This is a genomic window from Antarctobacter heliothermus (assembly GCF_002237555.1).
Lineage (GTDB): Bacteria > Pseudomonadota > Alphaproteobacteria > Rhodobacterales > Rhodobacteraceae > Antarctobacter > Antarctobacter heliothermus_B.
Map to the genome: position 1 here is coordinate 2,710,826 of NZ_CP022540.1, position 220,221 is coordinate 2,931,046.

Here is a 220,221-nt window from a genome sequence, read left to right on the forward strand (position 1 = left end):
GGTGCCTCTGTCACGCCGCCCAACCCCTTGGCCCCGCTCGCCAGCCAGACCGCGAGGGTCGAGGACAGCGCCACACAAAACAGCACCACCGCCGCCGAGACGGGCGACCCCAACCGCATCCCAAGCGCAGCATTCAACGCCGCCAGCGTCGGAATGCCGATCCCGGCCAGCAGCATCACAAGGGCATATTGGCTCATGTCCGGTCTTTCATTTATTCAGCAAGATAAAACGTCGCGCTGGCCGCCGCCACCGGGACCGCATCAGGCAGGCGGATCAGCGTCGCCTCGGCAAAGAGCAGTGCCCGCCCGGCCTTGATCACCCGCGCGGTACAGCGCACCCTATCGCCCCGCGCGGCGCTAAGAAAACGCGTCTCGAGGTTGGTGGTGGCCACAGGTTTGAACGCGCCCAACCGCCCGGCGCAGGCAAACACCATCGATGTATCGGCCAGCGTCGCCAGCGCCTGCCCGCAAACAATCCCGCCCACACGGGCGATCTCGGACGTGACAGGGATCTCCAGCACGGCCTCGTCTGGCCCGATTGCGGTGATGGTTGGCTGCAACGCTTGCACCCAAGGTGCGAAATTCTCTTCCAACAGGCGCTGCGCGGTGGCAGGATCAAGCATGAGGACCTCCCCTCTGTCCGGCGGCGACTATGACCGGACCTGAGGCGGCTGTCACCACCTGTTGGGCGGTGACTGGTTTCCTCGGGGCGACAGGCCGTCCCTGAGCGACAAGAACAAGAACGGAGCGGGACATGTATATCAAGGCACTGGCCGTAGCGGCGCTGATGACAACAACCGCCTGCGCGCCATTCTGGGGCAACAAGGATGGCACAAGCCGGGCGTGGTTTGCACCGTCGCGGTCGGATCTGGATCAAGTGGACGTTCACCCCGGGGCAGAGGCCTATGCCGCCAATTGCGCCTATTGCCATGGCGATACCGGGCAGGGCGACGGCCCACTGGGAGCGGACCTGCCGGTTGTGCCGCCAGACCTGACCGATCTTGCACTGGCCAATGGCGGGGTCTTTCCGGCGGAAAGGGTGTTGGAGACGATCCATGGCTATCCCGGTAAGTTCCATCGCGGCTCGATGCCGGAGTTTGGGCAGGAGCTGAAAGGCCCAGTAGTGGAATGGCGCGCGCCTTCGGGCGAGATCATCATGACGCCCGAGGGGTTGATGGATGTGGTTGCCTATGTGGACAGCCTTCAGGCAGATGAAGGCAGCTGACAGGGCTTGTTCCCGACGCCACGCTTTGGCACGAGGCGGGAAGAGACACGGAAATTTGGGGGCAGAAATGCACAGGGTGATCATCGGGCTGGCGGCGGCATTGGGGCTGGCCGGTTGTATGGAAGACGGAGCGATGCCCGAGGCGCAGGATGGGCGCGCGCTGTTCATGACGAATTGCGCGGTCTGTCACGGGGCGGACGGCAAGGGCGACGGGGTTATGGCGCGGGCGATGAAGACGCCACCCAAGAACCTGACGCTGATCCAACTGCGAAATGGGGATGTTTTCCCGCGCGCCAAGATCATGTCGACCATCGACGGCTATGCGCGATCTGATCTGGCCGGACCGGGGATGCCAGAGTTCGGCGCGTTGCTGGACGGCGATCTGGTGCCCTACGACAGTGGTGATGGCAAGCCGACGCCGACGCCGCGCAAGCTGGTGGCGCTGGCAGAGTATCTCGAATCGATACAGGCGCGTCGGACGCCCTGACGTTGTTACAGTGCGTGCGGGTGTTTGTCGGGCGTCGTGCGGGGCTCGTCCCGACCCTGCGGGCCGCAACATCGCCCGCCCGCCAACCCCGCCGGGGCGCGCCTGACGGCGCGCTTTTCGCTTCGCGATTCACCCGTGAACAGGCTGGCGGTGCGGCGCAGGCCTATGCGGCGACTGCCTTGCGCACCATGTCACAGTAGAGATCCTGCACTTGGGAGACGCCGAGGCGACCGCCGGGACGATACCAGGTGGTGATTCCGGTCAGCATCGCGATCACCGCAAGTGTCGTTAGCTTGGTGTCTGCGACGTCGAACAAGCCCGTGTCGCGGCCTTGACGCAGGATGTCCTCGAGCGCGTTTTCGTAGTCGCGCCGCAGTCTTTCGATCACGGCGAAATGGTCTGGCGTCAGGTTGCGCAATTCCATGTAGGCGATGAATACCAGCTCTGGCCGTTCGAGGTGAAAGCCGATGTGAAAGCGTACGAAATCCTCTAGCCGGTTTTGCGCGGTGCCAGCTGCGGGTCGTGCGCGCCATTCGGTTAGCAGGTCGTCCATGTGGTCACGCATCAGCGAGAACAGAAGGGCCTGCTTGTCGGGGGTGTAATTGTACAGCGCGCCCGCCTGCAGACCGACCTCTGCCGCGATCTGGCGCATAGAGACGGCGGCATAGCCGCGCTCGGCGAACAGCCGAAGTGCGGCCTCGCGGATGCGCGGGCCGGTGATCTCGGAGTGGCTTCCCTGGGTGCGTGCCATGGCGGACATGGTTATCTGAACATACGTTCAGATCAAGCGGGATACTTGCCAGTTTGCGCAGGCTGGGGCATGACAGTCACATGCGCAAAACGTCGTGTCATTTGCTGATTTGGCTGGCCGCTTCGGGCGGCCTCGTCGGTTGCACCCAGTTTCCTGAACTGGATGCGGTGGCGACGCCCGGTGTCGCCACCGCAGCCTATCCGGATTTCCTGCCGCTGGGAGATTTGCTGAACGGCGCGGTGCCGCGGGCCTCGGCGGCAGAGATTGCCGCGGTCGAGGGGCGTGTCGGCGCATTGCGCGCGCGGGCAGATCGCTTGCAGCGCGTGTCGATTGCGCCGCGCGGCGTTGACGGGCGTGTGGCGCGGTTGCGGCGCAAAGCTGCGGATTTGCGGGCGCAATAGTCTGGGCATTTGCCTTTTCAAAGGGCGGGAGGCGGTCCAACGGCTGACCGTGCGTTGCATGCTCTTGTCCCTGCGGCTGCTTGGCGATAACCGGGGCTGTGTTTGATCCAGGCAAAACAGGAGCCCGTCCCATGTCCCAGCCACTTCGTCTTGGTATTGCCGGTCTGGGGACCGTGGGCACCGGGGTCGTCAAGATCCTGCGCCAGAAATCGGTCCTTTTGGCAGAGCGCGCCGGGCGCGCCATCGAGATCAGCGCCGTGTCCGCCCGGACGAGGGACAAGGATCGCGGCGTGTCGCTGGCGTCTTACGCATGGGAAGACGATCCAGTTGCACTGGCGACACGCGATGACGTGGATGTCTTTGTCGAACTTATGGGCGGTAGCGATGGACCGGCCAAGGCCGCTGTCGAGGCGGCGCTGAAGGCGGGCAAGGATGTGGTCACCGCCAACAAGGCGATGTTGGCCCATCACGGCCAGGCCTTGGCAGAGCTGGCGGAATCCACCGGCGCAGTACTGCGGTTCGAGGCGGCTGTGGCCGGGGGTATCCCGGTCATCAAGGCGCTGACCGAAGGACTGGCCGGCAATGAGATCGAGCGCGTCATGGGCGTGATGAACGGCACCTGCAACTACATCCTGACGCGGATGGAGGATGGCGGTCTCAGCTACGATGAGGCATTTGCCGAGGCGGATGGGCTGGGCTTTCTGGAGGCGGATCCGCAGCTGGATGTGGGCGGGATTGACGCGGGGCATAAGCTGTCATTGCTGTCGTCGATTGCCTTTGGCACCCAGGTGGCGTTCAGCGCCGTGGAGCTCGAAGGGATCGGCAGCGTTACCATCGAGGACATCCGCCAGGCAGCGGACATGGGATTCCGGATCAAACTGCTGGGTGTGGCGCGGATGACGGGTCGTGGGCTGGAGCAGAGCATGGCACCTTGTCTTGTACCTGCCAATTCGCCGCTGGGTCAGTTGCAGGGTGGCACAAACATGGTGGTGATCGAGGGCGATCAGGTTGGTCAGATCGTGATGCGTGGTGCGGGGGCGGGCGAGGGCCCGACCGCCAGCGCCGTCATGGGCGATGTCATGGACATTGCGCGTGGATTGCGGGTGTCGACCTTTGGCAGGCCTGCAGGGGCGCTGAAGCCGGCTGTGCCTGCCATGGTCTCGACCCCGGCGCCCTACTACCTGCGCACCGCGCTGGCGGACAAGCCGGGCGCGCTTGCCAAGGTGGCCACAGCATTGGGTGAGGCGGGCGTGTCGATCAACCGGATGCGGCAATACGATCACACAAACGACAGCGCCCCGGTTCTGATCGTGACCCATCGCACCACGCGCGCCGCACTGGATCAGGCGCTGGCCGGTATGGAGGCTACCGGTGTGATGATGTCATCGCCGGTCGCGTTGCGGATCGAAGAGGTCTGATCCGCACCGGCGCGGGGTGCGTCAGGCGAGGTTCAATTATTGCGTCGGGGCGTCTGGCCTTTCTGGGCATGTTTGGTCATGGACCGGGCAAAAGTGTCTGTCGACCTTCCTTTGCCAAAGGGGCGGTTCACTGGGCAGGGGCCGTGCATCCACCACAGCTGTACGGTCGCGACCCCGCTATCCCCTTGCGGCTTTGTCCCGGCACGGGGTACTCAACAGGAGACGCGGCTCTCACGAAGGATTTACGGCGATGTCCACCCCAATTGATTTCAATGACCGAATGCTTTCCCTGGGCCTTGCCCGCGTGGCCGAACAGGCCGCCATTGCCAGCGCTGACTGGATCGGGCGCGGGGATGAGAAAGCCGCAGATCAGGCCGCTGTCAACGCCATGCGCGAGCAGCTCAACAAACTGGATATCAAAGGCGTCGTGGTGATCGGCGAGGGGGAGCGCGACGAAGCCCCCATGCTGTATATCGGCGAAGAAGTGGGCAACGGCAACGGCCCCGGCGTGGACATTGCGCTGGACCCGCTGGAAGGCACAACACTGACCGCCAAGGACATGCCCAACGCGCTGACCGTGATTGCCATGGGACCGCGCGGGTCGATGTTGCACGCGCCGGATGTCTATATGGATAAGCTGGCCGTCGGACCGGGTTATCCCGAAGGCGTCGTGACGCTGGACATGTCGCCCGCAGAACGGGTCGCGGCGCTGGCGGCGGCCAAGGGCTGTTTGCCGTCCGACATCACCGTCTGCATTCTGGAGCGTCCCCGGCATGAAGAGATGATCGTCGAGGTCCGCGCCACTGGCGCGTCGATCCGTCTGATCACCGACGGCGATGTGGCCGGCGTGATGCATTGCGCCGAGCCGCATCTGACCGGCATCGACATGTACATGGGATCCGGCGGGGCACCCGAAGGCGTGCTGGCGGCTGCGGCACTTAAGTGCATGGGCGGTCAGATCTACGGACGTCTATTGTTCCGCAACGACGATGAACGCGGACGCGCAGCCAAGGCCGGAATCACCAATCTGGACAAGGTTTATACGCGCGACGAGATGGTGACGGCGGATGTGATCTTTGCCGCGACCGGGGTTACGGGCGGAACATTGTTGCCCGGCATCAAGCGCGAAGTCGGCTGGATCACCACCGAGACTTTGCTGATGCGGTCCAAGACCGGATCGGTGCGGCGTATGAACTATCGTAACCCGTTCAACCCGCAGGGTTGATCGACACGAGCGGAGGCGGTTTGTCGTCGTAAAATCGCGTTTTTTTGGGGGGCGCCGCCTCTGCGGGCGGTCCCCCGTGGGAATTTGAACAGAAAAGAAACCGGGAGAAGCCTTGTCCTATCTGGGGGTGGAGAGCAGTCTGACCGGGCGGCGCTGGGTGGGTCCAGGCCCGGAAGAGACGCGGCAGGCCGAGAGTTTGGTACAGCGGACAGGGCGTGCCCACGCTCTTTGCGCCGTGCTGGCGCGTTTGGGTGTGACGGCAGAGGACGTTGACGACTATCTGGCGCCGACATTGCGGGCGCTCTTGCCTGATCCGCGTTCCCTTAAGGACATGGAAACTGCGGCGGCGCGGTTCTTGCAGGCCGTGTCCCGGCGCGAGCGGATTGCCATCTTTGCCGACTATGACGTGGATGGGGGCACCTCGGCGGCGCTGCTGATCGACTGGCTGCGGCAAATGGGACAGCGGGCGACCTTGTATGTGCCCGATCGGATCGACGAAGGCTATGGGCCAAACGTCCCCGCAATGCGGAAACTGGCCGAGGCGCATGACCTGATCATTTGCGTGGATTGCGGAACACTGTCGCATGACCCGATTGCCGCGGCCAAGGGGGTGGCAGAAGTGATCGTGCTGGACCACCACCTTGGGGGGGAGACTCTGCCAGATGCGCTGGCGGTCGTGAATCCCAACCGTCAGGACGAAGATGGGGCGCTGGCGCATCTGTGCGCCGCTGCGGTGGTGTTCTTGATGCTGGTCGAGTCTGGTCGGCAATTGCGCGACGCGGGAACAAAGGGCCCAGACCTGATGGCCGCGCTGGATCTTGTGGCGCTGGCCACAGTGGCAGATGTGGCACCGCTCAAAGGTGTGAACCGCGCTTTTGTGCATCAGGGGTTGCGGAGTATGGCGCGCCGGGCGCGGCCCGGACTGGTGGCACTGTCAGATGTGGCCCGGCTGGAACGCGCGCCTGCGGCGTATCATTTGGGCTATGTTCTGGGGCCGCGTGTCAATGCGGGTGGCCGGATCGGGAAGGCGGATCTAGGTGCTCGGTTGCTGGCCTGTGACAACCCGGTCGAGGCACAGGCCATGGCCGAACAGCTGGATTTGCTCAACACCGAACGGCGCGAGATCGAGGGGGCCGTTCGCGAGGCTGCATTGGCGCAGGCGGAGGCGCGCGGGTTGGACATGCCATTGGTCTGGGCGGCAAAGGAAGGCTGGCACCCCGGTGTCGTGGGTATTGTCGCCTCGCGTCTGAAAGAGCAGACAGGGCGTCCCTCAATTGTGATCGGATTTGACGGCGACGAGGGCAAAGGCTCGGGGCGTTCGGTGCCGGGCGTTGACCTTGGCGCCGCGATCCAGCGGCTGGCGGCCGAAGGGTTGCTGGTCAAGGGGGGCGGGCACAAGATGGCCGCCGGGCTGACCGTGATGCGCGATCAGCTGGAACCCGCGATGGCGCGCCTGTCCGAACTGCTGGAGCGGCAGGGCGCAGGGCAGGGCGGTGCTGCGGATTTGCGGGTTGATGGCCTGTTGATGCCCGGCGCGGCCAGCGTTGAACTGGTCGAACTGTTGGAAAGCGCCGGACCGTTCGGGGCGGCGGTGCCGGGGCCGCGTTTTGTGCTGCCGGACATGCAGATCCGCTATGTCAAGAGGGTGGGCAGCGCGCATCTCAAGCTGACAGTTTCAGACGGAATTGGGGCCTCGCTGGATGCAATTCTGTTTTCCGCGTTTGACGGCCCGTTGGGACCGGCTTTGGAGTCCCATCGCGGCGCGCGCTTTCACCTTGCCGGCAAGCTGGACATCAATTTCTGGCAGGGTCGATCTACGGTGCAATTGCGCCTTGACGATGCTGCTCCGGCGGCGCGGACCGCGTGAGGGAACCTCTTTTGCGGGGGGTGGAAAACGGTCGGAGAAATCTGCATTTTCCGCTTGCAAGCATCGCGCGCATTTCATAGAACCCGCCTCACGCCGCAGGGCTGGCACACAAGCCGATACTGCTGCGTATCAGAGTGGCCCGTTCGTCTATCGGTTAGGACGCCAGGTTTTCAACCTGGAAAGAGGGGTTCGATTCCCCTACGGGCTGCCACTTTCCATTTTTCGACACGCTTTCGTGCTCTGCTATCCCAGATGTTCACGTTCATTGTGCGTGACAGACTACGGCGATATGTGAAGGTCTTCGGGCGGGGAACCAATTGACCGTGGCAATGGTTTTGTTTCCGACATGTCCGTTGTATGTCAATCGGACGCGACGGTATGGAGAACAGGGCGATTTTTCCGATTTCTCGCTCTGGCCAACGAAACGGCAGACGAGCTTCTGTCCCGTCTGCAACGGACATGTTGCCAGCCCGCAGATTTCATTCGAAGGGCGGCACGGACGTAGAATGATCAACTAATAAGATCTGGTCGCGTGGCGATTTCTTAGCATGCCTTCCAACGAACAGGCAGTTACCGGACTGGACGTGTAAGTGGCTGGAAACGCTCACGTTTCGTCATTTACCGAAACGAGCAGGCTGATGATCACCTGCCGATCTTTTGCATGCTCCATCCCACCGAGAAGCCGTGCAGGATGGTCGATAGAAAGATCGTCAGCGCCGTTATGATCCAAAGATCGGACAGGCTATCGTGGTTGGTGTGGCTCGTGGCAAAAGCCAGATAGTAAATTGATCCGATCCCACGCACGCCGAAGATTGCGACGATCGCACGTTCCTGTCGGGCGAGTTTGCATCCTGTCAACGATACCCAACCAGCCAACGGCCGAACGACCAGAATAAGCAGGAGCGCAATGGCGACATGGCTCCAGTCCAGATCGGCCGACAGGGCAGGCAGTACGGCGCCAAGCGCGATCAACAACAGAGCGGTCAGGGCGTGTTCGATGGATTCCGAGAAATCGTGCAGATGCCGATGGTATTCATGCTCGCTTTCGACACGTCTGAGCGACAGGCCCATCGTGGCCACAGCGATGAACCCGTAGCCTTCCGCCAATTCGGTTGAGCCGTAGCATAGAAACACCCCTGCCATCGCAATTACCCCAGATCCGGTGTCGGCCAGGCGGGTGCGTTTGGGCAGATTGAACAGGATCTGCCCCAACAGCCATCCCCCGGCGCAGCCCATCACGGTTCCGACAGTGATCCGATAAATCACGTCTTCCATCACCCAATGCGGGCCCCACGAATCCGGGTTTAACCCCTGTGCCATGACGATCAGGCCAAGATAGACAAAAGGAAACGCCAACCCGTCGTTTAAGGCGGCCTCTGTGGTCAGGGAAAAGCGCACCGGGTGCTCGTTTCCCTCATGAGGTGGTGCGATCTGGACGTCGGCAGCAAGAACCGGGTCCGTGGGGGCCAGTACGGCAGCGAGCAGAACGGCACCGCCTGCTGTCAATCCACCCAGGAACACGCCCAGACAGGCAACCGCCGCGATCGTCAACGGCATTGCAACGAGAAGCAGCCGCATGGTCGGAAGCCATTTTCCCCACGGTCGAAGCCTGTCCACCCGTAAGCCCGCCGCAAACAGCGCCACGATGACGGTGATCTCGGCAATGACCTCCCACGGCAGCGGGCTACTGCGCGGATCAGGCGGTGTGGGCAATCCGGGTATTGTCAGGGCAGCCACAGCACCAAACAGGATCAGCATAGGGGCGTAGGCCGGTTCACGAGAAGATACGAGCCTTGGAACCCAAAGGGCAAGGATGACGAGAAATCCGACGACCGTCAGTGTCAGATGATATGTTTCGAAGCCGAAGAACGGGTCAACGTCCATGTTTCACCGGGGCAACACCTTTCAACAGCGCCTCGTCCATCCGTTCACCGTAGAGCACCGAGATATTGCCAGTCGTTTCCAGCACCGCGGCACGAACAGAGGACAAATGAAGCGCGTTCGCTTCGCGCAGTTTTGCCATCAGATCCTCCTCGGCCACGCGGGTTGCCCGCAAGGTATCGTGCTGTACAGCACCATCTTTCACGAGCAGGACCGGCGTATTCTCAACCTGCGAGTCTAGACGCGGTGACCATCTTCGAAGCCGGGAGACCGAATATTGAACGGCGAACAGGCAGGCCATCGCCGTCACTGTCTGCAAAAAGCCGATCCATTCTTGTGATTGCGATGATCCCGCAAGGAGCGACCCCATGGCGATTGTCATGACAAAATCAAAATTGGTCAATTTGGAGAACGACCGCAGCCCGACGATGCGAACCAGCACTATGATCCAGGCAAGCCCGATCCCGCTCAGCAATGCACCTTTGGCAATAGCGTCGACGACGGGTGCTTCAAAAAACATTCCATTCTCCTTCTGTTCGGTCGTTTCGGCGTTGTCACCGGGGGCTGGGCATGGGTCTGCTTTCTGTCAGTGGTGCTCTTGAAAAACGTCCTGTTGGCACTTGCCGGTGCCAATGGGAGGCGCATTATTTTTGGCATCAAAGCCGTTTTTTCCAGTCGCTTTGCCGCCGAGATGTGTCCCGACAGCTGGTGAGGTCGGACAAATAGCGGGAAAGGGCATCGTCCCAGCCTCCTAGCTTTGTCCGCTAATTCGCAATGCGCCTCGCAAGGCGCGCGCTTGCAGCGGTTCTGTCAAAGTTGGCTCTGCTCGAAATCCCATGCGTTGCATGGCGTCGCTTTCGCGCGGATGTGGCGCGCTCATAACCGAATGCCACATCAGGGCGGCAAGGCTGCGGGAATTGCCCGCCGCATTGCCCAATCTGCCAAGGGCGGGCAGCAGCTCTCGTTCGATGTCGTCAAAATCGGTTCCCAGTGGAAAATCCGGAAGCAGATGTTTCCGGTGCGGGGTCAACCAATCCCTTAGTTTCTCAGGCGTGTTGGTCCGATGGGCGGCCGGCACTGAGGCGTCGGCGGCAATTTTGCCCGCGGCTTTTGCCTTTTGCAGCAAGTCGTCCTGAAAACGGCTGTCGGCGATGGCGATCAGGCGCAGGATTACTTGCTCATCAGTCTGGCCGCGCAGATCTGCCGAACCATATTCCGTGACCACGATATCGCGCATGTGACGCGGCACCGTGGTCAACGGCAACTGCCAGACGATGTTGGACGTCACTTTGCCACCGCTGGTGCGCGTCGCGGGCAGGGTCAACACTGCCCGACCGTCGTCCAGCGCAAAAGCTTGTTCGAAAAAATTGAACTGTCCGCCGACGCCGCTGACCACTTGACCGGGCTTTGCGGAATCCGACATTGCATCGCCCAATAGACTGACCTGCATTGCGCCGTTGACAAAGCGGGCGTGGACACGGGCGGCACGTTTGGCATCTTCATCGCCGTATAGCGCATTGGTAAAGCTGACGGGCATCATTTGGATTTTTGTGCGGCGTTCCGGGTCCATCATGCGCAATTGCTCATACATGTCCCGCGCTTCGACGAAAAAGCCTGCGTGGATTGACGCGCCATCGACCTCGCGGCGGATGATGCCAGCCTGAAACAGTGCCAATAAACCGCCAACCAGCATTTCGGTCACCGCATACAGACCTTTGTCGAAAGGCGCGGTGCCGTCGCCAGACAGAGGAAAAGGTGCAACGGACCAGATGTCCTCCAGTGCGGCCTGATCACGCAACATCAACACATGGGCCACTGCGTCGCCGATCGCGCCTATGCCGATCTGGATCGTGCCGCCGTCAACGATGTGCCGCGAGACATGCAAGCCGATGCCGTATTGCGCGTCAGAGACTGGTCGGCGCACCGCCGAGAAAAGCTCGAATGGGTCGCTTTCCAGAACCATGTCGATCTCGTCGCCGTCAATTTCCGCCGGGCCAGCCATGAAAGGCAGAGCGTTGTTGACCTCTGCCACGGCAAGGAAATCCATTGCGCCTGCGCGCCGCCGTGCGAACAGATCGGCGGAAATGTCCGCGTTGCACGACAGACTGAACCGCCCCTCCTGTCGCGGCATCGCTTGGGTCAGCACGTTGGGTTTTTGCGCGATCAGGACGTGCAGGGCATGGGTGTAATTTGCGGCGATGTATTGGCGTTGCGCATAAGCTGTGCCAAGCCATATCCCGGCTTGAAAGAAGAATTCCGACACTGAGATATTGTCCGGCAGGGTGCCGTCGCGGATCATCTCTGCATAGAGCAACGGGGGGTAGGCCCCGAACAGCCGGTCCATCGCTGGTTCCAGAAATCGTTTTTCGATGTCCGTCGCGGGGACCGGGCGTTGCAACGTCAGCGCGGTGAAGATCGACAGTTTGCGCTTTGGATCGGCAATGGCGGCACGGGTCAGCGCATTGACCAAGGGAACGGGCTTGCCCAGCCCAAGCGGCAAAGCAAGCCGAACTTCTCCGCCGACAGCGTCGAATATCGCGCCCGCCGCAATATCTGGATCGCTGAAAAGGCGCGGACGGTCAGACAAGGTCCAGCCACCCTTTATCGGGGGTAAACCGGGGGCCATGGGTGGCTTCCAGTTCTTTCAGTCGGGCCACGATATTTTCTGTGCCGCGGAGACGTGCATAGTGCATCGGCCCGCCTCGAAACGGTGCCCAGCCAGTGGCGAGGATCATGGCAGCATCGACGTCATCCTCGGTTTGCGCGACACCGCACCGAAGCACTTCGACCAGGGCATCCAGCATTGGCAGGATCAATCTGTCGGTCAGGTCGTCCGGGGCATTCTCCAAATCCTCGTCCGGATTCGGCGGGCCGTTGGACCAATCATAAAATCCCTTGCCTGATTTCTTTCCCAAATCTCCGGCGGCGACCTTTTTTCGCAATGTTTCAAAGATCGGGGCCATCGGTTTGTCGATGTTTTCCCGCAGCGATTCCGCCACATGTAGCCCGATGTCCAGGCCCACTTGATCGGCCAGCGTGACAGGCCCCATCGGCATCCCGAACCGAAGGGCGGCGGTGTCGATGACTTCCTTTGATACGCCCTCTTCCATCAGGGCCATGGCTTCCATCAGGTAGGGGGTCAGCGCGCGGTTGACGACAAAGCCCGGATAGTCGGTTATTTTCGCGGGCAATTTTCCGATAGCGCCGCAGAAGGCCGCCAATCTGTCCAGTGTTGCGCCAGAGGTTTCGGCGCCTTTCACCACCTCCACCAGGTCGATTTTCGACACCGGGTTGAAGAAATGCAAACCGGCGAAATCTGCCGCATTTGGTGCTTTTGTCGCCAGCTCATCCACCGACAAGCTGGATGTGTTGGAAGCGAGGATTGCGCCGTCCTTCATCCGGCCGCGCAAACTTTCGTAGATCGCTTCCTTGATCGCCATTTCTTCGGGCGCGGCCTCGATAATCAGATCTGCGCGAGCGACGCCATAGCCGTTGGGATCGGGCATCAACCGATCCAGCGCATCACGGCTTTCGATGTCGTCCAAATGGTTGTCCCGGCAGATGCCTGCTGCGTGTTTTATGGCCTGTCCCAGCGCCTTAGGATCCAAATCCGCCAGCGAGACGGTCTTGCCCTTGATAGCAGCCATAGCCGCGATTTCGGCACCCATCGCCCCGGCACCAATCACATGAACATGGGCGATGCCATCGGTGCCTCGCCCCGCGTCCTTCAACCCCTGACGGAGAAAAAACACCCGGCGCAAGTTTCGCGAGGTCTCGGTTTTCAGCAAGGCCGCAAAGCTGATGATCTCGTTGCGCTGCATGGCGGAGCGGTCACCGCCGTGTTCCTCCCAAAGATCAATCAGCGCATGGGGGGCAGGATAGTGATGCTCCGGCGCTTTCTTTTCGATCTGGCGGCGCATCTGGCGTGCTGCGAAGCCGCGTGTCTGATCGAATCCTAGCGCGCGCGCTTTCAGACCCTGCTCATGCTTTTCGATCGTACCATCGGCGGCGGCAGCCACAGCGGCGGCCACATGCCGTTCTTGCGTCACGACATCGACAATACCCAGAGACCTTGCGCGTTCTGTATGTGCGGTCTTGCCGGTCAGCATCATTGTCATTGCCTCGGTCGGGTCGATCGTCGCGGGCAGGCGAAACGTGCCGCCAAGGCCGGGATGCAGGCCCAGCAAAACCTCGGGAAAGCCGAACGATGCGCCATCCACCGCAATGCGGTAGTCACAGGCCAGCGCGATTTCAAAACCCGCCCCCAGCGCGGCACCATGCACCACGCATATCGTCGGGCAAGTAAGCGCCTCTATCCGATCCAAGACATCATGACCCTGCTTCAACAAGCCGGATGCGCCCGTGTCGGACAAACTGTCAAAGCCGGTTATGTCCGCCCCGGCGGCAAACCCGGACGGTTTGGCCGACCGGATCACCAGCGCGGTTGGCAGATCAGTCTCAGCAGCGGCGATGTGGGCGTCCAATTCGCGGATCACGTCCTCGGACACGGTGTTGGTTCCGGTGCCGGCCCTGTCCAGCGCCAGCCAGAGGATGCCGTTTGCATCGCGGCCTGTCCGCCAGTTGCCGTCAGGAATTCCGGCAGCCCCCAATTCCAGCTTGGTTTCGCCCAGAAATGTCAGAACTTCGGCCTTCATTGCACAGCCTCCAACAACATCGCACCGCCAAGACCGCCGCCGATGCATTCCGTGGCAATGCCGCGTTTGGCACCGCGTTTTTTCATGGCATTTGCCAGATGCAGGACGATCCGATTGCCGCTGGTACCGACCGGGTGGCCCAGCGAAATCGCACCACCATCGATATTCAACCGGTCGCGATCAATCTGGCCGAACGCCCTGTCCAGACCCAACACGTCTTGGCAGAACGCGTCGTCGTTCCACGCCGCAAGACAGGATAGCACCTGCGCGGCAAAGGCTTCGTTCAATTCCCACAGGTCGACGTCATCTACGCCCAACTCATTGCGCTGAGCCATAGGCGTGGCAGCCAGCACAGGACCCAGACCCATGATCGACGGGTCAAGACCGGCCCATTCGCTGTCGACGATCTGAGCCAACGGAGTAAGGCCGTGATCTGCCACCGCCCGTTCCGAGGCCAGGATGCACCAACTTGCGCCATCGGTGATCTGGCTGGAGTTCCCGGCAGTGACTTGGCCAAACGGTTCTTCGAAAACTGGTTTCGGTTTCGCTAGCCCGTCCAAATCGCTGTCGGGCCGCACGCCGTCGTCCTGAGAGTACACCGTGCCGTCGCGGTCAAAGGCGGGCATGACTTCGTCGTCCAGCGAGCCATCGGCCTGGGCCGCGGCAAGGCGGTGGTGGCTTTGCATGGCGTAGGTATCAGCGCTTCTGCGGTCGATGCCGAACCGATGCGCCAACACCTCGGCGGTCTGGCCCATGTTCAGACGGGTGATTGGATCCGTCAGACCGCGTTCCAGACCGATCACCGGCTTCAGGAACTCTGGTCGCAGCCCGGCCAATGCCTTGGCCTGTTCCAGCGGCCCCTTGGCGGCGTTCATTTGCCCGAACCATTCGACCGCCGACTGGCGCAGGGTCAGCGGTGCGTGGCTCAGCGCCTCTGTTCCACCTGCAAGGATCATCTGGTGGTCGCCGGAGCGGATATATCGGTAAGCGGTGTCGATGCTTTGCATGCCTGACCCGCAATTGATCTGCACCGTAAAGGCGACAGTTTTCTCTGGCAGGCCCAGACGCAGCGCCGCCACGCGGGCCGGGTTCATTTCGTCAGCGATGACATTGACGCAACCAAGGATCACCAGATCGAACAGGTCGCGATCATAGGGTTGCCGCGCCAATAACGGCCGACCGCATTGCACCGCCAGATCGACGGGGGTGAAGGGGCCGGGGCGTCCGCGCGCCTTGAGAAACGGGGTGCGTGCACCGTCAATCAGATAAACGCGCTGTTGGCTATTGTCGGTCATTCCGCGGCCTCCTGCGTTGAGGGATCGTTTCCGTCGTCTGTTGTTGGTGAGGCGTCGGGAAACAGTCGTGCCAGCTCCTCGGCCGAGTATTCGTCCACGGCGATCACTTCGGCGACCAGCGTGGTCATCCTGTCAATATCTGCTTTCTCGCTTTCGCCGATCAGCCCCTCTGCCAGAGCCTCTGGCGGGGTTTTGCCTGCCTCGCGTAGTCGTTTCATCACCGGAGCCATCTGGACCACCATGGCATAGCATGTGTTGAGCGTGCCGACGCCGTCGCGGTTGCAGCCCTCGAACACAGCGCCGACAATCCGGTCTCGCGTGGCGGAGGGTTGGTAAATCAACTCACTGCAGGCAACCGTCAAACGATCATCCGGACCCTGCCGTCGCTGGCGGGACCATGTCAGAAACCGCAAGACCCAGGCGGCCCAGCGGGCGGGGAGGTTGGTGATCACGTCGTCAAGCGCGGACTGGATGCGTTGAAACGCGGTCGCGGCTGCGTAATTCAGCAAGGGCAGATCAGCCTCTTGGCGACCTTCATCCTGCCAGCGTTTCAGGGCCGCTGACAGGATATACATTTCAGACAGGATATCGCCCATACGGCCGCTGATCATTTCCTTGCGTTTTAGGGCACCGCCCAAGGTCAGGAACAAGAAATCCGCCGTCAATGCATAGGCCGCAGACCATCGCGACAGTTCACGATAGATGGGGGTTGCCGCACCAGCATCCGGGGCAGGGGCGAACCGTCCGCCCGTCAGCGCCCGACCCCAAGCGCGGAAAATCGTCCTTGTGGTGTGGCCGACATGCGCCCACAGCGATGTGTCAAACATCTCCAACGACATTTGCGGATCATCCTCTTGCAGGGCCAACATATTATCCAGCATATGCGGGTGGGCCCGGATCGACCCCTGGCCGAAGATGATCAGACTGCGGGTTACGATATTCGCGCCCTCGACGGTAATTCCGATGGGCACCGCGCGGTACAGCGGCAGCAAGTAGTTCGACGGACCGTCGATAACGGCCTTGCCGGAATGCACATCCATCGCGTCATTGACCGCCTCGCGCATACGAAAGGTCGCGTGGGCCTTCATGATCGCGGAAATCACTGAGAGCGCGCGGCCCTCGTCCAGACCGGCGCAGGTCAGATGACGTGCGGCATCCATCGCATAGGCGTCCGCCGCCAACCGCCCCAAACGGGCCTGAATACCGCCGAACTTTCCGATCGGCAGATTGAACTGCTGGCGGATACGGGCATAGGCCCCCGTGGTGTGGGCGCTGAACGCAATCGCCGCACAGCCCATCGACGGGAGTGAGATCCCACGTCCGGCGGCCAGCGCCGACATCAACATCATCCAGCCCTTACCGGCGTAATCCTGCCCGCCGATGATGTGATCGATGGGGATGAATACGTCGGTGCCGGTGGTCGGACCGTTCATGAACATTGTCGATGAGGGGATATGGCGCCGGCCGGTTTCGACACCGTCAAGGTGCGTCGGGACCAGCGCACAGGTAATGCCTATATCCTTGGTGTCCCCCAGCAAACCATCCGGATCGCGCAACTTGAACGCCAATCCCAGCACCGTGCAGACGGGCGACAGCGTGATATAGCGTTTGGCCCAATTCAGCCGTATCCCCAGCACCTCCTGTCCTTGCCATTGTCCGTGACAGACCACGCCTTCGTCGGTCATTGCTGACGCGTCCGACCCTGCCTCGGCGCTCGTCAACCCAAAGGCGGGCAACTCTGTGCCATCAGCAAGGCGCGGCAGCCATTGGTCTTTTTGCGCATCTGTGCCGAACATATGCAGCAATTCGCCCGGCCCCAAAGAGTTGGGAACCATGACCGTCACTGCGGCAGCGACAGACCGTGTCGATATGAAACGTACGATTTCCGAATGGGCAAAGGCGGAAAAGCCCAGCCCGCCATAGGATTTCGGGATGATCATGCCGAAGAACCTGTTGTCGCGCAGGAATTCCCAGACCTCGGGTGGCAAATCGCCGTCATGCTGGTTGATTTGCCAGTCATCAATCATCTCGCACAAGGTGCGACAGGGACCGTCGAAAAACGCCTGTTCCTCGTGATCCAACTTCGGCGCCTTGACCGCATGCAATTTCGACCAGTCGGGGTTGCCGGAGAAAAGCTCAGCTTCCCACCAGACCTCTCCTGCGGTCAGCGCCTCGCTTTCGGTTTGGGACAGGGCGGGTAATACGGCCTTGGCCCATTTGTAAATCGGTTTGGTCAGATATTTTGAGCGTGTACTGAGCATGGGTGCCTCCAAACGTGCAACGCACAGCCGGCGGCACCAGTTCCGCAACAGGGTCGGACACATGCCAGTTCTCGGTACAGTTCTGGGTGCAAATGTGGCGCCCGATTGTCCTGCCAATTCACAGACAGCGAACGGCGTTGCCGTTTTTTTCGGACGACTATTCGGTATCGGTCCGCGTTAGTGGGCGCGATCACATAATCAGAGCCCCGGTCACGACAGGGGCGTCCGTTTCGATACAGGCCTGCCGGAGAGGGAGACATGGATCGAATTGCCAAGGAACCAATTTCAGTTTTTCGTGTTCACAACAAGAAACGGTTTTCGCTGGTAAACAACACAGCAATCGGATGGGCCACATGACATGGCAGATGAAACTTCAAGCGCTGAAGCGGGAGGAAAGACCAAACTCAAGCGAGTCATGGGGCCGGGTCTGTTGCTCTTATTCATCGTCGGTGATGTCCTTGGCACTGGTATCTATGCCCTGACAGGAAAGGTCGCAGACGAAGTCGGTGGAATCGTCTGGTTGCCGTTCCTCGTGGCCTTTGTGCTGGCTGCGGTGACGGCGTGCAGTTATCTGGAACTTGTGACCAAATACCCACGCGCGGCGGGTGCAGCCCTATACACCCACAAGGCGTTTGGCATCCATTTCGTCACGTTTCTCGTTGCGTTTGCAGTCATGTCCTCGGGGATCACGTCAGCCGCTACCGCGTCGCGCGCGTTTGCCGAGAATTTCGGCGAAAGCACTGGCATGGGAACCGGGGCATTCGGCGTAACGGCGGTCAGTCTGACCTTCATCGCACTCATTGCCGCAGTCAACGTGCGCGGCGTCGGTGAAAGCGTCAAGATGAACGTCGCCTTCACCTGCGTTGAATTGACCGGCCTCGTCATCATCATCCTCATTGGCGCTTGGGCATTGGCGGGTGGACAAGGCGATTTCGGCCGCGCTTTCGATTTCAGCCAGGCGGGTGACAAAGGACTGTTCTGGCCGGTCATTGCCGCGACGACGCTGGCATTTTTCGCAATGGTGGGTTTTGAGGATTCGGTGAACATGGCCGAGGAATCAAAGAATCCGTCGCGGATCTTTCCCAAGGTCTTGCTGGGTGGGTTGCTGATCACCGGTGTCATCTATCTGCTAGTGTCGATTACTGCGATCGCATTGGTTGATGCGGAAAAACTGAGCGAAGGCGCCACTCCGCTGCTCAAGGTTGTCGAGGCTGGAGCGCCATGGTTTCCGATCAGCGTGTTTGGTGTGATCACTATGTGTGCTGTTGCCAACTCGGCGTTGATCAACATGCTCATGGCGTCGCGGCTGCTGTATGGCATGGCCGAGGAAAGAGTGCTGCCAAAGGCGTTTGGCGTGGTGCTGTCCGGACGCCAGACGCCCTGGATTGCCATCCTGTTCACCACCGCGCTGGCCGCTGGGCTGGTCACCTTTGTCGGCGCGGTGCCGGCGTTGGGCGGCACGACGGCGTTGTTGTTGCTTGCGGTGTTTGCTGTGGTCAACGTCGCGGTGCTTGTATTGCGCAAAGACAGCGTGGACCACGACCATTTCACCGCCCCCGCGGGGCTGCCCTATGCGGGAGCGGCCAGTTGCGCGTTTTTTGTTGGTCCATGGACGGGTCGCGACCCGGTGCAATATCTGATCGCAGGGATCCTGATCGCCATTGGAATGGTACTGTGGACGGGGACCGTGTTCTACATGAAATCAAATAAGACAGCCCCACCGGGCGGCGACGGCATGAGCGATTTGGTGCAATGATGTCCTGATGGGTGTGGCATACAGAAATCCGTTGAACCGGGCCTTGGCCATTCTGGCAGGCGTATTGCTGTTGTCGTCCTGCGCGGGGCGACAATCCGTTCTTGACCCCGCAGGCATCGATGCGTTGTCGGTTTATGACTTGGCGCGTGTCATGTTCATTGGCGCAATTGTTCTGTGGCTGATGGTCGGCGCGCTGTTCATCTATGCCACCCGTATCCGCCCGCAGGAAATGCCACGCCGCACCGCCGAGATGGTGATTATCGGCGGCGGCCTCGTGTTTCCGGTGCTTTTGCTAAGCGGACTGCTGGTCTACAGCTTGCCGATGATGGGGGCGCAGCGCGTCGCCGATGACGGGATGCGCGTACATGTCACCGCCGAGCAGTGGTGGTGGCGGGTCGAGTATGAATTGCCGGGCGATGAACGGATTGTATCGGCCAACGAATTGCGGCTGCCGGTCGGCGCGCGCACCGGGCTGGTCCTTAACGCAAAGAAAGTGATCCATTCCTTCTGGGTGCCTGCTCTGGGGGGCAAGACCGACATGATCCCCGGGCGCGAGACCTTCATGTCTTTGGCACCAGAAAGGCCAGGAGTGTACCGCGGCCAATGCGCCGAATTCTGCGGAGCGTCCCATGCGTTGATGGCGTTTGAAACCGTGGTGATGGCACCGCAGGATTTTGCCGTTTGGCTGGCGGCAGAGGCGGGCGACGCTGTGCCGCCCGCGACGCCGCAGGCAATCCGGGGGGCGCGGGTCTTTGCCCGAGAGGGGTGTGGTGCCTGCCATGCGATACGCGGCACCGCCGCCATCGGGCAGGTGGGGCCGGATTTGACCCACATCGGCACCCGCGCATCGCTGGCCGCAGGAACACTGGGCACCACGCCAGAAGATTTCGCCCGGTGGCTGGGTCATGCCGAAGACATCAAACCCGAGGTGGCCATGCCGACTTATGATTACCTCTCTCCCGCCGACCTAGCCGCGCTCGTGGCCTATCTGAAGGGGCTGACATGAACGAACGTGAACACTTGCCCGTCGCCACAGGCCCCTATCCTCCGACCGAGGAGATGCTGGCAGTACCCGTCAGCAAAGAAGAACAAGAACGTGGCAAAGCCGAATTGCGGGCGGCATGGAAGACGCCTGAAGGCTGGCGCTACTTTTCGGCGGTGAACAACACCGAGGTCGGCGTCTGGTATTGCTTGACCGCCTTTGCCTTCATGTTGATCGCCGGGTTGCTGGCGCTGGCAATACGTGTGCAACTGGCGTTTCCGGACAACACGTTCCTTGATGCCGACCGGTTCAACCAGTTCTTTACCATGCATGGCTCGGCGATGATGTTCCTGTTCGCCGTCCCGATGTTCGAGGCCATTTCGATCCTACTGCTGCCGGCCTTTTGCGGCGCGCGGGATATGCCGTTTCCGCGCCTCTCGGCCTTTGGCTACTGGTGTTTTCTGATCGGAGGGTGCTTTGTTCTAGGCTCGCTGATCTTTGACGCCGGGCCAAAGGCGGGTTGGTTCATGTATCCGCCCCTAGCTACAAAGGAAGAGGGCATTGGGCCGGATGTATGGTTGCTGGGCCTGTCCTTCATCGAGGTCGCCAGCATTGCCGCGGCGGTCGAACTGATCGTCGGCTCGCTCAAATGTCGTCCGCCGGGAATGCGTGTCAACATCATGCCGCTGTATGCGTGGTATGTGATGGTGGTTGGCGGGATGATCCTGTTCGCCTTTCCGCCCCTGATCGCAGGTGATTTCCTGTTCGAGCTTGAGCGCAGCTTTGACTGGCCATTCTTTGATCCGACTCGTGGCGGCGACCCGGTGCTGTGGCAGCACCTGTTCTGGATCTTTGGCCATCCAGAGGTCTACATCGTCTTCCTGCCTTCGATCGCTATTGCCGCGATGATCGTGCCCACCGTCGCGCAGCGGCCGATTGTGGGGTATTCTTGGATCGTGCTCAGCGCGGTCGGCACCGGCTTCTTGTCGTTTGGGCTGTGGGTACACCACATGTTCACCACCGGCTTGCCGCAGTTGTCATTGGGGTTCTTTTCCGCTGCCAGCGAGGCGGTGGTCATTCCTACGGGCATTCAGTTGTTCGCCTTTGTGGCGACACTGATGGTCGGGCGGGTAAAGATGTCGCTTCCGATGCTGTGGATTGCGGGCGCGCTGGCGATCTTTGTGGCGGGCGGATTGACCGGGGTCATGCTGGCCATCGTGCCGTTCAACTGGCAAGTACACGACACCTATTTCATTGTCGCTCATCTGCATTACACCCTGTTTGGCGGCATGGTGTTTCCGGTGATCGCGGGCGTCTATTATTTCTACCCGTTCTTCCGCAAGAAACTGCTGTCCGAAACGCTGGGTCGTTGGGCATTTTGGCTGATCTTTACCGGGTTCAATGTCACCTTCTTGCCGATGCACCTGACCGGGTTGCGGGGGATGCCACGCCGCATCTTTACCTATCCCGAAAGCGCGGGCTGGGGCACGTTGAACATGATCTCTACCGTTGGGGCCTTTGTCATCGCTGCGGGGTTTGCGGTGTTCGTCTATGACCTGCTGCGATCAAAGAAAAACCAGCCACAAATTCCGCGCAACCCGTGGGGGGCGGGTACACTGGAGTTCAGCCATGACGTCCCCGACGAGGCCTGGGGTGTGCGGTCGATCCCGCATGTCACCTCGCGTTATCCGTTGTGGGAGCAGGACAAGATCGTCGAGCGTATGGATGCGGGCCGCTACTACCTGCCGGATGCGCCGGATCATCAGCGCGAAACCATCGTGACCTCGGTTATCGACGCAAAACCGGTGTATGTGCAGCGCGTCACCGGACCGGCCTGGATCACGCTCTGGGCGGCGGGGTTCACCGGCGGCGCCTTTATCTTTCCGACATTCCACATGTATGCGCCAGCTATCGTTTGCGGTGCCTTTGCCATTGTCTGTGTGCTCTATTGGTTGTGGACGGCGACCGCCCGCCCGCCAAAGGACCAGATGCGCGACGTCGGGTTGGGCCTACGTCTGCCGACCTATGCCTCTGGTCCGGATTCGGTCGGCTGGTGGGCGGTGTGGATTACCATGTTGGGGGACGCCACGGCCTACGCCAGCCTCGTGTTCGGGTTCTTCTTTTATTGGACGGCCCGACCCGATTTCCCCCCCGAAGGCGCGGCCCATCCGACAGGGCTGTGGGTGGCTTGCGCCGCTGCGGCGCTGTTCCTGACCTGGGCACTTACTGTCACCGCGCGCGAGGTGAACCGCCGAGGAGGCGTGGCACTGGCGCGTGGCGCGCTGTTAGTGGCCATGGCGGCGGCGGCGGGTGGGGCCGCGTCACTGGCGGCATCCGTGACCGCTTTGGACCCGACCACGCATGTCTATCCGGCAATCATGTGGGCGCTGATGGTCTGGGTCGTGGTGCATGTGGGGGCGGGCGTGATCATGCTGGGGTATTGTCTGGCAGGCAGCCTCTTTGGCAAGCTCACATCGCTGTACGACGCCGATCTGCAAAACGTGACGTTGTTTTGGCATTTCCTCGTGCTTGAGGCGCTGGTGACAGCCACCGTGCTTGGGTTGGTGCCGGGATGGCTGGCATGACAAATCGACAACAGGAAGTGCGTGAATTCCGCGACGAGGCGCTGAGCCTGTGGCGCATCACCTTTGGTCCGGTGATCTGGGCGACGCATTTCGTGGCATGTTACGGCCTGACTTCGCTGATCTGCGCCACGGACGGGCAGGTCGATGAGCTGCGGCTGGGAATTGGGATTGGCACTCTGGTGGCCCTTGTGGGCATTGCCTGGTTGGGTTGGCAGGCTTGGCGGCAGTGGGATGTCCTGCACAACCGCGATTGGGAAAACGACTCCGGCACCAGCCAAGATCGGCACCAGTTTCTGGGACACGCGGCTTTCCTGCTGGCAATTATCTCCTTTATCGGGGTCACTTATGTCTCGCTGCCCGCGTTGCTGATTGGGACCTGCCAATGACTGCTGCGGGACAAATTGGGGCAGGATTCATCGGGCTTGGCCTGTTGGCCGTGCTCTGGCTGCTGCCGCTAGGCGGCTGGCTGGGGTCCGATTTTCCCCACCACATGCTGCGGCACATGGGTCTGGTGGCGGTGGTTGCGCCGCTGTTGGTGCTTGGTTTCCCACGCGCCACGTCGTTTTTCGCCTTTTCGCCGCTGCTGGGGGCGGTGGTCGAATTTGTCGTTGTCTGGGGTTGGCATCTACCGGGACTGCACGCGCTGGCGGATGGTCACACGGTCTGGCTGATTGTGGAGCAGGGCAGCTTTTTTCTGGCGGGGCTGCTGGTGTGGGCCGGGGCGCTGCGCGCTGCGGAACCGTTGGCGGGCGCGGGCGGGCTGTTGCTGACATCAATGCACATGACGTTGTTGGGGGCACTGATCATCTTGGCGCCACGCGATCTGTACGCGGAAATCTGCGGCCGCGCGCCCGATCTTGATGCGCAGCAGATTGGTGGGTTCATCATGCTTGGGATCGGCACCCCGGTTTACCTGATCTCTGGGCTGCTGCTGACCGGGAAGGCGTTGAAGCACCAAGAGGTCGGGCTATGAGACAGGTTTTACAGACCCTTGCCGCACTGGCAGCGTTCGGGGCGGTGGGGGCGGTTGGCGTTGTCGGTTTCGGGCTGTACAACGTGTCCGCGCGCCAGGGCCATCTGCCCGGCGTCGGCATCGTGCTGCATACCACGTTCAAGCAGTCAGTCCGCCTGCGGGCTCCGGGTCCCGAGGCGGTTCCCGATACCATTGACCACCCTGACCGCATTGCGCTGGGCGCCATGCACTTTCAGACCGCCTGCGCCTTTTGCCATTCGGCGCCGGGTCGTGAGCGCAGCGCCACGTCGCGCGCAATGAACCCGCCACCACCGCATATTGCCGAGATCGCGGCCGCCTGGCAGCCACGCCATTTGTTCTGGATCATCCGCGAAGGCATCAAAATGAGTGGCATGCCGGCTTGGCCCGTGCCGGGCCACGAGGACGAAATCTGGTCGGTTGTGGCCTACCTCAACGCGGTTCCCGACATGGCCGTTGATCAGAAATCGGCGTTGCCCGGGGCGGACATGGCGCGTAGCACCTGTTCCGACTGCCACGGTCAGGACGGGCGCAGTACCAATGCCTTTGTGCCCCGATTGGATATCCTGACCCGTGAACAGATTGCCGACGCCCTTTTTCAATACCGCAGCGGCGCGCGCAGCAGCGGTATAATGGCTGAGGTCGCGGTTGTACTGGACGATGACGCCATCACGGCGCTTGCAACCCGGTTCGGCAGGCCGGACGGTCCCGACTCCGGAGGTGATCTGTCGCTTGGACCCGCCAATGAGGGCAGGGCGCTGGCCACCCGAGGCACCGACGACGTGCCTGCCTGCATCGCTTGCCATGGGCCGGGGCGGCGGGCCGACGCCCCTGTGGCACCTGCCTTGTCCGGACAGGCACAACAGTATCTGGCAACACAGTTGCGACTATGGCGCGCGGGGGAACGGGGAGGCGGGAAACGCGCCGAGACGATGCGAAAAGCAGCGCAAGATCTAAGCGATGCAAACATCGAAATGCTGGCTGACTGGTTTGCGGGGCTGGATCCTGCTCGCTGATCGGTGGCCAAGCACACCAGCATCGGCAGGCGATAGGCCAGAGTGTATGAATTCGCATCGTCGATGTCCCGGCCTTTCGTATTCCAATACTCGCAGAGGCTTGCCCGGCGGAGCGCGCCTTCATTTCATCTGATCTAAAGTGCGGCCGGCCGGTACACGGCAATCCCGGCAGCCTTGGATTGTCGACGTCTTTCGATGGGGGCGGAAGATTTCGCAGTGAGATGTTCCGTTTAAGGCATTGATATAATGTTATTTGTCATGGGGTTCCCTCTTTTCTTCCGTAAAAATGATTGGCGTATGTCAAAAAATGATTGACGTCTTGCACTTTTATCCACTAGCCTTGGAGGCAAGCGGTAAAAAAGGGAGTGCCGCTGCTGGGGGGAGACATGGCAGGTCCGACATTGAGCGATGTCGCGGATGCGGCGGGCGTCAGCTATGCTACGGCCGATCGAGTCATTAACAAACGCGGGAACGTCGCGCAGAAGTCTATCGACAAGGTGCATGAGGCGGTCGCTAAGTTGGGTTACGTCCGCAATGTTGCAGCCGCCAATTTGTCCCGCAGACGAGTCTACCGTTTGGCGTTCCTGATCCCAACCGGGTCGAATGCGTTCTTCAGCCGCGTCCGCGGCCACATCCTGCAATCGGCCAGCCATCTCAGCGCGGATGGGATCAGCGTCGAGATCGTTGATGTGTCCGCTTTTTCGGTCGATGCCCTGCAGGACAGTATTGGTGAGCTAACCGGGTGTGATTTTGATGGCGTCGCCATTGTTGGATTGCAAAATCGTCTGCTTGAGGAGCCATTGGCTGAGTTGCGCGCGCGCGGTGTTGTGATCATCGGTCTGATATCGGATCTGCCTCGAGAATGTCGGTCAGCCTACATCGGGATTGATAATATGGTGGCGGGGCGCACGGCTGCCCGTGTCACGGGGATGGCATGTGCCGCCCGTCCGGGGGCGATCCAGACATTTGTCGGATCTATGGAGGCGCGGGACCATGCCGAGCGTTTGCAAGGGTTCAGCGACGTGATTGCGGCCGACTTTCCACATCTGACTGTGTTGGACCCGATCCTGACAAAAGACGATCCTACTGTTCTCAACGCCGCAGCTACTGCCACACTGGCTGGAGGAGACGGCGTGACCGCGTTTTACAATGTCGGGGCCGGGAACAGCGGGTTGATCGACGCGATCGCTAACGCCTCGGTTGCGCGGCCATTTTGCGTTGTCCATGAATTGGTAACGCATTCAAAGCAGGCCTTGATCGACAATCACATTGATTTGGTCATCGACCAGCGCCCCGACGTCGAAGTGAACCGAGCCTTTGCCATCTTGCGGTCGCTTGTCGACGACAGAGAACCGCCGCCCATGCCTGACCTCATGCCAACGATCTATGTGCGGGACAATTTGCCCGCTGACTCATTTAACGATGTGATGGAAGCCCAGAATACATGACCGATTTCTTCAAAGATATGAGCCGCCTGTCATTTGATCCCGACAGCACCGGGCTGGCCTTTCGTCACTATAACCCTGATGAGGTCGTGGCGGGTAAGCGCATGGAAGACCATCTGCGCTTTGCGGTCGCGTATTGGCATTCGTTTGCCTGGCCGGGGGGCGATCCGTTTGGTGGGCAAACCTTTGATCGCCCTTGGTTTGGCGACACTATGGATGCGGCCCGTCTGAAAGCCGACGTGGCGTTTGAGATGTTCGATTTGCTGAACGTGCCGTTCTTTTGCTGGCATGACGCGGACATTCGCCCAGAAGGTGATACCTTCGCGGAAAGTTTGCGTAACTTCGAAGAGATGATCGATTATCTTGGCACGAAAATGGAGGCCTCGAACACCAAACTGCTTTGGGGAACGGCAAATCTGTTCAGTCACCGGAGGTTCATGTCCGGCGCGGCGACCAACCCTGACCCCGAGATTTTTGCCTGGTCTGCGGCCACTGTCAAAAATTGCATGGATGCGACCCATAAACTGGGCGGCGAAAACTATGTGCTTTGGGGCGGGCGGGAAGGCTATGAAACCCTGCTGAACACGGACTTGCGCCGGGAACGCCAACAAGCCGGGCGGTTCCTGCAAATGGTGGTCGAATACAAGCACAAGATCGGGTTCAAAGGCGCGATCCTGGTAGAGCCAAAGCCGCAGGAGCCCAGTAAGCATCAGTATGACTATGACGTGGCCACGGTCTACGGGTTCCTGAAAGAGTTCGGTCTAGAGGACGAGGTTCAGATGAACATCGAGCAGGGACACGCGATCCTTGCGGGCCATTCGTTCGAACATGAACTGGCGCTTGCGGCATCGCTGGGCATCTTCGGCTCTATCGACATGAACCGCAACGATTACCAATCAGGTTGGGACACGGACCAGTTTCCCAATAACGTACCGGAGGTCGCATTGGCCTATTACGAAGTCCTGAAGGCTGGCGGGTTCACCACCGGTGGTACGAATTTCGATGCCAAACTGCGCCGCCAATCGCTTGATCCCGTGGATCTGATCGCAGGTCATGCGGGCGCGATGGATGTCTGCGCTCGTGGGTTCAAGGCGGCCGTCGCGATGCTGGAAGACGGCACGTTGGAGGCAATGCGGGCGGAACGCTACGCAGGCTGGGACAGTGCAGGCGGCAAAGCCCTGTTGGACAGTGATTTCGCCGCGATTGCGGCCAAGGTTGTGGACGACGGCATCAACCCTCAGCCGCGCTCGGGCCGACAAGAGATTCTGGAAAACATCGTGAACCGTTTCGTCTAAGCGGACAGGGAGAACCATCATGAAGACCATTCAGGGACCGGCATTGTTCCTGGCGCAGTTCGCCAGCAACGAAGCACCATTCAACTCATGGGACAGTATCACCAAATGGGCCGCAGATTGCGGCTACAAGGGGGTTCAGGTGCCCAGCTGGGATGGCCGTTTGATTGACTTGGCCAAGGCCGCGAACAGCAAAGACTACTGCGATGAATTCAAGGGCAAGGCTGCCGAAAACGGCGTTGAGGTGACCGAGCTCTCGACCCACTTGCAAGGCCAGCTTGTAGCGGTGCATCCCGCCTATGACGCCGCCTTTGACGGCTTTGCCGACCCCTCCGTACACGGCAACCCCAAGGCGCGGCAGGAATGGGCGGTCGACCAGGTGAAGAAGGCGATCTCTGCCTCGGCCAACATGGGGATCAAGAACCTCGCGTCGTTTTCGGGCGCGCTGGCATGGCCCTATATCTATCCGTGGCCGCAGCGCCCCGCTGGTCTGATCGAAACCGCCTTTGACGAGTTGGCGCGGCGCTGGCGGCCCATTCTGGATCATGCCGAAGACAACGACGTCAACGTCTGCTACGAAATCCACCCGGGAGAAGACCTGCACGACGGTGTCACCTTTGAGATGTTTCTGGAGCGTGTCGACAACCATGCGCGCTGCAACATGCTGTATGATCCCAGCCACTATGTTCTTCAATGCCTTGATTACATTGATAATATAGACATCTACAAGGACCGGATCAAGATGTTCCACGTCAAGGACGCAGAGTTCAATCCGACGGGACGACAGGGGGTTTACTCGGGCTATCAGCCCTGGGTCGATCGCGCGGGCCGGTTCCGGTCGCTGGGCGACGGGCAGGTCGATTTCGGGGCAGTCTTCTCGAAAATGGCGGCCAATGACTTTGACGGTTGGGCCGTGGTCGAATGGGAATGCTGCCTGAAGCATCCAGAAGACGGTGCACGCGAGGGTGCGCAATTCGTCAAGGACCACATCATCCGCGTGACAGAACGTGCCTTTGACGATTTCGCTGATGGCGGAACCGATGAGGCCGCCAACCGAAAAATGTTGGGGATCGACTGATGGCCCGTATTCGTCTTGGCATGGTGGGCGGCGGCAATGACGCCTTTATTGGCGGGGTCCACCGCATCGCATCGCGGATTGATGATCGGTTCGAACTGGTCGCGGGCGCACTGTCTTCCACGCCTGAGAAATCGGCGGCGAGCGCTGAGGCGCTTGGAATTCCGCGGTCCTATGGCAGCTTTGAAGATATGGCCAAGGCAGAGGCCGCACGAGAGGACGGGATTGAAGCGGTGTCTATCGTGACACCCAACCATGTGCATGCGGCTGCGGCCAAAGCCTTTCTGGCGCGGGGCATACATGTAATCTGTGACAAGCCACTGACGTCCACAATGGAAGATGCCACAGCCCTCGAAGACGCAGTGGCCCAATCCAAGGCCCTATTCATCCTGACCCACAACTATACCGGCTATCCAATGATCCGGCAGGCCCGCGATATGGTGGCCTCTGGCGACTTGGGCCCAATCCGCATCGTACAGGTAGAATACCCGCAAGATTGGCTGACTTCATCCTTGGAAAACGAAGGGCTGAAACAAGCCGAATGGCGCACCGACCCGACCCGGTCGGGTGTGGGTGGGTCGATTGGCGATATTGGCACTCACGCCCACAACCTTGCGTGTTTTGTCACGGGGCTGGAGGTCGAAAGCCTTGCCGCTGATTTGCAGGCGTTTGGCGTGGGTAGGACGTTGGATGACAACGCCCATATGATGTTGCGGTTCACCGGTGGCGCGCGCGGCATGCTTTGGTCAAGCCAAGTGGCACCCGGCAATGAAAACGCGCTAAAATTGCGCGTTTATGGGGAAAAGGGCGGGCTGGAATGGTCGCAGGAAGACCCCAACTACCTGTGGTTCACGCCCCATGGTGAACCCAAGCGTCTGTTGACCCGTAACGGTGCCGGTGCAACTGGGCCGTCCCAAGCGGTCAGCCGCATTCCGGGCGGACACCCGGAAGGCTATCTGGAGGGTTTTGCCACAATCTACAACGAAGCCGCGGACGCGATCCGATCTGTTCAGGGCGGTGCCGTCCGTGCAGCCGCCATGGGGGTATTGCCTGGGATCAAGGCCGGGATGGACGGCATGCGTTTTATCGGCGCCTGTGTCGCGTCCTCTAAAAACGATGCGGCGTGGACAAAACTATGACCACGCGCCCCGTTCTGGCTTTGGATAGCGTCAGAAAAAGTTTCGGCCCGGTCGAAGTTTTGCACGACGTGAACCTTGTTTTGCACGCAGGCAGCGTGCACGCATTGATCGGCGAAAACGGGGCTGGCAAGTCGACCGCGATGAAGATTTTGGCAGGCTATCAACCGCCTACATCGGGAAATGTTCAGCTTGATGGTCAGCCGGTGACCTTTGGTAGCCTACGGGACGGCGAAGCCGCCGGCATCGTGATGATCCATCAGGAATTCAATCTGGCCGAACAGCTGACAGTCGAACAGAACATCTTTCTTGGGCGTGAGCTAAAAAGAGGTTTGTTGCTGAACAAGGCTGCAATGCGCCGCCTGACGCGGGAATACCTTTCGCGTGTCGCCTGTGATGTGTCGCCGGATGCGCTGGTCTCGGGCTTGTCCAACTCCGAAAAACAGATGGTTGAGATCGCAAAGGCCCTGTCGCGTGATGCGCGGGTATTGATCATGGATGAACCGACGGCCGTGCTGACCAACCGCGAGACCGATGTGCTGTTCAAACAGGTCACGGCGCTTCGCGATGCGGGGACGGCCATTCTGTTCACGTCGCACAAACTGGATGAGGTTGCGGCTCTTTCGGATCACATCACCATCATGCGGGATGGCGAAGTGGTGCATGCGGGCCCGACCGCTGAAATGACCGAGGACGCGATGGCCACCGCAATGGTAGGCCGCGATGTGTCCGACCTTTACCCAGCCAAACCGGGCGTGGCTGCCGAGGCGCCAGTGGTGTTGACTGTCGAAAACCTGAGCGTGCCCGGTTTTGCACAGGACGTGTCGTTCAACCTGCGGCAGGGCGAGATTCTCGGGATCGGCGGATTGATCGGATCTGGACGGACCGAGCTGATGGAGGGCCTTGCAGGCCTTCGCCTTGCCTCAGCAACGAAGGTCACCCTGTTTGACCGCCCCGTCCATTTCAAACGCCCCGGCGATGCGCAGCGGGCGGGACTGTGCTACCTGACCGAGGACCGTAAGTTGCGCGGCCTCCTTTTGGAACGTGGGATGCGGGAAAACCTGACGCTCGCCAATCTGCACAAGTTCGGCCGCATTCTGATCAACCGCGCCGCCGAGGAAGAAGCGCTGACGGATGCGATTGCCGAGTTCGACATTCGCGCCGGTACCCGTGACGTGCAGGTGGGCAACATGTCCGGCGGAAATCAGCAAAAGTTGCTATTGGCCAAGGTCATGCTGTCTGAACCCCGCGTGCTGATCGTCGATGAACCCACTCGCGGCATCGACATCGGAACCAAGCAACAAATCTACGCCTTCCTGCGCCGTCTGGCTGATGCGGGGCACGCCATCATCGTGATTACGTCTGAAATGCCTGAATTGATCGGATTGGCGGACCGCGTGCTGGTGATGCGCCTTGGCCAGATCAGCGGCGCGCTGGCAGGCAAAGACATCACCGAAGACGCAATTGTACGCCTGTCCATGGGATTGCGCGCCGAACAAACGCCAGAAATGGCCTGAGGAAAGAGCAGATGACCGTCACAACTACACCTCAAACGGCTTGGCTGCGCATCCCTTCGATGTCCGTGCTTGGCCCGATCATTGCACTATTGGTCCTGCTGGGCATCGGCGCGATGTTGAACTCCAACTTTTTGAGCGCGGCCAACATCACCAATGTTTTGGCGCGGTCTGCGTTTATCGGAATTATCGCGGTGGGCATGACCTTTGTTATCACCGCAGGTGGCTTGGATTTGTCGGTGGGGTCGATGGCGGCCTTCATTGCCGGACTGATGATCCTTGTGATGAATGCGGCGCTGCCCAGTATGGGAATCGGCATTCCGATCATCTTGCTTGGCATGTTGACGGCCATTGTCGCGGGCCTCTTGGCGGGGTTGCTGAATGGGTTCCTGATCACCACGCTGGGAATCGAAGCGTTCATCGTTACGCTTGGATCGATGGGCATCTATCGGTCGCTGGTCACATGGTTGGCCGATGGGGGTACACTGTCGTTGGATTTCGGGCTGCGAACCTTTTACCGACCGGTCTATTTCGACGGCATATTGGGCATCAGCTGGCCGATCATCGTCTTCGCCCTGGTCGTGATCGTGGGTGAGATCATCATGTCCCGCAGCGTCTATGGTCGCCATTGTGCCGCGACCGGTTCGAACGAACATGTGGCCCATTATTCCAACGTGAACGTCAAACGCACGCGCCTGATTTCCTATGCGGCCTTGGGAATTCTGGTGGGGATTGCGACAATCATGTATGTGCCGCGCCTTGGGTCGGCCTCTGCGTCCACTGGTGTCCTTTGGGAATTGGAGGCCATTGCAGCGGTGATCATCGGCGGCACCGTTTTGAAAGGCGGGTTTGGCCGGGTCTGGGGCACTGTCATCGGTGTCCTGATCTTGAGCTTGATCGGCAACATCCTCAATCTGACCGACTTCGTTTCACCCTATCTGAACGGCGCGATCCAAGGGGTCATCATCATTCTCGCTGTGATCCTGCAGCGCGAACGTAAGGCTGTAAGTTAAGCCAACTGCCAACGCTTCACGGGAGGAGCAATCAATGAAATACACACAGACACTTATCGCCGCTGCACTGGCGACCGCTGTCAGCGGTGCTGCATTCGCACAGGACGACGTCAAAGTTATTGGCGTGTCCATTCCGGCCGCCACACACGGCTGGGCCGGCGGTATGAACTTCCACGCCAAGGAAACCGTCGAGCGCCTGGAGGAAGTGTATCCCGGTCTGGATTTCGTCCTTGCTACGGCGTCCGACCCCGGCAAGCAGGTCAATGACATCGAAGACATGGTCGCCACGCGCAACATCGCCGCGCTGGTGGTGCTGCCGTTTGAGTCTGATCCCCTGACGCCCCCTGTGCAGGCTGTTGCCGAAAGCGGCGCATGGGTCACAGTTGTTGACCGTGGTCTGTCCGTCGAAGGCATCGAGGACCTCTATGTCGCCGGCGACAACAGCGGCTTTGGCAAGGTGTCCGGTGAATACATGGTTTCCGCGATGCCCGATGGGGGTGACATCGTCGTCTTCCGCGGCATCCCGACGACCATCGACAACGAACGTGTGGATGCATTCACCGCGGCTATCGAAGGGTCCGGCATCAACGTACTGGACATGGAGCACGGCAATTGGAACCGTGACGACAGCTTTACCGTGATGCAGGATTTCCTGTCGAAGTATCCCAACATCGATGCTGTATGGGCCTCTGATGACGACATGGCGATCGGCGTTCTGGCGGCGATTGAGGCCGCTGGCCGTGACGATGTTCAGTTCGTTCTGGGCGGTGCCGGCATGAAGGAAATGATCAAGCGGACCGCCGACGGTGATACGATGATCCCGGCCAACGTGACTTATCCGCCGTCCATGATCGCAACCGCAATTGAACTGACGGCTGTGGGCCTGACCTCCAACGCTCCGGTTTCTGGTACTTTTGTGATCGGTTCTGTGCTGGTCACGCAAGAGAACGCGATGGATTTCTACTATCCTGACAGCCCGTTCTAAGACCCCCAAGGCCATCGGCGTTCCACGCCGGTGGCCATCTTCTTTTCTGGGCGAGGGCCGTTTGACATATATTGGTTTGGATTGTGGAAGCTTTAGCCCCTGAGGTTTCCTCGAGAAATTCGAGCGGCCCATCGGCGCGTCGATACGGGATCAGAAGGGCACGATGCTCAAACCGGCTGATGGCCAAGCTACCTCCCTCCCCGGAGGGCACTGTGACAGTTTTTCTGAGCGCAGTGTAGCCGTTCATGACTGCGACGCGAACCTTGACCTCGGCAACTTGCCGGTCGAAGTCTCGCGCCATGAGGCGCAGCCCAAGCTGTCTAATACAGTACGTCCACTGCCCCTCGTAGGTCCGCAGCAGTGTCTGGGAACTAGGGGCTACGCGCTGATGATTAACTCTTATCCTTACGCCGCCACCTTTCATGATCCGCCAAGGTACTCGCGCGCAGCCGTTGCGGCGATGTCGGCGAAGGAAGAAAGGGTCGGCAGGGTATTGTCCTTGCGCCACGCCAAACACACGTCGACACCGGCAGGATTGTCTTCGATCTGAGCGAAAGAGACGGTCGGAAGCTGCAGGTTTTTCGCGACCTCGGGCACGATCGACACGCCCATTCCTGCGCCAACAAGACCAACAACGGTATGGATCTGCGTTGCCTGCTGGCTGACCTTTGGCACGAAACCAGCCGCTTCGCACATCGCAATAATCCGCGAGTAGAACAGCGAGCTTTGTTGCCGCTCGAATAGCACAAACGGATCGTCCTTCAGTGCGCAAAGCGAAATGCGCCCGGCCTGGGCATGTGGGTGCGAACTTGGCAACGCGACCATGAATTTCTGCGTGCCAACCGGACGCGAATCGAGTGTGTCATCCGAGATTGGCGGGCGCAGCAATCCAATATCCACCTTTCCTGCGCGCAATGCTTGGATCTGTTCGGCAATCGTCATCTCGAAAAGTTTAAGTTCAACGCGGGGAAATCGGGTCCGAAAGTTGTTTAGGATCGGCGGCAGCATTCCGTAGGTCGAGGAGTGGATAAAGCTGATAGCCAGTGCGCCTTCTTGGCCCGCAGCGACACGCCGCACCTCATACTCGGCCTCTGTTACGTCCGAAAGCAGCCGGTAACAGCGATTGCGAAAGGTCGCCCCGGCAGTGGTCAATTCCACCTTTCGTTTGGTGCGGTGAAGCAGCTGAACGCCCAATGTCGCCTCTAGTGCCATGATCTGCCGGCTCAGCGCGGGCTGCGCGATGTGCAGTCGCTCTGCCGCTCGTGAGAAATTCAACTCTTCTGACAGGCAGACAAAGCTTCGGATTAGGCGCAGTTCGAGGGTCATGTGTTATGTCCGTTCGGCATTATTCGTTGTCTGAATCAGCATTGGACAGCATATGAACTTCTTGCAACATATATCTCACTCAGCAGTTGAGGGAGGAGCGACGTAGTGAATGGATTTCGTGTAGCCCACGGGCACGAACGGGCCGAAGCCTCGATGGTCGAGGCATTTTCGAAAATTCCAACGGCAATCATCAGCGACAATCTAAGCCGCTTGGTTGCCGCAGGGCCTACCGTCCGTCCGATGCATCGCGAGGGATCGCTGGCCGGAACGGCAGTGACAGTGAAGACCCGCCCGGGCGACAATCTTTTGATTCACAAGGCAGCGGATATGGTCCAGCCCGGCGATGTGATCGTCGTGGATGCCGGTGGCGATCTCACCAACGCCCTGATCGGAGAACTCATCATTTCCCATGCCCGGACGCGGGGCTGCGTTGGTTTCGTGGTCAATGGCGCGGTTCGGGACATGGATGTCATCAGCGCGGACACGTTCCCGGTCTACGGCGCGGGTGTTAACCATCGTGGCCCCTACAAGGACGGCCCCGGAGAGGTGAATGTTCCGATATCGCTCGACGGCATGATTATCGAGCCCGGCGATATCATAATTGGCGACATGGATGGCGTTCTTTGCGTCCCCAAAGCCGATGCAGCACGCGTTCTTAAACTCGCCCGTGCGCAAGAGGAAAAGGAACGCAGCATTCAAAAGGCAATCCAGCTATCCGCTTGGGATCGCACTTGGGTCGACGAAACGCTCAAGGCGAAGGGGTGTGCAGGAGTCTGAACTCTATCACCAGCCTTGCACAACAAAGACGGCGGTCGACGTTCTGAACCGTCGCATATCGAAAATTCAAGGGAGGAAACCATGAATATCTTCAAAGGACTTATCATTGCCGTTGGTCTGGCAGCCGCTGCGCCAGTCGCCGCACAGGAATGGACACCGGAAAAGCCGATCCGGATCGTTGTCGGCTTTGCGCCCGGTGGTGGAACGGACCAGACCGCGCGTCTGATCGCATCAGCTGCACAAGAACTGTTCCCCGTTCCGCTGGTGGTTGAAAACCGCCCCGGAGCCTCGGGCACTCTCGCAGCCGAAATGGTCGCCAAGGCTGCGCCCGACGGCTATACGTTGTTGGTTGCCGGCGGCAGCGAAAGCACCTCGGTCCCCCATCACCGCAAAACTCAGTACAGCCTCGATGATTTCCGTGGCGTTGTCCGTGTCAACCGCGAGCACATGGTTATCGTGAGCAAGGCAGGCAGTGGTCTGGACAGCATCGACGCGGTTGTAGAACGCGCCAAACAAGAGCCCGGCGCCCTGGCCTATGGGTCGTCTGGTCCTGCGGGCATTCTGCACTCTGCATTCCTTGTGTTTGGCAAAGAGGCGGGGATCGACATGGTTCACGTTCCCTACCAGGGCGGATCGCCGGCGCTTGCTGCCCTGTTGGGTGGGCATGTGGATCTGACGATCATCACGCCCGGCGATGCACGCGCCCAACAGGAGGCCGGCACGATCCACGTGCTTGCCACGACATCTGATCGCGCAGACCAGATTCCCGACGTGTCCTCGTTGAGCGAGCTTGGCTACGACGTCAATCTGGAGAACATGAAGGGTCTCGTCGCGCCCGCCGGTACCCCGGACGAGGCGGTTGCCTATCTGCAAGAACGGTTCGCCGAGGCGATGAAATCGGATGCCTTTACGACGGTGGCTGCGCGCAGCAACATCACGCCTAGCTTCCTGACCGGCGCAGATTTTGAACAGGCGATGCGGTCCATGTCAGACGCGGTGGCCGATGCTCTGGACTCCAACGCTCCTGCGACCGAGTAAGCGCATGACCGCGAACCGAATGCTCGCACTGGTCTTTGTGGCTGCGTCCATCGTCTTTCTTACCGTGATGGTGCCGGACCTTAACCAGCAGCAGGCCAGTATGGGTGGCGGTTTTTATTCGGTAGGGCCATCGGCCCTACCGACCTTCGCCGGGGCCATGGTGCTGTTGTTCGGGGTGGTGATGCTGTTCACTGATCGCCCCGTACCGGAAGAGGCTGGCACGTTCAGCGCCGGGATTGGTCTGGGGCTCCTTCAGATCGGCCTGTTCGGCGCCTACGCTCTCGGCCTGTCACTGATCGGGTTCCTGCCGGCCTCCATCTTGTTTCTGGCCGCTGTTTTCCTGATGTATCGCGCCGAAAACTGGATCTTGGCAATCACCCTGACGCTCGGCATTCCAATCCTCGTCGATGCCCTGCTGCGCAAGGTTTTTCTGGTTCCGCTCCCTGGCGCCTCATTCTTCTGACTCTTCCGGAGGCTGGACATGGATCCGCTTTTCCAAGCTCTCTATGGGCTCGCTGAGCCAGTGACCTTTCTGACTCTGCTGCTGTCAGTGGTTATCGGACTAATTATCGGGGCAATCCCGGGTCTGTCGGTCAATATCGCGGTCGCCCTGGCGGTGCCCCTGACCATCTTCATGCCAACCGATCAGGCGATGGTGATGCTGATCGGCCTGTATGGCGCCGGTATCTTCGGAGGATCGGTGTCTGCGATCCTCTTGAACGCCCCCGGCACACCGGCCTCTGCCGCCACAATATTTGACGGCTTCCCGATGGCACAGCAGGGGCTGGCGACCAAGGCTCTGCGCCTGTCGCTGATCAGTTCGGTTTTCGGGGCTGTGTTCTCGATCGGCCTTTTGATCCTGCTTGCGCCGCAACTGGCCAGTTTTGCGCTCGGGTTCGGCCCGGTCGAGATCGCCTCTTTGCTGTTCTTCACCTTTCTCGTGATCGGAATTTTGTCGGGAAATTCGTTGGTCAAAGGATTGTTCTCGGCGGCGTTGGGGATGGTGCTGGCAACAGTCGGCAGCGATCCTATGCTGGGCATTCCCCGCTTTACCTTCGGCTCGACCGCGCTGATGGACGGACTGACCTATGTGCCACTTCTTGTTGGGCTTTTCGCCGTCGCCGAAATCATTGAAGAGGCCACCCGGCGCTTCTCTCAATCCGTACGCAAGGTGGATTTGTCCGGCGAAGATCGCGCCGCCAACCGGATCTCGTTCGGTGAGGTTTTCCGTAATATCCTGCCAATGACACGGGCATCTGCCATCGGATCGGCGATCGGCATCCTGCCCGGTATTGGCGCCACCATCGCCTCGTTTCTGGCCTATGCCGACGCCAAGCGGGCCGCAGGCAGCAAAGGCAACTTTGGCAAGGGTGATCCACGGGGGGTCGTTGCATCCGAAAGCGCTAACAACGCAGTCGTCGGAGCGACATTTATCCCGACCTTGGCGCTTGGCATTCCGGGTGACGCCGTCACAGCCATCCTGTTGGGTGCGCTTGTCCTGCAAGGGGTCAGCCCCGGACCATTGATCTTCGTCAACTCGCCTGAGATCGTCTACACGATCTACTTTGCCCTGCTTGGATCGACGCTGTTGATGGGTTTGATTGGCTACCCGGCCATGCGTATGCTGTCCCTGACCCTGCGGATCCCCAAAATCTACCTTATGCCCTGTGTGGCGTTGGTTTGCGTGGCGGGCAGCTATGTGGCCCGGAACAATATCCTGGACGTCTACGTCATGCTGGGCGCGGGCATCTTGGGGTTCATCTTCAACCGCACGAAAGTACCTGTCGCACCTTTGCTGATTTCCTTCATCATTACGCCTTCTTTCGAAGAGGCGTTGCGACAGGCGCTGACGCGCAGCCGCGGCTCGTTCGAACCGTTCATGACCAATCCGGTCACACTTACCTTGGTGGCGATCGTCATCGGACTCGTCGGTTTGACGTTATGGCGGCAGAAAAAGCTGCGGTCGAAAAAAGCACAAATGGAAAGAATGGGGGTTTGAGTGACATGATAGGATTTATTGGTCTGGGCGTGATGGGGGCCGGAATGGCGCGCAACATCGCCGCATCCGGTCTGAAACTGGCGGTCACCACGTCGTCGCCCGAGAAGGCAGAAACATTCCGGGCTTTGGGCGCAGAGATCTGTTCGAGTCCCGCAGACCTGGCCGCGCGGTGCCGCGTTATCGTCACATGCGTGCCCGACGCCAATGCGCTTGGCAATGTGATCGAGGGAGAGACCGGTTTGGCAGCGCAGTCGTGGGAAGGCGGGCTGCTGATCGATTGTTCGACGATTGCCCCCTTTGAAGCGCAGGACATGGCCCAAAGGCTGGCCACCGTCGGCGGACGATTTGTCGATGCGCCGGTCAGCGGTGGCGCGAAAGGCGCGGACAGCGGCACCCTGACCATCATGTGCGGGGGATCAGAGGACGACGTGGCCGACGCCGACCCAGTGTTGCAGGCCATGGGCAAGAACATCCACCATGTCGGGCCGCTTGGGGCAGGGCAGGCGCTAAAGGCCTGCAACCAACTGATGGTCGCGGTGAACATGATGGGGGCCTTTGAGGCCGTGGCCCTGGCCCGCGCCGCCGGAGTCGACCCCAAAGTGATGCGCGAAGTCCTGTCCACGGGCGCGGCCCGCAGCGGAGTTCTGGAGGCGCACGCACTGCGCTATATCGAAGGCCAGCTTGACGGCGGTTTTCGTTCCGAACTCATGCGCAAAGATCTTGGTATCGCCAATGCCGTGGGCGCCCATTTCAATATCAGCCAACCCGCCACGGATCTCGCACATCAACTGATGATCGCGACCTGTAACTCCGGGTTTGCAAAACGCGACAGTGCCGCACTTGGCCTGCTTTATGACCGCCTGAACGGCCGCAACGAGGACACCAGCCAATGACGGAAACGCTCGATCTGGAAACGATCCGGGAATTCTCCAACGCCGTTTTCCAAGCCGCAGGGCTGACCGTACAGGATGCGGAGACCGTGACGGATGTCCTAATCCATGCGGACTTGCGCGGACACGGCTCTCATGGCCTGACACGCATCCCGATCTACGCCGAACGGATCAAGGCCGGTGTCGTCAAAGCGCGCCCCGACATCAAGTTCGACCGGCCATCGCCCGGCGTTCTGGTCGTTGATGGCGACAACGGGCCGGGGCCTGTGGTCAGCCTCCGTGCTCTGGAGGCCGCGCTGGATGTTGCGCGGGAAAACGGGGTTTGCGTTGCGACCGTCGGCCATTCGAACCATAACGGTGCGGGGTCGTTTTACGTTGAAAAGGCCGTTGCGGCGGGCTGTATCGCCATCGCGATGACCAATGCGCCGCCTTCGATGACGGTGTTCGGCGGTCGGCAAGCGGTGCTTGGCACAAACCCGATCACCTTTGGCACGCCAATCACCGGGGATACCCCGGTCCTTTTGGACATGGCGACCTCGGTCGTCGCGCGCGGCAAGATCGTCGAAGCGGCCAAACGCGGAGAGGCGATCCCCGAAGGATGGGCGTTGGACGCTGACGGCAAACCCACCACGAGCGGCGTAGCAGCAGAACAAGGCGTCGTGCTGCCGCTGTCCGGCCCAAAGGGGTCGGCGCTGGCTATCATGGTAGAGGTGCTGTGCGGGGTTCTGTCTGGCGGACGGTTTGCAGGCTCGCTGGGCAATCTATATAGCGACTTCGTAACGCCGCAGGACGTTGGACATTTCATGTTGCTCATCGATGTGTCGCGGACCCATGTGTCAGATACACATGGCGACAGGGTGCGTGAACTGGTGACGGCCCTTAAGGACTGCGCCCTCGCAGATGGTTTCGACGCCATCCTCATGCCGGGTGAGTTGGAAAAAGGTCGCGAAGACCGAACACGTCAGGCAGGTATTGCGCTGCCCAGCAACGTGATCGCCGATCTAGACGCTATTGCCACCGGGCTCGGCTGCGCGCCGCTCTCCGGTCTGATCAAAGAGGTTGTTCAATGACGCAAGCACCTGTCCGCATCGTATTCCTAGATCGGGCGACCCTGTCGCCCGAGACAAAGTTGAGACAGCCAGCCTTTGCCGCACAGATCGTAGAGCATCAGCAAACGGATCCCGATCAGGTCGCCGCACGGATCGCTGACGCAGATGTGGTGATTACCAACAAGGTGCCAATCAACGCCGAGGCGCTGGCCGCCGCGCCAAAGCTAAAGCTGATTGCCGTCGCCGCCACCGGCTACGATCGCATCGATCTGGCAGCCTGCCGGGAGCAGGGTGTCACCGTCAGCAACATCCAAGGATATGCCGGGAACACCGTGCCCGAACATACCTTTGCACTGCTTCTGGCCCTGCAACGCAGTATCGTGCCCTATCGCCAGTCGGTTATCGACGGACGCTGGGCAGAGGCGAACCAGTTCTGCTACTTCGATTATCCAATTGCTGATTTGTCTGGAAAGGTTTTGGGCATCGTCGGGGACGGCGCCTTGGGCAAGGCAGTTGGTAAAATCGCCGAAGCCTTTGGTATGCGGGTCCTGTTTTCCGGCTACAAAGGCGTAGAGGGGATGGGCCCCCTTTACACGCCCTTCGAGGAAGTCATGCGGTGCAGTGACATCATCACCTTGCATTGCCCACTGATGCCGTCGACGCGCAACCTGATCTCCGACACCGAATTCGATATGATGGAGCGTCGCCCCTTGCTGTTGAATACTGCGCGGGGCGGTCTTGTGGATGAGGAGGCACTGGAGCGCGCGCTTGAAGGCGGGCGGATCTCTGGGGCCGGGTTCGACGTGGTCACAACAGAGCCGCCGGGCGCAGACCATGTCATGCGGCGCATCGCTAAACGCAGCAACGTGATCCTAACGCCACATGTCGCGTGGGCCAGCCAAGAGGCTATCCAGACTCTTGCAGATCAGCTTATCGATAATATCGAGGCCTTTTTGAACGATGCGCCGCAGAATGTTGTTTCGTAGAACATAATCCATCCTGCAGCAGTGCCAGGTCGGCCGCTGAGCCGCTTCTTTGAAACGGCGGAAACTGCCGCCGACCGTCACTGCCAAGGGGATTCACCCGTCGCGATTGATCTCGTTCTGACAGAGGCGCTGTTGCGCAGCCGGCGACACCAAAGCTATCCCCGCGACAGCGCCTCACCGATCGTGGGGCAGAGCCGCGCCGAGGATTGGGCTATACGCCAGACGTCAACGCCCGTGCGAGCAACTTGCTGATCATGAACAACAAAATGATGAGGGTCAGCGCTAACTACTGCAGAACGGCGCACGCAATACAGGTGGTTTACAAGAATTCGTGCATCCGCCAATCCCGGATCGGTCCGAGAATACACGAGCCTGACATTACTTCGGAACCTTCTTGAAGCGTTCCATCGCTGCGTCCAAATGGCACCGAAGTCCGGCACGCGCCCATCCTGCGTTGCTAGCCTCTATTCCCTTGATGATCTCGCGGTGCCCTTGGATACTGTGAAGAATGTCTTTGTCTTCATAGATGTAGAACCCTGTGACCATCGGAAAATCCAATAAGTTTCGACCACTCTTTCTCAAGTAGCCGCTGCCCGATGCTTCGTAGAGCATGTCGTGGAAAACTCGGTTGGCCGTGTCGAGTTCAGCAAGAAAATCCCCTCGGCGCCGGATGAACGCCTCTTCCATGTCATCTGTGCTGCGCTTGAGCACATCGAGTTGCTCTTGGGACCGGTTTTTTGCCGCCAGTGCCGCACCGTGTCCCTCTAATAGAATTCGGATTTCGAATATGTCGAGCGCGTCCTCGGGGCGCCATTCCGTGACTATGGCGCCCCGAGTGGGGGAGGGAGTGAGCAGTCCTTCAGAGATGAGCTTGCTGAAGGCCGCCCTGACCGGGGTCCGGCTGACCCCGAGCTCTTCGGATACGACTACCTCTTTTAGTTGCTCCCCGGAGTCATAATGTCCGGACGTCAGGCGGCTGCGAAGAGTAGTGTAGACACGCTCTCCAACGGTCATGTGACTAGCCATTCAGTTCACCTCCTACGCAGATTACACACAAACGAGGCTTACTTTTCTACTGTTTGTGCAAGATCTGAGCTGTCCTTCGATTTGCGGTTCAGGAACTTGCGGAAGAGAGGCACGCCAACCGAAAGCAGAATTGCGCAAATCAGCAGCCAAGAGATTACTCCGCTGAAGAGATACCCAACGTCGTTTCCGGAGATCAGAAGCGAACGGCGTAGCGCGCTTTCGGCCATCGGCCCGAGAATGACCGCGAGCACAGCGGGCGGTGTAGGGATGTTCAGCCGCTCCATTGCGTAGCCCAGCATCCCGAAGCCGAGCATCAGCCAGACCTCGTAGAAGCTGTTGTGGATGGAATAGACACCGATGACGGTCATGCAAATGATCATGGGTGCCAGCAGGCGCGGTGGTAGCCGCAGGACGTTTACGAAAACCATCGCACCATATCGACCAAGCACCCAAACCAAGCCTGCCGTGATGAGCAAGGTCAACATGAAGCCGTAGGTGATCGGGGCGTCCTGTTGGAAGAGTTGCGGGCCGGGGCGCAGGCCATGCACGAGGAGCGCGCCGAGGATGACCGCAGCAACACCGCTGCCTGGAATGCCGAGCGTCAGGGCAGGGATCAGGCTTGCAGCAGTGTCCGCGTTGTTGGCGCACTCTGCCGCGGCCACCCCCTCGGGGGCACCTTTGCCATATTTCTCCTTGTCCGGATCGCCTCGACGCTGCTCATTCCAGGCGAAGATCGCAGCAATGTTTCCTCCCAGCGCCGGGATCACCCCTGTCACCACGCCGATGCCAGAGGCTTTGACCCAGACCGGTATCAACGATCGCCACGCAAAGGGCTCCTTCTTGTCAGAGATCTCCAGCTCGCTGTCTGAGGCGGGCTTGGACGAAAGAGCAAGTTCGATTGCAGGCGGGATTGCATAGAGGCCGGTGAGCAGGACAATGATGTCGATCCCGCTCAACAGGTGCATGTCGTTGAAGGCAAATCGCTCGTTGCCCATGATCGGGTCAATGCCGACCATGCCGAGCACGAGCCCCAAGCAGACTGACAGGAGGCCTTTGTAGGCGCTGTCAGAAAGAAGTACCGCGATTGTCATAAGGCCAAAGGTCGCCAGCCAAAAGTAGTTGGCCGGGCTGAATTTAAGCGCCAGAGCGGCGAGGGGCGGCGCGAGCACCAGCAGGGCGATCGCACTGGCCGCGCTGCCGATGGCGGAGGAGGCCACTGCGATGTTCAACGCCAGTTTGGCTTGCCCTTTCTGGGCCATGGGGTAGCCATCGAATACCGTTGCAATGCCCGCCGGAGTACCCGGGATACGTAACAGGATGGCCGGGATCGCCCCGCCATACATGGCGCCGTTATAGATACCGGCGATCATCCCGAGAGCCACAAGTGGCTCCATCGAGAAGGTCAGCGGGATGAGCACGGCGATGCCCATAGTGGCGGACAGTCCCGGCAGCGCCCCAACGGCGATGCCGACGGCTGTGCCGAAGACCATGGCGGCAATCACACCCATCGAGAGAACGAGAGGAATGGCCTCGAGAATGTAGTTGATGATATCCATTATTTTGTGGCCCGGGTAATGACGTCGACAATTGCTTCATCTGGCAGAGGGACATTCAGAAGCATTGAGAAGACGGCGTAGAGAATGAGAACGAAGCCAACGGCGGTGGCGAAGCTGACCTTTAGGTTCCGGTAGCCGATCAGGTAGGCGAAGGCCGGAACCGCCACGATGGTGGCAGTGAAAAAACCGACATAGCGCACCGACAGCACATAGATGAGAATTCCGCCAATGATCTTTGCCAATCCGGCAAGGCGCAACTCGGCGAACTCGAATTCGCTCTGCCCGGAGAAGTGAAACTTTGCAGCGTTCACAAACCAGATTAGGGACAGAAAAATTGCAAATGCCGTAACCGCTTGTGGCATCATCCCGGATTGCCCGCTGTAGTTCAGAGCCTCCAAAAGGCCAAAAACGCTGATGCCAGCTGAGATTAAGGCGCCGAGCATCTCGGCCACGCTGTTTTTCATGGGGGTCTCCGCTCACGAGGCATGTCGGACATGGGGTGACCATGTCCGACTGAGTGATTTAATTGCGCCGTCAGATCACTTGATCCAAGGCTCTTCGTTCCAGATCTGACGAAGATCGCTGTCTTGACGCTTCATCCCTTCGATGAAGGAGGCGCTGTCGATGAACTGAAGAGGCAGGCGTTGCTTTTCAGCTGCCGCCCGGAATTCGGGGTCGGCGATGGCCTTTTCAATGGCTTCTTCGAGCTTTGCAAGCACATCTGCGGGGATGCCGGCGGGGGCGGCCACGCCACGTTGCGAGCCCATGGTGAGGTCGTAGCCCTGCCCGACGAATGTCGGCACGTCGGTGGCAAGCTCCCACGGTTGGTCCGTCATTTGGCCAAGCGCGATGAGCGAGCCTTCATCCACGTCGTCGATCACTTCGCTGATGTTCAGGCCGGCAAGCTGGACGTGCCCGCCTAGAATTGCCGTGCGCAGCGACGGAGTGTCCTGAAATGGGACGTGGACGAGTTCGATGCCGGCCAGGCGCGCGAAGTTCGCCATGGCGAGGTGGTCATCGCCACCAATCCCGGTGGTGCCAAAGGTCACCTTGCGAGGGTTTTCCTTGGCGAAAGCGACGACGGCTGCCAGATCAGAAAACTCGCCGTCAGCGCGGGAGACAAAGGCATTGGCGTCATAGACGACATTGCCGATGGGTTGGATATCATCCAACGAATATCGTGCTTTACGCTGAATCGGGATGGTGATCAGGTTCGGGTTGTTGATGAAACCGATGGTGTAACCGTCGGGCTCTGACTGGGCCAGCTTGGTGAAGCCGATCTCACCGGCAGCGCCGGGCGTGTTGATCACCGCGATCGAGGCATCGTTGCCGAGATGCTTTTCAACGAAAGGCACCAGTGTGCGCGCCGCAATGTCAGTGCCCCCTCCAGCGCCGTAGGCGACGATCATTTCGATGGTTCGCTCGGGATACTCAGCCAGAGCGGCGCCTGTCCCAAGTGCTAGCATGAGTGTCGCAGCGGCAGTGGCCTTCAAAGATCCAAGCATGTGTTCTCCTCCTCGAATCGCAGTTTTGGATACAGAAAATCAGTAATGCATAGCTGCCATGCAATCAAAACAAAACGAAGGCCATTGCGCGAAAATATAATTAATGCATATATAACAATTGCTTAAGATTAAAAGATCAAGGATATGCTTCCGGGTGGGTATCGATGGCGCTTGCAAGATTTCTCTTTTTTGTTTTTTTACTGTTCACAATCGTGGCGCAACCTTGCGGGCGGATTCGGTACTGTAGAGAGGTTCGCCCTTAAGCAGATCACCAGATCGCCCCCAAGGATGGAGCGCCTTTCAGGGAGGAGGATTTGAGGTGGTAGACCGCCCGACCATCTGTGTGACAGAGCACATTCACCCAGACGCCATGGCGCGTTTGGCAGAAATCGGCAATGTCATTGGGCCCGGACCAGAAGCGGATGATTGGCCCGCCAGAGCCGAGGCCGTCATCGTCCGCAGTGCGCCCGTTTCGCAGGAGCAACTTCAGCGCGCAGTGCGGCTTCGCGTGATCGGCAAGCATGGCGCTGGCACCGACACGATTGACGTACAGGCGGCAAACGCCGCTGGCATCCCTGTACTGACAGCCGCGGGGACAAACGCAGAGTCCGTTGCCGACTTGGCCATTTGCCTTGCGCTCAACCTGCTCCGTGCCCCGGATCTGCATGATGCGGCCCTGCGAGGCGGACGGATGCTCGCGCCGCGCCAGAGGATCGGCTTTGAACTTTCGGAGCTTCAGGCCGGCATCTTGGGGATGGGTGCCATTGGCCGCGCGGTGGCCCAGCGGCTGGTGCATGGCTTTGGGGCCCAGGTTCTGGCCTATGATCCGATGCTGCCTGCGAGTGACTGGCCAGAGCGGGTGGAGCGCGCCGAAACGGTGGATGATGTGCTGTCGCGCAGCGGAATCCTGTTCCTTCACCTGCCGCTTTTGCCTGAAACGACCCATGTGTTGAACGAGCGCGCCTTTGCGCTGATGCCGCGTGGCTCTTTTGTCGTCAATTGCGCGCGCGGCGGGATCGTGGATGAGGTCGCGCTGGCCGAGGCAATTGCAGACGGTCATATCGCGGGTGCTGCCAGCGATGTCTTTGAGGCAGAGCCTCCCGATCCGCAGCACGCGTTGTTCAGCGCCGGACGGTTTATTGGAACACCGCACATTGGTGGCTCCACAGAAGCAGGGCTCAAGCGCACGGGGATGCTTATCGCCGAGCGAGTCATCTCAGAACTCAAGAAACCAAGAGAAATAGAGGATTAATCCATGAGTATCGGTTTTCAAGTCCGGTCGCGTCAGCGTTGCGTCTCTGACGAGAACGCACAGCGGGCAAAGAACTTCCCCGTGGCGAACATCAGCGATTGCATGAGCCGTATGTTTGCAGGTGGGCCGCAGCTCCGCCCGATCCATGAAGGTGGCAAGGTTCTGGCTGGCCCGGCCCTGACGGTGCGGTGCCGCCCCGGCGACAACCTGATGGTTCACCACGCACTTGATATCGCCAAGCCCGGCGATGTGATCGTGGTGGATGCCGCCGGCGATCTGACATCGGCGATCATGGGAGAGATCATGGCCGCCGTTGCCCTTAAGAATGGCGTTGCCGGCATGGTCATCAATGGCGCAATCCGAGATGCCTCCGAGATCCGCCGCATGGGTCTGATCCTCTATGCTGCCGGCATCACCCATCGTGGCCCCTATAAGGATGGTCCCGGAGAGATCAACACGCCCATCGCCTTTGACGGCATGGTGGTAGAGCCCGGCGACCTTGTGCTCGGCGATGATGATGGCGTGCTTTCAATTCCTTACGACGACATTGATGACGTTCTCGCAGCCGCAGCACGGAAGAAAGTGGCGGAGGAGGAAGAATTGGAGGCAATTGCCAACGGAACGGTGGACCGCTCTTGGGTAGCAAAGGCACTGAAGGAGAAGGGTTGCCTGCAGGTTGGGTGACCAACTGTAGGGCTCCCGCCCGCCAAAGGTAGTCAAAGCACTGATAGAGACCAGAAGGGACAGAAAATGGATGACGGTCCGAACAAAGCAACGGGGATATCCCGTGGCCTGACCAACTACGGGGACGCGGATTTCTCGCGCTACCTGCGCGTAGCCAATGCCAAGTCGATGGGCTTCTCCGACGAGATGCTGAGCAAGCCGATTGTCGGCATCACGTCGACCTTTAACGAGTTCAATAACTGCCACCGCAGTGTGCCAGAACTCGTAGCGGCGGTGAAGCGTGGGGTGATTGCGGCAGGGGGGTTGCCGCTGGAGTTTCCGACGATCTCGCTCGGTGAGCCCTATCTCAACCCCACCGCTCTGTTCTTCCGCAACCTCATGGCCATGGACACCGAGGAGATGATCCGCGGACAGCCGATGGATGCAGTGGTATTGATCGGTGGTTGCGACAAGACGGTGCCTGCGCAACTCATGGGGGCCGTTTCGGCGGGCCTGCCCGCAGTGCAACTGGTGACCGGTCCCCAACTGACCAACCGTTGGCGCAACGAGCGGCTGGGCGCTTGCACGGATTGCCGTCGGTTCTGGGGTAAGTTCCGCTCCGGCGAGATCGACGAACCCACGATCAACGAGATTGAAGGTAACCTGATTGCCACAGCAGGCACATGCGCTGTCATGGGCACGGCGTCTACCATGGCCGCCCTCGCCGAAGGGCTTGGCATGATGTTGCCTGGCACCGCTGCAATCCCCGCCGTCCACGCGGACAGGCTGCGGGCAGCTGAGGCCTCGGGCCGGGCGGCGATCAAGCTGATCCAATCCGGAATTGGGGTCGGGGATATCATCACCAAGGGTGCGATCAAGAATGCGCTCCGCGTACTGCTTGCCATTGGTGGCTCGACAAACGCGATCATCCATTTGACGGCAATTGCTGGGCGCGCGGGAATTAAGGTATCGCTCGACGAGCTTAACGAGCTGTCGGATACGACCCCTGTGCTGGTCAACCTCAAGCCAACCGGCCCCTACTACATGGAAGACCTGCACGCCGCCGGTGGCATTGGCGCTGTTCTGCGCGAGCTGCGCCCGCTGCTTGATCTCGACTGCATGACCGTTACCGGCGAAACCCTGCGCGAGCGTCTCGACGGTGATCCGGGCTGGGTAAATAGGGAAGTCGTGCGCTCGCTCGAAGAGCCTCTTCAGCCAATGGGGGGCCTGGTAGCCCTGTTCGGTTCGCTTGCGCCTCGTGGGGCGATCATGAAGCGGGCCGCAGCTGATCCCGAGCTTTTCGAGAAAGAGGCACGCGCTGTCGTCTTCACTTCACTAGAGGATTTGGCCGCCCGGATTGACGACCCGGATCTCGACGTGACCGAAGACGATTGCCTCGTTCTGCAAAATGCCGGACCGATGTCGGAAACGCGTATGCCTGAGGCGGGATACCTTCCGATTCCCAAGAAGCTGGCGCAGAAGGGCGTGAAGGACATGCTCCGGATTTCCGATGCTCGGATGTCGGGCACGGCCTATGGTACGATCGTTCTGCACATTACGCCTGACTCGGCGTCCGGCGGTCCGCTGGCGTATGTGCTCAATGGCGACCGGATTCGCGTTTCGGTAAAGGAGCGGCGCATTGATTTGCTGGTCGATGAGCAAGAGCTCGAACGACGCCGCAAGGAAATGGTTCTGCAGCCCGCAACAGCCAAGCGCGGTTACGCAAGGATGTTCGGAAATGAGATCCTCCTTGCCGATCAGGGCTGCGACTTCGCTAGCCTTGTGGCGGATCCGGACTCTCTGGGGGAATAGGCCCGGAGCCTTCGTTTCTGGCGGCTCGGGATGGTGCATGGTTCGTTGAGCTACTGAACCGTCCCGGGTGGCCCGAGGCTTGTTGTCAATAATTTCGTGGCCTTGGTTTCAGTTACCTGACCTTCGTCTTCAAGGCCGTGCTGCACGATGCAGTGGATGACCGGTTCGGGGAAACTGCATCGCAGCGATAGCCGAGCCGGCGAAAGTCCGGATTGGGCCGGAAGCAACGTCTTTCTCAAGAGATCACGCGCAGAACCTACTGGAAGGTAACAAGGATGCTCATAGTTGCTTCCTCGTAATTACCTGCGTCATAAGGTTTTATCAGATCGTGGCGCGGAGATAGGCGATGGACGGTAGCGTTGAATGGACAGAGATGGGTGTTGCGTCAGGCCTCAATCACCTGGCGATGCTTTCACCTATTGAAAACTTTTATCAGGGGCTCCTTCCGGGCTTTAGCTCGATCACTACCGTCTGCGGCATTATTCGTTCCACGCTTGGTGGGTCACGCATAACCTGAGGCACACGCGGATCACATCTACCGATGAGTTCGATGCACATGTTCGCCGGATCGAAGCTCTTTATGCGCTCGCTTGTGCGCAACACCCCTACGAGAGCGGCATCGCTGGCTCGAGATTTGCCAATTGGAAGTTAAAAACGGGGGGAGCGGCAAGATAGACTTCAGTGCTGAGACCGACCTCAGTACGCCCCGGGAAAAAAGATACATAAGCCCGAAGCGCGGCGATTTCCTTGGCACTTATTTTGGCCAAATGCGCGAGTGCGGTTTGCTGACTCGTGCCAGAGAACACAAAATTCCAATCCCGACTGAGATCGGCAAGTTGCTGGCAGAAGCTTACGAGGAATCCTTCCCCATTCCTATTGATCGATTCTTCGAGATCGCGCGTGCGGGCGTTGTGGACCGAGGCGAGCTCGCAGAGATGTTGCCGTTAGCCCCGTCAAAACTGGATCATGATAGCCAGGAGGCTGAGCTTCTTCGTGAGATCCTGATTGGTGGCGACGAAAACATGGATCCCGGGCAGAAGCGGCGGAACACTCTTTTGGCTATTCTGAACGTCTCACGAAAAACAGCCAGAGGAGCGGTGGGCCAGGATGCCTTGCGTTGGTACTGGGCGGAGACCGAGCCAGATGGTGATTTCGCTGAAGTCCATACCGCGTGGCAGCACTACCAGGCGGCAGACATGCTGCGTGTCGCTTATGAGGCTTTGATGAACCATGCGATCTTCGGGATCGAGGAGTCAGCCGATGGAGTAGCTATGCCGGTATTGGCAAGCCGTCTGGTGGAAGACGTGCCGGACGTCCCGTTTGATGGCTGGCTGACAACACTATCGGCGTCGGACAAAAGCCTCAAGGAGATGCAGGAAGAGGCCCGCGGTGAAGAGCCATCTCTTGAGGTGATCATGACCGTATTTGCAAGCCTGTGGCGCAAATGGGGGGGAGGGCGTCCGAGCTTGCTGAGAGCCTGAATGCCAAGCCAGTCTTCCAGACATGTGCGACGGAACTGTCATGGATCGAAGCACACAGGACTATGAGTGCTCGTGAGGCTATGGGGCTCCTCATAAATGATCGGATCATCCGTCGCCATCTCGAGGTAGCGGCAAGGAAACTCTGGCTTCAGGGTGGCTATACATATCTAATTGAGCTGGAGGATGCCCGCCTGCGCGCTCGTTCCAGGATAAAGGTCGAGCCCAGTGGTCCTCGCCTGCACACCGCAAGGATCTTCCTTGAGGATGTCGGCCTTCTCGAAGATGGCTGCATCACCGATAGGGGACTGAAGTATCTCGAGACCCAGTGAGAGACGGCGGGATGCAGATTGGCGCTCCGATGAAGATGCATTCAAGGAACTGACATTTGCGCTACGACGAGACATTTAATCAGGATGGATTTCACTCGGCCCTCCTGACCAGCTACAGCTTTGATCCAATAGTCTTCAGGAAAGTGATCCTTACAAGGATGAGGAGCAATGGCTGCCGTAACATCGCCGCCCTCGTCGATCAGTATATGCTGAACGTTTTACGCTCGATGTCTCGGTAAATGCTCGCCTTCGAGCGCGACAAGATTTCGCAAACCCGTCCGATCGGTAGCAGAACGTCGTGTGCAGTTGCTGACCTGTCCATCTGTTATTTCCATGTGATTGACTGAAGATGAAATGATGTCGACCTGGTTTCGCCGGAAGTGCAAATGTGCGAGAATGTCGACTTCATGCAACGAATGAAGGAGAGAAGTCTGTCGTCCCGCTGTCGTCCCGACGCTATGGAAATCAGCAATGAGTGAGAATAGACAGCAGAAATTTTCATATATTTCAGCTGTTTATAATGGTGCCCGGGGGCGGAATCGAACCACCGACACGAGGATTTTCAATCCACTGCTCTACCCCTGAGCTACCCGGGCACGGGAGAAGGAAAACCTTCGGGTGGAGGCGGTTTAGCCGAGGTCTGACCCGGTGTCCAGCGGGTATTGCAACTGTTTTTTCATCCGGAAGAACCACCTCTTTCAATGGCTGACAGGGCAGGCTACATCCTTTGGATGACTCTCATTGCGGACAGCCTCAACACCTTTTTTACGCATGACTACGACTGCGTCATCGACGTGCGCAGCCCGGCAGAATTTGCAGAAGATCGCGTACCAGGGGCTATCAATCTTCCCGTTCTCGACAACGAAGAACGGGCGCAGGTCGGAACGATCTACAAACAGGAAAGCCCGTTCAAAGCCCGCAAGATCGGCGCCGCTTTGGTGTTTCGAAATGCCGCCGCACATATCTCAGGGCCGTTGGCACATCATCATGGCGGTTGGCGTCCGCTGGTCTACTGTTGGCGGGGCGGGCAACGGTCTGGTGCTTTCACTTGGATGCTGCGGGAAATTGGATGGCGTGCAGAGGTGGTTCAGGGCGGATACAAGACCTATCGCCGCCTCGTGACGCGAGCGCTTTACGACAATGCGTTGCCGCATCGCCTTATTCAACTTGGGGGTTACACCGGGACGGCCAAAACGGCACTTCTGCCGCGATTGGCAGAGCGGGGTATACAGGCGCTGGATCTGGAAGGTCTGGCGCGACATCGCGGCTCGCTGCTGGGGGAAATGCCCGGAGGGCAGCCCGCACAGAAGGGTTTCGAATCCGATCTGATTCGGGCTTTGAATGCGCTCGACCCGGCGTCACCGGTGGTGGTCGAGGCGGAAAGCAGCAAGATCGGTCAGATCAACCTGCCGCCCGCTCTTTGGGACGCGATGAAGATTGCTCCGTGGATTGAGATCACCGCCCCGGTCGAGGCCCGCGCACGATATCTGGCCGAGGCCTACGTCGATATTCTTGCTGACGGGCCGCGCTTGTCCGAAATGCTTGCACCGTTGCGGTTCTACAGGGGGCATGAACTGGTCGATCGCTGGGACACTATGATAGCAGCGGGGGAGCGGCTGGCGCTTTGCCGGTCCCTGGCAGAGGACCACTATGATCCTGCTTATCGGACATCGATGCGCGCGCAGGCGACGCGTTTCATTCACCGCGAAGAGACAACCGCGCTGACGCCTCGGGCGTTGGATGCTCTGGCCGATCGGTTGGCCGTACATCTTCAGACGATCCGGATCTGACCTGTCTTGTCCGTGATGCGGCCAATGATGCACGCCTGATACCCCGCAGCGCGCAGGGCGGTCAGGTGCGTGTCCACATCCCCCGCCACCGCTGCCAACAAACCGCCAGCCGTCTGAGGGTCGATCAGCAGATCGTGTTGCGGCGTGTGGTCAAGATCGGGGACGGGGGCGCGGTTGTCGGGATACAGGCTTGAGCGGATGCCGCTGGCAGACAGGTCAAGCGCGCCCGCCATCAGAGGCACATGATTTACGGCGACTTCTGCGCCCACGGCTGAATTCAGGCAGATGTTGCGCAAATGGCCCAGCAAGCCAAAGCCGGTGACATCTGTCATGGCGTGGGAATCCGACAGGATCGCCGATGCCTGTGCCTGCGACTGCATCATCAGATTCAGTGCCGCGCGCACATCCGCGCCACGCGCGCGACCGGCCATTTCGGCCGCCATCACGACGCCCGAGCCCAGCGGTTTGGTCAGGATCAACGCATCGCCCGGGCGCGCACCCGTCAGACCTATGGGCGTGTGATCACATCTCCCAATGACGGTAAATCCGATTGTCAGCTCCGACCCTTGGGAACTGTGCCCGCCGACAATTTCCGCGCCAGCCTCTGCCATCACTTCGCGGGCGGCAGTCATGATTTCGCGCAATGTGCGCGTGGCCAGAGCAGGGGCCATGCGAGGAAGAATGAGATTGGTCAGAACCGCGTTGGGTTGCGCGCCCATGGCCCAGATGTCGCCCAAGGCATGCTGCGCGGCGATCCGTGTCATAGTCACGGGGTCGCGGACAAACTCACGCAGATGGTCGGTGCTGATCACAGTCCGTGCTCCGCCCATGGTGATGATCGCCGCGTCATCCCCGGGCAGCCCACCCGCTCCCAACGCTTGTAGCAAGGCATCTTGACCCAACTTGGCGCCGCAGCCGCCACACAGCACCTTGTCGCCAAGCGCCTCTGCCCCTGCGGCCCGAACGGCAGGCAGAGATTGTGTCGGCATTTGTGGCAGGTCTCTGAATTTCGACATGAATTTCTGGTCGATCCGATCCTTCCATCGCCAGACCCACGGGCCTGAGAAGGTCACTCCAAACCGGTTGCCCAGAGCCGATTTATCCCCCAACGAGAGAAGCTTCAGATAGTCGGCTTGTGGATGATATCTTTTCGTTTGACCGGTTTCCTGCAATGCGGCGCGCAGGTTGTGGGCCAGAACCGGAGCCTGCCGCACCGCATAGACGCCCGCCTTTGGGCGCGGGGCAAAGGCCATGTCTGCGCAATCGCCAACGGCAAAGACATGCTTGCCCGAGCTTTGCAACATTGGGTCCACAGTGACGAATCCGTCGCGATGAGACAGGCCGGTCTGAGATAGCCATGGGTGCGGGCGTGCACCGGCGGCACCACAGATGAACCCGGCCTCGATTGTCCGGTCGGCCAGCCTGACAACTTCGGCGGTGACCGCGATGACCTCTGCGGATTCGTGTATTTCAATGCCTGCCTCGATCAAGGCGCGTCGCATCCTCCGGGACGCGCGTGCAGGCAGGGCATCTAGTAAAGTGTCCCGTTCGATCAAATGCAACCGGGCAGGGCGGGCGGCCAGGGTCAAGGCATGGCTCATCGCTAAAATCAGTTCTGCCCCCGCAACGCCGCCCCCGATGACGGCGACAGAGGCCGGGCCAGTGGTGGACAGAAAGATCTGCCAAGCGTCGGCGAAAGCCTCCAGCGGTTTGGCAGGAACCGCATGTTCGGCAAATCCGGGCAGCTCAGTCATGGTGGTTGTTATGCCGATGTCGATGCTGGCGACATCGTATTCAATGGGCGGACGGTCAGGAACTCTGATTTCCCTGCGGTGCAGATCGATGCCGGTTGCGGCGCCGAGCACAAACCGGGCATTGGCGAAACGCGCCAACTGTACAAGATCGATTTCCAGAGCCTCACGCGTATAGTGCCCGGCAATATGGCCGGGCAGCATTCCAGAATAGGCGGCCGTCGGATTGGGGCTGATCAACGTCAGTCGCGCTCCGGGCAGAGGTTTCATGCCCCAGGATCGGAGTAGCAGCGCATGTGTATGACCTCCGCCGACCAGCACCAGATCGCGGGTCGCGGGATGGGGCGTTGACTGCATCTCGGCCTCCTTCGCTATGCCGTGCCGCATTCTGCGACAGCCCCCCGCATAACGCCGATGTCCCTTTCAGAAAAGTGTGATCTCTTGCATGACGGGCCTTGGGATCAGGGCCGGTTTTTCCGGTGGCAAAGAGATTGCCTCAGCCGAAACCAACAACTGGCGCACCCTCCCGTCTGTCGGCCAAAAGCGGATGCGTCGCGCGGCCGTGCCAGACACGCATTCTGCGACGCAGGGAATCCCCTCATCAGACAGGAACTGCCTGGCGAATGCGGCGTTTGACGCACCGATGTCGCGCAGGTTGCCTATCATGCTGGCTCCGCCAAAGACTTTTGCCCGCAGTCGGCCACGTTCGGCCCCTTTGCGCAGCAGCCCGTTGATCAGCAGCTCCATTGCATAGGCACCATATCGGACACTCGCCCCGCCGCCGCCCTCGCGGTTGGGCAAGAGAAAGTGGTTCAGGCCGCCAATCCGGCGCGTGGTATCAAACATGCAGACCGCAATGCATGACCCCAGAACGGTGGTCATCACCACCGTCGGATCCTCGGATATCTCGTATTCGCCCTGGATGACGTTGACGACTGTCTCAGTGGTTCTTGTCATCACTGCAACTCCCTCGCTGTGCGTGGGGCCTCGTCCTTGCCGGCAAGCAGCGCTTCCGCGATCCGGTCAAGCGGCAGGATCTTGTGAACAGAACCATTCTGGACGGCGGCGCGCGGCATTCCGTAAACAACGCAGCTTGCCTCGTTCTGGGCGATTGTGAAGGCCCCGCTATCATACAGGGCCTTCATTCCGTTGGCACCATCACGGCCCATTCCGGTCAAGAGCGCCGCAGATATTCGGGATGCAAAAGGAACCGCAGATGCAAAGAGCATGTCGACCGAAGGGATATGTCCAGAAACAGGCATATCCGCCAGACAGGCCGCGCGTGTTCCGGCGCGGCCATCGATGACCAGATGGGTCCGTGTGCCTGCGCCTATCAGAATCTGGCCCCGGCGGATCGGCACTGGTTCCGTTGCAAGGCGCACTTTGGGCAGGCACTGCCGGTTCAAAAGCCCAGCAAGGCTTTCGCCGAACCCGGTCCCGGTATGCTGCACGACCAGAGTGGGTGGGCAGTTTTCTGGAAATCGCGACAACACGGCAAGCAGGGCATCCACACCCCCAGTACTCGCGCCAATCAGGATCACACGATCGGCGGTTTTGTCTGGACTGCCGACTTGGTGCGCCCTGGCCGGAACGCTTGGTTCGGCAACTTGCCCACCTGTGGCCCCCCGTGTTGCAGGACCTGACGCAGATTTGACGTCGTTCCGAGGGTGGTCGGATGGGCGACGTTCGTGTGGCCGAATTGTCGGCCTGGCTTTTGGTCGATCGACGGTTGACTCAATTGCGGTCGTTTTCGGAGAGCGCGCGCGCATCAGGGGTGGGGCGCCTGGCGTTCGAAGGTGCTGGGCTGGAGAGACGTTTCGTGCGGTACGGGTCAGCGCGCAGAGTTGTCGAATATAGATCTCTTCTGGCGCATTGGCCGGGATCGAGAACAGGTCCGAATTTGGTTCATCATGCCCTACCGAGGCTTGAGACAACTGCGCTGCGTTGGGCATCGTCACGACCAGCCAGCGAATATCAAGCGTCGAAAACAGGGCACGCATGACTTCGAACTCGGGCAGATTGGCCAGGACGTCCGCAATCAAAATCGCCTTTGGCAAACGCTCCTCAACGACGTTGTAGGTGTTCATCAAGTCACCAGTTTGCGCGATCACCTCGAACTCAGGCAATTGATCGACCATTCGCGCGAGCTTGGCACGCAGCGCGGCATCTGGTGTAGCGACGACAACGGTCTTCCTGAGCATGACAAATCTCCTGCAGGGGCACGCTCAAACCCGGACCGGGGCAAACAAGCGGCACATCAGAACAACTCCGCATGGCCGACACTGACCGCGGAGTTGACGGTCCCGCTCAGCCTGGTTGCCATGTCGCGAAGAGGCACGTCAGACAAGGCCTGCACGACATCTACCATGCCCGCGTCGTCGGTCCCGATCGAGATCTGTTCAAGGTAATCTGCCAGTGCACCAATCGATTGCCGCAGCATGTCCAGTTCCTGCAACATTCCGATCGATTTGGTGTCAAACGCATGCGTTGCATGAACAATGACAGTATCGAGCCCGTGCTCCAATCGTTCCAGCCGGACGTAGAGCCCCTCAAGTTCGGCCGAAGCGCGCCGGGTCGCGACCTTCAGCGGCAGCGTGGTCTCAGACTGTGCTGTCATAGACGACCGACCACGCTTTCAATGCATTGTTTCATCGCCGCAGCGGTGAACGGTTTCTTGATCATATTGTTGAGACCCAACTGTTTAGCTTCGGCCACGATCTCTGGCGTTGGCCTGCCGGTGACCAGGATAAAGCCCATTTTCCTGAGCGCCTGATTGCCTCGGACTGCTTTCAACAATCCCAGGCCGTCCAGCCCGGGCATGTTGTAGTCGGACAGAATGAGATGCACCGGACTTGCCGATAGTCTGCCCAGTGCCGAACGCCCATCGTTTTCGGTGACGTAGTTCTTGATCCCGATATCGTCGAGCGCCTGAGTGATCAGGCCGCGGCTTGTTGCCATGTCATCGACGACCATGATCCTCAGAGAGTCCTTCAATCCCATTATGCTCTCCTATTGCAGCGTGGGCTGCGCGTTGGTGCGCGACTTGCAGTAACTGGTGATGCCGACGCCTGTGAGGTCTTCCAGTGCAGGGCCCGTGACGCGTTCGGAATGCCCGATGAACAGCAGACCGCCCGGCGACAGCTTGGCGCTCAAGCGTTGCCAAAGGCGACGTTGCGTGTCGGGCGCGAAATAAATTGCGACGTTCCGGCAAAAGATGGCGTCGAACGGCCCTGCGAAGGGCCAATCATTCATCAGGTTCAGTTCGTTGAAGGTGACCAGAGATTTCAAGCCGTCCGCCACGGCGTAGGTTTTTCCAGCCGCGTCATCGGCCGTCATCCATTTCTTTCGCAACGGGGCAGGGATACCGGAGACGTCTTCGGCAGAGTATATGCCGGCCCGGGCCTTTGCCACGATCTTGGGGTCTATATCCGTTGCAAGAATGCGCACATTTTTTGAGGGCGCATCCGGGATCGCCTCCAGTAGAGTCATTGCTATGGAAAAGGGTTCCTGGCCCGACGAACATCCGGCTGACCAGATGCGTAAGCGTCCGCCCGCACGGGCCTTTTCGGCAAGACCTTGCGACAAAACCGTTTGCACCATCTCAAAATGGTGATTTTCCCGAAAAAAGCTGGTGACATTTGTGGTCAAGGCCGAGATCAGTTCCAGCCTTTCCTCTTCTTCTTCAGTACGGTTGAGCAACGCGAGATAGTCGGAAAAACTACTGACCTGTCGTGACTTGAGGCGTCGGGCCAACCGCGAGTAGACCAGCGGCTTCTTGCTTTCCGCAAGGCTGAGGCCGAAACGGTCCCGCGCGAGATCGGCGATCGAACGAAAGTCGTTGTCGCTGAACGGAATGTCGCGCGTAAAGGTATTGGACGCCGAGGAGTTCATTCAGACAGCCCCTTTCCGCTGTCGACAACAGCGCCAAGGTTGACGACCCGAACCATGGAGTCGTCGACCGAGATCATCCCGAGAATACTATTTCGGGTTGCTTCGGACTTGATGTCTGGTGTTTCTTGGATGGCGCTCTTGTCAACGGAGAGGATCTCGGACACCGTCTCCACCAGCAGGCCGATAGTTGCGCCATCGACAGCCGCCACGATCACCACGTTGCGTTCATTCGCAGGTGTCGCCCCCAGACCAAACCGGGCAGAAAGGTCGAAAATCGGGATCACTGCGCCGCGCAAGTTCATCACGCCCAGCACATCCTGAGGTGTGTGGGGCAGGGCGGTTACCGGGGTCCATCGTCTGATTTCGCGGATTTGCGTAATCTCGAGGCAATAACTCTGGCCGCCCGCCGAGAAGGTGATGAATTCGAATTGCGTGTCCGCAAGTGCCTCGGCGGTTTCAGCCATGACGAAGCTCCATTCTGCTGTGCAGTGCAAAGGGATCGTGACCCGAGGCTTGGGCCAGTTTGATCAGTTCTTCGGGGTCCAGGATCAGGGCAATCTTGCCGTCGCCAAGGATGGTCGCTGCCGAGACACCGGGTATAGCGGCGTAGTTGCTTTCCAGGCTTTTGATCACAACTTGTCGCTGGTCGTGGATTGCGGTGACGCGAAGTGCGGTCAATCCTTGCATCTCTGTGCTGATCAGCAGCAGGATGCCGTTGCTGTTTTTGTCGTCGCGCCGTTCGAGGCCAAGACTGTCGGCCACATCGACAATCGGAACATAAGATCCGCGGACGCTGACGACTTCGCTGTCCGTGCCGACCAAGTGAATGTCGCGTGGGTTTGGTCGAATGGTCTCTAGAATGGAGGAAATCGGGATAACCATGGTCTGGTCAGCCACGGAGATCACGAACCCGTCCATAACCGCCAAGGTCAGTGGCAAGACGATTGCAAAGGTCGTGCCTTTGCCGGGAGTCGAAGTGATCGATACCCGCCCGCCCAAGGCATGTACCGCGTTTTTGACCACATCCATGCCAACGCCACGACCCGACAAGGCCGAGACTTGGCCTGCGGTGGAAAAACCGGGCAGAAACAGAAGGTTGTCGATTTCCGGATCAGAGAGATCCACGTCCGGAGGCACCAGCCCTTTTTCCATGGCTTTGGCGAGAATACGTTCGCGGTTCAACCCCGCGCCATCGTCCGATATCTCGATGAAGACGCTGCCGGACCGGTGTGCAGCGGACAGCCGGATTGTCCCAGTTTGATCCTTGCCTGCCTCGTTCCGTTCGGTTGGCAATTCCAGACCGTGGTCGACCGCATTGCGCACCATATGGGTCAACGGATCGGCCAGCCGCTCAATCACCGTCTTGTCCACTTCGGTGGAGTCACCGACGGTGACCATCTTGGCCTTCTTGCCGGTTGCGTCCGATGCCTCGCGCACGATCCGCGACATACGTTGGAAGAGCGGCTTGACTGGTTGCGCTCGGATCGCCATGACGCCTTCTTGGATGTCGCGCGCAAGCAACTTGTAGGCTTCCAGTTCATTTGTCAGATGGGCGACTGTGGGCAGGTCCAGTTCCTCGATCCGCTGCGAGATCATTGCCTGGTTAATGATCAATTCCCCAACCGTGTTGATCAGCCGGTCAACACGGTCCAGATCGACCCTCAGGGTGGGTTTTGGTCCGCGCGACTCCTTGGATGCAGGTGCAAGTGAGGGCATTCCCGTGCTGGCGTCCGGCCTGTTTCCGGTTTGCGTCTCTGACGGAGTCGCACTGACGGGAAAGTCAGTCGGGATCTGCGACAGTGCCGTCTCGTCCGGTTCGGCCAAAGTTGCCTCGTCCGGAGACGCAGTTGGTTCGGGCAGCTCGACCGCCTGCAGAGCCGCCGACTGCTCGATCGTGATCTCCAGAGTGCAAAGCCCCTCTACAAATTCGAAAACCTCATGCAGCGTTGTTTCCGGTTCGCTGGTTGTCAGCGTCAACTGCCAGGACAAAATCGCATCTGCCGGATCGAAAGCGTCGAATTCCGGCAGCCGGCTGAGATCCGCCTCAACCGATAGGCTGCCCAATTCGGCCAGTGCGTCGAAGATCAGCAACGGTTCATGCCCGTTTTCATACAGCGCGCGCGTCGGGGCAAAGCGAATGTGGAAAACGCGCGTGCTGGCCACGGGATCTTCGACACCCAGATCAATCTGCGGACCGCCAAAATCCAACGTGACCGCGTCAAAGCAGAAATCCTCTACAGCGGTATCGCCGTCCAGATAGCTTTCCAACTCGGTTATAAGCCCGAACTCGGTCTCGTCATCCAGATTTGTTTCATCGCGTGCCGAGGCGACCAGATCTGCCAAGTGGTCCCCGGCGCGATGGAACACGCCCATCAGTTTTTCGTCGACGGCCAGCGCGCGGTCCCGCACCTTGTCCATGACAGTTTCAAAGCTGTGCGCAAATGCCACCAGCCGGTCGAGGGCGAAGGCCCCTGCGCCGCCCTTGATCGAATGCACGGACCGGAAGACCGCATTCACGACCTCCATATCGTCGGAGGCGTTCTCCATCTGGGCCAGCCCTTCGACCAGCGCTTCTAGCAATTCTTCGCATTCTTCGAAGAAGGTATCTCTGATCGAATTTACCGACATCTCAGCTCACATGCCCCGTCAGGCGGCGCAGGACCGACACCAAAGAACCGTCGTCGAAGGGCTTTACAATCCACCCAGTTGCACCGGCCGTGCGCGCCCGCGTTTTAAGGTCATCCGAGCTTTCCGTGGTCAGAACGAGGATTGGCACATTGGTGCGGTTGGGACCGCTGCGCAGCGTGTCGATTACCCCGAAGCCGTCCAGCTTGGGCATGTTGATGTCGGTAATGACCACGTCCGGGTCGACGTCAGGGAAAATGTCCACGCCTTCTTGACCGTCGCAGGCGGAATGAAATTCGAACCCGGCACCTTCAAGGGAGACACGCAACAGATTACGGATCGTGCGCGAATCGTCGATTGCCAGAACTTTTGTCGTCATTGCAGCGGTTCCTTGTCGAAATGTTCAGAAGAGAGACCCAGCCTTTCAAGTCCCTCACGAAATCCTGGCGCCATGTCGGTAACATCGAAATCGATGCCGTCTTCGGTCCATTGCCTTTGCGCCACGAGCAATAATTGCAGCCTGTGGGAATCCAGCCGTGCCACATCGCGTGCCGAGACGGTGACCGGCATGCGCCGGGCGTTCAAAAGGAAGGCAACCAGCGGATCTTCACCCGAGCGGGCCCGTGCGGGACCCAGAGCGTGGAAACTGATGTCTGACATCGCGGTACTGCATCCTCCGTGGCATTGAGCGCGTCTTGGCTTGACACATCTGATGAACCGAAGAGATAGGGATGCGATCTTAACAAAGGGTTCCGACGGACACGTCCGTCGGGCATCAGTCCGCCGGATCGGGGCGTTTCTGGCGAGTATTTTTGGGGTCGTTGTCAAAAGTGGTTGAAACAACAAGAGAAAAAGTGCCGCGATAACCGGGCGACACTGCTGTTTAACTCACTCTTGCTGAACGTCGAAAATTCGAAACATCGGTGGTTCGGGTGACGCTCTGCTCTGGAGCAGATGCGACGAGGCTGAGGGACCCAATGCCATAGCGGGTGGGGGTGGAGTGGCACAGTTTCGGATGCAATCACATGGCGACACCCGTCGGGCCCCAAACGCATGGCGGGGCCGGTCCATCAGGACCAGCCCCGCCATCAGGCGACGCGTAAGACGCGGCGCAACGTCAAATACAGCCTGTTTCAGGCCGCCTCTGCACTTTCCGGGCCAAACCGGCCGTAAAAGCTTTGCGATTTGTCGGCCATTTCTCGCATCAGCGGCGGGCAAGTAAACCGTGCGCCATAGGCTTCGGTTAGTTGGTCGCAGCGCTCCGCCGCATACGGCGCGCCAATCATGTCCAGCCACGACAGCGGTCCACCGGACCACGGCGCAAAGCCCCAGCCGAGGATCGCGCCGACATCGCCTTCGCGGATGTCCATCAGAACGCCCTCTTCCAATGCCCGAACTGCCTCCAGAGACTGCACGAACAACAGCCGATGCTGCACCTCGGTCACTGTGGGTTGGTCTTCAGCCTGCGGGTACTTGTCCTGCACCAGCTGGCTCAGGCCCTGACGCTTGCCCTTTTCGTCGTAGTCGTAGAAACCAGCCTTGGTCTTGCGGCCCAACCGGCCTTCACCTTCCATCCAGAAGATGACCTCATCAACCTCACCATCGGGGTAGGTGTCGCCCATCGCGGCCTTCGTCGCGCGGGCGATCTTGGCCCCCAGATCGATCGAGGTTTCATCGACCAGTTGCAGCGGTCCCAGCGGCATGCCGATCATCTTGGCGGCATTCTCAATCAGGGCGGGAGAGACACCCTCCTTCACCATGCGAATGCCTTCGTTGATGTAGGGAATGATGCAACGGTTGGCGTAGAAGAACCGGGCGTCGTTGACCACGATGGGCGTCTTGCGGATCTGGCGCACGAAATCCAGCGCCTTGGCCACTGCGCGGTCCCCGGTTTCCTTACCCTTGATGATCTCGACCAGCATCATCTTCTCGACCGGCGAGAAGAAGTGGATGCCGATATACTGCTCGGCGTTCTTGGACGCCTTCGCCAGTTCCGAAATCGGCAAGGTCGACGTGTTGGTGGCAAAGATGCAGTCGTCGCCTGTTACCGCGTCGACGGCCTTGGTCACCTCAGCCTTGATCTTTGGGTCCTCAAACACTGCCTCGACGATCAGGTCACAGCCCTTGAGGTCGTCGTAAGATGTGGTCGCGGTGATCCGCGCCAGCATCGCGTCGGCCTTGTCCTGCGTGATCTTTTTACGGCTCACGCCTTTGGCGGCGTAATCGGCGCTATAGGCCTTTCCTTTGTCGGCGGCGGCCTGATCGCGGTCCAGCAATACTACCTCGATGCCCGCCTGAGCCGACACCAGCGCGATGCCTGCGCCCATCATGCCTGCGCCCAGAACGCCAACTTTAGTGACTTTCTGATCGGCCACGTCGGCGGGACGCACGGCACCTTTGTCCAACGCTTCCTTGTTGATGAACAGCGACCGGATCATGTTTGCCGAAGAGGGGTTCATCAACACGTTGGTGAACCAGCGCGCCTCGATTTTCAACGCGGTGTCAAAGGGCACCATCGCGCCTTCATAGACCGCTGACAGCAGCGCCTTGGCCGCCGGATAGACGCCCTTGGTCTTGCCGTTGACCATGGCGCTTGCACCGACAAAAGTCATGAAACCGGCAGGATGATAGGGCGCGCCGCCGGGCATCTTATAGCCCTTGGCGTCCCAAGGTTTGAGGATGTCTGCGTCCTTGGCATTCAGCACCCATTCCTTGGCAGCGGCCAGCGGATCTTCGACAACCTCGTCGATCACTCCGGCGGCCTTGGCCTTTTTCGGGTCGTTCAGCTTGCCCTCCAGCAGCAGCGGAGAGGCTGCCATGGCGCCCATCTTGCGCACAAGGCGCGTGGTGCCACCTGCACCCGGAAAGATGCCGACCATGATTTCGGGCAGGCCGATCTTGGCCTTGGGGTTGTCGGCGGCAAAGATGCGGTGCGTTGACAGTGGAATTTCCAGACCGATGCCAAGCGCTGTGCCAGGCAGGGCGGTAGCAATCGGCTTGCCGCCTTTATTGGTCTTGGGATCCATGCCTGCACGCTCGATCTTGCGCATGATGCGGTGGGCGTTCATGATCCCGTCAAAGAGGCCCTTGGCCGGGTCGTCGCCTGCCATTTCCTTCATCTTTGCGATGACCTTCAGGTCCATGCCCCCCGCAAAGCTGTCCTTGCCAGAGGTGATAACGATCCCCTTGATCGCATCGTCGGCCAGTGCCTGATCGATCAACCCGTCAAGGACATCCCAGGCCTCCAGCGTCATCACATTCATCGACTTGCCGGGCACGTCCCATGTGATCACCGCGACGCCATCTGCGTCCGTTTCCATCGTGAAATCAGTCATTCTCACTCTCCAGTATTTTTCGGGTGGCGCCCGGTCCACGCGTGGCGGTCTCGGACGTTGAGGTTTGCCGACATCTGTCATCCCTCTCCAGTGGGATGCAGAAATGCGGTCGATGTAAAAGGATCGGTGATCCGCTGGCCTTTGCGCATCAGGTTCATGCGGTATGAGGTCAGTCCTGTCCCGTCTGCGCAGTTTTCGAAACGCAGCGGTTCACGGGCGACACGAACAAGCGCCATTGCCTCGTATGTCCCTAGGTAGGGATCAAAGCTCTGTGGGGCGTCGGGGACGATGGCCAAGGTGGCGGTATCGCATCCGGTCACCTTACTGAACGGCGGCATTGATCGGGCGCGCCGTTTTTCGATGTCGCCGGTGACGAACTGTTCGGGTAAGCCGTCTTGGCACCGTTCGAATTCGGTAGCGGTACAGGTCTGGCTCACGGTTCAGTCACCTCCGCGCCATTCCGGCGCAAAAAGCGCATCTTGCCATCCTCGATCTCGACCCGCAGGTCGACATCCGAATACCAACCCGTCTCGCGGTCGGTGCGCGCGCCCACGACCACAAAAGCACCCTCGGCCATGGACCGATTGACGATATGGTGCCCGTTCTGGTCGCCGGCGGGAAAACCGCAGCAGTCGCCGGGCGTTAGCAATGTCTCTCCGGTATCGTCGACCAGTGTAAGAACACCCTCAGTCACGACTAGAAACTCATCCTGACGTTCGTGCCAGTGGCGCAGCGAAGACATTGCGCCGGGCGCAAGCCGGACCAGGTTTGCGCCGAACTGGGTCAGCCCGGCGGCATCGCCCAACCGTTGCTGACTACGTCCTTTCATGGCCATATCGTGCGGGGCAGGGTAGCTGGATCCCGTGCGGACAGGCACCGTGTTCAAATCGATCTTTGGCATCAGATCCTCCGTCCAGACCGCAAGCGTTCAAGGGTTCTCGTCCCGATCACTGTGTAGTCACTGTTGTTCATGTTGCAGCGCAGGAGGCTGACCCGCCATAAGGCCGCATCCTTGGTCAGATCCATTTCACAGATGAATGGTTCCAGCAGATAGGTCGCGCCCCGCATCACATAGGTCTTGTGGCGTCCGCTGATCTGCGTTGCAGCAGGATCCAGATACCGCGCATCGACGCAGATGCGGTGGTATTCAGTTGTGCCAAGGTTCAACAGGTTGTCCCGCTGTTCCGACAACATGAAAACCACATCCTCCAATCGCTCGATCTGCAAAGATCCGTCCGCCATATGGATCGTCAGCGGGACAGAGATCAAATCCTGAAGCCGGGACATGTCGCCGGAAAAAAACATGCTGGCCATCGCGTCGAGGCTGGCCTGATAAATGTCTGTCGGGCTGGTTGCAGTCATTCGATGCCTCGCGATTCCTCGACGGGCAGCGCCGATACCCTGAAATGAGTGGAAACAGCGAACTGTCCAACTCGGGTATTGAGAATGCCGGCTGCGCCGGACAATCGCGCGCGTCCAGTGACGCCCAGCAGGCTGGACGCCACAGTTCGCGCGATATCTGGCGGCATCGTCATCGGCTTACACGCGCTCGATGATGGTCGCGGCACCCATGCCGGACGCAATACACAGCGTGGCAAGCCCGGTGCCTTTGCCGGACCGCTCCAATTCGTCCAGCATGGTGCCGAGGATGATCGCCCCGGTCGCGCCCAGCGGGTGACCCATGGCGATGGAACCGCCGTTCACATTTACCTTGCTGTCATCCACGTCAAAGGCTTGCATGAAGCGTAACACAACCGAGGCAAAAGCCTCATTGACCTCGAACAGGTCGATGTCGCTGATCGACATGCCGCTGTCCTTGAGGATCTTCTGTGTCGCGGGGACCGGACCAGTCAGCATGATGGTCGGATCGGTGCCGATTTTGCAGGTCGCCCGGATGCGCGCACGCGGCTTCAGCCCGTATTTCTCACCGAACTCCTTGTTGCCGATCAACATAGCCGCAGAGCCATCGACGATGCCGGAGCTGTTGCCTGCATGGTGAATGTGGTTGATCCGCTCAAGATGCGGGTACTTCATCAGCGCGATGGCATCGAACCCCGGCATGACCTCACCCATGTCCTTGAACGACGGCTTGAGCGCGCCCAGCGTCTGCATGTCGGTGCCGGGACGCATGTACTCATCGTGATCAAGGATGGGCAAGCCGTTCACATCGCGTACTGTGACGATGGATTTTTCGAAACGCTTGTCCGCCCAGGCGGCGGCGGCCCGCTTCTGGCTCTCAACCGCCAGTCCGTCCGCGTCATCGCGGGAAAACCCGTATTCGGTGGCGATGATATCGGCCGAGATGCCCTGCGGGACAAAATAGCTGTCCATTGCGATCGACGGATCTACGGCAATGGCAGCGCCATCGCTGCCCATGGCCACGCGGCCCATCATCTCGACCCCGCCAGCGATATAGGCCTGACCCGCACCGCCCTTGACCTGGTTGGCGGCAAGGTTCACCGCCTCCAGACCCGAGGCGCAGAAGCGGTTGATGGCAAGGCCGGGAATGCTCTCGTCAAGATCAGAGGCCAGCACGGCGGAGCGCGCAAGACAGCCGCCCTGTTCGCCCACTTGGGTGACATTGCCCCAGATCACATCCTCGACCGCGTGGCCGTCAAGGCCATTGCGCTCTTTCACGGCATTCAGAACCTGCGCCGACAGACGCAACGAGGTGACTTCGTGCAGCGCGCCCTCCTTGCGGCCCTTGCCGCGCGGCGTGCGAACGGCGTCATAGATATATGCTTCGGTCATGTGAGATCCTTTTTCTTCAAGTCCGGTCCGCTGGGGAGCCGGGCATCAGGTCATAGGGGCTTTTCCATCGGGGCAGTGCCTCGAGGTTCGCCAGCCAACGGTCGATCGCAGGCCAATCGCTGCGCGCAAAACCGAAAGGTTCGGGATAAAAGAGATAGCCGCAACAGGTCAGATCGGCGTTTGTGGGCGCGTCCCCCACGATCCAGTCACGGTTTGCCAAATGCGCGTCGAGAATGCCGTAGGCGCTCTTGAGCCGGCCCTGCAGGAAGCCGATCACCTCAGCGGGTTGTTTCTCCCTGGGCAGGAAGTTCATCAGGAACCGGGTCATGCCGGCCACCGAGGAAAGTTTGTGATTGTCCCAGAGTATCCAGCGCAGCACGTCGCGCTCTTCCTCTTTGGACCGGCCACCGTAATGGCCGTAGGTCTCTGACAGATACTGCTGAATGACGCCGGACTGGCTGAGCCGGATGTCACCATCTTCGAGGACCGGGCATTCGCCCATCTCGTTGACGTCTTGGCGGTAGGGGTCGGAACGGGTCTCTCCGTTGAAGAAATCAACCTTGACTGGCTGCCAGTCGTGGCCTGCCAATTCCAGCGCCAATGCCGCCTTGTAAGAATGTCCTGACTCACCGAAGCAGTAGAGTTTCATTGTCATCGCGCAGCGCCTCCCGTCGCGCTTGTTGTTCCCGACAGAGCGGGGGTTTCACACCCCCGCACCCCCGTGGGCGTATTTGTCCAGAGAAGAAATAGCTGGCGCCTTCCCTGATAACGGCGCGTTAAGGTTAACGCGCCATGGTTGTTCTTGCGGTACAGGCTGGGGAGCCGATGACCGCCAGAGGAGAAGCCCCGTGCCTAGCCAAAGGCGCGGGCAAGGCGGGAAGGTTGACTGCAGCCCTGTGTATTGGGCCCGATACGCGACCTTCCTGTTTCTTCTCTGTGGCAAATACCCCAATCCCCCTCACCTCGCGGCACCGTACTAGAGGGCCCGCGCAATCAGCTCCTTCATAATCTCGTTTGTTCCGCCATAGATGCGTTGAACCCGGGCATCCGTCCACATCTCGGCCACCGCGTATTCCTGCATAAAGCCATAGCCGCCATGCAGTTGCACGCACTCGTCCAGAACTTCTCCCTGCGTGTCTGTCAGCCAGTATTTTGCCATGGCGGCCTTTTCGACGCTCAATTTGCCCTCCAGATGTTCGGCCATGCAGGCATCAAGGAAGGCACGGGCGACGGTCGTCTTGGTCTGGCATTCGGCCAGCTTGAAACGTGTGTTCTGGAACTGGGTCAGCGGGCCGCCAAAGGCCTCGCGTTCCTTGCAGTATTGAACTGTGCGTTCGACCGCGCCTTCCATCGCCCCAACGGCGCCACAGGCAATGATCAGCCGTTCCTGCGGGAGTTGCTGCATCATTTGGTAGAACCCCTGACCTTCGGCCCCGCCCAGCAAATTTTCCGGCGGGATCTCGACATTGTCGAAAAACAGCTCGGACGTATCGGCGGCGTGGCATCCGATCTTGTCGAGGTTGCGACCACGACTGAACCCTATGGCGCTATCGGTTTCGACCACCATCAGGGACATGCCTTTGGAACCTTCCTTGGGGTCGGTCTTGGCGGCCACGACAATCAGGTTTGCGTGTTGGCCATTGGTGATAAAGGTCTTTTGCCCACTCAGGCGGTAGGCGTTGCCCTCTTTTACGGCCTTGGTTTTCAGCCGCTGAACGTCCGATCCACCGGACGGTTCGGTCATTGCCAGCGCGCCGATCAGTTCACCGGTCACCATCTTGGGCAACCAGCGCGCCTTTTGCTCTTCGGTACCGTAGGACAGGATGTAATGCGCAACGATACCGGAATGGATGCCGTGGCCCCAGCTGGCGAGGTTCGCGCGCGAGGCTTCGATCAGGATCACGGCCTCGTGGCCGAAGTCGCCCCCGACGCCGCCGTATTCCTCGGGGATCGACGGGCACAGCAGGCCCAGTTCGCCCGCCTGCGCCCAGGTTTCGCGATCCATCTGGCCCTGCTTGCGCCATTTGTCATAGAGCGGCTGCCATTCGGTTTCGATGAACTTTGCCGTCATCTCGGCCAGCATGGCATGCTCGTCGGTCATCCAGTTCTGCGGCATCGGTCCTCCGTTATCTTTTGCGCTCGTCCAGTTCGGCGTTGAACAGCCGTAGACGGTGGGCCAGCGCGTCGGTGTCTGTCACGCTGTCGAAATGCTCGAACAGGAAAGACAGCGCCTCTCCTTCGTCGAGGCCTGCCTCATGGGAAAATTTTCGCAACTTGCGATAGCCGTCCTCGGTCATGGCGACCGGGAACCGGCGGGTCAGGCGGAATCGTTTCGGCATGGCATCCTCCGGGGCTGTGCGCGCGGCGGGGTGTCCCGCCGCGTCCACCTTTGCCTCAGAACGCGTCAGCCTCAAGCGCCATGACCGTATCGGCGCCGCTCTCGATCCGTTTGAGGTGTGTCGCGGTCATCGGCAGCTGTCGGACCATGTAATAGCGCCCAGTGGCGATCTTGGTTGCGTAAAAGTCGGAATTCCCTTCGCCGGAGGCCAGCTTGGCTTTGGCAGTCCAGGCCATTTTCGACCACATCAACCCAAGGCAGACATGCCCAAAGAGGTGCATGAAGTCATACGAGCCGGACAGCGCGTTGTTCGGGTTCTTCATGCCGTTTTGCATGAAATACATGCCCGCCGCCTGCAGATCCTTGGATGCCGCCTTGAGCGGTTCAAGGAATTGCGCGTCAAACTCTTCGTCCTGGCCTTTGTGCTCATTGGCAAAGCTCTTGACCATGTCGAAGAAGGCCATGACGTGTTTGCCACCGTCCAGCGCCAGCTTGCGGCCCACCAGGTCCAGCGCCTGAACGCCATTGGCGCCTTCGTAGATCATGGCGATGCGGGCGTCGCGGGCGAATTGCGACATGCCCCATTCCTCGATATAGCCGTGGCCGCCGTAGACCTGCTGCGCGGCGGTGGCCATCTCGAACCCCTTGTCGGTCAGGAAGCCCTTGACCACTGGGGTCAGCAGCGAAATCAACCCGTCGGCGGCGGCGTCGTCCGTCTTGTGCGCGCGGTCGATCATCGACGCGCCCCAAAAGACAAAAGCCCGCGCCGCTTCGACAAAGCTTTTCTGGTCCATCAGATTGCGGCGGATGTCGGGGTGCACGATCAGCGGGTCGGCGGGACCGTCAGGGTTTTTCGCTCCGGTGACGTCGCGGCCCTGAAGGCGGTCCTTCGCGTATTCCACGGCGTTCTGATAGGCGACTTCGGCTTGGGCGTAGCCTTGCAGGCCAACACCCACCCGCGCCTCGTTCATCATGGTGAACATGGCGCGCATGCCTTTGTGTTCGTCGCCTAGCAGATAGCCGGTGGCCTCGTCGTAATCCATGACACAGGTCGAGTTGCCGTGGATGCCCATCTTTTCCTCGATCTTGCCGACCGAGACGCCATTGCGCGCGCCGGGGTTACCCTCGGCGTCCACGATGAACTTGGGCACGATGAACAGCGATACACCCTTGATGCCCTCGGGGCCACCGGGGATCTTGGCCAGAACCAGATGGATCACGTTCTGGCTCATGTCGTGGTCACCGGCAGAGATAAAGATCTTCTGTCCGGTAACTTTGTAGCTGCCATCGTCCTGCGGAACGGCCTTGGTGCGCATCAGGCCCAGATCCGTGCCGCAATGCGGTTCGGTCAGGTTCATGGTGCCGGTCCATTCGCAGGTCACCATCTTGGGCAGATACATTGCCTTCTGCTCATTGGACCCATGCGCGTGGATCGCCGAGTAGGCACCGTGGGTCAGGCCCGGATACATGTTAAAGGCCATGTTCGCGGCAGAGAACTGTTCGCCTACAGCGGTGGCCAAGACGTAGGGAAGGCCCTGGCCGCCATATTCCGGATCACAGTCCAGCGCCGTCCAGCCGCCTTCACGCATCTGGTCAAAGGCTTCAAGAAACCCAGTTGGTGTGCGAACCACACCGTTTTCCAGCACACAGCCCTCTGTGTCGCCCACCTGGTTCAGCGGCGCCAGCACGTTTTCGGCCATCTTGGCGGCTTCGCCAAGGATCGCCTCCAGAGTGTCGCGGTCCAGATCCTCATATCCTGGGATCTCTTGCGTGCCGATCTTCAACACGTCGTCGAGTATGAAAACCTGATCCTCGGTTGGCGCTGTGTAGCTGGGCATGTCTCTCTCCCTAAAGTCCTGCCCGCGACCCGATCTATTGGGCCGCGCGCTTTTGCTCCATAGAGGCCAGCATCCGCTCGCCCCATTTCATCTGGTCCTGCAACTCTTCGATCGCGGTGTTCAGTTCATCTCGCTGCCGGATCAGATCCGCCAGCCGGCCCTTGGCCACCCCATAGGCTGCTTCCAGCTGCGTCTGCTGCTGGTCACCCACATGGTACAGGTCCAGCAGCTGCCGGATCTCCTCCAGGCTGAACCCAAACCGCTTACCGCGCAGGATCAGTTTCAGCCGGGCCCGGTCACGCCGGGTAAACAGCCTTTTCTGGCCTTCGCGGATCGGGAAGAGCAGCTCCTTCTGCTCATAAAAGCGCAGGGTCCGAGGGGTTACCTCAAACGCTGTGCACATTTCCCGGATCGTCATCAGTTGCTCGTCTGTCATGTCTCGCATCCCCGGATCTCCATTTTCGTCACATTGGCGTCACGTTGAGGAGGTGCAGGTTGTGCCGCTTTCATACAATGGGAATTCTCGTTGACGTAACTCATACGCTGCGTCACTTTCTTCTTGACGTAAGATAAGGCAAGGTCAAGCCGTCCGGTGCGCAACAATTTTACCAAAGGGTAAAATTTCTGTCTGTGGAATGGCTGTGATTGTTGTGATGACGACAGAGCAGGCGGCAGCGCCCGCCGATCAACCGGCGCTGTTCAGGGTCTCTGCAGTCTCATCACGCAGCGATTTCAGTTCACCCATCGCCTCGTCCAGCTGTCTGCGCTCATCTTCAAGTTGCGCTAATTGCCGGTCCGCCATGGCTACCCAGGCGCGCATCTGCGCCTCTGTGCCCTCATGTTCGTAGATCAACAGCCATTGGCGGATGTCTTCAAGCTGAAACCCGAATTTGCGACCGCGCAGAATCAGCGTCATCCGCGCAATCTCACGCGGGCCGTAGTGGCGCGCGCGGCCATCGCGGTCCGGTGTCAGAAGCTCGATATATTCATAGTAACGCAGGGTTCGCGGTGTGACGTCGAACTTTGCGCACATCTCCTTGAACGTCAGTCGCGTGTCGCCCATGTCCTGTCTCCCCTCGTCCAGACGGAATTTAGGGCCCCGCCGACCCCGAGACAACCCGCTGTCACGGCTGTACCCGTTTCGGGCCGCTTGCAGCGCTCGGCCCGCGCGCCCATAAAGACCGCCAAGGAGACCCTCCATGAGTGCAGACAAAGCCCGGATTGCCCGCCAGTTCATTGATTCCATACCGCATTGCCGTGCGCTGGGGATGGAAATCACCGAAATCGGCGATGGTTTGGCCGAGATCCAATTGCCATATGACGCACGCTTTATCGGTGATCCCGAAACCGGGGTGATCCATGGCGGGGCGGTCTCTGCGCTGATGGACACCTGCAGCGGCGCGGCCGTCATGAGCCATCCGCGATCCCCGGCAGGCACCGCCACCATCGACCTGCGCATCGACTACATGCGCCCAGCCACGCCGGGCCAGACCATCACCGCGCGGGCCGAATGCTATCATATCACCCGGTCAGTTGCCTTTGTCCGGGCCACTGCGACGGACGATGACCCGGACAGGCCGGTGGCCACGGCGGCAGGCACCTTTACAGTCGAGGGCAAATGATGGCGCGCACACCTCCTGAACCCGTTCAGATCATCAAGCAGCGCCGGGATGCGGCCCTGTCGGCGCTGGTATCGGGCGTGCCTTACATGCAGTATCTCGGGGTGAAATTTGACCGTCGCGGCGATGAACTCACCGCAATTCTGTCCTATGATGAAAAGCTGATCGGCAACCCGTTCCTGCCCGCGATCCACGGCGGTGTAACGGCCGCCTTTCTCGAGATGACGGCCATGGTCACGCTAAGCTGGACCTATCTCTGGCAGGACATTGAATCCGGCGCACTTGATCCCGACGACATGGCGCGTGGTGCGCTGCCACGCCTGCCAAAGACCATCGACTTTACCGTCGACTACCTGCGCACCGGCCTGCCGCGCGATGCCTACGCCCGCGCCCGCGTGACCCGTTCAGGCCGACGCTATGCCAGCGTTCAGGCCGAGGCGTGGCAGGACAATCGCGACCGCCCCATCGCCGAGGCAACGGCGCATTTCCTGATGCCGCGTCGGGAAGAGTGATCCGCCCGTGATGCCGTCCTTGTCGCCCCGCCGCACCTTTCACATGCCAAGGATCTGATCCAGTGGCGGAGGCTTGATTCCGCCACGATGTCCGACAGTCAAAGTGCCATGACCACACCAGAGCCCATCACCCACGCCCGTGTCCTGCGGATCGCCGTTCCCATCGTGCTGGCGAACATGACAGTGCCGCTGCAAGGCGTGGCCGACACCGCCGTGATCGGCCAGATCCCCGATGCCACACCGCTTGCCGCCGTGGCCGTCGGCGCGGCTTTGTTGTCGACCCTGCTGTGGGTCTTTGGGTTCCTGCGGATGGGGACGGCGGGCATGACCGCGCAGGCGCATGGGGCCGGAAACCGGGCCGAGGTCGCAGCGCTGCTGACACGCGCGTTGATGATCGGCGGGGCAGGGGGGCTGTTACTGATCCCCCTCATGGGACCGATTGCCGATTTGGGTTTTGCCTATTCACCCGCCACCGACGACGTGAAGTCCTTGGCCCGCGACTACATGGACATCCGCATCCTGTCAGCGCCGGCTGCGGTGGCGATCTTCGGGATCAACGGCTGGCTGGGCGCACAGGAACGCACCCGCGCGATGCTGGTCCTGCAAATCTGGATCGTCAGCCTGAATGTCGCCTTGAACCTGCTGTTTGTCGTGGGCTGGGATCTTGGGGTTCCGGGGCTGGCATGGGCCACGGTCTGCGCCGACTGGACCGGCTTTGCCCTTGGGCTGTGGCTGTGCAGAGGGGCATTTGCCAACCCGGCATGGCGCGACTGGCCCCGCGTCTTTGACCGCGCCCGACTGCGGGTTATGGCGATGGTCAACAGCGACATCCTGCTGCGCTCACTGATGCTGGAGGCGGTGCTGCTGTCTTTCATCTTCTACTATAGCGCGGGGTTTGGTGTCGCGGTGCTGGCGGCCAGCCATGTGCTGCTGCATTTTATCCAGATCATGGCCTACGCGCTGGACGGGTTCGCCTTTGCCGCCGAGGCGATGGTGGGGCAGGCTTTTGGCGCGCGCGCACTGGATCGGCTCAGACGCGCGGTCTGGCTGACCAGCCTCTGGGGGTTCCTGTCGAACTTTGCATTTGCCTTGGCCTTTGCCTTGTTGGGCGGGCTGATCATCGACGGGATGACCAAAGATCCGGAAGTGCAGCAGGCGGCCCGCCGGTTTCTGCCATGGATCGTGCTGGCACCGGTGCTTGGGCTGCCGGCCTGGATGCTGGACGGCATATTTATCGGCGCGACCCGGACCCGCGACATGCGCAACATGATGGCTATTTCTGTCGGGATTTATTTTGTCGCCGCCACGTTGCTGATCCCGCTTTGGGGACCGCACGGCATGTGGGCGGCGCTGATGATCGCCTTTATCGCGCGCGGTGTCACCTTGGGTCTGCGTTATCCGTCACTGGAACGGGCAATGCAGTAACAAAGACGCGAGGCGTGGCGTAAACCTATGGCAAAGAACTAGACGACCGGTCTAATCGTTCCTATTTGCCCCTCATGACAGAGACGCCAAATACCCGCCAGACAATCCTTGACGCCGGTCAAGCCCTGATGCTGACGTCCGGCTTTGCAGGATTGGGCCTCTCAACCCTGCTCAAGGCGGCGGGGGTGCCAAAGGGGTCGTTCTATCATTGGTTCGAGTCCAAGGAAGATTTCGGCCGTGCCGCGATTGAGGTCTATTCCGAAAGCTACATCACCCGGCTTGACGCACTGCTTGAGGGGCCGGGAACGGCGGCGGACAAACTTGACCGGTTCTTTGGCGCTTGGATGTCTGACGCCGCGAGCGCGGGACTGGCGGAACGCTGCCTTGTGGTCAAATTGGGGGCTGAGGTGTCCGACCTGTCCGAAGCAATGCGCGCGGCGATGGACCGGGGCGTGCAGCAGTTCATTGGCCGTCTTGCCGTTCTCTTGGGGCAGGGGGCCGAAGATGGCAGTCTGCGCACCCTTGCCGATCCGCAATCCGAGGCCCGCCGCATCTACGCGTCCCTACTGGGCGCGGCAATTTTGACCCGTATTTCGCGAGATGATGTCGCGCTGCGCGATGCAACGAACGACGCCCGATCGCGTTTGAAACCCTGAAAATCCCAAACACTCCAGACAAGGAATACCACGATGAAAGCCGTGATCCACGAGACATTCGGCGACCCCGCCGAAGTTCTGAAAACCGCCATGATCGACACGCCCAAACCCGGCAAGGGACAGGTGCTGATCCGCACCATCCTGTCGACCATCCACAACCATGACCTCTGGACGGTGCATGGCAGTTACGGCGTGAAACCCGATCTGCCTGCCACCGGCGGAACTGAGGCTGTCGGGGTGATTGAGGCGCTGGGCGATGGCGTGCCCGAAGACCTGAAGGGCAAGCGCGTCACTTCTGCCGGGGCGATGGGCACTTGGGCCGAATATTTCACCGCTCCCGCTACGGGCATCATTCCATTGCCTGACGCGATTTCCGATGAGGCGGGCGCGCAATTGGTCGCCATGCCCTTTTCGGCTATCGCCTTGCTGGAATTCCTGCATGTCAAAACGGGCGACTGGATCGTACAGACCGCCGCAAATGGTGCCGTGGGCAAAATCCTTGCCAAGCTGGCTGAGGCGCGTGGCGTCAAGGTTCTTAGCCTCGTCCGTCGCGCAGCGGCCAAGGCCGAGCTGACAGACCTAGGCATCGACAATGTTCTGTCGACCGAAGACGACGGTTGGATTGAGGCGGCAAAGGCGATCCTTGGCCCGGACGGCGCACGCGCCGCCGTGGATTCTGTCGGGGGTAAGATGGGCGCCGATCTGGTTGAATTGCTGGGACAAGAGGGCTTGTTGGTCACCTTCGGCACCGCCACGGGTGCGCCTTTGGAACTTGATACGGGGCCAATCATCTTCAAACACATCACGCTCAAGGGGTTCTGGGGCAAGAAGGTCATCGAAGAGATGCCCGCCGACGACCGCACCCGCCTGATGACGGAACTGGTGACACTCGCCGCCCAAGGCAAACTGCCTTTGACCGTGGATCAGACCTTTACCCTTGATCAGGGGCAAGAGGCTGCCGCCGCCGCGCGCACTCCGGGCCGCAAGGGCAAGGTCATGTTCCGGACCTGACCTCACCTGCCTAATTCCACACCTTGCGCCCCCAGAGCCAATCTGGGGGCGCTTTTCGTTGGGTTTGCCTCTGGTCACCACTGCCCCAAATGCCCTATTCAGACGTCCAGACAGAGGAGTGGCGCAATGGACGATCTCATAAACAGCTTCATGACCGGCCCGGATGAGAAGGGCCGCTTTGGCATCTTCGGGGGCCGCTTTGTCTCCGAGACACTGATGCCGTTGATCCTCTCTCTGGAAGAGGAATACGAAAAGGCTAAGACGGACGACAGTTTTTGGGCGGAAATGGATTTCCTCTGGAAGCACTATGTCGGTCGCCCCAGCCCGCTGTATTTCGCCGAACGCCTGACCGAACGCCTCGGTGGTGCCAAGGTCTACATGAAGCGGGACGAGCTGAACCACACCGGCGCACACAAGATCAACAACGTGCTGGGCCAGATCATCCTTGCCCGCCGCATGGGCAAGACGCGGATCATCGCCGAAACCGGTGCGGGTCAGCACGGTGTGGCCACCGCAACCGTCTGCGCCAAGTTCGGTCTGAAATGCGTGGTCTACATGGGCGCGCATGACGTGGAACGGCAGGCGCCGAATGTCTTCCGGATGAAGCTGTTGGGCGCAGAGGTTGTCCCGGTGACCTCTGGCCGTGGCACGCTCAAGGACGCGATGAACGACGCGCTGCGCGACTGGGTGACCAACGTACGCGACACGTTCTACTGCATCGGCACCGTCGCAGGACCCCATCCCTATCCGGCCATGGTCCGCGATTTCCAGTCGATCATCGGCAAGGAAACCCGTGAGCAGATGCAAGAGGCCGAAGGCCGCTTGCCCGACACTCTGGTTGCCGCCATCGGCGGTGGTTCCAACGCCATGGGCCTGTTCTTTCCCTTCCTTGATGACAAGGACGTTGCCATCATCGGGGTCGAGGCGGGCGGCAAAGGCGTCAACGCCAAGATGGAACATTGCGCCTCACTGACCGGCGGCCGCCCCGGCGTCCTGCACGGCAACCGCACCTATCTGTTGCAAGACGACGACGGTCAGATCCTCGAAGGATTTTCGATCTCCGCGGGCCTCGACTACCCCGGTATCGGGCCAGAGCACAGCTGGCTGCATGATGTCGGTCGCGCGCAATACGTCTCGATCACCGACAAGGAGGCGCTGGCCGCCTTCCAGCTGTGCTGCGAGACTGAGGGCATCATTCCCGCGCTAGAACCCAGCCACGCGCTGGCCCATGTGGCCAAGATTGCGCCGGATCTGCCCAAGGACCACATCATCTGCATGAACATGTGTGGCCGGGGCGACAAGGACATCTTTACCGTGGCCAAACACCTTGGCGTTGACATGTCCGCCACCGAAGGGCGCAACGCGGGCTGACGCTGCCTTGGTACCCAAATCGACGGAAGCGGCTTGCTCATCCGATGATGTGTGGGGCGATTCTGTCGGTGCGGCGTGTCTGCGCCGACCTGCAGTTGATCGCCCTGCAGGACGTGATCCAGCGGCGTGAGGAAACGATCGCGATGCGGTCGCTTCTGAACACTGACAAGGTCACGGAGGACAACCCCATGATGCTACGGCTGAAAGAGCTTAAGGCACTGGAGGCGATCTCTGGCGAGGTCGATCATCTCACCGTCCACGACGGGACTCAGGGCCGTTTGCGTAAGGTGATCCGACGCATGTGGGCTGCATTCATGGTGTGGAAACGAAATTCAGTCCGAAAATACCCTGCTTGACGGTAATTTTCCGCATTTGGCCAATTTGGATTGATCGTCAGGTCTTCGCGTCAAAGGCATTCTGTTCGAGAATAGGCAGACGCACGATGTCCAGAGCAGAACGATGCGTCGCCGCCAGATTGACCTTGGGCGCGCAGCCTTCGTCATGTGCCTGCAAAAAGCGCGCCGCGCACAGGCACCATTGGTCGCCCGGTTTCAACCCGGCAAAACCGTATTCTGGCCGCGGCGTCGACAGGTCGTTGCCGACGTATTTGGAATAGGCGAGAAACTCGGCCGTCATGACCGCACAGACCGTATGGCTGCCCTGATCTTCGGCGCAGGTGTTGCAGTGACCGTCCCGAAAGAACCCGGTCACCGGGTCGTGTGAGCATGCCTCAAGCGCACTGCCCAATACGTTGAAGGAGGGTTCTTTTTTCAACATGTTTGACTGTCCTTCATTGGCCCGCAAGTCGGCGCAGCATCTGAAGCGCGTCGTCAAAGGCTCCGGCCTCGCGAAAGCTGCGGTCCGCTGACGTGACCGCGACCACCGTAGCGCTCTGGCGATCAATATAGACGTATTGGCCATAAATACCACGCGCCATGAACTCACCATCGCGCGCATCCGCAGGCATCCACCATTGGTAGCCATATTTCAACGCGCCCGGAGCGGTCTTGGCCGACGGAGTGGTGCTCACTGTCACCCAAGCCTCGGGCACGATCTGTTTGCCGTTCAAGCGTCCGCCATCGCGAAACATCTCACCCAGTCGCGCGTAATCGCGAAGCGTCAAGTTGAGACCGCCAAGCGCAAAAGCCACGCCGTAACCGTCTGACAAGTAATAGGGTTCCCTAACAATGCCCATCGGCTCCAGCACGTTTTCGGCCAACAGGTCGGGCAGACTGCGCCCGGTCGCGCCCCGCGCCACCATCGACAGGACATGCGTGTCGATGGACACATAGCGCCAGACCTCTCCCGCCTGCTGGTCCCGCACATCTAGTCCCGCAGCAAAGCCGTCCATCGACCCGCCAAGCGCCAGAACGCGTGCCATCTTGTTGATGTCACTCCAGAAGTCCAGATAGTCCTCATCAAAAACGACGCCGGTGGACATCTGCAGGACGTTGCGGATTGTCGCGCCCTCATAGGCGCTGCCTGCCAGATCGGGGACGTATTTTGTCACCGGATCGTCCAAGGATTCCACATGACCTTGTTCCAGCAAAATACCGAAAAGAGAGGATAAGTATGACTTTGCAATCGACCAGGAGATGCGCAGATCGTCCGGGCCGGTCCCCAGATGATAGCTCTCATGCGCCAAAAGGCCGTTTTTGAGGACAATTACGCCGGTGACAGAGCGACGTGTCAGCCAATCCTGCCATCCGGCGGGCATGTCTGTCCGGGGGCCATCCACCAAGGGCGCAGCGCGGGTTTGGACAGTGATCGGAATCGTCTTGAACAGACGATCCATATGGCTGAAGTTCTCCACGATTTTGCCCTCGTCAAAGAGCGTCATGGTTCCACGAAGGCGCTGTATGTCTTCACGATAGCTATAGCCTAGGGCGGCCACCCCGATCATCAGGATCAGCCCAAGACGGGCCGCGCGACGTCCGATCATCGGAACTTGTCCGCCAGCCGTTGCAGTGGATTGCGGGTATCATCCCCGCTCGCACTGTCATCGGGTGCCGCCTTTGGGGCCGCATCGGGTTTGGGTTTCGAGGGTGTCTTTGAAGGTCGGGGCGGCGACATGCGCAGCCCGACCGCGTTCATGAACTTGCCCGGATCACCCTCTGCGAGATGTGGGGCACCGTCGGACATGCCTCGCATCAAGTCATCCAGCCAGTCCTGATCGGCCTTGTGAAAGTCATGCAGCACATAGGCCGCGACCAGCTCCTTGCGCCCGGGATGGCCGATCCCGAGCCGCACCCGCCGGTACGCCTCTCCGATATGGGCGTGGATCGAACGCAACCCGTTGTGGCCCGCATGTCCGCCGCCAGACTTGACCTTGCATTTGCCCGGCGCCAGATCCAGTTCGTCGTGAAACACGGTGACATCTGCCGGGTCCAACTTGTAGAAACGCATGGCGTCTCCGACCGATTGCCCCGACAGGTTCATGAAGGTTTCCGGTTTCAGCAGCAGCACTTTTTCGCGGCCCAGCAGACCCTCTGCCAGTTGCCCCTGAAACTTTGCTTTCCACGGGCCAAAGCCGTGATCCCCGGCAATCCGGTCCAGCGCCATAAAGCCGATGTTGTGTCGGTTGCCGGCGTATTTTGCGCCGGGATTGCCGAGACCCACGAATATCTGCACTCTGCCCTCCAAGACCGTCTGTGTGCCCTATGTAGGCCAGAGAGACCAAGGATCACAACGGGAGAGCAGGATGTACCTGGCCGTCAAACGCTTCATGTGCGCCACGTTAGATGCGCGCTCGTTGGAGGACCTCTGAACCCGCAGCGACATCCTTGTCAAACTAGACCCCAGTTGTGTCAGCTGTGCCCTGCTGTATGGTCAGGATCGGGCGGACCATGTGTTGTTTGCTCGGCATACTATCTGGCAAGACGAACATATTTATGCTGGCAGTTTTGTTCAGAGGCAATTCGCGCCGCGCATGACGGGGAATGAAGGTCGGTGCACTCGTTTCTCGGACTGCCGGGACTCAAGTTCTTCGAGGAGGCCCAGGGTCTGGAGAAACTAAATTTTCCGCAGAGCGTTAAGGCACCGTTTGGAAGTGCCTATACTCATTGGAGGTCCTTTAAGGCAGTTTCATTCCTTTAGGTACTTTCTTACAACGAAACCAGTCAGCGCTTTCACTGACACGCGACACCATTCGCGGCTGCCATCAATGATGCCGCAAGCGGCTACGGACACCCGCATGCCATTCGGCAAAGCGGTTTGTATCAAAGAGTTGCCAAGGTTTGGCTTTGTGCGAAGGTTCAAAGACCCATCGGGAGATTGAACAACCATCCATCTTTGTTTTGGTCGGCTTGGCTCCGGGATCTTGTTCAAAGAAGATTTTTCAACTCTACGCGTATCGGTTGTTCCATCGGAACAGTAGGTTGCTCGGTGCATGCAGGTGCTGCCGTTTGCGTTGGTACAAACCGACAAGGCTTTTTCTATGGCAGCCTTCACGGTTGGTGCCCAAGTCGCACTTTGGCGCGATGTGGATTTCCATTTGACCGGCTCGGCGACTGACACGCAGGCATTCATTGCCCAAAGCGAGTATTTGCATCCTACGTCCTTACCATAATTTTTTTGGCAAAAATAAATCGAGTCCTTAATTGCTCCTGCTTCACTTTTATACTTACCGAAAGAGGATGCGATTTTGGCCCCGTCTGCTGAGGTTGCTACAGCCACATAGCTTTGGAGTGCATTTGGGGCAGGTGGCGTTTTGTAGACCGGTTTTCTTTTTTCCTCGACACCACAAACCCCTGGGGCCACCCACAGAATGCACCCCGCCGCATAAAGATTGGATCCAACGCCGCCAACAAGGACCAAGCCAAAGACAAATAAAGTTTTCCTGTAGAAACGCATTCGGCTGGTCCCCTCAATGTACACAATCTCTATCTGCGTCGATTGAACCAATGGGTATCGAACGATGGCACGGCGGGCAGGTCCGGAAAACCTTGCTTGGGCGCAAAAAAACCCCCGCACATTGGCGGGGGCTTTCCGTACTCACACTGAGAAGGGGCTCAGGCTTCGGCTGCCTCGGTCTCACCTTCGTCGGCGTCCGCGTCATCACCATCTTCGGCCGCTGTCAGACCCGACGGAGCAGAGATGTTGCAGATTACGAAATCGCGGTCGATCGTCGGCTTCGCACCCTCGGGCAAAGTCACGTCCGAGATGTGGACGATGTCGCCGATTTCCATGCCGGTCAGGTCAATGGTGACCTTCTCGGGGATGTCGCCCGCCGTGACGATCAGTTCGATCTCAGGGCGCACAACAGTCAACATGCCGCCGCGCTTGAGGCCGGGGGTCTCTTCTTCGCCGATGAACTCGACCGGGATGAAGAGGTTGATCTTCGAGGTGCGGCGCAGGCGCATGAAATCGACGTGCGTCGGCAGGTCCTTGACCACGTCGCGCTGAACGTCGCGGCAGATGACGCGTACGTCCTCATGGCCATCAACCTTCAGGTTGAATAGGGTCGACTTGAACCGCCCGGCTTTAAGCCGCTGCAACAGTTTGTTGAACGGAAGGTTGATCGGTAGCGGGTCTTTCTCGCCACCAAAAACAATCCCCGGAACCATGCCGTCGCGACGTGCCTGACGAGCGGCGCCCTTGCCTGTCCCCGTCCGTTCCAGAGCTTCGAGATCAGGAATCTCACCAGCCATATTAATTCTCCATCTATAAGTGCAGAGTGCCTCCAAGGCTGTCACCCCGCGTGAAGCCGTGCCGGTAAACCGGATCGCCCCGCAAGGCAAGCGGTTTCATACCGTGCGGGGCTGGTTTCGCGCTGGACGGGGCGCGCGGGGCATGGCACCCGCAAGACATGTTGAGAGACTTGTACATCAGCCGTGGCCCGGCGGCAGCCTTTGTTGCCGTGGGTCTCTATTGGGGCGCATTCGCAGCCCTGGTGCCGGATCTGAAGCCGCAGGTCGGTCTGTCGGACGGTGGGTTCGGGCTGGCTATGCTGGTGTCGGCAACCGGCGCAGTCATGGCGATGTGGCTGGCACCTTGGGTGCAACGACGGTTAGGAGCGGTGGACCTGCCGGTATTAGGTGTCGTCATGGCGGCGGCTTTTCTATTGCCAGGCCTGTCGGGGACGGGCACGGGGTTCGCGCTGGCGATGATGGCGGGGGCGATGGCCTCTGGCACGCTGGACGTATCGATGAATGCACGGCTGTCCCTGCTTGAAGGACAGTCTCGGCGGCCACTGATGAACCTGAATCACGGGCTCTTCTCGCTGTCGTATGCGGTGGCGGCGCTGTCGACGGGCCTCGCACGAGAGGCGGGTTGGTCCCCCTTGGCAGTGTTTTCGGCGTTGGCGCTGCCGGTTTTGGCGCTCTGCGTCCAGATGGCCCGCGCCCCGGTGCGCGAAACGCCGCGCGCCGAGGACACGCCCGAGTCGGCGCCGTTGTCCTGGGTTTTGCTGGGGCCGCTGGGGCTGATCGTGTTGCTGGCCTTTATGGCCGAGCAGGGGACAGAGGGATGGTCGGCGTTGCATCTGGAGCGCGGATTGGGCGCTGGGGCGGCCATGGGTGCGCTGGGGCCTGCGATCTTGGGTCTGACCATGGCGGTCGGGCGATTTGGCGGGCAGGTGGTGGCGCAGCGGGTGTCAGAGGCGGCAGTGATCCGTCTGGCGGCCGTGTTGACGGCGGTGGGGGCGGTCTGCGCGGCCTGGGCGCCGGTTCTGTCGGTGGCCTATCTGGGCTTTGCGATTCTGGGGTTTGGTGTGTCCGTGGTCGCTCCGATGGCCTTTTCCTGGTGCGGACGGTTGGTCGCGCCAGAATACAAGGCGCTTGCCATCAGTCGGGTGGCCGTTCTGGGCTATGCAGGGTTTTTTGTCGGCCCGCCGCTGATGGGCGGCCTGTCCGAGGCCTTTGGCTTGGCTGCCTCGTTTAGCATGGTGGGCGGTCTGATGTTGGTGATCCCGTTGGTTCTGGTGCCGCTGGCGATGCGGTTTGAGGGGCGCGCGGTGCGCCCTGCAGAGTGACGCACCCTCGGCGTCGATGTTTCGCGCGCGAAACATTCCTTTGTTAACATGGTGTTAACGTGTTTCAGGCCCGGCGTGGGGCCGGGCCTGACCTGCCTTAGCTCCAGTCGCCGGAAAAGCCTTTGGGCACCATCAGAATGTCGCGGTCCACGGTGTTGATATCCGTATGCCCGCACAGCGCCATGGAGTGGTCCAGTTCCTTGTGGATCACCTGCAACGCCTCTGTGACGCCCTGTTCGCCGCGCGCGCCCAATCCGTAGACAAACGCGCGACCAATCCAGGCCGTCTTGGCCCCCAGCGCCCGCGCCTTGAGCACGTCCTGCCCGGACCGCACACCGCTGTCCATGTGGACCTCGATCTTGTCACCGACCGCGTCCACAATCGGTTCAAGCGCACGGATTGAGGACAGCGCCCCGTCCAACTGTCGACCGCCGTGGTTGGACACGACGATAGCATCCGCACCGACATTGCAGGCCTCCAGCGCATCGCGCGGGTCCATGATCCCCTTGATGATCAGCGGCCCGTCCCACATCTTGCGGAAATGGCGGATGCGGTCCCAGTTCAGCGACTGGTCAAAGCTCTCTGCCGTCCATGACGTCAACGAAGAGGGGTCTGTCACACCTTTGGCGTGGCCAACGATATTGCCGAAAAAGCGACGTTTCGTCTGGAGCATGTTCAGGCCCCAGGTCACCTTGGTCATCATGTTGGCGATGGATTTCGGCGTCAGTTTGGGTGGGGCGGACAGGCCGTTCTTGAGGTCCTTGTGACGCTGGCCCTGCAATTGCAGATCCACGGTAATTACCGCCGCCGAACAGTTTGCCGCCTTGGCCCGGTCAAACAGGTTCTGCATGAAGGCGTCGTCCTTCAGCGTGTAGACCTGCATCCAGAAAGGTTTGGTGGTGTTCTCGGCCACGTCTTCGATCGAGCAGATCGACATGGTCGACAGGCAGAAGGGCACGCCAAATTTCTCGGCGGCCCGGGCGGCTAGGATTTCACCGTCGGCGTGCTGCATCCCGGTCAAACCCACTGGTGCAAGTGCGACGGGCATCGCTGCGTCCTGTCCGATCATTTGCGTTTTCGTCGATCGGCCCGCCATGTCGATGGCCACCCGTTGCCGGAGGTAGATGTCGTCGAAATCCGAAGAGTTTTCGCGGAAGGTCTGTTCTGTCCAGCTGCCGGATTCGCAGTAGTCGTAAAACATCTTGGGGACGCGGCGGCGGTAGAGGCGCTTGAGGTCCTCGATTTCGGTAATCACGGGCATGACACGGCGCTTTCTTTGGAATTGGTAAGGTCCGATTACCAATGTAGAGGATTTCTGGCAATGCGACTCTTGGGACAGGTTGCGCCAATGCGCTACTGCAACGCCGCCAAGGTCAAGACGCGGAGGCAGTGAACATCCCTGTTCTGGAGAAATCAGCCAAAGTCGTCGGGGTAAACCGCCGCTGCCACTCGGCGCTTTGCGGCGGCCCCGCAGACCTGCTTTCTACAGATAGGATCAACGCGAACCCGCGCCGACCTCAGTGAGCTCAGGCGGAATGCGCGCCCGCCGCCAGTGAGGCGACAAACGACAGGATGTCCTCGACCGGTTTGCCCGCCGCGATCTCGGACACGATGGCCGATCCGACGACACACCCGTCAGCGACAGAGGCAATGGAGCGGCTGGTCTCGGGCGTGCGGATGCCAAAGCCCACGATTACCGGCAAATCGGTCTTGGCCTTTATCCGCGCCACTTCGGGGGCAACATCGGCGGCCTGTGCGGCCGCAGCACCCGTGATCCCGGTGATCGAGACGTAGTAGACAAACCCGGATGTGTTTTGCAGCACCTTGGGCAGGCGCTTGTCATCGGTGGTCGGGGTGGCGAGGCGGATAAAGTTCAGCCCGGCGGCCTGCGCGGGAATGCACAGTTCCTCATCCTCTTCGGGCGGCAGATCGACAATGATTAGCCCGTCGATTCCGGCCTCATTCGCTTGTGCCAGAAAAGTGTCGACGCCACGCGCATAGATCGGGTTGTAGTAGCCCATCATCACGATCGGCGTTTCGTTGTCGACCTTGCGGAAATCGCGGACCATTTGCAGGGTGCGGTCCAGCGTCATGCCCCCCTCAAGGGCCCGTTGTCCGGCCAATTGGATTGTCTCGCCGTCGGCCATCGGATCGGTAAAGGGCAGGCCCAGTTCGATCACGTCCACGCCAGCGCCGGGAAGACCTTTCATCACCGCCAGTGAGGTGTCCACATCGGGGTCCCCGGCCATGATGTAGGAGACAAAAGCTTTCCGTCCCTCGGCTTGCAACCGGGCGAAGGTGGATTCGATGCGTGTCATGGTTCACTCCCTGCAAGGCTTTCGCGTCTTGCCGGATGCGCGCGGGAAAAGCAATGCCGGGCGCGATCCGCGCAAAAGATGTAGGGTTTGTGACGGTTTCTTGACGTACCGCAAGGCGGGGGTGGTCCGGATCTGCGAAAATGAGCGGGAGAGACAAAAGGAGACCCCATGCCGTCTGAAAGTTCCGCCCCCGTCGCCCTTGATCCCACCAATGCGGCCGATCCGGTCGTCCCGGCCACAGTGGCGCCTGTTCCCGGCAGCTCCACCACCAATCCGCCAGCGCCCCCCCGTGTCCCGGTTGACCGGCGCCACCCGTCGCCGGATGAGATCCGACGCGCGTTTGAAACCGGCGAATACCCCTATGACACCAAGGTGTCACGCCGGGCGTATGAACGTGAAAAGGCGCGGCTGCAGGCTGAGTTGCTGAAGGTTCAGCATTGGGCGCAGGAAACCGGACAGAAATTCGTGCTGTTGTTCGAGGGCCGGGATGCCGCCGGAAAGGGCGGCACGATCAAACGTTTTACTGAACACCTCAACCCCCGGACTGCCCGCGTGGTGGCGCTGAACAAGCCCACCGACGAAGAGCGCGGCCAATGGTATTTCCAGCGCTACATTCAGCATTTGCCAACCAGCGGTGAAATCGTGCTGTATGACCGGTCGTGGTACAACCGGGCCGGGGTCGAACGGGTGATGGGGTTCTGTGAGCCCACCGATTATCTTGAGTTCATGCGTCAGACACCCGATTTCGAACGGATGCTCACGCGGTCCGGCATCCATATGTACAAATACTGGTTCTCGGTCACTCAAGACGAGCAGCGCGCGCGCTTTGCCAGTCGCGAAACAGATCCACTAAAGCAGTGGAAGCTGTCGCCGATTGATCTGGCCAGCCTTCACAAGTGGGATGACTATACCGAGGCCAAGGAGGCGATGTTCTTTTACACCGATACCGCCGATGCGCCTTGGACGGTGATCAAATCCGACGACAAGAAACGCGCCCGCCTGAACTGTATGCGTCACTTTCTGTCAACGCTGGACTATCCGGACAAGGATCGCAGGATTGTCCGCGCGCCGGACCCGCTGATTGTAGGCGGTGCGGGGCATGTGATCCATCGATCGGATCACATCTTGGGCAAGGCGCTGCATCCCGACACGCGGCGGGTCTGAGGGTCAGACGACCTCGTCGCCTAACCAGTCGGTAAGCGGCGCAAAATCGGTGATAGCCTGCCGGAGGGTGTCTTCGGGGTTTTCGGTCAGGCCATCGTCCAGACCGTCGCGCCATGCGACAAACCCCTTGTAGCGCAAAAGAGCCTCACGCGGGTGGTCGGCGGGGTACGGCGGTGGCACCCGTTGCAGGGTGGGCGGGTCCACCCGCCAACCTGCGGCGTCGATCATATCCCCAAGCGCCGCCCCTTGGTCCGCAGCAACAGCCGCGCGCCAGCGGTCCAGTTGCGCGGGCTCGAACCCCATGACGCCTGCGCCCAAGGTGGCATAGTCAGGAGACAGTCCCAGCATCCACGCCCGCCCGTCGGGCAGCGACCACATCATGTGCAGATGGATGTGGTAGGGGGTCTTGTCCTCGGCAAAGCGCACATCGCGGTGCGGGCGGAACAGTTTGGTGCGCGGGGTCATGCCCTGCGTTTCATGCATCCAGTTGGCGATTTGCGCCAACAGCTTTTCCGATGGTCGTTTCAGATTGCTGTCATAGCGCGACTTGTTGGCCTTGAACCAGTCACGCTCATTGTTTTCGGCCAGTTCGGTCAGGAATACGCGAGCGTCCGGCAGGAGCCGGTTGAGATCGACAGGTTCGGCCATGAAACGGCTCCATCGGGGAGGTTGCAGACAGCCTAGCACAGGTTCGCTTGCGGCGCACCAGTGCCCTTGTCATGGGCATATCCGATGCGTAATGGCAGGCCATGATCCGCCCAGACAACCATTCAACGCATATGCGGTCCATTCTGCGCTTGGGCCTGCCTTTGATTGGCGGGCATCTGGCGCAATTTGCCATCGGTCTGACCGACACGATCATGATGGGGTGGTACGGCGTACCGGAACTGGCTGCGCTTACGCTTGCCGGGTCGTTCTTTTTCACCTTGTTCCTGTTCGGATCGGGGTTTGCATGGGCGATTATGCCCATGGTTGCGCGCTATGCTGCGCTGAACGATGAGGTGCAGGTGCGCCGGGCCACGCGCATGGCGCTTTGGCTGTCGATCATTTACGCCCTGTTGGTCCTGCCGCTGATGTGGTTCTCAGGGGCGATCCTGACCGCCATTGGCCAGACAGAGCAGATTGCACAGATGGCGCAGGTTTATTTGCGCACGCTGGCCTTCGGCATGTTGCCCGCGCTGGGCGTGATGGTGATGAAAAGCTATCTTGCGGGGCTGGAACATACCCGCGTCGTGTTGTGGATCACCATTGTTGCCGCAGGGGCCAACGCGCTTGTCAACTACATGCTGATCTTTGGCAACTGGGGCGCCCCCGAGATGGGGATTGCAGGGGCGGCGCTGGCCTCGGTCACGGTACAACTGGTCTCTATGGGACTGATTGTTGTCTATGCTGTGCGTATCCTGCCGGAACATCAACTGTTCATCCGGTTCTGGAAACCGGACTGGGACATGTTCGGGCGGGTGTTCCAACTGGGCTGGCCCATCGGCTTGACCACCTTGGCCGAAGTGGGTCTGTTCGCCGCTTCGGCTGTTCTGATGGGGTGGCTGGGCACGATTCCGTTGGCCGCGCACGGCGTTGCGCTCCAAATCGCGACGGGAGCCTTTATGATCCAGATCGGCCTGTCCAATGCGGCCACGGTACGGGCCGGGGCGGCGCTGGGCCGGGGCGATACCCCGAACCTGCTGCGCGGGGCAGAGGTGGTCATTTTGCTGGGTGCCATTGCCGTTATCGTGACGGTTGCGATCTTCCTGATCTTTCCCGTGACGTTGATGGGATTCTTCATCGACCCGGCTGACCCGGACCGAGACGCGATCATTGCAACAGGGCGTGGCCTGCTGGCCATGGCGGCGCTGTTTCAGGTCGTCGATGCCGCGCAGGTCATCCACCTTGGCCTGCTGCGTGGGTTGCAGGACACCCGCGTGCCGATGATCGTGGCTGGCGTTGCCTATTGGGGAGTCGGAATGCCCTGCGCTTGGCTGTTCGGCATCCATCTTGGCTGGGGTGGTGAGGGGATCTGGCTGGGCCTTGTGCTGGGGCTTGCCGTGGCGGCGGTTCTGCTGATGCTGCGGTTCTGGCAACGCAGCGCGACCATCGTGTCACGTCACATGACGCTTGGGTAACCCTTTCGCCTATTGCGCGGCGTCTGGAGGTATTCCGCCATTGATGTGGACGCAGGGCTGGTGATTAAGTGTGTCCATCGGGCTGGGAACGCGGCCTGACCACGCATGGACCACAGGACAGTTTTCAGGAGACATCATAATGGCACACACCACGGACGCGGGCGGATACACACGCCAAGTCGGCATGGTCGAGGCTTTCAAACTTTTCTTCGCGAACTACATCAATTTCGAGGGCCGTTCGAACCGCGGTGAGTACTGGTGGGCCTTTCTTGCCATCATCCTCATTTCAATTGTTTTGTCGGTGGTCGACGGCATGATCGGCATGCCGCTGTTTGGTAGCATTTTTTCACTTGCCACGCTTGTGCCGGGCATCGCCATCGGCATCCGCCGCCTGCATGACATCGACAAGTCCGGCTGGTTCCTGCTGATTGGTCTGATTCCGCTCATCGGCGCGCTGGTGCTGATCTACTTCTTTGTCCAAAAGCCGACACCGGGTCCGAACCGCTTCGGCTAATCCGAATGTCTGACGTGACAGAAACAACCCCTCTTCCATCTGGAAGAGGGGTTTTGCATTTGGCGGGTCGCGTCTCGCCTTGCGCCGCTGCCAGCAGGCGACTAGAAGCGGCGCGTCACGCAATATGGAGGGTGTCGCATGGGCTTTCGGATGGGAATCGTGGGGCTGCCCAACGTGGGCAAGTCGACTCTGTTCAACGCGCTGACCAGAACCGCTGCTGCGCAGGCGGCAAACTTTCCGTTCTGCACGATCGAACCGAACGTCGGGGACGTGGCTGTCCCTGATCCTCGGCTGGATCAACTGGCGGGCATCGCGCAATCCAAACAGACCATCCCGACTCGGATCACCTTTGTCGACATCGCCGGTCTGGTTAAAGGCGCATCCAAGGGCGAGGGTCTCGGCAACCAGTTTCTGGCCAACATCCGTGAGGTGGATGCCATCGCCCATGTGGTGCGCTGCTTTGAGGATGACGACGTGACCCATGTCGATGGTCGGGTCGATCCAGTCTCTGATGCGGATACGATCGAGACGGAACTGATCATCGCCGACATGGAATCGCTGGAAAAGCGGTTGCAGAACATTGTCCGCAAGGTGCGCGGCGGCGACAAGGAGGCAGTCCAGCAAGAACGCCTGATGAAGCTGGCCCTTGCCGCGTTGGAAGAAGGCAAGCCTGCGCGCGTTGTCGAGGTGGATGAGGACGACCTCAAGGCGTGGCGGATGCTGCAACTGCTGACCTCCAAGCCGGTGCTTTATGTCTGCAACGTTGATGAGGGCGATGCGGCCGAGGGCAACGACCTGTCGCGCAAGGTGGGCGAGATGGCCGCCGCGCAGGGCAATTCTCATGTCGTGATCAGCGCCAAGATCGAAGAAGAGATCAGCCAGCTGGACGCCGATGAGGCGACTGAGTTCTTGGCGGAACTGGGACTTCAGGAAGCCGGGCTGGATCGTCTGATCAAGGCGGGCTACGAGCTGTTGGGCCTACAAACCTATTTCACCGTCGGACCCAAAGAGGCCCGCGCCTGGACGATCCGCGAAGGCACGTTGGCGCCGCAGGCGGCGGGGGTAATCCACGGCGATTTCGAACGCGGCTTTATCCGGGCCGAAACCATCGCATTTGACGATTACGTCACTTGCAACGGTGAGACAGGCGCCAAGGATGCGGGCAAAATGCGCGCCGAGGGCAAGAGTTATGAGGTCAAGGACGGCGACGTCCTGCACTTCCTCTTCAACACCTGAATTCGGTTGTCCGGCTATGGCCGGACAAGGCATCGTGCTGTTCGGCCTGCCTGCCTGAACTGGCGAAAAAAACCGAAGTCCTCGGTTCAAAAAGCTGCGCACAATCGGTGTCCTCAAGCGGTTCATCGGATTGGGCGCGGTGAACCAGGCCGTAGAATGCCGATCGACAAAATGCCGGGACTGAACAGCCTTCATCCCGCGGTCGGGGAAGAGGGGCATGGAAAGCTGATCGGCCGCACGGACGGTGCCATGAACCCGAAATGGCATGCCGTCACCGACGACCTAGGGCCGCCGATCCGGTACGTCGTCACCGCGGGACATGTCAGCGACGACGCCGACGCCAGTGAGCAGCCTGCCACCGACTGTAAGATCGAGGGTATGATGCGGACTGATTCCGTGAGACCTTGATCGACAGAAAGAATTGCACCCCGCATCCGGCACGATGAACAGCGCCACGGGTGCGTGCGGGCGGTCGATGCTGGCGGCAGATGTGACTTTGACAAAGACCTCCAGCCCGGGGCGGATCGGTCAATCTTGCGGAATACCGGCCCGAGCCGCGACACGCGCCGCGTGGTTTTCTGTCCCGGCATCGTGACGGGCCCCCGATCACCGAAAAGGACAATTCAGATTGCTCTTGGGCGGGGCCTCTGCAAACCTGCGAGTGTGTGTGTCCACGCTTTGACGCCCCGTGCGGCGATTAGCGTGCAGGTATCTGGTGCTTTCTGGGTTGGCTCTTACCGACCCGCCTGATCACAAGGAGACGACATGGGCCTGAACCGACGCCCTGACGCGGACCGACTGCCGGTCAGCCAACGCATCGACCAACGGATGCCAAACCCAAAACGTCGACAGATGCGACCAACCGACTGGGCAATCCGGGGTGAGTTGTTCCTGAATTGCTCCTGTACCGTGTTCTGTCCCTGCGTCGTCAGCCTGGGTCAGCACGATCCGACCGAAGGCGACTGCAAGGCCTGGATGGCGATCGCCATCGATGATGGGCATTTCGAGGGTGAAGACCTGACTGGCGTCAATGTGGGCTTGATGGTCGAGATCCCCGGCAAAATGGCGGAGGGCGACTGGAAGGTGGCCGTCTACATCGATGAGCGCGCCACGCCCGCTGCCTACAACGGTCTGCTCAAGATCCTGTCAGGTGAGGCGGGCGGCACCACCGGGCTGTTCACCTTGCTGGTGTCACAGATCATCGGGCACGAGCGCGAAAAGGTCGAGATTGTCCGCGAGGGCACCAAGCGCGGGCTGTACATCGGGCGCAAGATACAGGGCGAGATCGAGATGGTGCAGGGGGCCTCACCCGCAGAGCCTATCGTGATCAAAAACACCAAATACTGGATGGGGCCGGACGTGATCGTGGCCAAGGGGTTGAAAAGCAAGGTGCGCGACTATGGCCGGGTCTGGGATTTTTCCGGCAAATCAGGTGAGATTTGTGCGATCGACTGGAAAGGACCGGGGAAATGATGATCACGCCGGAGTATTGCCTGACGATGGCGCGCTACAACGCCTGGCAGAACCGGCAGGTGAAGGCGTTTTTTGCAAACCTGGATCCCGTGGCATTGAAACAGGACCGCAAGGCGTTTTTTGGATCGCTTTTGGGCACGGCCAACCACCTGCTTTGGGGGGACTTGATGTGGATGTCGCGGTTCACGGGGGCACCACCACCTGCGGGCGGGATCAAGGATACTCCGACGTTGACCGCAACGCGTGAGGAATGGGAGATCGCACGGTTCCGTGCGGATGCGGATATCCTGATCTGGTCCGAACGGCTCCGGGCGGTCGATCTGACCGGGGACCTGACCTGGTATTCGGGGGCGGTCGGACGCGAGGTGTCGAAACCCAAGGCGCTGTGTGTGGCACATATGTTCAACCACCAGACCCATCATCGCGGACAGATCCACGCCATGCTGACGGCCGCCGGGGTCGAGGCCCCAGTTAGCGATCTGGCATTCATGTCGGCAGAGGGGCCATGGCTGTAAGATAGCGAGACACGAGACGTGCGTTGTTTCGCCTTGCAGTGAAAGGTGCCCCGCCCGCCGACCCGTCGAGGCCCGCACGATACGCTGTATCGGATCAAAGGAGAGGTCGATGTTCAAGGTTTTGACTGGCAAAAGGCACGAGGAGAGCGCCAAGTCCTCTGCCAGCGAGCAGCTATTCCCCGGATGTTTTCCTTGAACATAGTATCCGGGGCAGAGGGGACTTTGGCGGTCCAATTTACCACCTTGAACGACGTGGATGGGCGGAGGATTGGGCCGGTTGGCGGGCTGGTCCGTACCTGTCCACTTATGCCGAGTATGGATTTCGCGGGCACGGTCGAGGCATTCTCGAACGACGGCTATGCTCCCGACGACAAGTTGGAGTGGGAGATTTCGACCGCCGCCCTGACGGATGTGGCGCAACAGCGCGGCGAAATCCTCAAGGGTCAGATCACGAGCCGCATTGTTAAGGAGATACATGCATGAGCTATGACGACCAAAACATCTTCGCCAAGATCCTGCGCGCCGAGATCCCTGCAACGCGCGTTTTTGAGGACGACGATACGCTGTGTTTCATGGACATCTTTCCGCGCGCGGACGGGCACTGTCTGGTGATCCCCAAGACGCCTTGCCGCAATTTGCTCGATGCCTCACCCGCGCAACTGGCTGCCGTCATGGCGACCACGCAAAAGGTCGCCAAAGCCGCGATGGCAGCGTTGCAGGCAGACGGCATATCGGTCCAGCAATTCAACGAGGGACCGGGCGGGCAGGAGGTCTTTCACCTGCATTTCCACATACTGCCTCGATGGTCCGGCGTGTCCCTGCGCCCACCGGGCCAACCGGGTAATATGACGCGGATCGCTGAATTCGCGGGGAAGCTGCGCACCGCTTTAGGTTAAACGCACCCTTCGATGCAGCGATCCCAACATCCAGAAATCCCGGTTTTCGATTGAACAAATTCGATTTGCGGCGTAAATGGTCGCTTTCGTACCATAAAGGGACCATTCGGTCCGCGTCTTTCCGCGCAGCGTCCATAATCTTGACGATGGTGGGGAACAAAAACGCTCCGGTTCGATGTTACACGGGACCGAAGTGCATTCGGCGCGCTGGCCCCTAAAAAAACAAGAAAGGAGAGGGACGTGTTCAAACGGATCATGGTGCCGGTCGATCTTGCACATGCCGAACGCTTGGAAAAGGCGTTGGGCGTGGCAGAGGATCTGGCACAACACTACGGAGCTTCGGTCGTGTATGTTGGTGTCGCGGCGGCAACGCCGAGTTCTGTGGCCCATTCGCCTGAGGAATTCGCAGCCAAGCTGACAACCTTTGCCGAGGCAAGGGCCGCGCAAACCGGCGTAACCGCCGAGGCACACGCCATGACAAGCCATGACCCATCGACCGATCTGGACCCGACGCTTCTGAAGGCGGTCGGGGAAACCGGGGCGGATCTGGTGGTTATGGCCAGTCACATCCCGAACATCACCGACTATGTCTGGCCCTCCAATGGCGGCACGATTGCGGGCCATGCCAAGGTCTCGGTCATGGTGGTGCGCGCGTGATCGCGTGGGGCCGGAACACCGGCATAAAAACAAAAGAACAGGGGGGTCAGGCATGACCGATGATACGAACAACCAAGGCATCCCCGAACCGGAGGGGGCTTCTGACATCATCAAGACCGACTACGACATCGGTCAGGACAATATCGAAACCCGGGTCGGGCCGTTTCCGGTCGATATCCACAATCCGGTTTTTGCAATCTCGGCGCTGAGCGTCATTCTCTTTGTGATTTACGCATTGGTCGCGCCGACCCATGCCGGAAACTTCTTTTCCGGCGTGGATGCCAGCGCCGTAGAAGGATGTGAGCCGGGGGCGTTTTGTGACATCGGTCTCAGGGCCTTTCTGACGTCGACCTTCGACTGGTTCTTTCTGATGGCGGCGAACGTATTCGTGCTGTTCTGCTTGCTGCTGGTCGTGACGCCGATGGGCTCTGTTCGGTTAGGTGGCGCGGATGCCAAGCCGGATTACGGGTATCTCGGGTGGTTTGCGATGCTGTTCGCCGCTGGCATGGGCATCGGCCTGATGTTCTTTGGCGTGCTGGAACCGGCCTATTACTTTGGCACCCCGTGGGGGGATGAGCCATTGGGCGTCGTCCGGCCCTTTGCCGAAGACGGAACGCTGATCGAGGCAAACGTGCAAGAGGCACGACGGATGGCGCTGGCCGCCACCTCCTATCACTGGGCGTTGCACCCTTGGGCGATCTACGCGGTTGTGGCGCTGTCGCTGGCGCTGTTTTCCTACAACAAGGGTCTGCCGCTTTCGATCCGCTCTGCCTTTTACCCGATCTTGGGCGACCGAGTCTGGGGCTGGTGGGGTCATGCGATCGACACGCTGGCGGTCTTTGCCACGTTGTTCGGTCTGGCAACTTCGCTGGGCCTTGGCGCGCAACAGGCCAATGCCGGTCTGGAGTTTGTCTATGGCATTCCGAACAACATCACGGTTCAGGTCATCCTGATCATCGGGATCACGGCGATTGCACTTGTGTCGGTGCTGCGTGGGCTGGACGGCGGTGTGAAAGTGCTGTCGGAAATCAACATGGTGATCGCCATTGTCCTGCTGCTCTTTGTGCTGTTCGCCGCTGGTGCAACCGCCATTCTGGGAGAGTTCGTTTCGGGGATCGGGGCCTATTTCCAAGAGGTCATTCCGCTGTCGAACCCGTTTGGACGTGAGGATGACGGCTATCGTGAAGGGTGGACCGCCTTTTACTGGGCCTGGTGGATCAGCTGGTCGCCCTTTGTCGGCATGTTCATCGCCCGCGTTAGCCGGGGCCGGACGGTGCGTGAGTTCATCATCTGCGTGCTGATCATCCCCAGCCTTGTCTGCGTATTCTGGATGGCCGTGTTCGGCGGTGCCGCGATCAACGACATGATCGCCAATGGAGCGGATTCGGCTGTGAAGGCGAACGTGATCGACAGCTATGTGCCCGAACTCTCGTTGTTCGCGATGCTGGACAGCTTGCCGTTCACCGCAATCACTTCGACCATCGGCATTGTGCTGGTCATCGTGTTCTTTGTGACCTCATCTGACTCGGGGTCGCTGGTGATCGACACGATCACGGCGGGCGGCAAGGTCGACGCGCCGGTTCCGCAGCGGGTTTTCTGGTGTACCTTTGAGGGGCTTGTGGCCATCGCGCTGCTGATTGGCGGCGGATTGACCTCGCTGCAGGCCATGGTGATCTCGACGGGTTTGCCGTTCACACTGGTGCTGCTGTTGATGTGCTATGCCATCTGGAAGGGCCTAATGGCCGAGCGCCGGTCTCACTGAGGACCGCACAGGTTCACACACGCGAAACAAGGCCCCGGCGGAAACGTCGGGGCCTTTGCCTTTGCCGGGTTCTGGTGGGTTGACGCCGCTCGATCGTCGGGCTTTGTCTCAGGCTCCGGGACATGAAGGAGGGTATCATGCTGGATGTCGATTTTGTGCGGGCGCAGTTTCCGGCCTTTGCTGAACCATCCTTGCAGGGGCAGGCGTTTTTCGAGAATGCTGGCGGGTCGTATACCTGCGCGCCGGTGATCGACCGGCTGACCCGGTTCTACCGCGAACGCAAAGTCCAACCCTACGGTCCCTTTGCGGCCAGTGAGGCCGCCGGGGCCGAAATGGATGAGGCCCGCCGCCGCCTTTCGGCGCTGCTGGGCGTGGACACCGATGAGCTCAGCTTTGGCCCTTCGACCACGCAGAACACCTATGTGCTGGCCCGCGCCTTTCGGCAATTCATGCAGCCGGGTGAGGCGATTGTTGTCACCAATCAGGACCATGAGGCAAATTCTGGCCCGTGGCGGCGGCTGGAGGCCGAAGGGATCGAGATCCGCGAGTGGAAGATCGACCCCGGCACCGGCACGCTGAACCCTGAGGATCTGGAAGACCTGCTGGACGAAAAGGTGCGGCTGGTCTGCTTTCCGCATTGCTCCAACGTCGTCGGAGAGATCAACCCTGTGGTCGAGATCACGGCGCTGGCCCATGCGGCGGGGGCCTTTGTCTGTGTAGACGGGGTCAGCTATGCACCGCACGGCTTTCCCGATGTTGGCGGGATGGGGCCGGACATCTACCTGTTTTCCAGTTACAAGACCTATGGCCCACATCAGGGGATCATGGTGGTGCGACGCACCTTGGCCGAGGTACTGCCAAATCAGGGGCATGTCTTCAACGGGGCGACCCTGACCAAGAAGTTCACGCCTGCCGGTCCGGACCACGCTCAGATTGCGGCCTGCGCGGGCATGGTGGACTACATCGACGCGCTGGCGGCGCACCACGGCTGTGCGGCGGGCGAGGTGCATGATCTGATGCGCGGGCATGAGGTCCGCCTGTTGCAGCCGCTTTTGGACGCGGTGGCGGGGCGCAACGGCGTACGCTTGCTGGGACCGAAGTTGGCAGAAGGCCGTGCGCCAACCGTGGCGCTGTCCCTGCCGCGCTCTGCAGCAGATGCTGCGGCGGATCTGGTGCCCCACGGGATCATGGCGGGGGGCGGCGATTTCTATGCGCAGCGTCCCTTGCAGGCTATGGGCATCGATCCGCAGCGCTGCGTACTGCGGCTGTCCTTTGTCCACTACACCAGTGAGGATGAAATCACGCAACTGATCGAGGCGCTCGACCGGGTGCTCTGATCCGGGCCTTGCCCTTTGCCAGCACGCGCTATCTGACTGACGGGCAAAACAATGAAGGAGCCCGCTGTGTCCGACCGATCCCCAATCCTTGTCTGGGTTCGCCGCGACTTGCGGCTGACCGATCATCCCGCGTTGAGTGCGGCCTGCCAGACCGGACGCCCGGTGATCCCGGTGGTGATCCGCGACCAAGGCGTCGATGATCTGGGGGCCGCACCAAAGTGGCGGCTGGGGCTGGGGATCGGCCATCTGGCAGACCGCTATGCCAAGGCGGGATCGCGTCTGGTCCTGCGGTCCGGCGATGCGGTTGAAGTGTTGAATGCGCTGGTCAAGGAAACCGGGGCAGGGGCCGTCTACTGGATGCGGGCCTATGACCCGGCCAGCGTCGCCCGCGACACGGCGGTCAAATCTGCGTTGAAAGAGGGAGGGATAGAAGCAGAAAGCTTTGCCGGGCATCTGATGTTCGAGCCATGGACGGTCGAGACCAAGCAGGGGGCGTTTTACAAGGTCTATACGCCGTTCTGGAAAGCGGTCCGCGACCGGGGCGTCACAGAGCCGGTGTCCGCGCCCGGGCGCATCCCTGCGCCGGACAGTTGGCCGGGTAGTGAAACCCTTGAAGATTGGAACCTGGGGGCCGCGATGCGCCGGGGGGCGGATGTGGTGCGCCCCTGGGTCCAGCTGGGTGAACAGGCCGCGCAGGGGCGTTTGGGGGCCTTTATTGCGCACAAGGTGTCGGACTATGACCAAACCCGCAACTTGCCATGGACCGATGGCACCTCTTGCCTGAGCGAAAACCTCAGTCTGGGAGAAATTTCACCCGCGCAATGCTGGCACGCTGGACGCAGGGCGATGGAAGAGGGCAGCAAGGGCGCCGAGACCTTCCTCAAGGAGCTGGTCTGGCGTGAGTTTGCCTACCACCTGATGTGGCACACGCCCCGCCTGCTGGACAGTAACTGGCGCGAGGAATGGGAGGCGTTCCCTTGGAATACGGATGCCAACGCTCCTGACGTTATCGCCTGGACACAGGGGCGCACGGGCATCCCCTTTGTCGATGCGGGCCTGCGTGAGATGTATGTGACGGGTCGGATGCACAATCGGGCGCGGATGATCGTGGCCTCCTATCTGACAAAACACTTGATGACCCACTGGAAGATCGGGATGCGCTGGTTCGAGGATTGTCTGATCGACTGGGATCCGGCGGCCAATGCGATGGGCTGGCAGTGGTCGGCGGGGTCGGGGCCGGATGCGACACCCTATTTCCGGGTCTTCAACCCGATCACGCAACGCGAAAAGTTCGACACCAACCGGGAATATGTAGATCGCTGGATCGCTGAAGGCCGCAAAACACCAACTGAAACGGCTCAAAGCTACTTCGACGCCATCCCGCGCAGTTGGGGCCTGTCGGCCACAGACCCCTATCCCACGCCGACCGTGACCGTGGACGAAGGCCGCAAACGGGCGTTGTCAGCCTATCAGAACCGCGATTTCTGAACCGGCATTCAGTTGCTGACGCCGCCCATGCGATCCATCTTGACCCAGCCGGTCGTGTTGCCCGCCGAGGCGATCTTGCACACCGGCTTGGCATCCGAACAGGTCTCGATATAGCCGCCTTCGCCGGGGGCGAGGGTGCCGGTCTTTTGCGTGAACTCCACATCGCTGTAGACCGCGACGGGCAGGGCCGACATGTTGAAGTAGGGAATGTCGCGCGCCACATTGCGCTCCCACGACCCGCCAGCCACAGTCTTGGGCTGCGCAACACGAACGGGTTCGGAAAGGGTCAAGGCGGGACGGGCCGCAGGCGCGGTTTTCTCAGCCTTTTCCACACCGACGAAACTCATCACCTTGCCGCAGCCAGAGGTTGCAAGGGCACAAATTAAAACGGCCACCAATTGCTTTTTCATCTGTCGTCTCCCGCATGAGGGAACATTTCGCTCCGGAATGACTCCAGAAAACACCAAGTTTGCCAAAATCCAAAGCACAAATGCTTGTCTCGCAGGTGTTGGGACATAAACTTCGTGAAACAACAGGCTTTTGAAAGCACCATATGTACCTGACAGACACTCATGGCCAAGCGGATCTGCCCCGCTATTTCGCGCGGGTATTTGACCTTGCCCGCAGCATGCAACGCGGGCGGCTGGATTTTGTTTTGCAGGATGGGCGCATGTTTCGCGCCGAGGGCCGTGAGGCCGGGCCGGTTGCCGAATTGCACTTGCTGAACAATGATGTATTCGCTCGGCTCATCCGCGAAGGCGATCTGGCCTTTTGCGAGGCGTATCTGGATAAGTGGTGGTCCACACCCGATCTGATGGGCTTTCTTGACCTTGTTCACGCCAATGAAGAGATGTTCGACGCATATCCCGGAGGCGGCGTCGTGCGCGCGTGGGAGCGGGTGCGGTTCTGGTTGCAATCCAACAGCAAGCGGCAGGCAAAAAAGAACATCGCGCATCATTACGATCTGGGCAATGCGTTCTACGGGCTCTGGCTGGATGAGACGATGACCTATTCTTCGGCATTGTTTGAGACCGGACAAGAGGGGCTGGAACGGGCGCAAGAGCTGAAATACGCCTCGATGATTGACCAGATGGGCGCGCAACCCGGCGATCATGTGCTTGAGATCGGTTGTGGCTGGGGCGGGTTCGCCGAATATGCGGCCAAGGAACGCGGGCTGCGTGTCACCGGACTGACCATCAGCCGCGAACAGTTTGACTATGCGCAGGACCGGATCGCGCGGGCCGGGCTGTCGGACCGTGTGGACCTGAAATTGCAGGACTACCGCGATGAGCGCGGCAGTTATGACGGAATCGCCTCTATCGAGATGTTCGAGGCGGTGGGCGAAAAATATTGGCCGATCTATTTCGACACGGTCCGCGACAGGCTCAAACCCGGAAAATCCGCGACGTTGCAGATCATCACGGTGCAGCACAAGCGGTGGGAGGTGTATCGCCGCGGGGTGGATTTCATTCAGAAATACATCTTTCCCGGCGGGATGCTGCCCTCTCCGGTGGTGTTGCGGCAGGAAATCGAACGGGCGGGCCTGCAGGTGGTGCACAGTCTGGAATTCGGCGAGAGCTATTCGCAGACGCTGCGCCGCTGGCATGAGACCTTTGAGGCCCGGTGGGACGAGATTTCCGCGCTTGGGTTCGATGACCGGTTCCGGCGGATGTGGAATTTCTACCTCGCCTCTTGCGCCGCGACCTTTCACAACGGTAACTGTGACGTGACCCAGATCACGATTGCAAAGCCCGCCTGACACATGCCCAACGCTGCGAAACTTCTTGCTGCCCTCGGCCTTGCGGCGCTGGGCTGGATTATATCGGATATGATCCGTCCGCTTGTGCCGTTCAGCGTTGACTTTGGCTATTTCAACTACGTCAACGCCGGTCTTGGCGCTCTGGTGGGGTGGTTGTTTCTGGGGCGGCGAGCCGGCGACGGGCTGACATCGGCGATCAACAACGGGATCACCAGCGCGGTCGCCATGGTTGTATTGGGGGTTCTGGTACAGGGCACGAACGAGATGGTGCGCCTGTCCTTTGCGCGCCGCTATGATACTCCTCTCGAAGCTATTGCAGCTATCTTCGAAAAAAGCATCGACTACGCGATGATCCTTGGGGATGTGCAGTTGATCCTGACCCTGCTGGGTGGGGCCATCGCGGTTGCGCTGGTGGTCGAGATGGCGGGCAAACGCTGGAGGTAACCCTGTCAAATCTGTTTTTCTACGGCACGCTGCGGCATCTGCCGCTGCTTGAGCTTGTGTTGGGCCGGGTGCCTGACATAGTGCCTGCCCGCTTGCCGGGGCACGCGGTGGTCTGGGCCGAGGGGCAGGCCTTTCCGCTGGTGATCGAACGCGACGGCGGCATGGCAGAGGGCGTTTTGGTGCGCGGCCTCAGCGATGAGGACCGCGCCGCGTTGGATTTCTATGAGGGTGGCTTTGTCTATGCATTGCACCCAGTGAATGTCGACACCGCCGAGGGGCCGCATGCGGCGGAGGTGTATTTCCCCCAGACGGACCGATGGCGTCCGGGGGCAGATTGGTCTCTGGACGATTGGGCCGCGCGTTGGGGCGCGGTGACCATGGGGGCCGCGCGTGAGGTGATGGACCGGCGTGGATCGTATGATGCGCGTGAGGTGGCGGGGATGCTGCCGTTTTTCCGCGCCCGTGCCTGGGCAGAGCAGATCGCCGCCAAAGGCGCGCCGCAGACGGTGCGTCGGGCCAGTGGCATGGAAGATGTGGATTATCAGGGGGTGCGCGGCACGCCGTACAAGGGCTTCTTTCGGATCGATCCCTTTCGGCTGCGCTATCGCCGCTTTGATGGCGAATGGAGCGCGCCGCTAGAGCGGGAGTGTTTCATTGCCTTCGACGTGGCGCTGGTGCTGCCGTATGATCCGGTTCTGGACAAGGTGCTGCTGATCGAGCAGATGCGCTTTGGACCGATCCATCGCGGCGATCCGGCCCCTTGGATATTGGAGGCGGTGGCGGGCGTGGTCGATGCGGGGGAGGCCCCCGAAGAGGCGGCGCGGCGTGAGGCTGTGGAAGAGGCCCATGTGGACGTGAAAGAGTTGCGTCTGGCCTGCCGGGGCTATGCCTCGCCCGGGTATACCACCGAGTTTTATCATTCCTATGTGGGTCTGTGTGACCTGTCCGGGCGGGACAAGGGGCTGGCCGGACTGGATGAGGAAAATGAGGATATCCGCAGCCATGTGATCCCCTTCGATCAGGCGATGGAGCTGGTGGAGACGGGGGAAATCAACGCCCTGCCACTGGTCATGCTGATCAATTGGGTGGCAGCGCGGCGGGATCAGTTGCGCGCGGGCTGAATATGGGTGTCCACGCGTGGACAGCGGTTCGGTCACGAAAAATCAAGGGCTTACAGAGACGGTTTTACCTTTCGGTAACTTTTGAGCGGGCCGACGAACGGCGCTAGTCCCGGTCTGAACGACCGAAACATCGCCCCGCCCGCCGTCCCCGGCCACTGACCTGCGATAGGTCACTTGCGCTTGTTTCAAGCAGCGAGATCCGCTTGGCAGGCGGCTAGAACACCCGCGTAGACCGTGGCAAGGCGTGCCGTTTGCACCCGGACGTGTGAGATCCTTTGCGACGGCGCAGGATCGGGCGGGGTGTGGTGATCCAGAAACGCTTTGCGACCGGGTTTCGGTTCACTTCGGGCTGCACAGGGTCCGCTGCGAATGGGCATAAAGCCAATCCAGATGTAGGGCGTTTATTTGGTATTTGAAATGCGCAATAAGATGTGCTAGAGAATGCGCATCCAAAATGCCTGTTTCTGGAGAAACTCATGACCCTTTCCGAAGTCTTCCTGTGGCCGGGCACCAAGGCCTGCGAAAAAATGGGCGTCGATCCGGAAGGGGAGGCAGGATTGCTGCGCTGGATGGTCAACACGCTTGTTTATCTGGTGCTGTGCCTGATCGTTGTCTGGGTGCTGGTTGTTTGAGTATGCCGCCGCGCATTCCCGTGACCGTGGCGCAAATTGAAACGGTCGTGGCACAGTTCTACGCCCGCGTGCGCGCCCACCCGGTTCTGGGGCCGGTGTTTGCCGCCCATGTGACAGACTGGCCGCTGCATGAGGCCAAGATCGTGCGGTTCTGGCGCAACGCCCTGTTGCTGGAGCGGTGTTACAACGGCAATCCGATGCAGGTGCATGCCGCTGCGGGCAACGTCAAAAGCGCGCATTTCACGGTCTGGCTGTCGCTGTTCGATGCTGTGCTGGAACAGGAACTGCCGCCGATGCTGGCCGCATCATGGTCGGCGCTGGCCCACAGAATCGGTCGCGGGCTCAGCTATGGTTTGCCAGAAAACGCGCTGGGCTGTCCGATCTAGTCGAAAACCAGTTCAGGAACACCAAAATATCCGGCCCAGTCGTTTGGGTCGGTATAGGCTGAGGTTCCTTTGGGGACATAGTGCAGGAACACAAGGTTGCAAAAGGCGTCCTTGTTCGGTGCGGTGCCTGCGATCCGGTCCCGGTAATGATACTGGGAGCTGCCCGAAAAGATGATCGCCTTGCCCGGTGTCAATTCATAGGGCCGAAAGCCGAGGTCCGGATCGTTTTTCAGATCTTCCTGCCAGTTTTCGGAAAACCCTGTTTCCGGCTCGGGCCAGGGGACGACGCGGCTGAAATGAATCGGCCAGATGTCGGATTGATCGATACACAGATCGACCGTCCATTTGGCCTGTGGGGCGTCCATGTGAATGGGGCAGACCCCCATGGCCCAATACATCGACAGAAAGTTGTAGCACGGTTCAACCTCTTAGCCGACCAACGCGCCGACCCGTTCAGCCATGCGCGCCTGCAAGTCATTGAAAAGCGTATGGTTATGGATGACCAAACGGCCAAAGGTCTTTAGCTCATGCATTTCGAATTGCGACTTGCCGGTGTCACGAATGACATCTCTGGCGGCGGCATGATCGGTGGCGTCGATGAAGTCCTCAATCTCGATCACTTTGAAATCGGGCCGTGTCCGCAGTTTGTCCATGGCCGTATCGAAGGTCTGGAGCGTGTCGGGGGTATTCTGTGCCAGATACTCTCTGGCGGCGGCATGTCGGTTCATCCAAGGGCTGTCATACCAAGGGAATCGGGGTGTAACCTTCAACGTTGTCTCCTGAATGCGGTGTCAAAAATAATTGTCCCGACGGTTCGGGAATGTGCAGCTATTCAAGCATTTAGCGATGGTTTTGTACTGCGTTCAAGGGGGGGGTGATGCGGAGTTCCGCAGTTGGCCCTGAGTGTCCTGACCTAGAGCGATCCGCGGGCAGGGCGGCGGGCTAGTGCGAGAAAAACATGCGGAAATCTTGCCGTGACCCGCGCGTGTCAGCAGTGGGTGTGCACGGGGTCGGGGCGAATGGACCATTAATTTTTAGGCCATGCGGTTGAAATCATATGAAACGACAACAGGTGACACGATCTGAAACGCCAAGCCGCTGTGGGGGCATGGACCGCGCCGGGCCACAGCTTCGGCGGCTTGAGTTCCCCCCACACGGGCCCTAAACCAAGGGCAACCGGGATCGAAAGGACATGTCATGCGCAATTCGCAGGACCTCGCACAGGCCGTCGGGCATACGCCGCTGATCAAGCTTCGCAAGGCGTCGGAACTGACCGGCTGTGAGATCTGGGGCAAGGCAGAGTTCATGAACCCCGGCCAGTCGGTCAAGGATCGTGCGGCGCTGTACATCATCAAAGACGCTATCGCCAAAGGCCAGCTGGAGCCGGGCGGTACGATTGTCGAAGGCACCGCAGGCAACACCGGCATTGGCCTTGCGCTGGTCGGCGCCTCGATGGGCTTCAAGACGGTGATCGTCATGCCCGAGACGCAGAGTCAGGAAAAGAAGGACATGCTGCGGCTGGCCGGTGCCGAATTGGTGCTGGTGCCGGCGGCACCTTACAAGAATCCGAACAACTATGTGCGCTATTCGGGCCGTCTGGCCGCAGAACTGGCCAAGACGGAGCCGCATGGTGCGATCTGGGCGAACCAGTTCGACAATGTGGCCAACCGTCAGGCGCATATCGAAACCACCGGCCCCGAGATCTGGGAGCAGACCGGCGGCAAGGTGGATGGGTTCCTCTGTGCGGTCGGTTCCGGCGGCACGGCGGCGGGCGTTGGCATGGCGTTGCAGCCCAAGGGTGTGAAATGCGGCATCGTCGATCCGATGGGGTCGGGGATCTACACGCTGTACACCGAAGGTGAGGCCAAACCCGAGGGCAGTTCGATCTCTGAGGGGATCGGGCAGGGGCGGATCACCGCCAACCTGGAGGGCTTCAAACCCGATTTCCTGACGCAGGTCAGCGACGAAGAGGCGCTGCCGATCGTGTTTGACCTGCTGTCCGAAGAGGGGCTGTGCATGGGCGGATCGACCGGCATCAACGTCGCGGGGGCCATCCACATGGCGCGCGAGATGGGGCCGGGGCACACCATCGTCACGGTGCTGTGCGATTACGGCACGCGGTATCAGTCCAAGCTGTTCAACCCGGATTTCCTGCGTGACAAGGGGCTGCCGACGCCGCCCTGGATGACGCGCGGGCCGTCCAGCATTCCCGGCGTATTCGAGGACGCATGACCCTGTTTTTCCGTACCGCTCTGCGTCCCGTCGCCGCCCTTCTGATTGTCCTGTTTCTCTGGGCCTCGACGGTTTGGGCGCAACAATCGACTTTGCCGGACTATACGTCGTGGGAAACCATCGCGACGCGCGCCGAATCCATGGTCGATGCCGAACGTGCCTCGGACGAGCGGCTGGAAACGCTGCGCGCCCAGGTCGCCACGTGGCGTGAGCAGTTTCAGGCCGCGCAGAACGTCAATGCCTCGCGTATCCAGACGCTTGAGGCGCAGATCAAGGCCTTGGGCCCGGAACCGGAAGACGGCACAGAATCCGCTGAAATCAAGGAACAGCGCTCGTTGCTGAGCACGCAGTTGGCGGATCAGCGTGCGCCGGTGTTGCGGGCCGAGGCGGCCTATTCGCGCGCAAATGCCATCGTCGGCGAGATTGACCGGATCATCCGGGAACGTCAGGCCGACGCGCTGCTGGAGTTCGGGCCATCGCCCCTGAACCCGATCCACTGGCCCGGTGCGGTACAGAACCTGCAAACCACGTTTGTGTCGCTCTGGCGGGAAATCACCGCAAACGTCGGATCGTCGTCGGCCCGGAAGGCGGCGCTGCAAAATGCGCCCACGGTCCTGTTGTATCTGATCGTCGGCATCATGTTGATTGCGCGTGGATCGATCTGGGCCCGTACCGCCGTCGACAAGTTGCGCAGCGGCACGCGCCGAGGGACCGGAGTGTTTCGCTTTCTGGTGTCGCTGGGGCAGATCCTGTTGCCTTATCTGGGCATTGTCGCGCTGCTGCAGGCGTTGAACGCGACCGGTTTTGCCGTCGACGAATGGAACGTGCTGCTGGGCAAGCTGCCGTTCTGGGCGGCGCTGATGTTCGGCATTCGCTGGCTGGCGGATCAGGCGTTCAACAACGACGACGACGTGGCGGCCCTGCCGCTGCACGCCGACGAGCGGCCCAAGGCGCGTCGACTGGCGAACGCCTTGTCGTTTTTGTATGTGCTGGAAGATTTCATAGCCACGCTGATCGCATTTGACGGCTATCCGGCCGCAACTGCCGCTGTGGTGCAATTCCCGGTGCTGCTGTTGTCGGGCCTGCTGCTGGTGCGGCTGGGCCGGTTGCGCAATGACGCGCCGATTGTGGGCTCTGCCGCCGCGCTGGAAGAAGCGTCCGGAGATTTCCGACTGCGCTTTGCCAAACTGTTGGGTCGGATCATTCAGGTTGTGGGCGTTATCGGGCCGATCATGGCCGCGATTGGCTATTTCAGGGTCGGCGAGGCGCTGGTCTATCCCGCCGTTGCGACGCTGGCGCTGGTCGGCCTTGTCATGGTGCTGCAACGCTTCATCAACAACCTCTACGAGTTGGCGACCGGGCGGCATCCCGATAGTACCAACAGCCTGTTGCCGGTTCTGGCAGGGTTCATCCTGTCGTTGGTTGCGCTGCCGATGCTGGCGCTGATCTGGGGCGCGCGGGAAGCCGATCTGACAGAGATCTGGGACCGGGCGCAGGAAGGTATCTCGCTGGGGGATACGCGGATCTCGCCGACGTCGATCATTGTGGTGATCGCTGTATTCGCGGCAGGCTACATGCTGACGCGTTTGATGCAGGGGGCGCTGCGCACCTCTGTGCTGCCCAAGACCAAGATGGATCAAGGCGCGCAGAACGCCATTGTGTCCGGTATCGGGTATGTCGGGGTGTTTCTGGCGGTGATCATCGCCGTCACCGCTGGCGGGCTGGATCTGTCGTCGCTGGCCATCGTCGCCGGTGCGCTGTCTGTCGGTATCGGTTTCGGCCTGCAAAACATCGTGTCCAACTTTGTCTCTGGCATCATCCTGCTGATTGAGCGCCCCATCGGTGAGGGCGACTGGATCGAGGTGGGCGGCACCCACGGCATCGTCAAGGACATCTCTGTCCGCTCGACCCGGATTGAGACGTTCGACCGGTTCGATGTGATCATTCCCAACGCCGATCTGGTGTCGGGCACCGTGTCCAACTACACGCGCGGCAATTCGCTGGGCCGGATCATCATCGAGGTGGGGGTGGCCTATGGCTCTGACACCCGCAAGGTGGAACGCATCCTGCTGAACATCGCGCGCGAGCATGACATGGTGTTGATGAACCCCGCCCCGGCGGTGGATTTCATGAACTTCGGCGCGGATTCACTGGATTTCCGCGTCCGCGCGGTGCTGCGCGATATCGGGCAGGGCATGGCGGTGAAAACCGAAATGCGTCACCAGATTGTCGAGCGCTTTACCGAAGAAGGCATCGAGATCCCGTTTGCGCAACGCGATCTCTGGCTGCGCAATCCCGATGTGTTGGCCGAAGCGGTGGAAAGCAAATGGACCGCCGCCGCGTCCGACCGTGAAAAATCGCAAAGCAGCACCACGCCGCGCAAGTCCACTGCCACGATGGGCGATGAACGGGTCGGCGATGAGGATGAGGGCTGACGATGGATCTGTACCGTGAGGATGCCTATCTGCGGGACGCCCCCGCAGAGGTGGTGGCGCTGACCGATGAGGGCGGGATTGTCCTGTCGCGATCTGTCTTTTACCCCACGGGCGGCGGGCAGCCCGGCGATAGCGGTTGGCTGGAATGGGGCGGGCAGCGTCTGCCCATCGCCACCACGTTAAAGGGTGAAGCGGGCGCATCGGTTCTGGTGCCGTCGGAACCCGCGTCGCTGCCGCCGGTTGGCACGCAGGTGATGCAGGAACTGGATTGGGAACGCCGTCACAAGCTTATGCGGATGCACACCGCGCTGCATCTGTTGAGCGTGGTGGTGCCGCTGCCGGTGACGGGTGGGCAGGTTGGCGCGGGCACCGGGCGGCTGGATTTCCTGATGCCCGAACCGCCGCAGGACCGCGAGGCAATCGAACAGGCGCTGAACCGGCTGGTGGACCGCGATCTGGAGGTCAGCGACGGCTGGATCTCCGAGGCCGAACTGGATGCGCGGCCCGATCTGGTCAAGACCATGTCGGTGCAGCCGCCGCGCGGTGCCGGCGAGATCCGTTTGGTCCGGATCGGCACCGGGTCTGAGCAGGTGGATCTGCAACCCTGCGGAGGCACCCATGTGGCGCGCACCGGAGAGATCGGCGCGCTGAAGCTGGGCAAGATCGAAAACAAGGGCAAGCAGAACCGCCGGGTGAACATCGCGTTGGTTTGAGTCGGCGCAGCCGCAGGCTGGGCAGAACAGGTGCGGCGCGGTATTCTGCCGGGATTGAATGATTTCAAACCGGAGGATTTCGACATGCGCCTGGTCTTGGTATTTTGCGGCCTTGCGGCGGTCGCGCCCGTTTCCGCCGAGGTCGACACCCCTGCCTTTCTCCAAAGTTGCCGCGACCTGCATCAAGGCCGCGCGGGCGGCGCGACATGCGAGGCCATGTTGGAAGGCGCGCTGGGAGCCTTTAGCCTGCTTGGCGCGGATTACATGCCGCTGTCAGCGGAAATGGGCTATTGCCTGATGCCCGACATGACCGCCACCGAGGCCGCCACAGCCATTGTGCGTTATGCTGATCGCGACCCGGAGTGCGCCCAGCTGGCGCATTTTTCCATGTGCATGAACCTTGCGTTTCAACAGACCTATGGCGGGTCTTGTTGATCAGGGTGCGGGCGTGATCCAAAGGCGCGCTTGCGCGCACAGGTTCAGCGCCTGCGGCGCGGGTCTGGGGGCGGGGAGACGTGTCTTGAAGATCATGTGCGGGTGAGAGCGGGCACAGCTTCTGGATTCACCTGAACGAAGATCGGGTGTGGGTGTGGTTGCGGGTTAGCGTTTCTTGAGCGGGACGCCGTAGAGTTCCATGCGGTGGCCCTTGAGCCGGTAGCCGAGTTTTGCGGCGATCTTTTCTTGGAGTGCTTCGATGTCGGGGTCGACGAATTCGATCACTTCGCCGCTGTTGAGGTCGATCAGGTGGTCGTGGTGTTCGCGTTCCGCGTCCTCGTACCGGGCGCGGCCATCGCCGAAATCAACGCGTTCAAGGATGCCCGCCTCTTCGAACAGTTTGACGGTGCGGTAGACCGTGGCGATCGAGATGTTGGGGTCACGCGCCGAGGCGCGGGCGTAGAGATCCTCTACGTCCGGGTGATCGGTGGCGCTGTCCAGCACATCGGCGATGGTGCGGCGCTGTTCTGTCATGCGCAGGCCTTTGGCGGCGCAACGGTCGGCGATGGTGTCTGTCATGAGTCCGGCGTGGTTTGTCTGGGGGCCGTATTAGGCAAAGGTGCGCGTGAGGCCAAGCCTCGAACGCGTCGGGCGCGCAGGACATAGACCGCAAGGGTAAGTACGACAATCGTGCCGCCGATGACCATGCGGCGGGAAGGGGCCTCTCCGGTGCCGAGCCAGACCCAGATCGGGGCGAGGACGGTTTCCAGCAACAGCAGCAGGCTGACATTGGCGGCGGCGGTGTAGCGTGAGGCCTGACTGAGGGCGAAGAAGGACAGAGGCAGGATCACGATGCTGGCGGTGAGGATGGCCCAGAGGTGGCCTTGGGCCATCTGCGCCGGGCCGGTGAGGGTCCAGCCCGCCGCGCCCGCAATCAGGGCACCGATGCCGATCACCGGCAGCAGGGGCAGATCGGGGTGGTGGCGCAGGGTGACAAAGTTCAGCGCGAGCGCGAGGGCGACACCCAGCCCGCAGGCGGCCCCGATGAGGGAGGCGGGATCAAGCGCTGCGTCGCCGGTGTCGGTGACAGCATAGGCCAGTCCCGCCATGACCAGCGTGATGGCCACCCATGTGGCGGTTGAGGTTGCTTCGCCGTGCAGCAGGCGGGCCAGCAGCGCCGACCAGACCGGCACCGTCGCCACCCCCAGCAACACCGGGGCCACGGGCGAGATTGCGATGCCCAGCGGAAACAGCGAGGCGTTGAGCGCGTGGCACAGGATCACCAGTGCGGCGGTCGGGCCGACAAGGCGCGCAAGATCCGCGCGGTGGTTGCTGGCGGTCAGGGCCCATGCGGCCATGAAGATCACGCCCATGCACATCCCGCGCCAGCCGAGCATCTGAAAGCCGTCCATGCCGGAGACGCGCATCAACAGAGCATCCGGTGTCAGGATGAGCGCCCCGGCCAAGGCAAGGCCGAGGCCGAAAGCAGACGTGCGGGCCAAGGCGCGATCCTCAGGCGTAGAGTGGCTGCATGCCCATCTGCATGTGCAGCATGTTCACCACCGCCTCATCCAATTGCAGCGCGCGGGCGAGCCGGTCGAGGTACTGCGCCTCGGCCTGCATGTCGACACGGATGGTCATGAGGGAGGCGGAATAGACCTGCATGCGCTGCGGCTCTGGCGTGTCGGCGGCCAGCGCGTCGGGATCAACCGGGGCCTTGAGCTGGGCCTGAATGAAGGCGCGGTCCGACGGGTCGGCATCGTCGCCGAGGGTTTCGAGGATCTTGGCCTGTTCGGCACGGTCGATGTCGCCGTCGCTTTTCGCGGCCTGAATCATCGCGCGCAGCATGAGGCCAGCGGCCTCTTCCGCCTCTGGCGGGGCATTTTGTGACGACATGGCGTTCAGCACACCCGAGGCGCCCTGACCCTGCGCGTCGGCGGTGGTGCCGGCCAGGGCCGCGAACATGCCCGCAAGGCCGGTGCCGCCCGCACCAAGTTGCGACAGCAGGCCCTCACCCTTGCCGCTGCCCGCGCGGCCCATGATTGCCGACAGGTCCATGCCGCCGGACTGAAGCGATTTCATCATGTCGGCCATCGGATTGTCCGCGCCCGCCGCCGCGCCGGGCATAGCCCCCATGCCGCCCTTTTGCATCGCTTCCATCATCTCTTGCATGCCGCCGCACTGAGGCATCTGTCCGCCCATCAGCTTGCCCATCTGGCCCTGAAGCGAGGCGGCCTGTGTCTTGGCCGGAACCTGCGCGCCACCGCCCAGCAGGGATCCGATCCCCTGTCCGCCGGACATCCTGTCGACGCCGCGTGCGGCGGCATAGCCGATGGCCACTTTGGCCAGTGTTCCCATGAGACCCATTAGATAGCTCCTCCTTGCCGGTGATGCGTCGGGATCGACTGTGGCAGAAGAACGGCGTTTCGCACAGAGGAAGTCTGTGCTGAAATTATCAGCAGATCCGGGTGTGGGCGGATTGACCTTGTCGCTGCGCGGGTGTCCAAGGGGCCATGGAACGCAAGCAACAAATGGATCTGGCCGGGGCCCTCGGCATGGTGGGCTTTGCCACGACGCTGGCCTTCAATCAGGTGGCGATCAAGTTTATCAACGACGGCTTTGGCCCGATTTTTGCGGCCGGGCTGCGGTCTGTTCTGGCGCTGGCCTGTCTGGGTCTGTGGATCCGGTTCAGCGGACGGAGCGCCGGCGATCTGCGGCGGACGTTGCGAGCTGGGCTGATTTTGGGTCTGCTGTTCAGCTTGGAGTTCATTTTCCTGTTTCTGGCGCTTGACCTGACCAGCGTCTCTCGTGCCTCTATCACCTTTTACGCGATGCCGGTCTGGTTGGCGTTGGTGGCGCATTTCACCCTGCCGGGCGAGGCGCTGTCGGCGCGGTGCGCGCTGGGTCTGCTGTTGGCGATGATCGGCGTTGCTTGGGCCTTGGCCAATCCCGAAAGCCGGGGAGCCGGGGATTTTCGGGGAGATGTTCTGGCGTTGCTGGCCTCGTGGTCTTGGGCGGGGATCGCGCTGACCGTGCGGTTGACGCGCGCGTCAGAGTTGCCCGCCGAGGGGCAATTGTTCTGGCAACTGGCGGTGTCTGCCGTGGTGCTGTGTGCGGTGGCGCCGTTGTTCGGGCCATTGGTGCGGGAGCCGGATGCGCTCAGCCTGTTCGGGCTGGTGTTTGGCATGCTGGTGGCGTCATTCGGGTTTCTGTTCTGGTTGCGGCTGATGGGGATCTACCCGGCCTCTGACATTGCCTCGTTCAGCTTTTTGTCGCCGGTGATGGCGGTGATATTTGGCTGGATGATCTTTGACGAGCCTGTGGGGCTGGGCTTTGTCGGGGCGCTGGTGTTGGTCGGGCTGGGGATCGTTTTGATCAACCGGCGGCGCAAGAGCCGCAAAGATCCGGTGATTCCGGCCCCCTGACACGGCGCCCCTGACGTCTGCGGCCCTGTCAGGTGCCGCAGAAGGTGGCCCGGACACGTTCGTCCTGTGCCGGGGGGCGGCGCAGATCGGCAAAAGCCTCATCTACTGTGAAAGGGGCCGCAAGCGCCGCGTTCAGACGGTGAAACGGCGCGTCATCGCCAGCAACTGCCGCCTCGATCATCTGTTCGATGCGGTGGTTGCGCGGGATCAGCACCGGGTTGACGCTTTGCATGAGGGTTTGCGGGTCGGTCTCTTGGTCCAACCGGGTTTTCCAGCGCGTCTGCCATGCGTCAAACCCTGCGCGGTCGGTGAACTGGTCGCGTGCGTCCCCTTCGGCCAGCGCGCGGAAGGTGTTGGTGAAATCGGCGCTGTTCTCATGCATCAACACCAGCAAGTCGCCGATCAGGGTCAGATCGTCCTGTGTCGCCTCGGCCAGTCCGATCTTTTGCCCAAAACGCTGACGCCAGTGTTGTTGCAGCATGTCGGGCATGGTGTGGATGGCTTTGGTGAAATCCTCGACCGCCTTGTCAGTGTCGGGCATCAGAGGCACCAGCGCCGTGGCCAGTTGCGCCATGTTCCAAACGATGATGTCGGCCTGCGCGGCATATCCGTAGCGGCCAAAGCGGTCGATGGAACTGAACACCGTGTCGGGGTCATAGTTATCCATAAAAGCGCAGGGACCGTAGTCGATGGTTTCACCGGACAGGGCGCAGTTGTCGGTGTTCATGACCCCGTGGATAAAGCCCACGGCCATCCAGCGGGTGATCAGATCGGCCTGCCGTTCCATGACGGCGGTCAACAGGTCCAGCGGGTCTTTGGCGTGCGGATAGTGGCGGTCGACCGTGTAGTCGAACAGCGTTTGCAGGCGGTCTGTGTCGCGCTGCGCGGCAAAGACCTGAAAGGTGCCGACGCGGATATGGCTTTGCGCCACGCGGGTCAGAACGGCGCCGGGCAGGGGGCGTTCGCGGATGACGTCCTGTCCGGTGCGGATCGCGGCCAATGCGCGGGTGGTGGGGATGCCAAGGGCGTGCATCGCCTCTGACACCACATATTCGCGCAACACCGGGCCCAGCCATGCGCGGCCATCGCCCCGGCGGGAAAACGGGGTGGGGCCAGAGCCTTTGAGCTGGATGTCGCGGCGGAGGCCGTCGGTGCCAATGACCTCACCCAGCAGCAGGGCGCGGCCATCGCCGAGTTGCGGGTTGAACTGGCCGAACTGGTGGCCTGCGTAGAGTTGGGCCAGAGGCTCTGCCCCCTCGGGGATCGCGTTGCCGCCTAGAATCGCCGCCAGCGCCGGGTCGTCCGCGCCGGTGATGCCCAGCAGGGCGGCCAGATCGCTGTTGAAGGCAACGGTGCTGGGGGCCTTGACCGGTGTCGGCCCCTGACGGGCAAAGAAACCGTCGGGCAGGCGGGCATAGGAGTTGTCAAAGGGGATGTGCAGGGTCATGGGCTGGATATAGGCGGGCCAGCTGTGTCGCGCCAGCGCAATGGCGCAAAAAGACCCCTAGAGCACGCGGGACATAAACAGATACTTGTCCCGAGGGGCAAACCGGGCGCGGCCGTAAAAGCGCTGGGCGCGCTCGTCCTCGCGGTTGGCCTCAAGGTGGAGCGCGCGTACGCCCGCCGGTTTCATCGCCTTGGCGATGCCGTCCAATGCCTCTAGCCCCATGCCGCGCCCGCGCACGGCGGGGCGGATGTAAAGCTCATCCACGATGGCATCCAGACCGCCGAATTCCACCGACCAGCCAAAGGTCAGCACGATATAGCCCACCGGCGCGCGGCGCGGCCCGATCAGCCAGACCGCCCCATGCGGGGAGCCTGACAGCAGCGGGGAGATGGCCGCTGTGCGGTGCTCGTCGCTGGTGTCAAAGCCCATTTCGGTGTGAAAGGCGGCAACGAGGGCCAGCAGTTTGGCGGCGTCGTCCTCGCCCGCCAGATGAAGCGATTTCATAGCCGCGCCAGTCTTTCCGTCAGCAGGGTGAAAAAGCCGTCCGCGTCGATGTCGCCCATGAAGGTGGCGTTGCGGGGGCGGTCGGTGACGTGCCACCAGTCGGCGACGGTCATGCCGCGTGTCAGGTCTGACTGGGTCTCGATCTCGACGTTGACAAAGCGTCCGGTGAACAGGTCGGGCTGGATCAGGTAGGCGGTCACACAGGGGTCATGAAGCGGCGCGCCGTCAGAGCCATATTTCTCTTTGTCGAAGCGTTCGAAGAAATCGGTCATCTGGGCGACGGCATAGCCGACATCGGTGCCAAGCGCGCGGAACGCTTCATTGCGGGCGGTTGTGACCAGCGCCTTATGCGTGACGTCCAGCGGCATGACGACGATCGGCGCGCCACATTTGAAAACGATGTCCGCGGCTTCGGGGTCGACGTAGATGTTGAATTCGGCCGCGGGGGTGATGTTGCCGACCTCGAAATAGGCACCGCCCATCAGCACGATCTCACGGATGCGGGCGGCGATGTCGGGGGCTTTTTGCAGCGCGGTGGCGATATTGGTCAGCGGCCCCAGCGGGCAGAGCGTCACGGTGCCCGGCGGCTGCGCGCGCAGGGTGTCGATGATGAAATCGACGGCGTGCTGGTCCTGCACCGGCATGGTGGGGTCCGGCAGGTCGGGGCCATCAAGGCCGGTTTTGCCGTGGACATGTTCGGCGGTGACCAGCGTATGCGCCAGCGGACGGTCGCAACCGGCGTAGATCGGCGTGTCGGGCTTGCCCGCCAATTCGCAGACCTTGCGGGCGTTGAGAGTGGTCAGGGCCAGCGGCACGTTGCCCGCGACGGAGGTGATGCCCAGAACCTCGATCTCTTCGGGAGAGGCGAGGGCCAACAGGATGGCGACGGCGTCGTCCTGACCGGGATCGGTGTCGATGATGATCTTTTTCGGGGCCATCCGGGGTCTCCTGCGTGATGCCGGAGCAGTCGCACGCGAACCACGGCTGTGCAAGATGGATCGCTGCGTCGGCAAGGGTTCGCCGGGGGGATCGTTCGCGGGTCTCAGCCCTCTGATGTCTCTGCGGTCAGGCTGCACATGTGGATCAGCCAGCCGCTATCCGGCTGACGCCGGAACACGCACAGGGTTGTGGCGGTGCCTGTTGCCGCGCCCTCGGAAAATTCCGCAAGACCCCAGCCCAGATCACCATCGTGGCCGCCGTCCGTCAAGCTCAGCGCCTTGCCGTGGCCGTCTGTCACCCAGTCGGCGTGCAGCACGGCAATGGCGGTGCGTCCCCGCGTGGGCGGCGCGTAGGGGGACAGCATCTGCGCGTCAGCGGTAAAGCAGGCGGCGCAGCCGTCAGCATCGCCGGATCGGTAGGCTGCGACATAGGCATCCAGCAGCGGCTGAAAGATGTCGCGCGCCGTTATGCAGAGCAGCTTGCCCCGCCCAACACGCAGAACTTGGCGCAATGGGGGTGGTTGAGCGGAACGGGGGCCTCTGCCTGTTCCAGCGTCTCGCCCATGTCGAACTGCGGATCGTAGGGCAGCAGGGTGCAGGCCACGACCGACGGGGTGGCCGCGCCCTTGCGTTTGACCACCATGCGCGAGGAGGAGCACATCACGTCGCGGGGCGATTTGTTCAGGATGCCCCAGCAGGCGGTGGTAATTTCCGGCACCTCAACGGTCATGTCCATTTCCGGAAACAGCACGCATTGAGCGGGGTCGGCAGCGTCGATGGCAAAGCCTTCGGTCTCGAACACCTGTGCAAAGCCGGCGCGGGCGTCTGTCTCTGCCTCACCCCACATGCTGCGGCCCGCAACGGTCATGCGCAGCCCTGCGTCCCGCAGCCAGCGCATGCCTTCGAGGGTCTTGTCAAAGGTGCCGATGCCGCGTTCGGCGTCGTGGTTGGTGCGCGACCAATGGTCCAGCGAAATTCGCATGGTCAGGTGATCAGGATATTCGGCGTGCAGTGCTTCGAGGCCGGCGCGCGTGGCCGGGCGCATCATCGGGCGCATGGCATTGGTCAGAATCAGCACCTGATAGCCGCGCTCCAGACAGCGGCGCGTCATGTCGATCATCTGCGGATTCATGAACGGCTCACCGCCGGTAAAGCCGATTTCCGAAACGCCCCAATTTCGCGCCTCTAGCTGGTCAAGGTAGTTGGTGACCTCATCCGCGGTAATATAGACAAGGCTGTCGTTCTCGGGCGAGCTTTCGATGTAGCAATTCAGACAGGCGATGTTGCACAGCGTTCCGGTGTTGAACCACAGCGTTTGCGGGTCGCTGAGGGCAACCTTGGCGCGCGGCTTGCCCGTCGCGGTGCGATCGGGATCATTGAATTTACCTACGTTTGCGGCAACCGTGTCTTTCATGGAGCATCCTTCGCGTCTTCCGCCATGAGTTAGATCGTCGGGGGTGGCGGGGCCAGTCCGAAGATTTTGGCTGACGCCATTGTGAAGCTACACATGGGTGTTAGACTTTCATCTAGACATGGGGTATGCGGTGCGTGACATGGGTCGTTAGCGCTAACGGCTAGTGCCAATACGGCACAGGCGACCGAACAGGAAAGGCACGGGACTTATGGTTTCACGCGTTATTCCGGTCGAGCCTTTCGACCTGGTTATCTTTGGGGCGACGGGCGATCTGGCCCGGCGCAAGATTCTGCCGGGGTTGTTCCGGCGTTATTGCAGCGGGCAAATGCCCGAGGATGCCCGCATTCTGGGGGCTGCCCGCAGCGAGATGGACACTGCGGGCTTTCGCCAGATGGTGGCCGAGGCGGTGGCCGAATTTGGCGGTGGGCGCCATTGCGAGGATGGCACACTGGAGCAGTTTCTCGAGATCGTCGACTATGAGGCGGTGGACGCCATGGGCGACGGCGGCTGGGAGGCGCTGAAGGGGCATCTGCGCGGCGGGTTTGTGCGCGCCTTCTATTTCTCTGTTGCGCCGTCGCTGTTCGGGGCGCTGGCGGAACGGCTGCGCTCTTTCGGGTTGGCCGATGATGACAGTCGCGTGGTGGTGGAAAAGCCTTTTGGTCACGATCTGGAAAGCGCCAAGGCGCTGAACGCTACGCTGCGTCAGCATTTTGCCGAGGATCAGATTTACCGGATCGACCATTATCTGGGCAAGGAAACCGTCCAGAACCTGATGGCGGTGCGGTTTGGCAACATGCTGTTTGAACCGCTGTGGAACGCGCAATACGTCGATCACATCCAGATCACAGTGGCCGAGACCGTCGATGTCGGTGGGCGCGGCGGCTATTACGACAAGTCCGGCGCGATGCGGGACATGGTGCAGAACCACTTGATGCAGCTTTTGTGCCTGATCGCGATGGAACCGCCCGCGCGGTTTGAGCCCGATTCCGTGCGCGACGAAAAGCTGAAGGTGATCCGCGCGCTGGACCCGGTGGATTACCATCACATCGTGCGCGGTCAGTATGCCGCCGACGACCATCAGCCCGGATATCGGGTGCATGTGGAAAACCCGCGCTCGACCACCGAGAGCTTTGTGGCGATGAAATGCCATATTTCGAACTGGCGCTGGGCGGGCACCCCGTTCTACCTGCGCACTGGCAAAAAGCTGCGCGGGCGCACAAGCGAGATCGCGGTGGTGTTCAAGGATGCGCCGCATTCGATCTTTGATTCCGAATCCGGGCGGCATCGCAATGTGCTGTCGATCCGGTTGCAGCCGAACGAGGGCATGACGCTGGATGTGACCATCAAGGAACCGGGGCCGGGCGGTATGCGTCTGGTGGATGTGCCACTGGACATGTCCTTTGCAGAGGCGCTGGGACCAGAGGTCGAAGAGGTGCCCGACGCCTATGAACGGTTGATCATGGACGTGATCCGGGGCAATCAGACCTTGTTCATGCGCGGCGACGAGGTCGAGGCCGCCTGGGCCTGGACCGATCCGATCATCGCCGGCTGGCAAAGCCGGGGAGAGGTGCCCAAACCCTATGACGCGGGCACGGCGGGGCCGGAAGACGCGCTGATGCTGATGCACCGGGACGGACGCCGGTGGCGGGAGATCCGGGTCTAGGAGATCCGGGAAAAACGGGAAAGGTCCAGCCATGAACTATGAATTCATCGAATATCAGGATCGTGAGATGCTGGTCATCGATCTGGCCAACCAGATGGCGGGCGACCTGCGCGCCGCGCTGGGCCATGAGGACCGCGTGGCGCTGGCGGTGCCGGGCGGAACCTCTCCCGGGCCGGTTTTTGACCATCTCTGCGCGGTCGATCTGGACTGGTCGCGGGTGGACGTTTTGCTGACGGACGAACGCTGGGTGCCAGAGGATCATCCCCGGTCGAACACTGCGCTGTTGCGCGAACGGCTGTTGGTCGATCGTGCCGCCAAGGCGCGGTATCTGCCGCTGTATGCCGATGCGCCGGAACCCGAGGGCGCACTGGACGCGCTGGCGGCGCCCATTGCGGCGGAACTGCCGCTTGCGGTGGTCCTGCTGGGGATGGGGGCGGATCTGCACACGGCCTCGATTTTCCCCGGGGCGGACCTGCTGGAAGAGGCGCTGTCCCCCAAGGCCCCGATTCTGTTGCCGATGCGCGCGCCCGGCGCGCCGGAGCCGCGTATCACGCTGACCGCGCCGGTGCTGAACGGCGCTCTGCGCAAACACGTCCTGATCTACGGCGACGAAAAACGCGCGGTGCTGGAAGGTGCGCGCGGCAAGCCGCCCGCCGAGGCACCGATCAACGCGGTTCTGTCCGATGCCGTTGTGCATTGGGCCGCTTGACGGCGGAGATCTGTCTTCAGGTTGTGACATGCTGCCCGCATACGGGCGGCCAGACGAAACGAAATGCGCCGCCAACAGGGCGGGCAAGGGGGCACCATGTTCGAAGAACTCAAGGGTTTGGCTGCGGCACAAGGCGATCGCCGGATCGAGGCGCTGTTTGGTGACACGGCGCGGGCGGCAGAGTTCAGCCTGACAGCCGAGGGAGTGCTGTTCGACTATTCCAAAACGCAGATCGACGCAGAGGCGCGCGCAGCCCTGCTGGCGCTGGCCGAGACACGCGGCGTGGCGGCGCGGCGCGACGCAATGTTCGGCGGCGAAAAGATCAACGAGACTGAGGGGCGGGCGGTGCTGCACACCGCGTTGCGCAACCTTGATGGCGCGACGGTCAAGGTGGACGGCGAGGATGTCATGCCGCCGGTGCTGGATACGCTGAGCCGGATGGAGGCGCTGGCGAAAGAGATCCGCGCGTCGGACATCACCGACGTTGTGAATATCGGTATCGGCGGGTCCGACCTTGGCCCGGTCATGGCGGTACTGGCGCTGGCCCCCTATCACGACGGGCCGCGCACCCATTTTGTGTCCAACGTGGATGGCGCGGATATCACCGACACGCTGAAGCGGTGCAACCCGGAGACCACGTTGTTCATCGTCGCCTCCAAGACGTTCACCACCATCGAGACGCTGACAAACGCGCGCAGCGCCAAGGCGTGGCTGGCGGAGCATGGCGTATCGGACGCGGGCAAGTTTGTTGCGCTGTCTTCGAACCTTGAAAAAGCGGGTGAGTTCGGCATTCCGGCAGAACGTGTCTTTGGCTTTGAGGATTGGGTTGGCGGGCGCTATTCTGTCTGGGGGCCGATTGGCCTGTCGCTGATGCTGGCTGTGGGGCCGGACAACTTTCGCGCCTTTCTGACCGGCGGCATGAAGATGGACCGGCATTTTCAGTCCGCTCCGCTGACTGAAAACCTGCCGGTGCTGCTGGCGCTGGTGGGGATCTGGCACAATCAGGTTTTGGGTCATGCGTCGCGCGTGGTGCTGCCCTATGACAACCGTCTGATGCGGTTGCCCGCCTATCTGCAACAGCTAGAGATGGAATCGAATGGCAAGGGCGTCAGCATGGATGGTGCCGATCTGCCCTATAACTCTGGGCCCGTGGTCTGGGGAGAGCCGGGCACCAACGGTCAACATGCCTTTTACCAGTTGATCCATCAGGGCACGCGGGTGATCCCGGCAGAGTTTCTGGTGGCGGCCAAAGGCCATGAGCCGGACCTGAAGCATCATCACGACCTGCTGGTCGCCAACTGCCTTGCGCAGTCAGAGGCGCTGATGCGGGGGCGGTCGCTGGACGAGGCACGCGGCAAGGTCGCGGACAAGTTCGAGGGCGATGAGTTGGAACGGCAGGCGCGGCACCGGGTGTTCCCTGGCAACCGCCCGTCTACCACGCTGATCTATCCGCTGCTGGACCCCGAGACGCTGGGCAAGATCGTGGCGCTGTATGAACACCGGGTGTTTGTCGAGGGCGTGGTCCTTGGCATCAACTCTTTTGACCAGTGGGGAGTAGAGTTGGGCAAAGAGCTGGCGACGGCGCTGGGACCGATGGTGACAGGGGAACAGAAGGTCGATGGCAAGGACGGCTCAACCGCGCAATTGCTGAAGTTTGTGCATACGCATGGGCGCGGCTGAAGTTCCATCAAAAAGGAAAAACATTTCCGGGAACGAAGGTGAAAAAAGGCGCGTTATCAAGGCAGATCGAACGAAACAAAGGAGATTGCCATGAAACGCTTCATGCTTACTGTCGCAACAACCGCCCTCGTTCCCGCCCTTGCGCTGGCCGAAAGCCACGCTGCAAGTGACACCATGGACCCGGCCGCTGATCCGGTGCCGATGGAACAGACTGACGCCCCCGAGGTGACCGAAACAGTCGACCCGGCAGCCGATCCGATGGCAACGGACGTCGATCCCGAGCCGACCGACATGGCCGAAGACGCCGATCCGGTTGCCCCCACGATGGACACCGACAAGATGGCTGACACCGATCATGCCGTCGGCCATTCCATCGGCCTGATGGCGGCCACCAAAGCCTCTGTCATCATTGGCGCGCCGATCTACACGCTGGCCGCCGAAGACCAGATCGATTGGGATCCGACGGTCGACTATGACACCGTTGCCGACGAATGGACCCGGATTGGGTCGGTCAACGACTTCGTCTTGGGCGAAGATGGCAAGATCACCGGGCTGGTGGCCGAAGTGGGCGGCTTCCTCGGTATGGGTGACACGCTTGTGTTGCTTCCGCTGGACCAGACCCGCATGGTGTCTGTTGATGAAAACAGCTACTCGGTCGTGACGCCGTACACCAGCGAGCAACTGACTGAAATGGAAAAAGTCGAGTGATTTGTTTGACTTGACCTATGACGCCCGGGGCATGTCCCCGGGCGTTTTTCGTTTGGGGTCAGGATTTGGCGCGGTCTGGTATATCGAAACCGGGGGCGGCCAGTTCAAACCCCTCAAACTGGAAGCCGGGGGAGACGGTGCAGCCAACCAGCGTCCAGTCGCCAAGCGTTTCCGCCGCCTGCCAATGACCCGGCTCCACAATTCCCTGCGGACGCTGCCCGGCGGCCAGATCGGGGCCAAGGATCATGTCCTGACGCGGACCGCTGTCCGTTGGCGCGCGCATCAGGCGCAGCGGTGCGCCAGAATAGAAGTGCCAGATTTCGCCCGCATCGACGCGGTGCCAATGGCTGCGCTCTCCGGCTTTTAACACGAAATAGATGCAGGTGCCGGGTGGCCGGCCGTCGCCTTCGGCCTGCCACGTCTGCCGATAGTGCCCGCCCTCGGGGTGAGGTGACAGGTCCAGCAGGGCAATGATCTCATCAGCTGTCATGCAACGTACGGTCCTCTGAGGTTTGGTTAACGCCCTACGCGCACCTTTGGGTCATCAAGACTGAACCGAGCAGGAGAGACAAGATGTCGACTGTGACGACCGACGTGCGCCAGATGGCTGAAGAAATCGTTGCCCGCGAGGGGGGCTATGTCAACGACCCGGACGATCCCGGCGGGGCGACAAAATACGGTGTGACGATCCACACCATGCGCCGGCTGGGGCTGGATCTGACCGGCGACGGGCGGGTGGATGCCGAAGACGTGCGCCAGATTTCCCGCGAACAGGCGGTCACGATCTTTCTGACGCATTACTTTATCAAGCCGCGTATCGCAGAGTTGCCGGAGCCGCTGCATGAGACGGTGTTCGACATGTATGTGAACGCCGGCGGCAACGCGGTGAAAATCCTGCAACGTCTGCTGAACCAGATGGGTGAAGAGGTCAGCGTCGATGGCGCGATTGGCCCGCAAACCGTCGCCGCGACCGCGCGCGCCTTTGGCAAGGCGCCGGGCCATATGGTCGATGCCTACGGGATTGCGCGGCGCAACTACTATTTCCGCATCGCCGATAATCGACCCGCCTCGCGCAAATACGCGCGGACGCGGTCGGGGGGCAAAGGCGGTTGGATCAAACGGGCCGAACAGTTCATTTCTGCCCGCTACCACATGACGGATGCCGAGTTTCAGGCACGGGTGGCAGCATGGGGCTGATGGGGCAACTATTGGGAGCGTTGTTCGGGTCCGGCCGCAACGTGGTGGCTGAGACGGCAGAGGTGTTCCGCATCAACGCCGAGGCGCAGGCGCAGCGCGGCCATGATGCGCAAGGAGCGGCGCTGGCGCAGATGGCCGGAGAGTTCCGGGTGGTGCGCCGGAGTTGGTTTGATCGCTTCATGGATGCGCTGAACCGTGTGCCGCGCCCGGCGATGGCACTGGGAACGCTGGGTCTATTTGTAACCGCGATGGTGGATCCGGTTTGGTTCGCCGCGCGCATGGCAGGAATTGCACTGGTGCCGGAACCGCTGTGGTGGTTGCTGGGGGCGATTGTCAGTTTCTATTTTGGCGCCCGTCACCTTTCCAAGGGGCAGGATTTTCAGCGTGATCTGGCGGCCACGATGGCGGCGGTTCCGCAGGTCGTTCAAACGGTACGCAATGTCGAGGCATTGCGCGACGTGACCCCCGGAGACGGCCCGGTGGAGCCTGCCGGATTCGAGACGCCGCTGAACAACCCGGCGCTGGCAGACTGGCGGTCCGGGCGCGGCTGACGCGCGCCATACATTGCGACATTGTGATCTGATCTGCGGGCCGATTTCGATTGGCCCGCAATTTTGCGGGCCCTATAGTCCGGCTCATGATTACAGAGCTCGGACATTTCGCCCTCATCCTGGCCTTTTTGGTCTCGATTGTTCAAATGGTCATGCCAATGGTGGGCGCGCACAAGCGATGGCCCGGCTGGATGGCTGTGGGCGAACCGGCAGCAACGCTGCAATTCCTGCTGGTCGCCGTCAGTTTCGCGGCGCTCACCTATTCGTTTGTCGTCTCCGATTTTTCATTGCGGATCGTCTACGAGAACAGCCATTCCGACAAACCAATGCTCTACAAAATCTCTGGCGTGTGGGGGAATCACGAAGGGTCCATGCTGCTCTGGGTGCTGATTCTGGCGCTGTTCGGGGCCTGTGCCGCGTGGTTCGGGGCCAATGTGCCGCCGACGCTGCGGGCGCGGGTTTTGGCGGTGCAATCGTCGATCTCGGCGGCGTTCTATACCTTTATCCTGTTCACCTCGAACCCGTTTCAGCGGCTGTCCGTCGCGCCGATCAACGGCACCGACCTCAACCCACTGTTGCAAGACCCCGGTTTGGCCTTTCATCCGCCGTTTCTGTATCTTGGCTACGTCGGTCTATCTATCTGCTTCAGCTTTGCCGTTGCCGCCCTGATCGAGGGGCGCGTCGATGCGGCTTGGGGCCGTTGGGTGCGACCCTGGACGCTGGCGGCGTGGATCTTTCTGACCATCGGCATCGCGCTGGGATCTTGGTGGGCCTACTATGAACTGGGCTGGGGTGGCTTCTGGTTCTGGGACCCGGTGGAAAACGCGTCGTTCATGCCTTGGCTCTTTGCCGGTGCGCTGCTGCATTCCGCCATCGTGGTAGAAAAACGCGAGTCGCTGAAAAGCTGGACCATCCTGCTGGCGATTCTTGCCTTTGGCTTTTCTCTGATCGGCACGTTCATTGTGCGCTCTGGATTGCTGACATCGGTCCATGCCTTTGCGAATGATCCCGTGCGGGGCAAGTACATCCTGTTTATCCTGCTGTTCTTCACCGGCGGCGCGCTGACGCTGTTTGCGGCACGGGCCAAGGTGATGGAGGCCAAGGGCGTCTTTGGCGTTGTCAGCCGTGAAAGCGCGCTGGTGGCGAACAATGTGCTGCTAGCGGTGTCCAGTTTTGTCGTCTTTGTCGGCACCATGTGGCCCTTTGTGGCCGAGATGCTGTTTGACCGGAAACTGTCGGTTGGCCCGCCGTTCTTTAATATGGCCTTTACGCCGTTCATGGTGGTGCTGGGGCTGATCCTGCCTATCGGCGCGATGATCAGCTGGAAACGGGGCAAGTTGGACCGGGTGATGCGGTCGTTGATGCCGGCCTTCGGGCTGGCGGTGGCGCTGATGGGGCTGGTCTGGGCGATGCAGACCGGGCGCAGCCTGATGGGGCCGATTGGCGTCTTTCTGGGCACATGGCTGGTGGCTGGTGCGGCGACGGACCTGATCAGCCGAACGGGCCAGAATCGCGATCTGTCGCGGCTGTTCCGCCTGCCGCGCTCTGAATGGGGCAAGGCGGTGGCGCATTCGGGTCTGGGGATCACGATGCTGGGCGTTGCGGCCATGCTGGCCTGGCAGCAAGAGGATATTCGGGTTGCGGACTTGAACACTCCTTATTCGGTGGGGGCCTATGAGTTCACGTTGCTGGACGTGCAGCGCGTGCAGGGGCCGAACTATATCTCGACCATGGGAGAGGTGCGGGTGACCAAGGCGGGCCGTGACGTGGCGGTGCTGAAACCGGAGAAACGCATCTATCCGGTGGCGCGGATGCCGACGACCGAGGCAGCGATCGATTACCGTTTCATGCGCGATGTCTACGTTGTGATCGGTGATGCGCAGGACGGCGGCGGTTGGGTCATGCGGATCTATATCAAGCCGCTGGCGAACTGGATCTGGGGTGGATCGCTGTTGATGGCGCTTGGCGGCTGTCTGAGCCTCAGCGACCGCCGTTACCGGATCGCGGCAGGCGCGCGCAAGGCGGCGCCGGTGCAAGGGGTGCCTGCGGAATGATGGATTTCGTGATGCGGTGCCGGCCCTATGTCCTTGGCGGTGTTCTTGCCGTTGTGGCGTCTGTGGCACTGGCGGTGCAGCCCGACGAGGTGTTGGACGATCCGGCGCTGGAGGCGCGGGCGCGGGACATCTCGGCAGGGTTGCGCTGTCTGGTCTGTCAGAACGAGAGCATTGACGAAAGCAACGCCTCACTGGCCAAGGATCTGCGGCTGCTGGTGCGGGAACGCCTGGTGGCCGGGGATACGGACGCCGAAGTGGTGGCCTTTATCGTCGACCGCTATGGCGAGTTTGTTCTGCTGAAACCGACAACCGGCGGCTGGAACTGGCTGCTCTGGGCCTCTGGTCCGGGGTTGTTTGTGATCGCGCTGGGGATGGGCGTTGTTTACATCCGCCGCCGCGGGCAGGTGCCTGCGGGCGGTGAGGCCGGGCTGAGCGAAGAAGAACAAAAGCGGCTGGATGAACTGCTGAAGGACTAGTTCACGGTCGGTTCAGGCGGGTGCGCCCATTTGTTTGGCCACAAACCACTGCGTCCCGCAGGCAGAGCGAAAGCCGCCGCGCCGGTCGCCATCGCCTTTTTCCATCATCGGCTGAATCTCTGTCGCGCCGTGGTCCAGTGCGTGAGCAAAGGCGGCGTCGGGATCTGGCAGGTACAGATGGACCATCGCATCTGCACCGCCGTCTGCCCCACCCATCATCAGGACGGAATCGCCGATGCGGCATTCCGCGTGCATGATACGGTCGCCGTCGTGAAAAACACGCAGGCGGGTGGCGTCAAACACGGCTTCGCAGAATTTCAGTGTCGCCTCCGGATCTGACAGGATCAGGTAGGGGGACAGATCGGTATAGCCATCGGGTTTGTAGGTCATGGCGGCATGATTGCAGGGCGGCGGCTATGCCGTCAACGCCAGTGGCGCGGTCGCTGATTTCCCGCATGAGGCACTTGTGACGCCGCGTTTGGCTTTGCCTTTCCGGGGGCGCCGATGTTTCATGCGCGGCAAGGAAATGGGAGCACGCCAATGCACTACGACATGATCACCTACGCGGTGTCCGAGAACATCGCAACAGTGACGCTGAACCGGCCCGACGTGATGAACGCCCTCAACACCCAGATGCGGGCCGAGATCACCGACGCGGTGGCGCGCGGCGGACGTGAGGCGCGGGTGGTGGTGCTGACCGGGGCGGGCAAATCCTTTTGCTCAGGACAGGATCTGGGCGACCGGGCCAATGTCGCGAACCTTGATCTGGAACGTACACTGCGCGACGAATATGTGCCGATGCTGCGCGCGATCTATGACTGCCCGGTGCCAACCGTCAGCGCGGTCAACGGTGCCGCCGCCGGGGCAGGGGCCAATCTGGCGCTGTCGGCGGATGTGGTCATCGCCACGGAATCGGCGTTTTTCCTGCAGGCCTTTACCCGCATCGGGCTGATCCCGGACGCGGGCGGCACATGGCTGTTGCCGCGTCAGATGGGGCTGGCCAAGGCGATGGGGGCGGCGCTGTTTGCGGAAAAGATCTCGGCCAAGCAGGCGGATGACTGGGGCATGATCTGGGAAGCGGTCGCAGATGATGGCTTTGTCGCACATGTGGCGGGACGGGCCGCGCATCTGGCCAAGGGGCCGACGGCGGCCTATCTGCGCGTGAAACAGGCGCTACGCGCCAGCCATGACAACGATCTGGACACGCAACTGGGCGTCGAATCGAAATTGCAGGGCGAATGCGGCAAGACCCGCGATTTCAAGGAGGGCGTTGTGGCCTTCATGGAAAAGCGCCCGGCGGTCTACGAAGGGCGCTGAGCGGGGCGATCCCGTCTGGTGATACGAAAAAGGCCCGGCGCAATGCCGGGCCTTTTGGTTTGGTATCGTCCTCATCGCGTTTAGCGGTTTTCGATGTCCACATAGTCGCGCTCTGTCTCACCCAGATACAACTGGCGCGGGCGGCCAATCTTGTTCTGCGGGTCGTTGAGCATCTCTTTCCACTGGCTGACCCAGCCAACGGTGCGCGACAGCGCAAAGATCGGCGTGAACATCGAGGTCGGAAAGCCCATCGCCTCAAGGATGATGCCCGAATAGAAATCGACGTTCGGGAACAGCTTTTTCTCGGCGAAATAGGGATCGGCCAGCGCCTGCTTTTCCAGCTCTTTCGCGGTGGCAAGAACCGGGTTGTTCTCAACGCCCAAGAGGTCCAGCACCTCATCGGCGGACTGCTTCATCACTTTGGCGCGCGGGTCAAAGTTCTTGTAGACGCGGTGGCCAAAGCCCATCAGGCGGAACGAGTCGTCCTTGTCCTTGGCGCGGGCGAGATACTCGGGGATATTCTCGGGCGAGCCAATTTCCTTGAGCATTTCAAGGCAGGCTTGGTTGGCACCACCGTGGGCCGGCCCCCAGAGGCAGGCAACACCAGCGGCGATACAGGCAAACGGGTTCGCGCCCGAAGACGAGGCCAGACGCACGGTCGAGGTCGAAGCGTTCTGTTCGTGATCGGCGTGCAGGGTAAAGATCCGGTCCATCGCGCGGGCAAGGATCGGGTCGACGACATATTCCTCAGCCGGAACGCTGAAGCACATGTGCAAAAAGTTGGCCGCGTAGTCCAGATCGTTGCGCGGGTACACGAAGGGCTGGCCGATCGAGTATTTGTAAGCCATCGCGGCGATGGTCGGCATTTTGGCGATCAGGCGGTGGCTGGCGATTTCGCGCTGGCGCGGGTCGGCGATGTCGGTGCTGTCGTGGTAGAAGGCCGCCATTGCGCCAACGACACCCACCATAACTGCCATCGGATGCGCGTCCCGGCGGAAGCCACGGAAGAAGTTGTACATCTGTTCGTGGATCATCGTGTGGCGGGTGATCGTGTTCTCGAACTCTTCCAGTTCACCTGCCTTGGGCAGGTAGCCGTAGAGCAGCAGATAGCAGACCTCGAGATAGTGCGATTTTTCGGCCAGCTGGTCGATCGGATAACCCCGGTGCAGCAGCTCACCCTTGTCGCCGTCGATAAAGGTTATGGTCGAATCGCAGGACGCGGTCGAGGTAAAGCCGGGATCGTAGGTGAAGACGCCCGCCTGTCCGTACAGCTTGCGAATGTCGATCACGTCCGGTCCGGCTGTGGGCGCGTGAATAGGCAGCTCAAAGCTGTTCCCGTCGATCGTCAGTGTCGCGGTCTTGTTGGTCTCAGCCATGCTTTTTATCCCTCTGATATCGTGAGGCGGGGCCGGTTTGCGGCCCTGCCGGTTGAAGTCACATGGCCGTCCACGGGGCCTCAGCCCTCTTTTTCGACCGCCGCCCGATCCAGCCGCGCGAGGCTTTCGTCGCGGCCGAGGACGAGCATCATGTCAAAGACCGATGGGGTCACCGCGCGTCCGGCAAGCGCAGCCCGAAGCGGGCCGGCCAACTTGCCGAATTTGGTTCCCTGATCTTCGGCGAAACGGTTCAGCACCGCCTCCAATTCATCCTTGGTCCAGCTAGCATCTTGCAACTGCGGCGTCAACGCAGCCAGTATACCACGGGATACCGGGTCAAGGTTTTTCGCGGCCTTCTCGTTCGGGACGATTGGCGTTTCCGTTAGAATAAAGTGCGCTTTATCAATCAGTTCCGGGAAGGTTTTTGCCCGTTCCTTGAGGCAATACATCGCACGTTCCAGCCCATCGTGTTTTTCAATTGGCAGTTTATCCGCACCAGTTGCCTCAAGGTAAGCCTCGATTTCATGCAGCAGTGCAGCATCGTCCGCCACGGCGATATGCTGACCACACAGATTTTCCAGCTTCTTCAGATCGAAACGTGCCGGAGCCTTGCCGATTCCGTCCAGATTGAACCAGTCTTTTGCCTGTGCATCGGTAAAGAATTCGTCATCGCCGTGCGACCATCCCAGCCGGGCCAGGTAGTTGCGCATGCCTGCCGCCGGGTAGCCCATCTTTTGATACTCGTCGGCCCCCAGCGCGCCGTGGCGTTTGGACAGCTTTTTGCCGTCGGGGCCGTGAATCAGCGGGATATGGGCGTAGACCGGCAGCGGCCAACCCATCGCCTGATAGATCCCCATCTGGCGCGCGGCGTTGTTCAGGTGGTCATCGCCCCGGATCACATGGGTCACGCCCATATCGTGATCGTCCACAACCACCGCCAGCATATAGACCGGCGTCCCGTCAGAGCGTAGCAGCACCATATCGTCCAGCTGGTCATTGCGGATGGTGACGGTGCCTTGGACTTCGTCCTCGATCACCGTTTGGCCCTCGGTCGGGGTCTTCAGCCGCACGACATAGGGCGCGTCCGGATGTGTCGCCGCGTCGGCGTCACGCCAAGGGCTGACGAACAGGGTCGAGCGACCTTCGGCACGGGCGCCTTCACGGAAGGATTCGATCTCTTCCTGAGTCGAGAAACATTTATAAGCCGCGCCCTTGGCGAGCAGCTCGTGCGCCACTTCGGCGTGGCGGTCGGCGCGTTCGAACTGGCTGATCACCTCGCCGTCGTGATCCAGGCCCAGCCAGTCCAGCCCGCGCAGGATCGCCTCTGTTGCCTCGGGGGTAGAACGGGCGCGGTCGGTGTCTTCGATCCGCAGCAGGAACTTGCCGCCCCGGCCACGGGCATACAGCCAGTTGAACAGTGCGGTGCGCGCCCCGCCGATGTGCAGGAAACCGGTGGGGGATGGAGCAAAGCGGGTGACGACCTGAGCGTCGGACATCGTGGTTAACCTTTTCCTAACGGCGGGGAGGGTAAGTTAGGGCGTTCCTTAACGAGCCACCCAACGGGGGGCAAGCATGGCTCACCCCCTCTCTTGGCTGGCAACGGTCCTTCTGGGCCAACGCGGCCATCTGTTTCCCTGGGCGCCGGTCTGCCTTGCAACCGGTATCGGGATCTTTTTCGCCCTGAAGGTTGAGCCGCCGGAGCCGTTGTTGTGGGCGTGCGGGTCGCTTGGACTGTTGGCGGTGCTGCAACACCGCGCCGGGCCGGTCTGGGGGCCGCTGCTGGCGGCTATTGCGCTGGCATCGCTGGGATTCGCGTTGGCGGGCGCGCGGGCGCATCAGGTGGCCGGTCCGGTGCTGGATTTTCGCTACTACGGCGCGGTTGAGGGGCGCGTGATTCAAATCGACCGCTCTGCCTCGGACGCGGTGCGCCTGACGCTGGATCGCGTGGTGCTGGAGCGGATGGATCCTGATGACGTGCCGACCCGGGTCCGCGTTTCTCTGCATGGCACCCAGGGCTATCTTGATCCGAAACCCGGTCAGGTGGTGATCCTCACGGGGCATCTGTCGCCGCCCGGAGGCGCGGTAGAACCCGGCGGTTTTGATTTTCGCCGACACGCATGGTTTTTGCGGCTGGGCGCGGTGGGGTATACGCGCAAACCCGTCCTGTTGCTGGAACCGGCTGGGGAGGGGCTGCGTGTGGCGCGACTGCGCCTGTGGTTGTCGGCGCGGGTGCAGGCAGCCCTGCCGGGAGAGCGGGGCGCTTTTGCCGCCGCAATCATGACCGGGGACCGCTCTGGCATGGGGCAGGACACCTTGCAGGTGCTGCGCGACAGCAATCTGGCGCATATTCTGGCCATCTCCGGGCTGCACATGGGACTATTGGCGGGCTTTGTCTTTGCCGCGCTGCGGGTGGCGCTGTTGCTGCACCCTCATGTCCGCCACCATTGGCCGGTCAAGAAACTGGCGGCCGGCGGTGCCCTGCTGGCGGCGTCGGGATATCTCGCGCTGTCGGGGGGCAACGTGGCGACAGAGCGTGCCTTTATGATGGTGGCCGCCGCGCTGTGCGCGATGATGCTGGATCGTCGCGCGTTGAGCCTGCGCAGCGTGGCGATCGCGGCGCTGGTGGTGCTGGTGATGCGGCCCGAGGCGCTGATGGGCCCCGGTTTCCAGATGTCCTTTGCGGCGACAACGGCGCTGGTGGCGGTGTTTGAACGATTGACCATCTGGCAACGGGATCACGAGCTGCCACGCTGGATTGCACCGGTGCTGTCGGTGGTGGTGTCCTCGGCAGTGGCGGGGGCGGCAACCGCGCCGGTGGGCATGGCGCACTTCAACCAGATCGCCCAGTACGGCCTCTTGGCCAATCTGGCCGCCGTGCCGGTCATGGGGATCTGGGTGGTGCCGCTGGCGGTGCTGGCGGCATTGCTGATGCCCTTCGGACTGGACTGGATCGCGCTAGAGATCATGGCGTTGGGGCTGGGCTGGATATTGGGTGTGGCGCATACGGTGGCGGGCTGGGAAGGATCGGTAGGGCACATCGTGGCCCCAGCGCCGGTTGTACTTCCGCTTATTGCGGTGGGCGGTTTGATCCTGTGCCTTTGGCGCGGACGGGGACGATTGGCGGGGCTTGCGCCGCTGGGTTTGGCGGCAGTGCTGTGGGCGGGGACCGAGCGGCCCCCGGTGCTGATCGCAGATAGCGGCACTCTGGTTGGTCTGATGACTCCACAGGGCCGGGCGCTGTCCCTTGATCGCGGGTCGGCGTTTGTGGCCGGTGTCTGGCTGGAGAATGACGGGCAGGGCTATGACCAGCCACAGGCGGCTGCGTTGTGGCCAGAGCCCGTTGCGGACCGAATGGCGCTGGCGGAACTGGACGGGTTGCACCTGATGCATCTGCAAGGCAAACGCGCCGCTGCCCGCGTCGAGACATGCCAACCGGGGCAGATTATTGTCTCCAGCGTCGACATCGATCTGCCCGGCGGCTGTGAGGTGTTTGATCCGGCACGACTGCGCCACAGCGGCTCAGTGGCCGTCTGGATGGAACAGGGCACCCCGCGCATCGTAACAGACCGCGATGCATCGGGAACTCGGCTTTGGCACGGGGTCACGCCCAAGCCGTTTCGGCTGGCGTGGCGGACACAGTAGGGTGACGGTGCCTCAGTAGGTGCGGATCAACCCCACAAGACGCCCTTGAACGGTGACGGACCCCTGCGGCAGAACGCGCGGTTCATAGGCTGGGTTTGCGGCCTCAAGGATGATCATGTCACCCTTGCGGCGGAACCGCTTCAGCGTGGCCTCATAGCCCTCAATCTGGGCGACGACGATATCGCCGTCGGTTGCGTCGGGGGATTCGCGGATCACCACCACGTCGCCGTCGTTGATGCCCGCGTCGATCATCGAGTCGCCCTTGACCTCCAGCGCGTAGTGCCGTCCCTGACCGCGCAACATCTGCCCCGGCACGGACACGCCGGGGGCGGGATCATTGATCGCCTCGATCGGGCGACCGGCGGCGATGCTGCCGACCAGCGGCAATTCCGTCAGGTTTGCCGCGCCAAGGTTGAATGCACCCGAGGGGCGGGAGTCTGCCCGATCCCCTTCGATCACTGTGGGTGTAAACCCGACCGGATGACCCCCCAGGCTTTCAGGCAGCTTTACGATTTCGATGGCGCGCGCCCGGTGGGCCAGACGGCGGATAAAGCCGCGTTCTTCAAGCGCCGTGATCAGCCGGTGAATGCCGGACTTGGACCGCAGATCAAGCGCGTCCTTCATTTCATCGAAACTAGGAGGCACCCCGTCACGGGTCATCCGCTTGTTGATAAAGTCCAGAAGATCGAGTTGTTTCTTCGTCAGCATGGCGCAACCCCGTGTTTGTTACCTTTTGTTCTACGGGTGTTCTTGTTTTGTGTCAACAATTGGGTGAAAAACGCCGCTATTTTGTAGCGCCTTGGCGTCAAATCGCTGTTTGCAATGCTGGCGCTGCGCACGTTCGCGGTGCTTCAAACGCTGGCATTGCCCGCGGCGGTCACAGCGGCAGATATGAGACGATCTCTCCGACTGCACGCGCGCCGTCGCCCATAGGGCGGATCAGCAGCGCATTCGCACGGCCCAGCACGCTCAACAGGCTGGAGTCCTGACGGTCGAGGGCGGCGATGCCCGCCTCTGAAACAATCGCACGCATGTAGTGTTCGCGTGGTCCGTTCGGCGTCAGCGGCGCGGCCAGTTCAGCGCGGTGGTGCGGAGCAGGTGTCGCACCAAGGCCCAACATGGCGCGGATCACCGGGGCCACAAAGACATGGCCACAGACCATCGCGGACACCGGATTGCCGGGCAGGCCGATCATCATGGCATCGTTCAGACGCCCCGACATCAGCGGTTTGCCCGGACGCATGGCGACCTTGTGAAAGGCGCGTTCCATGCCCAGTTCGGCTGCCACCTGCGCCACAAGATCATGATCGCCGACGGAGGCGCCGCCGATGGTGATCACAAGATCCGCATCTTCGACCAGCGAAAAACCGTGGATGAGAGAGGCATTCGTATCGCGCGCAATCGGCAGGATGCGCGCCTCTGCCCCAAGGTCGCGCAACAGCGCGTGTAGCCCAAAGGTATTTGAGGCAATGATCTGATCGGGGCCGGGCGTGTCGCCGGGCATGACCAGTTCATTGCCGGTGGAAATCAACGCTACCCTCGGTTTGCGGGCGACGGGCACCTCGGCAATGTTCATCGCCGCCAACAGCGCCACGTCCTGCGGGGAGAGGCGTTTGGGGGCATCGACCGTCTGGCCGATGCGGAAATCGGTGCCGGCGGGGCGGATGTAGGGGTTTTTGTCCAGATCGGTGTTCAGGGTGATGGTGTCGCCGTCGCGGGTGACATCTTCCTGAATGATGATGCGGGCCGCGCCCTGCGGCACCGGCGCGCCGGTAAAAATGCGCACTGCCTGACCCGTGCCAACGGAGCCGTCAAAACGCTTGCCCGCCGCACTTTCCCCAATCACGGTGAACCGTTGCCCCGGCGCGGCCTCAGTCACGGCGTAGCCATCCATCGCAGAGGCGGCAAAGGGAGGCTGATCTCGCCGCGCGGTGACGGGACGCGCCAACACGCGGCCCGCAGCCTGAACCAGCGGTACGGTTTCCACAGGCAGCGGTGTGGCAAGGGCAAAGAGGTGGTCTAGGGCCTGGGTGACGGTGATCATGTCGCCTCAAAACGTCCGGATTTGCCGCCGTCTTTCAGTAGCACGCGGATGCCGCCAATCTCCATCGCCTTGTCCACGGCCTTGACCATGTCATAGACGGTCAGCGCGGCGGTCGAGACGGCGGTCAGTGCTTCCATCTCGACCCCGGTTTGGCCGGAAGTCTTGACCGTTGCAGTGATGCGCAGGCCGGGCAGGTCGGGATCTGGCGTCAGGTCTACGGTGACTTTTGTGATGGGCAGCGGGTGGCAGAGCGGGATCAGCTCGGGCGTCTTTTTCGCACCCATAATCCCGGCAAGGCGTGCCACGCCGATCACGTCACCCTTTTTGGCGCGGCCCTCGGTGATCAGGGCAAAGGTCTCAGGCGCCATTTTCACTTGACCCTCGGCGGTGGCGATGCGGTCGGTCACCGGCTTGTCTGAGACATCGACCATATGCGCGTTGCCCTGCGCATCGAAATGGGTCAGCCCGCTCATGCTGGCACCGGGTTGGCCAGCAGGGTACGGGTTGCCTCGGCCACATCGGTCTGTCGCATCAGGCTTTCACCAATCAAAAAGGCGCGGGCGCCGTGGGCGGCCATGTCAGCCAGATCGGCGGGTGTGTTCAGACCGGACTCGGAGATCAGATAGCGATCTTCGGGGATGCGTTTCGACAGATCGCGCGTGGTGTCCAGCGTGGTCTCAAAGGTCTTGAGGTTGCGGTTGTTCACGCCGATCAGAGGGCTGTTCAGCGTCAGCGCGCGATCCAGTTCGGCCCCGTCATGCACCTCTATCAGCGCATCCATACCCCAGCTTTGCGCGGCGGCCTCCAGTTCTGCGGCCTGCGCATCCGACACTGAGGCCATGATGATCAGGATGCAGTCCGCGCCAAGGGCGCGCGCCTCGGCCACCTGATAGGTGTCGTACATGAAATCCTTGCGCAGGGCGGGCAGGGCACAGGCCGCGCGGGCGGCGGTCAGGAACGGTTTCGCGCCCTGAAAAGACGGCGTATCGGTCAGCACTGACAGGCAGGTGGCCCCACCGGCCTCATAAGCGCGGGCCAGTGTCGCGGGATCGAAATCGGCGCGGATCAGCCCCTTGGACGGAGAGGCCTTCTTGATCTCGGCGATCAGGCCATAGCCCTTTTCCGATGCCGCCATCAGCGCCCCGGCAAAGGGTCGTACGGGCGGCGCGGCGCGGGCTGCGTCCTCAACCTCTGACAGGGGTTTGGCGGCTTTGTCGGCGGCCACTTCGTCCAGCTTGTAGGCTTTGATTTTGTCGAGGATGGTTGTGGTCATGGGGCAGGTCTTTCTGGCGTCGTCCAGTTGATCGGCGTCTGGCCACCGTCTTTAAGCCAGTCGTTGATGCGCGAAAAGGGCCGCGAGCCGAAAAAGCCGCGCCGGGCTGACAGCGGCGACGGATGCGGACTGGTCAGGATCAGGTGGTCCGGTCCCGCGATGTGTTTGGCAAAGCCCTGCGCATGCGCCCCCCAAAGCAGGAAGGCGCGCGGTTGGTTCGACAGCGCGGCCAGCACCTGTTCGGTCAGACTGGACCAGCCGAGTTTGGCGTGCGCCCCCGCCTTGCCCGCCTCCACCGTCAGCGCGGTGTTGAGCAGCAGCACGCCCTGTTCGGCCCAGAACCGAAGGTCGCCGTTGGGCGGTATGGCCCCCAGATCCTCCTGCATTTCCTTGTAGATATTGGTCAGGGAGCGGGGCAGGGGACGCACGTCTGGTTCTACCGAAAAGGCCAGTCCATGCGCATGGCCCGGCGTCGGATAAGGATCCTGTCCAAGGATCACCACGCGGGTGGCCTGCGGTGGACAGGCCTCCAGCGCGGCAAAGATCTGCGGGGCAGGCGGCAGCACCGGCGCGTCGCTTTGGGCAAGATGCGCCGCGATGCGGGGCAGCTCCTGCGCGAAGAACAGCAGGTGCTGCCAGTTTTTGGGCGGTGTCGGGGGCGTGACGCTCACGCCGCCTGTGTCGCCTTGGCCAGCGCCTGCACCTTGGCCAGCGCCGCGCCGCTGTCGATGCTTTCAACCGCCCGTTCCACACCGTCGCGCAAGTCTGTGGCCTGACCTGCGATCACCAGCGCTGCGGCCGCATTCAACAGTACCGCATCGCGATAGGCCGAATGCGCCCCGTCCAGCAGCGCGCGCATGGCCTTGGCGTTCTCCTCGGGTGAGCCACCGATGATGTCCTCAAACGGATGCACGGGCAGACCTGCGTCCTCGGGGTGCAGTTCCGCCTCGTGGATGCTGCCATCCTCTTCCAGCGCGGCGATCCAGCTAACGCCGGTGATGGTCAACTCATCGGTGCCGTCAGAGCCGTGGACCAGCCATGCCCGTTCCGACCCCAGCTTGCCCAGAATCTCTGCCATCGGGCGGATGAGTTCGCGGGTAAACGCGCCGGTCAACTGGCGTTTGACGCCCGCCGGGTTGGTGAGCGGCCCGAGGATGTTAAAGATCGTGCGGGTGCCCAATTCGGCCCGGACCGGACCGACATGGGCCATGGCGGGGTGGTGCATGGGGGCCATCATGAAACAGATGCCGACCTCGGCCAGCGCCTTTTCCACCTTGTCGGCAGAAAGCATGACCTCAATCCCCATCTGACCCAGCGCATCCGCAGCACCGGATTTCGACGACAGGTTGCGGTTGCCATGCTTGGCCACGGTCACGCCCGCACCGGCCACCACAAAGGCCGTGGCGGTCGAGATGTTCAGCGTGCCCTTGCCGTCGCCGCCGGTGCCGACGATGTCCATCGCGCCGGCAGGGGCCGCGACCTTGTTGCATTTGGCGCGCATGACGGCAGCGGCGGCGGCGTATTCATCCACCGTCTCGCCGCGCGTGCGCAGGGCCATCAGCAGACCGCCGATCTGGGCCGGGGTGGCCTGACCAGCAAACAGGATGCCAAAGGCTTTTTCCGCCTCGGCGCGGGTCAGTGGGCGGTCGGCGCTGGTGCCGATCAGGGGGCGCAGGTCATCGCTCATGCCGGCACCTTCAGGACGTCGAGAAAGTTCTGCAACATGGCATGCCCATGTTCGGAGGCGATGGATTCCGGATGGAATTGCACGCCGTGGATCGGCAGGTCGCGGTGCATCAGGCCCATGATGGTGCCGTCCTCCAGCTCTGCCGTGACTTTTAATGTCTCGGGCAGGTCTGAACGGCGCACCACGAGGCTGTGATAGCGGGTTGCCTTGATCGGTGAGGGCAAGCCTTTGAACACGCTTTCCCCGTGGTGGTGCATTGAGCCCATCTTGCCGTGCACGATCTCATCATGGCGCACAACAGTCCCGCCAAAGGTTTGACCGATGGTCTGATGGCCAAGGCACACGCCCAACAGCGGCGTGCCCGTCTCTGCGGCGGCCTCTGTCAGCGCAAGGCAGATGCCCGACTGGTCCGGCGTGCCGGGGCCGGGGGACAGGACGATACCCGCCGGGTTCAGCGCCATTGCCTCTTGCACATTTAACGCGTCGTTGCGCCAGACCTGTACATCAGCCCCCTGTTCGCCCAGATAATGGACGAGATTATAGGTGAAACTGTCGTAGTTATCGATCAGGAGCAGCATGGCCGGGCCTTCGTCAGCTGGGTCTGGTTTCAGGGGTATTGCGCGGGGACGCGAACGGGGGCTAGCGGCCCATGGCCACGTCGCGGTATACATGCACAGGCCGTAATGGTGGCGTCAAGCCCGGCAAGGGTGCAAGACTACAGGACAAAGGCACCGGAACAGGTGCTTGAGAAGTCGGAGAGAGCAGCATGGCACGCGGAATTCTGTCTGGGGCAATTTGGGGTGTGGTGTTCTCTGGGGCGGGTCTGGCGGCGATTTCGCTGAACACGCCACTGCCAGAGCAGGGCGCACTGGTGCCGCCGCCTGTGAGCAATGTGGACAGCAGCCTTTTGGCGGATGGACCAGATCCGCAGCCTGAAATTGCCGCGCCGGAACCTGTGACGCCAGAACCCGAAGTACCAGAGCCAGAACCAGAACCAGAGCCAGAGCCAGAGACTCCCGACCCGTCAAAGCCGCGCGTGGTGGAAACGCCCGAGAGTGATCCGGCGGCCAAGCCCGACCTGTCCAAACCCGGTGTTCGGCCGCAACCGGAAACCGGGGTGGACCGTCCGCTGGTGCCCGCAGGCACGGCGCCCGCGCCTGCCGACCCGGTGATTGCCGGGGCCGATACCGCGCCGCCGGTGCCGCCGCAGGTGGGCCTTGCGCCCGACGCGCCCGAAAGTGCCGCACCCGATGTGTCGGATGCGCCGCGGCTGGCAGGACAGGACAGGCCGGTTCTGCCCCCCGTGCAGGGAGCAGCCCCCGGCGCGCCGCGTCCCGAGGCGCAGCCGGTCATCGTCACCGGCCCGGCACAGCCCCCAGCCCCGGTGGTGCCGGATGTTGATCGTGCTCTGATCCCCGAAAGTGTTGATCCTGCCCCCATGCCGGACTCGCCCGATATCCCCTTTGCTCGCGAACCTGACCCGGTCGCGCCCACGCCTGAACCGGCCCCTGAACCGGTCGCCCCCGCGCCAGAGCCAGAGGTTGCAACCCCGGCGCCAGCACCGGCTCCCGGCGGCCCGGTCATCGGCAAACCCGCAACGTCCCTGTTTGATCGCACGCCGGATGTCGCTCCCGTCGTCGACCCGGAAGCCGATCCGGATCAGGCGCTGACAGCCCCCTCTGGTGCGCTGGCGGTTCTGTCCGAAGACAGCCCCTTGGTACGGTTCTCGGCCGCGGTGACCGTGCCCGACGGCGTGCCGCGCATGGCGGTGGTGCTGGTGGATGACGGCAGCGGGCCGTTGGGGCCGTCGGGTCTTAAGGCGTTCCCCTTTCCCGTCAGCTTTGCCATCTCGCCCGGCCATCCCGATGCGGTGGCAGCGGCACAAGGGTATCGCGATCTTGGGTTCGAGGTGCTGGTGCTGGGCGACATGCCCGAAGGGGCACAGGCCGCCGACGTCGAGGTGACGATGGAGGGGCTGATCCGCGCCATCCCCGAAGCGGTTGCCGTCCTGGAAGATCCTGACGGCAGCCTTCAGGACAGCCGCGAAGTGTCGTCGCAGGTGGCGGCCTTTCTAAGGGACAGCGGTCACGGTCTGATCGCGCAACCCAAGGGGTTGAACACGGCGCAGAAACTGGCGCTCAAGGACGGTGTGCCCTCTGTCACCCTGTTCCGGGACTTTGACGGTGAAGGGCAGGATACCACTATGATCCGCCGCACACTGGATCAGGCCGCGTTTCGGGCGCGGCAAGAGGACGGTGTGGTGATGATGGGGCGTCTGCGCGCTGATACGATCTCGGCGCTTGTGCTTTGGGGATTGCAGGACCGCAGCGACACGATTGCGTTAGTGCCGGTGTCCGTAGTGTTGGCCGAAACGCTCATCGACTAGCGTCAACGCGGTTGCAAACCCTTTAGAGGCTTTGCAGAGCCCCTGTTCCCGGTGCGCCCTGATGCGCCCAGCCTTCCAGCACGCGCGCCAGATCGCCATAGCCGGTAAACCGCCGTTCAAACGCCAGTCCCAGTCGCGCGGCCTGTGCTTCGGCCCGTGCTGTCAGATCCGGGTCATCGGTTTGCGCCAGATAGACCAGCTTTTCATAGTTGCCGAAATACATTTCAAGCAGTTGCGGATGGCGGTCGAGGCCAAGGGGCCGCCACACAAACGCGTCAAACTGACGGCTGAGAAAGTCGGTCAGATAGAATGACGTGACCTCACCGCGCGATTCGAACTCGGCCAGCCCGTCGAAGAACGCGTAGCAATGCGGCCCCGGCACCATCTCAATGCCCATTTCGTCACAGGCGGCCTGCAACAGCCCGCCGGTGCCGCAGTCGGCATAGACGACGCAGATCCGCGCGTAGTCGGCACGATGCGTATCGACCGCCGCGCGCACGGCATCGGTAATCTTTTCCGGGTGATTGTGCAGGATCGCGGGCAGACAGGCGAGATCCATGTGATCCCAACCGTTTAGGCGCACAAGGGCCAGAATCTCACGCGCCAGGGCACCGCAGGCCAGCAACAGCACGCGTCCCTGACCGGCAGGGCGCAGGCCCTGTGCGGTCAAATCGGCACCGGAGAGGTGTTCAGGTTCGGGTATCGTCATGCGGCACATGTGCCATCGCCCAACGGGCCAAGAGGGCGACCGCGAGCAGTACGGGAATGACTGTCAGAACCCCGAAGAAAGACATGGCCCAGACCGTTACAGCCGCCGCTAGAAAAACGGCACACACGAGCAGGGCAAAGGACGTCACGGGCATCGGGGTCTCCTTCCGTACCTTTTAATATGGGCCAAAGGTGGAAAAAGAAAAAGCCCTTTTGCATCATCGTGATCGAGCGCTTATCTCGTTCTGACGCAAGGTCAGGCGGAATTCCGCGCCTGTTCCGGGGCCAGCCGCACAGCGGTGCCATAGGCGACTATCTCTGACGCGCCTCTGGCAATCGTCGAGGTTTGGACCCGCATACAGACAATTGCATCGGCCCCAAGGGCCTGCGCCTCTGCCATCATCCGGTCCAGCGCCTGTTCACGCGCCCCCGCCATCAGCGAGGAATAGCCCGACAACTCGCCGCCAACGAGGGATTTCAGCGCCGCGACAATATCGGTGCCAACATGTTTGGCGCGCACAGTCGCGCCGCGCACAAGACCAAGGGATTCGGTCACGGGTCGGCCAGCAACGGTTTCGGTGGTCACGATCAGCATCAGTGGTTCATCCCGTCATAATGGTCTTCTTCGGCATTGCCGACGCGTTCGGCGATGACACGGTACAGGATATACCCCACCAGTGCGGCGGGCAGTAGGGCAAGCGCGGCAAATGGCACCTGAAACGCCGCCAGCAGCATCGCGGTCAGCCAAAAGGTCGCAACCATGCCCGCAATCACGCAGACCAAAATCAGCACAAGAGTTTCGAGTTTCATGGGATTGTCCCCCCGGTGACCAGATTAGCCCCGGGGAATGCCAAAGGAAAGCGGCGGAGGGGCAGGGGGCTTTAGCCCGCCGCCATCTGGTTGTGCTTGCGCGCGATGAACTTCTTGGCTGTTTCCACGGCAACGGCCGCGTCGCGGCAATAGGCGTCCGCACCGATGGCCTTGCCGAATTCCTCATTCAGCGGCGCGCCACCCACCAGCACGATGTAATCGTCGCGGATGCCCTGTTCCTTCATCGTGTCGATGACGACCTTCATGTAAGGCATGGTGGTGGTCAGCAGTGCCGACATGCCAAGGATGTCCGGCTTATGCTCTGCCATCGCGCCAAGATAGGCGTCGACAGCGTTGTTGATGCCGAGATCGACAACCTCAAAACCCGCGCCCTCCATCATCATGGCCACAAGGTTCTTGCCAATATCGTGGATGTCGCCCTTTACGGTGCCGATCACCATTGACCCCATGCGCGGCGCGCCGGTTTCGGCCAGCAGCGGCTTGAGGATGGACATGCCGCCCTTCATCGCGTTGGCGGCCAGCAGCACCTCGGGGACAAAGAGAATACCGTCGCGGAAATCATTGCCGACGATGGTCATGCCCCCGACAAGCGCCTCTGTCAGGACGCGGTAGGGTGCCCAGCCGCGCTCCAGCAGGATGTTGACCGCTTCCATGATCTCTTCTCTGAGACCATCGTAGAGGTCGTCGAACATCTGTTGGACCAGTTCCTCATCGTCCAGTTCAGAAAGGATGATGTCGTCTTCTTCGTCGGACATGACGTGATTCCCTTGCTTTGACATGTCGGAACATGCCGTCGTTTCAACGACTATTCGTCGTTTTTGTTGAGATTCAATTGGTGGATTGCGACATTGAACGCAGCAGGACCGACCTTGCGTGCCCGACGGCGACTTAACTTGCGGATGTTCTTGGTACGTTCTATGTTTCGGGCATGTCCTTGCCCAACCGCCCTGTCGACCCCGCCTTGGCCCGTGGCCGGGCCGCACTCAGCCGTGAGTGTGGCCGCTATGAACGCTTGCGGCGGGAGGATGTTCACGACGGGTGGGACATGCCTGAAGAAGGCACAGTGTTCCGCACCGAGGTCAGCGATGAGGTGCCGCGCTCTGTCATCAGCTACGTCCGCTCGCCGGATCTGCCCTTTGACCGATCGCTCAATCCGTATCGCGGGTGTGAGCACGGGTGCATCTATTGTTTCGCCCGCCCGACACATGCCTGGCTGGGCCTGTCGCCGGGTCTGGATTTTGAGACACGGCTGGTGGCACGGCCCACAGCGCCGCAGGTCTTGGCGCGGGAACTGCGGGCGAGGAAATACAGCGTCGCGCCGCTGGCCATCGGCACCAACACCGATCCCTACCAGCCGATCGAACGGGATCGTGGCATCATGCGCGCCTGTCTGGAGGTGCTGCGCGATTTCCGCCACCCGGTTGCCATCGTGACCAAGGGCGCGCTGATCGAACGCGATATTGATATTCTGTCCGATATGGCGGCTCAGGGCCTTGCGCGCGTCGGGATTTCCGTCACCACGTTGGATGAGGCTCTGTCGCGCCGCATGGAACCGCGCGCGCCGGGGCCAAAGCGCCGTTTGCAGGTGATCCGCAGGCTGGTTGATGCCGGGGTGCCGGTGCGCATCATGGCCTCGCCCATGGTGCCGGCACTGACCGACCCGGAACTGGAGACGATCCTGACAGCGGGCGCCGAGGCCGGGGCGACCTCTGCCAGCTGGATCATGCTGCGCCTTCCGCTGGAGGTGGCGGAGCTGTGGCAGAACTGGCTGGAGACGCATTACCCGGACCGCGCGGCACGCATCATGAACCACCTGCGCGACATGCACGGCGGAGAGGTCTATTCCTCCAAGTGGTTCGCGCGGATGCGCGGCGAGGGGCCGTATGCCGATCTGCTGGCGGCCCGGTTCAAACGTGCCGCGCGGCGTCTGGGGCTGGACCGCGATCAGCCGCCCCTGCGCCGTGACCTGTTCTGCCCGCCGCCGCAAAAAGGCGACCAGCTCGACCTGTTCTAGGCCGGGATCTGGGTGGTGCCATTCGATTTGCGAGGTCAGGGTCATATGGGGCCGTTTTGTGGGTTCCAAAGTCAGCGTGTCAGGTCCGGCGCGATCACCGCGCCGGTTCTTTCAGGAAATTGGCGTGCGCTTGTCCCCCCGCATCTCACGCGGGGAGGCGCGTCACGAGGTCCGCCGACGCTTGTTCTTGCGCTCGCGGGTGGGGCCTTCGCCGTCGGTGCCGTCGCTCTCGGAGGAAAACCCGCCAAGCGTTTCGGTGATCTGTTCCAGCGTCGGGCGCGGTCCCGGCTCATGGGTTTCCAGAGCCGCGCGCATCGCGCTGAGGTGATTGGGCATGGTGCCACAGCAGCCGCCGATGATCCGCGCGCCAGAGTTGCGCGCCATCAGCGCGTATTCAGCCATCAGTGCGGGCGTGCCGTCATAGTGGATGTGCCCCTCGTGGTATTTCGGGATGCCGGCGTTGCCCTTGGCGATGATCGGCCGTTCAGTGCCTTGCGCGACAAAACCCAAGACCGTCCGCAACAGGTCTGATGCGCCGACGCCGCAGTTCGCGCCAAACCCGATTGGTGGGTTTGGCAACTCCTCGACCATCTTGACCATTCCGGCCGACGTCATGCCCATCATGGTGCGCCCGGCGGTGTCGAAACTCATGGTGCCGCACCACGGCATTCCGGCGTTGGCAAAGGCTTCGGCGGCGGCCATGTATTCTTCGGGGGCTGAAATCGTTTCGACCCAAAGGACATCCGCGCCACCGTCTTTCAGGCCGTTGGCGGTTTCTTCGAACATTTCGACCGCGCGTTCATGGCTAAGCGATCCTGCCGCGCCCATGATTTCACCCGTGGGACCGACAGACCCGGCCACGATCACCTCACGCCCCGAGGCGTCGGCAATTTCACGGCCCAGTTCGGCGGCCAGCTTGGACAGCTCATAGGCGCGGTGCCCGGCGTCGTGCAATTTCAGGCGTGAGGCATTGGCCCCAAAGGAGTTGGTCAGGAACAGGTCCGACCCCGCGTCGACCGCGCCGCGATACAGCGCGCGGATCTTGTCCGGTTCGTCTTCGTTCCAGAATTCCGGTGCATCCCCGGATTGCAGGCCCATGTTGAACAGATTGGTGCCTGTGGCCCCGTCCGCCAACAGCCAGTCGCGCTGGGATAGGGCTCGGGTGAGTGCGTCGGTCATGTCTGTGGCCTTTCCGGAGGTCGTTGCCCGCGTGTTTCACAAGCGGAAGAAGAGAGCAAATTCATAATGATCATGATTGTCATGAGGGGAGTCGCAAGTGCATTCCTGTGGCGCGCGCATTGGGTCAAGTCAAAAACGCCGTCGGCAGCCTGTCATTTAAGCCAAACACAGTCGCCAAAGACCAGATCGCGGCACGCGGAATATTGACGGCCCATGACGCGGTTTCGCGCAAGATGACACCGGCCTTCGATCCGGGGTCGCGGCCCGGTCTCTGGCTAGCGCAGACATCACCGGGCCGCCCGCCCCAGACAAACGACGCCGAAGCGCGCCATGCGTGATAGGGTTCAGTGACCAGCAACAGGCGTGCGTCCTGTGGCAGGTCAGGCCGGGAGAACAGCACGTTCTGCAAGGTCGACAAAGAGCGCGTCTCTAACGTCATCGCAGTGTCCGGGATGCCCTTGGCGCGGGCAATCTCAGCCATGCCAATTGCGCTGCTCTTGTGGGTGCGCGGATCACCACCGCCGGTAAGGTGCAGTTGTGGGACGATACCTTGGGTGTAGAGGAACACGCCGGTATGTATCCGACCTGTCTCATGTTCCAGAACATGGGCTTCGCCCTCTCTGCCGCCGCCCAGAATGACGCCAATGTCATAGGTTTGAGCGACGACCCAACAGTCCCGCGTCAGCAGACTGGACCCAATCACCAAGGCCAGACAAAACGCCGTGTAATAGCCAAGTGCCCGAAGACCCCAGAACAGGCCGCGCCTTATTCCCATTCAATCGTGCCGGGGGGTTTGGAGGTCACGTCATAGGTGACGCGGTTGATGCCCTTGACCTCGTTGATGATGCGGGTCGCAGTTTCACCGAGGAATTCATGGCTGAACGGGTAGTAGTCCGCTGTCATGCCGTCGACCGATGTCACCGCGCGCAGGGCGCAGGCAAAGTCATAGGTGCGACCGTCGCCCATCACACCCACGGTGCGCACCGGCAGGATGGCCACAAAGGCCTGCCAAATGTCGTCATACAGCCCGTGTTTGCGGATCTGGTCGATATAGACCGCATCTGCCTTGCGCAGGATCTCCAGCTTTTCGCGGGTGATCTCTCCGGGGCAGCGGATCGCAAGACCCGGTCCGGGGAAGGGGTGACGGCCGATGAAACTGGCAGGCAAGCCCAACTCATGCCCCAGCGCGCGCACCTCATCCTTGAACAACTCGCGCAGCGGTTCGACCAGTGTCAGCCCCATCTTTTCCGGCAAGCCGCCGACGTTGTGGTGCGATTTGATCGTCACCGAAGGCCCACCGCTAAACGACACCGACTCGATCACATCCGGGTACAATGTCCCTTGAGCAAGGAAACGCGCGCCCTCAATCCCGTCGGCGTATTTCTGGAACACGTCAATAAACAGCTTGCCGATGATCTTGCGCTTGGTCTCGGGGTCGGACACGCCATCCAATTCGCCGAGGAACAGTTCCTGTTCCTCGGCGTGGATAACATGCAGGTTCATGTGGTCGCGGAACATACCCACGACTTCTTCTGCCTCGTTCAGGCGCAGCAACCCGTGATCGACAAAGACGCAGGTCAGTTGATCGCCAACGGCCTCATGAATCAGTGCGGCGGCGACCGAGGAATCGACCCCGCCGGAGAGTGCGCAGATGACTTTCGCATCGCCCACCTGTTCGCGGATCTTTTGCACCGCTTCTTCGCGGTAGGCGTTCATGGTCCAGTCGCCCTTGAAGCCTGCGGCACGCACAAAGTTCTCATATAGCGTGGCACCGTTGGGGGTGTGATGCACCTCCGGGTGGAACTGTACTGCGTAGAACTGACGCGCGGGATCGCCCGTGATGGCAAAGGGCGCACCCGGCGAGGTGCCGAACACCTCAAACCCCGGTGCGATTTCCGAGACGTGGTCGCCGTGGCTCATCCAGACCTGCTCGCGCCCGGTGCCGTCCATGAACCAGCCGGTCAGCATGTCCAGACGTTGATCGGCGGGCTGCACATAGGCGCGTCCAAACTCGGACGTGCCCTCACCGGCGACAACCTTGCCGCCCAAATCCTGCATCATGACCTGCTGGCCATAGCAGATGCCCAGAATCGGTACGCCCAGATCATAGACGGTGCGCGGCGGGCGCGGACTGCCCTCTCGCGTTACCGAATCGGGCCCGCCCGAGAAGATCACCGCCTTCGGAGCGAAATCGCTCAGAAAATCGTCGGTGACGTTCTGGTAAGGGTGGATTTCACAATAGACATTCAGCTCACGCAGGCGGCGCGCAATCAGCTGCGTTACCTGGCTGCCAAAGTCGATGATAAGGAGGCGGTCATGCTGGATCTCGGTCATGCCTTCCATTAGGCAGGACAGCCGCAAAGTTCAATGTGGCCCGTGCTCACGCGGACAGAAAGGCGTCCGTGCGGTCCATCGTGGCAGCCCATGCCGGTTCCTGCGGCAGTAACATGTGGCTGCGGCTGTCCAGACGGACAAATTGCGCCCCCGGCAAATGCGCCGCCAGTTTTTGCCCTTGGCTCAACGGATGGATGGCGTCGCCTGTCGCGTGAAAAATCAGTGCAGGGATTCGGACCTCTGCCAGATCGTGACGGACGTCAAAGCGGTCAATCACTTTGCGCAGGGCGACGGCGCAGTCCGGGCTGGCGGTTGATAGCTGCATTTCCACCAGTTCGGCGCGCTGTTCCGGGGTCGCGTCGGGGGCAAACAGCGTGGCGAATGCCTGCATAAAAGGACTTTCCGCCTTTCCCCAACCGGCGCGGATCATCGCCAGCATGGTTTCCTCATCCAGATCCTCTGCGTTGGCCGCCCGGTGGACCCGGCCCTCGACATATCCCCCAACAACCACCAGCCGCCGCACACGGTCCGGCCAGCGGGCGGCAAAGCGGATGGCGACCGGGGCGGCCTGCGAGGCGGCAAACAGATCGAACTGGTCCAGCCCGGCGGCATTGGCGACGGCGGCCAGATCCTCTGCAAAGACGTCGATCCCGGTCAGGGCTGCGTCGCGTTCCGACAGGCCGGTGCCGCGCAGATCGTAGCGGATCAACCGCCGGCCCAGACCAAGACGCGCAATCAGCGGGCCCCAGATTGCGCTGTGAGAATCCATCTCCAGATGGGACAGCCAATGGCCGATCCGCACCAAGGGCGGGCCGGTGCCTTGGGCTGTCCATGCAATCGCCGTGCCGTCCAACGACAGCGCATAGGACACCTCAGCAGGCGGCAGTAGCGGGGCAGGGGGCGTGTCTCCTTTCAGTTGTGCAACAAAGGCAAAGCCGCGCCGGGGGATCGTGCGTAATACGGACTGTTCCTTACCAGTATCGCCCAAAGCGGCGCGTGCGGCGCTGATCCGCGCACTGATTGTCGCGTCCGAGACGGCGAGACCCTTCCACACCACCTCGACCAGCTTGTCCTTGGACACGACCGTGCCACCGGATTGCGCCATGAAGGCGATCAGGTCAAAGACCTGCGGTTCCACATGCACCTCATTGCCACGGCGCACCAACGTCCGCCGGTCAAGGTCAACAGAGCATGAGGCAAATCGCAGGATCATGGTCTCAGTGTCGCGTGCGCGTGCCGTTTCGCAAAGCGGTTTCGCGATGAAACCCGCAAAGACAAGGGTTTCGCAAGACAATGACAAGACCGTCTTCAAGCGAGGCAAACACCAAGGTGGCATGGTGATCCCATCGAAACCCCAACCGGAGTGACCGACATGACCCGCGACACCCAGACCCTGCGCACCCGCCCAGATGGTTCTATCGATACCGCCTATTACATGGCGCGTGGCCGCCGGATGCGGTCCGAGGCGGCGCATGCGATGTTCCGGCCCGAACGGGAAACCCCGCGTCCGCGCCGTGGCCTTGCCCGGCTGTTCGGCGCGGTCCCTGTCTGACGGGGCATCCCCCTGTCAGATTCCCCCGCGTGCCGAAAAAGGCGCCTTTCTGCGGCGCGTGGGGGGCCTAGCCCATGGAATAGGATTTGACGCTGCCACGCTGGCGTCCCCGTTGCACATCTGCCCGCCACGACCAAAGCGCCATACTGGCGGCCGCACCGACATACAGCACACCGGCGACAACCAGCACCTCACCCGGCACCGGGCCGACATCGGCGCGTGACATGGCATCGTCCCAACTGACAACGGCCGTTGGATGCACCGCCAATTTGCCCGCAAAGGCCATCGACTGGATCAGCAGAATCCAAAGATAGTTCGACCGCAGTCGTCGCCCGACAGAGGTCATCATGCTGACGTGATAGGTGGGGGCAAGATAGTCCTGCGCCAATGTCTTTTGCCAGTTGTCCTCCAGATGCAGGTCGCCGTCGTCCAGCATCGGGGCGTAAAAGTGTTTCTCCATCCAGCGGCAGCGCGCTCGCCAGACGTTGAAGTAGCGATAGCGCCGCGCCTCCAGCATCAGGAACAGCAGAATCAGCACCCCCACCAGCACCAGCGGCAAAGGTGATGAATCCGGCGAGGCAAAGCTGATCGACAACGCCACGCCCAGCGTCACGACTGCCCAGTTTGTCGTGGTGTCCAGCCGGGTGCGCCAGATTGTGCTGCGGTACACCTCGCCCCGGTACAGATGCGCCACGGCGGTTATCTCGGACGAGCTGAGCGTCTTGCGCTCTGGCTCAAGCACAGGTTCGGGCGATGGTGTGGCGGGTGCGGCCTCTCCTCCCATGGGTCTGGCCTCCTTTCTTTTTTCCCACTCTGGCGCGAAGCGGCGCTCAGGTCAAAGACGGGGTGAAACCGGCTTGTCTTTCCGGGTGGCACGGGGTCCGATGCGCGCGACGGAACGGAAGGGATACATGTGATGCAGGTACTGACGGAATTCGGGCTGGGCACCTCGTTGCGCCGCGGCGATTACACAGAGGCAGCGGCGCGGGCGTTGCGCGATGCGTTGTGGAAATCCTCGATCAATGCGGCCGAATGGCTGGGCCGGGACAAGGCGGACATGCGGTTGAAGGTGCAGATTGGCGTGCAACAGCCCGACGCTGTGGATGCGGCGGAACTGTCCGGGGTGTTTCCCTATGGCGCAGCCGACATTGCCGTCGGCTTTGGCGGATTGGACGTCCCGCGCCCCGAAGGCAAAGGCCATCCGACGATCATGGCCCATGCGGCAATCACCGTCACCTTTCAGGAGGGCGCGGCATGACCCAACGAATGATTGTCCAGATGGGAATGGGGATCGGTGGCACGGTGGCGCTGGCCGCTGAACGCGCCGTGGCGGATGCGTTGGCGCGTGCGCAGATCCATGTGGATGTGCCATTTACCGTGCGCTTGACGCTGGGCGTACCCGAGGCCGCACAGATGGACCCCAGCGATCTGGCCCGTGCGTTTTCCACGCCGGATCTGGAGGTGCATGTGGTCGCGGGCGGAATGCAGGTGCCGCAGCCAGCGGGGGATGCGTTGATCGTGGTAGGCGCCGCGATAGAACGGTTTCCGTTGACCGAGCCTGTCACAGACTGACCGGCGGAGGGCGAATCCACGCGCGTTAGGCGTTGCCCAATGCGCAGATGGTGTCGTGCGACAGGAATATGTCGCTTTTCCCCGCCAAGCGCCGCAATCGCGCGAAAGCGGTTCGGGCGAAGCGAGTAGACACAGGCCATACCTAATCCGGGCGCTGTGCGCGCCCCTTCCGGTCGAGGACGACAGATGGCAGACGTGGCAGCGCGCAAACGGACCCGGGGCGGCGGCGGGGCCGCCCGCCGGGCAGAGCGTACTTCGGTTCAGGTGGAAACGGCGAAGTACATCGAACGCCGAATCCCGAACTTTGAGATTCTTGACGATGCCGCGCTTGCGATGATCGAGGATCACGCCGAGCAGGTGCTGGAGGAAATCGGCGTCAGCTTTGTCAACAACCCCGCTGCGTTGGACCGCTGGCGTGCCGCTGGCGCAAGTGTCGATGGCGACCGGGTGCGCCTGCCGCGCGGGCTTGCCCGCGAGTTAATCAAGACCGCACCGGCGCAGTTCACCCAGCACGCCCGCAATCCCGAACGCTCGGTCGAGATTGGTGGCAAGAATCTGGTGCTGGCACCAGTTTACGGCCCGCCCTTCGTACGTGATCTGGACGGCGGACGACGCTATGCCACGATCGAGGATTTCCGCAAGTTCGTGAAGCTTGGGCAGATGTCCAAATGGCTGCACCACTCGGGCGGCACGGTATGCGAGCCGACCGACGTGCCGGTGAACAAGCGTCATCTTGATATGCTGCTGGCGCATATGACCCTGTCGGACAAACCCTTTATGGGATCGGTGACAGAACCCAGCCGCGCGCAGGACAGCGTGGACATGTGCAAGATCCTGTTCGGCGAGGAGTTCGCGACCAACAACACGGTCATGACGTCCCTCATCAACATCAACTCACCGCTGACCTTTGATGACGTGATGATGGGCGCGCTGGAGGTGTATTCCGCCAATATGCAGGCCTGCATCGTCTCGCCGTTCATCGTGGGTGGCGCGATGGCGCCTGTCTCTGTCGCGGGGACATTGGTGCAGGTGCTGGCAGAGGTTCTGGCCGGTGTCGCCTATACGCAATTGGTGCGTCCCGGCGCGCCGGTGATCATGGGGGCCTTTGTGACCTCGATCGACATGAACTCTGGCGCGCCGACCTTTGGCACCCCCGAGGCATCGCAGATCACCTATGGCGCGGGACAACTGGCGCGACGCCTGAACCTGCCGTTCCGGTCGGCGGGCTCGTTCTGCGGGTCAAAGCTGCCCGACGCTCAGGCGGCTTATGAGACAGCCAATTCTCTGAACATGGGGCTGTTGTCTGGCGTGAACTTCATGCTGCACGCCTGTGGCTGGCTCGAAGGTGGGCTGGTGTCCTCGTTCGAGAAATTTGTAATGGATGCCGATCAACTGGGCACGCTGCACAAGATGGCCGAGGGCGTCACCGTCGATGAGGACACTTTGGCCATGGACGCCATCCGCGAGGTGGGGCCGGGTGGTCACTACCTTGGATGCGCCCATACGCAAGCCAACTTCAAGACAGCCTTCTGGCGTTCTGACCTGTTGGACTACAAACCCTATGAGACGTGGTCAGAAGAAGGCGCGCGCGACACCGTCGCGCTGGCCAGCGCCAGAGTGCAGAAACTCATCGACACCTATCAGCAACCGCCGCTTGATCCCGCGATTCACGCGGCGCTGAATGCCTATGTGGCCGAAAAGAAGGCCTCGATGCCCGACGCCTTTGCCTGAGACGTCGTGTGAGTCCGCGGGCAGGGGCGGCCTTAGTAGGCCGCCTCGCGCAGGATACGGGCCTCACCCATCATCGCGGTCAGCACCTCGACATGGCGGCTGACCGAATAGGCGGCGTCGTCCTTGTGGCGCTTTTCGTCCAGATCTGCCTCCATCTCCATCAGGCGCATCAGGGCGGCGCCGGGGCGGGGCAGGGTGCCGTAGCCGATCAGGCGATGCAGATGCGGGTTGCGCCGATACTCTTGTGCACCGATCCGGGCGGCACGGATCAGGATACGCGGGCGGCGTAAGTCGTTCAGCAAACCAAGAATATCTTTCATCTCATCGCTCCTCGCTTGTTGCAGCTATAGGGCGACTATGCACAGCTTCGGCGGGTGTTGCGCATGGGGCGGTCGCGGCGAACGCCCGCTTCAGATCTGCTTTAACATTCTCATAAATAGTCAATTTTGCGGTGTTTGTTAACTCAACGGTAACAAGCACACGCCTAGGTTGCGACTATAGCCATTGGGGACAAGTCTGTGGAAAACACCTTTGTAGCGGTCTGCTGCCATGCATGACGTTCGCTCTCTGACCCCGGCAGAAACTCTGCCGAACTGGGTGCCAGAGGCGGCGCGCGTCTATCTAGCGCATACTGAACAGGGGTGCTCGATCAGGGAACTCGCGCGGCAAGCTGGGTGCCACGCGTCGACCGTCCTGCGTCAAGTGCGCAGAATCGAGACCCGCAGGGATGATCCCCTCATAGATGCGGCTTTGTGCAACCTGGGGGCTGCCGGACCTGAATGTCCGGAGCAAAACACCAGAAAGGACACGGATCCGATGAACGCTGCCACCACCCCTATGCCGCCGGATGAGTCGACACTCGCCCGCGAGGCGAGGCGCGTGTTGCGCCGAATGTGCGAAAGCGGCGCGGTTTTGGCCGTGGCGGCCGAAATGGACAAGGCCGTCGTGGTGCGCGACACCGGCGATGGCGGCAACACCCGCACCGCCGTGATTGACGTCGCTGTCGCGCAGGCGATGGCGTTGAAGGACTGGATTGCCTGCGAGGCGCCCGGCCGGATCTCGCGCTATCGCATCACCTCGGCAGGGCGGGCCGCACTCAATCGTCTGGTGGCCGAACAGGAAAACAAGGTGCGCGGCTTTGCCGAGGCGCAGGCGGGATTTGACACCGGTCGCGCCGCTGAGGCCGCTCTGGATGAGGTCGAACGCGACCCGCGGGCTCGCAAGGGCCGCTACATGCTGGCCGAAAGCCCGCTGACCGCCCTTGGGCGGCGGCGGAGCAAGGATGGCGAGCCTTTCCTGTCGGATGTGCTGATCGCCGCAGGTGAACGGCTGCGCGAAGACTTCGAACTGGCGCAGATCGGGCCACGCACGACGCAAAACTGGGATCAGTTCCTGACGGCCGGTGTCTCGACCGCGTTGGCAGCGGCTGGCGACAGTGGGGCTGCGGCGGCGCAGGACCGGCTTCAGTCCGCCTTGCGCGATCTTGGCCCCGGTCTGGGCGATGTGGCGCTGCACTGCTGCTGCTACCTTGAGGGGTTGGAGACCACCGAACAGCGGCTGGGCTGGTCGGCGCGCTCTGGCAAAATCGTGCTGCGCATCGCGTTGCAACGCCTGCGTCGCCACTATGAGGAATGCGCCAAGGGCGGCGGTGACCTCATCCGCTGAGCGCGACGCTCTGCATTCACGACAAATCGATGCGGCATGCAGTGCATGGCCCCGGAGCGGCAACAGGCCACTCCGGGGCCAAAGTCTTTGAAACACCTAGGGTTGGTGCAGGGGGTCCACTCGTTACAATTGGGGATAGGCCGCAGATCCTGCGACCGGGTACACTGGAAAGACCCCCTGCATTCCGGTAATAAAGAATAAGCCGTCTGCACATGAGGGGAAAAATCCGTGCGCGATCTCAAAATGCCCGCCGAGCGTCACCCGGAAAAGGCGCATCGCCCCGACAATGCCCAGCCAAAGAAACCGGACTGGATCAGGGTCAAGGCCCCCGGTGGCGAAGGGTACGCCGCCACCAAACGCATCATGACCGAACACAACCTAGTGACCGTCTGCCAAGAAGCGGGCTGTCCCAACGTCGGCGAATGCTGGAGCCAGGGCCACGCCACCATGATGATCATGGGCGAGATCTGTACCCGCGGCTGTACCTTCTGCAACGTCGCCACCGGCCGTCCCGACACGCTGGACGTTTTTGAACCGGGGCGCGTCGCCGATGCAGTTCAGAAGCTGGGGCTGAACCACGTTGTGATCACCTCGGTCGACCGCGATGATCTGGACGACGGCGGGGCCGAGCATTTTGCCCAGACCATCCGCGCCGTGCGCCACCGCGCGCCCGGCACTACAATCGAAATCCTGACGCCTGATTTCCTGAAATGCGGCCCCGAGGCCCTGGAAATTGTGGTCGCCGCCAAGCCGGATGTCTTCAACCACAATCTAGAAACTGTGCCCGGCCTCTACCCAGAGGTGCGCCCCGGCGCGCGTTATTTCCATTCGCTGCGGCTGTTGCAACGGGTCAAAGAGATCGACCCCTCGATCTTTACCAAGTCGGGAATCATGGTGGGCCTTGGCGAGGATCGCCAGTCGGTGACGCAGGTCATGGATGACATGCGCGCGGCGGACATCGATTTCCTGACCATCGGCCAGTATCTGCAACCAACGTCGAAACACCACCGGGTTGACCGTTTTGTCACCCCCGAAGAATTTGCCGCCTATGAAAAATCGGCGTTCGGCAAGGGGTTCCTTATGGTCTCGGCCACGCCGTTGACCCGCTCGTCCTACCACGCAGGGGATGATTTTGCCCGCCTGCGGGATGCGCGTCAGGCCAAACTCGCGCGCAACTGATACCGCCGACGCGATCCACCATCGAAAAAAACGCCCGGACAGTGTCCGGGCGTTTTTTTGTATTCATTTGTATTCAAGAGACTCAAACAGGATAGGGAGCTTTGGGCCGTCACCGGCCCAAAGCGTGGGAGTCAGTCCCCAAGCGGCGGTAGTGCCTTGATGTAGGCCGCAACCGCATTGCGGTCCTCGGCGGACAAATGGGCAAAATTCTCTACCACCTCGGCCATATGGCCACCCACCGCGTCAAACGTGGGGGTAAAGCCGGACTCGAGATAATAGGCCACATCCTCTGCTGACCAGTCCAGTTTGTCCGGGGTCAATGGCGGAATGGTGCCACTGCCGGATGGGTTGGGCGCGCCGCCCATCCACCGGCTCTTGTCCAGCGCGCCGACCGGGTTGCGCGGCGTATGGCATTCCGCGCAATGGGCCAGTGATTCGACCAGATAACGGCCGCGTTCGTTGCCGTCCGCCTCCATCACATAGTCGTCGGACATGAACAGGAACTTCCAACCGCCAACCGACCGGCGGATATTGAACGGAAAGCCCACGTCATGCGGTTTGCTGGCAACATCGCTGGCGGGCAGCGTCTGCACATAGGACCACAGGTCGACCAGATCCTGATCCGCCATCTTGGTATAGGCGGTGTAAGGGAAGGCCGGGTAATAGTGCTGTCCCTTGGGGTTCACACCCCGCGTCACCGCATTGGCAAACTCTTCGAGCGTCCAATCGCCGATTCCCTCTTGGGGGTGGGGCGAGATGTTGGGCGCATAAAAGGTGCCAAAGTCCGATACAAACTCCATCCCGCCGGTCAGGACCAGTTTGTCCTCGGCCCCCTTGGTGTGGTGACACGACGCACAACCAGCGGCGGTGAACACCGTCTCGCCACGCGCGGCATCGCCGGTCAAACCGTCGAATTTCGCCGCATCGACGCGGTTGGGGGCTGTGACCCACAGGCCAATCCCGGCGCCGACAATCGCCGCCAGGATCACAAGTTTCAGGAATGTGCGCACCGGGGCTTACTCAGGCGCGCGGTAGGTGTCGTGGCACGCTTTGCAGGCTGCGCCAAGCGCACCCATGTTCGGGCCAATCGCGTCCTTGCCGGTGCCGGCAACAGCGGCCATGGCGGTTGCCGCCTCGCCGAACCCGGACCATTTGGCCATCACGTCGTCGATGTTCTCCCAGACGGCGGGCATGGCGCGGGTGCCGTCGATCGACATTGAATCGGTGCCTTCGGGCCACAGGGCGGGTTGCGCGATCATGGACACGGCCACCAGAGAATCGGCAGCAGCCTGCGCCGCTTCGGCGTCATATTCTACGGATCCGCGGGCCATGCCGCCGAGGATGCCAAGGTTCAGCGCCATAATATTGAATTGACCCTGACGCGCCTTGACGGCCTGCGGCACATCCTGGGCGAAGGTGGGGGTGGCAAAAACGGCCAGTGCGGCCAATGCGACAAACGAGGATTTCATGGGTATCTCCCTGAGTTGAATACCTGCAGCATAATATCGCAGGCGATTGTGACAATCACATTCTTGTTTCGACGATCTTTCAGCGTCTTCGCAAGCGTTTACTGTTTTCCATGCCGCAGTTTCGTGCCGTTTGACCGGAACCCGGCGGCGCGGCTATCCTTTGCGCACTGACATTTTTTCATGAGGCCTTTGATGTACCGTTCTCTTGTCGCGCTTATTGCGCTCTGGCCGCTGGCTGCCCCGGCCCAAGGTGCGTTGGACGCACCGGTTTCCCCCGCCTTGGCAGAGGCCCGCGATCACTGGCTGAACGGGCGCTATGACGGCATCTGGGACACCGTCCGGCAAGAGGCCGAAGACGGCCATCCGGTGGCGCAAAACATGCTGGGCGCCGGTCTGTCAGAAAAGGACAGCGGACAGGGGCTCCCCTATGATCCGGCGGCCGCGCTGGACTGGTACGGGCGCGCCGCTGCACAGGGCTTTGCCCGCGCGCATTTCAACATGGCGCTGTTCTGGCAAGAGGATCACGCAGGTTTTGGCATCGACTATGCCAAGGCCCGCGCAGAGGCCGAAACCGCCGTCGCGCTGGACTATCCGCAGGCCTACAACATCCTTGGCGACATGGCGCACCACGGGCGCGGCACCCCGGCGGACATGGTGCAGGCGCTGGAGTGGTATCGCAAGGGGGCCGATGCGGGCACCTTCAACGGGCTGCGTGAGGTCGGCTATGCCTACTATCACGGCAATGGCGTCGCCGAGGACGTCGACCTGTCGCGCCTCTATCTGGAACGCGCGGTCGCCGCCGGCGACAAGAAAGCCATCCCCGATCTGGCTTGGCTCTATGAAGGCAACGACGGCATCGCACAGGATCTGGTGAAGTCATGGCTGCTCTACCGGCTGGGCGTCGAACGCGGCGTGCCCAAGGCAGCCTATGAACTCGGCCTGTTTGTCGCCTGGGCCGACTACAAAGGCCACTGGCACAACCCGGTTCAGGGCTACGGGTATTGCCTTGTGGCTATCGACTGGGGCCATACCCTCAACGACGCTGACATCGCTGAGGAATGCGAACTTCTGGCCGAGGGGTTCGACGACGACCAGCGCGCCGCCGCCCGAGCCTTTGCCGAGGACATCAAGACCCGCTAAGCCATCAGTCGGTGAACCGCACCTTGCCGATATAGGGCAGGTTGCGGTTCCGTTGGGCAAAGTCGATGCCGTAGCCGACCACAAACTCATCGGGGATCTCGAACCCGATCCAGTCGGCCCGCACCTCCACCTCGCGCCGCGTCGGCTTGTCCAGCAGGGCGATCACCTTCAACTTGCGCGGCCCGCGCGCATTCAGCAGGTGGATCACATGGTGCATGGTGAACCCTGTGTCGATGATATCCTCGACCACCAGCACATCGCGCCCCTCGATCCCGCCGCGCAAGTCCTTGAGAATGCGCACCTCTCGGCTGCTTTCCATCGCGCTCCCGTATGAGGACGCCTCCAGGAAATCGACCTCCACCGGCAGGTCCAGCTCGCGCACCAGATCGGCGATGAACACGAAACTGCCGCGCAGCAATCCCACCACCACCAGCTTGTCAGTGTCCGCAAACTCACGGTCGATCTCGCGCGCCAGCGCCTCGATCCGGGCGGCGATGGATTTGGCAGAGATCATCTTGTCTACGACATATGGACGCTGTGTCATGGCTTTCCCTTGAAACTTCGCCGTGACAATACGAAATCCACCGCCATTGTCAGTCCCGAAAAGAGCGACATGCCGACCCACTCAGAGACCCGAAAACTGCCCTATTCCGCCCAACAGATGTACGATCTGGTGGCCGATGTGGGATCGTACCACGAATTCCTGCCGTGGACGGCGGCGGCGCGCATCCGGTCGCGCCAGCAAGTGGATGACCATGAGGTGATGCTTGCGGACCTCGTGATCTCGTTCAAAGTCTTCCGTGAGAAATTCGGCAGCCGCGTCACCCTGTGGCCGGACGAAAAACGGATCGACACGGAATACCTTGATGGCCCGTTCAAGCATATGATTTCAAAATGGAAATTCCGAGATGTGGACGGCGGGGTAGAGGTCGATTTCTTTGTCGATTTCGAATTCCGCAATCGCATCCTGCAGGGCGCGGCGGGGATGTTTTTCTACGACGCCATGCAGCGCGTCGTCCGTGCGTTTGAACGCCGCGCGGCAGAGCTTTACGGCTAAGCGCGCCATCCGCCGTCCTTGGCGCACCTCGTCCCGGACGTGATCCGGGATCTCGCCCGCCGTCCCCAAAGCGACCGTTAACCATCTGTTTGGAAATGGGACCGGGGCTGGGCGCTTTGCCCAGAAATTGCCCGATTTCCGGCCCATGTCTTACGCTTCTGTTACCAACCGAACCCAAAGCCATGCCCGCCGTCTTTAACATTGCCGCGCTGTTTCTGCCCCAGACGCAGACCCTCGGGATGCCGCAGGCCGCGAAATCCGCCGCCCGTCTGGTGCCGCCCGGACAGGCGTATACAGCAGCACAGGCCGCGCCGAGCCCCACCGCCCCGTTTGGCGCGGGGGCGCCGATGGCCACCGGGGCCGTCCTGCCGCCTTCGGCGCAACTGCCCGTGCCTGCGCCGCCGCCTGTTGTCTCGACCAATCAGACCGGTTTGATCGCCGCCGCCGCCATCAACGGGCTGGACCGCGCACCCGAGGACAGGCCGCGCGACCCGCATCAGAACCGCCGCGAACCCGCGACCGTTTCGCCGGACCAACGCGCGGAACAGCGCCCCACATCCGCCGCGCAAGACGTGGTGCCAAGGGGACTGCCCGGCGGTCCCGCGCCCTCGGCCGCTGGCGGCACCGTCCATCAGGCCGCGCCCGGTTACGGCGCGGCGCGCATGGCCCTTCACGGCTGACTTTACCTCGCCGCACATCCCGTTAGTGTCGCGCCGGACCACAACCCGGAGCGCGCAATGACATCCCCCTTTACCCCGATCATCGACGCCGCCCGCGCCGCCGACACCGATACCGCCCGCGCCATCATGGCGCTCTCGGCGCTCGACTGGGCGGCCTGCGGAATCGCCGGACAGGCCGAGCCGGTCAGCGTCAAGACCCGCGCCCTGATCGGGGATGAGGGCGGCGCCCCACAGGCCACGCTTTTTGGCGGGGGCAGGGCACCGATGCGCGGCGCGGCGCTGGTCAATGGCGCGACCTCACATGCGCTGGACTATGACGATACCCATTTCGCCCATATCGGCCACCCTTCTGTGGCCGTCCTGCCCGCCGCGCTGGCAGTCGGAGAGCGTTACGGCAAGACCCTGCCGCAGATCCTCGACGCCGCCCGCCTCGGGGCAGAGGCCTCGATCCGCTTTGGCCTGCGCTTTGGCCGCGCGCATTATCAGGCGGGCTATCACCAGACCGCCACCGCCGGGGCCTTTGGCGCATGCCTCGCCGCTGCGGAACTGATGGACCTGACCGAAGACCAGACCCTGCACGCCCTCGGCCTTGTCTCGACTCGCGCCTCCGGCCTGAAATCGCAGTTCGGCACCATGGGCAAACCCTTCAACGCCGGAATCGCCGCGTCCAACGGGGTCGAATCCGCGTGGCTCGCCGCGCAGGGGTTCATCTCGAACCCCGACGCGCTCGATACCACCAACGGCTTTGTTCAGACCCACATCTGCGACGGAGACACAACGCAGCCGCCCGGCGCTCTGCTGGAAACCCTCAGCCACAAATACCACGCCTGTTGCCACGGGTTGCACGCCACGCTAGAGGCGCTGGCCCTGCTGCCGCGCCCCGACGCAACACAGGTCAAAGCCGTCACAATCACCACTCATCCGCGCTGGCTGACCGTCTGCAACATCGCCGCGCCGCGCACCGGGCTAGAGGCGAAATTCTCCTACCGCCTTGTGGCGGCGTTGTCCCTGCTGGGCCATGACACGGCGGCGCTCGACACCTTTTCCGACGCGCTGTGTACCGATCCGCAGATCATCGCCCTGCGTGACCGCGTCACGGTACAAACCGACGACACCCTGAAGGAAACAGAGGCACTGCTAACGCTCGACACCGACGGCAGTTATGAGGCGCATTTTGATCTGGAGGCGCCGATGCCGCTGGACACCCGCGCCAATCGCCTGCGCGCCAAGGCGGCGGCCTTGGTGGGCCCCGACCGCGCCGCCGCCCTCTGGCAAGCCATCGAGTCCGGGGATCGCGCGGCATTCAGCGCCGAAATCGCCGGGTGAAATGTCAGCGCCCTTGAGGGCGAGGTGTTAACGATCCGTAAAAACGCCTCTGTAACCCATTGATTTTACAGGGCCGGGTTTCTGTGCACGCGTGGACAGAAAAAGCGGACCCCGCAGGGCCCGCTTTCAAATCGCTCCCGTCAGGGATCAACTCGCATGATCATAGGCCCGTTCGCCATGCACGGTGATGTCCAGCCCATTCACCTCGGTCTCATCATCGACCCGTAGGGGCGTGATCGCCTTGACCACAAAGATCAGGACCGCGGTCACCACAACGGTAAAGACCCCGACCACCGCCAGAGACCCCAACTGTGCCGCCCATGATCCAAGGCCAAAGACCGCGATCATGATCGTCCCAAAGATCCCGCCGACGCCATGCACCGCAAAAACATCCAGCGTGTCGTCGATCTTCATCTTGTTGCGGATCAGGTTGACCGCCTCTTGGCAGAGAATGCCCGCCACAGCCCCGATGATCAGCGCCTGCACCGGCCCGACAAAGCCTGACGCCGGGGTGATCGAGGCAAGCCCCGCAATTGTCCCCGTCACCATGCCCACCATGGACGACTTGCCGAATTTGATCCGCTCCCACAGCGCCCATGTCAGTGAGGCCGCCGCCGCCGACAGATGCGTGACAGTCAGCGCCATCGCAGCCCCTCCGTCCGCCGCCAGCTGCGAGCCCCCGTTAAAGCCGAACCATCCGACCCACAGCATCGCCGCCCCGATCATCACATAGCCCGGGTTGTGCGGCGGCGTGGTGTGGTTCTTGCGCGGCCCAAGGAAGAACGCGATCAGCAGCGCCGCAAGCCCTGCCGTTTCATGCACCACGATACCGCCCGCGAAATCCTTGACGCCGGTCTCCCCAAAGATCCCGCCATCGGCCAGCATCCCGCCGCCCCAGACCCAATGGACCACCGGCGCATAACACAGCAGCATCCACAGGCCCGAGAACAGCAGCACAAAGCCAAAGCCGACCCGCTCTACATAGGCCCCCACAATCAGCGCCGGTGTGATGATCGCAAAGGTCATCTGAAAGGCAAAGAACAGCACCTCGGGCAGAGTGCCCGCCAGCGTGTCTGCGGTGATGCCGTTCAGAAATGCCTTGTCCAGCCCGCCCCAGATCGCGTTCCCCTCGCCGAAAGCGATGGAATAACCCACGACAAACCACAGAACGCTCATCAGACAGGCGATGGCGTAGCACTGCATAAAGACGCTCAACACGTTCCGTGACCGCACAAGCCCGCCGTAAAACAGCGCCAGCCCCGGCAATGTCATAAACAGCACCAGCGCCGTCGCCACGATGATCCAGGCGGTATCCGCTCCGTTCATATCCCTCATCCCTCCGTTAGGTTGGCAGGCAGGAAGCGGATTTTGATTGCGGAAAAAAGCAGCAAGGCGTCGAGGGGTGGCGTAAAATGCCAGCATTTCGCAAAGAGCAACGGATTTGTGCGGAAAAAATCGCGAATGCGGATAAATTAAGCGTGGTTGAGTCGCTTGCGCTGCTGGTAGGTGCGCGCTCTGACCGGTGCCCCGACCGTCCAGAGCCGTCTGGCTCAGCCAAGCCCCGACATCAACAGGCGCAACGCGTGGTCCCGTGCCGCCGCGCGCACCTCTGCGCGACCCAGGGCGCCATGATCGATGGTCTGGGTCGTGACGCCATTGGCCGTCGCCAGCCCGTAGCAAACCCGCCCCTCGGGTTTGAACTCGGACCCGCCGGGACCGGCAATCCCGCTGATCGCCACCGCCACGTTCGCCCGCGCCGCCCCCCGCGCGCCCATGGCCATTTCGCGCGCGACCTCTTCCGACACCGCGCCATGCGCTTCCAGCGTGGCGGGCGACACGCCCAGCATTTCGGTCTTTGCCAGATTGGAGTAGGTGACAAAGCCGCGTTCAAACGCAGCGGAAGATCCGGCAATATCAGTGATCGCGGCGGCGACCATGCCGCCGGTACAGCTTTCGGCGGTGGTGACGGTCTGGCCGGTTTGTGTCGCCTTCTCGACGATGTGCTGCGCGATCGTCACATCAGCATCCCATGTGAGATCCCGGCCAGCACAACGGTGATCATCGCGGCGAGGATCCCCGCCAGCACGTCGTCTAGCATAACGCCCAAAGGGGAGCCCATACGATCAACAGCTCCAATGATCCACGGTTTCCAGATGTCGAACAGCCGAAACAGGACAAAGCCCGCGATCCAGCCGGGCCATAGCTGCCACAGATCAACCGACATCAGAATCGCTCCATAACTGATTGGAAACAAGGCGATCCACTGGCCGACCAGTTCATCGACAACCACCCATGACGGATCTTCGCCGTGACCGTCGGCTGTCAGTTTGATCACCGCAAGCCACCCCAACCCGAAGGCGGCGATGGTCAACACCAGCAACAGCCAAAAGCCGCCAATCATGTGCACGCCGTAGGCCAGCGGCAGCGCTGCCAGTGAGCCCCATGTGCCCGGCGCGGGGCGCAGATATCCAACACCGCCGACAGAGGCCAGCCACCTCATGAGGACACCAGTGTTGCAGTGGCCAGCGCGGCGATGCCTTCTTCGCGTCCGGTAAAGCCCAACCGCTCTGACGTGGTGGCCTTGATCGATATGCGGCTGCTGTCCAAATCCATGACATCTGCCATTTTCGAAGTCATTTCTGCGGCATGTGGGCCGATCTTTGGTCGCTCACAGATCAGCGTCAGGTCGATGTTGCCGATTGCATAGCCTCGCGTGCGGGCCAGATTGACCGCATGACGCAGGAAAATCGCACTCTCGGCGCCCTTCCACTTCGGATCGGAGGGAGGAAAGTGCCGTCCGATGTCGCCCTCGGCCAGCGCACCGTAAAGGGCGTCCGTAACCGCGTGCATGCCCACATCGGCATCAGAATGCCCTTTGAGCTTGTGCGTGTGCGGGACGGCGACGCCGCAGAGCATGACATGGTCACCGTCCTCAAACGCGTGCACGTCGAACCCATTGCCAAGCCTTACATCCATATTCCCTCGTAACTGTTTGGCAGCACGGGAAAAATCCCCCGCTTCGGTGATTTTCAGGTTGGCCTCGTCGCCGGGTACGATGGCCACTGTCATGCCCGCCGCACGGGCCACGGCCACATCATCTGCCGCACCACCAGTATGGGCGCGATGAGCGGACAGAATTTGCGCGAAATCAAACCCTTGCGGGGTCTGCGCGCGGTATAGCCCGGTGCGGTCTTGTGTTCCCGATACCAGCCCTGCATCGCCGGTCCACAGCGCATCCGTAACGGCCAGCGCCGGGGCCGCGCCCGCATGGGTGTCCAGCGCCGCCAGAACCGCCTCTATGACGGTGGCAGTCACGCAAGGGCGCGCCACGTCATGGATCAGCACCTTGTCTGGCGCGAATTCCGCCAATGCCTCCAGCCCCGCCAGCACAGATGCGGCCCGCTCTGCGCCACCCGAAATGAGCCGCACATCCAGTCCCTGCGCCGCTGCCTCGGCCTCGGCTCTGTCGTCGGGGTGGATCACCATGACGATCGGCCCGCGCCCGGTAAAGGCCGCAAGCGTCCAGCGCGCCACGGGTTGGCCGCCAACGCATTGCCATTGTTTCGGAAGTTCCCCGCCAGCCCGCGTGCCACGGCCTGCGGCGACGATGATGATCCCAGTGTTCATGGCCTGCCCGTCGTTTTCGCTCTTTGTCATAGGCCCTGACGGGCCATGGCGCAATCAGTCGGAGTGTGTGCCTGTTTTTTGTGCGCATAGCCGGGATGCGCCCGGAAAAAGGGCCTGACCGATTGTGGAAAACGCTGTTTTCCCATAAATCTGACGACCAGAGGGCACACGCTCGCCATTGCACAAGGACTGGGCATTTGGGCTTTGATCTTGGAGATCGGCAGATCACCGTTCCTGTTTTGCTGGCACCGCTGGCGGGAATCACCGATCTGCCGTTTCGCACACTTGTTTCGCGCTTTGGCGCTGGTCTTGTTGTGTCCGAGATGATCGCCAGCGGCGAATTTCTGACCGCGCGCCCCGGCACGCGGGAAAAGGCCGAACTGGGCGCGCAGATAGAGAATACGTCGGTTCAGATCGCCGGTCGAGAGGCGGGACCGATGGCAGAGGCGGCGCGCCGGGTGGCCGATATGGGCGCGCGGGTGATCGACATCAACATGGGGTGCCCTGCGAAGAAGGTGACAGGCGGATGGTCCGGGTCGGCGCTGATGCGGGCGCCGGATCACGCGCTGCGCCTGATAGAGGCGGTTGTTGAGGCGGTGGATTTACCAGTGACGTTAAAGACGCGGCTTGGCTGGGATGTGGACTGTTTGAACGCGCCGGATCTGGCGCGCAGGGCCGAAGGTGCAGGCGTCAGGATGATCGTCATTCATGGCCGCACGCGCTGTCAGTTTTACAAGGGTGCGGCCAACTGGGCCGCAATAAATGAGGTGAAGAGCGCTGTGCAAGTGCCTGTAATTGCGAACGGAGATGTCGTTGACGCCTCCGCTGCCAAAGACGCGCTGCGCCTGTCCGGGGCGGATGGCGTCATGATCGGACGCGGGGCGCAAGGGGCCCCTTGGCGGTTGGCGCAGGTTGCCCATGCCCTGTACGGCGCACCAAAACCGGACGTGCCCCGGGGCCGTGCGTTGATCGATATGGTCTGCGGACACTATGAGGCCATGCTGGACTTCTACGGGGCCACTCTGGGCAACCGTGTCGCGCGCAAACATCTGGGATGGTACATGGATGCCGCCAACACGCCGCCAACGTTGCGCAAACGCCTGCTGACTGAACGGGACACGCGTGCCGTCCTGAGCCTGCTGCCAGAGGCGCTGAGCGCCGAGGCGGAGGTCGCGTGATGGGCGAACTGGACACGAATATCTGGTCGTCACTGCCAGTTCCGGCAATCCTGATCGACGAGAATGACCAGATCGGCGATCTGAACCCGGCCGCCGAAGGGTTCATGAATAACTCGGCCAAGTGGTTGACCGGGCAGCCAATCTGGGACCGGCTGGCGGTTGACGCACCGCTGGAGGAAAGTTTCGCGCGTGCCCGCGAACAGGGCACGCCGCTATTTGTGAATGACGTCGACGTCGGCACCGGCAACCGCCCACCATTGGTCTGTAATCTGCAAATCGCACCGCTGACGGACAAGCCGGGCTGGATGATCATGCTGATCAGTCCGCGTGAACTGGCCGGGCGCATGACGCAAAGCCATTCGGTCAAATCGGCGGCAAAATCGGCCATCGGCATGGCGGAAATGCTGGCGCATGAGATCAAGAACCCGCTGGCGGGCATCGCCGGGGCCGCACAGCTTCTCAGTATGAGCTTGTCTCCGGAAGACCTTGAATTAACGGATCTTATCGTGGTCGAGACTCGGCGCATCGTCAAGTTGCTGGAACAGGTTGAACAGTTCGGCAACCTGTCGGCCCCTGAACGGCGCGAGGTCAACATTCACGATGTTCTGGACCGCGCCCGCCGCTCCTCATTGCTGGGATTCGGCGCGCACATGAAGATCATCGAGGACTATGATCCCTCGTTACCCATGGCGCTGGGAGATCCTGACCAGCTTTTGCAGGTGATCCTGAACCTGATCAAGAACGCATCGGAGGCGGCAGACCCACGGGAGGGGGGCACGATCCGCCTGCATACCTTCTATGAGCACAGCTTTCGCCTGCGCCGGGCTGACGGATCGGGTCAGACCCTGCCGCTGCAGGTCGAGATTATCGACGACGGACCCGGCCTGCCGCCGGACATCAAGGGCGACATCTTTGATCCCTTTGTGTCGGGCAAGGAAAACGGCACCGGCCTTGGTCTTGCCCTCGTGAGCAAGATCATTTCCGACCACGACGGGTGGATTTCGGTCGACAGCGTCCCGGGGCGGACGGTGTTTCGCATATCGCTGCCGCGCGCACCTGCGGCACCAAAGGAGAGCACATAAATGGATGGTACAGTTCTGGTTGCGGATGATGACCGCACGATCCGCACGGTTCTGACGCAGGCCCTGACCCGCGCCGGATGCAAGGTGCACGCCACCTCCAGCCTGACGACGCTGATGCGATGGGTGGCCGAGGGCAAGGGCGACGTCGTGATTTCCGATGTTGTCATGCCCGATGGCAATGGGTTGGAAATGCTGCCCAAAATCGCCGAGGACCGCCCCGGTCTGCCGGTGATCGTGATTTCGGCGCAAAACACCATCATGACGGCGATTCAGGCGGCAGAGGCCGAAGCCTATGACTACCTGCCCAAGCCTTTTGACCTGCCCGATCTGATGAAGCGGACCGCGCGGGCGCTGGAAAACCGCAATCGTGCCCCCCGGCGGGAAGAGCCGGTGGTGGGCGCCGATGAACCCGATGAACTGCCGCTGGTGGGCAAGACGCCCGCCATGCAAGGGCTGTACCGGCTTGTCGCGCGGGTGATGAACACCGATCTGCCAGTGCTGATCACCGGCGAAAGCGGCACCGGAAAATCGCTGATTGCCCGCGCATTGCATGATTTCAGCGACCGGCGGACGCTGCCTTTTGTGACTGTCAACAGTTCTGATCTGGCCGATCTGGATGGTCCGGCGCGGGTCTTGGCGCGGGTTCGGGGCGGCACGTTGTTGATTGATGAGATTGCCGACATCTCCGATGAGATTCAGGCCCGTATCGTGCGCATGATGGATGTGCCGGGCGATCATGTGCCACGGTTTCTGGCCTCGTCGCAGCATGATCCGCAATCGCTGATCGAAGATGGCAAGGTGCGGCAGGATCTGTTCTACCGGCTGGACGGAGCGGCGATTGCCGTGCCCAGCCTGCGGGAACGGGTTGAGGATATTCCGTTGCTGGCCGAACATTTCCTGAACCGTGCCGAACGTGAGGGCGCGCCGAAACGCTGGCTTTCTGAAGGGGCGGCGGATTTGTTCCGGGTCTATTCTTGGCCCGGCAATGTGCGCCAGTTGGAAAACGCGGTGCGCCGCCTCAGCCTGACCAGCCGCGCCGAGGAAATCACCCGCGCCGAGGTTGAGGCTGTGCTGGGCAACCAGCCCGAGACGGGCCCCGTGCTGCGTGGTGGTGACAGTGACAAGCTGGGCGAAAGCGTGGGCCGTCACCTGCGGCGCTACTTTGATCTGCACGGCGCGATGCTGCCGCCGCCCGGTCTGTATGGCCGCATCCTGCGCGAGGTAGAGGCCCCGTTGATCGAGATTGCATTGGAGGCCACCGGCGGAAATCAGGCGAAATGCGCCGATCTGCTCGGCATCAATCGCAATACTTTGCGCAAGAAGATCACCGACCTTGATATTCGCGTGACACGACGCCGCAAGTTGATGTAAAAGAGCCACATATGTGTGACCCCGCCGCCTCTGCGTGGTGAGAAGGTCACAAGGTTTGGCGGTTGCCGTCGTCTGGTCCCCCAGAGATGGCACTTTTACGAGGGTAGGCTGTGGCCACGCGGGCACGCTCTATGTTCCGGTCTCCGACTTGGGCGCTGTTTACGCGTCTGCGGCGGACACGGTTGTTTCAGAACGTCGTCACCCTGTTGCTGGTGGCGCTGGGGCCGGTGCTGGCTATTGCCACCTTCTTGGTGCTGGGGCCGCTGGATCAGGGCGCAACCGCGTTCAGCCTGCGACTCGTTTTGCTGGCCGATCTGGTCTACGTCTTGTTGCTGGCGGCGCTGGTTCTGGCCCGCGTGGCGCGCATGGTGGCCGACCGGCGGGCGCAATCGGCGGGTTCTCGCCTGCACCTGCGGCTGACGGCGGCCTTTGCCATGATGGCGCTGTTGCCGACCGTGACCGTGGCGGTCTTTGCGGTGCTGACCATCAACATCGGGCTGGAGACGTGGTTTTCCAGCCGGGTTCAGAACGTGGTCGGTGCCTCGCTTGCCGCGGCAGAGGCCTATGAGGCAGAAACCCGCGCGGGTCTGGTACAGGACGCGCGCGCGCTTGGGGCCTTTCTGGACGAAAACCGCCGCCGCAACTTTGTCATGGACGATGGCGAGTTGCGGCAGGTTCTCAGCCAAGGGCAGGGCCAGATCCAGCGCGGCCTGCGCGAGGCCTATGTGATCAACAGCGAAGGCGATATTCGCGCGCGGGGCGAACGGTCCTATCTTTTCGATTTCGAAGAGCCCGCGTCGGCGGATTTCCTGCGCGCCGATGCAGAGGGGCTGACCGTCATTCCCGACTGGGACAACAATGAGGTCCGCGCGCTGTTGCCACTGGAAGCCTTTGCAGACCGCTATCTTTATGTCAGCCGTCAGGTGGACGGGCAAATCCTCAACCTGCTGGACGAGACGCAGGAAACCGCGCGCTTTTATCAGCAGCAGGAAACCGAGCGGGGCAGGCAGTTGTTTGACTTTGCCTTGCTCTATCTGGGTTTTGCGCTGCTGTTGATCCTTGCGGCGACCTGGGCGGGCCTGTGGTTCGCCGAGCGGCTCAGCCGTCCGGTCGGGCGACTGACCGGCGCGGCACAGCTTGTCGGGTCCGGCGATCTGGACGTGCAGGTAAAGGAAGAGGACGGCGACGACGAAATCTCGATGCTGGGGCGCTACTTCAACCAGATGACCCGCCAGCTAAAGGCGCAGCGTGAAACGCTGTTGGAAAACACCCGCCAGATCGAACGACGCCAGCGGTTGTTTGATTCTGTGCTGTCCTCTGTCACCTCCGGTGTTGTGGGGCTGGACGCCGAAGGCAAGGTGACTTTTGTAAACCGCTCGGCGGAACGCCTGTTGGGCTGGCATGAAACCCATCGCTCGGTGCCGATGACGGTTGCGGTGCCGGAATTTGGCGCGCTGTTTGACCGGCTGCGGCAGGACGGGCTGGAGACGGCCCAGCAAGAGATCAAGGTCAGTCGCGAGGGGCGACTGGAACATCTGCTGGTGCGGCTGTCGACCCGGCGGCGCAAGGACCGCTCGCTAGAGGGGTATGTGGTGGCCTTTGACGATGTGACCGATCTGGTCAGTGCGCAGCGTATGGCGGCATGGGGCGATGTGGCGCGCCGCATCGCGCATGAGATCAAGAACCCGCTGACACCGATCAAACTGTCCGCCGAACGCATCAAGCGCAGCTTTGCCGGCAAGCTGGAAGAGCGCGACACCGGCAAGGTCAGCGACCTGACGGACCGCATCGTGCGCCAGACAGAGACGCTCAAACGTATCGTGGATGAGTTTTCCGAATTTGCCCGCATGCCGGAACCCAACCGCAAGCCAGAAGATCTGGCCGCGCTGCTGCGTGAGGCGGTGCTGTTGCAGGAAACCGGCCAGCCCAACGTGCATTTCGATATGCAGATCCCGGATGAACCGATGTGGGCGGATCTGGACGCGGACATGATTGGCGGGCAGGCGCTGCTGAACCTGATCAAGAACGCGGGTGAGGCGATTGAAACGCTTCAGGAACAAGGCGCGCCAGAGGGCCACCAGCCTGAAGTCCGCGTCACGGCCGAGGTGGCCGAGGATGGCCGCGCTGAAATCCGTATCATGGACAACGGCATCGGCTTGCCCGAAGATCGGGCGCGGCTGTTTGAGCCTTATGTGACGACGCGGGACAAGGGCACCGGTCTGGGCCTGCCCATCGTTAAGAAGATCATCGAGGAACACGGCGGAACGCTGACGCTGGAAGACGCGCCAGCCTTTGCCGAGGGCGCCCGTGCGGGCGCCATGGCGGTCATCCGACTGCCGCTGAACCGTACAGCAGAGGCACACCGCGCCGATGCTTTGGAAGGTGTGTGAGTACCAGCGAATGAGAGGGCAGAGATGAGTGACATCCTGATTGTCGACGATGAGCGCGATATCCGCGAATTGATCGGGGATATCCTTGAGGACGAAGGCTATGCGACCCGGCTGGCTGCCAACAGTCAGGAGGCGATGACCGAAATCAACGCCGAACCGCCCGCGCTGCTGATCCTCGATATCTGGCTGAAGGACAGCAAGATGGACGGGATCGACATTCTCAAGACCGTCAAGCGCGACAACCCCGACATCCCGGTGGTGATCATCTCGGGTCATGGCAACATCGAGATCGCCGTGGCGGCGATCAAGCAGGGGGCCTATGATTTCATCGAAAAGCCGTTCAACATTGACCAGCTTCTGGTGGTGATCCGCCGCGCGATGGAGGCATCCTTGTTGCGCCGCGAAAACACCCAGCTGAAACGCGGCGAGGTGAAATCGGCCGAGATGATCGGCGACAGTGCGTCGTTCCGCGCGCTGATCAGCCAGTTGGACAAAGTGACCAAATCCAATGGTCGGGTGATGCTGACCGGTCCGGCGGGTGCGGGCAAAGAGGTCGCCGCACGCTATGTCCACGCCCAGTCGAACCGTGCCAAGGCCCCGTTCGTGACCGTTAACTGCGCGGGCGTAGAGCCTGAGATGATGGAGGCGATGCTGTTTGGCCGCGAAACCGCCAAGCGCGGGGTTGAGCCGGGGTTGCTAGAACAGGCGCATGGCGGCGTAGTCTATTTCGACGAGGTCGCCGACATGCCCAACGGCACCCAGTCCAAGATCCTGCGCGTGCTGGTCGATCAACAGTTCACCCGTGTGGGGGGCAACGACAAGGTGCGTGTCGACCTGCGGGTGATTTCCTCCACCAACCGCGACTTGCAGACAGAGATTGCCGCAGGCCGGTTCCGGGAGGAACTGTATCACCGGCTGAATGTGGTACCGATTGCGGTGCCCTCGCTGGCAGAACGGCGGGAGGACATCCCGGTGCTGGCAGAACATTTCATCGAACAATGCAACCGCGCCCAGGGATTGCCTCTACGCCAGATGACCGAAGAGGCGGTGGCCCTGATGCAGACCATGACTTGGCCCGGCAACGTTCGCCAGCTCAAGAACCTTGTGGAACGGGTGCTGATTCTGGGCGATGGCACCGGCCCGATCGAGGCCCGCGAACTGCCGCAGGACAGCGCGCCGGGTGAGGGGGCAGAGGACCGCGTGGTGCTTTCGGGCACGCTGGCGACCCTGCCGCTGCGCGAGGCGCGCGAGGCGTTTGAGCGCGAGTACCTGCTGACGCAGATCAACCGGTTTGGCGGCAATATCTCCCGCACGGCGTCGTTTGTCGGCATGGAACGCTCGGCCCTGCACCGCAAGCTGAAGTCGTTGGGGGTTGTGACCTCGGCCAAATCCGGCGCGCGGATCGCGCGGGTGGATGGCACCTATACCGAGGCGACCTGACGCGGAGGGGCCGCAATGATTGTGACGCGACGCGGCGCGCTGGTGCTGACGGGTCTTGCCCTTGCGGGCTGCGCGGCTCCGATCCCGGGTGATGGACCAAGTGGTGGGCCAGAAGTCGGACCAGATGAAAGCGACAAGCTGTCCTTTGCCGCGGGGGCGGAGGGGCAGTCCGCCAAGATCGCCGCGGTAGAACAGGCGATTCTGGCACTGGGACCGGTGGTTGCGCCCGATGAGGCGGCGGCAGTGGCGCGGATCGCCGTGGTCGAGCCGCTGAACTGGGCGCGCGACTGGGATGCGGTGGACCCGCCGCTGATCCACAACATCGCCGTCAACACCGGGGTCAAGCCGCGTGGGTTGTGCAAACACTGGGCCGATGATCTTGAGGCGCGCTTGCGACAGGAGGGGTTGCAGAGCCTCAGCCTGCACCGCGCCATCGCCAATGCTGACAATCTGCGCATCGAACATTCCACGGTGATCGTCTCAACCCGCGGGGCGGCGATGGACACCGGTTTGGTGCTGGACCCTTGGCGTATGGGGCAGGGGCGGTTGTGGTTCGGACGGGTGGTTGAAGATCCCAAGTACCGTTGGGTGCCCCGTGCCGAGGTCTTTGCCATGAAGCGGGCGCGCCGGGCGCGGCGCGACGGACTATAGCTGGGGATTATAGCAGCGGTTTCTGACTGCGGTTTCTGACTGAGGATTCTGACTGAGGATTCTGGCCGGGGGCGTCGTGCGGGACTCGTCCCGGCCCTGCGGGCCGCAACATCGCCCGCCCGCCAACCCCGCCTTGTCGCGCCTGACGGCGCGTTGGCCGCTTCGCGATTCACCCGTGAACAAGCCCGCCTGTTCCCCGAACCCATCTCTCGCTTTCTTGCTGCCTGAGCCACCCGCGAGCGGGCTGCAAGGGCAAGCCGCCTGAAGGCGGGGCAAAGCCCCCTTGCAGCCCGCCCCCGCGCGTCTCTTTTCGGCATCAAGCGAGAGATGGCTCCGGGGGAACAGGCTTTATCGTTGTTGGGTCAGAGGACGCGCGCCATGAGAGCCTCACCCTGTGCGATGTGGCCCGTGCGTGTGAACCCGTATCTTTCGTAAAGTGGCAGGGCCGAACCGGGGCCGTCGACCACGCTGAGGCTGGCGCGGCTTTGCCCCGATGCGCGGGCGAGGTCTAGGAAATGGCGCAGGGCGGTCTGGCCGTGGCCTTTGCCCTGATGCTGTCTGTCGATAAGCAGCCGCCAGAGGTAGAACATGTTGCTATCAATGCCGCTGTCCGGGTCCGGAGCGGCCTCCGGCAGGCCGAAATGGATCATGGACATCAGGCCGATGGGTGTGTCGCCGTCCCAGATGCTCAGGATCGTGCTGCCGGGTTCATAGGCCTGTTGCGCGATGGTCACGGCGGCTGGCGCCACAAAATCGCGCTGCGCGGGGTGGATCTCAAGCGCGCAGAGCGCCCGCAGGTTGGTGCGGGTGATGGGGCGAAACAGGGTCATGGCGGCAGTTTGTGCGCCGCGCACATGGGGCGCAAGACCCGGCTGCCCGTTGACGGCGCCGCGCCTGCATGCGAAGCGATAGGTTCAACCGCCGAAATTCGGCGCAGGGGCAGGCTCAAGAGCGCATGAAGGTCATCATTTGCGGGGCAGGGCAGGTCGGCTGGCAGATTGCCCGTCACCTCTCAGGAGAGCGGAACGACGTTACGGTTGTGGACAACAACCCCGACCTCGTACGGCGCGCCACCGATACGCTGGACGTGCAGGGAATTGCCGGTTTTGCCTCCTATCCCGACGTTTTGGAAAAGGCCGGGGCAAAAGACGCGGACATGGTGATTGCCGCGACCTATTCCGATGAGGTCAACATGGTGACCTGCCAGGTGGCGCATTCGGTCTTTGCGGTTCCGCGCAAGATTGCCCGCCTGCGCGCCGAAAGTTACCTGACGGCGATCTATTCCGACCTGTACCGGCGCGATCACCTGCCCATCGACGTGGTGATCAGCCCGGAACGCGAGGTGGCCGAGGCCGCGTTGCAGCGGCTTGCCGCGCCTGCCGCCTTTGACACAGAGACCTTTCTTGATGGCAAGGCCCAGCTCATGGGGCTGTCCATTGATGAGGGCTGTCCGATCGTAAACACGCCTCTGCGGCAGTTGACCGATTTGTTTTCGACCCTGCGGTCGGTTGTGGTTGGGGTGCGCCGTGAGGGGCAGTTGTTTGCGCCGGAGTCGGGCGACCAGCTGTTCGTGGGCGACAGTTGCTACGTTGTGGTGCATTCCGAGGACGTGCAGCGCACCATGGAGATTTTCGGAAAAGCGCACCGCAAGCAGGAGCGCGTGGTGATTGTCGGCGGCGGCAATGTCGGCCTGTCGGTGGCGCGTGCACTGGAGGCGGGCAAGACCCGCATCCGCGCCAAGATGATCGAACGCAACCGCAAGAACGCCGAACGCGCCGCCGAGGAGCTGGAGCGCACCATCGTGTTGCACGGCGACGGGTTGGATGCCGCATTGCTGGTCGAGGCGGGAGTGGCGCGCGCCGATGCGGCGCTGTGCGTGACCGATGACGATAAGGTTAACATGCTGGCTGCCGTGCGTGCCAAGGCGGCAGGCTGTCCCATGGTGATCGCGCTGATCAACGACCCCACGCTGGTGCCGCTGATGGAACCTTTGGGCATCGACGCCTACATCAACCCGCGCTCTACGACTGTCAGTTCGATCCTGCGGCACATTCGGCATGGGCGCGTCAGCCAAGTCTATTCCATCGGCGACGCCGAGGCAGAGGTGATCGAAGCCGAAGTCATGTCGACCTCGCCCATCGCGGGCAGCCTAATCCGTGAGATCGATTTCCCCGAAGGTGTGTTGGTGGGGGCGGTCCGCAAAGGGGATAGGGTGGTCAAGCCGACCGGCACGTTGCGTATCGAGGAGGGCGATCAGATCGTGATCTTTGCCCTGACTGGAGACGTGGCAGAGGTCGAACGCCTGTTGCAGGTCTCGATTGACTTCTTCTAGGCGCATGTACGGGCAGGGGGCAATTGCGGCCGTCTCTGCGATACCCGGCCTTTGTTGGGCGGGGGACGTGCGATGAAGGCCATCGCGGGAATGCCGCTGTTTTTGTTGATGACGGGGCTGGGTGCGGCCTCGATGCTTCTGCCGGCCGCCTTTGCCTATGCGATCGAGGATTTCCACGACGCGCGGACGTTTTTCTATGGCGCTCTGCTGGGGTTGATCCTGACCGCACTGGTGGCGCTGGCGCTGGGCAACCAGCGCCACAATGAAAGCGCGTTGCGGCAGTTGGTGGCATTGGCGGCGGGTTTCGTCTTTTTGCCATTGATGTTTGCGGTGCCTTTCCACGAGGCGGTGCGCACCACCAGCTTTGGCAGTGCTTATTTCGAGATGGTGTCCAGTTTCACCACCACCGGGGCAACGCTTTTTGATGCCGCGCGGCTGTCGGGGCCGGAACATCTGTGGCGGGTGCAGGTGGGATGGATGGGGGGGTTGGTGATGTGGATCGCTGCCTCTGCCATCTTGGCTCCCTTGGCGCTGGGGGGCTTTGAGGTGACCGCCAGCGGAGAACCGGGCCAGTCCATGGCCGAGGGCGCGACGAACTCTGGCCCCACTGCGCCCAGCCAGCGCCTGATGCGCAGCGCAGAGACGCTGTTTCCGATCTATGCGGGGCTGACGCTGGCACTGACGGTTATGTTGTTGGTGGCAGGCGACCCGCCTTTGGTGGCGCTCAGCCATGCGATGTCGATCCTGTCGACCTCGGGGATCACACCGTTGTCGTCTCTGGGGGCCGCGCCCAGCGGGCTGGGCGGTGAGATGGTGTTGTTTTGCTTTTTCTTCTTTGCCCTGTCGCGGATGACCTTTTCGACCGACACCCGACAGGAGCGAGGGCTGTATTTCGACCCCGAATTCCGGCTGGGCGTGATCATCGTCGTCTCTGTGCCGCTGCTGCTGTTCCTGCGCCATTGGGTTGCCTCGTTCGACGTGGGAGAGGAACAGAACTGGATCGCCGGTCTGCGCGCGCTTTGGGGCGGGTTGTTCACCGCTGCGTCCTTTCTGACCACCACCGGTTTTGTCAGCGGCGACTGGGACACGGCGCAGGACTGGTCCGGCCTGCCGACGCCGGGGATCATCCTGATGGGTTTGGCGCTGGTAGGCGGCGGCGTGGCGACCACGGCGGGTGGGGTCAAGCTGATGCGCGTCTATGCACTGTACCTGAACGGCAAGCGTGAGATCGAAAGGCTGGTCCACCCCCATTCGGTCGGGCGCGCCGGGCCGATGGGGCGACGGATTCGTCGTGAGGGGGCCTTTATCGCTTGGGTCTTTTTCATGTTCTTTGCGGTCACACTGGCCGGCTTGACCATGGTTCTGGGGATCTACGGCGTCGATTTCGAACGCGCCATTGTGCTGACCATCGCCACATTGTCCAACACCGGCCCGCTGATTGGCGCGGCTCCGGCGCGGGTCATCGACCTTGCCGCCATGCGCTGGGACGCGCATCTGATCCTGTGCGGGGCCATGGTGTTGGGGCGGTTGGAATTGCTGGCAATCATCGTCATGATCAGCCCGGACCTGTGGCGTGAATAGTTGCGCGCAAACACGACTCAGGCAAGCGCCTGCCGATTTCCCGGATTTTCGGCTGGAAACTCCCGCAAGGGCAATCCATACTTGTCACAACGAGGGTGGCCCGGCGCGCGGGCCCGGCAAGAATAAAGGCAATTCAATGGCTTCTGACAGACAGAACCTGCAGGACGCATTTCTTAATCACGTTCGCAAGACCAAGGTACCCGTGACAGTCTTCCTGATCAACGGGGTCAAACTGCAGGGGGTCATCACCTGGTTTGATAATTTTTGCGTCCTGTTGCGCCGCGACGGGCAATCGCAGCTTGTGTACAAGCACGCAATTTCGACCATCATGCCCAGCCAGCCGATCAACCTGTATGACGGCGAAGGGGACGCGTGAAGGAACACGCTGCGCCCGTGACCCGCGCTTGGGTCCTGCATCCCGATATCAAAAACGACAAGGACCGGCGGAACGCCCGGATGGCCCTGGATGAGGCTGTGTCGCTGGCACATGCCTTGCCGGGGCTCGAGGTTGTGGGCGACACGATCGTGCCGTTGCCGCGCCCCCATGCGGGCGCGCTGTTCGGCACCGGCAAGATCGAAGAACTGCGCGCCCTGTTTGAGGCGCAAGAGATCGAATTGGTGCTGGTCGACGGCCCGGTGACCCCGGTGCAACAGCGCAATCTGGAAAAGACGTGGAAGGTCAAACTACTCGACCGGACCGGGCTTATTCTGGAAATCTTCTCGGACCGCGCCGCCACCCGCGAAGGGGTGTTGCAGGTCGAGATGGCGCACCTGTCCTATCAGCGCACCCGCCTTGTACGGGCCTGGACTCACCTTGAACGGCAGCGTGGCGGATTGGGGTTCGTCGGCGGCCCCGGTGAAACGCAGATTGAGGCAGACAGACGCGCCATCGACGAACAACTGGTGCGCTTGCGCCGCCAGTTGGACAAGGTGGTGCGCACACGCGAATTGCATCGCAAGGCGCGCGCCAAGGTGCCCTATCCGATTGTCGCGCTGGTGGGGTACACCAACGCCGGAAAATCCACGCTGTTCAACCGGTTGACCGGGGCCGATGTCATGGCCAAGGACATGCTGTTCGCCACGCTGGACCCGACCATGCGGGCGGTGCGATTGTCCACCGGGGCGGATGTGATCCTGTCCGATACCGTGGGTTTCATCTCTGATCTGCCGACCGAACTGGTCGCCGCGTTCCGCGCCACACTGGAAGAGGTGCTGGCCGCAGATGTGGTTGTGCATGTACGCGACATTTCGCACCCAGAGTCCGACGAACAGGCCAAAGACGTTCGCACCATCCTCGAAAGCCTCGGGGTGGCAGAGGACACCACGCAGATTGAGCTATGGAACAAACTTGACCGGCTAGAGCCTGAGGAAATCGAGGCGGTGCGCCAGCGGGCCGCGCGTGATCCTGCCGTGCATGCGGTCTCGGCCCTGACGGGCGAGGGGCTGGATGACTTCCTTGAGGCCGTGACAGAGGCGTTGGATGGGGAGCGGCTGCGCGACGATCTGGTGCTGGGCTTTGACGAAGGGCGCAAACGGGCGTGGCTCTTCGAAAAGGGTCTGGTCGAGAGTGAGCGTCAGGAAGAAGACGGTTACGTCATCTCGGTCCACTGGTCTGCGCGCGATCGAGCACGGTTTGAGGCGATGGACAAGGACTGAGGCCGCCCGCCTCAGATCACCGGGGCATCCCTGTTCAACAGGTCTTCGGCCACCTCTAACCGGCGCAATTGCCGTGCGGATGGCACCTGCGGCGTGTTTGCCCAGACCCAGAGACAGAAACACCGTTGCAGAAACAGGCGGACCGCCGGGTCCGTCTGATCTGTGCCATAGGCGTGCCGCAGGTCGGTGACCGCTTGTTGTCCGTCTGACGCGCCCAAGGTCATCAGGTCCAGCGCCAGCGTAAAGACATCGCGCAATGGCTCATCCTCGCGCGTATTCTCAAAATCCAGACCCCAGACCGTGCCGTCCACGTCCAGCATCAGGTTGGAGAGGGTCATGTCGCGGTGTGTGACTGCGCGGGCAGAGGGGCGGCCCGTCACACCTGCCGCAATGGCCTGCACGTCCCGCGCGGTCTTGGCAAAGCCATCGGGATCGGGAATGGCGCGCTGCCCGTCCAGCGCCGCCGCGATCAACCGCGACAGCCAGTTGACTTGGCCCGTGGCGTCAAACGGGCAGGGATGCTGCGTCAGCCCGTGATAGGCTCGCAACCAGCGCCCGGCACTGGTCGCAACCTCTGCACCGCCCGCCCGACACACCGTGGCAAGGTCCGTGCCGTCGATTTTTGGCATGGCCATTGCCCGGCAGGAGGCGTCGAAAAATAAGACCTCCGGCGCGCGACTGGCCCCGGTCTTTAGTGCCTGTGCCACCTGTGTTTGACGGCGGGCCTGACGCGCTGCCCGGTCCGAATCCGCCCAGACCTTGATCAGGATTGGCCCCTTCGGCCCGTCCGATTCAAACAGATGCGCCTCACCGCCGCCGGGTCGCGCGGCGCGCGGCTCTGATCCGCCGCCATGGCGCGCCTGTGCCTCCATTGCCAAGGCCCGCGCGGCCTCGGCCGTCAGGCTCATGGTTTGACGAGGCGCGTGATCCCGACAGAGGCGGCGCGCGCAAGCCCGATGTCCAGCGACATCGGCAGGTATTCCCCGCGCCGCCACAGCTGACCCAGATCGTCATAGTGGCGAGACAGCGGGTGCCCCGATTGCCCGGTGGCCGAGATAAAGACCGAACTGTCCGGATCGGCGAAATCATAGACTCCGCGATAGCCCGCCCCATGCACATTGGCAAAAGGCTCGGGCTCGGTCCCCGAGGTGCGACCGCGCATCAACGTATGATCGCCGCCCGAGGTCTCCTGCCGGACGTTCACGAAATAACGCAGGATCGGGACTTCGCCCAGCACCGGATGCCGGTGTGTGGCGGCATGGGCATCGCCCCAGCGCAGCGATTCCAGCGAACTGCCGAACTCTTCGTCGATCCAGATCAGCGCATCGTCCAGCGCCAGCCGCGCGATGTCGCTACAGGTTTCCACCACGGCAGAGCGGATCACGTCGCACCACACGCTGGCCCCGTCCACGTCGCGAAAGACGCGCTCGATGAACAGTGGCTCGACGTGGTTGAAGTCCGCGGCCAGCGGGCCAAGGTCGTCGCGGATCAACCGGTCCTGAAGCGCGCGCAGCCACGCGGCATAGATCAGCGGCTCTGGCAGATGTTCGTTCATCTCGCCGTTCCAATCGGCCAACAGCGCCAGCGCGCGCTGGCGCTGACGGGCGGGGGTGCCCTGCGGCGCCGCCTCGCCGGTGAACCACAGATCCCGCCCGATCAGCGGCAGCAGCGTGCGCGCGGCAGGGGACACGGTGTCCAACTGCGCCTCAATAAAGCTGTCGCGGGTGTGCACCTTGCGACCCTGCATCACACTGGTCCAGCGCTGCACCCGCTGGCTGTCGCCCCATTCGAAACTGACATGGTTGGGGAAGGGGCGGTCGATCATCTTGTTGTTGGTGTTGCCAACGATCCCGCCCTCGGGCGCAAGGAATTCGGGGTTGGACGAATAGGGCAGATAGCCGTCCCAGCGATTGGTCGCGATCCAGCCGCGTGACGGCAACCGGCCCAGGCTTTCATGCGCGGGATCGCGACGCGGCATCGCGCCCACCAGCTTCATCGCGACGGTATCGTCGTCGATCATCGTCAGGTTCTGCGAGGGGGCCACATACAGCCGCGAGATCTGCATCCCTTCTTCAACGGACCCCGCCATCATTAACCCCACGGCGGCAGAGGCCGAGGTGTCCTCATGCGATAGTGCCGTCCACGACAGCGTCACCAGATGGCCGGGCGGCGTGATCTTGTCCAGGTTGAACTGCGACGAGGGTAGAACCGGGCCATTGTCCGTCCACAGCAGGGTCAGCGTCACCGGCGGCTCATCCTTGATGCGGATGATCGACTGGCGCGTCTCAAAAGGTTTGAACCCGTCGGGCGTGCGGTATTCCTGTCGGTTGTCGGGATTGATCTCTTCGAAAAACAGATCCTGATCGTCCAGATAAGACGAGGTGATCCCCCAGGCCAACTGCCGCGAACGGCCCACCATCAGCGCCGGAATGCCGGGGATCGATGCGCCGATCACGCCGCCGGACTGCAACTCCATCCGCGCCAGATACCAGATCGACGGCGCAGTGAAACCCAGATGGGGGTCATTGGCCAGCAGCGTCCCGCGTGAGGCAGAGCGCTCTGGCGCAGCGGCCCAGACGTTGGACGCCCCCGCCAGCCCGCGACGCGGCACCGGCCACAGGAAATCCCCGCCAACCGTCCCCGCCTGCGCCTGTTGCGTGCCCGCACCGGGCAACAATCGGGCAATCTGGGGCAGCGCCGCCACGCCAGAGCCGGGCATTTCGGGCAGAATATCCGACAGCCGCGCCTCATCGCCCAGCAACAGCGAGGTGCGTGCCCGCAGCACCTCATCGCCGATATGGCCCGACAGCTGCAGCGCCATCAACTTGATGATGGCCAGCGAATCCGCCGGTTGCCACGGCGCGATCTCTGCCTCGAACAGGAAAAACTCGGGCGCACCGCGCCCCAGACTTTCCATATTGATCTCACTGATGCGGGCATTGATCCCGGCGGCATAGGCCTCTAGCGCGTCCAGCGTGCGGTCGTCCTGATGCACGACAGAGGCTTTGGCCGCGCTGTAAATGTCCAGCCGCCGCAACAGGGTGTCGGTGCGCAGCGTCCGGCGGCCAAAGATTTCCGACAGGCGGCCCTGTGCCGTGCGCCGCATCACCATCAACTGCCACAGCCGGTCCTGCGCATGGGCATAGCCAAGCCCAAAAAACGCATCGCGGTCCGACAGCGCCATGATATGCGGCACCGCCGAATTGTCGCGCACGATTTCGATATCTGCGGTGATGCCAGAGACGGACAGGGTCTTGTCGTAGTCAGGCAGCGACCGCGACGCGAGGTAGTAGGACAGCAAAACGCCAATGACGATCAGCGCCACAGCCAGGCTGGCCAGTCGCAGCAACCATCGAAACATCAGCGCCATTTCCCTCTCCGTCCACTTGGGGTAGGTCAGAATGCACCGGGATTAACTTGCCAGCCCGGGCTTGCCAAGGGCAGGCGGGCTGGTCCGACGAGGGAGAGTATAATGGCAAAAGTCGCATTTCTGGGTCTGGGCGTGATGGGCTATCCCATGGCGGGCCATCTGGCCAAGGCCGGGCATGAGGTGACTGTCTACAACCGCACCGCCGCCAAGGCCGAAAAATGGGTCGCCGAACATGGCGGTTCGCACGCGGCAACCCCGCGTGAGGCGGCGCAGGGCGCGGATTTCATCATGGCCTGCGTGGGCAATGACGACGATTTGCGCGGTGTCTGCACCGGCGCGGACGGGGCCTTTGCCGGGATGGCAAAGGGCGCGACCTTTGTCGATCACACCACCGTGTCCGCACAGGTCACCGCAGAACTCTACGCAGAGGCGGCCAAGGCGGACCTGTCCTTTGTCGATGCGCCGGTGTCCGGCGGGCAGGCGGGGGCGGAAAACGGCCAGTTGGTGATCATGTGCGGCGGGGATGCGCCGGTCTATGACGCGGCAGAGCCGGTGATGATGTCCTATGCCAAGATGTGCCGTCGTCTGGGCGAGTCGGGCGCAGGCCAACTGACCAAGATGGTCAACCAGATCTGTATTGCCGGTCTGGTGCAAGCCTTGTCAGAGGGTCTGCACTTTGCCGAAAAGGCAGGTCTGGATGGTGCGGCGGTGGTCGATGTGATCGGCGGCGGTGCGGCCGGGTCGTGGCAGATGGTCAACCGCTATCAGACCATGATCGCGGATAAGTTCGAACACGGCTTTGCCGTCGACTGGATGCGCAAGGATCTGAACATCTGCCTGCGCACGGCGGATGAGGTGGGGGCCTCACTGCCCGTCACCGCCCTTGTGGATCAGTTCTACAAGGACGTGCAAAAACTGGGTGGTGGGCGCTGGGACACCTCGTCGCTGATCAAACGCCTGAATGCCATGGGGTGAGCCTCTGCTCACCCCGTCCCGCCGCGCCACCCTTTTCCGGGCGGCGCGGCACTTGCCGTTGCGACGCCACGTCAAACGCCGCCATGCGCCTAATTTACGCTCCTATCCGTTTGCCTACACGTCTCTCCCGACATGACCTATTGTCTTTGCCCCTTTGCACGCCTTATGTTAGCGGTCAGGCCGCGTGTGTATTACCCCGCGCCGACCAGTTTCGCTGACCGTGGACCCTGACAAACCGGACCCGGACAGACCGATCGGGCCGCAAGGCCAAAGACCCCGCCCGGACCGCAACATGCGACGGGCTTAATGAATGGGCGCCGCTTCGGTTCACTTGCCGAAGACAGGCGTCGGAGAAGAACCGCGATGAAGCGCGCGAATGACATCAGGCACGAGGCAGGGACCAATGGCTCCCGCCGTGCCGTCGCGCACCATCTCGCCCAGACAAGACACGCCGCAACCTCCGGGGCCCCACCTGGGCCGCGGAGGCGTGCGCCGTGCAAACGGATAACATGGCTAAGAAAATGCTCATCGACGCCACCCACGCGGAAGAGACCCGCGTTGTGGTGGTGGACGGAAACAAAGTTGAGGAATTTGACTTTGAATCTGAAAACAAGCGGCAACTCGCTGGAAATATCTATCTAGCCAAGATCACGCGGGTCGAACCCTCGTTGCAGGCGGCATTCGTCGACTACGGCGGCAACCGCCACGGTTTTCTGGCGTTCTCGGAAATCCACCCTGACTATTACCAGATCCCCATCGCCGACCGTCAGGCGCTGATGGCCGAGGAAGAAGAGGCCGCCAAGGCCGCCGCCGAGGAAGAGGAAAAGCCCAAGAAGTCCCGTTCGCGCTCTCGCAAGCGGACGACCAAGCCCAGCGATACTGCAGATAAGCCGCTGGTTGCAGAGACTGCGCCAGAGCAGGCTCCAGAACAGACAGCAGAGCCAAAGCCGCGTGAAATCAGCGGCATGGAAACCATCGACCTCGACGAAGACCTGGAAACCGGCGCGCCGGGTGAGGGCCTGTCGCCGATGGAAACCGTGCACGAAACTCCGGTTCAGGAACCGCAGGACGCCGACGAGGCGACCCCCGCCGAGACACCCGTGGCTCCGCAGGCCTCTGCTCAGGACGCCGCGCCCGAAGCTGTGGCCGAAGCAGCCCCTGTCACTCCTGACACGCCTGCTGCCGCGCCTGAGGCGGATCTGACCCCGATGCCGGCGGCAGAGGACGCGATCCCGGTCGAGACCGTCGAAACCCCGGCACCCGCAACACCAGACGATGCGGACGCGCCCGAAACGACGGACACCGCCACACCGCCGCGCCCCATCGCCGAAGGCACCCGGGATGAGGCCGCCGTGGTCTCGCAAGACCCCGAGACCACCGACACAGCCGCACCGGCGCAGGCTGAGGCCGCGCCCGCAGCAGCGGATGCGACCGAGGTGGCCGACACCGCCCGCGATGACAGCGACGAAGACGACGACGACGATGACGATTCGCAAGACGACGCCGCCTCTCGCGATGCCTCGATCGAATCCGTTGCCGACGACGACACCCACGAAGACATTCGCCCGGTGCGCAAGCCGCGCGCGCGCCGTTACAAAATTCAGGAAGTCATCAAGGTCCGCCAGATCATGCTGGTGCAGGTCGTCAAGGAAGAGCGCGGCAACAAAGGCGCGGCCCTGACCACCTACCTGTCGCTGGCCGGTCGTTACTGCGTCCTGATGCCCAACACCGCACGCGGTGGCGGCATCAGCCGCAAGATCACCAACGCCGCCGACCGCTCCAAGCTCAAGGAAATCGCGACCAGCATCGACGTCCCCAAGGGTGCCGGGCTGATCATCCGCACGGCGGGGGCCAAGCGCACCAAGACAGAGATCAAGCGCGACTACGAATACCTCCAGCGCCTGTGGGAACAGATCCGCGAGCTTACGCTGAAATCCATCGCGCCCGCCAAGATCTACGAAGAGGGCGACCTGATCAAACGCTCGATCCGCGACCTCTACAGCCGCGAAATCGATGAGGTTCTGGTCGAGGGCGAACGCGGCTATCGCGTCGCCAAGGACTTCATGAAGATGATCATGCCGTCCCACGCCAAGAACGTGCAGCACTACCACGACCAGATGCCGCTCTTCGCGCGCTTTCAGGTCGAATCCTACCTTGGCGCCATGTTCAATCCGACGGTGCAGCTGAAATCCGGCGGTTACATCGTGATCGGTGTGACAGAGGCGCTGGTGGCCATCGACGTCAACTCTGGCCGCGCCACCAAAGAGGGCTCGATCGAGGAAACCGCCACCAAGACCAACCTTGAGGCCGCCGAAGAGGTGGCCCGCCAGTTGCGTCTGCGCGACCTTGCCGGCCTGATCGTCATCGACTTCATCGACATGGATGAGCGTAAGAACAACGCCGCCGTCGAAAAACGGATCAAGGACAAGCTGAAGTCCGACCGCGCGCGCATTCAGGTGGGCCGCATCTCGGGCTTTGGCCTGATGGAAATGTCGCGTCAGCGTCTGCGCCCCGGCATGATCGAGGCGACGACTCAGCCGTGTCAGGCGTGCCACGGCACCGGCCTGATCCGTTCTGACGACAACCTTGCACTGCAAGTGTTGCGCCAGATCGAGGAAGAAGGCGTGCGCCGCCGCTCGCGTGAGGTGCTGGTAAAATGCCCGGTCGGCATCGCCAACTACCTGATGAACCAGAAACGCGAACACATCCTCCAGATTGAAACGCGCTATGGCATGTCCGTCCGGATTGAGGGCGATCCGCATCTGGTGTCGCCCGACTTTACCCTTGAAAAATTCAAGACCGCGACCCGCGTCGTGCCAGAGGCAACAGCGCCTGTGGTCTCTGTCGACACCTCGCTGATGGATCAGGTGGACGAGGACGCCGAGGACGAGATCGAAGACGCAGAGATCATCGAAACCACGGCCCCCGAGTCCGCGCCTGCCGCCGCGCCGCAGTCGGACGAGACCGGCGAAGACGACAAGCCCAAAAAGCGCCGTCGTCGGCGTCGGCGCAAGTCGAAGTCCAAGGACAACGGCGAGAATGGGGATAACGGCGACACCGATACGTCGGATGACGACACGCGCCAGCCGGAAAAGGCAGAGGCAGCCGCCGCCGGGGACAGCGCCGAGGTTGCGGATGCGCCCTCGGAGACCGCCGAGGACGCGCCCAAGCCCAAGCGGACCCGCACGCGGTCGCGCCGCTCGCGCAGCAAACCTGCGGAGACGGTGACCGAAAACGCCGACGCGACCCCAACGGCAGAGCCGGTTGTGGCAGAGGTTGTGGCAGAGGCGGCCCCGATTGCGGATGCACCGGTCGCTGACGCGCAGCCCGCCGACGCGCCCGCATCAGAGGTGGCGGCAGAGTCGCCGGCACAGGCGACACCGGCCCCGGTTGAGGCCACAGCAGCTGACGCAGACGCCAAGCCCAAACGTGCCCGCACACGGCGCAAGGCCGCGGATGTAATTGCCGCAGCGGTCGGCACACCGACAGCGGAAACGCCGGCCGAACTGATCGCAGATGCTGCCGAAGCGCCCGCCGCAGACGTGGCCCCAAAGCCTGCGGCGGACACGGCTCCGGCCCCCGAAGCAGAGGCTGAACCGGCCCCCGCCGAGGTCGTCAGCGCCGAACCGGCTCCGAAAGTTGCACCAGATGCCGCCCCGGAAGCCGCCCCAGAACCCACACCGGAGCCCACACCGGAGCCCGCCGCCGAACAGGTCGCCGAATCTCCGACCCCGGCAGAGGCAGACGACAAGCCCAAGCGGCGCGGTTGGTGGTCACTGGGCAGCTGATCCGGACCTTATGAACAAAGAAAAGCCCCGCGGCGACGCGGGGCTTTTTCGTTTCAAGGTGCGGCTTGCCGATAACGATACAACGCCCCGGGCGGCCCCGGGCGGCCAAGGGCGCGCAGAGATCACAAATGCGACTGCGTTGACCCACATCGATGGCGGGCAAGCGCAGGGCGCGGGGGGTGTACTGTCATGGAAAGCTCCTGACAGCGGACATGCCCCGTGCGGCGAACGGCGGGACCGAGCCCATAAACCCAAACATCCAGCTTGCACGAATGGCAGCTATCGGATCATATTCGCCTTGGATGTTCTAGCGGCGATCCAAAGACCAGATATTGGAGAAACCATGGTCATTTTCATAATCCTTTCCTTTCTCTCTTTAATGATTGTCTTGGGCGCATCATTCGCCGGTGCTTATTGTTTGGAGGCGATGTTTGGTGGGGACTTAACAGCTTGGGTGCAGTCTCTTGGAGCAATCCTTGCGATCGTCTCCGGTTTCGCTGCCGCGATTTGGCAGGTACGAGCACAACGCGTTGAAACGCAGGCGGAACGAAGCGCCGTTGCTCGGGCCGCTCACATATTGGCATATGAAGCACTTGAGACTGCGAGCGACCGGCTGGAGGCAGCGCTGATCCCGCGTAAATCTGGTAAAGTCATGAGCCTTCAGGGAGACCGCACGACAGAAATGGTCCTCGCGATGCGTGAATTCGACACGATGAAGCTACCCGCGGACTTGCTACCTTTATTTGTCCGTCTCAGGAGTCATGTCTTTGCAATAAACGAGAGAATTTCGGAAGTTTATTCCTCAGAAGAAAGGAATGAAGAACGCAAGACAGAGAGAGAAAATCGCTTGAAAAGCGCTGTGAGAGTTCGCACTGATGCCACGTTACTGTTCGAAACGTTGCAATCGATGATTTTGAAGTTTGGCGCCCAGAAGATGAATGTTGAGACTGGCGCTGAAACCGCGAGAGTAACCGCCAGCCTGCACCAATAGAAAATTAGAACCGGCCCACAACAGCCATTCGCGCAGCCGCAGCGAAAGGGCGCTTTGTCCGCGTATCCGCCCCTCTGTTGACGCGTCACGATGGTCTGCTCTGAACAGCCCGCCCGTTTCGCATCATGTCCGCTTCGAATTGGAAGTGGGCGTGGCCAGTTACCCCGCAGATGGCTGCAAAGCCCCATCCGGTCAACAGACCGGGCGCGCCGCTTCTGATGACCTCTTCGGGAACGTCGTGTCACGCGAACTTTGGCGTTCCCAAGATCTCGCCCCGTGGCCGTCCGCCAACATCAATGGGCCGGACGCATACGGGACGTTCGCGTCTCTGCCAGCGGCGCATTTCCTAACAACGTGTAAATCTGTTTCTGCAAGTCCTTGAAGACGCGACGTCACCTTTCTGTCCACGCGTGGACAGCCATACGGCTCACCCCTTGCGGATCGTCCAGATGATCGCTTTGCCCGCCTCCTCATGCCCCTCCAGATCATGCCCCGCCTCGGCACAGAAATGCGGCACATCCACCACGGCGGCAGGGTCGTCCGTGTGCAGGATCAACACCTCGCCAGAGGCCAGCCCCTGCAGCCTTTTGCGGGCCTTCAGGACAGGAAGCGGGCACAGCAGCCCGAGCGCGTCAAGTTCATGGGTCATGGTCCGGATGTAGACCCTTGCCCCGCCAAAGAAAAGCGCGACCACAGCGCACGCGGATGTGACACAGCTGCGAGGTGACGCCGCCCGTGCTTTCGCCTAAGACCCGAATATGTTTGGAATCGAAATCATAGACGCATCGCTCTTGCCCGCCATGTTCGTGGCGCTGTTGGCCGGGGTCATCTCCTTTCTCAGCCCCTGTGTGCTGCCGGTGGTGCCGCCCTATCTGGCCTACATGAGCGGCGTCTCCGTGACCGATCTTGGCACCCGCGACGGTGGCCGGAACAAGGCGATGCTGCCCGCCGTCTTCTTTGTGCTGGGGCTATCCACTGTCTTTCTTTTGATGGGCTTTGCCGCCTCCGCCGTCGGGATCGCCTTTCTTCAGTATCAGGACTGGCTGAACACCGCCGCCGGGATCGTCGTGATGATCTTTGGCGCGCATTTTGTCGGCGTCTACCGCATCGGTTTTCTTGACCGTGAGGCGCGGCTGGATGCGGGGGATCAGGGCGGGTCGGCCTTTGGCGCGTATATTCTGGGGCTCGCCTTTGCCTTTGGCTGGACGCCCTGCATCGGCCCGCAACTGGGCGCGATCCTCAGCCTTGCCGCGTCCGAGGCGTCGGTGGCGCGTGGAACATTGTTGCTGGCGGTCTATGCCGTGGGGCTAGGGGTGCCGTTCCTGCTGGTCGCGGCCTTCTTGCCGCGCCTGACCGGGGTCATGGGCTGGATGAAACGGCACATGGAACAGATCGAGCGCGCCATGGGCCTGCTATTGTGGACCATTGGCCTGCTGATGCTGACGGGCGGATTTTCGTCGCTGTCCTTCTGGCTGTTAGAGACCTTTCCGGCGTTAGCCGCTCTGGGTTGATCTGCGGTCAGCGCAGCCCGTGCAGCGCCGCCAAGGGGGCAATGCGCGTGACCAGCCAGGCGGGATAATACGCCGCGGTCGGGCCGACAAGACAGGCCCAGCCTGTCGCCAGCACGACAGTTCCTGCAGGAACTGCGCACGCCCGGACGCCGCCTTACTCTTGCCGAAAATCCGGCGTACCCTGATCGCAACAAAGAGGTGCGAAAGATGGGCGCTGGACAGACTGAAATACCGCAGGACGTGTCACGGCGCAGGGTGTTCTACATCCCCGGCTATGATCCGATTCATCCCCGCCGCTACCGCGAACTTTACCGCAAGGAGGGCGCGGCGCAGGCGCAGGTGTCCGGCTATCAGATCGACCTCAGCCCCAAGCAGACGGGTGGTCTGTATGGCTGGCACGTCGTCAGCGCGATGGACGGGCAGGCGGTCACGGCGGATATTGAGGTTCTGGTCTGGTCCGACATCGTGCGCAACAGCATGTCCACCTCGATCCTCGCGACCTATGCGCAACTGGTCCGCACCGCCTGGGAGTACATTGCCACCGGCGCGCTGAGACGGTTGATGCTGCTGCGCAAAGGGCCAGTAATTGCGGCGCTCTATCCGATTGGGATGCTGCTGTTGCAACTGACCCTTGCGCTGGTGCTGGGTTGGGCCGGGTTTGTCGTTATCAACCGGCTTGCGGCGGCTTTTTCGGAATGGCTTGGGGTGGGTCTTGAGTCGGCGGCGACGGTTGCGGGCCTCGTGGTCTGGGCGGTCACCACCTGGGCTCTGCTGCGCTGGTTCAAGAAGAAGGACGGCAAGATTTTTGCCTACTACCTGATGCACGATTATGCCTATTCCGCCCGCTATCACGGTGCCAATCCGCCAGAGTTAGAGGCGCGGATGGCGGATTTTGGTGAGATCATTGCCAAGGCGTTGACCGATGATGTGGATGAGGTGCTGGTGGTGGGACATTCGTCCGGCGCTCATCTGGCGGTGTCGATCCTTGCCGACTTGATCCGCGCGGGTCGCGTTCCGGCGAACGGGCCGAAACTGGCCTTTCTTAGTCTGGGGCAGGTGGTGCCCATGGTGTCCTTCTTGCGCGGCGCGCATCGTTTGCGCGCCGATCTGCGATATTTGAGTGCGCAAGACGCGCTGACATGGGTCGACGTGACTGCGCCGGGCGATGGCTGTGCCTTTGCGTTATGCGATCCGGTGGCTGTCTCTGGCGTGGCACCCGCCGACAAACGCTGGCCATTGGTGTTTTCGGCGCAGTTCACCCGGTCCCTGTCCCCCGAACGCTGGAAGGCGCTGCGGTGGAAGTTCTTTCGCCTGCATTTCCAGTATCTTTGCGCGTTTGATCGGCCGCTGGACTATGACTATTTTCGCATCACCGCCGGGCCGCTGTCGTTGGCCACCCGCTATGCGGACCGCCCACCATCAAACAGCCGGATTGACGTGCCGGTGTCAAAATACACGAGCATTGCGGCATGATCCCTCCGAAACCGGCGGCGCGGCCTGATCGGGTTTCGCTGTGGCGCTATGTCAAACTGTTCCGGCAGGACATTCTGTCGGCTCAACCCGCGCGGCTGTACCGCGCCAAGATGGCAGAATTCCGCACGCCGTTTTTTCGGTCCTTCCTGCTCAACCAGCCCGATCTGGTGAAGACTGTCCTGAAGGAGCGCCCGATGGATTTCCCCAAATCGGGCCGCATCAGCGAAGGGTTGCGCCCGCTGCTGGGCAATTCGGTGTTCCTATCCAATGGCGCCGCATGGCAGCGGCAGCGGCGGATCATCGACCCTGCCTTTGAGGGCGGACGCCTGCGCGAAACCTATCCTGCGATGTGGGCGGCGGCGCAATCGGCGCTGGACCGGCTGGCGACCAAGGCAGGACAGGACGTCGAGGTTGAAGAGATCGCCAGCCACGCGGCGGCGGACGTGATCTTTCGCACGCTGTTTTCCATCCCGATCGAGGATGAGACGGCACAAGAGGTGTTTCACGAATTTCGCGCCTATCAGCGCACGCAGCCGATTCTGAACCTGGCCGCCTTTCTGCCGGTCCCGCGCTGGATGCCCCGTTTCTTTCGCCGGGACACCAAGGCGGCGGCACGGCGCATCCGGACCCTGATCACCCGGCTGACAGAGGCGCGTCTGGCCGCAATAGAAGCAGGCGCCGCGCCTGACGATCTGGCCACCAAGATCATGACCACACGCGACCCTGAAACGGGGCAAAGGTTTACTGCCGAGGAAATGGTCGATCAGGTCGCGATCTTTTTCCTTGCGGGTCATGAAACCAGTGCCTCGGCGCTTGGCTGGGCCTTGTACCTGATGGCAACGCATCCGGAATGGCAGGACAAAGTGGCGACTGAGGCGCAGGCGCTCCGAAGCTGCGCGTTTTCCGACATCTCCAAACTGCGGATCAGCCGCGATGTGTTCCGCGAGACGTTGCGGCTATACCCGCCGGTGCCGATGATGGTGCGTGAGGCGACATGCCCGGAACGGTTCCGCGATCGTGACATCCCCAAGGGATCACAGATGGTGCTCAGCCCGTGGCATCTGCACCGGCATGAGGGGCTGTGGGACAACCCGGACGGGTTTGACCCCGGACGCTGGCAGACCGAAAACGGCAAGACCTGCGGGCGCGAGGCCTATATGCCGTTCTCTGCCGGGCCGCGGGTCTGCACGGGGGCGGGATTCGCCATGGTCGAAGGGGTGCTGCTGTTGTCGCTGCTGCTGCGCGACCTGCGCGTCACGCCGGTGGCGGGTAAGGTGCCGATGCCGGAGGCGCATCTGACAGTGCGCGCGCGCGACGGGATCTGGTTGAGGATCGACCGGCGGTAATCCGTTTTTTCGCCGAGCACTCTCCTCCACGTCACAGTTAGCGTTATCAGGTCAGACGCCCACTATACCGGTCCGGTCCCCTGCGGTATCGACAGTGCAAAAGCCTTTCATCTCATCATACGAGGGTCTCATGGGACAGGACGTAGCCACATTTTCCAAACAAGCCGACCAGATGCGCACGGGCGGTGGTTTTATCGCAGCACTGGACCAATCCGGCGGCTCTACACCCAAGGCGCTGCGGCTCTACGGTGTAGCCGAGGACAGCTACGATGGCGAAGACGCCATGTACGCCGAAATCCACGAGATGCGCTCTCGCATCATCACCGCGCCGGATTTCACCAACGCCAAGGTGCTGGGCGCAATCCTGTTTGAACGCACTATGCGCGCCGAGGTTGACGGTAAACCCACCGCACAGGCGCTATGGGACGATAGGGGCATCGTGCCCTTTCTCAAGATCGACAAGGGTCTGGAAGACAAGGCAGACGGCGTGCAGATGATGAAGCCGATCCCGGGCATCGAGGAGACCCTCAAAGAGGCCGCGGCATTTGGCATCTTCGGCACCAAGGAACGCTCTGTCATCCATGAGGCCAACGCGGCGGGCATCAAGGCGGTTGTGGCGCAACAGTTTGAACTGGGTATGACGGTTCTGGCGGCGGGTCTTGTCCCGATACTGGAGCCTGAGGTCGACATCAACTCTGCCACCAAGGCCGAGGCCGAAACCATCCTGAAGGCCGAAATTGCAGCGCAGCTGGACCAGCTCGCCGAGGGGCAGGATGTGATGCTCAAGCTGACCATCCCGACCGAGGACGGACTATACAACGATCTGGCGGATCATCCGCGCGTGATCCGGGTTGTGGCGCTGTCGGGCGGGTATTCCACCGATGAGGCCTGCGAACGTCTGGCGCGCCAGCCCAAGATGATTGCCTCTTTCAGCCGCGCGCTGACCGAAGGGTTGAGCAAGCAGATGTCGGATGCGGATTTCAACGCGGCCTTGGGGGCCAACATCGACAAGATCTATCGCGCGTCGATCTGACTCGCCCCTTTTCGTTGATCACAGATCTAGCCCCGTTTCCTGTCCGGAAGCGGGGCTTTTTGTTGTTTCACTGGGCGGGGTGAAGAAACTTTCATGCTGTTTCAATGTCTTGATCCACAGTGGTGGTTTTCCTCACTGATGCGGCCAAGAATCGGCGGCTATCTTGCGTCTCAGTTACGAAGTTCGGAGCAACGAAGGCAATCAAGCCGCTCACCGGATGGACCAAGACCCGTTTTTCCCAGATCGTCCTCATTTTCCAAGGAACAGACCCATGAAAACCTTTGCCAAAATCGCATTCGCCGCCCTCGCGCTGACCGCAACCGGCGCTGTCGCCGATCAGGGCGACAAGATCACCGCAATGGGCTATGGCCCGACCCAACAGCACGCCAAGATCGTGACCATCCAGACCTGGACCACGGCGGCGCATGATTCATACGGTTATGCCGACTGGAACACCGCCTATATCGGTCACATGGAATGCGTGCAGACCTACGCCACCGCGACCCAGAAATATTCTACGTTGTCGCGTGAAGTCATCAAGATCGGTGGCGACCAGAGCGCGCCGTGGTCCTGCATCGTGAGCGGCTATCAGGACGTCAAGACCAGCTACTATGGCGGCTATGACGGCGGCTATAAGAAGAACACTGGCCACACAGGCGGCTACACAGGTGGCCATACCGGCGGGTACACTGGTGGCTACTCTGGCGGCACGACCAACAAATACTGATTTCGGGCTGTCCCAACCGCGGCGCATCCCCACGTCCCACCCATTGCCGCGTCAGTCCCGATAGACCCCGGTGCCCGCTCCCAGCGCCGGGGTCACTTGCGTGTCAAACCCGTCTATCCTGCCTGTTTACGCCAATCGGCGAGCGTCTTGCCCGGTTCATCGACAAAAAGGCCGGGCAAGGGCGTAAGCTTGTCGATCCTGTCGATCCGCAGGCTGAGAAACCGCGCTTCTGTTTCGTTCCAGCCGACACAGGTCCAGATTCGGCCAAAGTAATCCAGATGTAGAGGGCGCAGCACATGCACCGCCTCGCGGGTCTCTATCCGCAGCCTTTGCCGCGCGCGGATCGCGGCGCGGATGGCCGGCATATGAACAAAGCCGCGCGCCGCCTCGGCAAATCGGTCGGTGGCAAATCCGAATGGCGCAGGGGCGGGGCCGGAATCCTCTGGCAGGACCGCCTCTATCTTGGCGGCGAGGCTGCGGGCGCTGGCGGCCTGCTCGGGCAGGGTCGATGCGCCCAGTGCGGCAAGGGCCAGGTGCAGCGCCTCAAGTTCCTCTTCGGTCAGGTTCAACGGGGGCAGGGTGATGGCCGCCTGAACGGTGTAGCCATAGCCGCGCGCGCCCTCGACCGGGACACCGGACGCGGCCAAAGTTTCCATGTCGCGGTAGATCGTGCGCACGGACACACCAAGATCCTGCGCCATCGCCTCGGCGGTGTGCAGTTTTCCGTCGCGCAGGCGTTGCGTCAGGGCATACAGCCGGTCTTTACGGTTCATCTCGCACCTTTTTTCGGCATCCGTGCGTAGACCATACTGACAAAAACCTGACAACTGACAAGGTCATGACAAAACGAGTGGCCTATCGCGGCGCTTTGGTGCTTTTCCGGGGGCAGGAGACCCTATAGACAACGGCAGTGGCATTGATACGCGGCCCCGGACGGGATGCCGCTGACGTTAGGAGAGACATCATGGGTATCGGAAACATCGGTCTTCCCGGCCTTCTGCTGATCGCAGTTGTCGTGCTGGTCCTGTTTGGTCGCGGCAAGATCTCTTCGCTGATGGGCGAAGTGGGCAAAGGCATCACCGCCTTCAAGAAAGGCGTGAGCGAAAGCACCGAAGAACTGGAAGAACAGAAAAAGGCCGATGAGGCCAAGGACGTCACCCCGGAAGACGAGAAAGACAAGGCGTAAGCTGTTATGTTCGATCTTGGCTTTGCCGAACTGCTGGTGATCGGCATCGTTGCGCTGATCGTTGTCGGGCCCAAGGACCTGCCGGTGCTCTTTCGCAACGTGGGTCGTTTCATGGGCAAGGCGCGCGGAATGGCGCGCGAATTCAGCCGTGCGATGAATGACGCGGCGGATGAAACTGGCGTGCGTGATGTCGCCAAGACGTTCAAATCAGCCACCAACCCCGTCAGCAGCGCGATGGACGGCGTCAAGGATGCCGCCAAATCCATGACCAATTTCGACCCTGACAGCGAAACTGGCAAGCTGGCCAAGGAACGCGAAGACGCCCGCAAAAAGATCGAGGCCGGCGCAGCCCGCAAAGCGGCAGAGCGCAAGGCGCGTGAGGCGCAAGAGGCCCTGCGCAAGGCGGATGAGCTTGAGGCGTCGATGCAGGCGGCCCCAGAGGACGCCGCCCCAAAACCGGCGACCGAAGGGCCCGCCGCTGAAGGAAATGACAAGGCATGAGTGACGCGCAAGATGAGATCGAGGACAGCTCGGCCCCGCTGATCGAGCATCTGGCCGAACTGCGCACGCGGTTGATCCGCTCCGTGCTGGCATTGCTGGCCGGGATTTTCGTTCTGTTCATTCCGATCAGCGGCGATTTCCTCGCCGAACATATCCTGCAATTTCTGCTTGTCCCGATCGAAAACACGCTGCGCGCACTGGGCGACCCGTCGCCGACGTTGCAATACACCAGCCCGCAGGAATACCTCTTTGTGGTGTTCCGCATCTCGATGGTGTTTGGCTTCGCGCTGGCGTTCCCGGTCATTGCCTTTCAGATGTGGCGCTTTGTGGCTCCGGGTCTCTACAAAAAGGAAAAGAACGCCTTTTTGCCCTTCATCATCGCATCACCGGTGATGTTCCTGCTCGGTGCAAGCTTTGCCCATTTTGTGGTGACACCGCTGGCGATGGCGTTTTTCCTTGGTTTTGCCGACGCACCGTCGATCTTTGCCGATCTGCTTTCGGGCAGTGTGGACGTGCCCGATGCGACGGCAATTGTTGTGCCAGAGACAGTGCAGGGGCTGCGCATCACCTTTTTCGGCAAGGTGAACGAAAGCCTGAGCACCTCACTGGTGTTCATCATGGCCTTTGGCCTGTGTTTCCAACTGCCGGTTTTGCTGACGCTTATGGGCAAGGCCGGGCTGGTTTCTGCCGAGGGGCTGGGCAGCGTGCGCAAATACGCCATGGTGGCCATCCTTGTGCTGGCGGCGGTGGTGACTCCGCCGGATGTGGTCACGCAGCTGATCCTGTTTGTCGTGGTTTACGGACTGTACGAAGTGTCGATTTTCCTTGTGGGCCGGGTCGAGAAAAAACGCGAGGCCGAGTTGCGCGCGCAGGGGTTGTGGTTCGAAGAAGAGCCTGACACCGAAAATGATCCGCTGATGGATGAGTTCGACGAAGACGAGGACGACGAAGAGGCGCGGCGATGAGCGGAAAATCTGTAGGACCAAAAGCCACGGCGCTGAAACGTATCGCCGCGGCGCTGGAGCGGATGTCGCCCGCGCCGCAAGCGGCCCCCGACTTTGAGGGAGCAGAGGCCTTTGTCTGGCATGTCGATCCCGACAGGTTGGTGCCGGTTCCGCAGGTCAATCGCGTTGCACTGGACTTGCTGATTGGCATTGACCGCGCGCGCGACACGCTGGTGGACAACACGCTGCAGTTTGCACGCGGACATGCCGCAAACAACGCCCTGCTTTGGGGCGCACGCGGCATGGGGAAATCCAGCATCGTTAAGGCGGTCCATGCCGCCGTGCGCGCGCAGGGGCACGACCTGAAACTGGTGGAACTGCAACGCGAGGATCTGGGATCTGTCGGGCGGCTGCTATCGGTTCTACGTGCTGCGCCGCTGCGATTTGTGCTGTTCTGCGATGATCTTTCGTTCAGCCATGACGATGAACACTACAAGAGCCTCAAGGCGGTTCTGGATGGTGGCATCGAGGGACGGCCAGAGAACGTGCTGTTCTATGCCACCTCGAACCGCCGCCACCTGATGCCGCGCGACATGATCGAAAACGAACGCTCTACCGCGATCAGCCCCTCTGAGGCGGTTGAGGAAAAGGTGTCTCTGTCGGATCGCTTTGGTCTGTGGCTGGGCTTTCACCCCTGTTCGCAAGACGACTACCTGGCCATGATCCGGGGCTATTGCGACGCCTACGGGGTCACGGTCAGCGATGAAGAGTTGCGGACAGAGGCGGTCGAATGGCAGGCGACGCGTGGCGCGCGCTCTGGCCGGGTGGCTTGGCAGTATTTTACCGATCTGGCAGGACGGAAAGGCGTGGCGCTGGTCTGATTACCAATCAGGTGGAAACGAAAAAACGCCCTGCCATAGCAGGGCGTTTTTTTCTGTCCACAGGCTGACAGGGTCAGCGCAGATAGCTCATCGGGTCCGTGCTATCCAGCCCTTTGCGGACCTCGAAATGCAGGAAGCCGACATCGCCGGGCGCCACGCGACCGATCTGCTGTCCCCGGCTGACCGCATCCCCGACATTTACGCCAATATCGGCCACGTTCAGATAGACGGTGTTCACGTTGTCCGGGTGACGGACGATGATAAAACTGGCGCCATCGGTTTTCTTGGACACGCTGATGACCGATCCGCTGGCGGCGGCGGACACCGGGGTGCCGGGTGAGGCGCTGATGTCGATGCCGGGATTGGTGCCGGGGTTGTATTCGCGAATGATCGACCCGGTCACAGGCATCGACATGCTGCCGCCGGTCGTGGTCTTGGACTGGCCAATGTCGGCCACCGGTTTGTCCGGTTTGGCAGTGGGTTTGGCCGCAGTGCGCGGCTCTGGCGTCTCGGCGGGCAACGGTGTTGCTGCTGAGGGCGGCACCGGGGTCAGCGACCCGGAGCCCGGCGGCGTGGTGGCCGGTTCCAATCTGCGCGCGTCGGTTTGCGTGCTGACCGGGATCAGCAGGAACTGGCCCTCTCGGATCGAGAAATCCTTGTCCAGCGCGTTCCATTCCGACAGCGCGCGCGGCGAGACGTTGTACAGTCGCGCGATGGTAAAGGCGGTCTCGCCCCGTGCGACCTTGTGCCGAACAGGTTCTGCGCCCGCTGTTGCGCCACCGTCGCGGCGTGCGGTGTCCGGGGCTCTGTCGATCGCGTTGGAGGCCAGCGTGGTGACATCCACACCCGAGGGCGAGCGAATCGGGCCGGTCCCGTCCGCGCCAATCGACGGTTCAGCCACGCGACGGGGCAGGGCGACGATCTCGCCCCGGCGCAGCGCGTCGCTTGGTCTGATCCCGTTGTACTTGCCCAGTTCGTCGGCGGGCAGGCCGACCCGGGCGGCCACATCGGCAAGCGTGTCGCCGCGTTTGGCAATCGCGACTTGATAGCTGGGATAGGACAGGATGCCCCGGTCGTCGGGTTCAGGGCGGGTTGCCGTCGCCTTGAGAGCGGCGTCGGTTGTATCAACTCCGCCTCCGATTCCGCCCCGCAGGTCGAAATCCATTCCGTCGGAACAGGCCGACATCAGTGTTATCAGGGCAAGGGCCGTCATGGGGCGGAAGCCAAGTGTCATCTCGATATCCTCACATGCACCCCTTGTCTCCAGGGCGTCACAGGTTGGTGGCGCGCTATGGACGCCGCGCCGGCGTTTCAGTCCTTGCCGAGCCCTTCGACCAGCGGCACAAAGCGCACGGGCCGCATTTCGTCATAGTCGTAACCTTGTTCGGTCCGCGTCACGCGGATCAGGCTTTGAACGGCATCCGACTGGCCCACCGGCACCACCATGATACCGCCAATCTTCAATTGCGCCAAGAGCGGGCCGGGCGGGTCTTCGGCGGCTGCGGTCACAATTATGCGGTCAAACGGTGCCTGATCGGGCAATCCAAAGGATCCGTCGGCGGTGAAGGCGGTGATATTGGTCAATTCAAGTGCGTCAAACACCGTACGCGCGGCGTTCACAAGGCGACGGTGTCGGTCGACGGTGTAGACCCGCCGCGCCAGCTGCGCCAGGATCGCCGCCTGATAGCCAGACCCGGTACCAACCTCCAGCACCTTGTCGCGTGACCCCACCTTGAGCGCTTGCGTCATCAACCCGACGACAGAGGGCTGTGAGATGGTCTGACCGCAGGAAATCGGCAGCGGCATGTCCTCATAAGCGCGTTCAGAAAAATAGCCTTGGATGAACCGGCCCCGGTCGACGCGTTCCATCGCGTTGAGCACAGCCTTGTCTGTGACGCCTTTGGACCGAAGCGCAAAGAGGAACTGCATCTTGGCCTCGGCGTCGAAGCTCATGAAAAGGCGTCTTTCAGGTCGTTCAGCGCGGCATGGTCGGTCAGGTCGGCGCGCATCGGCGTGACCGTGATCCAGCCCTTGATGTTCATGTCGGCGTCGCTGCCGGTGTCGGTCTCGGCGCGTTGATCGCCGCCGCGGACCCAAAGAAACCTGCGGCCAGAGGGCGAATGGGTTGATTCCACGGTAAAGCGGGTGTTGCGGCGCAGCCCTTGCGGCGCGGCCACTGTGCCCTCGACCCTTGCGGCGGAGACCGGCGGAAAGTTGACGTTGTAGAAACGGCGATAACCCTCGATCCGGCCCGGGTCCACGCGCAGGATTTGGCGCACGGTTTCGGCCCCGTGGACGGCGGCGGCCTCAAACGGGTCATCAGCCAAGGCGTTGTCCGGGCCAAGATATTGCGACAGAGCGATCGCGGTCAGCCCTTGCAAGGCGGCCTCCATCGCGCCGCCCAGCGTGCCGGAATACAGCGCGTTCTCGGCCGAGTTGTTGCCCCGGTTCACGCCCGACAGAACCAGATCCGGCGGGCTGTCCTTGAGCACGTCATGCAGACCGGCCAGCACGCAATCGGCGGGGCTGCCCTCGGCCGCGTATTTGCGCGGGCCAAGCTGTGCGATCATGGTCGGATGGGTATAAGAGATACAATGCGCCACGCCGGATTGCTCAAAGGCGGGGGCTACGGTCCAGACCTCGCCCTCGGGGCCGGCAAGGTCTTCGGCGATGGCGGAAAGAACCTTGAGACCCGGCGCGTTGATGCCGTCGTCGTTGGTGATGAGGATGCGCATGAGGGTGTGCCCGTTCTGGTTTGCCCCTCTCTAGTCAAAGGGGGGGCTTGGGGCAAGCAACGCTCCGCCGATGGGCGCGAGGTGCGCCCTGAAAGACTCAGGTTGTGGTGCGGATCAGGCCAGCTCTGCGAGCAGGCGCAGGGCCTCGGCCTGTGGCGTGGCAAGTGCGGCGCGGTCCTCGCCGGGGTGAAACCGCGCACGGGTGGCGGTGGCCATCGGGTTCGGGCTGAGGACATGAACGCGCGGGCCGGTGCGTTCCGTCTCGGCGGCCCAGCTGCGGGCCAGCGCGATCTGTGCCGCCTTGGTGGTGCCGTAGTAACCGTAAAATTTCTGGCCCGTCACCGGATCATCAAAGAACAGCGCCGTGCCGGTCTCGCCCAGAAGGGGCGCGACGAAGGGGATCAGGTGGCCCATGGCGTCGGCATTGGTGGTCAGGGCCTTGCGCCATTCCTTGGGGTCGATATGGGGCGCGGGGGTCAGGGCGCTGGCGTGGATCGCCGTATGGGCCCAGAGGGCGAGGCCGCCCCAGCGGTCATGGATCGAGCGACACAAATGGGCCATGGCGTCGCGATCGGTCACGTCCATCGGGGCCAGCGTGGCGCTGCCGCCCTTGGATTGGATGCGGTCATCCAATTCTTCGAGGCCGCCGACGGTGCGGGCCACGGCGATGATGTGATGGGTGGGCGCGAGGGCCTCGGCGAGGGCAAAGCCAAGGCCGCGAGAGGCGCCGGTGATGAGGGCAAGTTTGGTCATGGCGATGATGTGCCGGGGATTTTGAGCGGGGTCAAGCGCGGCCATGTCGCGGCCCGCCTTGATATGGGGTGTCCACGCGTGGACAGGAAGTCGACTGTGAAATATCAAGAGGTTACAGCGACGAATTTACCTGCGATTAACCTTTGTCCGCGTGGGGTGGGACTGTGATCACGCCCGTCCGTGCCACGCGTGAGGGGCCTGCCGCAGCCTTCGCGTGGTCGGGATATGTTATGAAACGAGATTTTCGGCGCAGGCTCTGAGCCGCGACCGGCGTATGGGGGCGTCATGCCAAAGGTATGCTTGCAGCATGACCCCGTCTCCCTGCGGGCGACTCCCCCGGGATATTTTTGGACAGAAGAAACCCGAGGGGGCCAATGCGTGGCGAGCCGGATCGGGAAAGGCATCGGGATTGCCCCGCAGGGGGATGGCGAGGGGGACGTGACCGGAGGGTGTTGGCCGTCAGGCCGTTGTTTGGTCTGGGCCCGCGGCGGGGCGTGGGCGCGGGTGGATCAATCCGCCGTCAGATGGGGGCGGATGTCGTCGCCAAAGGCGGCGTAGAGGTCCAGCAGGTCGTCGAAGGAGATGCCTTGCGCTTGTGCCTCTGCCAGGGGCCCCTCGGTCACGGTCATCTGCGGGCGCTGCGTGGGATCGGGCAGGGTGAGCGTCACGGCTGTGCCTTGCTCATCCTCAAATTGCGGTAGGGTGTTGGCCAGCAGCCCGTCGGCGGGCGGAAAGGGCGCTGCGGGGTCGTCGATGGTGGCGAGATAGGCGCGGAACACCGGCTCTGGCACCTCGACCCATGGGCCAAAGGCGAAAACCTCATCGCTGCCGCGCAGGGGAAGCGTCAGGACGGAGCGCAGGAAATAGCGGCCCGCGATGCGGCAGAATTCCGCCCCGAGGCGATCCTCACCTACCTCAAGGTCGGCGTCGTCGATGCGGGGGCCATAGGCCCAGTCATCCGGCGCATCGAAACCGATGTCATAGATGCCGCTGAACTGTCGCCCGCAACAGGGGCAGGAGCGGGTGTCATCATTAAAGCGCCGCCAGCGGGCATCAAGATCAAGAATATTCATGATGGGGATGTGCGGCGCTTTGCCGGTGTGGTCAAGGGGCTGGGCAGGTCGGCGTTGCTGCGTCATGCTGGTGAGGCAGCTTTCAGGAGGGAAGCAATGGTCAAACGGGTCTTGGGTCTGTGTGCGCTGCTGGGGCCGGGTGCGGCGCTGGCGGATGAAATCAGCGGAGAGTGGTGTTCGCCCGACGGGCAAAGCCTGACCATCCGCGACAACCGGGTGGTGGCCCCATCGGGAATTGAAACGGACGGGCGTTACAGCCGCCACCGCTATGAATTCATCATGCCCGAAGGCGGCCCAAACGCGGGGGCGGCCATTGTGCTGGAGCAACTGTCCGAAGAGGAAGTGCGCTATAGCATCGACGGCAGCGCGCCGGTCAGTTGGACGCGCTGCCGGGCGGTGACAAGCTAGCCGGGTTATTGCGCCACGGGCTGTGTCAGCCAGCGGGTTTCGCCCTTTTGGGCCAGCGCCAAGCGCCCGTCCTCGATCGCGATGACGGGATCGCGGCCGATCTGATCGCCGATCTTGAGCATTTGCACCTTGCCGCGCGAGGTGCGCACAAGCGCCTTGGGCGCATCGCCGGAGCCGAAGGTGCCCAGCAGGATGAGACCTGTGAGATCGGCTGTTGCCGGGCGGGTGGCTGCCGATATGACGGCTTCGGGGGTTGGGGTTTCTTGGGCCATGGCTCTTCACTGGGTTGTTGAAGAGCGGCGCATACTGCGGTGCAGCATCAGGCGAAAGAGGGGCCGGGAGGATGCGCGGCGGATGGCTGGCGGCGGGTCATGTGCAGGCGATTTTTGGCCTGTGGTCGCCGTGTGGCTCTGTTCGGCCTGCGGGCCGAAGGCGCCCACCCGCCGACCCTTGGGTGCGGATGAGCCGATTATCGTGGCACGCAGAGGGAGAGGCGGCTTATTCCGCCGCCTTCATCTGGAAGCCCTTTTGGATCATGTCGGCCGGTTCAACCGGGTATTCCCCAGAGAAGCAGGCGTCACAATACTGCGGGCACTTGGCGTTGCGGCCTTCGGCCTCGCCCACGGCGCGGTAAAGACCGTCGAGTGAGATAAAGCGCAGGCTGTCGACGCCCAGATGTTCGCACATCTCATCCTCTGACATGGTCGCGGCCAGCAGTTTTTCGCGCTGGGGCGTGTCGACGCCGTAGAAACAGGGCCATGCTGTCGGGGGCGATGCGATGCGAAAGTGGACCTCGGCGGCGCCAGCATCAAGGATCATCTCCTTGATCTTGCGGCTGGTGGTGCCGCGCACAACCGAGTCGTCGACCAAGATCACCCGCTTGCCCTTGATCAGGGCGCGGTTGACGTTGAGTTTCAGGCGCACGCCCATGTTGCGGATCTGCTCTGTCGGTTCGATGAAGGTGCGGCCCATGTATTGGTTGCGCACGATGCCCATGCCGTAGGGAATGCCGGATTCGTGGGCAAAGCCAATGGCGGCGGGGGTGCCGCTGTCGGGGACCGGGCAGACGAGGTCGGCATCCACCGGCACCTCACGCGCCAGTTCGACACCGATCTGGCGGCGCGTCTCATAGACGGACCGACCACCGATGATCGAATCGGGGCGCGAGAAATAGACATGTTCAAAGATGCAGAAGCGCGATTTGGCGCGGCGGAAGGGGAAGTGCGATTCGACGCCACCATTGGCGGTGATGACCACCATTTCACCCGGTTCGATTTCGCGGACAAATTCCGCCCCGATGATGTCCAGTGCGCAGGTTTCAGAGCTGAGCGCCCAGCCATCCGCGACCTTGCCCAGCACCAGCGGGCGCACGCCCAGAGGGTCACGGACACCGATCAGTTTGGTGCGGGTCATGGCGACAACGCTGAACGCGCCCTCGACGCGGCGCAGGGCGTCCTCCATCCGGGATGGGATGTCGCGCTGGAGTGAGCGTGCCATCAGGTGAATGATGCATTCACTGTCGGACGAGGACTGAAAGATCGATCCGCGCTCAATCAACTCACGCCGCAGGGCGTCGGCATTGGTGATGTTGCCGTTGTGGGCAATCGCCGCGCCACCCATGGAGAATTCGCCAAAGAAGGGCTGCACATCGCGGATCTGGGTCTGGCCCTTGGATCCGGCGGTGGAATAGCGCACATGCCCGATGGCCAGTTGGCCGGGCAGCGTGTCCATCAGCGACTGGCGGGTGAAGTTGTCGCGCACATAGCCGAACCGGCGGGCGGAGTTAAATCCGCCCAAGTCGGGATGGTAGGCGACGATGCCACCGGCCTCTTGCCCGCGGTGTTGCAGGGCGTGGAGGCCAAGGGCTACGAAGTTCGCCGCGTCGGCTACGCCGACGACGCCGAAGATACCGCACTCCTCCTTGAGTTTGTCGTCGTTGTCCGGATCGCGGACCGCGTCGAAGTCAAAAGGATGGGCGGGAGGAAATATGGCGTCGGGCAAGGGGGCAGCTCCGAATCCGTTGTGCATGTGCAGCATGGTGTAGTGCCCGAGGGCACGAATGTCACGAAACGATTACATCATTTAGTCAGAGCGCGATGCCATGTGTTTCGGCCTGCGTTTTATTACGGGGCGTCGCAGACACTGACCAGTTGTTCGTATTGTGCGGTGATCCAGCCAAGCGCCTGTTCGGGGTTCTGTTCCTCGATCCGGTCGGTGAACTGGGCAAACACCGCCGCAGAGCGCGAGTCGTCGATCATCGTGATGTCCTGTGCGGTGATCACGGTCTCGTAGACGAAAAAGGCGATGGCCACGAGCAGGATGCCGCGCGCCACCCCAAAGAAGAAGCCAAGCGCCTGATCCAGCCCACCCAGCGCCGAGCGTTTGATGATGGACGAAAACAACGGGGTGAACAGGGAGACCACCACCAGCGCGACGGTAAAGATCGCCGCGAAGCTGGCGATCACGGCCAGTTCGCAGCTGTCGGCGAGAAATTCGCCGATGACGGGGATTTCCTTGACCAGCGGTTGCACCTGATCGGCAAAGAGAAAGGCCACCACCGCGGCCACGACCCAGCCTAGAATGGCCATCGTCTCACGCACCAGCCCGCGTGAGTAGGCCAGCAGGGCCGATAGCAGAATGATGACGCCCACCACGCCGTCAACGATTGTAAACCCGTCCATCTGCCTCACTCGCCTCTTGTCGCCTGGCCGCGCGCGGCCCGTGTTCTGCCTGTCATAGCGGTTCTGCCGGGTCTACCCGGCGCCAAAGACCTCGCCGACGAAGGTGGTCAGGTCGGGCATCCGGGACAGCGCCATGCCGTCCGATGCCGTGGCCTTGCCCCCTTGCGGCAGAATCGCCTTGGAGAAACCAAGTTTCTGCGCCTCTTTCAATCGGTTTTCCGACTGGCCGACGGGACGCAGGCTCCCTGATAGGCTGATTTCTCCGAAAACGACAGTATCGGGGGGCAGGGCAGCGTCCTCGCGCGCGGAAAGTAGCGCAGCGGCCACAGCCAGATCGGCGGCGGGTTCGCTGACCCGCATCCCCCCCGCGACGTTCAGGTAAACATCCAGCCCCGCAAACGGGATGCCGCAACGCGATTCGAGAACCGCCAAAATCATCGCCAGACGGCTACCGTCCCAGCCCACGACCGACCGGCGCGGCTGCGAATGCGGGCTGGGAGAGACCAGCGCCTGAAGCTCGACCAGCAGGGGGCGCGTGCCCTCGACCCCGGCAAAGACCACCGACCCCGGCGCGGGCTGGCCGCGTTCGGACAAAAACAGCGCCGAGGGGTTGGCGACCTCTGACAATCCGCCGCCTGTCATCTCGAACACGCCGATTTCATCGGTGGGACCAAAGCGATTCTTGACCGAGCGCAGGATGCGGAACTGGTGGCCGCGCTCACCCTCAAAATACAGCACCGTATCGACCATGTGTTCGACGACACGAGGACCGGCCAACTGGCCCTCTTTGGTGACGTGGCCGACCATCATGATGGAACTGCCGGTGCTTTTCGCGAAGGTGGTCAGCTCATGCGCCGCGGCGCGGACCTGACTGACAGAGCCGGGGGTGCTGTCGACATTGTCGGCCCACATGGTCTGGATCGAATCGATGATCGCCAGATCGGGGCGGGTTTCGTCAAGCGTGGTCAGGATGTCGCGCAGATTGGTTTCCGTCGCCAGTTTCACAGGCGCCTCTGCCAAATTCAACCGTTGGGCGCGCAAGCGGATCTGGGCGCTGGCCTCTTCGCCCGAAATATAGACGACCTTTAACCCGGCGTTGGCAAAGGCCGCGGCGGCCTGCAAAAGCAGGGTGGATTTGCCGATGCCCGGATCACCCGCCATCAGCACCGCGCTGGAGGGCACAAGCCCGCCCCCCAGTACGCGGTCAAATTCATCCATACCGCAGGCGGTGCGCGGCGGCGGTGACTCTTTGGCGGAGAGATCGGTCAAGGCGACGGCGCGGCCGCGCGATTTGCCCAAGGTCTTGCCCGATGGTCCCTGGCTGAGGGGCTTTTCCTCGGTGATGGTGTTCCATTCGCCGCAGGTTTCGCAGCGCCCCGACCATTTGGTGGTGGTGGCGGCGCAGGACTGACAGACGAAACGGGCGGTGGCTTTGGCCATGGAGACTCCGTGAGTGTCGGGGGCGTCGGGGCAGGGTCGCCTAAGCCCCATCCGGGGCAGGGCGGCTTATGCCCCATCGCGGGCGGGAGGCCAATGACCCCCTCGGCCTTTGGTCTGTCACCGGGGTCTTTTTACAAAGAAGGTTCCGGTGTGCGGCGCTTTTCGATGAAGCCCAGCATTATCGAGGTGAGGATGCAGGCGGTGAACAGGTACAGCCCCCACGCGGGTTCGACGCGGCCCACGCCCATGCCCTTGGACAAGGTGATATAAAGCGCGATCAGAAAGATGTCGGCCATGGCCAGTTTGCCGATGATCTCAAGCACCGGCAGGCTGCGGCGGTCGAGCAGGTCGAACTGCACCAGCGCCAGCCCCAGCGTTTTGATCAGCGGTGCAAAGAGCGCAAACAGGGTCACGATCAGGGCCAGAAAGATGTCGGATTTCCACAGCGATTGCAGGCCCGACAGGATGCTGATTTCGCTGAGGCCAAACAGCGGCATAAAGCCCGCGCGCAACAGCGGCGCGTACCATGACAGAGGGTACAGCAGGAACAGCGCGAGGTTGAGCCAGCGCAGGTGATGCCGCCAATTGGTCAAGAGACCCACCACCACAGACCCAGCAATGCCAGCAGCATCAGCCCGTGAACCACGTCGATCCAGCGTCCGCGCGCGTCGGGGGACAGGGCGCTGAGCACAAACAGCGCCGAGGGCACCAGCAGCGCGGTGATGCCGCCCTGTCCTGCCATTACGCGCGCGGCAGAGGCGTAGAGCGGGCCGTCATTCAGGCCGATAGCGGGGGCGAATACGGTGACAACGCCACCGAGCGCGAGCGCAAAGACCGCCAGAGCGGGCCAGCGTGACAGGCCACGGCCCAGAAACAGGCGGAGCGCGGCCAGTACCGTCAGGATTTCGAGGTAGAGGAATTTCTTGGCGAACAGAAAGAACAGGATCACCGGGTCGGGTTGAAATGGCAGGCTCACCGGACGGCCTCAATCGGGCCGGTGGCGCTGCCAGAGATGAACTGGGCCACATAGGGGTCGCCGCTGCTGTCCAGTTGCGACACCGGGCCGGTCCACTGGATGACGCCGTCGTGCAGCATGGCCACCCGGTCCGAGATGGCGCGCACACTGGTCATGTCATGGGTGATGGTCATGGCGGTGGCGCCCATTTCCGTGACGATTTCGCGGATCAACTCATTGATCACGCCCGCCATGATCGGGTCGAGGCCGGTGGTGGGTTCGTCAAAGAAGATGATTTCGGGATCGGCGGCGATGGCGCGGGCAAGGCCCACGCGTTTTTGCATCCCGCCGGACAGTTCTGCGGGCAGGCGGTCGGCCACGTCGGGTTTCAGTCCGACACGGCGCAGTTTTTCGATGGCGCGCTCGCGGGCCTCTGGTTTGGGCAGGCGGTCGTGACCTTGCAGCAGGCGGAAGGCGACGTTTTGCCAGACCGGCAGGCTGTCAAACAGCGCGGCCCCCTGAAACAGCATGCCGAAGCGTGCCAGAAAGGCGTCGCGGTCGGTTTTGGTCACATCCGTGCCCTCTAGCGTGATGGTGCCCGCGTCGGGGGCCACAAGCCCGAGGATACATTTCAGCAGCACGGATTTGCCGGTGCCCGAGCCGCCGATGATCACCATGGAGGTGCCGCGTTCGATGGTCAGGTCAACGCCGCGCAGGACGCGGTTGGGGCCAAACGCCTTGGTGACGCCGTGCAGGTCGATCATCGCGCCGCCTTTGCGTTGCGCCCCTTGGCGGCGGGGCTATGGGGTATTTTGACAGAGAAGAAGCCGAATGGGGCTGTGTGCAGGGTCATAGCGAAAAGAACGCCCCCGTGAGCAGGAAGTTGGCGGCGAGGATCAGGATGGCGGCGGCCTCGACCGAGCCTTTGGTGGCGCGGCCCACGCCCTGCGCACCGCGCCCGGAGGTCATGCCGAAATAGCAGCCCATCAGCGCCGCCAGCCCGCCAAAGGCGCAGCCCTTGACCAGCGAGGAGATGATGTCCAGCGGCTCAAGGAAATCGACGGTGTTCTTGAGGTAGGCCGCGGCGTTGAAGCCCAGAGTGCCGGTGGCGACGGCGTAGCCGCCGAAGATGCCGATCACGTCACCCACGGCCACCAAGAGCGGCACCACGATCAGCGCCGCCAGCACGCGGGGCGCGACGAGGTATTTCATCGGGTCGGTGGATAGGGTCACGAGCGCGTCGATCTGTTCGGTCACCTTCATGGTGGCGATTTCGGCGGCGATGGAGGAGGTCACACGGGCGGCGATCATCAGGCCCACAAGCACAGGGCCGAGTTCGCGCACGATGCCGATGGCGACGATCTGGGGCACCACCGCCTCGGCGCTGAAACGCGCGCCGCCGGAGTAGATTTGCAGCGCCAGTGCGCCGCCGGTGAAGATGGCGGTCAGACCCACAACCGGCAGCGAAAGCCAGCCGACGTTCATCAGTGCTGCGCCAAATTCGCGGCCGTAAAAGGGCGGGCGCAGAATATGGCTAAGCGCGCTGAAGGCGAACAGTGCCACACGTCCGACCATGGCCAGCAGCAACAGGGTGGCGCGACCAAGCGCGCCGAGGGGGGCGAGCAGGCTCATGCGCCGGTGTAGCTGCGATTGTAGCGCGCACCGAGGGAGGTCAGGATCTCATAGCCGATGCTGCCGGCCCAGTCGGCCAGTGTGTCGATGCTTTGATGGGTGCCGAGCAGTTCCAGCGTGTCCGGGTCGCCGGTGACATCCGTCACGTCGATGCCGATCAGGTCCATCGAGATGCGGCCCAGCACGGCGCAGCGGGTCTCTCCGGCCCAAAGGTGGGCCTGATGGCCCATGCTGCGCAGGATGCCATCGGCATAGCCCGCCGCGACTGTGGCGACGCGGGACGGGCGTTCCGCCGTCCATGTGTTGCCGTAGCCCACGGTTTCGCCCGGCAGAACCTCGCGGATCTGGATCACGGGCAGATCGACGAAAGCCACCGGGCGCGCGTCAAGAAACGGCAGGCCGCCGTAGACGCCGATGCCGGGGCGGGTAACGTCGAAATGATAATCCGGTCCCAGCAGCACGCCACCCGTGGCCGACAGCGAGCGCGGTGCGTCGATGCCGTCGGTCATGTCGACAAAGCTGCGCAGTTGCTGGGCGTTCATCGGGTGCGCGGGTTCATCGGCGCAGGCAAGATGGCTCATGATCAGGCTGGGTTTTTGTGCCAGCGCGATGCCGCGCAGGGCGCGCCATTCGGCGGGCTCCATCCCGAGGCGGTTCATGCCGCTGTCCAACTGGATGCCAAAGGCGTGGCCGGGCAGCCCCTCGACGTGGCGCAACATCTGGTCGATGGAGTTGATCATCGGGGTCAGTTGCGCGTCGCGGATCAGCGCAGCGTCTCCGGCCATATGGCCGGAAAACACGCAGATTTCAGGGCGGGGGCCAAGGATGCGGCGCAGCTCTGCGCCCTCTTCGGCGATGGCCACGAAAAAGCGGCGCGCGCCCTCTGCCGCAAGCGCCGGGGCGACCTGTTCGACGCCAAGGCCATAGGCGTCCGCCTTGACCACGGCGCCGGTCTCTGCCTGCGCCATCTCTGAAAGGCTGCGCCAATTGGCGCGCAGCGCCGTGAGATCGATGGAAAGCTGTGCCTGTGCCATGGGGTCAGGTGTTTCTCAGGTTCCCGGTCAGGGTCAAGCGCGAAATCGCCGCGCCGGTGGCCTTGCCGGCGGTCAGTTGCCGCTTATGCTGCATCTGGGTGGTCCGATACGGAGGAAAGTTCATGCGCAATGTGCTGCGGTTGGAGGCGGATCTGTTCTGGCTGGCGCTGCGCTATCTGACAGCACTGCCGGTGCCGCGGGCCTTGCCCGAGTCGGATGATCTGATGGTGCGCGCGGTCAAGTACCATACGGGAGTCGGCACGCTGGTCGGGCTGTTGGGGGCGCTGGTGCTGTGGGCGGCGATGCCCGTCCCGCCGGGCATGGTGGCGGTGCTGCTATCGGTGGCCGCCACGCTGTTGGTGACCGGGGCGTTTCACGAGGCCGGATTGGTCGGCGCGGTCGAGGCGCTGACCACCGGGCGCGACCGTGCCGAGATCATCGCCTTGATGGATCAACGGCGCTTTGGGGTTTACGGCGCGCTGGCGTTGGGCATGGTGCTGGCGCTGAAAGTGACGCTGATCGCGGGGTTTCCACTGGGGCTGGCGGCGGCGGGTCTGGTGGCGGGACATGCCACCGGGCGCATGGCCTGTGTGCATGTGACCGGGACCACTGTGCATGCCCGCAGCGAGGGCATGCAGAAATTTGTCCCCAAGGTCACGCCTGACGGCTACCGCGTGGCGCTGACCCTGACGATGGTGGCGCTGATCCCGCTGACCCTTGTGGCGGGGATTGGTGCGGTGCTTTGCGGCTTTGCCGGGGCGGTGCTGTTGGGGCAGGCGTTCCGCGTCTGGAGCATCAACCGCATCGGCGGCTATACCGGCGATTGCCTTGGCGGGGCGCAACAATTGGCGGAACTTGGCTTTTATCTGGGGCTGGCGCTGTGGCTGTGAGCGGGTATGCCCCTTTGGCCGTCACATGTCCCGTTGGCCATCCTGCTGCCAAGGTTTGACGAGATTGCCAAAGCGGGTGAATTGCGCCTCGAACGACAGTTCAACCGTGCCGATAGGACCGTGGCGCTGTTTGCCGATGATCACCTCGGCCTTGGCGTGCAGGCGGCTCATCCGGTCCTGCCACGCCGCCATTTCGTCCAGCCGGTCGTCCGAGGGTTTTTCCCGCTCGGCGTAGTATTCTTCGCGGAACACGAACATGACCACGTCCGCATCCTGTTCGATCGAGCCTGATTCCCGCAGGTCCGACAGTTGCGGACGTTTGTCCTCGCGGTTTTCGACCTGACGCGACAGCTGGGACAGGGCGACGACCGGGATGTTGAGTTCCTTGGCGATGGCCTTGAGCCCCATGGAGATCTCGCCGATTTCCTGCACCCGGTTTTCGGCGGTGCCGCGCAGCAGCTGCAGGTAGTCGACGATCACAAGGTCCAGCCCGTGGGTCCGTTTCAGACGCCGCGCGCGGGCGGCCACCTGACTGATCGGCAGGGCAGGCGTGTCGTCGATATACAGCGGGCAGGCCTCCAGATCCTTGGCGGCCTGCACAAAGCGGCGGAACTCTGTCTCATCCATGTCGCCTTGGCGGATCTTGTGCGAGCTGATTTCCGACGCTTCGGCAAGGATACGACCGGCAAGCTGTTCGGCGCTCATCTCAAGACTGAAAAAGCCGACCACGCCGCCGTCCGTCGCGCCAATAGAGCCGTCGGGTTTCTGGCCCTTCTTATAGGCCTTGGCGATGTTGAAGGCGATGTTGGTGGCCAATGAGGTTTTGCCCATCGACGGACGTCCGGCAAGAATCAACAGGTCAGACGGGTGCAGGCCGCCCAGTTTCTTGTCCATGTCGTCAAGGCCGGTTGAAATACCAGCCAGCCCGCCCTCTCGCTGATAGGCGGCGTTGGCGACATTGACCGCCTCTGTGACCGCTTTGAGAAAGCTTTGGAAACCGCTTTCGGTCTGGCCCTGCTCGGCCAGTTTGTACAGCGCCTGTTCCGCCTCGACGATCTGTTCGCGCGGCTCTGACGCCACATCGACCTTGGCTGCCTTGTCCGAGATGCTCTTGCCCAGCCGGATCAGGTCACGGCGCACGGCAAGGTCATAGATCATCTGCGCATAGTCGCGCACCGCAAAGGTCGAGATGGCAGAGGCCGCCAGACGCGCCAGATAGGCCGGGCCGCCCAGTTCCTTGAGGCCCTCGTCATCCTCCATGAACGCCTTGAGCGTGACCGGAGAGGCAAGGTTGTTCTTGGCGATACGGGCGGCGGCGATTTCAAAGATTCGGGCGTGGACCGGGTCGTAGAAATGATGCGCGCCGATGATGGCGGCGATGCGATCATAGGTGTCGTTCTCGACAAGAATCGCGCCCAGTAGCTGCTGCTCTGCCTCGATCGAATTGGGCATGGTGTCTGCCGCTTGAATTTCGACTCCGGTCGGGTTGATCGTTGCGATCTCGTTCATTTCCATCCCCTGCTGCGTAGACAGATGCCCTATCAGCGGGCGTCGGCGACGGGCAGACTGTATATCTCTGTTGATAAGTCAGGTCACTGGATATTGGCATTTAGGTCGGTCGGCCGTCAACATCTGGTGCGGCTGAGCCGGCCCTGTGATCTTCCTGTCACGTTCAACCAACAAGATGTCAGCGCTGTCGTCGGGTCAGGTTTCGCTGCGGGCCGCGCGCCAGCCGTGCGGGTCCTTGAGGAACGACTCGACCTCTGACAGGACGCCGGCGTGTTTTTCCGGCGCTTCGGCCAGCACCTCCCACCAGGTGCACAGGTGGTGCAGGGCAACGCCGTGATCGCCCAGTGTTTTGGTCGTCTCGGGGAAGATGCCGTAGTAAAAGATCACCGCCGTATGGGCGCAGGTGGCGCCAGTGTCGCGGATCGCGTCGACAAAGCTGATCTTTGATCCGCCATCGGTGGTCAGATCCTCGACCAGCAGCACACGCTCACCCTCGGACATGGCACCCTCGATGCGGGCGTTTTTGCCGTAGCCTTTGGGTTTCTTGCGCACATAGGTCATCGGCAGGGCCATGCGTTCGGCCACCAGCGCGGCAAAGGGAATACCGGCTGTTTCGCCCCCGGCGATGTTGTCGAAAGCCTCAAAACCCGCGTTGCGCATCACGGTGACGGTCAAGAAATCCATCAGGGTCGAGCGGATGCGCGGGAAAGAGATCAGTTTGCGGCAGTCGATGTAGACCGGCGAAAGCTGACCAGAGGCCAGCTTGTACGGCTCGTCGGTCATGAAGTTCACCGCCTCGATCTCCCACAACATGCGCGCGGTCAGGCGGGCCATTTCTTCGGCGGGGGGGTAGGACGAGGGGATCATGGCAGGCGCTCCGGGCTGGGGGGTCGCGCCGCAATAACGGGTTTCGGGCACGGTTTTCAAGGGCGATGGCCGGGCCGGTTGCAATTGGTTCAACGCCGCCTTTGCGCGGTGAAAGGCGGCGTTGCGGTTGGGGTCGCGCGGGTCAGTCCGCGACGCGCCAGTGCAGCGGCATCATCGGATCAAAAACGGTGACGGGCCCATCGCCGGTTTCGATCTTGGCCGGATAGGTGACGGGCGCGCCTTTGGTCAGTGTGATGGTGTCGTCATTCGACGGCAGGCGGTAAAAGGCCGGGCCGTTGAGCGAGGCGAACGCCTCCAGCTGGTTCAGCGCACCATCCTGTTCGAACACTTCGGCAAGGATCGACATGGTGTTCGTTGCCGTAAAGCATCCGGCGCAGCCACAGCCGTTTTCCTTGAGCGGATCGATGTGCGGGGCGCTGTCGGTGCCAAGGAAAAAGCTGGCGTCGCCACTAGTCGCGGCGGCGCGCAGGGCAAGGCGGTGTTCCTCACGTTTGGCAACCGGCAGGCAATAGTAATGCGGCTTGATCCCGCCGACCAGAATGGCGTTGCGGTTGATCACAAGGTGATGCGTGGTGATCGTCGCGCCCAGATCATCTCCGCCCGCGCGGGCATAGTCGACGCCCTGCGAGGTGGTGATGTGTTCCATGATGACGCGCAGGCCCGGGGTGCGCTGGCGGATCGGGTCCAGCACGCGGTCGATGAACACCGCCTCCCGGTCAAAGATATCGATGTCGCTATCGACCACTTCGCCATGCACGCACAGAGGGATGCCATTCTCGGCCATCGCCTCCAACACAGGGCGCACCTTGTCAAAGTCGCGCACTCCGGAGGTGGAGTTGGTGGTGGCCCCGGCGGGGTAGAGTTTCACGGCGGTGATCAGCCCGCTTTGATGCGCGGCGACGATGTCCGCCGGGTCGCTTTCCTCTGTCAGGTACAGCGTCATCAGCGGGGCAAAGCCGCTGCCCGCAGGCAGGGCGGCCAGAATGCGGTCCTTGTACGCCTGTGCCTGTGCGCCGGTGACCACCGGCGGCACGAGGTTGGGCATGATGATGGCGCGGCCAAAGTGGCGCGCGCTTTCGGGGGCAATTCCGGCCAGCATTGCGCCATCGCGCAGGTGCAGGTGCCAGTCGTCGGGGCGGCGAAGGGTGATGCTATCCATAAATTTGCGGTTAGCATGCGGACCGGGCGCGCGCCAGTGGACTCAGCCGGTGTCTGCTGTCCGGGCGGTGTCGTCCCCGGCCTCCAGTTCCGTCAGACGGCGGCGAAAACGCGGGGCGGGCATCCGGCCCACCACGTTCTGACACAAGAGACGTGCCAGACCGTCGCGTCCATCGGCATCCAGCCGCGCCAGCAGGCGGCGCAAAAAGGGCGGGTGGTTGCGCCGGGCGCGCAGCATGGACGCGAACAAAGCGGTGTCCAATCGGCCCTCGGCGGCAGAGGTCAACATCCCCGGCAACAGGTCAAGCGCTCGAAAATCCGATTGCAACGCACCACCCATAAAGGGCGCGCGCAAGCGCGTGACGTTGGGCCGTGCGAACAGCGCCGAGTGCATCGCATCCAGCCGTTCACGCGGATCGTAGATCACATAGGCCCGTTCGGCGGCGTCGATCATTTCCGGCGCAAAGCCATAACGCGAGGTGAAATCGCGGCGGCGCTCTTCGGCGAACCGGTCGTCCCATTCGGCCACGCGCGGGTCCAGCGTGGCCTGCGGTTGCAGCATCAGCACCCGCGCGCCGGGTGCGGTGACGGAATAGGCCCCGGCGGCATAGCCACAGGGACCGGCCCCGTAAAACAGCACGTTTTCGAATTCGTCGAAAAAGCCATCGTCCTGAAGCTGGTCGAAAAACGCATAGACGCGTTCATCGCGGAACCATGTATCCCCGTGGCTGAGCAGCGACAGCGAGGACCAGCCATTGGCGTTGACCATGTCGAAGCCGATGGGGGTGCGCGTCTCTGACAGGGCTTCGATACCGGACATTGTCTCAAACGCGACGACCAGCGTGTCGCCCTCTTCGACAAAGATCGCCGCGTGGCTTTTGCCCATCGGTTCGGCAAACCCGTATTCCTCGCCAATCCGTCGCAGCGTTGCCAGCCACTCTCCGCGTGGCTGGTTGCTGAGATCGGGGGCGAATCCTTTGGTCTGCGATTCCATTGATGGAGTATCCTCACTTTGCACCAAAATTGGCACGCATTTGGGGGAAATAATGTCCCGGCTTTTGGGCAAGAATGTGGTCGCGCAGTGACAACACGGTGGGCCGTGGCCCGAGAGGGACGAAAAGAAAGAGGCGGAAAGCGCGGGGCAGAATCGAATGCGCCGCCCGTTTCCGAGCGGCGCATCCTTGTCTGCGGTCAGTCCGTGTGGCTCAGGCGGCGCGCTGGCCGTCGAGCCGTGCCTTGAGCGCCGGGGGCAGCAGCCGACGCGCGCTGATCCGCGCATAGGGCATTTCCACAAACGATTGTTCGGTGCCGAAATGCGCGATGTATTCGGCGTAATTGTCAAAGCTGCGGCGACCGACATGATCGATATACGTCTCGGCCTTGGTGCCTTCGGCAAGAATGATCTCGTGGCCTTCGGTTTCGATGTGGTACACAGCAAAGCTGTCGCCCAGTTCGGAAAGCGGTTGCCAGTCGATGGTGGAACCGTTGACCAAGGCGCTGGCATTGATCAGCATATCGTCGATCAGCAGTGCGTGGTCCGCGGTCAGCACCAGGTCGCGCAGCGGCAGGCCATCCCCTAGCGCGCCGGCGCGCAGTCGCACGGGTTGCAGGCGGTCCGCCGGGGTAAAGCGGGTCGCCACGGTTTGTGTCCAGACCCATTTGACAGGAACGGCGGTGCCCTCCGCCGTCAGGATCAGATCGCCCATCGACAGTGTTTCAACGGCGCGGTCGCCGTCGGGCGTGGCAATCAGCGTGCCCTGGCCAAAGCAGAGATACACATTCGTGTCGCTGGTCTCGGACTGGAAGTCGTTGGATGTACCCGAAGATGCGACCTGTGTCTGGGTGGTCGCATTCGGGATGATCAGCGCATAGGTTCCGGCACCATCGGTGAAGACCGGGTATTCGACACCGTCCCCGCCCGAGATCGTGTAGCCCGTGAACGTGCCGCCGGGGAAGGTGTCAACACCCGCGTCCAGCGCGCCGTCGTCGTCCTGATCGACAATCGTTCCCGATGTGTCATCGGCGCTAAACAGTCCGGTCCAGTTGAGACTGGTGCCGGGCGCACCTTCGGGCCCGTTGAATGAGACGCCTGAGAGCAAGACGTTGCCTTCGGCTTCATAGTTAGTGGGCATTTAAGCCTCCATTGGAATCGCTATGGATTAATGCGTTGATAAAGTGTTCAATTTTTTTTGGGTTCAACTCTTGACCGCGAAAAAATGTATCTGTGTGTCCTGTTTCTTGTGACGCATGTCGCTTCCGAGGCAACGTGCCGGATTCCGGGCATGGGTTGCAGTGGAGCCTTATAAGGCAGAGGCGGCGTCGCCCGCCTTTCGGGCACGGGTCGCGTGCCCCGCCAGAAACCGCGCCGCCCTGATTGGAATGGGGCGGGATGGTGGCGTCATCAGCAGGCGGGCAAACAGCGCGCGAAAAGGTTCCTGAGCCAAGAGTGTGTCAAAGCGGGCCTTGCGCCATGCGACGGCGGCTGCATGCAGGCGCGACAGTTCGGGGTCAGCGGCAAGGGTGGCACGCTGTTCGGCCACGCCTGCAAGGCTCTGAATGCTGGTGTCTTCCTCAACGCTCCAGTTGCGTTCGACCCAGTAGTCCATGCCAAGCGCATGGTCAGAATGCACCGCGCGCCCCCTGTCGGCCTTGAGGACATAGCTTTCCATCGCGCCAAGGGCGTAGTGGTTGAGTTGCGCCAAGGCGTAGTTAGAGCGGCCGTATTGCGAGAATATCCGGCGGGTGCGGAATTGGGCGTCCAGCTCGCGGCCCTCGCCGTCGAACCAGCGTGCCTTGTCGATTTGTGTCGGATCGGGCGCGCGGGGGCGGTGGACACCCAGTTTCTTGTAAGTGCCGTCATTGCGGTAGAGCGTCTTGAACATCGCGGCGCGCCATGGCCAGTGCATGACCACGGGGGCGGCCTTAGTGAACTGCTCAGTGATCGGGTGATCGGTGTAGCGCGCCACGCCTGCATTGCCGAACAGCCGCCAAGTCAGGGTGATGGCGGTGGCGTCGGGCAGGGCGGCGATCAGCGCGGGCAGGGTGCGGTCGCCGGTGTGGACGTTGACGTATTCGTCGATGTCCAGCGGCAAGAGCCAGTCGGCGCCTTGCACGGCGTCGGTCTGATCCGCGCGTTTCAGCCCGGTGAACTGGATGCCCCGGTCATCATAGGGGCCATCGTTGCGGATATGGGTCAGCGGGAGAACCTGCGCCAGCCGGTCCAGCATCGTGTCGGTGCCGTCCTGACAATCGTTCGACAGGGCCACCACATGGGTGACGCCGCAGGCAAGGTGATGCGCCAGCCAGTCGAGCAGGAACGCGCCCTCATTGCGGACACACAGGACGGCGGTGATTTTCACGCTGTTGTCTCCACGGTGAGCCGATTTTTCGTCGAAAAATCGTTTCGCGTCATTACCAACCCTTACGGAAGGTCACGACTTTGGCCTCGGACGCCTTGGGGAAATAGGTCAGCCCGGCGCGCTGCATGCAGTCAAACACCGCCTGAACGCCGCTTTGCCCGATCCACTGCGGGTGCAGTTCGATCACCGCCGCGCGCAGGCAGGACCAGTCGGCGGCGGGCAGCAGATGCGCTTCTGCGCCTTCGATGTCGCAGACCAGCACATCCGGCGTTTCGGCCTGTAGAACCGGGTTGATGGCGTGCTGCATGACCTTGACCTCTTCGATCACCGTATCGGGGTCGGCGTCGCGGTCCATCGAGGAGCCGAGAAAGTTCTGGCGGACATAGAACGGCACCGGATCGCCCAGTTCGGGGGCCAAAAGCGCGTTGCGCAGGTCGACGTTGGTGACGTCGTTGGCGGCGTGCACAGAGCGGATGTAAGGGATCAGCGCCGGGTTTGCCTCATAGCTGACAACGCGGGCGACCTTTTTCTTCACCGACAGCAGCGTCGACATGTAGCCGATGCCGCCGCCCAGTTCCAGAACGCGGTCCCCCTCACGCACCACGCGCATGACGGCGTCGCATTCCTTGCGTTCATAGATGCCTTGTTTCAACGCGCCGCGCATGCGCCCACGCGTGATCTGCGGATGTTTGGGGATCTTGAGCCCGCGAGAATGCAGAAAGGGGTCGCGGGGTGCCGGGGTTGCGCCGTCCATCGTCACGTCTCCATGTCCAGGGCCAGCGCATAGGCCACCCGTTCGGTTTCTGTCAGGTCCAGCGCCAGCGCCTGCCGGTAAAGATCGGCAAATTCCGGCATCCCGTGCAGTTCCGCCGCCTTGGCGCGGTGCCATTCCAGCGCCCTATGGTGGGCCGCGCGCAGCGCATCGTCGCGCAGCAGCCGGTCGTATTCGGCGCGGACGCGGGGGATATTGCGCTTGATGGTGATGTCGCGGTGGACGGACCAGTCCATGCGAATCCAATAATTCAGCCCGATGTTGCGGTCGACGTGCAGGGCGCGGCCCCTTTGCCGTTTGATCAGAAAGCTTTCAGCAGAGCGCAGGGCGTAGTGGTTCAGCTGGATCAGGTCATAGCCGATGGTGCGTTTGGAACTACGCCAGCCGTTGCGCAGCGCCGCCTCTGTCATGTCGCGGCCCGATCCGTTGACCCATTTCACCTTGTCCTCAAACCCCTCGGCCAGCTTGTTTGGCCGGTGGCAGGAGATTTTTTCATAGGCACCGATATTGCGGAACAGGGTCTTGAAGCCCCAGACCGTGTGCGGCTTGGGGCAGTATTTCGGCGCGCAGGTGTCGAATTGTTGGATCACCAGACGGTCCTCAAAGCGGCGCACACCGTTGTGGCCGAACAGCCGCCACGTCATCGCGATATTGGTGGCGTCGGGGACGCGGTCAAAGACCTCTGCCAACGTGCCGTTGCCGCAGCGGATGTTCACAAACTCATCGACGTCGATATGGGCGATCCATTGGGCCTGCTGGATCACAGGTTCATCCAGCGCGGCGTCCAGCGCGTGTTGCTGGGGCGATTTTCCGGACCAGCCGTTGTTGTCACGGTGCTGAAGGACGCCCAGCTCTTGCAGGCGGTCGAGGATCTCTGTCGTGCCGTCGGAACAGCCGTTGGTGTAGATCAGGAAATTGTCGAAGCCCACGGCGCGGTGATAGGCAATCCATTCAAGGATATAGGGGCCTTCGTTTTTCATGCAGCCGACGATGACATTGCCGGTAGACCCCTGCGGCAGGACGCGGCGGGGGGCGGGGGCAAAGGCGGCGGCGAGTTCTTCCTCATTGACGCGGCCCAGTTTGTTGTGCGGCGCGTAAGGAGACCCGTGGAGGCGGACAAAGTTCTGCTTGGCCCGCGCGGGCAGGGCATCCTCGGCGCTTTCGGTCAGGGCCGGGGCGTCGGGCAGGTCCAGGGGTTCACCCTTCAGGTGCGCCAGTTCGGCGGCGCGCGCCGCGCGTTCGTCCTTGTCGCCCTGCGCAATGCGCCAGCGGAAGGCCATGAGGTACTGCGTTGCGCGAAAGCCGCGTGTCGGGTCCGCCTCGACCCAGTCGCCGCAGATTGGGTCCGCCTCCATATCGTCGGGGTGCATCGCGGGATGTTCGGCGCAGAGTGCAGCGATGTCATCCTCAAACCGCATGGACAGAGCCGACAGCGACCCGGCAAGGATCGGGCCGCCGGGCACCTTGATCTCTCCCAAAAGCTTGCGCCACAGGGGGCGCGGCAACAGCACGTCCTGCCGGTCCAGCAGGCGCAGCACGGCGTCGTTGAACTGACGCGCGCGGGTCAGCCACGGGGCAGAGGGCAGGCGCGGCAGCTCCTCTGCCTCGGCTTTGCCGATCTGGGCGTCGATGCCGAAGGCGGCGCAAATCTCGTCCGTCGCATCCTCAGACCACAGGGTATCGCGGTTGATTGAGCGGAACTGGACCGAACCGGCGCCAAAGACTGCCTCCCATTCCGATTGCAGGCGTTTGTAATCGAGCCAGAAATTCGCGCCCTGTACCTCTGGGAACATGCCGTCCAGCGGCGCAGTGTCGGGGCGCGTGTCCATCGCCGCCTCCCAGAAGTCGTCAACATCTGCAAGGTTCAGTTCAAGGTCTAATCCCCGCGCGCGTCCGTCCAGCACCTGCGCACCGTAGCGTGAGACAAGCGCGCGGGCGGGTTCGTCCAGCCATGCGACAATGCGGATGTCGTCGGACAGCGGCGCCAGCAAGGCGCGTAGGCGGTCCAGTGCCGAGCGGTCGCACAGCGAGGTGCCCAACTGCTGCGCCGAGAGGATCAGCACCTGGGGCGTGTCGCGCGCGACCTCTTGCGCCAGTTGGTTGGCCAATTCATCCCGCAGCATTTGTTGCTTTTCCGGCAACATCACGCCGCGATTGAACCGCAGGACATCGGCGCGGTCCGGGTCGCTGACCGCCATGAACAGGCGGGTGTGGTTCCGCGCCCCCGGTGAACGGGCGTAGAGCACGTTTTCATCCTTTAGCCGTCCGCGTTTGGCATCCAGAACCCGTTGTATCCGGTCGGTCGACGGACCATCCGGCCCGATATGTACATAGATCCGCATCACGCTGCCCCTCTGGCCGTTTCGGCCTTGTCGTTCTTGCCGGACGGCCCCGTTTCGGAGTTCTCGTTCCGTCTGCCCCACCAGGGCAGGTCAATCTTGATATGTGCCGCCAGCCGGTCACGCGCGTCATCCGCCGCCACCGGCAATTCCAGATAGCGCGGATCA

The 220,221-nt window shown here is 61.7% G+C and carries 220 protein-coding genes, 2 tRNA genes and 1 pseudogene (2 of these 223 only partly in view); 110 read left to right on the plus strand and 113 right to left on the minus strand.

Annotated elements, in window-relative coordinates; translation table 11 throughout:
- Together ANTHELSMS3_RS12905 and ANTHELSMS3_RS12910 are read right to left on the minus strand one after the other, a co-directional pair.
- Window positions 1-197: the beginning of a DMT family transporter gene (locus ANTHELSMS3_RS12905; protein ID WP_094035218.1), read on the minus strand. It extends 238 nt beyond the left edge of the window; 197 of the gene's 435 nt are visible here — the first part of the coding sequence; the start codon lies at window positions 195-197; its stop codon lies off the left edge, out of view.
- A gap of 14 nt (window positions 198-211) precedes the next feature.
- Window positions 212-622 carry a PaaI family thioesterase gene (locus ANTHELSMS3_RS12910; RefSeq protein WP_094035219.1) on the minus strand — a complete coding sequence of 137 codons (411 nt, stop codon included), beginning with the start codon at window positions 620-622 and terminating at the stop codon, window positions 212-214.
- Window positions 623-753: 131 nt separating this feature from the next.
- Between ANTHELSMS3_RS12910 and ANTHELSMS3_RS12915 the strand changes: the two genes are divergently transcribed.
- Window positions 754-1,224 carry a c-type cytochrome gene (locus ANTHELSMS3_RS12915; RefSeq protein ID WP_094035220.1) on the plus strand — a complete coding sequence of 157 codons (471 nt, stop codon included), beginning with the start codon at window positions 754-756 and terminating at the stop codon, window positions 1,222-1,224.
- Between the two features lie 67 nt (window positions 1,225-1,291).
- The gene (locus ANTHELSMS3_RS12920; protein WP_094035221.1) at window positions 1,292-1,711 is read left to right on the plus strand and encodes a c-type cytochrome; all 420 of its coding nucleotides are present in this window, start codon (window positions 1,292-1,294) and stop codon (window positions 1,709-1,711) included.
- Between the two features lie 163 nt (window positions 1,712-1,874).
- On the opposite strand, the gene ANTHELSMS3_RS12925 is transcribed toward ANTHELSMS3_RS12920, so the two are convergent.
- Window positions 1,875-2,462 carry a TetR/AcrR family transcriptional regulator gene (locus tag ANTHELSMS3_RS12925; RefSeq protein WP_094035222.1) on the minus strand — a complete coding sequence of 196 codons (588 nt, stop codon included), beginning with the start codon at window positions 2,460-2,462 and terminating at the stop codon, window positions 1,875-1,877.
- Between the two features lie 80 nt (window positions 2,463-2,542).
- Here ANTHELSMS3_RS12925 and ANTHELSMS3_RS12930 point away from each other — a divergent pair, with 80 nt between their 5' ends.
- The 5 genes from ANTHELSMS3_RS12930 (at window position 2,543) to ANTHELSMS3_RS12950 (ending at window position 7,584) form a co-directional block, all read left to right on the plus strand.
- Entirely contained in the window at window positions 2,543-2,863 is a 321-nt protein-coding gene (locus tag ANTHELSMS3_RS12930) for a hypothetical protein (RefSeq protein WP_094035223.1), read from the plus strand.
- Window positions 2,864-2,994: 131 nt separating this feature from the next.
- Window positions 2,995-4,281 (plus strand): homoserine dehydrogenase, encoded by a 1,287-nt coding sequence (locus ANTHELSMS3_RS12935; RefSeq protein WP_094035224.1) that lies wholly within the window; start codon window positions 2,995-2,997, stop codon window positions 4,279-4,281.
- Window positions 4,282-4,531: 250 nt separating this feature from the next.
- Window positions 4,532-5,506 carry a class II fructose-bisphosphatase gene (gene glpX / locus ANTHELSMS3_RS12940; protein WP_094035225.1) on the plus strand — a complete coding sequence of 325 codons (975 nt, stop codon included), beginning with the start codon at window positions 4,532-4,534 and terminating at the stop codon, window positions 5,504-5,506.
- A gap of 112 nt (window positions 5,507-5,618) precedes the next feature.
- Window positions 5,619-7,373, plus strand: a complete 1,755-nt coding sequence (gene recJ, locus ANTHELSMS3_RS12945) for a single-stranded-DNA-specific exonuclease RecJ (protein WP_094035226.1) — start codon at window positions 5,619-5,621, stop codon at window positions 7,371-7,373.
- Window positions 7,374-7,509: 136 nt separating this feature from the next.
- Window positions 7,510-7,584 (plus strand) — tRNA-Glu (locus tag ANTHELSMS3_RS12950).
- A 431-nt stretch (window positions 7,585-8,015) separates the two neighbouring features.
- Here ANTHELSMS3_RS12950 and ANTHELSMS3_RS12955 read toward each other — a convergent pair.
- The 6 genes from ANTHELSMS3_RS12955 to ANTHELSMS3_RS12980 form a co-directional block, all read right to left on the minus strand.
- Window positions 8,016-9,257 (minus strand): cation:proton antiporter, encoded by a 1,242-nt coding sequence (locus ANTHELSMS3_RS12955; protein WP_094035227.1) that lies wholly within the window; start codon window positions 9,255-9,257, stop codon window positions 8,016-8,018.
- Window positions 9,247-9,774, minus strand: coding sequence for a DUF421 domain-containing protein (locus tag ANTHELSMS3_RS12960; RefSeq protein WP_094035228.1), 528 nt, complete (start codon window positions 9,772-9,774; stop codon window positions 9,247-9,249). The genes ANTHELSMS3_RS12955 and ANTHELSMS3_RS12960 overlap by 11 nt, the downstream gene beginning before the upstream one ends.
- Window positions 9,775-10,005: 231 nt before the next feature.
- Complete coding sequence (locus tag ANTHELSMS3_RS12965; RefSeq protein WP_254694733.1) at window positions 10,006-11,841, minus strand: acetyl-CoA hydrolase/transferase C-terminal domain-containing protein; 1,836 nt, start codon at window positions 11,839-11,841, stop codon at window positions 10,006-10,008.
- Entirely contained in the window at window positions 11,834-13,909 is a 2,076-nt protein-coding gene (locus ANTHELSMS3_RS12970; protein ID WP_094035230.1) for a 3-hydroxyacyl-CoA dehydrogenase NAD-binding domain-containing protein, read from the minus strand. The genes ANTHELSMS3_RS12965 and ANTHELSMS3_RS12970 overlap by 8 nt, the downstream gene beginning before the upstream one ends.
- A complete protein-coding gene (locus ANTHELSMS3_RS12975; protein WP_094035231.1) occupies window positions 13,906-15,204 on the minus strand; it encodes an acetyl-CoA C-acetyltransferase in 1,299 nt (432 codons plus the stop codon). Before ANTHELSMS3_RS12975 ends, ANTHELSMS3_RS12970 begins: the two co-directional genes overlap by 4 nt.
- Window positions 15,201-17,465 (minus strand): acyl-CoA dehydrogenase, encoded by a 2,265-nt coding sequence (locus ANTHELSMS3_RS12980; RefSeq protein WP_094037108.1) that lies wholly within the window; start codon window positions 17,463-17,465, stop codon window positions 15,201-15,203. The genes ANTHELSMS3_RS12975 and ANTHELSMS3_RS12980 overlap by 4 nt, the downstream gene beginning before the upstream one ends.
- A 358-nt stretch (window positions 17,466-17,823) precedes the next feature.
- Here ANTHELSMS3_RS12980 and ANTHELSMS3_RS12985 point away from each other — a divergent pair, with 358 nt between their 5' ends.
- From ANTHELSMS3_RS12985 to ANTHELSMS3_RS13045, 13 genes are all read left to right on the plus strand, one after another.
- Window positions 17,824-19,221 (plus strand): APC family permease, encoded by a 1,398-nt coding sequence (locus ANTHELSMS3_RS12985; protein ID WP_094035232.1) that lies wholly within the window; start codon window positions 17,824-17,826, stop codon window positions 19,219-19,221.
- A gap of 70 nt (window positions 19,222-19,291) precedes the next feature.
- Entirely contained in the window at window positions 19,292-20,227 is a 936-nt protein-coding gene (locus ANTHELSMS3_RS12990; protein ID WP_439098675.1) for a cytochrome c oxidase subunit II, read from the plus strand.
- A complete protein-coding gene (gene ctaD / locus ANTHELSMS3_RS12995) occupies window positions 20,224-22,788 on the plus strand; it encodes a cytochrome c oxidase subunit I (RefSeq protein WP_094035234.1) in 2,565 nt (854 codons plus the stop codon). The genes ANTHELSMS3_RS12990 and ctaD overlap by 4 nt, the downstream gene beginning before the upstream one ends.
- Window positions 22,785-23,174: a hypothetical protein gene (locus ANTHELSMS3_RS13000; RefSeq protein WP_439098647.1), complete on the plus strand. Its 390-nt coding sequence runs from the start codon at window positions 22,785-22,787 to the stop codon at window positions 23,172-23,174. Before ctaD ends, ANTHELSMS3_RS13000 begins: the two co-directional genes overlap by 4 nt.
- A complete protein-coding gene (locus ANTHELSMS3_RS13005) occupies window positions 23,171-23,761 on the plus strand; it encodes a cytochrome c oxidase assembly protein (protein WP_094035236.1) in 591 nt (196 codons plus the stop codon). Before ANTHELSMS3_RS13000 ends, ANTHELSMS3_RS13005 begins: the two co-directional genes overlap by 4 nt.
- Window positions 23,758-24,795 carry a c-type cytochrome gene (locus ANTHELSMS3_RS13010; RefSeq protein ID WP_094035237.1) on the plus strand — a complete coding sequence of 346 codons (1,038 nt, stop codon included), beginning with the start codon at window positions 23,758-23,760 and terminating at the stop codon, window positions 24,793-24,795. The genes ANTHELSMS3_RS13005 and ANTHELSMS3_RS13010 overlap by 4 nt, the downstream gene beginning before the upstream one ends.
- Before the next feature lie 386 nt (window positions 24,796-25,181).
- The gene (locus ANTHELSMS3_RS13015) at window positions 25,182-26,243 is read left to right on the plus strand and encodes a LacI family DNA-binding transcriptional regulator (RefSeq protein ID WP_157733505.1); all 1,062 of its coding nucleotides are present in this window, start codon (window positions 25,182-25,184) and stop codon (window positions 26,241-26,243) included.
- Window positions 26,240-27,535 carry a xylose isomerase gene (xylA, locus tag ANTHELSMS3_RS13020; protein WP_094035239.1) on the plus strand — a complete coding sequence of 432 codons (1,296 nt, stop codon included), beginning with the start codon at window positions 26,240-26,242 and terminating at the stop codon, window positions 27,533-27,535. The genes ANTHELSMS3_RS13015 and xylA overlap by 4 nt, the downstream gene beginning before the upstream one ends.
- Window positions 27,536-27,554: 19 nt before the next feature.
- Window positions 27,555-28,610 (plus strand): sugar phosphate isomerase/epimerase family protein, encoded by a 1,056-nt coding sequence (locus tag ANTHELSMS3_RS13025; protein WP_094035240.1) that lies wholly within the window; start codon window positions 27,555-27,557, stop codon window positions 28,608-28,610.
- On the plus strand, window positions 28,610-29,746 hold the full coding sequence (locus tag ANTHELSMS3_RS13030; protein WP_094035241.1) for a Gfo/Idh/MocA family protein: 1,137 nt from the start codon (window positions 28,610-28,612) through the stop codon (window positions 29,744-29,746). The genes ANTHELSMS3_RS13025 and ANTHELSMS3_RS13030 overlap by 1 nt, the downstream gene beginning before the upstream one ends.
- Window positions 29,743-31,260 carry a sugar ABC transporter ATP-binding protein gene (locus tag ANTHELSMS3_RS13035; RefSeq protein WP_094035242.1) on the plus strand — a complete coding sequence of 506 codons (1,518 nt, stop codon included), beginning with the start codon at window positions 29,743-29,745 and terminating at the stop codon, window positions 31,258-31,260. The genes ANTHELSMS3_RS13030 and ANTHELSMS3_RS13035 overlap by 4 nt, the downstream gene beginning before the upstream one ends.
- 11 nt (window positions 31,261-31,271) lie before the next feature.
- Window positions 31,272-32,270, plus strand: coding sequence for an ABC transporter permease (locus tag ANTHELSMS3_RS13040; RefSeq protein WP_198319803.1), 999 nt, complete (start codon window positions 31,272-31,274; stop codon window positions 32,268-32,270).
- 34 nt (window positions 32,271-32,304) lie between these two features.
- Window positions 32,305-33,255, plus strand: a complete 951-nt coding sequence (locus ANTHELSMS3_RS13045) for an ABC transporter substrate-binding protein (RefSeq protein ID WP_094035244.1) — start codon at window positions 32,305-32,307, stop codon at window positions 33,253-33,255.
- A gap of 205 nt (window positions 33,256-33,460) precedes the next feature.
- Here ANTHELSMS3_RS13045 and ANTHELSMS3_RS25575 read toward each other — a convergent pair.
- Together ANTHELSMS3_RS25575 and ANTHELSMS3_RS13050 are read right to left on the minus strand one after the other, a co-directional pair.
- Window positions 33,461-33,583 (minus strand): annotated as a pseudogene (locus ANTHELSMS3_RS25575) (IS5/IS1182 family transposase); the annotation flags it as partial.
- A 92-nt stretch (window positions 33,584-33,675) separates the two neighbouring features.
- Window positions 33,676-34,581, minus strand: coding sequence for a LysR family transcriptional regulator (locus ANTHELSMS3_RS13050; protein WP_094035245.1), 906 nt, complete (start codon window positions 34,579-34,581; stop codon window positions 33,676-33,678).
- 153 nt (window positions 34,582-34,734) lie between these two features.
- Here ANTHELSMS3_RS13050 and ANTHELSMS3_RS13055 point away from each other — a divergent pair, with 153 nt between their 5' ends.
- From ANTHELSMS3_RS13055 to ANTHELSMS3_RS13085, 7 genes are all read left to right on the plus strand, one after another.
- Complete coding sequence (locus ANTHELSMS3_RS13055; protein WP_094035246.1) at window positions 34,735-35,358, plus strand: RraA family protein; 624 nt, start codon at window positions 34,735-34,737, stop codon at window positions 35,356-35,358.
- 81 nt (window positions 35,359-35,439) lie between these two features.
- Entirely contained in the window at window positions 35,440-36,396 is a 957-nt protein-coding gene (locus ANTHELSMS3_RS13060) for a tripartite tricarboxylate transporter substrate binding protein (protein ID WP_094035247.1), read from the plus strand.
- Between the two features lie 4 nt (window positions 36,397-36,400).
- Window positions 36,401-36,859 carry a tripartite tricarboxylate transporter TctB family protein gene (locus ANTHELSMS3_RS13065; RefSeq protein ID WP_094035248.1) on the plus strand — a complete coding sequence of 153 codons (459 nt, stop codon included), beginning with the start codon at window positions 36,401-36,403 and terminating at the stop codon, window positions 36,857-36,859.
- A gap of 18 nt (window positions 36,860-36,877) precedes the next feature.
- Entirely contained in the window at window positions 36,878-38,395 is a 1,518-nt protein-coding gene (locus tag ANTHELSMS3_RS13070) for a tripartite tricarboxylate transporter permease (protein WP_094035249.1), read from the plus strand.
- A 5-nt stretch (window positions 38,396-38,400) separates the two neighbouring features.
- Window positions 38,401-39,288, plus strand: coding sequence for an NAD(P)-dependent oxidoreductase (locus ANTHELSMS3_RS13075; protein ID WP_198319804.1), 888 nt, complete (start codon window positions 38,401-38,403; stop codon window positions 39,286-39,288).
- A complete protein-coding gene (locus ANTHELSMS3_RS13080) occupies window positions 39,285-40,355 on the plus strand; it encodes an Ldh family oxidoreductase (protein ID WP_094035251.1) in 1,071 nt (356 codons plus the stop codon). The genes ANTHELSMS3_RS13075 and ANTHELSMS3_RS13080 overlap by 4 nt, the downstream gene beginning before the upstream one ends.
- Entirely contained in the window at window positions 40,352-41,320 is a 969-nt protein-coding gene (locus tag ANTHELSMS3_RS13085; RefSeq protein WP_094035252.1) for a D-2-hydroxyacid dehydrogenase, read from the plus strand. Before ANTHELSMS3_RS13080 ends, ANTHELSMS3_RS13085 begins: the two co-directional genes overlap by 4 nt.
- 378 nt (window positions 41,321-41,698) lie before the next feature.
- On the opposite strand, the gene ANTHELSMS3_RS13090 is transcribed toward ANTHELSMS3_RS13085, so the two are convergent.
- The 4 genes from ANTHELSMS3_RS13090 to ANTHELSMS3_RS13105 form a co-directional block, all read right to left on the minus strand.
- The gene (locus tag ANTHELSMS3_RS13090; RefSeq protein ID WP_094035253.1) at window positions 41,699-42,346 is read right to left on the minus strand and encodes a GntR family transcriptional regulator; all 648 of its coding nucleotides are present in this window, start codon (window positions 42,344-42,346) and stop codon (window positions 41,699-41,701) included.
- Window positions 42,347-42,384: 38 nt separating this feature from the next.
- On the minus strand, window positions 42,385-43,902 hold the full coding sequence (locus ANTHELSMS3_RS13095; protein WP_094035254.1) for a tripartite tricarboxylate transporter permease: 1,518 nt from the start codon (window positions 43,900-43,902) through the stop codon (window positions 42,385-42,387).
- Window positions 43,902-44,366, minus strand: coding sequence for a tripartite tricarboxylate transporter TctB family protein (locus tag ANTHELSMS3_RS13100; protein WP_094035255.1), 465 nt, complete (start codon window positions 44,364-44,366; stop codon window positions 43,902-43,904). Before ANTHELSMS3_RS13100 ends, ANTHELSMS3_RS13095 begins: the two co-directional genes overlap by 1 nt.
- Before the next feature lie 75 nt (window positions 44,367-44,441).
- Window positions 44,442-45,407 carry a tripartite tricarboxylate transporter substrate binding protein gene (locus ANTHELSMS3_RS13105; protein WP_198319805.1) on the minus strand — a complete coding sequence of 322 codons (966 nt, stop codon included), beginning with the start codon at window positions 45,405-45,407 and terminating at the stop codon, window positions 44,442-44,444.
- Window positions 45,408-45,726: 319 nt separating this feature from the next.
- Between ANTHELSMS3_RS13105 and ANTHELSMS3_RS13110 the strand changes: the two genes are divergently transcribed.
- The 5 genes from ANTHELSMS3_RS13110 to ANTHELSMS3_RS13125 all read left to right on the plus strand — a co-directional run bounded on the left by ANTHELSMS3_RS13110 (window position 45,727) and on the right by ANTHELSMS3_RS13125 (window position 50,615).
- Window positions 45,727-46,659 carry an NAD(P)-dependent oxidoreductase gene (locus ANTHELSMS3_RS13110; protein WP_157733506.1) on the plus strand — a complete coding sequence of 311 codons (933 nt, stop codon included), beginning with the start codon at window positions 45,727-45,729 and terminating at the stop codon, window positions 46,657-46,659.
- A gap of 3 nt (window positions 46,660-46,662) precedes the next feature.
- Entirely contained in the window at window positions 46,663-47,343 is a 681-nt protein-coding gene (locus tag ANTHELSMS3_RS13115) for an RraA family protein (protein ID WP_094035257.1), read from the plus strand.
- Window positions 47,344-47,409: 66 nt separating this feature from the next.
- Complete coding sequence (locus ANTHELSMS3_RS13120; RefSeq protein ID WP_094035258.1) at window positions 47,410-49,134, plus strand: dihydroxy-acid dehydratase; 1,725 nt, start codon at window positions 47,410-47,412, stop codon at window positions 49,132-49,134.
- 346 nt (window positions 49,135-49,480) lie between these two features.
- A complete protein-coding gene (locus ANTHELSMS3_RS25580) occupies window positions 49,481-49,651 on the plus strand; it encodes a hypothetical protein (protein ID WP_157733507.1) in 171 nt (56 codons plus the stop codon).
- Window positions 49,652-49,775: 124 nt separating this feature from the next.
- Window positions 49,776-50,615 (plus strand): hypothetical protein, encoded by an 840-nt coding sequence (locus tag ANTHELSMS3_RS13125; RefSeq protein WP_094035259.1) that lies wholly within the window; start codon window positions 49,776-49,778, stop codon window positions 50,613-50,615.
- Window positions 50,616-51,465: 850 nt separating this feature from the next.
- On the opposite strand, the gene ANTHELSMS3_RS13140 is transcribed toward ANTHELSMS3_RS13125, so the two are convergent.
- A tRNA-Phe gene (locus ANTHELSMS3_RS13140) sits at window positions 51,466-51,540 on the minus strand.
- A gap of 135 nt (window positions 51,541-51,675) precedes the next feature.
- Between ANTHELSMS3_RS13140 and mnmH the strand changes: the two genes are divergently transcribed.
- A complete protein-coding gene (mnmH, locus tag ANTHELSMS3_RS13145; RefSeq protein ID WP_094037110.1) occupies window positions 51,676-52,734 on the plus strand; it encodes a tRNA 2-selenouridine(34) synthase MnmH in 1,059 nt (352 codons plus the stop codon).
- Here the strand turns inward: mnmH and selD are convergent.
- The 21 genes from selD to ANTHELSMS3_RS13250 form a co-directional block, all read right to left on the minus strand.
- The gene (gene selD, locus ANTHELSMS3_RS13150; protein ID WP_094037111.1) at window positions 52,716-54,842 is read right to left on the minus strand and encodes a selenide, water dikinase SelD; all 2,127 of its coding nucleotides are present in this window, start codon (window positions 54,840-54,842) and stop codon (window positions 52,716-52,718) included. The two genes, mnmH and selD, sit on opposite strands and share 19 nt — an antisense overlap.
- 66 nt (window positions 54,843-54,908) lie before the next feature.
- Complete coding sequence (locus tag ANTHELSMS3_RS13155) at window positions 54,909-55,442, minus strand: chemotaxis protein CheD (RefSeq protein WP_094035262.1); 534 nt, start codon at window positions 55,440-55,442, stop codon at window positions 54,909-54,911.
- Window positions 55,442-56,686, minus strand: coding sequence for a CheB methylesterase domain-containing protein (locus ANTHELSMS3_RS13160; protein ID WP_254694734.1), 1,245 nt, complete (start codon window positions 56,684-56,686; stop codon window positions 55,442-55,444). Before ANTHELSMS3_RS13160 ends, ANTHELSMS3_RS13155 begins: the two co-directional genes overlap by 1 nt.
- 56 nt (window positions 56,687-56,742) lie before the next feature.
- Window positions 56,743-57,102 carry a hypothetical protein gene (locus ANTHELSMS3_RS13165; protein WP_094035263.1) on the minus strand — a complete coding sequence of 120 codons (360 nt, stop codon included), beginning with the start codon at window positions 57,100-57,102 and terminating at the stop codon, window positions 56,743-56,745.
- The gene (locus tag ANTHELSMS3_RS13170; RefSeq protein WP_094035264.1) at window positions 57,099-57,485 is read right to left on the minus strand and encodes a response regulator; all 387 of its coding nucleotides are present in this window, start codon (window positions 57,483-57,485) and stop codon (window positions 57,099-57,101) included. The genes ANTHELSMS3_RS13165 and ANTHELSMS3_RS13170 overlap by 4 nt, the downstream gene beginning before the upstream one ends.
- A 9-nt stretch (window positions 57,486-57,494) precedes the next feature.
- On the minus strand, window positions 57,495-58,376 hold the full coding sequence (locus tag ANTHELSMS3_RS13175) for a CheR family methyltransferase (RefSeq protein WP_094035265.1): 882 nt from the start codon (window positions 58,374-58,376) through the stop codon (window positions 57,495-57,497).
- Window positions 58,373-58,840, minus strand: a complete 468-nt coding sequence (locus ANTHELSMS3_RS13180) for a chemotaxis protein CheW (RefSeq protein ID WP_094035266.1) — start codon at window positions 58,838-58,840, stop codon at window positions 58,373-58,375. The genes ANTHELSMS3_RS13175 and ANTHELSMS3_RS13180 overlap by 4 nt, the downstream gene beginning before the upstream one ends.
- A complete protein-coding gene (locus ANTHELSMS3_RS13185) occupies window positions 58,833-61,004 on the minus strand; it encodes a chemotaxis protein CheA (RefSeq protein WP_094035267.1) in 2,172 nt (723 codons plus the stop codon). The genes ANTHELSMS3_RS13180 and ANTHELSMS3_RS13185 overlap by 8 nt, the downstream gene beginning before the upstream one ends.
- A 1-nt stretch (window position 61,005) precedes the next feature.
- Entirely contained in the window at window positions 61,006-61,380 is a 375-nt protein-coding gene (locus tag ANTHELSMS3_RS13190) for a response regulator (protein WP_094035268.1), read from the minus strand.
- Window positions 61,377-61,661, minus strand: a complete 285-nt coding sequence (locus ANTHELSMS3_RS13195; protein WP_094035269.1) for an STAS domain-containing protein — start codon at window positions 61,659-61,661, stop codon at window positions 61,377-61,379. Before ANTHELSMS3_RS13195 ends, ANTHELSMS3_RS13190 begins: the two co-directional genes overlap by 4 nt.
- Window positions 61,662-62,134: 473 nt before the next feature.
- Window positions 62,135-64,336, minus strand: a complete 2,202-nt coding sequence (locus ANTHELSMS3_RS13200) for a 3-hydroxyacyl-CoA dehydrogenase NAD-binding domain-containing protein (RefSeq protein WP_094035270.1) — start codon at window positions 64,334-64,336, stop codon at window positions 62,135-62,137.
- A 77-nt stretch (window positions 64,337-64,413) separates the two neighbouring features.
- Window positions 64,414-64,773, minus strand: a complete 360-nt coding sequence (locus ANTHELSMS3_RS13205; RefSeq protein ID WP_094035271.1) for a hypothetical protein — start codon at window positions 64,771-64,773, stop codon at window positions 64,414-64,416.
- Complete coding sequence (locus ANTHELSMS3_RS13210) at window positions 64,770-65,237, minus strand: cupin domain-containing protein (protein WP_094035272.1); 468 nt, start codon at window positions 65,235-65,237, stop codon at window positions 64,770-64,772. The genes ANTHELSMS3_RS13205 and ANTHELSMS3_RS13210 overlap by 4 nt, the downstream gene beginning before the upstream one ends.
- Window positions 65,237-65,698, minus strand: coding sequence for a hypothetical protein (locus tag ANTHELSMS3_RS13215; protein ID WP_094035273.1), 462 nt, complete (start codon window positions 65,696-65,698; stop codon window positions 65,237-65,239). Before ANTHELSMS3_RS13215 ends, ANTHELSMS3_RS13210 begins: the two co-directional genes overlap by 1 nt.
- Before the next feature lie 177 nt (window positions 65,699-65,875).
- Window positions 65,876-67,087: an acetyl-CoA C-acetyltransferase gene (locus tag ANTHELSMS3_RS13220; RefSeq protein ID WP_094035274.1), complete on the minus strand. Its 1,212-nt coding sequence runs from the start codon at window positions 67,085-67,087 to the stop codon at window positions 65,876-65,878.
- 16 nt (window positions 67,088-67,103) lie between these two features.
- Window positions 67,104-67,742, minus strand: a complete 639-nt coding sequence (locus ANTHELSMS3_RS13225) for a glutathione S-transferase family protein (RefSeq protein ID WP_094035275.1) — start codon at window positions 67,740-67,742, stop codon at window positions 67,104-67,106.
- 321 nt (window positions 67,743-68,063) lie between these two features.
- A complete protein-coding gene (locus ANTHELSMS3_RS13230; protein ID WP_094035276.1) occupies window positions 68,064-69,203 on the minus strand; it encodes an acyl-CoA dehydrogenase family protein in 1,140 nt (379 codons plus the stop codon).
- A 10-nt stretch (window positions 69,204-69,213) separates the two neighbouring features.
- Complete coding sequence (locus ANTHELSMS3_RS13235; protein ID WP_094037113.1) at window positions 69,214-69,426, minus strand: hypothetical protein; 213 nt, start codon at window positions 69,424-69,426, stop codon at window positions 69,214-69,216.
- Window positions 69,427-69,481: 55 nt separating this feature from the next.
- The gene (locus ANTHELSMS3_RS13240) at window positions 69,482-71,263 is read right to left on the minus strand and encodes an acyl-CoA dehydrogenase C-terminal domain-containing protein (RefSeq protein WP_094035277.1); all 1,782 of its coding nucleotides are present in this window, start codon (window positions 71,261-71,263) and stop codon (window positions 69,482-69,484) included.
- A gap of 34 nt (window positions 71,264-71,297) precedes the next feature.
- Entirely contained in the window at window positions 71,298-71,699 is a 402-nt protein-coding gene (locus ANTHELSMS3_RS13245) for a MerR family transcriptional regulator (protein ID WP_094035278.1), read from the minus strand.
- A 249-nt stretch (window positions 71,700-71,948) separates the two neighbouring features.
- Window positions 71,949-72,326, minus strand: a complete 378-nt coding sequence (locus ANTHELSMS3_RS13250) for a MerR family transcriptional regulator (RefSeq protein WP_094035279.1) — start codon at window positions 72,324-72,326, stop codon at window positions 71,949-71,951.
- A gap of 136 nt (window positions 72,327-72,462) precedes the next feature.
- Between ANTHELSMS3_RS13250 and ANTHELSMS3_RS13255 the strand changes: the two genes are divergently transcribed.
- From ANTHELSMS3_RS13255 to ANTHELSMS3_RS13285, 7 genes are all read left to right on the plus strand, one after another.
- Complete coding sequence (locus ANTHELSMS3_RS13255) at window positions 72,463-72,885, plus strand: PaaI family thioesterase (protein ID WP_094035280.1); 423 nt, start codon at window positions 72,463-72,465, stop codon at window positions 72,883-72,885.
- Window positions 72,885-73,394 (plus strand): PaaI family thioesterase, encoded by a 510-nt coding sequence (locus tag ANTHELSMS3_RS13260; protein WP_094035281.1) that lies wholly within the window; start codon window positions 72,885-72,887, stop codon window positions 73,392-73,394. Before ANTHELSMS3_RS13255 ends, ANTHELSMS3_RS13260 begins: the two co-directional genes overlap by 1 nt.
- Window positions 73,395-73,481: 87 nt before the next feature.
- Window positions 73,482-74,819: an MATE family efflux transporter gene (locus ANTHELSMS3_RS13265; protein ID WP_254694735.1), complete on the plus strand. Its 1,338-nt coding sequence runs from the start codon at window positions 73,482-73,484 to the stop codon at window positions 74,817-74,819.
- Between the two features lie 74 nt (window positions 74,820-74,893).
- Window positions 74,894-75,475 (plus strand): TetR/AcrR family transcriptional regulator, encoded by a 582-nt coding sequence (locus ANTHELSMS3_RS13270; RefSeq protein ID WP_094035283.1) that lies wholly within the window; start codon window positions 74,894-74,896, stop codon window positions 75,473-75,475.
- Between the two features lie 33 nt (window positions 75,476-75,508).
- Window positions 75,509-76,486, plus strand: coding sequence for a zinc-binding dehydrogenase (locus ANTHELSMS3_RS13275; protein WP_094035284.1), 978 nt, complete (start codon window positions 75,509-75,511; stop codon window positions 76,484-76,486).
- 126 nt (window positions 76,487-76,612) lie between these two features.
- Window positions 76,613-77,857 (plus strand): tryptophan synthase subunit beta, encoded by a 1,245-nt coding sequence (gene trpB, locus ANTHELSMS3_RS13280; RefSeq protein WP_094035285.1) that lies wholly within the window; start codon window positions 76,613-76,615, stop codon window positions 77,855-77,857.
- Between the two features lie 44 nt (window positions 77,858-77,901).
- A complete protein-coding gene (locus ANTHELSMS3_RS13285; RefSeq protein WP_094035286.1) occupies window positions 77,902-78,213 on the plus strand; it encodes a hypothetical protein in 312 nt (103 codons plus the stop codon).
- Between the two features lie 37 nt (window positions 78,214-78,250).
- Here the strand turns inward: ANTHELSMS3_RS13285 and ANTHELSMS3_RS13290 are convergent, their stop codons facing one another.
- From ANTHELSMS3_RS13290 to ANTHELSMS3_RS13310, 5 genes are all read right to left on the minus strand, one after another.
- On the minus strand, window positions 78,251-78,634 hold the full coding sequence (locus ANTHELSMS3_RS13290; RefSeq protein ID WP_094035287.1) for a DUF2237 family protein: 384 nt from the start codon (window positions 78,632-78,634) through the stop codon (window positions 78,251-78,253).
- A 13-nt stretch (window positions 78,635-78,647) separates the two neighbouring features.
- Window positions 78,648-79,799 (minus strand): serine hydrolase domain-containing protein, encoded by a 1,152-nt coding sequence (locus ANTHELSMS3_RS13295; protein WP_254694736.1) that lies wholly within the window; start codon window positions 79,797-79,799, stop codon window positions 78,648-78,650.
- On the minus strand, window positions 79,796-80,488 hold the full coding sequence (pth, locus tag ANTHELSMS3_RS13300; protein ID WP_094037115.1) for an aminoacyl-tRNA hydrolase: 693 nt from the start codon (window positions 80,486-80,488) through the stop codon (window positions 79,796-79,798). Before pth ends, ANTHELSMS3_RS13295 begins: the two co-directional genes overlap by 4 nt.
- 453 nt (window positions 80,489-80,941) lie before the next feature.
- Window positions 80,942-81,709, minus strand: coding sequence for a DUF4189 domain-containing protein (locus ANTHELSMS3_RS13305; protein ID WP_157733508.1), 768 nt, complete (start codon window positions 81,707-81,709; stop codon window positions 80,942-80,944).
- Between the two features lie 158 nt (window positions 81,710-81,867).
- The gene (locus tag ANTHELSMS3_RS13310) at window positions 81,868-82,506 is read right to left on the minus strand and encodes a 50S ribosomal protein L25/general stress protein Ctc (protein ID WP_094035289.1); all 639 of its coding nucleotides are present in this window, start codon (window positions 82,504-82,506) and stop codon (window positions 81,868-81,870) included.
- 158 nt (window positions 82,507-82,664) lie between these two features.
- Between ANTHELSMS3_RS13310 and ANTHELSMS3_RS13315 the strand changes: the two genes are divergently transcribed.
- Window positions 82,665-83,828, plus strand: coding sequence for an MFS transporter (locus ANTHELSMS3_RS13315; protein ID WP_094035290.1), 1,164 nt, complete (start codon window positions 82,665-82,667; stop codon window positions 83,826-83,828).
- 97 nt (window positions 83,829-83,925) lie between these two features.
- Here the strand turns inward: ANTHELSMS3_RS13315 and ANTHELSMS3_RS13320 are convergent, their stop codons facing one another.
- Entirely contained in the window at window positions 83,926-85,089 is a 1,164-nt protein-coding gene (locus ANTHELSMS3_RS13320) for an alpha-hydroxy acid oxidase (RefSeq protein ID WP_094035291.1), read from the minus strand.
- Between the two features lie 265 nt (window positions 85,090-85,354).
- Window positions 85,355-86,146: a tryptophan synthase subunit alpha gene (gene trpA, locus ANTHELSMS3_RS13325; RefSeq protein ID WP_094035292.1), complete on the minus strand. Its 792-nt coding sequence runs from the start codon at window positions 86,144-86,146 to the stop codon at window positions 85,355-85,357.
- Between the two features lie 168 nt (window positions 86,147-86,314).
- On the opposite strand from trpA, the gene ppk2 reads away from it, so the two are divergent.
- Entirely contained in the window at window positions 86,315-87,310 is a 996-nt protein-coding gene (gene ppk2 / locus ANTHELSMS3_RS13330) for a polyphosphate kinase 2 (protein ID WP_094035293.1), read from the plus strand.
- Window positions 87,311-87,313: 3 nt separating this feature from the next.
- Here the strand turns inward: ppk2 and ANTHELSMS3_RS13335 are convergent, their stop codons facing one another.
- Complete coding sequence (locus ANTHELSMS3_RS13335) at window positions 87,314-87,958, minus strand: TIGR02453 family protein (RefSeq protein ID WP_094035294.1); 645 nt, start codon at window positions 87,956-87,958, stop codon at window positions 87,314-87,316.
- A gap of 101 nt (window positions 87,959-88,059) precedes the next feature.
- Between ANTHELSMS3_RS13335 and ANTHELSMS3_RS13340 the strand changes: the two genes are divergently transcribed.
- The 12 genes from ANTHELSMS3_RS13340 (at window position 88,060) to ANTHELSMS3_RS13395 (ending at window position 99,308) form a co-directional block, all read left to right on the plus strand.
- Window positions 88,060-89,430, plus strand: a complete 1,371-nt coding sequence (locus tag ANTHELSMS3_RS13340) for an MATE family efflux transporter (protein ID WP_094035295.1) — start codon at window positions 88,060-88,062, stop codon at window positions 89,428-89,430.
- Window positions 89,431-89,569: 139 nt separating this feature from the next.
- The gene (locus ANTHELSMS3_RS13345) at window positions 89,570-89,944 is read left to right on the plus strand and encodes a DUF805 domain-containing protein (RefSeq protein WP_198319806.1); all 375 of its coding nucleotides are present in this window, start codon (window positions 89,570-89,572) and stop codon (window positions 89,942-89,944) included.
- Window positions 89,945-90,082: 138 nt separating this feature from the next.
- On the plus strand, window positions 90,083-91,180 hold the full coding sequence (gene ychF, locus ANTHELSMS3_RS13350) for a redox-regulated ATPase YchF (protein ID WP_094035296.1): 1,098 nt from the start codon (window positions 90,083-90,085) through the stop codon (window positions 91,178-91,180).
- 156 nt (window positions 91,181-91,336) lie between these two features.
- Window positions 91,337-91,588, plus strand: coding sequence for a hypothetical protein (locus ANTHELSMS3_RS13355; RefSeq protein ID WP_094035297.1), 252 nt, complete (start codon window positions 91,337-91,339; stop codon window positions 91,586-91,588).
- 357 nt (window positions 91,589-91,945) lie between these two features.
- Window positions 91,946-92,653 carry a DUF1326 domain-containing protein gene (locus tag ANTHELSMS3_RS13360; protein WP_094035298.1) on the plus strand — a complete coding sequence of 236 codons (708 nt, stop codon included), beginning with the start codon at window positions 91,946-91,948 and terminating at the stop codon, window positions 92,651-92,653.
- Window positions 92,650-93,168 (plus strand): DinB family protein, encoded by a 519-nt coding sequence (locus ANTHELSMS3_RS13365; RefSeq protein WP_254694737.1) that lies wholly within the window; start codon window positions 92,650-92,652, stop codon window positions 93,166-93,168. The genes ANTHELSMS3_RS13360 and ANTHELSMS3_RS13365 overlap by 4 nt, the downstream gene beginning before the upstream one ends.
- A 192-nt stretch (window positions 93,169-93,360) precedes the next feature.
- Window positions 93,361-93,651 carry a hypothetical protein gene (locus ANTHELSMS3_RS13370; RefSeq protein ID WP_157733509.1) on the plus strand — a complete coding sequence of 97 codons (291 nt, stop codon included), beginning with the start codon at window positions 93,361-93,363 and terminating at the stop codon, window positions 93,649-93,651.
- Window positions 93,648-94,064: an HIT family protein gene (locus ANTHELSMS3_RS13375; protein WP_094035300.1), complete on the plus strand. Its 417-nt coding sequence runs from the start codon at window positions 93,648-93,650 to the stop codon at window positions 94,062-94,064. The genes ANTHELSMS3_RS13370 and ANTHELSMS3_RS13375 overlap by 4 nt, the downstream gene beginning before the upstream one ends.
- 240 nt (window positions 94,065-94,304) lie before the next feature.
- Window positions 94,305-94,721 carry a universal stress protein gene (locus ANTHELSMS3_RS13380; RefSeq protein ID WP_094035301.1) on the plus strand — a complete coding sequence of 139 codons (417 nt, stop codon included), beginning with the start codon at window positions 94,305-94,307 and terminating at the stop codon, window positions 94,719-94,721.
- Window positions 94,722-94,773: 52 nt separating this feature from the next.
- Window positions 94,774-96,483 carry a BCCT family transporter gene (locus ANTHELSMS3_RS13385; protein WP_094035302.1) on the plus strand — a complete coding sequence of 570 codons (1,710 nt, stop codon included), beginning with the start codon at window positions 94,774-94,776 and terminating at the stop codon, window positions 96,481-96,483.
- A 134-nt stretch (window positions 96,484-96,617) separates the two neighbouring features.
- Entirely contained in the window at window positions 96,618-97,820 is a 1,203-nt protein-coding gene (locus ANTHELSMS3_RS13390) for an aminotransferase class V-fold PLP-dependent enzyme (RefSeq protein ID WP_094037118.1), read from the plus strand.
- A gap of 66 nt (window positions 97,821-97,886) precedes the next feature.
- A complete protein-coding gene (locus ANTHELSMS3_RS13395; RefSeq protein WP_198319807.1) occupies window positions 97,887-99,308 on the plus strand; it encodes a cryptochrome/photolyase family protein in 1,422 nt (473 codons plus the stop codon).
- A gap of 8 nt (window positions 99,309-99,316) precedes the next feature.
- Here ANTHELSMS3_RS13395 and ANTHELSMS3_RS13400 read toward each other — a convergent pair whose 3' ends face one another.
- Window positions 99,317-99,718, minus strand: coding sequence for a hypothetical protein (locus ANTHELSMS3_RS13400; RefSeq protein ID WP_094035304.1), 402 nt, complete (start codon window positions 99,716-99,718; stop codon window positions 99,317-99,319).
- A gap of 143 nt (window positions 99,719-99,861) precedes the next feature.
- On the opposite strand from ANTHELSMS3_RS13400, the gene ANTHELSMS3_RS13405 reads away from it, so the two are divergent.
- From ANTHELSMS3_RS13405 to ANTHELSMS3_RS13425, 5 genes are all read left to right on the plus strand, one after another.
- Window positions 99,862-101,067 (plus strand): SAM-dependent methyltransferase, encoded by a 1,206-nt coding sequence (locus tag ANTHELSMS3_RS13405; RefSeq protein WP_094035305.1) that lies wholly within the window; start codon window positions 99,862-99,864, stop codon window positions 101,065-101,067.
- Window positions 101,068-101,070: 3 nt separating this feature from the next.
- Window positions 101,071-101,511, plus strand: coding sequence for a TrgA family protein (locus ANTHELSMS3_RS13410; RefSeq protein WP_094035306.1), 441 nt, complete (start codon window positions 101,071-101,073; stop codon window positions 101,509-101,511).
- 68 nt (window positions 101,512-101,579) lie between these two features.
- Window positions 101,580-102,632, plus strand: coding sequence for an NUDIX domain-containing protein (locus ANTHELSMS3_RS13415; RefSeq protein WP_439098676.1), 1,053 nt, complete (start codon window positions 101,580-101,582; stop codon window positions 102,630-102,632).
- Between the two features lie 476 nt (window positions 102,633-103,108).
- Window positions 103,109-103,264, plus strand: coding sequence for a hypothetical protein (locus ANTHELSMS3_RS25805; RefSeq protein ID WP_198319808.1), 156 nt, complete (start codon window positions 103,109-103,111; stop codon window positions 103,262-103,264).
- Between the two features lie 2 nt (window positions 103,265-103,266).
- Window positions 103,267-103,650 (plus strand): group III truncated hemoglobin, encoded by a 384-nt coding sequence (locus ANTHELSMS3_RS13425; RefSeq protein WP_094035309.1) that lies wholly within the window; start codon window positions 103,267-103,269, stop codon window positions 103,648-103,650.
- Here ANTHELSMS3_RS13425 and ANTHELSMS3_RS13430 read toward each other — a convergent pair.
- Both ANTHELSMS3_RS13430 and ANTHELSMS3_RS13435 read right to left on the minus strand, forming a co-directional pair.
- Window positions 103,647-104,015, minus strand: a complete 369-nt coding sequence (locus tag ANTHELSMS3_RS13430) for a hypothetical protein (RefSeq protein ID WP_157733510.1) — start codon at window positions 104,013-104,015, stop codon at window positions 103,647-103,649. The two genes, ANTHELSMS3_RS13425 and ANTHELSMS3_RS13430, sit on opposite strands and share 4 nt — an antisense overlap.
- Window positions 104,016-104,078: 63 nt before the next feature.
- Window positions 104,079-104,420, minus strand: coding sequence for a hypothetical protein (locus ANTHELSMS3_RS13435; protein WP_157733511.1), 342 nt, complete (start codon window positions 104,418-104,420; stop codon window positions 104,079-104,081).
- 427 nt (window positions 104,421-104,847) lie between these two features.
- On the opposite strand from ANTHELSMS3_RS13435, the gene ANTHELSMS3_RS13440 reads away from it, so the two are divergent.
- The 4 genes from ANTHELSMS3_RS13440 (at window position 104,848) to ANTHELSMS3_RS13455 (ending at window position 109,465) form a co-directional block, all read left to right on the plus strand.
- The gene (locus ANTHELSMS3_RS13440; protein WP_094035312.1) at window positions 104,848-105,882 is read left to right on the plus strand and encodes a cysteine synthase A; all 1,035 of its coding nucleotides are present in this window, start codon (window positions 104,848-104,850) and stop codon (window positions 105,880-105,882) included.
- Window positions 105,879-108,317, plus strand: a complete 2,439-nt coding sequence (locus tag ANTHELSMS3_RS13445) for a DUF3772 domain-containing protein (RefSeq protein ID WP_094035313.1) — start codon at window positions 105,879-105,881, stop codon at window positions 108,315-108,317. Before ANTHELSMS3_RS13440 ends, ANTHELSMS3_RS13445 begins: the two co-directional genes overlap by 4 nt.
- Window positions 108,314-109,030: an alanyl-tRNA editing protein gene (locus tag ANTHELSMS3_RS13450; protein ID WP_094035314.1), complete on the plus strand. Its 717-nt coding sequence runs from the start codon at window positions 108,314-108,316 to the stop codon at window positions 109,028-109,030. The genes ANTHELSMS3_RS13445 and ANTHELSMS3_RS13450 overlap by 4 nt, the downstream gene beginning before the upstream one ends.
- Before the next feature lie 84 nt (window positions 109,031-109,114).
- Window positions 109,115-109,465, plus strand: coding sequence for a hypothetical protein (locus tag ANTHELSMS3_RS13455; protein ID WP_157733512.1), 351 nt, complete (start codon window positions 109,115-109,117; stop codon window positions 109,463-109,465).
- Between the two features lie 165 nt (window positions 109,466-109,630).
- Here ANTHELSMS3_RS13455 and ANTHELSMS3_RS13460 read toward each other — a convergent pair whose 3' ends face one another.
- From ANTHELSMS3_RS13460 to ANTHELSMS3_RS13470, 3 genes are read right to left on the minus strand one after another with little or no spacing between them, the layout of a single operon-like run.
- Window positions 109,631-110,044, minus strand: a complete 414-nt coding sequence (locus ANTHELSMS3_RS13460) for a Fur family transcriptional regulator (protein WP_094035316.1) — start codon at window positions 110,042-110,044, stop codon at window positions 109,631-109,633.
- Window positions 110,041-110,967, minus strand: a complete 927-nt coding sequence (locus tag ANTHELSMS3_RS13465; protein WP_094035317.1) for a DMT family transporter — start codon at window positions 110,965-110,967, stop codon at window positions 110,041-110,043. The genes ANTHELSMS3_RS13460 and ANTHELSMS3_RS13465 overlap by 4 nt, the downstream gene beginning before the upstream one ends.
- Before the next feature lie 10 nt (window positions 110,968-110,977).
- Entirely contained in the window at window positions 110,978-111,832 is an 855-nt protein-coding gene (locus tag ANTHELSMS3_RS13470; protein ID WP_094035318.1) for a DUF533 domain-containing protein, read from the minus strand.
- Between the two features lie 146 nt (window positions 111,833-111,978).
- On the opposite strand from ANTHELSMS3_RS13470, the gene ANTHELSMS3_RS13475 reads away from it, so the two are divergent.
- Window positions 111,979-112,890: a DMT family transporter gene (locus tag ANTHELSMS3_RS13475; RefSeq protein WP_094035319.1), complete on the plus strand. Its 912-nt coding sequence runs from the start codon at window positions 111,979-111,981 to the stop codon at window positions 112,888-112,890.
- Window positions 112,891-112,918: 28 nt separating this feature from the next.
- Here ANTHELSMS3_RS13475 and ANTHELSMS3_RS13480 read toward each other — a convergent pair whose 3' ends face one another.
- From ANTHELSMS3_RS13480 to ANTHELSMS3_RS13500, 5 genes are all read right to left on the minus strand, one after another.
- Complete coding sequence (locus ANTHELSMS3_RS13480) at window positions 112,919-114,337, minus strand: protein adenylyltransferase SelO (protein ID WP_094035320.1); 1,419 nt, start codon at window positions 114,335-114,337, stop codon at window positions 112,919-112,921.
- 57 nt (window positions 114,338-114,394) lie between these two features.
- On the minus strand, window positions 114,395-114,841 hold the full coding sequence (locus ANTHELSMS3_RS13485; protein WP_094035321.1) for a GNAT family N-acetyltransferase: 447 nt from the start codon (window positions 114,839-114,841) through the stop codon (window positions 114,395-114,397).
- A complete protein-coding gene (locus tag ANTHELSMS3_RS13490) occupies window positions 114,838-115,779 on the minus strand; it encodes a nucleoside hydrolase (protein ID WP_094035322.1) in 942 nt (313 codons plus the stop codon). The genes ANTHELSMS3_RS13485 and ANTHELSMS3_RS13490 overlap by 4 nt, the downstream gene beginning before the upstream one ends.
- A gap of 104 nt (window positions 115,780-115,883) precedes the next feature.
- Window positions 115,884-116,291: a YybH family protein gene (locus ANTHELSMS3_RS13495; protein WP_198319809.1), complete on the minus strand. Its 408-nt coding sequence runs from the start codon at window positions 116,289-116,291 to the stop codon at window positions 115,884-115,886.
- On the minus strand, window positions 116,246-117,193 hold the full coding sequence (locus tag ANTHELSMS3_RS13500; protein ID WP_094035323.1) for a radical SAM protein: 948 nt from the start codon (window positions 117,191-117,193) through the stop codon (window positions 116,246-116,248). Before ANTHELSMS3_RS13500 ends, ANTHELSMS3_RS13495 begins: the two co-directional genes overlap by 46 nt.
- Window positions 117,194-117,401: 208 nt before the next feature.
- On the opposite strand from ANTHELSMS3_RS13500, the gene zwf reads away from it, so the two are divergent.
- From zwf to ANTHELSMS3_RS13520, 4 genes are all read left to right on the plus strand, one after another.
- Window positions 117,402-118,856, plus strand: a complete 1,455-nt coding sequence (gene zwf, locus ANTHELSMS3_RS13505) for a glucose-6-phosphate dehydrogenase (protein WP_094035324.1) — start codon at window positions 117,402-117,404, stop codon at window positions 118,854-118,856.
- A gap of 31 nt (window positions 118,857-118,887) precedes the next feature.
- The gene (gene pgl, locus ANTHELSMS3_RS13510; protein WP_094035325.1) at window positions 118,888-119,565 is read left to right on the plus strand and encodes a 6-phosphogluconolactonase; all 678 of its coding nucleotides are present in this window, start codon (window positions 118,888-118,890) and stop codon (window positions 119,563-119,565) included.
- A 96-nt stretch (window positions 119,566-119,661) separates the two neighbouring features.
- Complete coding sequence (gene pgi / locus ANTHELSMS3_RS13515; RefSeq protein ID WP_094037120.1) at window positions 119,662-121,245, plus strand: glucose-6-phosphate isomerase; 1,584 nt, start codon at window positions 119,662-119,664, stop codon at window positions 121,243-121,245.
- Between the two features lie 90 nt (window positions 121,246-121,335).
- Window positions 121,336-121,953, plus strand: coding sequence for a PRC-barrel domain-containing protein (locus ANTHELSMS3_RS13520; protein WP_094035326.1), 618 nt, complete (start codon window positions 121,336-121,338; stop codon window positions 121,951-121,953).
- A 58-nt stretch (window positions 121,954-122,011) separates the two neighbouring features.
- On the opposite strand, the gene ANTHELSMS3_RS13525 is transcribed toward ANTHELSMS3_RS13520, so the two are convergent.
- Entirely contained in the window at window positions 122,012-122,443 is a 432-nt protein-coding gene (locus ANTHELSMS3_RS13525) for a cupin domain-containing protein (RefSeq protein ID WP_094035327.1), read from the minus strand.
- 83 nt (window positions 122,444-122,526) lie between these two features.
- Between ANTHELSMS3_RS13525 and ANTHELSMS3_RS13530 the strand changes: the two genes are divergently transcribed.
- From ANTHELSMS3_RS13530 to ANTHELSMS3_RS13545, 4 genes are all read left to right on the plus strand, one after another.
- Window positions 122,527-123,150 carry a holin-associated N-acetylmuramidase gene (locus ANTHELSMS3_RS13530; protein ID WP_254694739.1) on the plus strand — a complete coding sequence of 208 codons (624 nt, stop codon included), beginning with the start codon at window positions 122,527-122,529 and terminating at the stop codon, window positions 123,148-123,150.
- On the plus strand, window positions 123,141-123,701 hold the full coding sequence (locus ANTHELSMS3_RS13535; RefSeq protein ID WP_198319810.1) for a holin family protein: 561 nt from the start codon (window positions 123,141-123,143) through the stop codon (window positions 123,699-123,701). Before ANTHELSMS3_RS13530 ends, ANTHELSMS3_RS13535 begins: the two co-directional genes overlap by 10 nt.
- Before the next feature lie 86 nt (window positions 123,702-123,787).
- Window positions 123,788-125,755, plus strand: a complete 1,968-nt coding sequence (locus ANTHELSMS3_RS13540) for a heme lyase CcmF/NrfE family subunit (protein WP_094035328.1) — start codon at window positions 123,788-123,790, stop codon at window positions 125,753-125,755.
- Window positions 125,752-126,231 carry a cytochrome c-type biogenesis protein gene (locus ANTHELSMS3_RS13545; RefSeq protein WP_439098648.1) on the plus strand — a complete coding sequence of 160 codons (480 nt, stop codon included), beginning with the start codon at window positions 125,752-125,754 and terminating at the stop codon, window positions 126,229-126,231. The genes ANTHELSMS3_RS13540 and ANTHELSMS3_RS13545 overlap by 4 nt, the downstream gene beginning before the upstream one ends.
- A gap of 12 nt (window positions 126,232-126,243) precedes the next feature.
- Here ANTHELSMS3_RS13545 and ANTHELSMS3_RS13550 read toward each other — a convergent pair whose 3' ends face one another.
- Window positions 126,244-126,621: a VOC family protein gene (locus ANTHELSMS3_RS13550; protein ID WP_094035329.1), complete on the minus strand. Its 378-nt coding sequence runs from the start codon at window positions 126,619-126,621 to the stop codon at window positions 126,244-126,246.
- A gap of 150 nt (window positions 126,622-126,771) precedes the next feature.
- On the opposite strand from ANTHELSMS3_RS13550, the gene ANTHELSMS3_RS13555 reads away from it, so the two are divergent.
- Window positions 126,772-127,548: an enoyl-CoA hydratase-related protein gene (locus ANTHELSMS3_RS13555; protein ID WP_094035330.1), complete on the plus strand. Its 777-nt coding sequence runs from the start codon at window positions 126,772-126,774 to the stop codon at window positions 127,546-127,548.
- Between the two features lie 80 nt (window positions 127,549-127,628).
- Here ANTHELSMS3_RS13555 and gltA read toward each other — a convergent pair whose 3' ends face one another.
- Entirely contained in the window at window positions 127,629-128,924 is a 1,296-nt protein-coding gene (gltA, locus tag ANTHELSMS3_RS13560; RefSeq protein ID WP_094035331.1) for a citrate synthase, read from the minus strand.
- Window positions 128,925-129,004: 80 nt separating this feature from the next.
- A complete protein-coding gene (gltX, locus tag ANTHELSMS3_RS13565) occupies window positions 129,005-130,420 on the minus strand; it encodes a glutamate--tRNA ligase (protein WP_094035332.1) in 1,416 nt (471 codons plus the stop codon).
- A gap of 76 nt (window positions 130,421-130,496) precedes the next feature.
- Here gltX and ANTHELSMS3_RS13570 point away from each other — a divergent pair, with 76 nt between their 5' ends.
- Window positions 130,497-132,566: a ComEC/Rec2 family competence protein gene (locus tag ANTHELSMS3_RS13570; protein ID WP_094035333.1), complete on the plus strand. Its 2,070-nt coding sequence runs from the start codon at window positions 130,497-130,499 to the stop codon at window positions 132,564-132,566.
- 12 nt (window positions 132,567-132,578) lie between these two features.
- On the opposite strand, the gene lexA is transcribed toward ANTHELSMS3_RS13570, so the two are convergent.
- From lexA to ANTHELSMS3_RS13605, 7 genes are all read right to left on the minus strand, one after another.
- On the minus strand, window positions 132,579-133,274 hold the full coding sequence (lexA, locus tag ANTHELSMS3_RS13575) for a transcriptional repressor LexA (protein WP_094035334.1): 696 nt from the start codon (window positions 133,272-133,274) through the stop codon (window positions 132,579-132,581).
- A gap of 169 nt (window positions 133,275-133,443) precedes the next feature.
- Entirely contained in the window at window positions 133,444-134,610 is a 1,167-nt protein-coding gene (locus ANTHELSMS3_RS13580) for a molybdopterin molybdotransferase MoeA (protein WP_094035335.1), read from the minus strand.
- Window positions 134,607-135,083: a cyclic pyranopterin monophosphate synthase MoaC gene (gene moaC, locus ANTHELSMS3_RS13585; RefSeq protein WP_094035336.1), complete on the minus strand. Its 477-nt coding sequence runs from the start codon at window positions 135,081-135,083 to the stop codon at window positions 134,607-134,609. Before moaC ends, ANTHELSMS3_RS13580 begins: the two co-directional genes overlap by 4 nt.
- Complete coding sequence (gene trpC, locus ANTHELSMS3_RS13590; protein WP_094035337.1) at window positions 135,080-135,883, minus strand: indole-3-glycerol phosphate synthase TrpC; 804 nt, start codon at window positions 135,881-135,883, stop codon at window positions 135,080-135,082. Before trpC ends, moaC begins: the two co-directional genes overlap by 4 nt.
- A complete protein-coding gene (locus tag ANTHELSMS3_RS13595) occupies window positions 135,880-136,554 on the minus strand; it encodes a uracil-DNA glycosylase (RefSeq protein ID WP_094035338.1) in 675 nt (224 codons plus the stop codon). Before ANTHELSMS3_RS13595 ends, trpC begins: the two co-directional genes overlap by 4 nt.
- Window positions 136,551-137,570: an anthranilate phosphoribosyltransferase gene (trpD, locus tag ANTHELSMS3_RS13600; RefSeq protein WP_094035339.1), complete on the minus strand. Its 1,020-nt coding sequence runs from the start codon at window positions 137,568-137,570 to the stop codon at window positions 136,551-136,553. The genes ANTHELSMS3_RS13595 and trpD overlap by 4 nt, the downstream gene beginning before the upstream one ends.
- Window positions 137,567-138,148, minus strand: a complete 582-nt coding sequence (locus ANTHELSMS3_RS13605) for an anthranilate synthase component II (protein WP_094035340.1) — start codon at window positions 138,146-138,148, stop codon at window positions 137,567-137,569. Before ANTHELSMS3_RS13605 ends, trpD begins: the two co-directional genes overlap by 4 nt.
- A gap of 188 nt (window positions 138,149-138,336) precedes the next feature.
- Between ANTHELSMS3_RS13605 and ANTHELSMS3_RS13610 the strand changes: the two genes are divergently transcribed.
- Complete coding sequence (locus tag ANTHELSMS3_RS13610) at window positions 138,337-139,956, plus strand: divergent polysaccharide deacetylase family protein (RefSeq protein WP_094035341.1); 1,620 nt, start codon at window positions 138,337-138,339, stop codon at window positions 139,954-139,956.
- Between the two features lie 22 nt (window positions 139,957-139,978).
- Here the strand turns inward: ANTHELSMS3_RS13610 and ANTHELSMS3_RS13615 are convergent, their stop codons facing one another.
- The 5 genes from ANTHELSMS3_RS13615 to ANTHELSMS3_RS13630 all read right to left on the minus strand — a co-directional run bounded on the left by ANTHELSMS3_RS13615 (window position 139,979) and on the right by ANTHELSMS3_RS13630 (window position 142,250).
- Entirely contained in the window at window positions 139,979-140,665 is a 687-nt protein-coding gene (locus ANTHELSMS3_RS13615; protein ID WP_094035342.1) for a DUF1638 domain-containing protein, read from the minus strand.
- Complete coding sequence (locus ANTHELSMS3_RS25810; protein ID WP_198319811.1) at window positions 140,646-140,819, minus strand: hypothetical protein; 174 nt, start codon at window positions 140,817-140,819, stop codon at window positions 140,646-140,648. Before ANTHELSMS3_RS25810 ends, ANTHELSMS3_RS13615 begins: the two co-directional genes overlap by 20 nt.
- Before the next feature lie 101 nt (window positions 140,820-140,920).
- Window positions 140,921-141,259: a YbjQ family protein gene (locus ANTHELSMS3_RS13620; RefSeq protein ID WP_094035343.1), complete on the minus strand. Its 339-nt coding sequence runs from the start codon at window positions 141,257-141,259 to the stop codon at window positions 140,921-140,923.
- Window positions 141,259-141,474: a hypothetical protein gene (locus ANTHELSMS3_RS13625; protein WP_094035344.1), complete on the minus strand. Its 216-nt coding sequence runs from the start codon at window positions 141,472-141,474 to the stop codon at window positions 141,259-141,261. The genes ANTHELSMS3_RS13620 and ANTHELSMS3_RS13625 overlap by 1 nt, the downstream gene beginning before the upstream one ends.
- A gap of 71 nt (window positions 141,475-141,545) precedes the next feature.
- Window positions 141,546-142,250 (minus strand): corrinoid protein, encoded by a 705-nt coding sequence (locus ANTHELSMS3_RS13630; RefSeq protein WP_094035345.1) that lies wholly within the window; start codon window positions 142,248-142,250, stop codon window positions 141,546-141,548.
- A gap of 173 nt (window positions 142,251-142,423) precedes the next feature.
- Here ANTHELSMS3_RS13630 and ANTHELSMS3_RS13635 point away from each other — a divergent pair, with 173 nt between their 5' ends.
- Window positions 142,424-143,509, plus strand: a complete 1,086-nt coding sequence (locus ANTHELSMS3_RS13635; protein ID WP_094035346.1) for a PA0069 family radical SAM protein — start codon at window positions 142,424-142,426, stop codon at window positions 143,507-143,509.
- A 162-nt stretch (window positions 143,510-143,671) separates the two neighbouring features.
- Here ANTHELSMS3_RS13635 and bmt read toward each other — a convergent pair whose 3' ends face one another.
- The 4 genes from bmt to ANTHELSMS3_RS13655 all read right to left on the minus strand — a co-directional run bounded on the left by bmt (window position 143,672) and on the right by ANTHELSMS3_RS13655 (window position 148,322).
- Window positions 143,672-144,688, minus strand: a complete 1,017-nt coding sequence (bmt, locus tag ANTHELSMS3_RS13640; RefSeq protein WP_094035347.1) for a betaine--homocysteine S-methyltransferase — start codon at window positions 144,686-144,688, stop codon at window positions 143,672-143,674.
- Window positions 144,689-144,812: 124 nt separating this feature from the next.
- On the minus strand, window positions 144,813-145,463 hold the full coding sequence (locus ANTHELSMS3_RS13645; protein ID WP_094035348.1) for a YdcF family protein: 651 nt from the start codon (window positions 145,461-145,463) through the stop codon (window positions 144,813-144,815).
- Window positions 145,454-147,022 (minus strand): glutamine-hydrolyzing GMP synthase, encoded by a 1,569-nt coding sequence (guaA, locus tag ANTHELSMS3_RS13650; protein WP_094037124.1) that lies wholly within the window; start codon window positions 147,020-147,022, stop codon window positions 145,454-145,456. The genes ANTHELSMS3_RS13645 and guaA overlap by 10 nt, the downstream gene beginning before the upstream one ends.
- Before the next feature lie 46 nt (window positions 147,023-147,068).
- Window positions 147,069-148,322, minus strand: coding sequence for an alpha/beta fold hydrolase (locus ANTHELSMS3_RS13655; RefSeq protein ID WP_198319812.1), 1,254 nt, complete (start codon window positions 148,320-148,322; stop codon window positions 147,069-147,071).
- Between the two features lie 72 nt (window positions 148,323-148,394).
- On the opposite strand from ANTHELSMS3_RS13655, the gene ANTHELSMS3_RS25815 reads away from it, so the two are divergent.
- Entirely contained in the window at window positions 148,395-148,574 is a 180-nt protein-coding gene (locus tag ANTHELSMS3_RS25815; RefSeq protein WP_198319813.1) for a hypothetical protein, read from the plus strand.
- 67 nt (window positions 148,575-148,641) lie between these two features.
- Here ANTHELSMS3_RS25815 and ANTHELSMS3_RS13660 read toward each other — a convergent pair whose 3' ends face one another.
- Window positions 148,642-149,358, minus strand: a complete 717-nt coding sequence (locus ANTHELSMS3_RS13660; RefSeq protein ID WP_094035350.1) for a DUF2270 domain-containing protein — start codon at window positions 149,356-149,358, stop codon at window positions 148,642-148,644.
- A gap of 132 nt (window positions 149,359-149,490) precedes the next feature.
- On the opposite strand from ANTHELSMS3_RS13660, the gene ANTHELSMS3_RS13665 reads away from it, so the two are divergent.
- The 3 genes from ANTHELSMS3_RS13665 (at window position 149,491) to ANTHELSMS3_RS13675 (ending at window position 151,877) form a co-directional block, all read left to right on the plus strand.
- Complete coding sequence (locus ANTHELSMS3_RS13665; RefSeq protein ID WP_198319814.1) at window positions 149,491-149,832, plus strand: Lin0512 family protein; 342 nt, start codon at window positions 149,491-149,493, stop codon at window positions 149,830-149,832.
- Window positions 149,829-150,146: a Lin0512 family protein gene (locus ANTHELSMS3_RS13670; RefSeq protein ID WP_094035352.1), complete on the plus strand. Its 318-nt coding sequence runs from the start codon at window positions 149,829-149,831 to the stop codon at window positions 150,144-150,146. The genes ANTHELSMS3_RS13665 and ANTHELSMS3_RS13670 overlap by 4 nt, the downstream gene beginning before the upstream one ends.
- 186 nt (window positions 150,147-150,332) lie before the next feature.
- Window positions 150,333-151,877, plus strand: coding sequence for a trimethylamine methyltransferase family protein (locus tag ANTHELSMS3_RS13675; RefSeq protein WP_094035353.1), 1,545 nt, complete (start codon window positions 150,333-150,335; stop codon window positions 151,875-151,877).
- Window positions 151,878-151,909: 32 nt separating this feature from the next.
- Here the strand turns inward: ANTHELSMS3_RS13675 and ANTHELSMS3_RS13680 are convergent, their stop codons facing one another.
- The gene (locus ANTHELSMS3_RS13680) at window positions 151,910-152,197 is read right to left on the minus strand and encodes a DUF6477 family protein (protein WP_094035354.1); all 288 of its coding nucleotides are present in this window, start codon (window positions 152,195-152,197) and stop codon (window positions 151,910-151,912) included.
- 496 nt (window positions 152,198-152,693) lie between these two features.
- Between ANTHELSMS3_RS13680 and ANTHELSMS3_RS13685 the strand changes: the two genes are divergently transcribed.
- Together ANTHELSMS3_RS13685 and lipA are read left to right on the plus strand one after the other, a co-directional pair.
- Window positions 152,694-153,542, plus strand: coding sequence for a DUF6456 domain-containing protein (locus ANTHELSMS3_RS13685; protein ID WP_439098649.1), 849 nt, complete (start codon window positions 152,694-152,696; stop codon window positions 153,540-153,542).
- Between the two features lie 228 nt (window positions 153,543-153,770).
- Complete coding sequence (lipA, locus tag ANTHELSMS3_RS13690) at window positions 153,771-154,721, plus strand: lipoyl synthase (RefSeq protein WP_094035356.1); 951 nt, start codon at window positions 153,771-153,773, stop codon at window positions 154,719-154,721.
- A 131-nt stretch (window positions 154,722-154,852) separates the two neighbouring features.
- Here lipA and ANTHELSMS3_RS13695 read toward each other — a convergent pair whose 3' ends face one another.
- Together ANTHELSMS3_RS13695 and ANTHELSMS3_RS13700 are read right to left on the minus strand one after the other, a co-directional pair.
- Window positions 154,853-155,731 (minus strand): c-type cytochrome, encoded by an 879-nt coding sequence (locus ANTHELSMS3_RS13695; RefSeq protein ID WP_094035357.1) that lies wholly within the window; start codon window positions 155,729-155,731, stop codon window positions 154,853-154,855.
- A gap of 6 nt (window positions 155,732-155,737) precedes the next feature.
- Window positions 155,738-156,190, minus strand: a complete 453-nt coding sequence (locus ANTHELSMS3_RS13700; RefSeq protein ID WP_094035358.1) for a c-type cytochrome — start codon at window positions 156,188-156,190, stop codon at window positions 155,738-155,740.
- Window positions 156,191-156,382: 192 nt separating this feature from the next.
- Between ANTHELSMS3_RS13700 and ANTHELSMS3_RS13705 the strand changes: the two genes are divergently transcribed.
- The gene (locus ANTHELSMS3_RS13705) at window positions 156,383-157,330 is read left to right on the plus strand and encodes a tetratricopeptide repeat protein (protein WP_198319815.1); all 948 of its coding nucleotides are present in this window, start codon (window positions 156,383-156,385) and stop codon (window positions 157,328-157,330) included.
- Window positions 157,331-157,334: 4 nt separating this feature from the next.
- Here the strand turns inward: ANTHELSMS3_RS13705 and hpt are convergent, their stop codons facing one another.
- The gene (gene hpt, locus ANTHELSMS3_RS13710; protein WP_094035360.1) at window positions 157,335-157,874 is read right to left on the minus strand and encodes a hypoxanthine phosphoribosyltransferase; all 540 of its coding nucleotides are present in this window, start codon (window positions 157,872-157,874) and stop codon (window positions 157,335-157,337) included.
- A 69-nt stretch (window positions 157,875-157,943) separates the two neighbouring features.
- On the opposite strand from hpt, the gene ANTHELSMS3_RS13715 reads away from it, so the two are divergent.
- The 3 genes from ANTHELSMS3_RS13715 to ANTHELSMS3_RS13725 all read left to right on the plus strand — a co-directional run bounded on the left by ANTHELSMS3_RS13715 (window position 157,944) and on the right by ANTHELSMS3_RS13725 (window position 160,393).
- A complete protein-coding gene (locus ANTHELSMS3_RS13715; RefSeq protein ID WP_094037125.1) occupies window positions 157,944-158,387 on the plus strand; it encodes a type II toxin-antitoxin system RatA family toxin in 444 nt (147 codons plus the stop codon).
- 182 nt (window positions 158,388-158,569) lie between these two features.
- The gene (locus ANTHELSMS3_RS13720) at window positions 158,570-159,067 is read left to right on the plus strand and encodes a hypothetical protein (protein WP_094035361.1); all 498 of its coding nucleotides are present in this window, start codon (window positions 158,570-158,572) and stop codon (window positions 159,065-159,067) included.
- A gap of 57 nt (window positions 159,068-159,124) precedes the next feature.
- Complete coding sequence (locus ANTHELSMS3_RS13725; protein WP_094035362.1) at window positions 159,125-160,393, plus strand: MmgE/PrpD family protein; 1,269 nt, start codon at window positions 159,125-159,127, stop codon at window positions 160,391-160,393.
- A gap of 147 nt (window positions 160,394-160,540) precedes the next feature.
- Here the strand turns inward: ANTHELSMS3_RS13725 and ANTHELSMS3_RS13730 are convergent, their stop codons facing one another.
- From ANTHELSMS3_RS13730 to ANTHELSMS3_RS13745, 4 genes are all read right to left on the minus strand, one after another.
- A complete protein-coding gene (locus ANTHELSMS3_RS13730; RefSeq protein ID WP_094035363.1) occupies window positions 160,541-161,719 on the minus strand; it encodes an ammonium transporter in 1,179 nt (392 codons plus the stop codon).
- Window positions 161,720-161,943: 224 nt separating this feature from the next.
- Window positions 161,944-162,411: a CinA family protein gene (locus ANTHELSMS3_RS13735; RefSeq protein WP_094035364.1), complete on the minus strand. Its 468-nt coding sequence runs from the start codon at window positions 162,409-162,411 to the stop codon at window positions 161,944-161,946.
- On the minus strand, window positions 162,408-162,893 hold the full coding sequence (locus tag ANTHELSMS3_RS13740) for a phosphatidylglycerophosphatase A family protein (RefSeq protein ID WP_094035365.1): 486 nt from the start codon (window positions 162,891-162,893) through the stop codon (window positions 162,408-162,410). Before ANTHELSMS3_RS13740 ends, ANTHELSMS3_RS13735 begins: the two co-directional genes overlap by 4 nt.
- Entirely contained in the window at window positions 162,890-164,020 is a 1,131-nt protein-coding gene (locus ANTHELSMS3_RS13745; protein ID WP_094037126.1) for a bifunctional 2-C-methyl-D-erythritol 4-phosphate cytidylyltransferase/2-C-methyl-D-erythritol 2,4-cyclodiphosphate synthase, read from the minus strand. Before ANTHELSMS3_RS13745 ends, ANTHELSMS3_RS13740 begins: the two co-directional genes overlap by 4 nt.
- 197 nt (window positions 164,021-164,217) lie before the next feature.
- Here ANTHELSMS3_RS13745 and dusB point away from each other — a divergent pair, with 197 nt between their 5' ends.
- The 6 genes from dusB (at window position 164,218) to ANTHELSMS3_RS13775 (ending at window position 172,132) form a co-directional block, all read left to right on the plus strand.
- Window positions 164,218-165,198 carry a tRNA dihydrouridine synthase DusB gene (gene dusB / locus ANTHELSMS3_RS13750; RefSeq protein ID WP_254694740.1) on the plus strand — a complete coding sequence of 327 codons (981 nt, stop codon included), beginning with the start codon at window positions 164,218-164,220 and terminating at the stop codon, window positions 165,196-165,198.
- Complete coding sequence (locus ANTHELSMS3_RS13755; RefSeq protein WP_094035367.1) at window positions 165,198-166,280, plus strand: two-component system sensor histidine kinase NtrB; 1,083 nt, start codon at window positions 165,198-165,200, stop codon at window positions 166,278-166,280. The genes dusB and ANTHELSMS3_RS13755 overlap by 1 nt, the downstream gene beginning before the upstream one ends.
- Window positions 166,281-167,651, plus strand: a complete 1,371-nt coding sequence (locus tag ANTHELSMS3_RS13760; RefSeq protein WP_094035368.1) for a response regulator — start codon at window positions 166,281-166,283, stop codon at window positions 167,649-167,651.
- A 131-nt stretch (window positions 167,652-167,782) separates the two neighbouring features.
- Window positions 167,783-170,041, plus strand: a complete 2,259-nt coding sequence (locus ANTHELSMS3_RS13765) for a sensor histidine kinase NtrY-like (RefSeq protein WP_094035369.1) — start codon at window positions 167,783-167,785, stop codon at window positions 170,039-170,041.
- Window positions 170,042-170,065: 24 nt separating this feature from the next.
- Complete coding sequence (gene ntrX, locus ANTHELSMS3_RS13770; protein WP_094035370.1) at window positions 170,066-171,481, plus strand: nitrogen assimilation response regulator NtrX; 1,416 nt, start codon at window positions 170,066-170,068, stop codon at window positions 171,479-171,481.
- Window positions 171,482-171,496: 15 nt separating this feature from the next.
- Window positions 171,497-172,132 carry a hypothetical protein gene (locus ANTHELSMS3_RS13775; RefSeq protein ID WP_254694741.1) on the plus strand — a complete coding sequence of 212 codons (636 nt, stop codon included), beginning with the start codon at window positions 171,497-171,499 and terminating at the stop codon, window positions 172,130-172,132.
- A gap of 362 nt (window positions 172,133-172,494) precedes the next feature.
- Here the strand turns inward: ANTHELSMS3_RS13775 and ANTHELSMS3_RS13780 are convergent, their stop codons facing one another.
- Window positions 172,495-172,962 (minus strand): GNAT family N-acetyltransferase, encoded by a 468-nt coding sequence (locus ANTHELSMS3_RS13780; RefSeq protein ID WP_094035371.1) that lies wholly within the window; start codon window positions 172,960-172,962, stop codon window positions 172,495-172,497.
- A 125-nt stretch (window positions 172,963-173,087) separates the two neighbouring features.
- Here ANTHELSMS3_RS13780 and trkA point away from each other — a divergent pair, with 125 nt between their 5' ends.
- The 4 genes from trkA (at window position 173,088) to hflX (ending at window position 177,701) form a co-directional block, all read left to right on the plus strand.
- Entirely contained in the window at window positions 173,088-174,464 is a 1,377-nt protein-coding gene (gene trkA, locus ANTHELSMS3_RS13785; RefSeq protein ID WP_094035372.1) for a Trk system potassium transporter TrkA, read from the plus strand.
- Window positions 174,465-174,536: 72 nt separating this feature from the next.
- Entirely contained in the window at window positions 174,537-176,045 is a 1,509-nt protein-coding gene (locus tag ANTHELSMS3_RS13790; protein WP_094035373.1) for a TrkH family potassium uptake protein, read from the plus strand.
- Window positions 176,046-176,181: 136 nt separating this feature from the next.
- Complete coding sequence (gene hfq / locus ANTHELSMS3_RS13795) at window positions 176,182-176,421, plus strand: RNA chaperone Hfq (RefSeq protein WP_023849333.1); 240 nt, start codon at window positions 176,182-176,184, stop codon at window positions 176,419-176,421.
- Between the two features lie 17 nt (window positions 176,422-176,438).
- On the plus strand, window positions 176,439-177,701 hold the full coding sequence (gene hflX / locus ANTHELSMS3_RS13800; protein WP_094037128.1) for a GTPase HflX: 1,263 nt from the start codon (window positions 176,439-176,441) through the stop codon (window positions 177,699-177,701).
- Between the two features lie 11 nt (window positions 177,702-177,712).
- On the opposite strand, the gene ANTHELSMS3_RS13805 is transcribed toward hflX, so the two are convergent.
- Complete coding sequence (locus tag ANTHELSMS3_RS13805) at window positions 177,713-178,609, minus strand: aminoglycoside phosphotransferase family protein (RefSeq protein ID WP_094035374.1); 897 nt, start codon at window positions 178,607-178,609, stop codon at window positions 177,713-177,715.
- Entirely contained in the window at window positions 178,606-181,071 is a 2,466-nt protein-coding gene (locus tag ANTHELSMS3_RS13810) for a penicillin acylase family protein (protein ID WP_094035375.1), read from the minus strand. The genes ANTHELSMS3_RS13805 and ANTHELSMS3_RS13810 overlap by 4 nt, the downstream gene beginning before the upstream one ends.
- Before the next feature lie 102 nt (window positions 181,072-181,173).
- On the opposite strand from ANTHELSMS3_RS13810, the gene ANTHELSMS3_RS13815 reads away from it, so the two are divergent.
- From ANTHELSMS3_RS13815 to ANTHELSMS3_RS13825, 3 genes are all read left to right on the plus strand, one after another.
- Window positions 181,174-182,046 carry an NAD(P)-dependent oxidoreductase gene (locus ANTHELSMS3_RS13815; RefSeq protein WP_094035376.1) on the plus strand — a complete coding sequence of 291 codons (873 nt, stop codon included), beginning with the start codon at window positions 181,174-181,176 and terminating at the stop codon, window positions 182,044-182,046.
- 509 nt (window positions 182,047-182,555) lie between these two features.
- Window positions 182,556-185,834 carry an Rne/Rng family ribonuclease gene (locus ANTHELSMS3_RS13820; protein ID WP_094035377.1) on the plus strand — a complete coding sequence of 1,093 codons (3,279 nt, stop codon included), beginning with the start codon at window positions 182,556-182,558 and terminating at the stop codon, window positions 185,832-185,834.
- 10 nt (window positions 185,835-185,844) lie between these two features.
- Window positions 185,845-186,825, plus strand: coding sequence for a hypothetical protein (locus ANTHELSMS3_RS13825; protein WP_094035378.1), 981 nt, complete (start codon window positions 185,845-185,847; stop codon window positions 186,823-186,825).
- A 427-nt stretch (window positions 186,826-187,252) separates the two neighbouring features.
- On the opposite strand, the gene ANTHELSMS3_RS13830 is transcribed toward ANTHELSMS3_RS13825, so the two are convergent.
- A complete protein-coding gene (locus ANTHELSMS3_RS13830) occupies window positions 187,253-187,474 on the minus strand; it encodes a sulfurtransferase TusA family protein (protein WP_094035379.1) in 222 nt (73 codons plus the stop codon).
- A 109-nt stretch (window positions 187,475-187,583) separates the two neighbouring features.
- Here ANTHELSMS3_RS13830 and ANTHELSMS3_RS13835 point away from each other — a divergent pair, with 109 nt between their 5' ends.
- From ANTHELSMS3_RS13835 to ANTHELSMS3_RS13855, 5 genes are all read left to right on the plus strand, one after another.
- Window positions 187,584-188,336 (plus strand): cytochrome c biogenesis CcdA family protein, encoded by a 753-nt coding sequence (locus ANTHELSMS3_RS13835; RefSeq protein WP_094035380.1) that lies wholly within the window; start codon window positions 187,584-187,586, stop codon window positions 188,334-188,336.
- 207 nt (window positions 188,337-188,543) lie between these two features.
- On the plus strand, window positions 188,544-189,809 hold the full coding sequence (locus ANTHELSMS3_RS13840; RefSeq protein WP_094035381.1) for a hypothetical protein: 1,266 nt from the start codon (window positions 188,544-188,546) through the stop codon (window positions 189,807-189,809).
- On the plus strand, window positions 189,806-191,155 hold the full coding sequence (locus ANTHELSMS3_RS13845) for a cytochrome P450 (protein ID WP_094035382.1): 1,350 nt from the start codon (window positions 189,806-189,808) through the stop codon (window positions 191,153-191,155). The genes ANTHELSMS3_RS13840 and ANTHELSMS3_RS13845 overlap by 4 nt, the downstream gene beginning before the upstream one ends.
- Window positions 191,156-191,285: 130 nt before the next feature.
- The gene (locus ANTHELSMS3_RS13850) at window positions 191,286-192,188 is read left to right on the plus strand and encodes a fructose bisphosphate aldolase (protein ID WP_094035383.1); all 903 of its coding nucleotides are present in this window, start codon (window positions 191,286-191,288) and stop codon (window positions 192,186-192,188) included.
- A gap of 271 nt (window positions 192,189-192,459) precedes the next feature.
- Window positions 192,460-192,915, plus strand: coding sequence for a hypothetical protein (locus tag ANTHELSMS3_RS13855; RefSeq protein WP_094035384.1), 456 nt, complete (start codon window positions 192,460-192,462; stop codon window positions 192,913-192,915).
- 113 nt (window positions 192,916-193,028) lie between these two features.
- On the opposite strand, the gene ANTHELSMS3_RS13860 is transcribed toward ANTHELSMS3_RS13855, so the two are convergent.
- Window positions 193,029-193,688: a helix-turn-helix transcriptional regulator gene (locus ANTHELSMS3_RS13860; RefSeq protein ID WP_094035385.1), complete on the minus strand. Its 660-nt coding sequence runs from the start codon at window positions 193,686-193,688 to the stop codon at window positions 193,029-193,031.
- A 191-nt stretch (window positions 193,689-193,879) separates the two neighbouring features.
- On the opposite strand from ANTHELSMS3_RS13860, the gene ANTHELSMS3_RS13865 reads away from it, so the two are divergent.
- Genes ANTHELSMS3_RS13865 through ANTHELSMS3_RS13880 form a run of 4 tightly spaced genes read left to right on the plus strand, consistent with a single transcriptional unit; the run spans window position 193,880 to window position 196,427 of the window.
- Window positions 193,880-194,101 (plus strand): twin-arginine translocase TatA/TatE family subunit, encoded by a 222-nt coding sequence (locus tag ANTHELSMS3_RS13865; RefSeq protein WP_089275886.1) that lies wholly within the window; start codon window positions 193,880-193,882, stop codon window positions 194,099-194,101.
- A 6-nt stretch (window positions 194,102-194,107) separates the two neighbouring features.
- On the plus strand, window positions 194,108-194,602 hold the full coding sequence (gene tatB / locus ANTHELSMS3_RS13870; protein ID WP_094035386.1) for a Sec-independent protein translocase protein TatB: 495 nt from the start codon (window positions 194,108-194,110) through the stop codon (window positions 194,600-194,602).
- Window positions 194,599-195,567, plus strand: a complete 969-nt coding sequence (gene tatC / locus ANTHELSMS3_RS13875) for a twin-arginine translocase subunit TatC (protein WP_094035387.1) — start codon at window positions 194,599-194,601, stop codon at window positions 195,565-195,567. Before tatB ends, tatC begins: the two co-directional genes overlap by 4 nt.
- Entirely contained in the window at window positions 195,564-196,427 is an 864-nt protein-coding gene (locus tag ANTHELSMS3_RS13880; protein ID WP_094035388.1) for an ATP-binding protein, read from the plus strand. The genes tatC and ANTHELSMS3_RS13880 overlap by 4 nt, the downstream gene beginning before the upstream one ends.
- A 73-nt stretch (window positions 196,428-196,500) precedes the next feature.
- Here the strand turns inward: ANTHELSMS3_RS13880 and ANTHELSMS3_RS13885 are convergent, their stop codons facing one another.
- The 5 genes from ANTHELSMS3_RS13885 to ANTHELSMS3_RS13905 all read right to left on the minus strand — a co-directional run bounded on the left by ANTHELSMS3_RS13885 (window position 196,501) and on the right by ANTHELSMS3_RS13905 (window position 200,988).
- Window positions 196,501-197,661 (minus strand): LysM peptidoglycan-binding domain-containing M23 family metallopeptidase, encoded by a 1,161-nt coding sequence (locus tag ANTHELSMS3_RS13885; protein WP_094035389.1) that lies wholly within the window; start codon window positions 197,659-197,661, stop codon window positions 196,501-196,503.
- A 77-nt stretch (window positions 197,662-197,738) separates the two neighbouring features.
- Window positions 197,739-198,380 (minus strand): protein-L-isoaspartate(D-aspartate) O-methyltransferase, encoded by a 642-nt coding sequence (locus ANTHELSMS3_RS13890; protein WP_094035390.1) that lies wholly within the window; start codon window positions 198,378-198,380, stop codon window positions 197,739-197,741.
- Window positions 198,377-199,162 carry a 5'/3'-nucleotidase SurE gene (surE, locus tag ANTHELSMS3_RS13895; RefSeq protein WP_094035391.1) on the minus strand — a complete coding sequence of 262 codons (786 nt, stop codon included), beginning with the start codon at window positions 199,160-199,162 and terminating at the stop codon, window positions 198,377-198,379. Before surE ends, ANTHELSMS3_RS13890 begins: the two co-directional genes overlap by 4 nt.
- A 114-nt stretch (window positions 199,163-199,276) precedes the next feature.
- A complete protein-coding gene (locus tag ANTHELSMS3_RS13900; RefSeq protein WP_094037129.1) occupies window positions 199,277-199,915 on the minus strand; it encodes an SDR family NAD(P)-dependent oxidoreductase in 639 nt (212 codons plus the stop codon).
- A 509-nt stretch (window positions 199,916-200,424) separates the two neighbouring features.
- On the minus strand, window positions 200,425-200,988 hold the full coding sequence (locus ANTHELSMS3_RS13905; RefSeq protein ID WP_157733513.1) for a DUF2199 domain-containing protein: 564 nt from the start codon (window positions 200,986-200,988) through the stop codon (window positions 200,425-200,427).
- Window positions 200,989-201,084: 96 nt separating this feature from the next.
- On the opposite strand from ANTHELSMS3_RS13905, the gene ANTHELSMS3_RS13910 reads away from it, so the two are divergent.
- Window positions 201,085-201,396 (plus strand): hypothetical protein, encoded by a 312-nt coding sequence (locus tag ANTHELSMS3_RS13910; protein WP_094035393.1) that lies wholly within the window; start codon window positions 201,085-201,087, stop codon window positions 201,394-201,396.
- A 5-nt stretch (window positions 201,397-201,401) separates the two neighbouring features.
- Here ANTHELSMS3_RS13910 and ANTHELSMS3_RS13915 read toward each other — a convergent pair whose 3' ends face one another.
- From ANTHELSMS3_RS13915 to alr, 9 genes are all read right to left on the minus strand, one after another.
- Window positions 201,402-201,668 carry a hypothetical protein gene (locus ANTHELSMS3_RS13915; RefSeq protein WP_094035394.1) on the minus strand — a complete coding sequence of 89 codons (267 nt, stop codon included), beginning with the start codon at window positions 201,666-201,668 and terminating at the stop codon, window positions 201,402-201,404.
- Window positions 201,669-201,894: 226 nt separating this feature from the next.
- Entirely contained in the window at window positions 201,895-203,397 is a 1,503-nt protein-coding gene (gene purF, locus ANTHELSMS3_RS13920; protein WP_439098650.1) for an amidophosphoribosyltransferase, read from the minus strand.
- A 122-nt stretch (window positions 203,398-203,519) separates the two neighbouring features.
- Window positions 203,520-204,077 carry a CvpA family protein gene (locus tag ANTHELSMS3_RS13925; RefSeq protein WP_094035395.1) on the minus strand — a complete coding sequence of 186 codons (558 nt, stop codon included), beginning with the start codon at window positions 204,075-204,077 and terminating at the stop codon, window positions 203,520-203,522.
- A 72-nt stretch (window positions 204,078-204,149) separates the two neighbouring features.
- Window positions 204,150-205,517 (minus strand): DNA repair protein RadA, encoded by a 1,368-nt coding sequence (gene radA / locus ANTHELSMS3_RS13930; protein ID WP_094035396.1) that lies wholly within the window; start codon window positions 205,515-205,517, stop codon window positions 204,150-204,152.
- Between the two features lie 131 nt (window positions 205,518-205,648).
- The gene (locus ANTHELSMS3_RS13935) at window positions 205,649-206,110 is read right to left on the minus strand and encodes a paraquat-inducible protein A (RefSeq protein ID WP_254694742.1); all 462 of its coding nucleotides are present in this window, start codon (window positions 206,108-206,110) and stop codon (window positions 205,649-205,651) included.
- The gene (locus ANTHELSMS3_RS13940; RefSeq protein ID WP_094035397.1) at window positions 206,107-206,493 is read right to left on the minus strand and encodes a hypothetical protein; all 387 of its coding nucleotides are present in this window, start codon (window positions 206,491-206,493) and stop codon (window positions 206,107-206,109) included. The genes ANTHELSMS3_RS13935 and ANTHELSMS3_RS13940 overlap by 4 nt, the downstream gene beginning before the upstream one ends.
- Complete coding sequence (locus ANTHELSMS3_RS13945; RefSeq protein WP_094035398.1) at window positions 206,490-207,236, minus strand: ABC transporter ATP-binding protein; 747 nt, start codon at window positions 207,234-207,236, stop codon at window positions 206,490-206,492. Before ANTHELSMS3_RS13945 ends, ANTHELSMS3_RS13940 begins: the two co-directional genes overlap by 4 nt.
- Before the next feature lie 85 nt (window positions 207,237-207,321).
- Entirely contained in the window at window positions 207,322-208,104 is a 783-nt protein-coding gene (locus ANTHELSMS3_RS13950; RefSeq protein WP_094035399.1) for an MlaE family ABC transporter permease, read from the minus strand.
- A complete protein-coding gene (alr, locus tag ANTHELSMS3_RS13955) occupies window positions 208,101-209,138 on the minus strand; it encodes an alanine racemase (protein ID WP_094035400.1) in 1,038 nt (345 codons plus the stop codon). The genes ANTHELSMS3_RS13950 and alr overlap by 4 nt, the downstream gene beginning before the upstream one ends.
- Window positions 209,139-209,260: 122 nt before the next feature.
- Here alr and ANTHELSMS3_RS13960 point away from each other — a divergent pair, with 122 nt between their 5' ends.
- Window positions 209,261-210,028 carry an adenosylcobinamide-GDP ribazoletransferase gene (locus tag ANTHELSMS3_RS13960; RefSeq protein ID WP_094035401.1) on the plus strand — a complete coding sequence of 256 codons (768 nt, stop codon included), beginning with the start codon at window positions 209,261-209,263 and terminating at the stop codon, window positions 210,026-210,028.
- A gap of 21 nt (window positions 210,029-210,049) precedes the next feature.
- Here the strand turns inward: ANTHELSMS3_RS13960 and ANTHELSMS3_RS13965 are convergent, their stop codons facing one another.
- From ANTHELSMS3_RS13965 to ANTHELSMS3_RS14005, 9 genes are all read right to left on the minus strand, one after another.
- Window positions 210,050-211,537 carry a replicative DNA helicase gene (locus ANTHELSMS3_RS13965; RefSeq protein ID WP_094037132.1) on the minus strand — a complete coding sequence of 496 codons (1,488 nt, stop codon included), beginning with the start codon at window positions 211,535-211,537 and terminating at the stop codon, window positions 210,050-210,052.
- A gap of 195 nt (window positions 211,538-211,732) precedes the next feature.
- The gene (locus tag ANTHELSMS3_RS13970; protein WP_094035402.1) at window positions 211,733-212,404 is read right to left on the minus strand and encodes an orotate phosphoribosyltransferase; all 672 of its coding nucleotides are present in this window, start codon (window positions 212,402-212,404) and stop codon (window positions 211,733-211,735) included.
- 142 nt (window positions 212,405-212,546) lie between these two features.
- On the minus strand, window positions 212,547-213,584 hold the full coding sequence (gene pyrC / locus ANTHELSMS3_RS13975; RefSeq protein ID WP_094035403.1) for a dihydroorotase: 1,038 nt from the start codon (window positions 213,582-213,584) through the stop codon (window positions 212,547-212,549).
- A gap of 42 nt (window positions 213,585-213,626) precedes the next feature.
- Window positions 213,627-214,577 carry a phosphoadenosine phosphosulfate reductase gene (locus tag ANTHELSMS3_RS13980; RefSeq protein WP_094035404.1) on the minus strand — a complete coding sequence of 317 codons (951 nt, stop codon included), beginning with the start codon at window positions 214,575-214,577 and terminating at the stop codon, window positions 213,627-213,629.
- A gap of 211 nt (window positions 214,578-214,788) precedes the next feature.
- The gene (locus ANTHELSMS3_RS13985; protein ID WP_094035405.1) at window positions 214,789-215,715 is read right to left on the minus strand and encodes a Hint domain-containing protein; all 927 of its coding nucleotides are present in this window, start codon (window positions 215,713-215,715) and stop codon (window positions 214,789-214,791) included.
- A 168-nt stretch (window positions 215,716-215,883) separates the two neighbouring features.
- Window positions 215,884-216,942 carry a glycosyltransferase family 2 protein gene (locus ANTHELSMS3_RS13990; protein WP_094035406.1) on the minus strand — a complete coding sequence of 353 codons (1,059 nt, stop codon included), beginning with the start codon at window positions 216,940-216,942 and terminating at the stop codon, window positions 215,884-215,886.
- Window positions 216,943-216,994: 52 nt separating this feature from the next.
- Window positions 216,995-217,696, minus strand: a complete 702-nt coding sequence (locus ANTHELSMS3_RS13995; protein ID WP_094035407.1) for an FkbM family methyltransferase — start codon at window positions 217,694-217,696, stop codon at window positions 216,995-216,997.
- A gap of 2 nt (window positions 217,697-217,698) precedes the next feature.
- On the minus strand, window positions 217,699-220,056 hold the full coding sequence (locus tag ANTHELSMS3_RS14000) for a glycosyltransferase family 2 protein (protein ID WP_094035408.1): 2,358 nt from the start codon (window positions 220,054-220,056) through the stop codon (window positions 217,699-217,701).
- A protein-coding gene (locus ANTHELSMS3_RS14005; protein WP_254694743.1) for a sulfotransferase family protein crosses the window boundary here: on the minus strand, window positions 220,056-220,221 show its 3' portion. It continues 512 nt past the right edge of the window; 166 of the gene's 678 nt are visible here — the last part of the coding sequence; the start codon falls outside the window, past its right edge; its stop codon occupies window positions 220,056-220,058. The genes ANTHELSMS3_RS14000 and ANTHELSMS3_RS14005 overlap by 1 nt, the downstream gene beginning before the upstream one ends.

What these genes read in the sequence shown, in the direction of transcription:
- ANTHELSMS3_RS25815 (WP_198319813.1), top strand. Translation starts at nt 148,395, where the DNA reads ATGACCCGCGACACCCAGACCCTGCGCACCCGCCCAGATGGTTCTATC.
- ANTHELSMS3_RS13475 (WP_094035319.1), top strand. Translation starts at nt 111,979, where the DNA reads ATGGAACGCAAGCAACAAATGGATCTGGCCGGGGCCCTCGGCATGGTG.
- ANTHELSMS3_RS13180 (WP_094035266.1), bottom strand. Translation starts at nt 58,840, where the DNA reads ATGGCTGAAACCGCCGAGGCACTTGCGGACACGCAATTCGAATTCATC.
- trpC (WP_094035337.1), bottom strand. Translation starts at nt 135,883, where the DNA reads ATGACCACAACCATCCTCGACAAAATCAAAGCCTACAAGCTGGACGAA.
- ANTHELSMS3_RS13425 (WP_094035309.1), top strand. Translation starts at nt 103,267, where the DNA reads ATGCCGCCGCGCATTCCCGTGACCGTGGCGCAAATTGAAACGGTCGTG.
- ANTHELSMS3_RS13945 (WP_094035398.1), bottom strand. Translation starts at nt 207,236, where the DNA reads ATGATCGACCTGCACGGCGTCACCAAGGCGTTTGGCCCCAACCGCGTC.
- ANTHELSMS3_RS12935 (WP_094035224.1), top strand. Translation starts at nt 2,995, where the DNA reads ATGTCCCAGCCACTTCGTCTTGGTATTGCCGGTCTGGGGACCGTGGGC.
- ANTHELSMS3_RS13275 (WP_094035284.1), top strand. Translation starts at nt 75,509, where the DNA reads ATGAAAGCCGTGATCCACGAGACATTCGGCGACCCCGCCGAAGTTCTG.
- ANTHELSMS3_RS13775 (WP_254694741.1), top strand. Translation starts at nt 171,497, where the DNA reads ATGATTGTGACGCGACGCGGCGCGCTGGTGCTGACGGGTCTTGCCCTT.
- pgl (WP_094035325.1), top strand. Translation starts at nt 118,888, where the DNA reads ATGAACTATGAATTCATCGAATATCAGGATCGTGAGATGCTGGTCATC.
- ANTHELSMS3_RS13225 (WP_094035275.1), bottom strand. Translation starts at nt 67,742, where the DNA reads ATGACAATGAAACTCTACTGCTTCGGTGAGTCAGGACATTCTTACAAG.
- ANTHELSMS3_RS13820 (WP_094035377.1), top strand. Translation starts at nt 182,556, where the DNA reads ATGGCTAAGAAAATGCTCATCGACGCCACCCACGCGGAAGAGACCCGC.
- moaC (WP_094035336.1), bottom strand. Translation starts at nt 135,083, where the DNA reads ATGAGCGGGCTGACCCATTTCGATGCGCAGGGCAACGCGCATATGGTC.
- ANTHELSMS3_RS13730 (WP_094035363.1), bottom strand. Translation starts at nt 161,719, where the DNA reads ATGAACGGAGCGGATACCGCCTGGATCATCGTGGCGACGGCGCTGGTG.
- ANTHELSMS3_RS13025 (WP_094035240.1), top strand. Translation starts at nt 27,555, where the DNA reads ATGAAGACCATTCAGGGACCGGCATTGTTCCTGGCGCAGTTCGCCAGC.
- ANTHELSMS3_RS13605 (WP_094035340.1), bottom strand. Translation starts at nt 138,148, where the DNA reads ATGCTGCTCCTGATCGATAACTACGACAGTTTCACCTATAATCTCGTC.
- ANTHELSMS3_RS13000 (WP_439098647.1), top strand. Translation starts at nt 22,785, where the DNA reads ATGACAAATCGACAACAGGAAGTGCGTGAATTCCGCGACGAGGCGCTG.
- ANTHELSMS3_RS13915 (WP_094035394.1), bottom strand. Translation starts at nt 201,668, where the DNA reads ATGGCCCAAGAAACCCCAACCCCCGAAGCCGTCATATCGGCAGCCACC.
- ANTHELSMS3_RS13540 (WP_094035328.1), top strand. Translation starts at nt 123,788, where the DNA reads ATGATTACAGAGCTCGGACATTTCGCCCTCATCCTGGCCTTTTTGGTC.
- ANTHELSMS3_RS13270 (WP_094035283.1), top strand. Translation starts at nt 74,894, where the DNA reads ATGACAGAGACGCCAAATACCCGCCAGACAATCCTTGACGCCGGTCAA.
- ANTHELSMS3_RS12985 (WP_094035232.1), top strand. Translation starts at nt 17,824, where the DNA reads ATGGCAGATGAAACTTCAAGCGCTGAAGCGGGAGGAAAGACCAAACTC.
- ANTHELSMS3_RS13375 (WP_094035300.1), top strand. Translation starts at nt 93,648, where the DNA reads ATGAGCTATGACGACCAAAACATCTTCGCCAAGATCCTGCGCGCCGAG.
- ANTHELSMS3_RS13095 (WP_094035254.1), bottom strand. Translation starts at nt 43,902, where the DNA reads ATGGATATCATCAACTACATTCTCGAGGCCATTCCTCTCGTTCTCTCG.
- tatC (WP_094035387.1), top strand. Translation starts at nt 194,599, where the DNA reads ATGAGTGACGCGCAAGATGAGATCGAGGACAGCTCGGCCCCGCTGATC.
- ANTHELSMS3_RS13240 (WP_094035277.1), bottom strand. Translation starts at nt 71,263, where the DNA reads ATGCCCAGCTACACAGCGCCAACCGAGGATCAGGTTTTCATACTCGAC.
- ANTHELSMS3_RS25580 (WP_157733507.1), top strand. Translation starts at nt 49,481, where the DNA reads ATGGACGGTAGCGTTGAATGGACAGAGATGGGTGTTGCGTCAGGCCTC.
- ANTHELSMS3_RS12915 (WP_094035220.1), top strand. Translation starts at nt 754, where the DNA reads ATGTATATCAAGGCACTGGCCGTAGCGGCGCTGATGACAACAACCGCC.
- lexA (WP_094035334.1), bottom strand. Translation starts at nt 133,274, where the DNA reads ATGCTGACGAAGAAACAACTCGATCTTCTGGACTTTATCAACAAGCGG.
- ANTHELSMS3_RS13765 (WP_094035369.1), top strand. Translation starts at nt 167,783, where the DNA reads ATGTTCCGGTCTCCGACTTGGGCGCTGTTTACGCGTCTGCGGCGGACA.
- ANTHELSMS3_RS13430 (WP_157733510.1), bottom strand. Translation starts at nt 104,015, where the DNA reads ATGGACGCCCCACAGGCCAAATGGACGGTCGATCTGTGTATCGATCAA.
- ntrX (WP_094035370.1), top strand. Translation starts at nt 170,066, where the DNA reads ATGAGTGACATCCTGATTGTCGACGATGAGCGCGATATCCGCGAATTG.
- ANTHELSMS3_RS12955 (WP_094035227.1), bottom strand. Translation starts at nt 9,257, where the DNA reads ATGGACGTTGACCCGTTCTTCGGCTTCGAAACATATCATCTGACACTG.
- ANTHELSMS3_RS13015 (WP_157733505.1), top strand. Translation starts at nt 25,182, where the DNA reads ATGGCAGGTCCGACATTGAGCGATGTCGCGGATGCGGCGGGCGTCAGC.
- ANTHELSMS3_RS13310 (WP_094035289.1), bottom strand. Translation starts at nt 82,506, where the DNA reads ATGGCTGGTGAGATTCCTGATCTCGAAGCTCTGGAACGGACGGGGACA.
- ANTHELSMS3_RS13635 (WP_094035346.1), top strand. Translation starts at nt 142,424, where the DNA reads ATGTCCTTGCCCAACCGCCCTGTCGACCCCGCCTTGGCCCGTGGCCGG.
- ANTHELSMS3_RS13985 (WP_094035405.1), bottom strand. Translation starts at nt 215,715, where the DNA reads ATGCCCACTAACTATGAAGCCGAAGGCAACGTCTTGCTCTCAGGCGTC.
- ANTHELSMS3_RS13030 (WP_094035241.1), top strand. Translation starts at nt 28,610, where the DNA reads ATGGCCCGTATTCGTCTTGGCATGGTGGGCGGCGGCAATGACGCCTTT.
- ANTHELSMS3_RS13825 (WP_094035378.1), top strand. Translation starts at nt 185,845, where the DNA reads ATGAACAAAGAAAAGCCCCGCGGCGACGCGGGGCTTTTTCGTTTCAAG.
- surE (WP_094035391.1), bottom strand. Translation starts at nt 199,162, where the DNA reads ATGCGCATCCTCATCACCAACGACGACGGCATCAACGCGCCGGGTCTC.
- ANTHELSMS3_RS13080 (WP_094035251.1), top strand. Translation starts at nt 39,285, where the DNA reads ATGACGGAAACGCTCGATCTGGAAACGATCCGGGAATTCTCCAACGCC.
- ANTHELSMS3_RS13285 (WP_094035286.1), top strand. Translation starts at nt 77,902, where the DNA reads ATGATGTGTGGGGCGATTCTGTCGGTGCGGCGTGTCTGCGCCGACCTG.
- ANTHELSMS3_RS13445 (WP_094035313.1), top strand. Translation starts at nt 105,879, where the DNA reads ATGACCCTGTTTTTCCGTACCGCTCTGCGTCCCGTCGCCGCCCTTCTG.
- ANTHELSMS3_RS13705 (WP_198319815.1), top strand. Translation starts at nt 156,383, where the DNA reads ATGTACCGTTCTCTTGTCGCGCTTATTGCGCTCTGGCCGCTGGCTGCC.
- ANTHELSMS3_RS13265 (WP_254694735.1), top strand. Translation starts at nt 73,482, where the DNA reads ATGTCCGACAGTCAAAGTGCCATGACCACACCAGAGCCCATCACCCAC.
- trpD (WP_094035339.1), bottom strand. Translation starts at nt 137,570, where the DNA reads ATGAGCGATGACCTGCGCCCCCTGATCGGCACCAGCGCCGACCGCCCA.
- ANTHELSMS3_RS13100 (WP_094035255.1), bottom strand. Translation starts at nt 44,366, where the DNA reads ATGAAAAACAGCGTGGCCGAGATGCTCGGCGCCTTAATCTCAGCTGGC.
- pyrC (WP_094035403.1), bottom strand. Translation starts at nt 213,584, where the DNA reads ATGGATAGCATCACCCTTCGCCGCCCCGACGACTGGCACCTGCACCTG.
- ANTHELSMS3_RS13305 (WP_157733508.1), bottom strand. Translation starts at nt 81,709, where the DNA reads ATGCGTTTCTACAGGAAAACTTTATTTGTCTTTGGCTTGGTCCTTGTT.
- ANTHELSMS3_RS13215 (WP_094035273.1), bottom strand. Translation starts at nt 65,698, where the DNA reads ATGACTGCAACCAGCCCGACAGACATTTATCAGGCCAGCCTCGACGCG.
- ANTHELSMS3_RS13480 (WP_094035320.1), bottom strand. Translation starts at nt 114,337, where the DNA reads ATGACCCTGCACATCCCCTTTGACAACTCCTATGCCCGCCTGCCCGAC.
- guaA (WP_094037124.1), bottom strand. Translation starts at nt 147,022, where the DNA reads ATGACCGAGATCCAGCATGACCGCCTCCTTATCATCGACTTTGGCAGC.
- ANTHELSMS3_RS13400 (WP_094035304.1), bottom strand. Translation starts at nt 99,718, where the DNA reads ATGAAAAAGCAATTGGTGGCCGTTTTAATTTGTGCCCTTGCAACCTCT.
- ANTHELSMS3_RS13090 (WP_094035253.1), bottom strand. Translation starts at nt 42,346, where the DNA reads ATGGCTAGTCACATGACCGTTGGAGAGCGTGTCTACACTACTCTTCGC.
- xylA (WP_094035239.1), top strand. Translation starts at nt 26,240, where the DNA reads ATGACCGATTTCTTCAAAGATATGAGCCGCCTGTCATTTGATCCCGAC.
- tatB (WP_094035386.1), top strand. Translation starts at nt 194,108, where the DNA reads ATGTTCGATCTTGGCTTTGCCGAACTGCTGGTGATCGGCATCGTTGCG.
- ANTHELSMS3_RS13720 (WP_094035361.1), top strand. Translation starts at nt 158,570, where the DNA reads ATGCCCGCCGTCTTTAACATTGCCGCGCTGTTTCTGCCCCAGACGCAG.
- ANTHELSMS3_RS13220 (WP_094035274.1), bottom strand. Translation starts at nt 67,087, where the DNA reads ATGACCGAAGCATATATCTATGACGCCGTTCGCACGCCGCGCGGCAAG.
- ANTHELSMS3_RS13165 (WP_094035263.1), bottom strand. Translation starts at nt 57,102, where the DNA reads ATGACAGCACAGTCTGAGACCACGCTGCCGCTGAAGGTCGCGACCCGG.
- trpA (WP_094035292.1), bottom strand. Translation starts at nt 86,146, where the DNA reads ATGACACGCATCGAATCCACCTTCGCCCGGTTGCAAGCCGAGGGACGG.
- ANTHELSMS3_RS13105 (WP_198319805.1), bottom strand. Translation starts at nt 45,407, where the DNA reads ATGCTTGGATCTTTGAAGGCCACTGCCGCTGCGACACTCATGCTAGCA.
- ANTHELSMS3_RS13115 (WP_094035257.1), top strand. Translation starts at nt 46,663, where the DNA reads ATGAGTATCGGTTTTCAAGTCCGGTCGCGTCAGCGTTGCGTCTCTGAC.
- hfq (WP_023849333.1), top strand. Translation starts at nt 176,182, where the DNA reads ATGGCTTCTGACAGACAGAACCTGCAGGACGCATTTCTTAATCACGTT.
- ANTHELSMS3_RS12960 (WP_094035228.1), bottom strand. Translation starts at nt 9,774, where the DNA reads ATGTTTTTTGAAGCACCCGTCGTCGACGCTATTGCCAAAGGTGCATTG.
- ANTHELSMS3_RS13295 (WP_254694736.1), bottom strand. Translation starts at nt 79,799, where the DNA reads ATGATCGGACGTCGCGCGGCCCGTCTTGGGCTGATCCTGATGATCGGG.
- ANTHELSMS3_RS13700 (WP_094035358.1), bottom strand. Translation starts at nt 156,190, where the DNA reads ATGAAATCCTCGTTTGTCGCATTGGCCGCACTGGCCGTTTTTGCCACC.
- ctaD (WP_094035234.1), top strand. Translation starts at nt 20,224, where the DNA reads ATGAACGAACGTGAACACTTGCCCGTCGCCACAGGCCCCTATCCTCCG.
- ANTHELSMS3_RS13365 (WP_254694737.1), top strand. Translation starts at nt 92,650, where the DNA reads ATGATGATCACGCCGGAGTATTGCCTGACGATGGCGCGCTACAACGCC.
- ANTHELSMS3_RS25805 (WP_198319808.1), top strand. Translation starts at nt 103,109, where the DNA reads ATGACCCTTTCCGAAGTCTTCCTGTGGCCGGGCACCAAGGCCTGCGAA.
- ANTHELSMS3_RS14000 (WP_094035408.1), bottom strand. Translation starts at nt 220,056, where the DNA reads ATGCGGATCTATGTACATATCGGGCCGGATGGTCCGTCGACCGACCGG.
- ANTHELSMS3_RS13885 (WP_094035389.1), bottom strand. Translation starts at nt 197,661, where the DNA reads ATGACACTTGGCTTCCGCCCCATGACGGCCCTTGCCCTGATAACACTG.
- glpX (WP_094035225.1), top strand. Translation starts at nt 4,532, where the DNA reads ATGTCCACCCCAATTGATTTCAATGACCGAATGCTTTCCCTGGGCCTT.
- ANTHELSMS3_RS13680 (WP_094035354.1), bottom strand. Translation starts at nt 152,197, where the DNA reads ATGAAAGATATTCTTGGTTTGCTGAACGACTTACGCCGCCCGCGTATC.
- mnmH (WP_094037110.1), top strand. Translation starts at nt 51,676, where the DNA reads ATGACTCTCATTGCGGACAGCCTCAACACCTTTTTTACGCATGACTAC.
- ANTHELSMS3_RS13035 (WP_094035242.1), top strand. Translation starts at nt 29,743, where the DNA reads ATGACCACGCGCCCCGTTCTGGCTTTGGATAGCGTCAGAAAAAGTTTC.
- ANTHELSMS3_RS12980 (WP_094037108.1), bottom strand. Translation starts at nt 17,465, where the DNA reads ATGCTCAGTACACGCTCAAAATATCTGACCAAACCGATTTACAAATGG.
- ANTHELSMS3_RS13685 (WP_439098649.1), top strand. Translation starts at nt 152,694, where the DNA reads ATGAACGCTGCCACCACCCCTATGCCGCCGGATGAGTCGACACTCGCC.
- ANTHELSMS3_RS13840 (WP_094035381.1), top strand. Translation starts at nt 188,544, where the DNA reads ATGGGCGCTGGACAGACTGAAATACCGCAGGACGTGTCACGGCGCAGG.
- ANTHELSMS3_RS13580 (WP_094035335.1), bottom strand. Translation starts at nt 134,610, where the DNA reads ATGATCACCGTCACCCAGGCCCTAGACCACCTCTTTGCCCTTGCCACA.
- ANTHELSMS3_RS13900 (WP_094037129.1), bottom strand. Translation starts at nt 199,915, where the DNA reads ATGACCAAACTTGCCCTCATCACCGGCGCCTCTCGCGGCCTTGGCTTT.
- gltA (WP_094035331.1), bottom strand. Translation starts at nt 128,924, where the DNA reads ATGGCTGAGACCAACAAGACCGCGACACTGACGATCGACGGGAACAGC.
- ANTHELSMS3_RS13520 (WP_094035326.1), top strand. Translation starts at nt 121,336, where the DNA reads ATGAAACGCTTCATGCTTACTGTCGCAACAACCGCCCTCGTTCCCGCC.
- ANTHELSMS3_RS13360 (WP_094035298.1), top strand. Translation starts at nt 91,946, where the DNA reads ATGGGCCTGAACCGACGCCCTGACGCGGACCGACTGCCGGTCAGCCAA.
- ANTHELSMS3_RS13745 (WP_094037126.1), bottom strand. Translation starts at nt 164,020, where the DNA reads ATGAACACTGGGATCATCATCGTCGCCGCAGGCCGTGGCACGCGGGCT.
- ANTHELSMS3_RS13470 (WP_094035318.1), bottom strand. Translation starts at nt 111,832, where the DNA reads ATGGGTCTCATGGGAACACTGGCCAAAGTGGCCATCGGCTATGCCGCC.
- ANTHELSMS3_RS13615 (WP_094035342.1), bottom strand. Translation starts at nt 140,665, where the DNA reads ATGACGATACCCGAACCTGAACACCTCTCCGGTGCCGATTTGACCGCA.
- ANTHELSMS3_RS13175 (WP_094035265.1), bottom strand. Translation starts at nt 58,376, where the DNA reads ATGAACTCCTCGGCGTCCAATACCTTTACGCGCGACATTCCGTTCAGC.
- ANTHELSMS3_RS13535 (WP_198319810.1), top strand. Translation starts at nt 123,141, where the DNA reads ATGGGGCTGATGGGGCAACTATTGGGAGCGTTGTTCGGGTCCGGCCGC.
- ANTHELSMS3_RS13230 (WP_094035276.1), bottom strand. Translation starts at nt 69,203, where the DNA reads ATGCCGCAGAACTGGATGACCGACGAGCATGCCATGCTGGCCGAGATG.
- ANTHELSMS3_RS13335 (WP_094035294.1), bottom strand. Translation starts at nt 87,958, where the DNA reads ATGGCCGAACCTGTCGATCTCAACCGGCTCCTGCCGGACGCTCGCGTA.
- ANTHELSMS3_RS13120 (WP_094035258.1), top strand. Translation starts at nt 47,410, where the DNA reads ATGGATGACGGTCCGAACAAAGCAACGGGGATATCCCGTGGCCTGACC.
- ANTHELSMS3_RS12975 (WP_094035231.1), bottom strand. Translation starts at nt 15,204, where the DNA reads ATGACCGACAATAGCCAACAGCGCGTTTATCTGATTGACGGTGCACGC.
- ANTHELSMS3_RS13440 (WP_094035312.1), top strand. Translation starts at nt 104,848, where the DNA reads ATGCGCAATTCGCAGGACCTCGCACAGGCCGTCGGGCATACGCCGCTG.
- bmt (WP_094035347.1), bottom strand. Translation starts at nt 144,688, where the DNA reads ATGACCGACGCACTCACCCGAGCCCTATCCCAGCGCGACTGGCTGTTG.
- ANTHELSMS3_RS13925 (WP_094035395.1), bottom strand. Translation starts at nt 204,077, where the DNA reads ATGGACGGGTTTACAATCGTTGACGGCGTGGTGGGCGTCATCATTCTG.
- ANTHELSMS3_RS13460 (WP_094035316.1), bottom strand. Translation starts at nt 110,044, where the DNA reads ATGACAGACACCATCGCCGACCGTTGCGCCGCCAAAGGCCTGCGCATG.
- ANTHELSMS3_RS13210 (WP_094035272.1), bottom strand. Translation starts at nt 65,237, where the DNA reads ATGCCAAAGATCGATTTGAACACGGTGCCTGTCCGCACGGGATCCAGC.
- ANTHELSMS3_RS13675 (WP_094035353.1), top strand. Translation starts at nt 150,333, where the DNA reads ATGGCAGACGTGGCAGCGCGCAAACGGACCCGGGGCGGCGGCGGGGCC.
- ANTHELSMS3_RS13530 (WP_254694739.1), top strand. Translation starts at nt 122,527, where the DNA reads ATGTCGACTGTGACGACCGACGTGCGCCAGATGGCTGAAGAAATCGTT.
- ANTHELSMS3_RS13845 (WP_094035382.1), top strand. Translation starts at nt 189,806, where the DNA reads ATGATCCCTCCGAAACCGGCGGCGCGGCCTGATCGGGTTTCGCTGTGG.
- ANTHELSMS3_RS13755 (WP_094035367.1), top strand. Translation starts at nt 165,198, where the DNA reads ATGGGCGAACTGGACACGAATATCTGGTCGTCACTGCCAGTTCCGGCA.
- ANTHELSMS3_RS13555 (WP_094035330.1), top strand. Translation starts at nt 126,772, where the DNA reads ATGCACTACGACATGATCACCTACGCGGTGTCCGAGAACATCGCAACA.
- ANTHELSMS3_RS13245 (WP_094035278.1), bottom strand. Translation starts at nt 71,699, where the DNA reads ATGACAGACGAGCAACTGATGACGATCCGGGAAATGTGCACAGCGTTT.
- ANTHELSMS3_RS13630 (WP_094035345.1), bottom strand. Translation starts at nt 142,250, where the DNA reads ATGTCCGACGAAGAAGACGACATCATCCTTTCTGAACTGGACGATGAG.
- ANTHELSMS3_RS13910 (WP_094035393.1), top strand. Translation starts at nt 201,085, where the DNA reads ATGGTCAAACGGGTCTTGGGTCTGTGTGCGCTGCTGGGGCCGGGTGCG.
- ANTHELSMS3_RS13725 (WP_094035362.1), top strand. Translation starts at nt 159,125, where the DNA reads ATGACATCCCCCTTTACCCCGATCATCGACGCCGCCCGCGCCGCCGAC.
- ANTHELSMS3_RS13715 (WP_094037125.1), top strand. Translation starts at nt 157,944, where the DNA reads ATGCCGACCCACTCAGAGACCCGAAAACTGCCCTATTCCGCCCAACAG.
- ANTHELSMS3_RS13290 (WP_094035287.1), bottom strand. Translation starts at nt 78,634, where the DNA reads ATGTTGAAAAAAGAACCCTCCTTCAACGTATTGGGCAGTGCGCTTGAG.
- ANTHELSMS3_RS13660 (WP_094035350.1), bottom strand. Translation starts at nt 149,358, where the DNA reads ATGGGAGGAGAGGCCGCACCCGCCACACCATCGCCCGAACCTGTGCTT.
- ANTHELSMS3_RS13455 (WP_157733512.1), top strand. Translation starts at nt 109,115, where the DNA reads ATGCGCCTGGTCTTGGTATTTTGCGGCCTTGCGGCGGTCGCGCCCGTT.
- ANTHELSMS3_RS13490 (WP_094035322.1), bottom strand. Translation starts at nt 115,779, where the DNA reads ATGGCCCCGAAAAAGATCATCATCGACACCGATCCCGGTCAGGACGAC.
- ANTHELSMS3_RS13760 (WP_094035368.1), top strand. Translation starts at nt 166,281, where the DNA reads ATGGATGGTACAGTTCTGGTTGCGGATGATGACCGCACGATCCGCACG.
- ANTHELSMS3_RS13665 (WP_198319814.1), top strand. Translation starts at nt 149,491, where the DNA reads ATGCAGGTACTGACGGAATTCGGGCTGGGCACCTCGTTGCGCCGCGGC.
- ANTHELSMS3_RS13995 (WP_094035407.1), bottom strand. Translation starts at nt 217,696, where the DNA reads ATGGACGGCGCAACCCCGGCACCCCGCGACCCCTTTCTGCATTCTCGC.
- ANTHELSMS3_RS13860 (WP_094035385.1), bottom strand. Translation starts at nt 193,688, where the DNA reads ATGAACCGTAAAGACCGGCTGTATGCCCTGACGCAACGCCTGCGCGAC.
- ANTHELSMS3_RS13250 (WP_094035279.1), bottom strand. Translation starts at nt 72,326, where the DNA reads ATGGGCGACACGCGACTGACGTTCAAGGAGATGTGCGCAAAGTTCGAC.
- pgi (WP_094037120.1), top strand. Translation starts at nt 119,662, where the DNA reads ATGTTCGAAGAACTCAAGGGTTTGGCTGCGGCACAAGGCGATCGCCGG.
- ANTHELSMS3_RS13045 (WP_094035244.1), top strand. Translation starts at nt 32,305, where the DNA reads ATGAAATACACACAGACACTTATCGCCGCTGCACTGGCGACCGCTGTC.
- ANTHELSMS3_RS13850 (WP_094035383.1), top strand. Translation starts at nt 191,286, where the DNA reads ATGGGACAGGACGTAGCCACATTTTCCAAACAAGCCGACCAGATGCGC.
- ANTHELSMS3_RS13545 (WP_439098648.1), top strand. Translation starts at nt 125,752, where the DNA reads ATGATGGATTTCGTGATGCGGTGCCGGCCCTATGTCCTTGGCGGTGTT.
- ANTHELSMS3_RS13830 (WP_094035379.1), bottom strand. Translation starts at nt 187,474, where the DNA reads ATGACCCATGAACTTGACGCGCTCGGGCTGCTGTGCCCGCTTCCTGTC.
- ANTHELSMS3_RS13950 (WP_094035399.1), bottom strand. Translation starts at nt 208,104, where the DNA reads ATGAGCCTGCTCGCCCCCCTCGGCGCGCTTGGTCGCGCCACCCTGTTG.
- alr (WP_094035400.1), bottom strand. Translation starts at nt 209,138, where the DNA reads ATGGCACAGGCACAGCTTTCCATCGATCTCACGGCGCTGCGCGCCAAT.
- zwf (WP_094035324.1), top strand. Translation starts at nt 117,402, where the DNA reads ATGGTTTCACGCGTTATTCCGGTCGAGCCTTTCGACCTGGTTATCTTT.
- ANTHELSMS3_RS13085 (WP_094035252.1), top strand. Translation starts at nt 40,352, where the DNA reads ATGACGCAAGCACCTGTCCGCATCGTATTCCTAGATCGGGCGACCCTG.
- ANTHELSMS3_RS12920 (WP_094035221.1), top strand. Translation starts at nt 1,292, where the DNA reads ATGCACAGGGTGATCATCGGGCTGGCGGCGGCATTGGGGCTGGCCGGT.
- radA (WP_094035396.1), bottom strand. Translation starts at nt 205,517, where the DNA reads ATGGCCAAAGCCACCGCCCGTTTCGTCTGTCAGTCCTGCGCCGCCACC.
- ANTHELSMS3_RS13410 (WP_094035306.1), top strand. Translation starts at nt 101,071, where the DNA reads ATGCCCAACGCTGCGAAACTTCTTGCTGCCCTCGGCCTTGCGGCGCTG.
- ANTHELSMS3_RS13005 (WP_094035236.1), top strand. Translation starts at nt 23,171, where the DNA reads ATGACTGCTGCGGGACAAATTGGGGCAGGATTCATCGGGCTTGGCCTG.
- ANTHELSMS3_RS13500 (WP_094035323.1), bottom strand. Translation starts at nt 117,193, where the DNA reads ATGAAAGACACGGTTGCCGCAAACGTAGGTAAATTCAATGATCCCGAT.
- trkA (WP_094035372.1), top strand. Translation starts at nt 173,088, where the DNA reads ATGAAGGTCATCATTTGCGGGGCAGGGCAGGTCGGCTGGCAGATTGCC.
- hpt (WP_094035360.1), bottom strand. Translation starts at nt 157,874, where the DNA reads ATGACACAGCGTCCATATGTCGTAGACAAGATGATCTCTGCCAAATCC.
- ANTHELSMS3_RS12910 (WP_094035219.1), bottom strand. Translation starts at nt 622, where the DNA reads ATGCTTGATCCTGCCACCGCGCAGCGCCTGTTGGAAGAGAATTTCGCA.
- ANTHELSMS3_RS13060 (WP_094035247.1), top strand. Translation starts at nt 35,440, where the DNA reads ATGAATATCTTCAAAGGACTTATCATTGCCGTTGGTCTGGCAGCCGCT.
- ANTHELSMS3_RS13485 (WP_094035321.1), bottom strand. Translation starts at nt 114,841, where the DNA reads ATGAAATCGCTTCATCTGGCGGGCGAGGACGACGCCGCCAAACTGCTG.
- ANTHELSMS3_RS13170 (WP_094035264.1), bottom strand. Translation starts at nt 57,485, where the DNA reads ATGGGATTGAAGGACTCTCTGAGGATCATGGTCGTCGATGACATGGCA.
- ANTHELSMS3_RS13645 (WP_094035348.1), bottom strand. Translation starts at nt 145,463, where the DNA reads ATGGGAATAAGGCGCGGCCTGTTCTGGGGTCTTCGGGCACTTGGCTAT.
- ANTHELSMS3_RS13260 (WP_094035281.1), top strand. Translation starts at nt 72,885, where the DNA reads ATGGCGCGCACACCTCCTGAACCCGTTCAGATCATCAAGCAGCGCCGG.
- ANTHELSMS3_RS13355 (WP_094035297.1), top strand. Translation starts at nt 91,337, where the DNA reads ATGCCGATCGACAAAATGCCGGGACTGAACAGCCTTCATCCCGCGGTC.
- ANTHELSMS3_RS13075 (WP_198319804.1), top strand. Translation starts at nt 38,401, where the DNA reads ATGATAGGATTTATTGGTCTGGGCGTGATGGGGGCCGGAATGGCGCGC.
- ANTHELSMS3_RS13070 (WP_094035249.1), top strand. Translation starts at nt 36,878, where the DNA reads ATGGATCCGCTTTTCCAAGCTCTCTATGGGCTCGCTGAGCCAGTGACC.
- ANTHELSMS3_RS13550 (WP_094035329.1), bottom strand. Translation starts at nt 126,621, where the DNA reads ATGACCTACAAACCCGATGGCTATACCGATCTGTCCCCCTACCTGATC.
- ANTHELSMS3_RS13525 (WP_094035327.1), bottom strand. Translation starts at nt 122,443, where the DNA reads ATGACAGCTGATGAGATCATTGCCCTGCTGGACCTGTCACCTCACCCC.
- ANTHELSMS3_RS25810 (WP_198319811.1), bottom strand. Translation starts at nt 140,819, where the DNA reads ATGCCCGTGACGTCCTTTGCCCTGCTCGTGTGTGCCGTTTTTCTAGCG.
- ANTHELSMS3_RS13880 (WP_094035388.1), top strand. Translation starts at nt 195,564, where the DNA reads ATGAGCGGAAAATCTGTAGGACCAAAAGCCACGGCGCTGAAACGTATC.
- ANTHELSMS3_RS13345 (WP_198319806.1), top strand. Translation starts at nt 89,570, where the DNA reads ATGGCACACACCACGGACGCGGGCGGATACACACGCCAAGTCGGCATG.
- ANTHELSMS3_RS13235 (WP_094037113.1), bottom strand. Translation starts at nt 69,426, where the DNA reads ATGCCGAAACGATTCCGCCTGACCCGCCGGTTCCCGGTCGCCATGACC.
- ANTHELSMS3_RS13195 (WP_094035269.1), bottom strand. Translation starts at nt 61,661, where the DNA reads ATGTCAGACATCAGTTTCCACGCTCTGGGTCCCGCACGGGCCCGCTCG.
- ANTHELSMS3_RS13865 (WP_089275886.1), top strand. Translation starts at nt 193,880, where the DNA reads ATGGGTATCGGAAACATCGGTCTTCCCGGCCTTCTGCTGATCGCAGTT.
- ANTHELSMS3_RS13185 (WP_094035267.1), bottom strand. Translation starts at nt 61,004, where the DNA reads ATGTCGGTAAATTCGATCAGAGATACCTTCTTCGAAGAATGCGAAGAA.
- ANTHELSMS3_RS13055 (WP_094035246.1), top strand. Translation starts at nt 34,735, where the DNA reads ATGGTCGAGGCATTTTCGAAAATTCCAACGGCAATCATCAGCGACAAT.
- ANTHELSMS3_RS13780 (WP_094035371.1), bottom strand. Translation starts at nt 172,962, where the DNA reads ATGACCCTGTTTCGCCCCATCACCCGCACCAACCTGCGGGCGCTCTGC.
- ANTHELSMS3_RS13255 (WP_094035280.1), top strand. Translation starts at nt 72,463, where the DNA reads ATGAGTGCAGACAAAGCCCGGATTGCCCGCCAGTTCATTGATTCCATA.
- ANTHELSMS3_RS13965 (WP_094037132.1), bottom strand. Translation starts at nt 211,537, where the DNA reads ATGAACGAGATCGCAACGATCAACCCGACCGGAGTCGAAATTCAAGCG.
- ANTHELSMS3_RS12930 (WP_094035223.1), top strand. Translation starts at nt 2,543, where the DNA reads ATGCGCAAAACGTCGTGTCATTTGCTGATTTGGCTGGCCGCTTCGGGC.
- ANTHELSMS3_RS13970 (WP_094035402.1), bottom strand. Translation starts at nt 212,404, where the DNA reads ATGATCCCCTCGTCCTACCCCCCCGCCGAAGAAATGGCCCGCCTGACC.
- ANTHELSMS3_RS13570 (WP_094035333.1), top strand. Translation starts at nt 130,497, where the DNA reads ATGGCTCACCCCCTCTCTTGGCTGGCAACGGTCCTTCTGGGCCAACGC.
- ANTHELSMS3_RS13010 (WP_094035237.1), top strand. Translation starts at nt 23,758, where the DNA reads ATGAGACAGGTTTTACAGACCCTTGCCGCACTGGCAGCGTTCGGGGCG.
- ANTHELSMS3_RS12970 (WP_094035230.1), bottom strand. Translation starts at nt 13,909, where the DNA reads ATGAAGGCCGAAGTTCTGACATTTCTGGGCGAAACCAAGCTGGAATTG.
- ANTHELSMS3_RS13040 (WP_198319803.1), top strand. Translation starts at nt 31,272, where the DNA reads ATGACCGTCACAACTACACCTCAAACGGCTTGGCTGCGCATCCCTTCG.
- ANTHELSMS3_RS13050 (WP_094035245.1), bottom strand. Translation starts at nt 34,581, where the DNA reads ATGACCCTCGAACTGCGCCTAATCCGAAGCTTTGTCTGCCTGTCAGAA.
- ANTHELSMS3_RS13315 (WP_094035290.1), top strand. Translation starts at nt 82,665, where the DNA reads ATGTTGAGAGACTTGTACATCAGCCGTGGCCCGGCGGCAGCCTTTGTT.
- ANTHELSMS3_RS13065 (WP_094035248.1), top strand. Translation starts at nt 36,401, where the DNA reads ATGACCGCGAACCGAATGCTCGCACTGGTCTTTGTGGCTGCGTCCATC.
- ANTHELSMS3_RS13810 (WP_094035375.1), bottom strand. Translation starts at nt 181,071, where the DNA reads ATGGCGCTGATGTTTCGATGGTTGCTGCGACTGGCCAGCCTGGCTGTG.
- ANTHELSMS3_RS13385 (WP_094035302.1), top strand. Translation starts at nt 94,774, where the DNA reads ATGACCGATGATACGAACAACCAAGGCATCCCCGAACCGGAGGGGGCT.
- ANTHELSMS3_RS13890 (WP_094035390.1), bottom strand. Translation starts at nt 198,380, where the DNA reads ATGAGCTTCGACGCCGAGGCCAAGATGCAGTTCCTCTTTGCGCTTCGG.
- ychF (WP_094035296.1), top strand. Translation starts at nt 90,083, where the DNA reads ATGGGCTTTCGGATGGGAATCGTGGGGCTGCCCAACGTGGGCAAGTCG.
- ANTHELSMS3_RS12925 (WP_094035222.1), bottom strand. Translation starts at nt 2,462, where the DNA reads ATGGCACGCACCCAGGGAAGCCACTCCGAGATCACCGGCCCGCGCATC.
- ANTHELSMS3_RS13855 (WP_094035384.1), top strand. Translation starts at nt 192,460, where the DNA reads ATGAAAACCTTTGCCAAAATCGCATTCGCCGCCCTCGCGCTGACCGCA.
- ANTHELSMS3_RS13340 (WP_094035295.1), top strand. Translation starts at nt 88,060, where the DNA reads ATGATCCGCCCAGACAACCATTCAACGCATATGCGGTCCATTCTGCGC.
- ANTHELSMS3_RS13200 (WP_094035270.1), bottom strand. Translation starts at nt 64,336, where the DNA reads ATGACTGATTTCACGATGGAAACGGACGCAGATGGCGTCGCGGTGATC.
- trpB (WP_094035285.1), top strand. Translation starts at nt 76,613, where the DNA reads ATGGACGATCTCATAAACAGCTTCATGACCGGCCCGGATGAGAAGGGC.
- ANTHELSMS3_RS13625 (WP_094035344.1), bottom strand. Translation starts at nt 141,474, where the DNA reads ATGAAACTCGAAACTCTTGTGCTGATTTTGGTCTGCGTGATTGCGGGC.
- selD (WP_094037111.1), bottom strand. Translation starts at nt 54,842, where the DNA reads ATGCAGTCAACGCCCCATCCCGCGACCCGCGATCTGGTGCTGGTCGGC.
- ANTHELSMS3_RS13405 (WP_094035305.1), top strand. Translation starts at nt 99,862, where the DNA reads ATGTACCTGACAGACACTCATGGCCAAGCGGATCTGCCCCGCTATTTC.
- ANTHELSMS3_RS13620 (WP_094035343.1), bottom strand. Translation starts at nt 141,259, where the DNA reads ATGCTGATCGTGACCACCGAAACCGTTGCTGGCCGACCCGTGACCGAA.
- ANTHELSMS3_RS13980 (WP_094035404.1), bottom strand. Translation starts at nt 214,577, where the DNA reads ATGGAATCGCAGACCAAAGGATTCGCCCCCGATCTCAGCAACCAGCCA.
- ANTHELSMS3_RS13815 (WP_094035376.1), top strand. Translation starts at nt 181,174, where the DNA reads ATGGCAAAAGTCGCATTTCTGGGTCTGGGCGTGATGGGCTATCCCATG.
- ANTHELSMS3_RS13960 (WP_094035401.1), top strand. Translation starts at nt 209,261, where the DNA reads ATGCGCAATGTGCTGCGGTTGGAGGCGGATCTGTTCTGGCTGGCGCTG.
- ANTHELSMS3_RS13835 (WP_094035380.1), top strand. Translation starts at nt 187,584, where the DNA reads ATGTTTGGAATCGAAATCATAGACGCATCGCTCTTGCCCGCCATGTTC.
- ANTHELSMS3_RS13190 (WP_094035268.1), bottom strand. Translation starts at nt 61,380, where the DNA reads ATGACGACAAAAGTTCTGGCAATCGACGATTCGCGCACGATCCGTAAT.
- ANTHELSMS3_RS13740 (WP_094035365.1), bottom strand. Translation starts at nt 162,893, where the DNA reads ATGAGGTGGCTGGCCTCTGTCGGCGGTGTTGGATATCTGCGCCCCGCG.
- ANTHELSMS3_RS13905 (WP_157733513.1), bottom strand. Translation starts at nt 200,988, where the DNA reads ATGAATATTCTTGATCTTGATGCCCGCTGGCGGCGCTTTAATGATGAC.
- ANTHELSMS3_RS13790 (WP_094035373.1), top strand. Translation starts at nt 174,537, where the DNA reads ATGAAGGCCATCGCGGGAATGCCGCTGTTTTTGTTGATGACGGGGCTG.
- ppk2 (WP_094035293.1), top strand. Translation starts at nt 86,315, where the DNA reads ATGCCGTCTGAAAGTTCCGCCCCCGTCGCCCTTGATCCCACCAATGCG.
- gltX (WP_094035332.1), bottom strand. Translation starts at nt 130,420, where the DNA reads ATGTCCGACGCTCAGGTCGTCACCCGCTTTGCTCCATCCCCCACCGGT.
- ANTHELSMS3_RS13610 (WP_094035341.1), top strand. Translation starts at nt 138,337, where the DNA reads ATGGCACGCGGAATTCTGTCTGGGGCAATTTGGGGTGTGGTGTTCTCT.
- ANTHELSMS3_RS13320 (WP_094035291.1), bottom strand. Translation starts at nt 85,089, where the DNA reads ATGCCCGTGATTACCGAAATCGAGGACCTCAAGCGCCTCTACCGCCGC.
- ANTHELSMS3_RS13805 (WP_094035374.1), bottom strand. Translation starts at nt 178,609, where the DNA reads ATGAGCCTGACGGCCGAGGCCGCGCGGGCCTTGGCAATGGAGGCACAG.
- ANTHELSMS3_RS13160 (WP_254694734.1), bottom strand. Translation starts at nt 56,686, where the DNA reads ATGCTCAGGAAGACCGTTGTCGTCGCTACACCAGATGCCGCGCTGCGT.
- ANTHELSMS3_RS13670 (WP_094035352.1), top strand. Translation starts at nt 149,829, where the DNA reads ATGACCCAACGAATGATTGTCCAGATGGGAATGGGGATCGGTGGCACG.
- ANTHELSMS3_RS13155 (WP_094035262.1), bottom strand. Translation starts at nt 55,442, where the DNA reads ATGACAAGAACCACTGAGACAGTCGTCAACGTCATCCAGGGCGAATAC.